The organism is Halopseudomonas litoralis (assembly GCF_900105005.1).
Lineage (GTDB): Bacteria > Pseudomonadota > Gammaproteobacteria > Pseudomonadales > Pseudomonadaceae > Halopseudomonas > Halopseudomonas litoralis.
Window position 1 is genome coordinate 3668149 of sequence record NZ_LT629748.1, and the last position, 224403, is coordinate 3892551.

General features: G+C 59.4%; 225 protein-coding genes, 6 tRNA genes, 3 rRNA genes, 2 pseudogenes and 2 riboswitches (1 of these 238 only partly in view). Of the genes and pseudogenes, 127 read left to right on the plus strand and 109 right to left on the minus strand.

The genetic code is table 11. The annotated features are described in order from the left end of the window. Positions 1-103 precede the first annotated feature (103 nt). The 3 genes from BLU11_RS17545 to BLU11_RS17555 are packed head-to-tail and all read right to left on the minus strand — an operon-like array spanning position 104 to position 2488. Positions 104-1138 carry a COX15/CtaA family protein gene (locus BLU11_RS17545; RefSeq protein WP_407920259.1) on the minus strand — a complete coding sequence of 345 codons (1035 nt, stop codon included), beginning with the start codon at positions 1136-1138 and terminating at the stop codon, positions 104-106. Positions 1139-1143: 5 nt separating this feature from the next. Continuing rightward, positions 1144-1746: a hypothetical protein gene (locus BLU11_RS17550; RefSeq protein WP_090275571.1), complete on the minus strand. Its 603-nt coding sequence runs from the start codon at positions 1744-1746 to the stop codon at positions 1144-1146. After that, positions 1730-2488, minus strand: a complete 759-nt coding sequence (locus tag BLU11_RS17555; protein WP_090275572.1) for an SURF1 family protein — start codon at positions 2486-2488, stop codon at positions 1730-1732. Before BLU11_RS17555 ends, BLU11_RS17550 begins: the two co-directional genes overlap by 17 nt. Positions 2489-2548: 60 nt before the next feature. On the opposite strand from BLU11_RS17555, the gene BLU11_RS17560 reads away from it, so the two are divergent. After that, entirely contained in the window at positions 2549-2758 is a 210-nt protein-coding gene (locus tag BLU11_RS17560) for a DUF2909 domain-containing protein (protein WP_090275574.1), read from the plus strand. A gap of 16 nt (positions 2759-2774) precedes the next feature. Here BLU11_RS17560 and BLU11_RS17565 read toward each other — a convergent pair whose 3' ends face one another. The 4 genes from BLU11_RS17565 to coxB are packed head-to-tail and all read right to left on the minus strand — an operon-like array spanning position 2775 to position 6990. After that, positions 2775-3671 carry a cytochrome c oxidase subunit 3 gene (locus BLU11_RS17565; RefSeq protein ID WP_090275576.1) on the minus strand — a complete coding sequence of 299 codons (897 nt, stop codon included), beginning with the start codon at positions 3669-3671 and terminating at the stop codon, positions 2775-2777. 29 nt (positions 3672-3700) lie between these two features. Next, positions 3701-4261: a cytochrome c oxidase assembly protein gene (locus BLU11_RS17570; RefSeq protein ID WP_090275578.1), complete on the minus strand. Its 561-nt coding sequence runs from the start codon at positions 4259-4261 to the stop codon at positions 3701-3703. A 10-nt stretch (positions 4262-4271) separates the two neighbouring features. Continuing rightward, a complete protein-coding gene (gene ctaD / locus BLU11_RS17575; RefSeq protein WP_090275580.1) occupies positions 4272-5855 on the minus strand; it encodes a cytochrome c oxidase subunit I in 1584 nt (527 codons plus the stop codon). Between the two features lie 10 nt (positions 5856-5865). Further along, on the minus strand, positions 5866-6990 hold the full coding sequence (gene coxB / locus BLU11_RS17580) for a cytochrome c oxidase subunit II (protein WP_090275582.1): 1125 nt from the start codon (positions 6988-6990) through the stop codon (positions 5866-5868). A gap of 327 nt (positions 6991-7317) precedes the next feature. Here coxB and BLU11_RS17585 point away from each other — a divergent pair, with 327 nt between their 5' ends. Then, a complete protein-coding gene (locus BLU11_RS17585; protein ID WP_090275585.1) occupies positions 7318-7962 on the plus strand; it encodes a hypothetical protein in 645 nt (214 codons plus the stop codon). 195 nt (positions 7963-8157) lie between these two features. Here BLU11_RS17585 and BLU11_RS17590 read toward each other — a convergent pair whose 3' ends face one another. Both BLU11_RS17590 and prlC read right to left on the minus strand, forming a co-directional pair. Further along, complete coding sequence (locus BLU11_RS17590; RefSeq protein ID WP_090275587.1) at positions 8158-8430, minus strand: YheV family putative zinc ribbon protein; 273 nt, start codon at positions 8428-8430, stop codon at positions 8158-8160. Then, positions 8427-10472, minus strand: a complete 2046-nt coding sequence (gene prlC, locus BLU11_RS17595; protein WP_090275589.1) for an oligopeptidase A — start codon at positions 10470-10472, stop codon at positions 8427-8429. The genes BLU11_RS17590 and prlC overlap by 4 nt, the downstream gene beginning before the upstream one ends. 139 nt (positions 10473-10611) lie before the next feature. Between prlC and BLU11_RS17600 the strand changes: the two genes are divergently transcribed. The 3 genes from BLU11_RS17600 to BLU11_RS17610 all read left to right on the plus strand — a co-directional run bounded on the left by BLU11_RS17600 (position 10612) and on the right by BLU11_RS17610 (position 13445). After that, complete coding sequence (locus BLU11_RS17600) at positions 10612-11145, plus strand: gamma carbonic anhydrase family protein (protein WP_090276648.1); 534 nt, start codon at positions 10612-10614, stop codon at positions 11143-11145. 70 nt (positions 11146-11215) lie between these two features. Then, positions 11216-12334, plus strand: coding sequence for a GGDEF domain-containing protein (locus tag BLU11_RS17605; protein ID WP_090275591.1), 1119 nt, complete (start codon positions 11216-11218; stop codon positions 12332-12334). Between the two features lie 85 nt (positions 12335-12419). Then, on the plus strand, positions 12420-13445 hold the full coding sequence (locus tag BLU11_RS17610) for an NADP-dependent oxidoreductase (RefSeq protein ID WP_090275593.1): 1026 nt from the start codon (positions 12420-12422) through the stop codon (positions 13443-13445). A gap of 98 nt (positions 13446-13543) precedes the next feature. Here the strand turns inward: BLU11_RS17610 and BLU11_RS17615 are convergent, their stop codons facing one another. Then, on the minus strand, positions 13544-14089 hold the full coding sequence (locus tag BLU11_RS17615) for a DUF2780 domain-containing protein (protein ID WP_090275595.1): 546 nt from the start codon (positions 14087-14089) through the stop codon (positions 13544-13546). A 139-nt stretch (positions 14090-14228) separates the two neighbouring features. Here BLU11_RS17615 and BLU11_RS17620 point away from each other — a divergent pair, with 139 nt between their 5' ends. From BLU11_RS17620 to BLU11_RS17630, 3 genes are all read left to right on the plus strand, one after another. Beyond that, on the plus strand, positions 14229-15113 hold the full coding sequence (locus BLU11_RS17620) for an alpha/beta fold hydrolase (RefSeq protein ID WP_090275597.1): 885 nt from the start codon (positions 14229-14231) through the stop codon (positions 15111-15113). Positions 15114-15240: 127 nt separating this feature from the next. Continuing rightward, positions 15241-16251, plus strand: a complete 1011-nt coding sequence (locus tag BLU11_RS17625; RefSeq protein WP_090275599.1) for a zinc-binding alcohol dehydrogenase family protein — start codon at positions 15241-15243, stop codon at positions 16249-16251. Positions 16252-16408: 157 nt separating this feature from the next. Beyond that, complete coding sequence (locus BLU11_RS17630) at positions 16409-18523, plus strand: sensor domain-containing protein (RefSeq protein ID WP_090275601.1); 2115 nt, start codon at positions 16409-16411, stop codon at positions 18521-18523. Between the two features lie 10 nt (positions 18524-18533). Here the strand turns inward: BLU11_RS17630 and BLU11_RS17635 are convergent, their stop codons facing one another. Then, the gene (locus tag BLU11_RS17635) at positions 18534-19430 is read right to left on the minus strand and encodes an alpha/beta hydrolase family protein (protein ID WP_090275604.1); all 897 of its coding nucleotides are present in this window, start codon (positions 19428-19430) and stop codon (positions 18534-18536) included. A 260-nt stretch (positions 19431-19690) separates the two neighbouring features. Here BLU11_RS17635 and BLU11_RS17640 point away from each other — a divergent pair, with 260 nt between their 5' ends. Then, positions 19691-20461 (plus strand): class I SAM-dependent methyltransferase, encoded by a 771-nt coding sequence (locus tag BLU11_RS17640; RefSeq protein ID WP_090275607.1) that lies wholly within the window; start codon positions 19691-19693, stop codon positions 20459-20461. A 17-nt stretch (positions 20462-20478) separates the two neighbouring features. On the opposite strand, the gene BLU11_RS17645 is transcribed toward BLU11_RS17640, so the two are convergent. The 9 genes from BLU11_RS17645 to BLU11_RS17685 form a co-directional block, all read right to left on the minus strand. Beyond that, a complete protein-coding gene (locus BLU11_RS17645; RefSeq protein WP_090275609.1) occupies positions 20479-20952 on the minus strand; it encodes an RES family NAD+ phosphorylase in 474 nt (157 codons plus the stop codon). After that, positions 20949-21401 carry a type II RES/Xre toxin-antitoxin system antitoxin gene (gene parS / locus BLU11_RS17650; protein WP_090275611.1) on the minus strand — a complete coding sequence of 151 codons (453 nt, stop codon included), beginning with the start codon at positions 21399-21401 and terminating at the stop codon, positions 20949-20951. The genes BLU11_RS17645 and parS overlap by 4 nt, the downstream gene beginning before the upstream one ends. 96 nt (positions 21402-21497) lie before the next feature. Beyond that, on the minus strand, positions 21498-22370 hold the full coding sequence (locus tag BLU11_RS17655; RefSeq protein WP_090275613.1) for a metallophosphoesterase family protein: 873 nt from the start codon (positions 22368-22370) through the stop codon (positions 21498-21500). A 97-nt stretch (positions 22371-22467) separates the two neighbouring features. After that, positions 22468-24459: a PhoX family protein gene (locus BLU11_RS17660; RefSeq protein WP_090275615.1), complete on the minus strand. Its 1992-nt coding sequence runs from the start codon at positions 24457-24459 to the stop codon at positions 22468-22470. Between the two features lie 10 nt (positions 24460-24469). Beyond that, positions 24470-25264 carry an energy transducer TonB gene (locus BLU11_RS17665; RefSeq protein ID WP_090275617.1) on the minus strand — a complete coding sequence of 265 codons (795 nt, stop codon included), beginning with the start codon at positions 25262-25264 and terminating at the stop codon, positions 24470-24472. A gap of 3 nt (positions 25265-25267) precedes the next feature. Further along, a complete protein-coding gene (gene tolR, locus BLU11_RS17670; protein ID WP_090275618.1) occupies positions 25268-25708 on the minus strand; it encodes a protein TolR in 441 nt (146 codons plus the stop codon). Between the two features lie 3 nt (positions 25709-25711). After that, the gene (tolQ, locus tag BLU11_RS17675; protein WP_090275622.1) at positions 25712-26395 is read right to left on the minus strand and encodes a protein TolQ; all 684 of its coding nucleotides are present in this window, start codon (positions 26393-26395) and stop codon (positions 25712-25714) included. Between the two features lie 13 nt (positions 26396-26408). Beyond that, positions 26409-28346: a phytase gene (locus tag BLU11_RS17680; protein ID WP_090275624.1), complete on the minus strand. Its 1938-nt coding sequence runs from the start codon at positions 28344-28346 to the stop codon at positions 26409-26411. A gap of 72 nt (positions 28347-28418) precedes the next feature. After that, positions 28419-30944 carry a TonB-dependent receptor gene (locus BLU11_RS17685; protein ID WP_090275627.1) on the minus strand — a complete coding sequence of 842 codons (2526 nt, stop codon included), beginning with the start codon at positions 30942-30944 and terminating at the stop codon, positions 28419-28421. A gap of 315 nt (positions 30945-31259) precedes the next feature. Here BLU11_RS17685 and BLU11_RS17690 point away from each other — a divergent pair, with 315 nt between their 5' ends. Together BLU11_RS17690 and BLU11_RS17695 are read left to right on the plus strand one after the other, a co-directional pair. After that, positions 31260-32177: a GGDEF domain-containing protein gene (locus tag BLU11_RS17690; protein ID WP_090275629.1), complete on the plus strand. Its 918-nt coding sequence runs from the start codon at positions 31260-31262 to the stop codon at positions 32175-32177. Further along, positions 32170-33219: an AraC family transcriptional regulator gene (locus tag BLU11_RS17695; protein ID WP_090275631.1), complete on the plus strand. Its 1050-nt coding sequence runs from the start codon at positions 32170-32172 to the stop codon at positions 33217-33219. The genes BLU11_RS17690 and BLU11_RS17695 overlap by 8 nt, the downstream gene beginning before the upstream one ends. 87 nt (positions 33220-33306) lie before the next feature. Here the strand turns inward: BLU11_RS17695 and mtgA are convergent, their stop codons facing one another. Beyond that, positions 33307-34065 carry a monofunctional biosynthetic peptidoglycan transglycosylase gene (gene mtgA, locus BLU11_RS17700; protein WP_231702350.1) on the minus strand — a complete coding sequence of 253 codons (759 nt, stop codon included), beginning with the start codon at positions 34063-34065 and terminating at the stop codon, positions 33307-33309. Positions 34066-34139: 74 nt separating this feature from the next. Here mtgA and BLU11_RS17705 point away from each other — a divergent pair, with 74 nt between their 5' ends. The 5 genes from BLU11_RS17705 to BLU11_RS17725 all read left to right on the plus strand — a co-directional run bounded on the left by BLU11_RS17705 (position 34140) and on the right by BLU11_RS17725 (position 37399). Beyond that, positions 34140-34511 (plus strand): DUF423 domain-containing protein, encoded by a 372-nt coding sequence (locus tag BLU11_RS17705; RefSeq protein ID WP_090275635.1) that lies wholly within the window; start codon positions 34140-34142, stop codon positions 34509-34511. An 88-nt stretch (positions 34512-34599) separates the two neighbouring features. Next, positions 34600-34800, plus strand: coding sequence for a sulfur carrier protein ThiS (thiS, locus tag BLU11_RS17710; protein WP_090275637.1), 201 nt, complete (start codon positions 34600-34602; stop codon positions 34798-34800). 29 nt (positions 34801-34829) lie between these two features. Further along, on the plus strand, positions 34830-35630 hold the full coding sequence (locus tag BLU11_RS17715; protein ID WP_090275640.1) for a thiazole synthase: 801 nt from the start codon (positions 34830-34832) through the stop codon (positions 35628-35630). Between the two features lies 1 nt (position 35631). Then, complete coding sequence (trmB, locus tag BLU11_RS17720; RefSeq protein WP_090276650.1) at positions 35632-36354, plus strand: tRNA (guanosine(46)-N7)-methyltransferase TrmB; 723 nt, start codon at positions 35632-35634, stop codon at positions 36352-36354. A 184-nt stretch (positions 36355-36538) separates the two neighbouring features. Further along, the gene (locus BLU11_RS17725; protein ID WP_090275642.1) at positions 36539-37399 is read left to right on the plus strand and encodes a crotonase/enoyl-CoA hydratase family protein; all 861 of its coding nucleotides are present in this window, start codon (positions 36539-36541) and stop codon (positions 37397-37399) included. Here BLU11_RS17725 and BLU11_RS17730 read toward each other — a convergent pair whose 3' ends face one another. The 10 genes from BLU11_RS17730 to BLU11_RS17775 form a co-directional block, all read right to left on the minus strand. Further along, on the minus strand, positions 37400-37834 hold the full coding sequence (locus tag BLU11_RS17730; RefSeq protein ID WP_090275644.1) for an acyl-CoA thioesterase: 435 nt from the start codon (positions 37832-37834) through the stop codon (positions 37400-37402). A 142-nt stretch (positions 37835-37976) separates the two neighbouring features. Then, entirely contained in the window at positions 37977-39137 is a 1161-nt protein-coding gene (locus tag BLU11_RS17735; RefSeq protein ID WP_090276653.1) for an iron-containing alcohol dehydrogenase, read from the minus strand. A 180-nt stretch (positions 39138-39317) separates the two neighbouring features. Then, positions 39318-40451, minus strand: a complete 1134-nt coding sequence (gene hemW / locus BLU11_RS17740) for a radical SAM family heme chaperone HemW (RefSeq protein WP_090276654.1) — start codon at positions 40449-40451, stop codon at positions 39318-39320. Positions 40452-40471: 20 nt separating this feature from the next. Further along, on the minus strand, positions 40472-41080 hold the full coding sequence (gene rdgB, locus BLU11_RS17745; RefSeq protein WP_172828698.1) for an RdgB/HAM1 family non-canonical purine NTP pyrophosphatase: 609 nt from the start codon (positions 41078-41080) through the stop codon (positions 40472-40474). Further along, positions 41073-41522 (minus strand): DUF4426 domain-containing protein, encoded by a 450-nt coding sequence (locus BLU11_RS17750; protein WP_231702232.1) that lies wholly within the window; start codon positions 41520-41522, stop codon positions 41073-41075. Before BLU11_RS17750 ends, rdgB begins: the two co-directional genes overlap by 8 nt. Positions 41523-41535: 13 nt before the next feature. Then, positions 41536-42126: a methionine biosynthesis protein MetW gene (gene metW, locus BLU11_RS17755; protein WP_090276660.1), complete on the minus strand. Its 591-nt coding sequence runs from the start codon at positions 42124-42126 to the stop codon at positions 41536-41538. Positions 42127-42128: 2 nt separating this feature from the next. Continuing rightward, positions 42129-43271: a homoserine O-succinyltransferase MetX gene (gene metX, locus BLU11_RS17760; protein ID WP_090275646.1), complete on the minus strand. Its 1143-nt coding sequence runs from the start codon at positions 43269-43271 to the stop codon at positions 42129-42131. A 60-nt stretch (positions 43272-43331) separates the two neighbouring features. After that, positions 43332-43922 (minus strand): YggT family protein, encoded by a 591-nt coding sequence (locus BLU11_RS17765; RefSeq protein ID WP_090275648.1) that lies wholly within the window; start codon positions 43920-43922, stop codon positions 43332-43334. 9 nt (positions 43923-43931) lie between these two features. Continuing rightward, positions 43932-44750: a pyrroline-5-carboxylate reductase gene (gene proC, locus BLU11_RS17770; protein ID WP_090275650.1), complete on the minus strand. Its 819-nt coding sequence runs from the start codon at positions 44748-44750 to the stop codon at positions 43932-43934. A gap of 4 nt (positions 44751-44754) precedes the next feature. Continuing rightward, entirely contained in the window at positions 44755-45453 is a 699-nt protein-coding gene (locus BLU11_RS17775) for a YggS family pyridoxal phosphate-dependent enzyme (RefSeq protein WP_090275652.1), read from the minus strand. Between the two features lie 78 nt (positions 45454-45531). On the opposite strand from BLU11_RS17775, the gene BLU11_RS17780 reads away from it, so the two are divergent. Both BLU11_RS17780 and BLU11_RS17785 read left to right on the plus strand, forming a co-directional pair. Beyond that, on the plus strand, positions 45532-46566 hold the full coding sequence (locus tag BLU11_RS17780; RefSeq protein ID WP_090275654.1) for a type IV pilus twitching motility protein PilT: 1035 nt from the start codon (positions 45532-45534) through the stop codon (positions 46564-46566). Positions 46567-46612: 46 nt separating this feature from the next. Further along, a complete protein-coding gene (locus tag BLU11_RS17785; RefSeq protein ID WP_090275656.1) occupies positions 46613-47752 on the plus strand; it encodes a PilT/PilU family type 4a pilus ATPase in 1140 nt (379 codons plus the stop codon). A 14-nt stretch (positions 47753-47766) separates the two neighbouring features. Here the strand turns inward: BLU11_RS17785 and siaD are convergent, their stop codons facing one another. The 11 genes from siaD to gshB all read right to left on the minus strand — a co-directional run bounded on the left by siaD (position 47767) and on the right by gshB (position 57356). Beyond that, on the minus strand, positions 47767-48573 hold the full coding sequence (siaD, locus tag BLU11_RS17790) for a biofilm regulation diguanylate cyclase SiaD (protein WP_090275659.1): 807 nt from the start codon (positions 48571-48573) through the stop codon (positions 47767-47769). Continuing rightward, positions 48570-48962 carry a biofilm regulation phosphoprotein SiaC gene (gene siaC, locus BLU11_RS17795; protein ID WP_090275661.1) on the minus strand — a complete coding sequence of 131 codons (393 nt, stop codon included), beginning with the start codon at positions 48960-48962 and terminating at the stop codon, positions 48570-48572. Before siaC ends, siaD begins: the two co-directional genes overlap by 4 nt. Before the next feature lie 16 nt (positions 48963-48978). Continuing rightward, a complete protein-coding gene (gene siaB / locus BLU11_RS17800; protein ID WP_172828699.1) occupies positions 48979-49515 on the minus strand; it encodes a biofilm regulation protein kinase SiaB in 537 nt (178 codons plus the stop codon). A gap of 28 nt (positions 49516-49543) precedes the next feature. Beyond that, positions 49544-51541: a biofilm regulation protein phosphatase SiaA gene (gene siaA / locus BLU11_RS17805; RefSeq protein ID WP_090275663.1), complete on the minus strand. Its 1998-nt coding sequence runs from the start codon at positions 51539-51541 to the stop codon at positions 49544-49546. Positions 51542-51553: 12 nt separating this feature from the next. Beyond that, positions 51554-52825, minus strand: coding sequence for a dihydroorotase (locus tag BLU11_RS17810; protein WP_090276664.1), 1272 nt, complete (start codon positions 52823-52825; stop codon positions 51554-51556). 2 nt (positions 52826-52827) lie between these two features. Next, the gene (locus BLU11_RS17815) at positions 52828-53823 is read right to left on the minus strand and encodes an aspartate carbamoyltransferase catalytic subunit (protein ID WP_090275666.1); all 996 of its coding nucleotides are present in this window, start codon (positions 53821-53823) and stop codon (positions 52828-52830) included. Positions 53824-53830: 7 nt separating this feature from the next. Continuing rightward, the gene (gene pyrR, locus BLU11_RS17820) at positions 53831-54343 is read right to left on the minus strand and encodes a bifunctional pyr operon transcriptional regulator/uracil phosphoribosyltransferase PyrR (protein ID WP_090275668.1); all 513 of its coding nucleotides are present in this window, start codon (positions 54341-54343) and stop codon (positions 53831-53833) included. After that, a complete protein-coding gene (gene ruvX, locus BLU11_RS17825) occupies positions 54340-54780 on the minus strand; it encodes a Holliday junction resolvase RuvX (protein ID WP_090275670.1) in 441 nt (146 codons plus the stop codon). The genes pyrR and ruvX overlap by 4 nt, the downstream gene beginning before the upstream one ends. Then, positions 54780-55349: a YqgE/AlgH family protein gene (locus BLU11_RS17830; RefSeq protein ID WP_090275672.1), complete on the minus strand. Its 570-nt coding sequence runs from the start codon at positions 55347-55349 to the stop codon at positions 54780-54782. The genes ruvX and BLU11_RS17830 overlap by 1 nt, the downstream gene beginning before the upstream one ends. Before the next feature lie 67 nt (positions 55350-55416). Next, positions 55417-56334 (minus strand): energy transducer TonB, encoded by a 918-nt coding sequence (locus tag BLU11_RS17835; RefSeq protein WP_090275674.1) that lies wholly within the window; start codon positions 56332-56334, stop codon positions 55417-55419. Between the two features lie 59 nt (positions 56335-56393). Next, positions 56394-57356 (minus strand): glutathione synthase, encoded by a 963-nt coding sequence (gshB, locus tag BLU11_RS17840; RefSeq protein ID WP_090275676.1) that lies wholly within the window; start codon positions 57354-57356, stop codon positions 56394-56396. Positions 57357-57621: 265 nt separating this feature from the next. On the opposite strand from gshB, the gene BLU11_RS17845 reads away from it, so the two are divergent. From BLU11_RS17845 to BLU11_RS17880, 8 genes are all read left to right on the plus strand, one after another. Next, positions 57622-58038: a response regulator gene (locus tag BLU11_RS17845; RefSeq protein WP_090275679.1), complete on the plus strand. Its 417-nt coding sequence runs from the start codon at positions 57622-57624 to the stop codon at positions 58036-58038. Positions 58039-58075: 37 nt separating this feature from the next. Then, positions 58076-58441 (plus strand): twitching motility response regulator PilH, encoded by a 366-nt coding sequence (gene pilH / locus BLU11_RS17850; RefSeq protein WP_090275681.1) that lies wholly within the window; start codon positions 58076-58078, stop codon positions 58439-58441. Between the two features lie 38 nt (positions 58442-58479). Further along, complete coding sequence (locus BLU11_RS17855; RefSeq protein ID WP_090275683.1) at positions 58480-59016, plus strand: chemotaxis protein CheW; 537 nt, start codon at positions 58480-58482, stop codon at positions 59014-59016. 81 nt (positions 59017-59097) lie between these two features. Then, entirely contained in the window at positions 59098-61134 is a 2037-nt protein-coding gene (locus BLU11_RS17860; protein ID WP_090275685.1) for a methyl-accepting chemotaxis protein, read from the plus strand. Positions 61135-61229: 95 nt separating this feature from the next. Then, a complete protein-coding gene (locus tag BLU11_RS17865; protein ID WP_090275687.1) occupies positions 61230-62069 on the plus strand; it encodes a CheR family methyltransferase in 840 nt (279 codons plus the stop codon). Next, a complete protein-coding gene (locus tag BLU11_RS17870) occupies positions 62057-68191 on the plus strand; it encodes a hybrid sensor histidine kinase/response regulator (RefSeq protein ID WP_090275689.1) in 6135 nt (2044 codons plus the stop codon). The genes BLU11_RS17865 and BLU11_RS17870 overlap by 13 nt, the downstream gene beginning before the upstream one ends. Beyond that, a complete protein-coding gene (locus BLU11_RS17875) occupies positions 68184-69143 on the plus strand; it encodes a chemotaxis protein CheB (RefSeq protein WP_157718710.1) in 960 nt (319 codons plus the stop codon). The genes BLU11_RS17870 and BLU11_RS17875 overlap by 8 nt, the downstream gene beginning before the upstream one ends. 30 nt (positions 69144-69173) lie before the next feature. Further along, positions 69174-69641, plus strand: coding sequence for a chemotaxis protein CheW (locus BLU11_RS17880; protein WP_090275692.1), 468 nt, complete (start codon positions 69174-69176; stop codon positions 69639-69641). Positions 69642-69656: 15 nt separating this feature from the next. On the opposite strand, the gene BLU11_RS17885 is transcribed toward BLU11_RS17880, so the two are convergent. Continuing rightward, on the minus strand, positions 69657-70967 hold the full coding sequence (locus tag BLU11_RS17885; protein ID WP_231702233.1) for an ATP-binding protein: 1311 nt from the start codon (positions 70965-70967) through the stop codon (positions 69657-69659). Next, a complete protein-coding gene (gene ompR, locus BLU11_RS17890) occupies positions 70964-71686 on the minus strand; it encodes an osmolarity response regulator transcription factor OmpR (RefSeq protein ID WP_090275694.1) in 723 nt (240 codons plus the stop codon). Before ompR ends, BLU11_RS17885 begins: the two co-directional genes overlap by 4 nt. Positions 71687-71877: 191 nt before the next feature. On the opposite strand from ompR, the gene BLU11_RS17895 reads away from it, so the two are divergent. The 4 genes from BLU11_RS17895 to BLU11_RS17910 all read left to right on the plus strand — a co-directional run bounded on the left by BLU11_RS17895 (position 71878) and on the right by BLU11_RS17910 (position 77364). After that, positions 71878-74208 (plus strand): Tex family protein, encoded by a 2331-nt coding sequence (locus BLU11_RS17895; protein WP_090275696.1) that lies wholly within the window; start codon positions 71878-71880, stop codon positions 74206-74208. Between the two features lie 2 nt (positions 74209-74210). Beyond that, the gene (locus tag BLU11_RS17900; protein WP_090275698.1) at positions 74211-74609 is read left to right on the plus strand and encodes a PaaI family thioesterase; all 399 of its coding nucleotides are present in this window, start codon (positions 74211-74213) and stop codon (positions 74607-74609) included. Between the two features lie 70 nt (positions 74610-74679). Then, positions 74680-76251 carry a glutamate--cysteine ligase gene (gene gshA / locus BLU11_RS17905; RefSeq protein ID WP_090275700.1) on the plus strand — a complete coding sequence of 524 codons (1572 nt, stop codon included), beginning with the start codon at positions 74680-74682 and terminating at the stop codon, positions 76249-76251. Positions 76252-76386: 135 nt separating this feature from the next. After that, complete coding sequence (locus tag BLU11_RS17910) at positions 76387-77364, plus strand: NADPH:quinone oxidoreductase family protein (RefSeq protein ID WP_090275701.1); 978 nt, start codon at positions 76387-76389, stop codon at positions 77362-77364. 148 nt (positions 77365-77512) lie between these two features. Here the strand turns inward: BLU11_RS17910 and trmL are convergent, their stop codons facing one another. The 5 genes from trmL to BLU11_RS17935 all read right to left on the minus strand — a co-directional run bounded on the left by trmL (position 77513) and on the right by BLU11_RS17935 (position 84425). After that, entirely contained in the window at positions 77513-77977 is a 465-nt protein-coding gene (gene trmL, locus BLU11_RS17915) for a tRNA (uridine(34)/cytosine(34)/5-carboxymethylaminomethyluridine(34)-2'-O)-methyltransferase TrmL (protein ID WP_090275703.1), read from the minus strand. A 143-nt stretch (positions 77978-78120) separates the two neighbouring features. Continuing rightward, on the minus strand, positions 78121-78663 hold the full coding sequence (locus tag BLU11_RS17920; RefSeq protein ID WP_090275705.1) for an acyloxyacyl hydrolase: 543 nt from the start codon (positions 78661-78663) through the stop codon (positions 78121-78123). After that, entirely contained in the window at positions 78663-80105 is a 1443-nt protein-coding gene (gene adeC / locus BLU11_RS17925) for an AdeC/AdeK/OprM family multidrug efflux complex outer membrane factor (RefSeq protein WP_090275707.1), read from the minus strand. Before adeC ends, BLU11_RS17920 begins: the two co-directional genes overlap by 1 nt. After that, positions 80102-83254, minus strand: a complete 3153-nt coding sequence (locus BLU11_RS17930; protein WP_090275708.1) for an efflux RND transporter permease subunit — start codon at positions 83252-83254, stop codon at positions 80102-80104. Before BLU11_RS17930 ends, adeC begins: the two co-directional genes overlap by 4 nt. Before the next feature lie 10 nt (positions 83255-83264). Then, positions 83265-84425, minus strand: coding sequence for an efflux RND transporter periplasmic adaptor subunit (locus tag BLU11_RS17935; RefSeq protein WP_157718711.1), 1161 nt, complete (start codon positions 84423-84425; stop codon positions 83265-83267). 214 nt (positions 84426-84639) lie between these two features. Between BLU11_RS17935 and BLU11_RS17940 the strand changes: the two genes are divergently transcribed. The 3 genes from BLU11_RS17940 (at position 84640) to BLU11_RS19350 (ending at position 86285) form a co-directional block, all read left to right on the plus strand. Beyond that, positions 84640-85416: an IclR family transcriptional regulator gene (locus BLU11_RS17940; protein WP_090275710.1), complete on the plus strand. Its 777-nt coding sequence runs from the start codon at positions 84640-84642 to the stop codon at positions 85414-85416. A 12-nt stretch (positions 85417-85428) separates the two neighbouring features. Next, positions 85429-86061 (plus strand): TetR family transcriptional regulator, encoded by a 633-nt coding sequence (locus tag BLU11_RS17945; protein ID WP_090275712.1) that lies wholly within the window; start codon positions 85429-85431, stop codon positions 86059-86061. Positions 86062-86147: 86 nt separating this feature from the next. Beyond that, a complete protein-coding gene (locus tag BLU11_RS19350) occupies positions 86148-86285 on the plus strand; it encodes a hypothetical protein (RefSeq protein WP_157718712.1) in 138 nt (45 codons plus the stop codon). A gap of 96 nt (positions 86286-86381) precedes the next feature. Here the strand turns inward: BLU11_RS19350 and ntrC are convergent, their stop codons facing one another. The 4 genes from ntrC to glnA form a co-directional block, all read right to left on the minus strand. Further along, complete coding sequence (gene ntrC / locus BLU11_RS17950) at positions 86382-87815, minus strand: nitrogen regulation protein NR(I) (protein ID WP_090275715.1); 1434 nt, start codon at positions 87813-87815, stop codon at positions 86382-86384. Continuing rightward, positions 87812-88897 carry a nitrogen regulation protein NR(II) gene (gene glnL / locus BLU11_RS17955; RefSeq protein WP_090275718.1) on the minus strand — a complete coding sequence of 362 codons (1086 nt, stop codon included), beginning with the start codon at positions 88895-88897 and terminating at the stop codon, positions 87812-87814. Before glnL ends, ntrC begins: the two co-directional genes overlap by 4 nt. Positions 88898-89136: 239 nt before the next feature. Continuing rightward, positions 89137-89766: a DUF4124 domain-containing protein gene (locus BLU11_RS17960; protein ID WP_090275721.1), complete on the minus strand. Its 630-nt coding sequence runs from the start codon at positions 89764-89766 to the stop codon at positions 89137-89139. 169 nt (positions 89767-89935) lie between these two features. Then, positions 89936-91339, minus strand: coding sequence for a glutamate--ammonia ligase (gene glnA, locus BLU11_RS17965; protein WP_090275723.1), 1404 nt, complete (start codon positions 91337-91339; stop codon positions 89936-89938). A gap of 96 nt (positions 91340-91435) precedes the next feature. Here glnA and BLU11_RS19420 point away from each other — a divergent pair, with 96 nt between their 5' ends. From BLU11_RS19420 to typA, 3 genes are all read left to right on the plus strand, one after another. Beyond that, positions 91436-91591, plus strand: a complete 156-nt coding sequence (locus BLU11_RS19420) for a hypothetical protein (RefSeq protein ID WP_172828700.1) — start codon at positions 91436-91438, stop codon at positions 91589-91591. 87 nt (positions 91592-91678) lie between these two features. Next, positions 91679-93133, plus strand: coding sequence for a tRNA uracil 4-sulfurtransferase ThiI (gene thiI, locus BLU11_RS17970; protein ID WP_090275725.1), 1455 nt, complete (start codon positions 91679-91681; stop codon positions 93131-93133). A gap of 121 nt (positions 93134-93254) precedes the next feature. Beyond that, the gene (gene typA, locus BLU11_RS17975; RefSeq protein ID WP_090275728.1) at positions 93255-95066 is read left to right on the plus strand and encodes a translational GTPase TypA; all 1812 of its coding nucleotides are present in this window, start codon (positions 93255-93257) and stop codon (positions 95064-95066) included. Positions 95067-95143: 77 nt separating this feature from the next. Here the strand turns inward: typA and BLU11_RS17980 are convergent, their stop codons facing one another. The 3 genes from BLU11_RS17980 to BLU11_RS17990 all read right to left on the minus strand — a co-directional run bounded on the left by BLU11_RS17980 (position 95144) and on the right by BLU11_RS17990 (position 98522). Continuing rightward, positions 95144-96640: a catalase gene (locus BLU11_RS17980; RefSeq protein ID WP_090275730.1), complete on the minus strand. Its 1497-nt coding sequence runs from the start codon at positions 96638-96640 to the stop codon at positions 95144-95146. Positions 96641-96736: 96 nt separating this feature from the next. Beyond that, complete coding sequence (locus tag BLU11_RS17985; protein ID WP_090275732.1) at positions 96737-97714, minus strand: glutathione S-transferase family protein; 978 nt, start codon at positions 97712-97714, stop codon at positions 96737-96739. 187 nt (positions 97715-97901) lie between these two features. After that, the gene (locus BLU11_RS17990) at positions 97902-98522 is read right to left on the minus strand and encodes a trimeric intracellular cation channel family protein (RefSeq protein ID WP_090275734.1); all 621 of its coding nucleotides are present in this window, start codon (positions 98520-98522) and stop codon (positions 97902-97904) included. A 23-nt stretch (positions 98523-98545) separates the two neighbouring features. After that, positions 98546-98642, minus strand: a riboswitch (glycine riboswitch). Between the two features lie 40 nt (positions 98643-98682). Continuing rightward, positions 98683-98771, minus strand: a riboswitch (glycine riboswitch). Positions 98772-98913: 142 nt separating this feature from the next. On the opposite strand from BLU11_RS17990, the gene BLU11_RS17995 reads away from it, so the two are divergent. The 5 genes from BLU11_RS17995 (at position 98914) to dtd (ending at position 102551) form a co-directional block, all read left to right on the plus strand. Further along, positions 98914-99450, plus strand: coding sequence for a DUF924 family protein (locus tag BLU11_RS17995; protein ID WP_090275736.1), 537 nt, complete (start codon positions 98914-98916; stop codon positions 99448-99450). Between the two features lie 44 nt (positions 99451-99494). After that, entirely contained in the window at positions 99495-100454 is a 960-nt protein-coding gene (locus BLU11_RS18000) for an META domain-containing protein (RefSeq protein ID WP_172828701.1), read from the plus strand. A gap of 20 nt (positions 100455-100474) precedes the next feature. After that, the gene (locus tag BLU11_RS18005) at positions 100475-101056 is read left to right on the plus strand and encodes an NnrU family protein (protein WP_090275740.1); all 582 of its coding nucleotides are present in this window, start codon (positions 100475-100477) and stop codon (positions 101054-101056) included. A gap of 84 nt (positions 101057-101140) precedes the next feature. Then, positions 101141-102112, plus strand: coding sequence for a prolyl aminopeptidase (gene pip / locus BLU11_RS18010; RefSeq protein ID WP_090275742.1), 972 nt, complete (start codon positions 101141-101143; stop codon positions 102110-102112). Position 102113: 1 nt separating this feature from the next. Next, positions 102114-102551, plus strand: a complete 438-nt coding sequence (dtd, locus tag BLU11_RS18015) for a D-aminoacyl-tRNA deacylase (RefSeq protein WP_090275744.1) — start codon at positions 102114-102116, stop codon at positions 102549-102551. Position 102552: 1 nt separating this feature from the next. On the opposite strand, the gene BLU11_RS18020 is transcribed toward dtd, so the two are convergent. The 3 genes from BLU11_RS18020 to BLU11_RS18030 form a co-directional block, all read right to left on the minus strand. Further along, a complete protein-coding gene (locus tag BLU11_RS18020; RefSeq protein WP_197674291.1) occupies positions 102553-102894 on the minus strand; it encodes a GlpM family protein in 342 nt (113 codons plus the stop codon). Positions 102895-102957: 63 nt separating this feature from the next. Further along, on the minus strand, positions 102958-103551 hold the full coding sequence (locus BLU11_RS18025; RefSeq protein WP_090275749.1) for a 2-hydroxychromene-2-carboxylate isomerase: 594 nt from the start codon (positions 103549-103551) through the stop codon (positions 102958-102960). 41 nt (positions 103552-103592) lie between these two features. Next, positions 103593-104321, minus strand: coding sequence for an SDR family oxidoreductase (locus tag BLU11_RS18030; RefSeq protein WP_090275751.1), 729 nt, complete (start codon positions 104319-104321; stop codon positions 103593-103595). A gap of 105 nt (positions 104322-104426) precedes the next feature. Between BLU11_RS18030 and BLU11_RS18035 the strand changes: the two genes are divergently transcribed. Further along, entirely contained in the window at positions 104427-104915 is a 489-nt protein-coding gene (locus BLU11_RS18035) for a winged helix-turn-helix transcriptional regulator (protein WP_090275753.1), read from the plus strand. Here BLU11_RS18035 and BLU11_RS18040 read toward each other — a convergent pair whose 3' ends face one another. Genes BLU11_RS18040 through ubiE form a run of 9 tightly spaced genes read right to left on the minus strand, consistent with a single transcriptional unit; the run spans position 104916 to position 110779 of the window. Then, positions 104916-105623 (minus strand): 16S rRNA (uracil(1498)-N(3))-methyltransferase, encoded by a 708-nt coding sequence (locus tag BLU11_RS18040; RefSeq protein WP_090275756.1) that lies wholly within the window; start codon positions 105621-105623, stop codon positions 104916-104918. After that, a complete protein-coding gene (gene tatC / locus BLU11_RS18045) occupies positions 105620-106399 on the minus strand; it encodes a twin-arginine translocase subunit TatC (protein WP_197674225.1) in 780 nt (259 codons plus the stop codon). The genes BLU11_RS18040 and tatC overlap by 4 nt, the downstream gene beginning before the upstream one ends. Further along, complete coding sequence (tatB, locus tag BLU11_RS18050; protein WP_090275757.1) at positions 106396-106776, minus strand: Sec-independent protein translocase protein TatB; 381 nt, start codon at positions 106774-106776, stop codon at positions 106396-106398. Before tatB ends, tatC begins: the two co-directional genes overlap by 4 nt. Before the next feature lie 6 nt (positions 106777-106782). Beyond that, complete coding sequence (tatA, locus tag BLU11_RS18055; protein WP_090275759.1) at positions 106783-107013, minus strand: twin-arginine translocase TatA/TatE family subunit; 231 nt, start codon at positions 107011-107013, stop codon at positions 106783-106785. A 21-nt stretch (positions 107014-107034) separates the two neighbouring features. Beyond that, positions 107035-107367: a phosphoribosyl-ATP diphosphatase gene (locus tag BLU11_RS18060; RefSeq protein ID WP_090275761.1), complete on the minus strand. Its 333-nt coding sequence runs from the start codon at positions 107365-107367 to the stop codon at positions 107035-107037. Further along, the gene (hisI, locus tag BLU11_RS18065) at positions 107360-107773 is read right to left on the minus strand and encodes a phosphoribosyl-AMP cyclohydrolase (protein WP_090275763.1); all 414 of its coding nucleotides are present in this window, start codon (positions 107771-107773) and stop codon (positions 107360-107362) included. Before hisI ends, BLU11_RS18060 begins: the two co-directional genes overlap by 8 nt. After that, complete coding sequence (gene ubiB / locus BLU11_RS18070; protein ID WP_090275765.1) at positions 107770-109398, minus strand: ubiquinone biosynthesis regulatory protein kinase UbiB; 1629 nt, start codon at positions 109396-109398, stop codon at positions 107770-107772. The genes hisI and ubiB overlap by 4 nt, the downstream gene beginning before the upstream one ends. Beyond that, positions 109395-110018: a ubiquinone biosynthesis accessory factor UbiJ gene (locus BLU11_RS18075; RefSeq protein WP_090275767.1), complete on the minus strand. Its 624-nt coding sequence runs from the start codon at positions 110016-110018 to the stop codon at positions 109395-109397. The genes ubiB and BLU11_RS18075 overlap by 4 nt, the downstream gene beginning before the upstream one ends. Then, the gene (ubiE, locus tag BLU11_RS18080; protein ID WP_090276673.1) at positions 110018-110779 is read right to left on the minus strand and encodes a bifunctional demethylmenaquinone methyltransferase/2-methoxy-6-polyprenyl-1,4-benzoquinol methylase UbiE; all 762 of its coding nucleotides are present in this window, start codon (positions 110777-110779) and stop codon (positions 110018-110020) included. The genes BLU11_RS18075 and ubiE overlap by 1 nt, the downstream gene beginning before the upstream one ends. A gap of 146 nt (positions 110780-110925) precedes the next feature. Here ubiE and BLU11_RS18085 point away from each other — a divergent pair, with 146 nt between their 5' ends. Together BLU11_RS18085 and BLU11_RS18090 are read left to right on the plus strand one after the other, a co-directional pair. After that, positions 110926-111201, plus strand: coding sequence for a polyhydroxyalkanoic acid system family protein (locus BLU11_RS18085; RefSeq protein ID WP_090275769.1), 276 nt, complete (start codon positions 110926-110928; stop codon positions 111199-111201). A gap of 75 nt (positions 111202-111276) precedes the next feature. After that, complete coding sequence (locus BLU11_RS18090; RefSeq protein WP_090275771.1) at positions 111277-111762, plus strand: phasin family protein; 486 nt, start codon at positions 111277-111279, stop codon at positions 111760-111762. Here the strand turns inward: BLU11_RS18090 and BLU11_RS18095 are convergent. Further along, entirely contained in the window at positions 111743-113002 is a 1260-nt protein-coding gene (locus tag BLU11_RS18095; RefSeq protein ID WP_090271862.1) for an IS256 family transposase, read from the minus strand. The two genes, BLU11_RS18090 and BLU11_RS18095, sit on opposite strands and share 20 nt — an antisense overlap. A 45-nt stretch (positions 113003-113047) precedes the next feature. Between BLU11_RS18095 and BLU11_RS19355 the strand changes: the two genes are divergently transcribed. Beyond that, a complete protein-coding gene (locus tag BLU11_RS19355) occupies positions 113048-113401 on the plus strand; it encodes a hypothetical protein (protein WP_157718713.1) in 354 nt (117 codons plus the stop codon). Between the two features lie 43 nt (positions 113402-113444). Here the strand turns inward: BLU11_RS19355 and BLU11_RS18105 are convergent, their stop codons facing one another. The 6 genes from BLU11_RS18105 to BLU11_RS18130 all read right to left on the minus strand — a co-directional run bounded on the left by BLU11_RS18105 (position 113445) and on the right by BLU11_RS18130 (position 120561). Further along, positions 113445-113825, minus strand: coding sequence for a gamma-butyrobetaine hydroxylase-like domain-containing protein (locus BLU11_RS18105; RefSeq protein WP_090275775.1), 381 nt, complete (start codon positions 113823-113825; stop codon positions 113445-113447). A gap of 22 nt (positions 113826-113847) precedes the next feature. Then, complete coding sequence (hslU, locus tag BLU11_RS18110) at positions 113848-115188, minus strand: ATP-dependent protease ATPase subunit HslU (protein ID WP_090275776.1); 1341 nt, start codon at positions 115186-115188, stop codon at positions 113848-113850. A gap of 20 nt (positions 115189-115208) precedes the next feature. Next, on the minus strand, positions 115209-115739 hold the full coding sequence (gene hslV, locus BLU11_RS18115; protein ID WP_090276675.1) for an ATP-dependent protease subunit HslV: 531 nt from the start codon (positions 115737-115739) through the stop codon (positions 115209-115211). A gap of 125 nt (positions 115740-115864) precedes the next feature. Next, positions 115865-116446: an SPOR domain-containing protein gene (locus BLU11_RS18120; RefSeq protein ID WP_090275778.1), complete on the minus strand. Its 582-nt coding sequence runs from the start codon at positions 116444-116446 to the stop codon at positions 115865-115867. 5 nt (positions 116447-116451) lie between these two features. Further along, positions 116452-118197, minus strand: coding sequence for an arginine--tRNA ligase (gene argS / locus BLU11_RS18125; RefSeq protein ID WP_090275780.1), 1746 nt, complete (start codon positions 118195-118197; stop codon positions 116452-116454). A 147-nt stretch (positions 118198-118344) separates the two neighbouring features. Beyond that, the gene (locus BLU11_RS18130; protein ID WP_090275782.1) at positions 118345-120561 is read right to left on the minus strand and encodes a primosomal protein N'; all 2217 of its coding nucleotides are present in this window, start codon (positions 120559-120561) and stop codon (positions 118345-118347) included. Positions 120562-120782: 221 nt separating this feature from the next. Here BLU11_RS18130 and rpmE point away from each other — a divergent pair, with 221 nt between their 5' ends. From rpmE to rplQ, 56 genes are all read left to right on the plus strand, one after another. Next, positions 120783-120998 carry a 50S ribosomal protein L31 gene (rpmE, locus tag BLU11_RS18135; RefSeq protein WP_090275785.1) on the plus strand — a complete coding sequence of 72 codons (216 nt, stop codon included), beginning with the start codon at positions 120783-120785 and terminating at the stop codon, positions 120996-120998. 19 nt (positions 120999-121017) lie between these two features. Then, entirely contained in the window at positions 121018-121794 is a 777-nt protein-coding gene (locus BLU11_RS18140; RefSeq protein WP_090275787.1) for a thermonuclease family protein, read from the plus strand. 144 nt (positions 121795-121938) lie between these two features. Further along, entirely contained in the window at positions 121939-123201 is a 1263-nt protein-coding gene (locus BLU11_RS18145) for a malic enzyme-like NAD(P)-binding protein (RefSeq protein WP_090275790.1), read from the plus strand. Positions 123202-123803: 602 nt separating this feature from the next. After that, positions 123804-125340: ribosomal RNA gene (locus tag BLU11_RS18150) — 16S ribosomal RNA — on the plus strand. Positions 125341-125449: 109 nt separating this feature from the next. After that, positions 125450-125526, plus strand: a tRNA-Ile gene (locus tag BLU11_RS18155). Between the two features lie 33 nt (positions 125527-125559). Next, positions 125560-125635 (plus strand) — tRNA-Ala (locus BLU11_RS18160). A gap of 292 nt (positions 125636-125927) precedes the next feature. Beyond that, a 23S ribosomal RNA gene (locus BLU11_RS18165) occupies positions 125928-128819 on the plus strand. A 154-nt stretch (positions 128820-128973) separates the two neighbouring features. Further along, a 5S ribosomal RNA gene (gene rrf, locus BLU11_RS18170) occupies positions 128974-129089 on the plus strand. The 16S, 23S and 5S rRNA genes sit together here with 2 tRNA genes alongside, the layout of an rRNA operon. A 154-nt stretch (positions 129090-129243) precedes the next feature. Then, the gene (locus tag BLU11_RS18175) at positions 129244-130218 is read left to right on the plus strand and encodes a biotin--[acetyl-CoA-carboxylase] ligase (RefSeq protein ID WP_090275793.1); all 975 of its coding nucleotides are present in this window, start codon (positions 129244-129246) and stop codon (positions 130216-130218) included. Then, positions 130208-130960: a type III pantothenate kinase gene (locus BLU11_RS18180; protein WP_090275794.1), complete on the plus strand. Its 753-nt coding sequence runs from the start codon at positions 130208-130210 to the stop codon at positions 130958-130960. The genes BLU11_RS18175 and BLU11_RS18180 overlap by 11 nt, the downstream gene beginning before the upstream one ends. Further along, entirely contained in the window at positions 130957-131619 is a 663-nt protein-coding gene (locus BLU11_RS18185; RefSeq protein ID WP_090275796.1) for an SPOR domain-containing protein, read from the plus strand. Before BLU11_RS18180 ends, BLU11_RS18185 begins: the two co-directional genes overlap by 4 nt. 143 nt (positions 131620-131762) lie before the next feature. Next, positions 131763-131847, plus strand: a tRNA-Tyr gene (locus tag BLU11_RS18190). A 30-nt stretch (positions 131848-131877) separates the two neighbouring features. Further along, a tRNA-Gly gene (locus BLU11_RS18195) sits at positions 131878-131951 on the plus strand. A 22-nt stretch (positions 131952-131973) separates the two neighbouring features. Continuing rightward, positions 131974-132049: transfer RNA gene (locus BLU11_RS18200), tRNA-Thr, on the plus strand. Positions 132050-132133: 84 nt separating this feature from the next. Continuing rightward, a complete protein-coding gene (gene tuf / locus BLU11_RS18205; protein WP_090275798.1) occupies positions 132134-133333 on the plus strand; it encodes an elongation factor Tu in 1200 nt (399 codons plus the stop codon). 57 nt (positions 133334-133390) lie between these two features. Further along, a tRNA-Trp gene (locus BLU11_RS18210) sits at positions 133391-133466 on the plus strand. A gap of 37 nt (positions 133467-133503) precedes the next feature. Beyond that, a complete protein-coding gene (secE, locus tag BLU11_RS18215) occupies positions 133504-133872 on the plus strand; it encodes a preprotein translocase subunit SecE (protein WP_090275799.1) in 369 nt (122 codons plus the stop codon). 10 nt (positions 133873-133882) lie between these two features. Continuing rightward, positions 133883-134416 (plus strand): transcription termination/antitermination protein NusG, encoded by a 534-nt coding sequence (gene nusG / locus BLU11_RS18220; protein WP_090275801.1) that lies wholly within the window; start codon positions 133883-133885, stop codon positions 134414-134416. A 116-nt stretch (positions 134417-134532) separates the two neighbouring features. Continuing rightward, a complete protein-coding gene (gene rplK / locus BLU11_RS18225) occupies positions 134533-134964 on the plus strand; it encodes a 50S ribosomal protein L11 (protein WP_090275803.1) in 432 nt (143 codons plus the stop codon). Beyond that, positions 134965-135657, plus strand: coding sequence for a 50S ribosomal protein L1 (gene rplA, locus BLU11_RS18230; RefSeq protein ID WP_090275805.1), 693 nt, complete (start codon positions 134965-134967; stop codon positions 135655-135657). Positions 135658-135868: 211 nt separating this feature from the next. After that, positions 135869-136369 carry a 50S ribosomal protein L10 gene (gene rplJ / locus BLU11_RS18235; protein WP_090275807.1) on the plus strand — a complete coding sequence of 167 codons (501 nt, stop codon included), beginning with the start codon at positions 135869-135871 and terminating at the stop codon, positions 136367-136369. Between the two features lie 82 nt (positions 136370-136451). Further along, entirely contained in the window at positions 136452-136823 is a 372-nt protein-coding gene (gene rplL, locus BLU11_RS18240) for a 50S ribosomal protein L7/L12 (protein WP_090275809.1), read from the plus strand. A 208-nt stretch (positions 136824-137031) separates the two neighbouring features. Next, positions 137032-141102, plus strand: coding sequence for a DNA-directed RNA polymerase subunit beta (gene rpoB, locus BLU11_RS18245; RefSeq protein ID WP_090275811.1), 4071 nt, complete (start codon positions 137032-137034; stop codon positions 141100-141102). A 65-nt stretch (positions 141103-141167) separates the two neighbouring features. Next, positions 141168-145367 (plus strand): DNA-directed RNA polymerase subunit beta', encoded by a 4200-nt coding sequence (rpoC, locus tag BLU11_RS18250; RefSeq protein ID WP_090275813.1) that lies wholly within the window; start codon positions 141168-141170, stop codon positions 145365-145367. A gap of 145 nt (positions 145368-145512) precedes the next feature. Continuing rightward, on the plus strand, positions 145513-145884 hold the full coding sequence (gene rpsL / locus BLU11_RS18255; protein WP_036993737.1) for a 30S ribosomal protein S12: 372 nt from the start codon (positions 145513-145515) through the stop codon (positions 145882-145884). Between the two features lie 97 nt (positions 145885-145981). Continuing rightward, complete coding sequence (gene rpsG / locus BLU11_RS18260) at positions 145982-146455, plus strand: 30S ribosomal protein S7 (RefSeq protein ID WP_090275815.1); 474 nt, start codon at positions 145982-145984, stop codon at positions 146453-146455. Between the two features lie 21 nt (positions 146456-146476). Next, complete coding sequence (gene fusA / locus BLU11_RS18265; protein WP_090275817.1) at positions 146477-148579, plus strand: elongation factor G; 2103 nt, start codon at positions 146477-146479, stop codon at positions 148577-148579. A gap of 33 nt (positions 148580-148612) precedes the next feature. After that, entirely contained in the window at positions 148613-149812 is a 1200-nt protein-coding gene (gene tuf / locus BLU11_RS18270) for an elongation factor Tu (protein ID WP_090275798.1), read from the plus strand. 157 nt (positions 149813-149969) lie between these two features. Next, a complete protein-coding gene (rpsJ, locus tag BLU11_RS18275; RefSeq protein WP_028614853.1) occupies positions 149970-150281 on the plus strand; it encodes a 30S ribosomal protein S10 in 312 nt (103 codons plus the stop codon). A 93-nt stretch (positions 150282-150374) separates the two neighbouring features. Then, entirely contained in the window at positions 150375-151013 is a 639-nt protein-coding gene (gene rplC / locus BLU11_RS18280) for a 50S ribosomal protein L3 (RefSeq protein WP_090275819.1), read from the plus strand. 12 nt (positions 151014-151025) lie between these two features. Beyond that, positions 151026-151628: a 50S ribosomal protein L4 gene (gene rplD / locus BLU11_RS18285; RefSeq protein ID WP_090275822.1), complete on the plus strand. Its 603-nt coding sequence runs from the start codon at positions 151026-151028 to the stop codon at positions 151626-151628. Continuing rightward, on the plus strand, positions 151625-151921 hold the full coding sequence (rplW, locus tag BLU11_RS18290) for a 50S ribosomal protein L23 (protein WP_090275823.1): 297 nt from the start codon (positions 151625-151627) through the stop codon (positions 151919-151921). Before rplD ends, rplW begins: the two co-directional genes overlap by 4 nt. 15 nt (positions 151922-151936) lie before the next feature. Beyond that, complete coding sequence (gene rplB, locus BLU11_RS18295; RefSeq protein WP_090275825.1) at positions 151937-152761, plus strand: 50S ribosomal protein L2; 825 nt, start codon at positions 151937-151939, stop codon at positions 152759-152761. 15 nt (positions 152762-152776) lie between these two features. Beyond that, positions 152777-153052: a 30S ribosomal protein S19 gene (rpsS, locus tag BLU11_RS18300; RefSeq protein ID WP_090275827.1), complete on the plus strand. Its 276-nt coding sequence runs from the start codon at positions 152777-152779 to the stop codon at positions 153050-153052. Between the two features lie 12 nt (positions 153053-153064). Continuing rightward, entirely contained in the window at positions 153065-153397 is a 333-nt protein-coding gene (gene rplV / locus BLU11_RS18305; RefSeq protein WP_090275830.1) for a 50S ribosomal protein L22, read from the plus strand. 11 nt (positions 153398-153408) lie between these two features. Next, complete coding sequence (gene rpsC / locus BLU11_RS18310) at positions 153409-154089, plus strand: 30S ribosomal protein S3 (protein ID WP_090275833.1); 681 nt, start codon at positions 153409-153411, stop codon at positions 154087-154089. Between the two features lie 11 nt (positions 154090-154100). Then, entirely contained in the window at positions 154101-154514 is a 414-nt protein-coding gene (rplP, locus tag BLU11_RS18315) for a 50S ribosomal protein L16 (RefSeq protein ID WP_036993714.1), read from the plus strand. Continuing rightward, the gene (gene rpmC, locus BLU11_RS18320) at positions 154514-154705 is read left to right on the plus strand and encodes a 50S ribosomal protein L29 (protein ID WP_036993711.1); all 192 of its coding nucleotides are present in this window, start codon (positions 154514-154516) and stop codon (positions 154703-154705) included. Before rplP ends, rpmC begins: the two co-directional genes overlap by 1 nt. A gap of 2 nt (positions 154706-154707) precedes the next feature. Then, positions 154708-154971, plus strand: coding sequence for a 30S ribosomal protein S17 (rpsQ, locus tag BLU11_RS18325; protein WP_090275836.1), 264 nt, complete (start codon positions 154708-154710; stop codon positions 154969-154971). 44 nt (positions 154972-155015) lie between these two features. Continuing rightward, entirely contained in the window at positions 155016-155384 is a 369-nt protein-coding gene (rplN, locus tag BLU11_RS18330) for a 50S ribosomal protein L14 (RefSeq protein WP_036993708.1), read from the plus strand. Between the two features lie 11 nt (positions 155385-155395). Next, positions 155396-155710 (plus strand): 50S ribosomal protein L24, encoded by a 315-nt coding sequence (gene rplX, locus BLU11_RS18335; RefSeq protein ID WP_090275839.1) that lies wholly within the window; start codon positions 155396-155398, stop codon positions 155708-155710. A 17-nt stretch (positions 155711-155727) separates the two neighbouring features. Continuing rightward, a complete protein-coding gene (gene rplE / locus BLU11_RS18340) occupies positions 155728-156267 on the plus strand; it encodes a 50S ribosomal protein L5 (RefSeq protein WP_090275840.1) in 540 nt (179 codons plus the stop codon). Between the two features lie 10 nt (positions 156268-156277). Next, positions 156278-156583, plus strand: a complete 306-nt coding sequence (rpsN, locus tag BLU11_RS18345) for a 30S ribosomal protein S14 (protein ID WP_090275842.1) — start codon at positions 156278-156280, stop codon at positions 156581-156583. Between the two features lie 39 nt (positions 156584-156622). Beyond that, positions 156623-157015, plus strand: coding sequence for a 30S ribosomal protein S8 (gene rpsH, locus BLU11_RS18350; RefSeq protein ID WP_090275844.1), 393 nt, complete (start codon positions 156623-156625; stop codon positions 157013-157015). Positions 157016-157027: 12 nt separating this feature from the next. Continuing rightward, complete coding sequence (rplF, locus tag BLU11_RS18355) at positions 157028-157558, plus strand: 50S ribosomal protein L6 (protein WP_090275846.1); 531 nt, start codon at positions 157028-157030, stop codon at positions 157556-157558. Positions 157559-157568: 10 nt separating this feature from the next. Further along, positions 157569-157919, plus strand: coding sequence for a 50S ribosomal protein L18 (gene rplR, locus BLU11_RS18360; protein WP_090275847.1), 351 nt, complete (start codon positions 157569-157571; stop codon positions 157917-157919). Between the two features lie 10 nt (positions 157920-157929). After that, positions 157930-158433: a 30S ribosomal protein S5 gene (gene rpsE / locus BLU11_RS18365; protein WP_036993694.1), complete on the plus strand. Its 504-nt coding sequence runs from the start codon at positions 157930-157932 to the stop codon at positions 158431-158433. Positions 158434-158439: 6 nt separating this feature from the next. Beyond that, a complete protein-coding gene (gene rpmD / locus BLU11_RS18370; protein ID WP_090275850.1) occupies positions 158440-158622 on the plus strand; it encodes a 50S ribosomal protein L30 in 183 nt (60 codons plus the stop codon). 3 nt (positions 158623-158625) lie between these two features. Then, positions 158626-159060 (plus strand): 50S ribosomal protein L15, encoded by a 435-nt coding sequence (gene rplO / locus BLU11_RS18375; RefSeq protein WP_090275852.1) that lies wholly within the window; start codon positions 158626-158628, stop codon positions 159058-159060. A 7-nt stretch (positions 159061-159067) separates the two neighbouring features. Then, positions 159068-160396: a preprotein translocase subunit SecY gene (gene secY / locus BLU11_RS18380; protein WP_090275855.1), complete on the plus strand. Its 1329-nt coding sequence runs from the start codon at positions 159068-159070 to the stop codon at positions 160394-160396. 24 nt (positions 160397-160420) lie between these two features. Next, complete coding sequence (gene rpmJ / locus BLU11_RS18385) at positions 160421-160537, plus strand: 50S ribosomal protein L36 (protein WP_076939769.1); 117 nt, start codon at positions 160421-160423, stop codon at positions 160535-160537. A 172-nt stretch (positions 160538-160709) separates the two neighbouring features. Continuing rightward, the gene (gene rpsM / locus BLU11_RS18390) at positions 160710-161066 is read left to right on the plus strand and encodes a 30S ribosomal protein S13 (RefSeq protein WP_090275859.1); all 357 of its coding nucleotides are present in this window, start codon (positions 160710-160712) and stop codon (positions 161064-161066) included. Positions 161067-161086: 20 nt separating this feature from the next. Continuing rightward, positions 161087-161476: a 30S ribosomal protein S11 gene (rpsK, locus tag BLU11_RS18395; RefSeq protein ID WP_022962893.1), complete on the plus strand. Its 390-nt coding sequence runs from the start codon at positions 161087-161089 to the stop codon at positions 161474-161476. A 15-nt stretch (positions 161477-161491) separates the two neighbouring features. Next, entirely contained in the window at positions 161492-162112 is a 621-nt protein-coding gene (rpsD, locus tag BLU11_RS18400; protein ID WP_090275861.1) for a 30S ribosomal protein S4, read from the plus strand. 26 nt (positions 162113-162138) lie between these two features. Then, positions 162139-163140, plus strand: coding sequence for a DNA-directed RNA polymerase subunit alpha (locus BLU11_RS18405; protein WP_090275863.1), 1002 nt, complete (start codon positions 162139-162141; stop codon positions 163138-163140). Between the two features lie 25 nt (positions 163141-163165). Then, positions 163166-163549, plus strand: a complete 384-nt coding sequence (rplQ, locus tag BLU11_RS18410) for a 50S ribosomal protein L17 (RefSeq protein WP_036993680.1) — start codon at positions 163166-163168, stop codon at positions 163547-163549. A gap of 204 nt (positions 163550-163753) precedes the next feature. On the opposite strand, the gene tnpC (BLU11_RS18415) is transcribed toward rplQ, so the two are convergent. From tnpC (BLU11_RS18415) to tnpA, 5 genes are all read right to left on the minus strand, one after another. Further along, positions 163754-165271 carry an IS66 family transposase gene (gene tnpC, locus BLU11_RS18415; protein WP_090275866.1) on the minus strand — a complete coding sequence of 506 codons (1518 nt, stop codon included), beginning with the start codon at positions 165269-165271 and terminating at the stop codon, positions 163754-163756. A gap of 19 nt (positions 165272-165290) precedes the next feature. Continuing rightward, a complete protein-coding gene (tnpB, locus tag BLU11_RS18420) occupies positions 165291-165650 on the minus strand; it encodes an IS66 family insertion sequence element accessory protein TnpB (protein ID WP_043102624.1) in 360 nt (119 codons plus the stop codon). Positions 165651-165719: 69 nt separating this feature from the next. Beyond that, on the minus strand, positions 165720-167222 hold the full coding sequence (gene tnpC, locus BLU11_RS18425) for an IS66 family transposase (protein ID WP_090275869.1): 1503 nt from the start codon (positions 167220-167222) through the stop codon (positions 165720-165722). A gap of 74 nt (positions 167223-167296) precedes the next feature. Continuing rightward, the gene (tnpB, locus tag BLU11_RS18430; RefSeq protein ID WP_157718583.1) at positions 167297-167632 is read right to left on the minus strand and encodes an IS66 family insertion sequence element accessory protein TnpB; all 336 of its coding nucleotides are present in this window, start codon (positions 167630-167632) and stop codon (positions 167297-167299) included. Then, on the minus strand, positions 167629-167994 hold the full coding sequence (gene tnpA, locus BLU11_RS18435; protein ID WP_090275870.1) for an IS66-like element accessory protein TnpA: 366 nt from the start codon (positions 167992-167994) through the stop codon (positions 167629-167631). Before tnpA ends, tnpB (BLU11_RS18430) begins: the two co-directional genes overlap by 4 nt. A 222-nt stretch (positions 167995-168216) precedes the next feature. Between tnpA and BLU11_RS18440 the strand changes: the two genes are divergently transcribed. Further along, complete coding sequence (locus tag BLU11_RS18440; protein ID WP_090275872.1) at positions 168217-169677, plus strand: catalase; 1461 nt, start codon at positions 168217-168219, stop codon at positions 169675-169677. Between the two features lie 354 nt (positions 169678-170031). On the opposite strand, the gene BLU11_RS18445 is transcribed toward BLU11_RS18440, so the two are convergent. The 4 genes from BLU11_RS18445 to uvrA form a co-directional block, all read right to left on the minus strand. After that, a complete protein-coding gene (locus BLU11_RS18445; RefSeq protein WP_090275874.1) occupies positions 170032-170805 on the minus strand; it encodes a MetQ/NlpA family ABC transporter substrate-binding protein in 774 nt (257 codons plus the stop codon). A gap of 42 nt (positions 170806-170847) precedes the next feature. Further along, positions 170848-171513 carry a methionine ABC transporter permease gene (locus BLU11_RS18450; RefSeq protein WP_090275877.1) on the minus strand — a complete coding sequence of 222 codons (666 nt, stop codon included), beginning with the start codon at positions 171511-171513 and terminating at the stop codon, positions 170848-170850. Continuing rightward, on the minus strand, positions 171510-172514 hold the full coding sequence (locus BLU11_RS18455; protein ID WP_090275879.1) for a methionine ABC transporter ATP-binding protein: 1005 nt from the start codon (positions 172512-172514) through the stop codon (positions 171510-171512). The genes BLU11_RS18450 and BLU11_RS18455 overlap by 4 nt, the downstream gene beginning before the upstream one ends. 97 nt (positions 172515-172611) lie before the next feature. After that, entirely contained in the window at positions 172612-175449 is a 2838-nt protein-coding gene (gene uvrA, locus BLU11_RS18460; RefSeq protein WP_090275882.1) for an excinuclease ABC subunit UvrA, read from the minus strand. Between the two features lie 200 nt (positions 175450-175649). On the opposite strand from uvrA, the gene BLU11_RS18465 reads away from it, so the two are divergent. Together BLU11_RS18465 and ssb are read left to right on the plus strand one after the other, a co-directional pair. Next, entirely contained in the window at positions 175650-177020 is a 1371-nt protein-coding gene (locus BLU11_RS18465) for an MFS transporter (protein WP_090275884.1), read from the plus strand. Between the two features lie 28 nt (positions 177021-177048). After that, positions 177049-177549 carry a single-stranded DNA-binding protein gene (ssb, locus tag BLU11_RS18470; RefSeq protein WP_090275886.1) on the plus strand — a complete coding sequence of 167 codons (501 nt, stop codon included), beginning with the start codon at positions 177049-177051 and terminating at the stop codon, positions 177547-177549. A 465-nt stretch (positions 177550-178014) separates the two neighbouring features. Here ssb and BLU11_RS19740 read toward each other — a convergent pair whose 3' ends face one another. Together BLU11_RS19740 and BLU11_RS18480 are read right to left on the minus strand one after the other, a co-directional pair. Further along, the gene (locus BLU11_RS19740) at positions 178015-178449 is read right to left on the minus strand and encodes a pilin (protein WP_407920260.1); all 435 of its coding nucleotides are present in this window, start codon (positions 178447-178449) and stop codon (positions 178015-178017) included. 504 nt (positions 178450-178953) lie between these two features. After that, positions 178954-179922, minus strand: coding sequence for an IS5 family transposase (locus BLU11_RS18480; protein WP_090276215.1), 969 nt, complete (start codon positions 179920-179922; stop codon positions 178954-178956). Between the two features lie 281 nt (positions 179923-180203). On the opposite strand from BLU11_RS18480, the gene BLU11_RS18485 reads away from it, so the two are divergent. The 3 genes from BLU11_RS18485 to BLU11_RS18495 all read left to right on the plus strand — a co-directional run bounded on the left by BLU11_RS18485 (position 180204) and on the right by BLU11_RS18495 (position 182330). After that, positions 180204-180482, plus strand: coding sequence for an SEL1-like repeat protein (locus tag BLU11_RS18485; protein ID WP_090275890.1), 279 nt, complete (start codon positions 180204-180206; stop codon positions 180480-180482). Between the two features lie 203 nt (positions 180483-180685). Continuing rightward, a complete protein-coding gene (locus BLU11_RS18490; protein WP_090275892.1) occupies positions 180686-181363 on the plus strand; it encodes a histidine phosphatase family protein in 678 nt (225 codons plus the stop codon). A 73-nt stretch (positions 181364-181436) separates the two neighbouring features. After that, a complete protein-coding gene (locus BLU11_RS18495) occupies positions 181437-182330 on the plus strand; it encodes a sugar nucleotide-binding protein (RefSeq protein ID WP_090275894.1) in 894 nt (297 codons plus the stop codon). A gap of 39 nt (positions 182331-182369) precedes the next feature. Here the strand turns inward: BLU11_RS18495 and BLU11_RS18500 are convergent, their stop codons facing one another. Beyond that, complete coding sequence (locus tag BLU11_RS18500; RefSeq protein WP_090275896.1) at positions 182370-183053, minus strand: OmpW family outer membrane protein; 684 nt, start codon at positions 183051-183053, stop codon at positions 182370-182372. 218 nt (positions 183054-183271) lie between these two features. On the opposite strand from BLU11_RS18500, the gene BLU11_RS18505 reads away from it, so the two are divergent. Genes BLU11_RS18505 through BLU11_RS18530 form a run of 6 tightly spaced genes read left to right on the plus strand, consistent with a single transcriptional unit; the run spans position 183272 to position 188101 of the window. Further along, entirely contained in the window at positions 183272-184015 is a 744-nt protein-coding gene (locus BLU11_RS18505) for a DUF3450 domain-containing protein (RefSeq protein ID WP_231702234.1), read from the plus strand. Then, entirely contained in the window at positions 184012-185358 is a 1347-nt protein-coding gene (locus BLU11_RS18510) for a MotA/TolQ/ExbB proton channel family protein (protein ID WP_090275900.1), read from the plus strand. Before BLU11_RS18505 ends, BLU11_RS18510 begins: the two co-directional genes overlap by 4 nt. Then, a complete protein-coding gene (locus tag BLU11_RS18515) occupies positions 185351-185866 on the plus strand; it encodes a MotA/TolQ/ExbB proton channel family protein (RefSeq protein ID WP_231702235.1) in 516 nt (171 codons plus the stop codon). Before BLU11_RS18510 ends, BLU11_RS18515 begins: the two co-directional genes overlap by 8 nt. 14 nt (positions 185867-185880) lie before the next feature. Next, the gene (locus tag BLU11_RS18520; protein WP_090275902.1) at positions 185881-186294 is read left to right on the plus strand and encodes an ExbD/TolR family protein; all 414 of its coding nucleotides are present in this window, start codon (positions 185881-185883) and stop codon (positions 186292-186294) included. Further along, positions 186294-186989, plus strand: a complete 696-nt coding sequence (locus BLU11_RS18525) for an energy transducer TonB (protein WP_090275904.1) — start codon at positions 186294-186296, stop codon at positions 186987-186989. Before BLU11_RS18520 ends, BLU11_RS18525 begins: the two co-directional genes overlap by 1 nt. After that, positions 186986-188101: a tetratricopeptide repeat protein gene (locus BLU11_RS18530; protein ID WP_090275906.1), complete on the plus strand. Its 1116-nt coding sequence runs from the start codon at positions 186986-186988 to the stop codon at positions 188099-188101. The genes BLU11_RS18525 and BLU11_RS18530 overlap by 4 nt, the downstream gene beginning before the upstream one ends. Here BLU11_RS18530 and BLU11_RS18535 read toward each other — a convergent pair whose 3' ends face one another. The 9 genes and pseudogenes from BLU11_RS18535 to BLU11_RS18575 all read right to left on the minus strand — a co-directional run bounded on the left by BLU11_RS18535 (position 188102) and on the right by BLU11_RS18575 (position 197076). Beyond that, positions 188102-188611: a DUF3299 domain-containing protein gene (locus tag BLU11_RS18535; protein ID WP_090275908.1), complete on the minus strand. Its 510-nt coding sequence runs from the start codon at positions 188609-188611 to the stop codon at positions 188102-188104. It abuts the gene before it with no gap. A 12-nt stretch (positions 188612-188623) separates the two neighbouring features. Continuing rightward, positions 188624-189913, minus strand: a complete 1290-nt coding sequence (locus tag BLU11_RS18540; protein ID WP_090275910.1) for an ABC transporter permease — start codon at positions 189911-189913, stop codon at positions 188624-188626. After that, positions 189913-190623, minus strand: a complete 711-nt coding sequence (locus tag BLU11_RS18545) for an ABC transporter ATP-binding protein (protein WP_090275912.1) — start codon at positions 190621-190623, stop codon at positions 189913-189915. The genes BLU11_RS18540 and BLU11_RS18545 overlap by 1 nt, the downstream gene beginning before the upstream one ends. A 139-nt stretch (positions 190624-190762) precedes the next feature. Continuing rightward, a pseudogene (locus tag BLU11_RS18550) lies at positions 190763-191092 on the minus strand (thioredoxin family protein); the annotation flags it as partial. 135 nt (positions 191093-191227) lie between these two features. Then, complete coding sequence (locus tag BLU11_RS18555) at positions 191228-192034, minus strand: outer membrane protein OmpK (RefSeq protein WP_090275915.1); 807 nt, start codon at positions 192032-192034, stop codon at positions 191228-191230. Positions 192035-192154: 120 nt separating this feature from the next. Next, the gene (locus BLU11_RS18560) at positions 192155-192595 is read right to left on the minus strand and encodes a DMT family transporter (protein WP_090275917.1); all 441 of its coding nucleotides are present in this window, start codon (positions 192593-192595) and stop codon (positions 192155-192157) included. A 39-nt stretch (positions 192596-192634) separates the two neighbouring features. Beyond that, positions 192635-194080: a dihydropyrimidinase gene (hydA, locus tag BLU11_RS18565; protein WP_090275919.1), complete on the minus strand. Its 1446-nt coding sequence runs from the start codon at positions 194078-194080 to the stop codon at positions 192635-192637. A 71-nt stretch (positions 194081-194151) separates the two neighbouring features. Beyond that, the gene (locus tag BLU11_RS18570; protein ID WP_090275921.1) at positions 194152-195642 is read right to left on the minus strand and encodes an NCS1 family nucleobase:cation symporter-1; all 1491 of its coding nucleotides are present in this window, start codon (positions 195640-195642) and stop codon (positions 194152-194154) included. A 516-nt stretch (positions 195643-196158) separates the two neighbouring features. Beyond that, the gene (locus tag BLU11_RS18575) at positions 196159-197076 is read right to left on the minus strand and encodes a LysR family transcriptional regulator (protein ID WP_090275924.1); all 918 of its coding nucleotides are present in this window, start codon (positions 197074-197076) and stop codon (positions 196159-196161) included. Positions 197077-197227: 151 nt separating this feature from the next. On the opposite strand from BLU11_RS18575, the gene BLU11_RS18580 reads away from it, so the two are divergent. Together BLU11_RS18580 and BLU11_RS18585 are read left to right on the plus strand one after the other, a co-directional pair. Further along, a complete protein-coding gene (locus BLU11_RS18580) occupies positions 197228-198571 on the plus strand; it encodes an aspartate aminotransferase family protein (protein WP_090275926.1) in 1344 nt (447 codons plus the stop codon). A gap of 37 nt (positions 198572-198608) precedes the next feature. Further along, entirely contained in the window at positions 198609-200099 is a 1491-nt protein-coding gene (locus BLU11_RS18585) for a CoA-acylating methylmalonate-semialdehyde dehydrogenase (protein ID WP_090275928.1), read from the plus strand. 64 nt (positions 200100-200163) lie between these two features. Here BLU11_RS18585 and alr read toward each other — a convergent pair whose 3' ends face one another. The 3 genes and pseudogenes from alr to BLU11_RS18600 all read right to left on the minus strand — a co-directional run. Beyond that, positions 200164-201234, minus strand: a complete 1071-nt coding sequence (alr, locus tag BLU11_RS18590) for an alanine racemase (protein WP_090275931.1) — start codon at positions 201232-201234, stop codon at positions 200164-200166. Positions 201235-201257: 23 nt separating this feature from the next. Beyond that, entirely contained in the window at positions 201258-201614 is a 357-nt protein-coding gene (locus tag BLU11_RS18595) for a RidA family protein (RefSeq protein ID WP_090275933.1), read from the minus strand. Beyond that, positions 201604-202891 (minus strand): annotated as a pseudogene (locus BLU11_RS18600) (D-amino acid dehydrogenase); the annotation flags it as partial. The pseudogene BLU11_RS18600 and the gene BLU11_RS18595, both read right to left, overlap by 11 nt. A 76-nt stretch (positions 202892-202967) precedes the next feature. Between BLU11_RS18600 and BLU11_RS18605 the strand changes: the two are divergent. Further along, positions 202968-203849: a TetR family transcriptional regulator C-terminal domain-containing protein gene (locus tag BLU11_RS18605; protein ID WP_197674226.1), complete on the plus strand. Its 882-nt coding sequence runs from the start codon at positions 202968-202970 to the stop codon at positions 203847-203849. A gap of 64 nt (positions 203850-203913) precedes the next feature. Here BLU11_RS18605 and BLU11_RS18610 read toward each other — a convergent pair whose 3' ends face one another. The 9 genes from BLU11_RS18610 to BLU11_RS18650 all read right to left on the minus strand — a co-directional run bounded on the left by BLU11_RS18610 (position 203914) and on the right by BLU11_RS18650 (position 212710). Beyond that, positions 203914-205146 (minus strand): Zn-dependent hydrolase, encoded by a 1233-nt coding sequence (locus BLU11_RS18610; RefSeq protein ID WP_090275937.1) that lies wholly within the window; start codon positions 205144-205146, stop codon positions 203914-203916. A gap of 69 nt (positions 205147-205215) precedes the next feature. Further along, positions 205216-206220 carry a TIGR03842 family LLM class F420-dependent oxidoreductase gene (locus BLU11_RS18615; protein WP_090275939.1) on the minus strand — a complete coding sequence of 335 codons (1005 nt, stop codon included), beginning with the start codon at positions 206218-206220 and terminating at the stop codon, positions 205216-205218. Positions 206221-206260: 40 nt separating this feature from the next. Next, positions 206261-206929, minus strand: coding sequence for an NADPH-dependent F420 reductase (npdG, locus tag BLU11_RS18620; protein WP_090275941.1), 669 nt, complete (start codon positions 206927-206929; stop codon positions 206261-206263). Then, on the minus strand, positions 206926-207708 hold the full coding sequence (cofE, locus tag BLU11_RS18625; protein WP_090275943.1) for a coenzyme F420-0:L-glutamate ligase: 783 nt from the start codon (positions 207706-207708) through the stop codon (positions 206926-206928). The genes npdG and cofE overlap by 4 nt, the downstream gene beginning before the upstream one ends. Then, on the minus strand, positions 207702-208403 hold the full coding sequence (gene cofC, locus BLU11_RS18630; RefSeq protein ID WP_090275945.1) for a 2-phospho-L-lactate guanylyltransferase: 702 nt from the start codon (positions 208401-208403) through the stop codon (positions 207702-207704). The genes cofE and cofC overlap by 7 nt, the downstream gene beginning before the upstream one ends. Then, the gene (cofD, locus tag BLU11_RS18635) at positions 208397-209368 is read right to left on the minus strand and encodes a 2-phospho-L-lactate transferase (protein WP_090275947.1); all 972 of its coding nucleotides are present in this window, start codon (positions 209366-209368) and stop codon (positions 208397-208399) included. Before cofD ends, cofC begins: the two co-directional genes overlap by 7 nt. Beyond that, a complete protein-coding gene (cofH, locus tag BLU11_RS18640) occupies positions 209365-210585 on the minus strand; it encodes a 5-amino-6-(D-ribitylamino)uracil--L-tyrosine 4-hydroxyphenyl transferase CofH (protein WP_090275949.1) in 1221 nt (406 codons plus the stop codon). The genes cofD and cofH overlap by 4 nt, the downstream gene beginning before the upstream one ends. Before the next feature lie 11 nt (positions 210586-210596). Further along, the gene (gene cofG, locus BLU11_RS18645) at positions 210597-211727 is read right to left on the minus strand and encodes a 7,8-didemethyl-8-hydroxy-5-deazariboflavin synthase CofG (RefSeq protein ID WP_090276681.1); all 1131 of its coding nucleotides are present in this window, start codon (positions 211725-211727) and stop codon (positions 210597-210599) included. Between the two features lie 308 nt (positions 211728-212035). After that, positions 212036-212710: a class I SAM-dependent methyltransferase gene (locus BLU11_RS18650; RefSeq protein ID WP_090275951.1), complete on the minus strand. Its 675-nt coding sequence runs from the start codon at positions 212708-212710 to the stop codon at positions 212036-212038. Positions 212711-212933: 223 nt separating this feature from the next. On the opposite strand from BLU11_RS18650, the gene nrdR reads away from it, so the two are divergent. From nrdR to BLU11_RS18705, 11 genes are all read left to right on the plus strand, one after another. Beyond that, entirely contained in the window at positions 212934-213407 is a 474-nt protein-coding gene (gene nrdR, locus BLU11_RS18655) for a transcriptional regulator NrdR (protein WP_090275952.1), read from the plus strand. Then, positions 213400-214533: a bifunctional diaminohydroxyphosphoribosylaminopyrimidine deaminase/5-amino-6-(5-phosphoribosylamino)uracil reductase RibD gene (gene ribD, locus BLU11_RS18660; protein ID WP_090275953.1), complete on the plus strand. Its 1134-nt coding sequence runs from the start codon at positions 213400-213402 to the stop codon at positions 214531-214533. The genes nrdR and ribD overlap by 8 nt, the downstream gene beginning before the upstream one ends. 6 nt (positions 214534-214539) lie before the next feature. Beyond that, on the plus strand, positions 214540-215796 hold the full coding sequence (gene nhaD / locus BLU11_RS18665) for a sodium:proton antiporter NhaD (protein WP_090275955.1): 1257 nt from the start codon (positions 214540-214542) through the stop codon (positions 215794-215796). Between the two features lie 25 nt (positions 215797-215821). Continuing rightward, a complete protein-coding gene (locus tag BLU11_RS18670; protein WP_090275957.1) occupies positions 215822-216487 on the plus strand; it encodes a riboflavin synthase in 666 nt (221 codons plus the stop codon). Positions 216488-216509: 22 nt separating this feature from the next. After that, positions 216510-217604 (plus strand): bifunctional 3,4-dihydroxy-2-butanone-4-phosphate synthase/GTP cyclohydrolase II, encoded by a 1095-nt coding sequence (gene ribBA / locus BLU11_RS18675; RefSeq protein WP_090275959.1) that lies wholly within the window; start codon positions 216510-216512, stop codon positions 217602-217604. Positions 217605-217661: 57 nt separating this feature from the next. Beyond that, entirely contained in the window at positions 217662-218138 is a 477-nt protein-coding gene (ribH, locus tag BLU11_RS18680; protein WP_090275961.1) for a 6,7-dimethyl-8-ribityllumazine synthase, read from the plus strand. Between the two features lie 54 nt (positions 218139-218192). Then, positions 218193-218627, plus strand: a complete 435-nt coding sequence (gene nusB / locus BLU11_RS18685) for a transcription antitermination factor NusB (RefSeq protein WP_090276683.1) — start codon at positions 218193-218195, stop codon at positions 218625-218627. A 25-nt stretch (positions 218628-218652) separates the two neighbouring features. Beyond that, positions 218653-219633, plus strand: coding sequence for a thiamine-phosphate kinase (gene thiL, locus BLU11_RS18690; protein ID WP_407920261.1), 981 nt, complete (start codon positions 218653-218655; stop codon positions 219631-219633). Beyond that, complete coding sequence (locus tag BLU11_RS18695; RefSeq protein ID WP_090275965.1) at positions 219626-220120, plus strand: phosphatidylglycerophosphatase A family protein; 495 nt, start codon at positions 219626-219628, stop codon at positions 220118-220120. The genes thiL and BLU11_RS18695 overlap by 8 nt, the downstream gene beginning before the upstream one ends. Positions 220121-220218: 98 nt before the next feature. Further along, entirely contained in the window at positions 220219-220830 is a 612-nt protein-coding gene (gene ribA / locus BLU11_RS18700; protein ID WP_090275967.1) for a GTP cyclohydrolase II, read from the plus strand. Further along, complete coding sequence (locus BLU11_RS18705) at positions 220827-221255, plus strand: hypothetical protein (RefSeq protein WP_090275969.1); 429 nt, start codon at positions 220827-220829, stop codon at positions 221253-221255. Before ribA ends, BLU11_RS18705 begins: the two co-directional genes overlap by 4 nt. Positions 221256-221324: 69 nt before the next feature. Here BLU11_RS18705 and BLU11_RS18710 read toward each other — a convergent pair whose 3' ends face one another. After that, on the minus strand, positions 221325-224403 hold the 3' portion of the coding sequence (locus BLU11_RS18710; protein WP_090275970.1) for an ATP-binding protein. The gene runs 551 nt beyond the window's last position; only the last 3079 of its 3630 coding nucleotides appear in the window; its start codon lies off the right edge, out of view; it ends in the stop codon at positions 221325-221327.

A 224403-nucleotide genomic window follows, 5' to 3' on the forward strand; every position in this document is an offset into this window, starting at 1 on the left:
CCCCCGCGCCTTGGGCGCTTGTTGTTATAGGTCTGCCCCAGTATGTGTCAGAACCTGCCAGCCGGCCAGTGGCTGGCGGGTCGATCGCAATTACCTCGGCCCCTCAGGCCGGTGTCCACTGCCCCACATCCCCGGAACGCCTACGTCTGTTCAGAGAGATGACCACCGGGCGCAGCTGATAGTTCACCAACACCAGGCTCAACAGCAACAGCGCGCCCACGGCGTTATGCGCCACTGCCACCGCCAGCGGCAGATGCGCCAGCACATTGGTGATGCCCAGAGCCACCTGGGTCAGCAGTACCAGCGTCAGCCAGACCGCAGTCGCCGTCAGGCCGGCGCGGTACAGTCGCCAGGCTAGCAGCAAGGTAACGAGCAGGGTGATCATCGCCCCCACCCGGTGGGTGAAATGGATCGCCGTGCGGCCCTCGCCATAGAGCATGCCGCCCAGATAATTGGGGCCGATTTCCTGGAAAATATTGAAGCCGGCGACAAAGTCCATCTTCGGCCACCATTCGCCGTGGCAGGTCGGCAAGTCGACGCAAGCCACTGCTGCGTAGTTACTGCTGGTCCAGCCGCCCAGGGTGATCTGCAGGATCACCACCACCAGCACGGCGCGGGCCAGCGGCCGCAGTGCGTTGAGGCCGATATCTGCCGGGAAACGTCCGGACAGGCGCAGGCTGAGCAGAAACAGCAGACTGAGAGTGGCGAAACCGCCGAGCAGATGGGCAGTAACGATTTGTGGCCAGAGCTTCAGGGTGACTGTCCACATACCGAACAGTGCCTGACAGATAACCAGCGCCAGCAGGCCCAGCGGCAGTTTCAGTGGATAGCCGTCACGCCCGCGCTGCTTGAGGGCAAACAGGGCCAGTCCGAGAATGGTCAGCCCCAGCAGACCGGCGGCGTAGCGGTGGATCATCTCGGCCCAGGCCTTGAACGCTTCCACCGGATCGTCCGGAAAGCGCAGCTGCGCCAGTTCCAGAGCGCCGTCGCTGCGCGGCACACTTAGGAAACCATAACAGCCAGGCCAGTCGGGGCAACCCAGCCCGGCATGCACCAGACGGGTATAGGCGCCCAGAATGACCACCACAAAGCCCAGCAGCAGGGCACCGACAGCAAAAATAAAACCGGGTTTGCGCATACTCATCAACCTACCTTGGAAACTTTCAGAAGGTGCCGCAGATCATCCAGCAGATTCTTGCCGGGATTGGCCGGATCGCGGTGCAGCACCACCCGACCCAGCGGATCAATGACCCAGAGTTGCGGCCCCTGCTGCCAGATATCCGGATGCACGCTGAGACTGTCCTGATAGGCGGCTGGCACCAGCGGCAATTGCTGCAACTGAGGATAATCGTTGCTCAGACGACGCATGAGCTCATCGGAGGCCGGCTGGCCGGTAGCCAATACGTGCTCCACACGATCCGCTTCGCGGCCGGTGGCAACGTCGATCTGGCGGGCTTCATGCACCAATGCCAGACAGGCGTCCATGCATTCCCCCGGCGCTGTGACCAGCAGACGCCAGGGGGCGCCGTAGCCGACCGGTTCCAGCGCCAGTTGCCAATCCTGTACGGTCAACTCCGGTTCGACCAGAGATGAGTTGTTGGTCTGGGTCTGCGGAATACCGATCTGCCAGGTTGCCATCAGCCAGGCGACGAAAATCGGGCCGATTACCACCCCGGCAATGGCCAGCAACTTGAGCTGACCCCGTGGCTTGAGGGTATTCGGTGTGTTGTCAGTGGTGCTGCTCATTGTTGTTCCCCCGGGGTTCGGGCCGCAAACCAGCCCAGATAAACAATATCAACAAAGCGGCCGCCAGAGCGAACCACTGTACGGCGTAACCGGTGTGTTTACTTGCGCTCATTGGCAGTCCCGGCCAATCGAGCCTAAAGGCGCCGTGACTGCCCGGCTGCAGGCGAGCCATCCATGGCTGCAGTGGTATATCAGCCTGTTCGGTAAAGGCGGGCAGGTCGATGCTGCCGACCAGTTTCGGCCAGCCGACGGTCGTGGCGCTATGCAGAGTGAAACCCGGATCCTGTTCGGGGAGAACTTCGATCTGCAGTTGGATGGTGCCCTGCGGGGTCGGCACCGGCGGAAGTTGGCGGCGATCCGGCCAGGGCAGCCAGCCGCGATTGACCAGCAGCCGCAGATCGCTGGCGCTATCGTGAAAGACCTGCAATACCTCGACGCCCGGCCTGCCATCGCGGGTGCGATTGTCCAGCAACCACAGGTGCTGCGCATCCCACTGTCCGGTCAGTACCAAGGGGCGCCAGGCGAGGTTGAGGGTGGGATCGATTTCGCTGGGAGGGATAGCCTGCGTGCTGCGCTGCTGATCAATCCGCGCCTGCAGTTCGCGTTTTTCGTCGGCGCGCTCCAGCTGCCAGAATCCGAGACTGATCAGTATCGGCAACAGCGCCAGGGTGAATACCCAGAGTGGCCAGCCGGGTGCGAAGCGGCTGCTGAGCGGTATCGCGTCAGACTGGCTTCTGGTCATTCGCCGGCTTCCTTATGCGGTCTATACTGCAGAACATTCTGTTGAACATGGACCGTCATTATGTGGTTGAAAATCATCATTCTGGTACTGCTGGCTGCCATTATCATCAGCCTGTTCAGTGGCGCGTTGTTCCTGCGTAACGCCGAGTCCGGCAGCAGCCTGGTCAATGCCCTGACCCTGCGTATCAGCTTGACCGTGGTGTTGATACTGCTGATAGCCTGGGGGCTTTGGTCCGGGCAACTACATTGGGGCGCTCCGTGGCTGCACTGACCACGGAGCAGGCTGTTCAGAGCACGTAGACGAAGATGAACAGCGCCACCCAGACCACATCGACGAAGTGCCAATACCAGCTGGCAGCCTCGAAGCCGAAGTGATTGTCCGGGGTGAAATGGCCCTTGTGCACGCGGACCAGCATCACTGTGAGGATGATCGCGCCCATGGTCACGTGAAAGCCATGGAAGCCGGTGAGCATGAAGAAGGTCGAGCCATAGATGCCGGAACTCAGGGTCAGACCCAGATCGTTATAGGCATGGACGTACTCGGCCAGCTGCAAGCCAAGAAAGACCACGCCGAGCACCACCGTCAGCAACAGCCAGTTCTTCAGGGCCTTGCGTTTGTCGGCGCGCAGCGCATGATGAGCCAGGGTCAGAGTGACACTGGAGGTGATCAGCAGCAGGGTGTTGATCAGTGGCAGCTGCCAGGGACTGATGGTTTCAGTGGGGCCGGGGAAGGTGCCAGGGTCGGGGTTGTTGACCAGCGGCCAGGAAAAATTGAATTCCGGCCAGAGCATGCTGCTCGAGCCCTTTTCACCGATGCCATCCAGCCAGGGGCCAGCCAGGACACGTACGTAAAACAGCGCCCCGAAGAAAGCGGCGAAGAACATCACCTCGGAAAAGATGAACCAGGTCATGCCCATGCGGAACGAGCGATCCATCTGCCTGCTGTACAGCCCCTGTCGGCTTTCCTTGATCACGTTGCCGAACCAGCCAAAGAACATCCAGACCAGGATCAGCAGGCCGGCGTAGAGAATATACTGGCCCGGCGAGGCGCCCGAGCCGCTGCTCAGGCCATTCATCAGCGTGCCGGCGCCGAATACGGAAACCAGCAGGCCGATGGAGCCGACTATTGGCCATTTGCTCTGGTCAGGTACGTAATAGACTTCATGTTCTTCGTGACTTGCCATCTGTTGTTCTCCTTATCGGCAGCCGGGATTCAGTGTATTGCGGCCAGATCGAGGCTGGCCGCCATGCGTTCGGTCACATCAAACAAGGTATAGGCCAGCGTGAGCCGTCGCACATCCTTCGGCAGTGCCGGGTCGACCACGAAACGCACCGGCATTTCAATGCTTTCGCCCGGTTGCAGCACCTGCTGAGTAAAGCAGAAACATTCGGTCTTGTGCAGGAACGCCGCCGCCCGGGAGGGGGCGACGCTGGGGATGGCCTGGGCCACCATCACCTTGTCGGTGGGGTTATGGGCGAGAAAGTTGACGGTGCGAGCCTCGCCCGGATGCAGCACGACTTCATCATTCTGCGGGCCGAACGACCAGCGCATGCCCTCGGCATTGCTGGACACGAACTGCACCCGTACCTCGCGTTGCATATCCACCTGCTCCTGGCCTTGCCAGGCTGAACCGGCGGTTTTGCCATTGATGCCGAAGGCCTGGCACATCACGTCGTAGATCGGCACCAGCAGAAAGCCGAAAGCGAACATACCGACGACCAACAGCAGCAACCGTTTGATCAGACTTCTGGTGCTCAGGCCTTCCTCGCTCATGACAACCCCCTTATTTGACTTCCGGTGGTGTAGTGAAGGTGTGATAGGGCGCCGGTGACGGCACCGTCCACTCCAGGCCTTCAGCACCATCCCATGGTTTGGCCGGCGCTATCTTGCCGCCGCGCACGCACTTGATGACGATGTACAGGAACAATAGCTGAGTTGCGCCGAACATGAAGGCGCCGATGGATGACACCATGTTGAAGTTGGCGAACATCATGTTGTAGTCCGGAATGCGCCGCGGCATACCGGCCAGACCGACGAAATGCATAGGGAAAAAAGCCAGATTCATGCCGATGAAGGACATCCAGAAATGCGTCTTGCCCAGCACCTCGTCATACATGTGACCGGTCCATTTCGGCAGCCAGTAATAGGCCGAGGCGAAGATGCCGAAGATCGCACCGGGCACCAGCACATAGTGGAAATGTGCCACCACGAAGTAGGTGTCGTGATATTGGAAGTCCGCCGGCGCGATGGCCAGCATCAGCCCGGAGAAGCCGCCGATGGTGAACAGGATGACGAAGGCGATGGCGAACAGCATCGGCGTCTCGAAGGTCAGCGAGCCGCGGAACATGGTGGTTGCCCAGTTGAACACCTTCACCCCGGTGGGCACCGCGATCAGCATGGTCGCGTACATGAAGAACAGCTCGCCGGTCAGCGGGATGCCGACGGTGAACATGTGGTGCGCCCAGACCGAGAAGGACAGGAAGGCAATCGCGCCGGTGGCATAGACCATGGAGGTATAGCCGAACAGCGGCTTGCGGGCGAACGCCGGGATGATCATGCTCACTGCGCCGAACGCCGGCAGGATCATGATGTACACCTCGGGGTGACCGAAGAACCAGAACACATGCTGGAACAGCACCGGGTCACCGCCGCCGGCAGCATTGAAGAAGCTGGTACCGAAGTGGATATCCATCAGCATCATGGTCACCACGCCCGCCAACACCGGCATCACCGCGATCAGCAGAAAGGCGGTGATCAGCCAGGTCCAGACGAACAGCGGCATCTTCATCAGAGTCATGCCGGGCGCGCGCAGGTTGAGAATGGTGGCGATGATGTTGATCGCCCCCATGATCGAGCTGATACCCGCCAGGTGGATGGCAAAGATGAAGAAGGTGGTGCTGTCCGGGCCGTAGGTGGTGGACAGGGGCGCATAGAAGGTCCAGCCGAAGTTGGGTGCGCCGCCCTCCATGAAAAGGGTCGATACCAGCAGGCCGAAGGCCGCCGGCAGCAGCCAGAAGCTGAAGTTGTTCATCCGCGGCAGCGCCATGTCCGGCGCGCCTATCATCAGCGGCACCATCCAGTTGGCCAGGCCGACGAAGGCCGGCATCACCGCGCCGAACACCATGATCAGGCCGTGCATGGTGGTCATCTGGTTGAAGAATTCCGGCTGCACCAGCTGCAGGCCGGGCTGAAACAGCTCGGCACGGATGACCATCGCCAGGGTGCCGCCGAGCAGGAACATGGCGAAGCTGAACCACAGGTACATCGAGCCGATGTCCTTGTGGTTGGTGGTCAGGATCCAGCGCATCGGGCCCTTGGCCGGACCGTGGACATGGTCGGCGTGATGATTGTCGATCACTGCACTCATGACAGGTCTCCTATTGGCCATTCTTGAAGTTGAGGATATCGATGGGCGCGACCACCTCGCCGGTGTCGTTGTCCCAGGCGTTGCGCTCGTAAGTGATCACAGCGGCAATATCCACTTCCGACAGCTGTTTGCCGAAGGCAGCCATGGCGGTACCGGGCACGCCGTTGACCACCACATCGATGTGAGCGGCGACGTCGTTGAGCACCATGTCGCTGCCGTTGAGTGCCGGGAACATCGGCGGCAGGCCTTCGCCGTTGGCCTGGTGACAGGCTACGCAGGTGCTGGTGTAGACGCGCTCGCCACGTTCCAGCAGTTCTTCCAGCGTCCATTCCTTGCTGGTCAGCTCGGCTTCGGCGGCCGCAGCGGCCTTCTTCTCGGCCAGCCAGGCGGCATAGTCTTCCGGTGCGCGGGCGTCCACCACGATGGGCATGAAGGCATGATCGCGACCGCACAGCTCGGTGCATTGGCCACGATAGATGCCGGGCTCATCGATCCGCGTCCAGGACTCGTTGATGAAGCCGGGGATGGCGTCCTTCTTCACCGCCAGAGCCGGTACCCACCAGGAGTGGATGACGTCGTTGGCGGTAATCAACAGGCGGATCTTCTGCCCGGTCGGCACCACCATCGGTTCGTCGACTTCCAGCAGGTAATGCTCGCCCTTGGCGGCCTGGTTGCTGATCTGGTCACGCGGGGTCGCCAGATTGCTCATGAAGCTGACGTCTTCACCCAGATAGTTGTACTGCCAGCGCCACTGATAACCGGTGACCATGATGTCGATATCAGAATCTTCAGTGTCGTAGATTTCGATCAGGGTCTTGGTTGCCGGAATGGCCATGCCGACCAGAATCAGTAGCGGGATGACCGTCCACAGAATCTCGACGGTGAGGTTTTCATGAAACTTGGCGGGTACCGCGCCCCTGGAGCGGCGGTGCATGAACATCGACCAGAACATGACACCAAAGACGATGGCGCCGATGACCACCGAGATCCAGAAAATGGTCATGTGCAGATCGAATACCGAACGGCTGACTTCCGTTGCCCCCGGAGTCATGTTGACGGTCCAGCTGGCATTGGCATTGGCGCTGAGTGCAATCAGAAACAGGCCACCCAGCCAGGTGCGTGCTTGTCGCAACATCCCGGTTTTCCCCTTGTTTATTGTTTTTATCACTCCTGGCGACGCCTGAAGGTGTAACCAGATGAATCCGAGTATAGACCTGAAGGCGATCAAAGCAATGCTCTTGAGTCTGAATCTTCATTGAATTGTCAAGGGTACGTTCCGCACATTTCCACTCCGGGATGCTTGGCGTGGCGCCTTTCAGGGGTTCTCAATCAGGGATCAATATGTGTTCAGGCTCCCTTACGAGTCGCTTTGACGATATGGAGGCACTCTGCTAGCTTGAATTCGGTTCCAACCCAAAGCATTTATGGCGCGCCATCCGGCCCGCCATCAGCGGGAGTATTCATGAGAATTTCTGAATTACGCGAGCGTGTCCGCACGGCTCGAGAAGATGAGGGCAGCACCGAAGCCCTGCGCCAATGGCTTGATCGAAAGCTACCGGAACTGCACCGGACCATTCGCATGCGCGATGAGGCTGGTAATACCCTGTTCAATTTCATCCAGGCCTACATAGAGCGCGTGCCGGATATATTGGAGGCCGCCCAGTCGGTAGCCAATCATGCAAAGATGCGGCCCCAGCTGATTCCGGTATTGAAGGTAGCGGAAGATTTCTTCCTGCAACCTTCGGCTACGCCGGAATCTGATCGGGGCTTGCTGGTCCTGCTGGACGAAGCCTATCTGGCCCATCGTCTGGTGGAAGAGGTCAACGACCGCTACGTCAACCATGGTGGGGAATCGTTGATCCCAATGAGCAACACCAAGGCCAATGTGATCGTATATGAGTTGCTGGGCGAGGAGTATGCTAATCAGTTGGACGCCGCGGTGGACGAGGCGGTAAAAGGATTATTGCCGGAAGAGGTGTTCGAAAGCCCGGCGTTTCTGGCCTACAAGGCCGGGATCGACGAACAGGCCCGCCAGGATATGTGGCGTCGCTGGCCGAACATGGCTGAGGAACTTGGCGTTGGGCTAAGCTGGCGAGACAACCCCTGACTCGCCGGTTGAGAACAGGCACTCACTTGCAGGAGGACCGTCAGAACCGCTGGGAACGGAGTCTGCCAGTAAAACCTGGCGCGCTGCGCGCCGTCGCGGCGACACTCCTGCAGATGGAGGTAACTGACGGTGTCTTGTCTGCTGCGCGACAGCGCGTTGCTAGAGACCGGGTGAAATCCCTGCCAATGGCTGACTTCAATCCTTCTTCTTCAACTTCGGATTGGGATAGAACTGCGCTACATGTGATGTAGCCGCCGGTTTGCTCGACGGTTGTATGGTCACGCGCGTGGGTATCTCTCGGGGCACGGAATTGCCCCGCTCATCCAGGGTGTCCGCGTAACCACAGGCGACGCACTCACGATGCGGCACATCATCCACCTGATACATGCGGATGGTGTCCATCTCGCTGCACGCCGGGCAGACCGCCCCGGCGATGAAGCGTTTTACCGGTTCCGATTGATTGCTCATGCTGCTTGCTCTCCGATCAGGCCGCTATGGCGCAACAGCGCGTCCACCGAAGGCTCGCGGCCGCGGAAGGCGACGAACAGTTCCATGGGTTCGCGGCTACCGCCCCGGGCCAGGATATTGTCACGGAAGGCCTGGCCGGTCTCGGCGTTGAAAATACCTTCCTCCTCGAAGCGGGAGAAAGCGTCGGCCGACAGCACTTCCGCCCACTTGTAGCTGTAGTAGCCCGCGGCATAGCCACCGGCAAAAATATGCGCAAAACCGTTCTCGAAGCGGTTGAAGGCCGGCGGCGGCATGACTGAAATTTCATCGCGTACCGCTTGCAGTACCTCACGCGCGCTGCGGCTGTTGCCGTCCTGGGCGTGCAGCTCGAAGTCGAACAGCGAGAACTCGATCTGGCGCAGCATGCCCAGGCCGGACTGAAAATTGCGTGCCGCCAGCATCTTGTCCAGCAAATCGCGGGGCAATGGCTCGCCGGTTTCATGGTGTCCGGAAATCAGCGCCAGACCTTCCGGTTCCCAGCACCAGTTTTCCATGAACTGGCTGGGCAGCTCCACCGCGTCCCAGGCCACGCCATTGATGCCGGAGGCAGACGGGTAATCGACGCGGGTCAGCAGATGGTGCAGACCGTGGCCGAATTCATGGAACAGGGTGGTGACTTCATCATGGGTCAGCAACGCCGGCTGGTCGCCCACTGCTGGAGTGAAATTGCATACCAGATAGGCAATCGGTCGCTGCAGTTCGCCGCCAGGCAGGCGCCGACGGTCGCGGGCACCGTCCATCCAGGCACCGCCGCGCTTGTGGCTGCGCGCATACAGATCGAGGAAGAAGCGCCCGATCACCTCGCCCTTTTCCAGCACTTCGAACAGGCGGGCATCCTCATGCCAGCGCTCGAAGTCGCTCACCTCGCGCAGTTCGATGCCATACAGCCGGCCGACTACGCCGAACATGCCCTGCAGCACCCGGTCCACCGGGAACCAGGGGCGCAGTTCTTCCTGGGAAATGGCGTAGCGGTGCTGGCGCAGCTGTTCGGCGTAGTAACCGCTATCCCAACTCTGCAGCTTGGTGCAGCCCTTGCTTGCGGCGAAATCCTGCAACGCTTGCAGATCGGCTTCGGCAAAAGGCCGGCTGCGCTGACCGAGGTCGCGCAGGAACCCCAGTACCTGATCGGTGCTGTCGGCCATCTTGGTGGCCAGCGAAAGTTCGGCGTAATTGGCATAACCGAGCAGCTGCGCCAGCTCGTGGCGCAGCTTCAGGATCTCTTCAATCAGCGGACCGTTGTCATTGTCGCCGGCGTTCGGACCCTGGTCCGAGGCGCGGGTGCAGAAGGCGGTATAGACCTCTTCGCGCAGGGCGCGGTCATTGGCATAGGTCATCACCGCGTAGTAGCTGGGGAATTCCAGAGTGATCAGCCAGCCGTCCAACTCGCGGGCCGCGGCCGCCTGTTTTGCCTGGGCCAGAGCCGACTCGGGCAGGCCGTCCAGCTGGCTGGCATCGGTGATATGCTTGGTCCAGGCTTGCGTGGCGTCCATTAATTGGTTGGAAAACCGGCTTTGCAGCTCCGACAGGCGCATCTGCAGTTCGCCATAGCGCTTCTGTTGCTCCGGCGGCAGTGCGATACCGGACAGGCGGAAGTCGCGCAGGGCATGTTCGATGATGGTCTGCTGGGCGGCGTCGAGCTGGCTGAAGCCGTCGCTGTCGGCCAGCTGGCGATAGGCGGCATACAGCGCCTGGTTCTGACCCATCTCGGTGGAGAACTCGCTGAGCAGCGGCAGACAGCTGTTATAGGCATCGCGCAGCTCGGCGCTGTTCATCACCGCGTTCAGATGGCTGACCGGTGACCAGGCGCGGGTCAGGCGTTCACCGATCTCATCCAGCGGCTCGATCAGGGTGCCCCAACTCCACTGCGCCGGCGGGTTGTCCAGCAATGCAGCCAACTGCGTCCGACTGTCCGCCAGCACCTGCTCGATGGCCGGTTTGATATGGCTCGGCTCGATTGAGCTGAACGGGGGCAGGTCATAGGATTGCAGCAGCGGATTGGACATGATGGGGTTTCCTGAATAGCGTGGGTTCGTACAATGACCGTCATGATAACAACCAGACGGTGATTGGCGCTCGGCAAAGGCCGGAACACAATTACCACTATAGATGCAGGCGACAGCCAGCCAATTCAAGGGGCAAATGATGAATATACGCCGATTCGCGGGCCAGACACCGCAACTGGGCGAGCGCGTGATGGTCGACAGCAGCGCGGTGGTTCTGGGTGATGTGGAACTGGGCGACGACTGCTCGGTGTGGCCGGCTACAGTGATCCGCGGCGACATGCATCGCATCCGCATCGGTGCGCGCACCAGCGTGCAGGACGGCAGTGTGCTGCATATCACCCACGCTGGCCCTTTCAACCCGGACGGCTATCCACTGATCATCGGCGACGACGTGACCATCGGTCACAAGGTGCTGCTGCACGGCTGCACCATAGGCAGCCGGATACTCATCGGCATGGGCAGCATCGTCATGGACGGAGCGGTCATTGAGGATGAAGTGGTATTGGGTGCCGGTAGCCTGGTGCCCGCCAATAAAACCTTGCGCAGCGGTTATATGTACATGGGTAGCCCGGCGCGGGAGGTGCGGCCGCTTAGCGAGAAGGAGCGGTCTTTCTTTACTTACACGGCGGGCAATTACGTGCGCCTGAAGGATCAGTATCTGCAGGAGGAATGAAAACTCCTGAGCATTGATTGGTGTTCGAAGATCCCTGACCTATAATCAATTTTTTGTCAGGGAGACGGTCATGCCAGGGAATACTGTCAAAAAACAGGCGACAGGGGGGCGGCGCGGCGGACTGGAACAGGAAGACAGTCGTGTCCTGATGAGGCTGATCTATGTCTCGACAGGATTGACTATCGGCTTTTTCGCGGTGCTGCAGGGAGTCAATGGCAACCTGCCGCTGGCGGTCCTTGAGGGCGCTGCCAGTTTGTTACTGCTTGGCGGCGCCCATCGGCTCGCCCATGTGCGCAACCTGACTCCCTGGATCTATCTCTACCTGCTGCCCACCTACAGCTTTCTCATCTACATCATCATCATGCCCGAGGCCTCCGTATCGGCTTTCGTCTGGGTCTACATGATTCCTCTGATGGCCTATCTGCTGCTGGGCAAGACAGCTGGTTTCATCGTCACGGTACCCTTCGCTGTCGTCGCCATAATCGCCTACCTGATAAAGCATCCGGGGCAGCTGCAGGGGGCTGGTGTGATCGATATGGGCAATGCATTGCTCTGCGGTCTGTTGATCATGCTGTTCGTGCACGTCTATGAGTCGCGGCGGGCCGCCGCCCAGCAGTTATTGCGGGAGCTGGCGGAAACCGACGGGCTGACTGGTGTGGCTAACCGCAGCAGCTTTCAACGACTTCTGGATGACAGTATCGCCCTCGGCGAACGCAGCGATGAGTGTCTGGTATTGGTGCTGTTGGATCTGGACCACTTCAAAAAGGTCAATGACCGCTGGGGGCATGAGGCGGGTGATCAGGCACTGCGGCACATCTGTGCCTGCATTGATGCACGCCTGCGCAAGACCGATATGCTGGCGCGACTCGGTGGGGAGGAATTCGCCATCCTGTTGCGCCGTACCGACAGCGCCCAGGCGCGGCCGCTGATCGAAGCACTGCGGTTGCAGATAGCGACCACCCCGCTGTGTTATGGCGAACAGGAAATACCCCTGTCGGCGACCTTTGGTCTGGCCGAATGGCCCGTGGATGCAAAAGACGCCGAGCAGCTCTACCGCTGCGCAGACCAGCGGCTCTATCGAGGCAAGCATCTGGGACGCAACCAGTTGATATTCCATGACGTGCTGCCTGCCGACCTCCTGCAGCCGCATACAGGACTGTTGCTGTCATCCGATCATTCCCGTGAATAACAGGCGGAACTGCTTCAGCACTGGTTTATGATCAGGCACACATCGGGCTTGAGCCCGCTCCACCCACGGATCATGCGAGGTTGTCATGTCTGCTTACACCAACCGAAAAATAATACTTAACAAGCGTCCCCAAGGGGAAATCCGCGACGGTGATCTGCTCCTGAAGGAAGAGCCCGTGCGCGAACTGCGCGATGGCGAAATCCTGATCAAGACCCTGTGGCTGTCACTCGACCCCTATATGCGCCCGCGCATGAACGATGCCAAGGGTTATATGGACCCGGTTGGCATCGGCGAAGTCATGGTCGGCGAAAGCGTTGGGCGGGTGATCGAGTCGAAATCGCCGAACTACAGCGAAGGTGATCTGGTCACCTGTTATTCCGGCTGGCAGGAATATTCCGTTGTGCCTGGCGACGCGCCGATGATCTACAAGATCGACCCCCGCGGCGTGCCGCTGCAGGCCTATCTGGGCGTAGCTGGCATGCCGGGGCGCACCGGTTATTGCGGGCTGACCTATGTCGGCAAGCCGCAGGCTGGAGAAACCGTCGTGGTTTCGGCCGCTTCCGGGCCGGTTGGTACCGTGGTCGGGCAGACGGCCAAGCAGTTGGGTTGCCGGGTAGTGGGCGTGGCCGGTGGTGAAGAGAAATGCCGTTTTGTCGTCGAGGAACTCGGTTTTGATGCCTGCGTCGATTACAAGGCCGGCAATCTGGAAGCGGATCTGGCGGCCGCCTGCCCGGACGGCATCGATGTGTACTTCGAGAACGTCGGTGGCGATGTGACCCGTGCCGTTGCCAAGTTGCTCAACAAGGGCTCGCGGGTGCCGATCTGCGGTTACGTGTCAGCCTACAACGCCGAAGATGCCAGCAAGGTCGAGACGCCGTTCCAGGTGTTCGGCGCCATGGGTGAAAACAAGCCGGAGCACCGCTTCTTTCTGGTTACCGAATGGCAGGACCGCCACCAGGAAATCACCACATTGCTGGCCGAGCAGATCGCCAGCGGTAATATTAAATACCGCGAGACAGTCGCTGAAGGCCTGGACAATGCGGTGGAAGCATTCAAAGGCATGCTCAAAGGCAAGAACTTCGGCAAGCAGTTGGTTCATATCGCCGATTGAACCAAGCGGGGCGTCGAGCGCCTGCGCTACGCCTGCTGACCCACTGCGGCTGGGGCGTCGTTGTCGGCGAGCAGATGCTCGCCAACCCGTAATTGCCTTCAGCTGGCCGGCTGGCCGCTCCACAGACTGGTCAGGGTGCCCAGCAGTGGCTGGCCGACACCCTGGTTGCCAATGAACTCCAGCAGCACGGGGGCGAACTGGCTGATCATGCCGGCGTCCATGCCCAGGCGCGAGAAGGCGTTGCCCACGTCGCCGAGGCTCTGCATATTGTCCTGCGCGCTGCCGCCGCCCAGTGGATTGGATTTGCCCAGCAGGCCGCTGACGGCGCCGACTTGGCTACCCAGGCCACCACTGCTCAAGTCAGCTAACGCCGGTACGCTGCTCAACAGCTGACTGTAATCGGTGCCGGGCAGCTGATTCTTGGCCAGGTTGAGCAGGGCGCTGGTGCCACCGACCGCCTGTTCAGGGCTGACGTTGAGTGCGCTCAGTTTATTCACCAGCTCGGCGGACTGCGCCGCGCTGGAGCCCGGTACAGCAACAGCAGAGGTCAGTTTGGCCGCATCGCCCAGGCTGAAGGCATTGGCACCGCCGACGGTCAACGTAAGGGCCAGGGCAAAAGTCAGGGCGCAGGTCTGTTTGATCATTGTCGTATTCTCATTGGGTAACATGATTCGGTACGACGTATCGCGCCGTTGCCGGTCATGAGTGTACCCGATTCGGTGTATCGCGTGCCTTTGCCGGGTCCAGCCCTTATGCTGCCTGCATATCTGGGAGGAGGTAGCGATGTCATTGGTTGAGAATCCGCAAAGCCGTTTTTATCATTCCCGCGGGCTGCGCCTGCACTATCTGGACTGGGGCAATGTTGATGCACCGTTGCTGATCCTGATTCACGGGGGGTTGGAGCATGCGCGGGTCTGGGACCAGCTGGCACGACAGTTATGTGCCGACTGGCATGTGGTGGTGCCGGATCTGCGCGGGCATGGCGACAGCGACTGGAGCACGGGAGGCGCCTATGCCATTCCCGACTTTGTACCGGATATCGCGGCGCTGGTGGCTGAACTGGGCGATCGCCCGACGACCCTGGTGGCCCACTCGCTGGGTGGCAATATCGCCGTTCATTACACCGCGTTGTTTCCGGAGCGGGTCAATCGTTTGTGCGTTATTGAGGGGTTGGGGTTTTCACCCGAGGCGCGCGCCAAGCGGGACGCGAAATCACGCCGCGAGCAGCTGCGCGAATGGGTCGAGCGGGTGCGCGAGCTGGATCGGCTGGGGCCCAGCGAGTATCCCAGTGTCGAGGCGGCGGTGGAGCGGCTGATGGGACATGATCCGCTGCTGAGTCGTGAGCTGGCCGAGTACGTCTGTAAGCGTGGGCTCAAGCCCAATGACAATGGCCAGTGGCGCTGGAAATATGATCATCAGATACGTGGTTTCGGGGCGGCGGAGGTGGCTTCGGTGGAGGCCAGTGACCTGTGGCAAGCCATCGAATGCCCGGTGCTGTTGATGTATGGCGCCGAGAGCTGGGCATCCAACCCGCAGGATGATGGTCGCATCCGACACTTCGCCCAGGCGCAGGTGGTCAGCATTGCAGATGCTGGTCATAACCTGCACCACCACCAGCCGCAGGTGTTCATGCAGTATCTGCAAAACTTTTTGACCGCCGCTTCCTGATCAGGCTTGCATGGTCTGGAGGAACGCTCTGCGTCTGTCCGCCACTCCAATCATCTCATCCCCGTGCAAGCTAGCCCTGACGCTTACGGCTGGCTATCCTGTGTGGACATTCCGAGGGGAGACTGACATGAAAGCTGTGGGTTATACCGAGCAACTGCCAATTGACAATGATCAGGCACTGATCGACCTTGAACTGCCCAAGCCAACGCCGACTGGCCACGATCTGCTGGTGCGCGTGCAGGCGGTTTCGGTCAATCCGAGGGATATCAAAAGCCGCCAGGTATTCAGCGCCTCGGCTGAGGAGCCGCGGGTGCTTGGCTACGATGCCGCCGGGGTGGTTGACGCGGTGGGGCCGGAGGTGACGTTGTTCCAGCCCGGCGATGAGGTGTTCTACGCCGGTGAGCTGCAGCGCTCCGGCTCCAATGCCGAGTGGCAGCTGGTAGATGAGCGCATCGTCGGGCGCAAGCCGCGTAATCTCGATCCGGCTGCCGCGGCATCGGTACCGCTGGTCATGCTCACCGCTTTCGAGATGCTGTTCGATCGTCTCGGTATGCCGCAGAGTGCCCCGGCCAATCCGCCCATCTTGCTGGTGCTGGGTGGTGCTGGTGGCGTGCCCTCAGCCGCTATCCAGCTGGCGCGCCAGGCCGGAGCCACGGTCATTGCCAGCGCCTCGCGCCCGGAAAGTGCGCAGTGGGTGCGGGACATGGGCGCGCACCATGTGATTGATCACAGCAAGCCTCTGGTCTCCCAGATCCTCAATCTGGACATCGGCCTGGTCGACTTCGCTTTTTCCACCCACACCAATGCCGAGGTCTGGGCAGCGCTGGCCGAGGTCATGGCACCCCAGGGACGACTGGGCATCATCGACGATCCCGAGCCGCTGGATCTGCGCGTGTTCAAGGCCAAGAGTATTTCCATCCACTGGGAATCCATGTTCACCCGCTCGATGTTTCAGACTGCCGATATGCAGCGTCAGCACGATATTCTCAACCGTATTGCCGAGCTGCTGGATGAGGGCACCATCCGTGCGATGGACAGGGCACATCTGGGCCAGATCAACGCTGCCAATCTGCGCAAGGCCCACGGAATGATTGAAGGCGGGCATACCATCGGCAAGATAGTGCTGGAAGGATTCTGACTGGCTGCATGGCATATCGCTATCTACACTGTTGTTGGGTTTTTAACCTGGGCAAAGGTGCGCTCCCCCGGCCCGGGAGCCTGTGATAATATCCGTCATTTTTTCAGCGCCAGAAAAATGACCAGGTGAAGCCTGCCCGCGGTCATCGGGGGGGCATATGGACTACCAGCAAGTCTTCGAACGATCGTCAGCGCCTTCGCTCCTGCTCAATCGCGCGTTGCAGGTTATTACTTGCAACGCTGCATTCGAGCAGGCAGTGGGTCTGCCGCGGGAGGCTATGGTTGGCCATCCGGTACTGGAGATATTCCCCGGTCGGGACGGTCAGCAGCAGGTGTTGCTGCAGTCTTTTCAGCAGGTGCTCAATAGCGCCGCGCCGCATCATATCCAGATGCTTGATTATCAGTTGTCCTCTAATGCCCAGGGTTCCCATGAATACTGGACGACCAGCCATACGCCGGTGCTTGACGACGCCGGAGTGGTGACAGCGATTCTCTGCCAGCCGGTCAGTATCTCCGAGCTGATGCTATTGCGCGGACAGCTGGCCCAGCCGGACAGCGGCATCCCGGAGGGTCCGTTGGCGCTGGACCTGCTCAGCCTGCTCAAGGCCGAGCGCGAGCGTTTCAATCAATTGTTCCAACAGGCGCCTGGCTTCGTTTGCATCCTTCGCGGTCCCAAGCATGTGTTCGAGCTGGCCAACGATGCCTATTACCAACTGATAGGCCACCGCCAGATTATCGGCCAGGTGCTCGCTGAAGTGTTACCGGAAGTGGTGGCGCAGGGCTTTCTCGACAAGCTGGACCGGGTTTACACCACCGGCGAGCCCTTCATCGGCGGAGCGGTGCCGATCGAACTGCAGCGCGTGATCGATGGCGCGCTGGAAGAACGCTTCATCGATCTGACCTATCAGCCGATCCTGGATGCCAAAGGCGAGATCAGCGGCATCTTCGTCCAGGGGCATGATGTGACCGAGGCTCATTGGCTGTCCCAGGAGGTCAGTTTCCAGGCGGCCCATGATGCACTCACCGGCTTGTGCAATCGCCGCGAAGTGGCCCGGCGGATGGCCGAACTGGAACAGCTGGGTGGTACCCATGCGCTGATGTACCTGGATCTGGATCATTTCAAGATCATCAATGACCGTTGCGGCCACCGCGCAGGTGATGCCTTGCTGGTCGAGGTGGCACGGCTGCTGCGCGAGCACGCTCAGGATGAGGATGTGCTTGCCCGCCTGGGTGGTGATGAATTCGCCATGGTGTTGCGTAACTGTTCGCTGGACCACGCCCGCCAGCGAGCGCAGCAGATCTGCGAAGGTATCCGGCAGCTGCGTTTCATGTGGAACGGCCGACGCTATTCGATCACTTTCAGTGCCGGTGTCGCCAGTTTCGGCAGTGAGGCCCTGGCCTCCTTCAGCGAAGGGCTGGGTCTGGCGGATGCGGCATGTTTCCTGGCCAAGGAAAAAGGCCGCAACCAAGTCATCGTCAGCCAACCAAGCGACGAGGAAGTCCGCCGCCGACAACAGGATATGGATTGGACCGATCGCCTGCGCGAAGCCATGCGCGAGGATCGGGTGGTGCTATTCGGTCAGCGCTTCGAATGTTTCAGCGAGGCCTCCCGCGAGGAAGGCATGACGTGCTTCGAGGTGTTGTCCCGACTGCGTGGAGCCGAGGGTGAGCTGATTTCACCCGGTGCCTTCATTCCCGCCGCCGAACGCTATGGCCTGATCGGCGAGCTGGATCGGCACATTATCCACAAGGCGTTTTCCATCCTCCAGCAGATGGACCCGGCGCAGCGTCAGCGTACCCGCTATTTCGTCAATGTCTCGGGTCTGACACTGGGCAGCCGGGGCTTCCTGGAATATGTGTTCTCGACTTTGGGGCAGTTCCCCGACGTGCAACCGGGTAACGTCTGTTTCGAGGTGACCGAGACAGCGGCTATCAATAGTCTGGAGGTGACGGCTAACTTGCTTGGCGAGTTGGTCAACCATGGCTTTCAGGTGGCACTGGATGATTTCGGCAGCGGGATGTCGTCCTTTGCCTATCTGCAACATCTGCCCGTGCAGTACCTCAAGATCGATGGCGAATTCATCAAGGGCATTCGCAATCCGCCGGCGGGCAGCGTGATCGTCGAATCGGTGATCCAGGTGGCGCGCGCCTTCAATATCAAGACCATTGCCGAATCCGTGGAATGGCCGGATCTCGCTCCGATATTGCAGGCCGTGGGCGCCGATTACGGTCAGGGTTTTGCGTTGCACCGCCCTGAACCCTTGCCGTTTTGAACCCGCCCGGCTACCTCGTGTTGGTTACTGGCTGTGCCAGCAGCCAGCTCAACGCATCGTCCCAGAACGGCTGTGATTCGCTGCGAAAGTAACCCATATGCCCGATCGGTCGATTACCGGGTGCGGGTTGTATATCACCGATGGTCTTCGGCGCGTTGCGGTAGCCCTTGGCGAAGGCATCGCGTGAGCGTGGCGGCGCCCATGGGTCATCGGTCGAGGTGATGAAGGCGCAGGGCGTCTGTACTGCCGCGTACAGCGGTTTCACCCAGCCCATGGCCGGGTCATCGAAGTAATAGTGAGAAAAACCGCACCAGCGCTTCCAGTCGCGGTAGACGCCCAGCGGCAAGTCGTCACCCATGCCCAGTACGCTCCATGCCATATAACCTTTCCAGGACACGATTGCCGGCATAATGACGCTCCAGAACAGGCGGATCTTCAGCGCCTCGCCCTTCGGCATCCAGCCGGCCCAACCGGCACCGGTGCCGAAGGTGTAGCATGCGGCGAGACGGTCATGATTGGGCAACAGGCCGATGGCATGACCGCCGAACGAGTGGCCGACCCAGTACAGCGGCAGATCCTCTTTGCCCAGCAGCTCCACGGCAGCCGCCAGATCCTTCTGCGACCAGTCCAGATAGGACATCTCGAAACCCTTCAGCGAAGCGGGTTGCGACTCGCCGGAACCGCGGTAGTCGATGGTCAGTACGTTCAGGCCACGCTGCGCTGCATACTCGGCGAATCGCCGGTAGAACCGTTGCGGCACGCCGGTCCCGCCGGCCACCAGCAGATTGCCCCTGGCCTCGCCCCGAGCCCGATAACGATACGCAGTCAGGACGTAGCCATCATTGGCGGTGATGCTGATCTTCTCGCAGGAAACCCGGATTTCAGGCGTTTGGGTGGCAGCATTCATTGTCTGTCGTTCCGTTTGTTGTGGTTGTCAAACGACCGTTTGATTTCCCTACGCTAAACTAACCTGGGGTAAGCGTCAAATGAGCAAGCCGGCCAGATATCCTCCGACTTCGACGACCGGTGTTGCATGGACGGTGAGATGCATTGGGGCAGCGCCCGGGTGCGGACCAGGCCGTGATACCCGACAGGAGTGAGAGGCCGAACGACATTCAGCTCGAGAGGATTGGGGTACCATGGTGGAAATATTAATGGAGCCTGCCCTTGTTCAGTGATTTATCGATCGAATTTGATGAGCTCGGCATGCACCTTGATGTGCCCTTTGTGCCAACCGGTGAAGGCGTGGTCAAGGCGATGCTGGACCTGGCTGCGGTCGGGCCCGATGACGTGCTCTTTGACCTCGGCTCCGGTGACGGACGTATTGTCGTGGCAGCGGCGCGGGATCACGGCGCTCAGGCAGTGGGTGTGGAAATAGACTCTGGTCGGGTCGCGCTGGCTCAGGCCTATGCCGAACAGATGGACGTTGATGACCGGGTCTGCTTCATTGAATATGATCTGTTGGAGGTGGACTTCTCTCCAGCCAGCGTAGTGACCATGTTTCTACTGCCGCACATCAACCTGGCGCTGCGGCCACGCCTGCTGGAGGAATTGCGGCCCGGCACGCGGATCGTTTCCCACACCTTCGATATGGGTGACTGGAAGCCGGATCGGCGGATTCCCGCCAAGTACGACAGCATCTTTCTGTGGGTGATACCGGCCCGGGTCGCGGGCGTCTGGCACTGGCAGACGGCAGAAGGGAGGAATTACCAGGTTGAGCTTGAGCAACGCTATCAGCAATTGTCCGGAGAAGTCTGGGTAGATGGTCAGCTCGCCGAGCTGGAGAGCGCTCGGCTTTGGGGCGACTTGCTGGAACTGGTAGTGCTTCACGAAGGAGACTATGAGCCCGAATCGATCGTCATGCATTGCCGGGGTGATCGACTGGTGGTGGTGGGTGAGAGCCAGCAGGGAGCTGTTGCCTACCAGCGGGCAGACTAGCTGGGTGATCCCTGGAACTACTTCAAGCGCTTATCAAAAGCATAATCGGATCGTGCAGCGCTTTTGACGCAGGCTGCGAAAGCAGCATGAGTCGGGTTAAGCAGGAGATTATTTTCACTGGGGGTGATGGTACTAGGTAGGAGCAGGCCGACACCATCGCACGATGCCAGCCACTCATCGCCGATCATGGCCGTCTCGCTTGGTGCGGGGTCAGCCCGCCAGTTTGTGGGTAGATGTGCGTGGCCCAGCTCGCGAATATGTTCAACGGGAATAGTCACCGTAAACAGGGTGTAGGTACTTAACAGCGCCGTCGAGTTCAGATGAGCCAGCATTTCCAGCGTTGCCAGTGAAACGCTGGACGTGAGATAGACGCAGGGCCTGCCTTTGCTGTTCCAACGACCGCCATACAGTCGGGCGCCCTCACCATCGAAGGCCGAGGCTGCCCATTTCTGTTTGATTATCCGATAGTAGGTTTGCGTCTCTGCGGTCACGCAACAATTCCGTGTTCCAGTCGGCCAATCATGTCGATCACCGCATCCAGCTCAACGCCGGTAGACAACATTTCCATGGGTGCTTTCCCGCCGAGCCCCTTGATGGGCGATTTCATCCACTGGCGGGCAGCTTCCCGGTCCCCTTCAAACAGCCTCACTGCGGCTTCATAGACTTCGACGAACTGGACGATCCGGTCACTTTCATGGGTACTGAATCGGCCGGATTTGGCCCGGCGATTCACTGTGGTGAGTGGGATAGCCAGCATCTCGGACAGCTTCTTGACGTCGGCACCAGACAGTTCCACCAGTTTGGTGTAGGTCGTGTAAGGCACGCCTTCCTGGACGATCTGGTATAAAGCCTGCCCCCTGCTTGGCAGACCGATCTGATACCAAACTGTTTTCTCCGACGTTTGGGGTGGCTCGTAGGTTTTGAATACGGGTGAGGTCATAAGCCACCTGGTTGTTTGGTGTGTTTCATTTGGAGTATTGCTGACGCTCGGGCATGCGTCAAACTGCACAGGCGGGCATCTGGGCCAGGGAGACTGTTACTGCGCCTCCCGGTCCAAGCTGAAGCGATAGTCGTGTCGCGCCAGCGGTTCGACGATACCCACCTGATAGGTATCCACGATCACCTGATTATCATCCATCACCGTCAATACCCGAAACATCGGCACATGCTGATCTTCATCGGGGATCTTGGTGCGCTCCAGCGCCGGGATGTGCAGATGGTGCACGCCGTCGATCTGTTTCGAGTGCTCGCTGCGTTCCAGATCCATATGAAGGTCGCCGGAGATCATCGCCACCAGGTTGGGCTGAGTGCTGACGTCGGCAAAGCCGGGGTGGTGGATGCCCTTATCCGGGTTTTCCGGGAAGGTGCCGGCGGGAGCGCCGTGGACGACCAGCAGTACCGGTTTGGGATGCAGCTGCTGGACCTGCTGCTTGACCCAGGCGACGCCTTCATCATGAAAATCCCGACCCTCATCGGGAGAAGCCATGACCAGTGCCAGTTGCTCGAACTCCATGACATAGCTGGGGCCGGGTATCTCGACCTTGCCTTCGTTCCAGCGCTGGGCATATTCCATATAACGCTCGACGGTTGAGCTGTGTTCCTCGTTGCCCATGATCGGGTAGAAGGGCAGTGTCAGGCGTTGCAGCACCGGGGTAACGGCTTCGTATTGCAGTTCGGTGCCCTTGTGCGCGATATCGCCGACGCCGATGACAAAGTCGAGGTCGTGGGTGTCGGTCAGATGATTGACGTGGCCGACGGCGGCGGCCAGGCCGGGGAATTCCGCCTTGGGCTTGGGCTCGGCATCACCGAGGATGGCAAAGCGCAGCACCGGCTCGGCGGCGCTGGTTAGAGGCGGGGCGATAACGCTGCCGAGCAGCAGGCAGGTGGATAGCAGGGTGCGGAGTTTCATGGATATTCCTTGTGGTGGGGCTTGAAAGTTGTGTTTACCCTTGCGTCGAGCAGGCGCTCGACACACCCAGGTGGGTTGTCTCCGGGGCTGGCTTCCATCAACTGCCTATCACCCTTCCATCCTCATGGGTGATCATCACAGTAGTGGAGCGCGGGCGGCTGTGGCCATCGCTGGCGGGGTAGCTGATGCCGGGGTGCTGGACGTTGATCCATAGCGTTCGGTAGTCCGGGGTCCAGGTGATGCCGGTGATTTCCGCGCCGCGTGGGCCGACCAGAAAACGCCGTACTTCGCGGGTCTGCGGGTCAGCGCAGAGTAATTGGTTGCAGCCAGTGTTGACGGTATGGGCGGCCTCTTCGTCGGAGTCGGTCTGAATCCACAGGCGTCCGCCGCCGTCGAAGGCCAGCCCGTCCGGGGAGGAAAAGATGTCGCCCTGGATAGTGCCGATCAGGTTATCCGGCAGCGGCTGGCCTTCGGCATCCGTAGCACCGGGCTGATCCCCGGCGAGCAGGAACAGGTCCCACTTGAAGGCGGTGGCCGCCGGGTCGGCGCCATCTTCGCGCCAGCGCAGAATCTGCCCGTGCTGGTTGTTCGGGCGCGGATTAGCGGCGTCCAGCGGCGAACGGTCGCCGCGCTCATGATTGTTGGTCAGAGTGACATACACCTCGCGGCTCTCGGGATGCACCGCGACCCATTCCGGGCGGTCCATCGGCGTGGCACCGAGAATATCGGCGGCGCCCCGGGCATTGAGCAACACTGCTTGCTGGTCGGCAAAGCCATTGGCTGCGGTCAGGCCCTGCACGCCCCAGATCAGCGGCAGCCAGTGGCCGCGACCGTCTTCGTCGAAACGCGCGGCGTACAGGATGCCGCTGTCCAGCAGGTCGCGGCTGGCGGCGCGGTTGGCCGGGTCATGGCGGCCGTCGGGAATGAACTTCCATACGTATTCACCCCGGGCATCATCCCCGGAATAAACTGCCATGCGTCCGTCGTCGCCCATGGATAGCACCGAACATTCGCGGCCCAGTCGACCCATGGCGGTGCGCTTTATCGGGGTGCTGTAGGGATCGAAGGGGTCGATTTCCACTACCCAGCCGAAGCGATGCGGTTCGTTGACGTGGCCCTGATGCGGTTGTTGCTCATCCGGGGTGGCATCAAAGCGGGCGTCGACCGACTCCCAGGCGTAGTAGGCGCTGCGCTGGCCCTGGCCGATGCCGTAGCGCTGGTGGGTCGGGCGGCTGGCATGGTCGGCAGCGTCGCGATTGACGAAGTAGTTGTGGAAGTTCTCTTCGCAGGTCAGATAGGTGCCCCAGGGCGTGACGCCCATTGAGCAGTTGTTCAGGGTGCCCAGCACTTCGGTGCCGCTTGGGTCGCTGGCGGTACGCATGCGCCGGTCGCCACGCAGCGGGCCGCTGACAACCATTGGTGTCATGGCACTGATGCGTCGGTGATAGCGCGAGCCTGACACCCGCTGCCACTGGCCTTCGGTATCCCTGCGGATTTCCAATACGCTGACACCGTGGGCCGCCTGTTCCTTACGTACCTGATCCAGCGGACGCTGACGGCGACCGTCTTGCAGCTCGGTGTAGCTGAACCCGTCGCTATGCAGCGTCGGGTTGATGTACTCGTGGTTGATCACCAGCAGACCGTGCGCGTTGGGCGCCTCCTCGAAGGGGAAGAAGTGCATGCCGTCATGGTTGTCGCCGGCCTGCAACAGTTGCGCCTGCCAGTCCTGGGAGGCGTCATCCCGCCAGGGTGGGGCGCTGTCCAGCACCGCATCGCCCCAGCTGAAGAAAGCCTCGGCGCGGTAGCCGTCGGCTACCAGAATGCGGTCGAAGTCCGCGCCGGTTTGCGCGGCCACCCCGGTAAAGCCCATCAGTGGGGCGACCAACGGTTGGGCGCCGGGGGTACTGCGTTGGCAACCCAGCAGACTGCCGCCGAACAACCCGAAGGCGGCCAGTGCCAGCCCGCCCTTGAGTACCTGACGCCGGCTGCGGCTGACGATGGTATCCAAATCGGTGGCCTGACTCGGGTTGAGCCGACGGTCGTCCACCGCTTGCAGGTCGTCGTGGTAGTGATGATGTTCCTGTCTCATGTTCTGCTCATCATTGAATGCGGTAGCGGAAGGTGTTGCGCACATCGTCCACGGCCACAGCCTGGCCATTGATAACGCGCGGCTGGTAGCGGAAGGACTTGGCGGCGGCCAGCGATGGGCGAGCGAACAGTGGATCGTCACAGGCACTGTCGATCACCTGGGGATTACTGACGCGTCCGTCACGGGTGACCGTGTAACTTACCGTGCAATCCCCTTCCAGCTGTTTATCCAGCGCCCGGCGCGGATAGGTCGGCGGCTTTTTGCTGATCGGCTGGTACTGGGCAATGGCCGCTGCTTCGGCGGCGCGACGTGCGGCCTCAGCATCGGCCAGCCTCTGAGCTTCAGCCTCGGCGGCCAGCCGTTGCTGCTCTTCACGGGCGTACTGCTCGGCCAGCTCGCGTTGCTGCTGGTCGTGCCGTTGTTGTTCCTGCTCCTGCTGGCGGCGCTGCTCGACGAGACGTTGTTGCTCCTGACGTTCGCGCTCCTGCTGCTCCTCCAAACGCTTGCGAGCAATTGCGGCCTGATCCACCTGCGGCTCCAGCGGTGCCGGCGGTTCGGCTTCTACCACCGGTTCGGGCAGCGGTTCAGGTTCAACAGTGGGCGGCTCCGGCGCCGGGCTGGGCAGGGTGACCAGCTGCATGACCATCACCGACGGCGGTGCGCTGGCCGGCGGCTCGGGTGACCAACTGCTGTACAGCATCCCGATGGCCCCGCCGTGCAGCAGCAGGGTGGCTGCGGCAGGCAGCAGCCAGCTGTCGGCGCGGCGGGCCCGGTGTAGTGTAGTGGTCGGGATCAAGGTGTTCATGTGTCAGGGGGCCTCGGTAATCAAACTCAACCGGGTTATGCCGCCCTGCTGCAATGCGGCCATGCCTTCGATCACCGCGCCGTAATCAGCGTGGCGGTCAGCCCGGATGAAGATCTGGGTATCGGGTCTGGCGGCGACCAGGGCACTGATGCGCTGGCGCATCTCCTCCAGCGAACTGCTGCTGTCGGTGTACTCCTCGGTATCAACTGTGTCGCCTTCGTTCCAGTGGTAGTGACCCTCATCATCTATCGATAAGGTGACAATATTGAGAGGGTCGTCATTGGCCAGGGCTTCGCTGGCGACCTTGGGCAGTTCGATCTGTACGCCCTGGGTGAGCATGGGCGCGGTGACCATGAAGATCACCAGCAGCACCAGCATCACGTCGATATAGGGCACCACGTTCATTTCCGCGTTGGGCCGGAGCTTTCTACGGGCTGGACGCATGGTTCAGTTCCCCGCCCGGTTGTGCAGGCGACGGTGCAGGATGATCGAGAACTCTTCGGCGAAGTCGTAATAGCGGCTGACCAACCCTTCACTGCGCGCGGCAAAGCGGTTGTAGGCGATCACCGCGGGAATGGCCGCAAACAGACCGATGGCGGTGGCGATCAGCGCTTCGGCAATGCCCGGCGCTACCGCTGCCAGGGTCGCCTGCTCGGACTGCGACAGGCCGATAAAGGAATTCATGATGCCCCACACGGTGCCGAACAGCCCGATATAGGGGCTGACCGAGCCGACTGTGGCGAGGAATGGCAGATGCTTTTCCAGGCGTTGTTGTTCCCGGGAGATGGCTACGTGCATGGCACGTTGCACGCCTTCCATTACCGCTTCCGGCTCGCTTTGCTGGCTCTGCAGATGGGCGAACTCGTAGTAGCCGGCGTAGAAGATGCCTTCCACGCCGGGGCTCTCGGGCTGCTGTTTCTGGTACAGCTGCTTGAGGTTGCTGTCTTTCGACCGGAAGCTCTGCTCGAAGCGTGACAGCGAATGCCTGGCCGAGGCCATCAGGCTGCTGCGCTGGACGATCAGAAACCAGGAGATCAGCGAGGCAAGCACCAGAATCAGCATCACCAGTTGTACCAGCAGGCTGGCTTCGGCAATCAGCGTCCAGGGCGACATGTTGTGGGTGGTTTCCATGGGTATCTGCTCCTTAATCCAGTTGCAGCGCGTCGGCGATACTCTGCCAAGGCACATATTTGTAGTTCTGATTGCCTTCCGGCATGCGCTTGCGACCGTCCTGCACCATCAGCATCCCGGCGCTCCAAGGGCCGCCGAGATTGGCAGAGGTGACTTCCAGACCATCGGTTTCGGATACGCCGTCGATACCCAGTTCGGCGTTCAGACCAATGCGGAAGCTGCCGCGCAGGGCGAAGGGTGGCTCGGCGTCAGTGACCACGTAGCTGTCGTTGCCCTGACTGGAGATCACCAGATAGGGATGTTCCGGGTGTTGATAGAGGGCCAGACCTTCGATATCCGCCTCGACCGGGCCGTCGACGTTGATTACACGGGTCATTTCGGTGGAGGCATCCTCACCGGCATCCAGTGCCCAGACCGCTTCGCCTTCTTCGCCAATGAACAGGTGCTGGCGCTGATCATCCACTACGCAGCCCTCGGGCTGGGTGGCGACGGAGAACTCACGTACCAGCTCGCCGCGTGCTTCACCGCTGCGGCCATCCAGCCGGTATTGCAGAAACCGGCCATCCTTGTCATTGGCGATGGCGTAGATGCGCCCATCCGCTGCCTGACCCATGCACAGGCCGTAGATCTCGTCCAGCGGTGTCGCAATTTGGCCTAAATCCCGCAGGCCGCCGGCGACCGGGTCGATGCCGAACAGCTGCAGGCTGTTGTGGTCGCGGTTACTGGCTACGGCCAGATCCAGCTGCTGCTCGCCCAGTTGGAAGCCGCTGCGCACATCTACGTTGTTCAAGCGGCCCGCGTGCAGATACTGCAACTGCTGACCCTGCAGATCGTAAACAGCCAGGCCATTGCGCTTGTCGGTGCCCAGCACGCGGGACTGAGCCGGGTCGGTTGGGTGCAGCCAGATCGCCGGATCATCGGCGGCGTCGCCGACGCTGGGTACCGATTCGGTCTGTGCCAGTGGCTGTACCATCGGCATCGACTCGTTGCTGTTCAGCGTTTTGTGGGGCCAATCGATACGGCTCTGGTACAGCCGGCCATCGTCACCATCCACGATCAGCAGTTCGGCCTGTCCGTCGACTGCGCGCGCAGTCAGCCGCTCCGGCTCCACTGTGCCATCCAGCACCAGCGGTGCAAGCGCTTCCCAGCCCTCCGCAGTTAGACGGTAGCTGTGCAACTGGCGCGCATCCGCATCCAGTGCCATCAGACCGCCGGGGATCACGGTCAGACCAGCGACCAGTTCCTGCAGACCACCGAAGGGGGCGAGCATGTCCACTGGCTGGCGGCCAAGTTCCGCTTCGGGGTGGGCACCGTAGGCCCAGATGCCAACGCTTTCCTCGTTGACGTACAGCAAGTGCTGCTGCTCATCCACCGCGCAATGCTCGGCTTCCGGCGGCAGGCCCAGGCTGCGCACATGGGCCGCTTGCTCCAGCAGCTGGCTGGCGCTGCCAACCAGCCACTGATCGCCTTTGCCTTCCTCACCGATGATGAACAGGTGCAGGTTGCTTGCGTCATCCCGGTACAAACACAGATTCTCGATGCGGTAATCGCTGCTCGGCAGCACCAGCTTGCGGCGCACGGTCAGGCTGTCGGCATCGGCTTGCAGCAGAGTCGGCTGTTGCAGCGCGGTTTCGGTGGTGGCGATCAGCAGTTGCTCGCCCAGCATCCGGGCATCCAGGGCGCTGAAGTTGCCAGAGTGTTGCGCCCGTTTCTGGCCGCGTGCATCCAGCAGCCAGAGGCCGTCAGCATTGGCAGCCAGGCGCTGGCCGTTGTTCAGCAGCAGCCAGGATTCGGCGCTCTGGGCATGGGCCGGTGACCAGGCTTGCAGGGCTGCGTTTTGCACGCTGCGCTCGCTATAAGCGCTTGGCTGGTCGGCGGCGCCGGAACAGGCGGTAAGCAGGCCGGACAGAGCCAGAGCGGCCAGGGGTGTCAGGCGAAATCGGTGATACATGAATATTCCTTCACAGCAAGTGTCAGTGGGGAACGCCGAGTGACGGGCCCGCAGGCCCGCCGTGCGGTCGGATCAGAAGTGCGTCAGAGTCAGGCCGATCTTGTAGCTCGGGCCGTACTCTTCGTATTGGGCGTTGTAGCGGCGGCTGCCGGTGTAGACGTAGTAGGACTCGTCGGTGAGGTTCTGCGCCTCGAAGAACACCTGCAGGTTGTCGCGCAGGAAGTAGCTGGCGCTGAAGTCGACGAACAGCTGGTCATCCACTTGGTAGTCATAGCGCGAGTCCAGCACATCGCCGACCTCGTCCAGGTAGTCGGATTTGTAGTTGGTCGACAAGCGCAGACTCAGGCTGTCGTTTTCCCAGCCGACCGTCAGGTTGCCGGTGACGTCGGACTGACCCGGCAGGCTGATACTGCGGCCACGCATGGCACCCAGATCCGGGTCGAACTGTTCGATGTCGGCGTCCGAGTGGGTGAAGGTGGTGTTGGCATTCAGCAGCAAGCCGTTCCATGGAGCTGGCAGCCAGCTGAACTTCTGGGAGTAGGCCAGCTCCAGTCCATAGACCTCGGCGCTTTCGCCGTTGACCGAAGTGATGGCTTCGCTGAAATCGACATAGTCACCGGTGCCGGCGACATCCGCGGTATAGACGAAGTTGTCGATGTCCTTGTAGAACAGAAAGGCCGACACGGCACCGGCGCGACCCATGTAGTGCTCGATGCCGAGGTCGAAGTTGGCGGACTCCAGCGGGTTGAGGTCAGGGTTGCCGAACTCGGCCTCGTCATCATCCATCATGAAGCCGGGGAATAGCTGACCGAAGGTTGGGCGCACCACGCTGTTGGTCCAGGCGGTGCGGATCTGGGTCTTGTCGTTGAGCTGGTAGATGGCATGGAGGCCCGGCAGCCAGTGATCGTATTTGTTGTTGGTGTTATTGGCGGTGAATTCGCCATTGTCCAGGCCGGTGCCGCGGGCCTTCAGCCTGGTGCTTTCATAGCGAATCCCAGCGATGATGCGCAGGTCATCGATATCCAGGGTACTCATCAGGTAGGCGGCGTTGATGTCTTCCTCGATGGTGAAGTCGTTGATGCGTGACTCCTCTTCGTTGTAGAAACTGTCCCTATCCAGGCCACTGATCAGATTCTCCACCGCGCTGTCGGAGATTTCCGGTCCGAAACGGCCCAGACCGTAATCGGTGGTGCCACGGGTGAAGCCGGACAGGTTCAACTGAGCGTCGCTGAAACCCAGATCACCGAAGTCTTCATAGGTCCAGATATCCAGGTCGTTGTCCTTTTCCCGACGGCTTACCTTGCCGCCGAAGGCCACCTGCGAGGGCATGCTGCTCAGGTAGAAGTCCCGGGTCAGGTCGAGCTTGATGTTCTTCTCGGTGTCGGTGGTTTTCTGCTTCTCCCATTCGAGTTCGGTCAGGCTGAAATTGTTGGGGTCATGCAAGTCCGCTCCGCTGCGCAGCCGTGGTTTGCGGGTGCCGTTGTAGCCGATATTGCTGAAATCATCATTGCCTTCGAAAGCCGCATTGCCGATACCACCGGGGCTATCCTCGCCGGCCTTGCTGTATCCGGCCTGCGCACTGATGCCCCACTCGCCCAGCTGGCGTTTGCCGCCGAACACGAAGCTCTTGACCTCCTGGGTTTCCTCGCGGGCCTTGAGCTCGCGGGAGACTTCGGCGTCGCCCAGCTCACCGGACAATTGCGGATCGGCGAACTCGGTGACCAGACCCTGGCGCACCTCGTCGTCCTTGTAGCGGCTATAGAGGGTACGCAGCCAGACTTCGCTGTGCTCATCCGGGCGGTAATCCAGGTTCAGACCGAAACCGGTGCGCTCGCGGGTGATGTCGTAGCGGCGCTGCTCAACTTCCTCCAGCTGGTTGCCGTCATCGAAGTCCCAGGCGCCGCCGGTTTCGACGTTATCCGAACCGAACTCCCGCTCCTGCCAACTCAGGGCAGCGGCGATACCGAAGTTGTCCACGCCATCGCCAATACTGAAGCGGTTGCTGAAGGCGGCGGATAGTTTGGGGCTGTTCTCGCTGGTATTCTCGTCATGGCTGCCTTCGGCGCTGAGGCTGTAGAACAGGCCGTCATGGTCGAAGGCTGACAGGCTTTCGACCTCGATGGTGCCGCCCAGGGAGTTGGCGTCCATATCCGGCGTCAACGTCTTGACCACCGACAGCGACTGCACCAGCTCGCTGGGCAACACATCCATGGCCACCGCCCGGCGATCATCCTCTGGTGCCGGCACCAGAGTACCGTTGATGGTCACGCTGTTCAGATCTGAACTCAGCCCGCGCACCCGCACAAAGCGGCCTTCACCCTGGTCGCGCTCAACCGACAGGCCGGGGATACGCTGCAGGGCCTCGGCGGCGTTGTCATCGGGCAACTGGCCGATGGCGTCGGCATGTACCACGCTTTTTATAGTATTGGCGCGGCGCTGATCGTCCAGCGCCTGCTCCAGCTGCGCGGCCTGGCCAATGACATCAACCACTTCGGGTTGCTGGGTCTGCGCATACAGCGGCGCGCTTACGGCGATGGCCAGCGCCAGCGCGCTGAGACGAAACCCGGTGCTCCGAGTCATGGCATGTTGCACGGACATGGTGATCTCCCTGGAAAAAGGCGGCCGCTGCCGGGCCGTTCTGGGGATGCACCTTAGGCAGGTCAGATTTCAGTTCTGTGACGGTCGTGCCCCGAACGGGCGCAAATGGATGTGATCATGAGCACTTCAGATGGTGTTTGAGCTGATTTGACTATTGCCGTTGGGCTATGGGCGGGTGCCGACGCGTTTAGCGGGGGTCCAGGTGACGAAACAGCTGCGCTAACGACTTATGCGCTGAGCTGATATGACCCCGGCGCATGCAACCGGATTGTCATCAATGGCTGGTTAGCTTGCCTGCATGAACGGAGAATCATCATGACATCCATGCTCGCCATGCACCGCTTCAAGCTCGCCGGCTTGCTGATCGCTGCCCATACCGGGCTGTTGCTGCACCTGCTGGCCGGCGAGATCAAGCCGCTGGCTGTCTGGGACTGGCTGGATATCGCCGGCGAGGGTGGTTCGGCGGTGCTACTGCTGACCTGGACCGGCCTGCTGCTCAAGAGCCGCCCGGCCGGCTATGTGACCAACCTGTTGTTCTTCGGGCTGGCCTGCCTATTCTTCAGTCTGTTCATGGACACTGTGGATGAGTTCATTGTGCTGCCTGATGCGGTGGCTTGGGACGGCTGGCTGGAGTCCGGGCCCATGCCGCTCGGCTTTGCCTTGCTGACCATGGGGATCTTCCACTGGCACAGGGAGCAGTTGGCGATTAATGAACAGATGCGCAACCGCGAGCGGGTGTTTCGTGAGCATCGCCAATTCGACAAGCTGACCCCGCTGGGTGATGCCAATTATCTGAAAACCCAGTTCCAGCTGGCGTTAACCGAGGCCGAAAAGGACCGACAGCCATTGTCGATGATCATGCTGGATCTGGACGGCTTTTCCAGAGTTAATCGGGAATATGGTCATGGTGAGGGCGATCGTCTGCTGCAGGTGCTGACTCAATTATTGCTGCTGAATCTGCGTCAGCATGATCTGTTGTGCCGTCTGGCGGGAGACAGGTTTGTGATTGTCCTGCCGCATACGGGTGAGCGGCAGGCGCAGGTGTTGGCCGGGGAAGTAGGCGAGGCGGTGCGCAGCCTGGCCTACAAGAGCAGCCGTCACGGCGAGCGTGTTGATTTGTCAGCCAGCGTGGTGGCGCTGATGGCCCGGGATGAGGATGCGGACACGTTGTTGCAGCGGCTCAATATCGCCATGGCGCGGGCCAAGCAGAGCCTGACGGTGAAGTATGGATAGGCCCAGCGTGCGCAGTGGCTGGCTGGAGTGCGATATCCGCTTCATTCCGGCGCACTACCAGCCTGCCAGTCTAATCGACCTGGCGCTGGGCCGCGGTGTCAATGCGCATCGTCTGCTGCAGGGCACCGGTCTGTTCCATGAGGATATTCTCACCGGGCATCAACGGGTCAGCCCGCAGCAGTTTCTGCTTCTGATCGCCAATGTTCAGCAGCAGATGCATGCTGACGACACCTCTTTCCTGCTTGGCCAGCAGTGGCTGCCTGGGCATTTCGGGGCCGCCAGCCATGCTCTGGGGCACGCGGTCAATCTGCTGGAGGCGCTGGAGCGTCTGGTGCGCTTGCAACCGTTGTTATGGCCGTTGCTGCGCCTGCGTCTGCGGGTCGATGAGCACCATATCTGGCTGGAGTGGGGCGACAGCTTCGGGGTGGGCGCGCAGGGCGTGTTTCTGATCGAGGCAGGTATGGCCGCCGTCATGGGCATGAGCCAGTGGTTATCCGGCCAACGCCTGCCCTGGTCGTTCCACCTGAGTCACGAACAGCCGCGTTATACCGAACAGTATTGGGTGCATCTCGGCGAGCGACTGCGCTTCGGCAGTCCGCTGAACCAGATGTGCCTGCCGCGTGATTTTCTGTATAAGCCCTGGCTCGGCGCCTCGGCTACTGCGGGTCAGGTGGCGGAGCAGGAAGGCTTGCTCATGTTGTCGGCGTTGCCCGCCTCGCAGAGTCTGCTGGACAGTCTGCATGACTATCTGGTGGCGCATGTTCGTCGCCCGTTGCGGCTGGAAGGCGTGGCCGAGGCCTTCGACATGAGCGCTGCAACTCTCAAGCGTAAATTGCACAAGCACGGTACCGGCTTCCAGCAGCAATTGGATCGGGCCCGCTCCAGTGTGGCCCTGGAGCTCTACCAGAGCCGCGGCTATTCCAGCGAAGACGTTGCCGATTACCTCAACTTCACTGACCGCGCCAACTTCCGCCGCTCCCTGCGGCGCTGGACCGGGTTATTGCCCAGCGAGCTGCAGAACTGGCTGATGTCCGGGAGGTAGCGCGCCTGCTTCGCAGCAAGCGCAAATCCGTTCATCAAGTCCGAGCGCGGCCGTCTGCGCTCGCCAGGCCGAATCCAGCCTGGCCCCTCAACTACCCAGCCGCTGACTCCAATAACGCGGACTCAACCACTGCGGCCAATCGCGTCCGGCTTCCATCTGTCGCAGGTAATGGCTGCCGCCCAGCTGGCGGGCCTGGCGGCGAATCCAGTTGCTGCGCTGCAGAGCATGGGCCGGTGGGTTGGCGGCGCTCCAGCGGAGCGGGCTTGGCAGGACCGCGGCCAACTGCGCGGCCTGCTGATCGGACAGGACGCCTGCCGCTACGCCGAAATGGTGTTCGGCAGCGGCGGAGACACCGAATACCCCATCGTCCCATTCGACGATATTCAGGTACACCTCAAGAATCCGTTGCTTGGGCCAGAGCGTCTCGATGGCCAGAGTGAACCAGACTTCCAGCCCCTTGCGCAGCCAGCTGCGGTCCGACCAGAGAAACAGGTTCTTGGCGACCTGTTGGCTCAGGGTGCTGGCGCCCCGCAGATTGCCGCCACGCTGGTTGTGTTCGAGCGCGGCCTGGATTGCCTTGAGGTCGAGGCCATGATGCTCGGCAAAGCGCTGATCTTCGGCGGCGATGACCGCCATTTTGATGTTGTCGGGTATCTGCCGGTAGGGCAGCCAACGCTTGTGAAAGTCCAGCTGGCGGTTGTCACTGCGCGCCTCGATCCAACGTTCAGCCATCAGCATCGAGCCGGGTACGGGCACCCAGCGGAACAGGATGACCGGTAGTAGGCTGAACAGTAGGAGAATCAGCAGCCATTTGGTGGTTTTGCGCAGAATCGTCTTCAATAGGATTGGCTCGTCTGCCGGCAAAAAGGGTGGTGTAGACTGTGCCGCAGTATAAACCCATCGAGACGGAGACTTCATTGATGGCCAAGGTCCTGTTGCTGCTGGCAGCGCTCAGCGGCTTCACCGGCGTGGCGCTGGGCGCCTTTGCCGCCCACGCTCTGCGTAGTCGGCTACCGGAGAAGATGCTGGGTGTATTTCAGACCGGAGTGCAATATCAGCTCTGGCACACGGCAGCGCTGATCGGTGTGGCACTGCTCCTGTTGCGCTGGCCTGAAAGTGCGCTGTTCAAGGCCTCGGGAGCGCTGTTCGTGGTCGGCATTCTGCTGTTTTCCGGCAGCCTGTATCTGATGACCCTCGGCGGTCTGCGCCTGGGCATGGTCACGCCGATCGGTGGCGTGTGTTTTCTGGCGGCCTGGGTGTGTTTCGGAATGGGTGTCTGGCGTTCGATGTGACTCGCTGCCGACACGCCCAACGATAGGCAGGCAAGCCCGTTTCACGCTATCATGACCGGCCTGATTCCTGACTTCATCGAGTTGTTCCATGCAGATCAAATTGAATGGCGAAGCCCATCCTCTCGATTCCTCCATCAGCCTGGCCGACCTGGTCGAGCAGCTGGAATTGACCGGCAAGCGACTGGCCGTCGAGCTGAATCTGGAGATCGTGCCGCGTAGTCAGTATGCCGACACACGTCTGAACGACGGTGATCGGGTCGAAATCGTCCACGCCATTGGCGGCGGCTAGAAACCTCTCTGGTTGCCGCGGAGAAACCTATGACAGATATGCAACAAGACGCGCTGGAAATTGCCGGTGTTCGTTACCGTTCCCGCCTTTTGGTCGGCACCGGAAAGTACAAGGACATGGACGAAACGCGGGATGCCATCGAAGCCTCGGGCGCGGAAATCGTCACCGTGGCCATCCGCCGCACCAATATTGGCCAGAATCCCGGAGAGCCTAATCTGCTCGATGTGGTTCCGCCGGATCGTTACACCATCCTGCCCAACACCGCCGGTTGCTTTACCGCAGAGGATGCGGTGCGCACGTGCCGCCTGGCCCGCGAGCTGCTGGATGGCCGCAACCTGGTCAAGCTGGAAGTGCTGGCTGATCAGAAGACCCTGTTCCCCAACGTGGTAGAAACCATTAAAGCCGCCGAAGTGCTGGTCAAGGATGGTTTTGATGTCATGGTTTACACCAGCGACGACCCGATCATCGCCCGCCAGCTGGCGGAGATCGGCTGCGTGGCGGTGATGCCGCTGGCCGGCCTGATCGGTTCCGGTCTGGGCATCTGCAACCCCTACAACCTGCGGATCATTCTCGAAGAAGCCACCGTACCGGTATTGGTCGATGCGGGTGTGGGTACCGCTTCGGACGCAACCATTGCCATGGAGCTGGGCTGTGCCGGAGTGTTGATGAATACGGCTATCGCCGGGGCGCAGAAGCCGGTATTGATGGCCGAGGCGATGAAGCATGCTGTGCTCGCTGGCCGTGGTGCTTACCTGGCGGGGCGCATGCCACGTCGATTGTACGCTGCTGCTTCCTCGCCTCTGGAAGGAACCTTTGTCGGAAATGAGTGAGATGAACGAGAGCCAGGACCCGGAGCAGACCCCGGACGCTGAAGGTCACCCGCGCCGTACCATCCGCAGTTTCGTGATGCGTGCCGGGCGCATGACCGAAGGCCAGCAACGCGGCGTGGAGAAGGGCTGGCCACAGTTTGGTCTGAGCCTGGCTGACGGCGCGCTGGATCTGGATGCGGTGTTTGGCCGTCAGGCGCCACGTACTCTGGAGATCGGCTTCGGCATGGGGCATTCCCTGCTGGAAATGGCCCAGGCTGCGCCGGAGCAGGATTTTATCGGTATCGAAGTGCACCGTCCCGGTGTCGGCGCGCTGCTCAATGGCGTACTCAATGCCGGCGTGCAGAATGTGCGGGTGTATGACTGCGATGCCATCGAAGTGCTGAATCAGGCGGTTCCTGACGGTAGCCTCGACCGCCTGCTGCTGTTCTTCCCTGACCCATGGCACAAGAAGAAGCACAACAAGCGGCGCATCGTGCAGCCGGCGTTTGCCGAATTGGTGCGGCGCAAGCTGAAGGTTGGTGGCGTGCTGCATATGGCCACTGACTGGGAACATTATGCCGAGCAGATGCTTGAGGTGATGAGCGTAGCGCCCGGTTATCGTAACCAGGCAGCCGATGGCACTTTCGTCTCCCGCCCGGAGGAGCGTCCGATTACCAAGTTCGAAAAGCGCGGTGAGCGGCTGGGGCATGGGGTCTGGGATCTGAAGTTCGAGCGCATCGACTAGCCTGTGCTGGTGCTGGCCGCAAGGCCAGCCAATATCAGCGGGCACGGAGTCAACCGGCAAACTCTAGGCGCGCCATCGGTCCTGCCTATGACCTCCCATAGCAATTACCAAGAGTAATGGTCCGATCGGGCCCTGCTACCTACACTGGCTTCCATCCAGACCAACAATCTGCAGCGGAGCCACCATGCAATTTGAAACCCTCGATTATCAGGTACAGGACGGTATTCTCACCCTGACCCTCAACCGCCCTGAGCGGATGAATGCCTTCAATGGCCCGATGCGTCGGGAGCTGATCGCTGCCTTCGATGCAGCTGACGCCGATGACGCCGTGCGGGTGATCATTGTCACCGGTGCCGGGCGCGCCTTCTGTGCCGGCGCCGATCTGGAGAAGGGCGGCGATACCTTCAACCGCCATACCCGGAGCGATCAGCCCGAGGGCGCCGATCTGCGCGACGGCGGCGGTACTGTCTCGCTGCGCATCTACGAATGCACCAAGCCGGTGATCGGCGCATTCAATGGCGCAGCGGTGGGTGTGGGCGTGACCATGACCTTGCCGATGGATATCCGCCTGGCCTCGACCACTGCCAAATTCGGTTTTGTGTTTGCCCGCCGTGGCATCACCATGGAGGCCTGCTCCAGCTGGTTCCTGCCGCGCCTTGTGGGCCCTATGCAGGCAATGGAGTGGGCTTACACCGGCCGTGTGTTCGGCGCGGAGGAAGCGCTCAAGGGTGGTTTGGTCCGCAGCATTCATGAGCCGGACGAGCTCATGCCGGCGGCCTACGAACTGGCCCGGGAAATTGCCGACAACACCGCGCCCATGTCGGCCCTGCTCAATCGCCAGATGATCTGGCGCATGCTGGGTGCCGATCATCCGATGGAAGCGCACAAGATCGATTCGCGGGCGATTGCCTTTATGGGTGAGTCCGAGGATGCCAAGGAGGGCGTACGCTCTTTCCTGGAAAAACGCGCTCCCGAGTTCAAGCTCAGTACCAGCGCGGATCGGCCGGAGTTCTATCCCTGGTGGGACGAGCGCCCCTTCGAGTAATCAGCGATCTACCAGCAATCGCTCCAGCGCCGCGCGTGGCCCCGGTGGAATCGGGCAGGCGCGGTTGCTGGCGCGCTCGACGAACACATGGACGAAACGCCCAGCGGCGCAGGCTTCGGTCTCCCCGGCCTTGAACAGTGCCAGTTCGTAATGCACGGAGCTGTTGCCCAGCTTCGCTACCCGCACCCCTATCTCGATCGGCTCGGGAAAGGCCACCGGTGCAAAGTAGTCACAGCCGGAACTGACCACAAAAGCCACTTGCTCGCCCAGGTGAATATCCAGCCTGCCCTCGTTGATCAACCAGCTGTTCACCGCGCTGTCGAAAAAGGCGTAGTAGGTGACGTTGTTGATATGCCCGTAGATATCGTTGTCGTGCCAACGAGTGGTGATGGGGTGCAGGTAGGGGTAATCGTTGCGATGATGGGTGGTGGTCATGAAGGGGCTCGGTCTCAATGAAGGGGTAGCAGCACCTTGGGGGTGCAGCGCGCCTGCGCTACGCCGGTGGACTGTCTGATGCGCTAGTGACGCCGATCTGTCCGCAGTCGTCGAGCGAGCGCTCGACAACCCGGTACCTGTATCAATACGCCTGCCGATAAATCGCCAGGGCATCGGCCTCGGTCACTTCCCGCAGATTGTTCACCAGCAGCCGTTGTTGCAACATGGCCTCGCTTGCCAGCAGCTCCAGGCTGCTCTCCGGCACGCCGGCATCGCGCAGGCGACTGGGCAGGTTGCAGCGGGGGCTGAGTTGCGAGAGCGCAGTGATCAGCTGATCGGTCAGGCTGGCATCATCCCCAGGATTGCAGTCCGGCACCAGCAGCGGTGTCAGCTCGGCATACAGCGACTCGGCAGCCGGCGCATTGAAGGAAACCACGCTGGGCAATACCAGCGCGTTGGATAGGCCATGGGGAATATGGAAATGCCCACCCAGGGGATAGGCCAAGGCATGTACCGCCGCCACTGGCGCGTTGGCAAAGGCCTGTCCGGCGAGCAGCGAGCCGAGCAGCATGGCCTGTCGTGATGCGCGGTTGCTGCCGTTGTGCACTGCCTCGTCCAGATTCCCGGCCAACAGGCGCAGTGCCTCACGGGCGAGCATATCGGACAGCGGATTCTTTTTCAGTTTGCTTGTGTAAGCCTCAATGGCATGCACCATGGCGTCGATGCCAGTGGCGGCGGTGACCGCCGATGGCAGTCCGAGCGTCAATTCGGCGTCCAGTACCGCCAGATCCGGCAACAGCAAAGGTGATACCACGCCGGTCTTGGTGGTTGCGCCGGTAGTGATGATGGCAATCTGCGTGACTTCCGAGCCGGTACCGGCAGTGGTCGGCACCTGAATCAGTGGCAGACGCTGGCCCTTGGCATTATCCACACCGTAGATGTCAGCCAGGCTTTGCTGGCTGTGCGGATGGGCCAGCAGCGCCACCAGTTTGGCCACGTCCATCGAACTGCCGCCACCGAAGCCAATGATCAACTGCGCATTCATCTCCCGTGCCTGTCGAATGGCGGCCAGCACTACCTCCTCCGGCGGATCGGCCACGACCTGATCAAATACCTCGACACTCATGCCGGTATCAGCGAACCCCGGCAGTACATCACCGAGCAGGCCCAGCTGGGTAATGCCGGGGTCAGTGATGATCAATACCCGCTGCGCATCTCGCTCCCGACACAGCTGCGCGAGGCGGCTGGCAGCACCGGTTTCACAGAGAATTCGAGCGGTGGTGGCGAAGCTGAAAGATGGCATGGACACCTCGTGGTCGCAGATGGCAGAAGGATGAGCATTCACTGTAGGGGGACGAGTGCCGAGCGGCAAGCGCAGGCGGGACAGATCGACTGCCGTGAATACCGGACCATGCACATAGACACTCCGCACCGCCTGCCGGGACGTTCCGCGTCCGCTCTTGCGGTCAGGCAGGCGGTTGGTTCAGAGGAACATTTCCAGCAGATCATTGAGGAACAGCCGGCCTTGCGCGGTAGGGCGTAACTGTTGCTGCCAGGGTTCCAGCAGGCCGCGTTCCACGGCGCTGTCCAGTACGGGGGCGATGTCGGCGATGGCCTGGCCGGTGCGCTCGGTGTACCAGGCGCTGGGGACGCCATCGACCAGACGCAGAGCGTTCATCAGGAAGTCGAAGGGCAGTTCGCTGGCGCTGAAGCTCTTGCGACCGGCGCAGAAAGGTTTGTCCGGGTTCAGATAATCGGTCGGCTGACGGGTCTTCCAGTAGCGTTCGATACGTCCGTCGGCGTGGCTCAGCTTGCCGTGGGCGCCGGCGCCGATGCCGAGGAAATCGCCGTATTGCCAGTAGTTGAGGTTGTGCCGGGCACGGCGATCATCCCGCGCATAGGCGGAGATCTCATATTGGGCATAGCTGGCGTCGGCCAGCCGCGCCTGTCCGGCTTCCTGGATATCCCACAACACCTCATCTTCGGGCAGTTTCGGTGGGCGTGAGTAGAACACCGTGTTCGGTTCCAGCGTCAGCTGATACCAGGACAGATGCTCCGGCCCGAGCGCAATTGCCTGCTCGATATCGGCCAGTGCCTGCTCCAGTGTCTGACTGGGCAGGCCGTGCATCAGGTCCAGATTGAGGTTGTCGAAGCCGGCGCGGCGCGCCATGTCCACTGCGGCCAGCGCCTCGCGACCATCATGGATACGGCCCAGTGCCTTGAGGTGATCCGGGTTGAAGCTCTGGATGCCGATGGACAGGCGGTTGATACCGGCGGCGCGGTAGTCCTTGAACTTGGCCTGCTCGAAGGTGCCGGGGTTGGCTTCCAGGGTGATTTCGATGTTGCTGGCAAAACGCAGTCGCCGCTGCATGGCTGTAAGTAGCCGGCCGAGGCCGGCGGCAGAAAACAGGCTCGGGGTGCCGCCGCCGAAGAAGATCGAGGTCAGTTCGCGGCCGTGCGCATGCGCCAGGTCCGCATCCAGATCGGCGATCAGCGCATCGATATAGGCGTCTTCGGGAAGGCCACCCTGGTGGGTATGCGAATTGAAGTCGCAATAGGGGCATTTGCGCACGCACCAGGGAATATGCACATAGGCCGCAAGAGGAGGCAGCGCCATATCGCCCGTTTCAATATTGCTCACACCAACCCCAGGCGGGCACGCAGCAATACCATGGCCCGTGCGCGGTGGCTGAGCTGGTTCTTCTGTTCGGCAGGCAGCTCGGCACTGGAGACGCCCAGCTCGGGCACCAGAAACAGCGGGTCATAGCCGAACCCGTGCTCACCTTGCGCCGCATGCAGAATGCGTCCTTCCCAGGCGCCTTCGCAGATGATCGGTACCGGGTCATCGGCATGACGTACCAGCGCCAGTGCGCAGATGAAGCGTGCGCCGCGCTGCTCGTCGGCCACGTGCTTCAAGGCGTCGAGCAACTTGGTATTGTTGGCGGCGTCGCCCTGGCCGTCAGCGTAGCGCGCCGAGTAGATGCCGGGTGCGCCACCGAGGGCATCGACCGCCAGCCCCGAGTCGTCGGCCAGCGCTGGCAGGCCGGACGCTTGCGAAGCGTGACGGGCCTTGATGATGGCGTTCTCGATAAAGCTCAGACCGGTCTCTTCGGCTTCTTCGCTGATGAAGCGGCTCTGCGGCAGCACCTCGATGTGCTCGCCGAGCATGGCCTGCAGCTCCTTGAGCTTGCCGGCATTATTGCTGGCCAGTACCAGCTGGCTGAACGGCAATGTGACTTTATTCATCGGGGTGAAACTCCTGCTGGAAACGCAGGGTATGCGTCGGCGCCCCTTCTTCTGCCTGGATTCTGACCTCGAACTGCAGCAGTCCGCGTTGGCCAGCAGTGTAGTTGGCAACGAAGTACACGGCGTCCTGTTCCTTCACGCGGATGAACTGCAGTGGCGTGGTCTGTTGCAACAGGTTCTTCACCGTGCCCTCGACGCGTGCGTCCACCGCCTGGGGGCCCTCGGCGCTGTTGCGCTGTACGGCAATGTTCACCACGCCTTGTCGGGGGCCGCGCTGCAAGCCGGTGGCTGCAGCTATGTCCGGTTGCAGAAAGGAGCTGTTAAAGGTGTTGTGATACACCAGCAGGTCGCCGAAGCGTTGCGGGCTTTGCGCCGGGCCTTGCTGGGCGGAGGCGACGGTGGTGGCGAGCATCAGCAGGCCGGCGATCAGAATGCGTTTCATGGTCAACTCCTTGTCAGCGCGTGACACGGTAAATGGCGACTTCGCCGAGCAGGTTGGGCCACCTGGCGCTCAACGTGCTGCTGCGATGGGTCTGGTCCACCACCAGACGATCAAGGATGCGTACCGAGCGCTCATGGCACAGCTTCTCGAAATCCTTGAAGGTACAGAAGTGAATGTTGGGTGTGTTGTACCAGGTATAGGGCATGAACTCGGAGACCGGCATGCGGCCTTTGGTGCCCAGATACAACCGGCAACGCCAGTGTCCGAAGTTCGGAAATGTGAGGATGGCTTCGCGGCCGATACGCAGCATGTCTTCCAGAATGCGGTCGGGATAATGCACCGCCTGCAGCGCCTGGGTCATGACCACGGTATCAAAACTCTGGTCCTCGAAGTTGTCCAGCTCCTGATCCAGATCCTTCTCGATCACGTTTACGCCTTTGCGGATGCAGCTGTTGATCTTGTCCGGATCGATCTCCATGCCGTAGCCGCGCACGTCTTTGTGGGATTGCAGGTATTGCAGCAGTTCGCCATCGCCGCAGCCCAGGTCGAGCAGGCGACTGCCGGGTTGAATCCACTTCTGGATGATCTGCAGATCAGCGCGCAGGCTCATGCGTCCACCTCGATACAATTCATGTAACTGGCCAGTGCTTCAACGTAGCGCGGAATCGGCAACAGAAAGGCATCGTGGCCCTGGGCGGCCTCGATTTCCAGATAGCTGACGTTCTTGCGCGCGGCCATCAGCGCATTGGCCAGCTCGCGTGAGCGGGCCGGCGGAAAGCGCCAGTCGGTGGTGAAGGACATCACCATGCAGCGCGCGGTAACCGGCGCCAGCGCCTTGGCCAGATCGTCGCCGTGGGCCTGGGCGGGGTCGTAATAGTCCAGCGCCTTGGTCATCAGCAGATAGGTGTTGGCATCAAATCGCTCGGAGAATTCCTGGCCCTGATAGCGCAGATAGCTCTCCACCTGGAACTCGACACTGCTGATATCGTAATTGAGACGCTCGGTACGCAATTCGCGGCCGAATTTCTTGCCCATGGCGTCATCCGACAGATAGGTGATATGCCCGACCATCCGCGCCAGTCCGAGGCCGCGCTTGGGGATGACCCCGAAGGCCGCATAGTCGCCGCCATGGAAGTCCGGATCGGTGATGATCGCCTGGCGTGCCACTTCATTGAAGGCAATATTCTGCGCCGACAGCTTGGAGGCGGTGGCGATGGCCACGCAATGCCGTACGCGGTCGGGATAATGAATGGCCCACTGCAGTGCTTGCATGCCGCCGAGGCTGCCGCCAACCACCGCTGCCCAGCAGTCGATATCCAGATGGTCGGCCAGCTGCGCCTGACTGTTGACCCAGTCCTCGACGACAATCATCGGAAAGTTGCCGCCCCAGGTCTTGCCGGTCTGCGGGTCGATGCTCAGCGGGCCGGTCGAGCCGTGGCAGCCGCCGAGGTTGTTCAGACTGACAACGAAGAAGCGGTTGGTATCGATGGGCTTGCCCGGCCCGATACAGGCGTCCCACCAGCCCGGCTTGCGTTCATCCTCGCTGTGATAACCAGCGGCGTGGTGATGACCGGACAGGGCGTGGCAGACCAGCACGGCATTGCTGCGGCTGGCGTTCAACTGGCCATAGGTTTCGTAGACCAGCTCATATTCAGGCAAGGTCCGACCGCAGGCCAGCTGCAGGGGCTCCGTGAAGGTCTGGCGTTGCGGCGAGACCAGGCCGACGGAATCAGCAGGGAATCTGGACATGGGGTTTAGTGTTCCTAATATGGATTCGGTGCGTACTGATGCGGCAGCTTTACGCTGCCTTCAGAGTGCCAGGGTAAGCCCCTTGGGCATCCCGGTAGCGATGGCCAGATTGGTCACCAGCAGCATATCCAGTAGATTCAGCGCGATGAAGGCGAATATCGGCGACAGGTCCAGACCACCCATGGACGGCAGGATGCGGCGGATCGGAGCCAGCACCGGCTCACACAGCTGATACACCAGCACGGCGGCGGGGTTCTGGCTGTGCGGAGCAACCCAGGACAGGATCACGCTGATGATCAGGGCGAAGAAGAACACCTTCAGGAACAGTGCGGTGATACCCACCAGCGACCAGACCAGCAGCTGCAGTATCGCCGGCAGGGCATAACCCATCAACTTGATGATGATGGCCATGAGCACCATCTGCACAATCAGTGCCAGCACCAGCGAAGCGAAATCGACACCGGCAAAGCCCGGAATCACCCGGCGCAGGGGACGCAACAGTGGCTGGGTAGCCCGTGCGATGAACTGCGAGATGGGGTTGTAGAAGTCAGCGCGTACCAACTGCAGGATAAAACGCAGCAGTACCAGCAGCAGATACAGGCTGCCCAGTGTCTGCACTATATAGATGGCTGCCATATTCAGTCCGGTCATGATGTCTCCTCAGGCGAGTTCTTTTGATAGTTCGGCGGAACGCGCGGCGGCAGCTTGCATCGCGCGGGCCACCATGCCGGGCAGGTCATCCCGGCTGAAACTGTTGATGGCTTGTTCGGTGGTGCCGTTGGGCGAGCAGACGCGGCGGCGCAATTCGGCGGTATCCACATCGCTGTGTACCGCCATGTCTGCAGCGCCCAGGGCGGTGAACAGGGTCAGGCGCTCGGCAATGTCGCGCGGCAGACCGAGTTGTTCGCCGGCATTGGTCATGGCTTCCATCAGATAGAAGAAGTACGCCGGACCGCTGCCGGACACCGCGGTGACCGCATCGATCTGTGCTTCCTGGTCCAGCCACAGGCTGATGCCCACCGCGTTCATGATCTTTTCGCTCAGCAGCTTCTGTTCGGCGGACACCGCGGCCGAGGCATACAGACCGCTGACGCCCTGGCCGCGTAGGGCAGGAGTATTGGGCATGCAGCGGACGATGGCGGTAGCGGCGCCCAACCACTCGGCAAGGCTGCTGCAGGCGATCCCGGCGGCAATGGAAATCACCAGCTGGCCGGGTTTGCGCTGAGCCGGCAGCTCGCGGCAGACCGCCTGCAGAACCTGTGGCTTGACCGCCAGTACCAGCACATCACATTCGCTGGCCAGCTGCGCGTTGTCGGTCGAGGTGCGGATGCCGAACTGGCGGTTGAGCCTGCCCAGCTGTTCGCTGTTGTGGTCGCTGGCGATAACCTGATTGGGCTTGAAGCTCTGTTGCAGCATGCCGCCAATCAGGCTGGTGGCCATGTTGCCGGCACCGATGAATCCGATAGTCGGGGCTGTCATGGGGTTATCCTTCGAGATGGGGAGTGGAGTAGTCACGCGCGCCGAACAGGGCGCTGCCGATACGGACGATGGTGGCGCCTTCCTGCACCGCTTCGGTGAGGTCATCGCTCATGCCCATGGACAGAGTATCCAGCGGCAGTTCCAGCGTCGCCATTGCTTCGCGCAATGCCTGCAGTGGCTGCCGGCGTGCGGCGCTGTCCGTGGCCGGTGCGGGAATCGCCATCAGTCCGCGCAGCCGCAGGTTGGGCAGGGCAGCGATATCCCTCGCCACTTGCGACAATGCATTGACCGCCACACCGGACTTGCTGTCCTCGCCACTGATATTGACCTGCAGGCAGATATTCAATGGCGGCAGTTGTGGCGGGCGCTGGGCGGACAGGCGCTGGGCGATCTTCAGCCGGTCAACGCTGTGCACCCAGTCGAAGTGCTCGGCGATGGCGCGGGTCTTGTTCGACTGTATGGGACCGATGAAGTGCCAGGTCAGCGGCAGATCCTGCAATTGCGCGATCTTGTCCAGCGCTTCCTGCAGATAATTTTCGCCGAAATGGGTGAGCCCGGCAGCCCAGGCATCACGGATGGCACTGGCCGGACGGGTTTTGCTCACGGCCATGAGGGTTATGTTTTGCGGATCGCGCTCAACAGTGTGCGCTGCACGCGAAATGCGTTCACGAACGTTTGCAATATTCTCTGCTATCGTGGACATTACGGACGTTATTTACCTTGCCAATGGAATTGACCTGCCGAACATTCTACATGCTTGCAGGTTGCAATGGGGAACCCTATGGATATAACCGAGCTGTTAGCCTTCAGCGCCAAGCAGGGCGCGTCGGACTTGCACCTGTCGGCCGGACTGCCGCCCATGATTCGAGTGGATGGCGATGTGCGCCGGATCAACGTACCGGCACTGGAACACAAGCAGGTTCACGCGCTGATCTACGACATCATGAACGATAGACAGCGTAAGGATTTCGAGGAATTCCTCGAGACCGATTTCTCCTTCGAGGTACCCGGCGTCGCCCGTTTCCGGGTCAACGCCTTCAACCAGAACCGCGGTGCCGGTGCGGTATTCCGAACCATTCCTTCCAAGGTGCTGACCATGGAAGACCTGGGCATGGGCGACGTATTCAAGCGGATCACCGATGTGCCCCGCGGGCTGGTACTGGTCACCGGGCCGACCGGCTCCGGCAAGTCCACCACGCTGGCGGCGATGCTCGATTACCTCAATTGCAACAAGTACCAGCACATCCTCACTATCGAGGACCCGATCGAATTCGTTCACGAGTCGAAGAAGTGCCTGGTCAACCAGCGTGAAGTGCACCGCGACACCCACGGCTTCTCCGAAGCCCTGCGCTCGGCACTGCGGGAAGATCCGGACATCATTCTGGTAGGTGAGCTGCGTGACCTGGAAACCATCCGCCTGGCGTTGACCGCTGCGGAGACCGGTCACCTGGTATTCGGCACCCTGCACACCACCTCTGCGGCCAAGACCATCGACCGGGTGGTTGATGTTTTTCCCGGCGAAGAGAAGGCCATGGTCCGCTCGATGCTGTCCGAGTCCCTGCAGGCGGTCATCTCCCAGACACTGTTGAAGAAGATCGGTGGTGGCCGGGTGGCGGCGCACGAAATCATGATAGGCACGCCGGCAATCCGCAACCTGATCCGTGAGGACAAGGTGGCGCAGATGTATTCGGCGATCCAGACCGGCGGCAATATTGGAATGCAGACGCTGGATATGTGTCTCAAGGGCTTGGTAACGCGCGGTCTGGTGACCCGAGAAGCCGCACGTGAGAAAGCCAAGATAGGCGAAAGCCTCTGACAGACAGAATGACGGGCGCGGGACTGCGCCCCGAGACGAGGGCACTATGGAGTTCGAAAAACTGCTGCGACTGATGGTCGAGAAGGGCGCTTCCGACCTGTTCATCACCGCCGGCGTTGCGCCGAGCATGAAGGTGCACGGCAAGATTCTGCCGGTGACCAAAACGCCGCTGTCCCCCGAACAGACCCGGGAAACCGTGCTGGGCGTGATGTCCGAGGCCCAGCGCCGCGAGTTCGCCGAGAAGAAGGAATGCAACTTCGCCATCAGCGCGCGAGGTATCGGTCGCTTCCGCGTCAGCGCCTTCTATCAGCGCAATCTGGTGGGCATGGTGCTGCGCCGCATCGAAGTGAACATCCCGACCATGGAAGAGCTGCGCCTGCCGGAGATTCTCAAGCAACTGGCGATGACCAAGCGTGGTCTGGTGATCTTCGTCGGCGCCACCGGCACCGGCAAGTCGACCTCGCTGGCATCGATGATCGGCTACCGCAACAAGAACTCCAGCGGCCACATCATTTCCATCGAAGATCCGATCGAGTTCATTCATCAGCACCAGAACTGCATCGTCACCCAGCGTGAAGTCGGTATCGATACCGATACCTTCGAAATTGCCTTGAAGAACACCCTGCGCCAGGCTCCGGACGTGATCCTTATCGGTGAGGTGCGAACCCGCGAGACCATGGACCACGCGGTGGCTTTTGCCGAAACCGGGCATCTGTGTCTGGCCACGCTGCACGCCAACAACGCCAACCAGGCGCTGGATCGTATCATCCATTTCTTCCCCACTGAAATGCATCAGCAGGTGTGGATGGACCTGTCACTCAACCTCAAGGCGATTGTCGCCCAGCAATTGATTCCGACCCCGGACGGCAAAGGCCGCCGCGCCGCCATCGAAGTGCTGTTGAATACGCCGCTTGCCGCCGACATGATCCGCAAGGGCGAGGTGCATGAGCTCAAGCCACTGATGGCGCGTTCCAATGAAGTGGGCATGCAGACCTTCGACCAGGCGCTGTACAAGTTGTACAGCCAGGGCGAAATCACCTATGAGGATGCACTGGCCCATGCCGATTCAGCCAACGATCTGCGCCTGCTGATCAAGCTGGGATCGGAGACCGATGGCAAGCATCTGATGGGGGCAGAGGACTCGTTATCCATCCAGAGTTATGAAGAGGATCAGTTCCGACGCTGAGTCAGGCGCTTCGCTCAGAAGGGTATGGCTTGAGCGGAAGCGGTGGTCACGCACTGATTGCGTCCGGCGCGCTTGGCCTGCAACAGCGCATTATCAGCATGATTGATGGTTTCGGAATAGCTGCTTGCGTCACCGTGAGCGGCGATACCGATGCTCGCCGTGATATGAATGGATTCGTCCTTGTGACGTATGGTAAGTCGCTCGATGGCCTGACGCAGGCGTTCGCCCAGCAGACCGGCAGCTGGTGCCTCGGTCTCAGGCAACAACAGCAGAAACTCCTCTCCACCCCAGCGCCCGCAGGTGTCCTCCTCGCGCACTTCGGCATCCAGCACCCTTGCTACTTCGATAATCACGTTATCGCCGGTTTCATGGCCGAAACGATCATTGACGCTCTTGAAATGATCGATATCAATCATTGCCAGGCTGAACGGGCGGCCGTAGCGCCGGTACCGTTCGCTGGCTTCGCGCAGACGATCGGTCAACAGGCGCCGGTTGGGCAGGCCGGTAAGGACATCATGACTGGCCGCTTCCTGCAGGGCGATATTCAGGTCGTGCATCATGTGTTGATAGCGATCGGAAATACGTACTATTTTTTCCAGCTGGCGCAATTGCTTGTCAACGCGGCTGACCAGGCTCATCTCGCGTTCCTTGGCCAGGCTTTGATATGCATCGGAAATCCGCGTGATGCGTTCCAGCCGGTAGACGAGGTCCTGATGGGTCTGCCACAGCTCTGCCAGCGGCTGATGCAGTACATTATCCTGCCCGGTCTCCTGCAAAAGCCCGACCAGGCGCTTTTCCAGATCGTCCCCGTCAGTGGTCACGATGCACTCCGCGCCGTGGCAAGAATATCGAAGGAAAAGCTGCAGTCCTCCTTGAACTCCTCGGCCAGCTCGGCGACTCGCTCATTGGAGGCATCGTAGAACCAGCGGACGCTGACCGGGTGCTGGCGGTCATGGGCCTCCTGCAGCAGGTCGAAGATTTCCATCATGGCCTTGATGCTGCTGGTGTTCAGATAAAGCAGATGCAACTCCAGCTGCAGGGGCCGGGGCAGCTGTTCGGCCAGGAAGCTCTCGATCCATTCGAAGATCTGGTTGAACAGCTCGTAGGCGTTTTCCGGATAGGAGTCGCCCCGCAGCACCAGCCGGCCTTGCGCATGTTCGGTGTGGATTTCCGGGGAGGACTGGGTTGCGGGGATGTGCAGATCAATCATGTTGTAGTCACTCGATTCAGATGACAGCGCGCAGGCTGAAGAAGGCGCGGTCCGCCTCAGCGGGGAGAAGTGAGGCTTGCAGTGGTGCCGACGACTTGCGTGCGATGTCGATCAGACCCAGGCCCGCGCCGGTGGACGATTCCTGTCCGCGCGGCCGGCGCAGCTGCTCCTTGTACAGACTCTTGAGTTCGCTTTTGCTCAGCCCGGTCAGTGCATTGATGTTGTTGACCAGCTTCTCACCATCGGCCTGCTCGACCAGGTTGCCTGCCGACACCACATAGCGACCTTCGGTATCGCGTGACACCACCACAGTGGCGCTGGCGTCCTGTTCGCTCCAGTCACGCTGGGTCATGTAATGGCGAATATTCTGGGTCATTTCGATATATGCCGCGAATACATCCATGGACGCCGATGGATGAGCATGGTCCGCCGCGAGGTAATTACGCAGAGCATTGCCGATTTCCTCCAGCAGGCTGCGGGAAATCGGGCCATTGAAACACAGCATGATCTGTTGCTGGCTGAACTGCTTGCGCATGGCATAAAGATCGAGCATGGGCTGGGTGGCTCCTGATGGCGGCGCTTCAGTCGAAGCGGAAAAGTAGCATGGTGATATCGTCGCGTTGCTGATGATCGCCCTGATACCGGGCCAGGGTGCTGCTGAAGATATGCTTCTGTTCGGCCAATGGCAACTGCGCATGTTCACGCAGCATGTCGGCGAAACGGCGGTTGCCGAAACCGAAGCCCTGATCGCCGCCGGCCTGATCGAGAAAGCCATCAGTGGACAGATAGAAGGTCTGGGTCGATCGCAGCGCCACCTGCATGTTGTGATATTCGCCGACCCGCTTGTCAGCCAGGGCGCGACGTCCGCCGGCTACGTACTCGATCTGTTCGCCATCACTGTAATAGAGACTTATCTTGGCTCCGGAGAAGTATAGCTGGCGCGCTCGCCTGTCGACGTACACCAGACCGGCATCCATGCTGGTGGCCAGCGAACGGAATTGCGGAGTATCGCTGAGCATGCCGCGCAGGATCTCGTCGGTGCGCTGCAGTATGGCTGCCGGGTCGATAGCCGGGCAATCACTGATTGCCTGGTCCAGCGCGGCGTGCGCCAGCATGGTCATCAGCGCGCCGGGCACACCATGCCCCGCGCAGTCGACCACCCCAAGCAGGTATTTCTGTTCGTCCAGCTCGCGAAAAATATAGAAGTCGCCGCCGACCACGTCACGCGGCCGCCAGAGTATCGCGTGGCCGTCACCGAGGTTTTCCAGCAATGGGCGATCCGGCAGGATGGAGCGCTGGATAAGGCTTGCATAGTCAATGGAATCACGGATCTTCTGGTGCGCGCTGGCCATCTCGCGGTTGGCCTGTTGCAGCTCGTGGGTGCGTTCCTGGACCCGGCTTTCCAGTTCTCGGGTATGACTGTGCACCTTGTCCACCATCACAGCGAAGGCATCGCTCAGTTCACCGATTTCGTCGTTACGGGTGCTGGGCAGACGTACCTCATAATGGCCTGCCGCCAGCGCCTGGGCGCTATGGCGCAGTTGGGTGAGCGGGCGCAGCACCAGCCGCTCGATCCCCGCAGCGAAGATCAGGGTCACCGCCAGCAACATCAGCACCAGCATCAGCATCAGCGGCCACAACCACTGACTGCCGAGGATGTTGGCGGTGCTCAGGTCGATGGCATTGGCAATGTACCAGTTCAGCTCCGGCACATAGGTCACGGCCAACAACTGTTCGCGGCCCTGCAGCGGCAGGGTCAGCAGATGCAGGCTACCGGGAGTGGCTGCGGCTTGTGCCAATAGCTCTTGCAGGTCGGCCGCTGCTGCAGCGGTACCGACCAGGGCAGGCAGCATGGTGGCTGGCTGCGCCTGATGGTTGGCTCCGGAATTGAGTGCGATCAGCGAACGGTCCTGATGCGCCTGGATCGCGCCATTGCGATCCAGGATCATCGGCGTGACGCCCGGCTGCTCGCTGGCAATGAATTCAGCGATGAAATTCGACAGATCCAGTCCCGAGCCGGCCAGTGCCAGAGGTTTGCCGTTGGCATCACGCACCAGAATATTCAGCCACAAACGCGTGGTGTTAAGTTGCCAGTTGTGATCGACATTCAGGTTGTAGTTGTCAGTGGTCGCCAAGGAGGAGCTGAACCAGGCGTTGGCCGGGTCATCGGTGTCAATCCGGTAGCGCGGTTGCGTGCTGAAGGTTTGCGCATCGCTGTTGAAGTAGTAATTGAGCGAGTTCAGAGGTGCTATGAAATAGGCATGGTCGCGGAAGTCCCGGCGGTAGCCTTCGGCCTCGAGGAAGAACAGCTCCCGCTTGTCCGGGTCTTGCTCATCAAGCAGCCACTGGCGAGTGATCTCCGAGCGCGCGAGACGCAGCGCCAGAGCCAGTTCACGGGAGATCGGTGCATAGATTTTCTCGCGATTGAGCTCGGTGACATTGCTGGCGAAAGCCTGAGCGAAATGCCCGTGCACTTTCTGCACGAGCTGCCAGCCGATCAGTCCGGCCGGCAGCAAGGCCAGCAGGCACGCCAGTAGAAGAGCCAGCAGGGACTTGCCGCGCAGACCGAATGCTGCCATGGGGGTTTATCCTCAGGCCTGGAATACCAGTTGACCATTGCACAGGGTGTGGGTTACCGCACCCGGTGCGCTCTGGCCGGTGAATGGGCAGTTGGCACCCTTGGACACCCAGTGCTGGCCAATCTCGCTGGTCACCGCCGGGTCGAACAGGGTGATGTCGGCGCTGGCGCCTTCGGCAATCCGGCCGGCCGGCAGGCCAAAGATATCGGCCGGGCCGCAGGTCAGCCGCGCCAGCAAGGCCGGTAGTTCGAGCAATCCGTCCGCGACCATGGTCAGTGCCAGTGGCAACATGATTTCCACACTGCTGATGCCCGGCGCCGAGGCGGCGAAGGGTACCCGCTTGGCTTCCGGCTCATGGGGCTGGTGGTGGGAGGCGATGGCCTGGATCACGCCGCCCTGCACCGCCTGGCGCAGCGCCCGTCGGTCGGTGCTGCTGCGCAGCGGCGGCATCACATGAACCAGGCTCGAATAGCCGTCCAGGTCCTCGTCACATAACAACAGCTGATACATGGCCACATCCGCAGTGACCGGCAAACCTCGCGCCTGGGCATCGGCCAGCATGTCGATCGCGCGGGCGCTGCTCAGACCAGTGAAATGGGCGCGCACACCGGTCTGCTCGATCAGCAGCAGGTCCCGCGCCAGGGCTACGGTTTCGGCACTTTCGGGAATCCCGATCAGGCCCAGTCGCGCCGCGGTCGGTCCCTCATGGGCGACGCCACCTTCGGCCAGGGCCGGGTCCAGCGGGGTGAAGATCACCGGCAGGTCGAAACCGGCTGCGTATTCCAGCGCGCGGCGCAGAATGCGGTTGCTTTTCATCGGGGCCAGACCTTGGGTAAAGGCCACGCAGCCGGCGTCACGCAGCGCCACCAATTCGCTCAGGTGTTCGCCATCCAGCCCCCGGGTCAGGGCGCCGATGGGGAACACGCGGGCCTGTCCGGCGCGCTCGGTCCTGTCCAGAATGAGTTCTGCCACGGCCGGGGTATCCAGTACCGGGCGGCTGTTCGGCGGACAGCACAGGCTGGTGACACCGCCAACGGCAGCCGCGCGGGTTTCGCTGGCAATGCTGCCCTTGCGGCCGAAGCCCGGCTCGCGCAGACTGACGTTCAGGTCGACCAGGCCGGGACAGGCGATCAGACCGCGTGCATCGATGGTCTGGGTGGCGATAAAACCTTCGGGGGCCTGACCCAGCGCCCGGATCTGACCCGCATCGATATGCAGATCGGTGATTTCATCGAACTGGCTGGCCGGGTCGATGACCCGGGCGCCCTGAATGGTGATACGCATGTTCATTGCCCTCCCTGACTGGACTGGCGCTGGGTGGTCTGTCCGGCCATGGCCATGGACATGACCGCCATGCGCACGGCGATACCGTAGGTCACCTGATTGAGGATTACCGACTGCGGGCCGTCGGCCACCGCCGATTCGATTTCCACACCGCGGTTGATCGGGCCGGGGTGCATGACCAGTGCGTTGGGCTTGGCCAACGCCAGGCTGTCGCGGGTCAGGCCATATTGGCGGTAGAACTCGCCCTCGCTGGGCAGCAGGCCACTCTGCATGCGCTCCTTCTGCAGCCGCAGCATGATCACCACATCGACATCACGCAGGCCAACGCGCAGATCATTGAATACCCGCACGCCATACTGCTCTATCCCCACCGGAAGCAGGGTGCGCGGGGCAATGATGCGGATATCCGGGCAGCCGAGAATGCGCAGTGCTTCCATGTTCGAGCGTGCCACCCGTGAATGCAGAATATCGCCGACGATCGCTACTGAAAGCTGCTCGAATCCACCCTTATGTCGGCGGATGGTCAGCATGTCGAGCATTGCCTGGGTCGGATGGGCGTGGTTGCCGTCGCCGGCATTGATGATGGCCACATCCGGGCAGACATTGCGTGCGATGAAATGGGCCGCGCCGGAGTCACCGTGACGTACCACGAACATGTCAGCGGCCATGGCCTCGAGGTTGCGCAGGGTGTCGTACAGGGTTTCACCCTTGCTGGTCGAGGAAGTCTGCACATCGAGGTTGAGTACATCGGCGGACAGCCGCTTGGCGGCCAGCTCGAAGGTGCTGCGGGTACGCGTGGAATTCTCGAAGAACACGTTGCACACGGTCTTGCCGCGCAGCAAAGGCACCTTCTTGATGGCACGCTCGCCGACTTCGAGGAAGGAGTCGGCAGTATCCAGAATTTCGGTCAGCAGTTCCCGGGATAAACCGTCGATCCCGAGAAAGTGGCGTAGCTGGCCCTGTTCATTGAGTTGCAGTTGGCTGGATTTCTGGCTCATTGGGCTCTCATGGCTTGGCGACGGTGGTCAGGGTCAGGTGCAGTGGCTCGGGGCCGGCCAGTTTTACCCGCTGGCCCGGCGGCAGAGTCAGGCTGGCACCGAGAATGTCGGCGCGGATCGGCAACTCACGGGCCTCGATATCCACCAGCGTGACCAGGGTCACCGAGGCGGGTCGGCCGTAGTCGAACAGCTCGTTGAGGGCGGCGCGAATGGTGCGGCCGGTCATCAGCACGTCATCTACCAGAATCAAATGGCGATCGTCGACGCTGAACGGCAGCTCCGACGGGCGCACGCCCTGTTGCAGGCCGATCTGGGCGAAGTCGTCACGATAGAAGGCGATATCCAGCGTACCCAGGGGCGCCTCCGGCAACCATTGATCACGCAGTTGTTCAGCGACCCAGACGCCGCCGGTATGGATACCGACAATGGCCGGGTCAGTCCGTTGGGTGCGGTCCAGCCAGGCAACCAGTTCCTGACCCATGCGTTGCAGCAATGGGCCGATTTCAGGCAGTTCGCTCATTCATGCTCCTTTTGGCTGGCCAGCCAGGTTTCCAATAATAGCGCAGCGGCCAGGCTGTCGACCGGGTTGTCGCGGTAGCTGGAGGGTGTGCCGCGACCAGTCTCACGCAGGGTTTGTTTGGCTTCGAAGGTGGACAGGCGTTCGTCCACACAGTGCACCGGTATCTGAAAACGTCCGTGCAGACGACGGGAGAACTTCTCAGCTCTGGCGCTCATCTCGCTGGGCGTGCCATCCATGTTCAGTGGAAGACCCACCACCAGCGCGTCGGGTTGCCACTCGCGCAGCAGCGCGGCGATCTGCTCCCAGTCGGGAATGCCATCGCGGGCGCGCAGCTCCTTAAGCGGCCGGGCATTGCCGGTGAGTGTCTGGCCGACCGCGACACCGATCTGTCGGGTGCCGTAATCGAAGCCGAGCACGCGTTGCGCAGATGCTGGCATCAGGCGTGACCCGCCTGGCTGCTGAGCAGATTCAGATCAACGCCGAGATGGCGCGCGGCTGCGTCCAGGCGCTGCTCGGCCGCCAGCTCGAAGAGGATCTGATAGTCGGCGGGACAGTTGAGCCAGACGTTGTCAGCCAGCTCCTGATCCAGCTGGCCGGCGTCCCAGCTGGCATAGCCCAGTGCGACGAAGACTTCGGTGGGCCCGCTGCCGCTGGACATGTCCACCAGAATATCCCGCGAGGTAGTTAGCTGCAGCGGGCCTAGATCCAGGCTCGACTCCCATTGCTGGGGGCCGCGGTGCAACACGAAACCGCGCTCGGCCTGTACCGGTCCGCCGCTGAAAACCACGCGGCTGCCAATCTCAAAGGGTACGCTCACGTCCGGTGCGGTCTGTTCCAGCACGTCGCCGAGATTCAGGCCGCTGGGTTGATTGATTACCAGTCCCATGGCGCCGTCCTCGTTATGCTCGCACAGGTAGATCACACTGTGGGCGAAACGCGGATCTTCCATGTGCGGCATGGCGATCAGGAAATGATGTTTCAGATAGGTCGGTAATGTCTGGGTCATGCCGCATAGTATTGGGCGCCCGGACGTCGAGGGCAAGAGCACCCAGGAAAAACCAGCCTGCACTACCTCAGAAGCTGGATATCCGATCGCCGGGTTCGAAGCGCCAGGTGCGGATGATCTCCAGCACGTCGATATCCATCAGCTCGCCGGTAAATGGAGCATAAGGTGCGGCCAGGCGGACGATACGCAAGGCGGCGTTATCGAGCACCTGGTGCCCGGATGATTCGAGTATCTGCACATCCCGCAGGGAGCCGTCACGATTGATTGCCACCAGCAGCCGCAGGCCGCCGTAGATGCCCTGGCTGCGAGCTTCGGCGGGATAGTTCTGGTTGCCGACGCGTTCTACCTTGCGGCGCCAGGCGTCCTTGTAGTAGGCGCCCTTGTCACGCATCGTGGAGGCGGCATTGATCCGATGCACGCGCGGACGCTTGGCGTACTGTTGCCGCTCTTCGGCAAGCTGGGCTTCCAGGCTGGCGATATCCTGGGACAGAGTGGACATGTCAAAGCGCTGGCGGGTCCTGGGTGCGTCCAGCGGGTCCGGCTGCGGCGGTGTGCGAACTGCGCGGTCAGGCGCGGGTGCGGTGGTGGTGACGATCTTTTCCGGCGCTTTGGGAGCCGGTGGCGGGGCAACCGGTTCCGCCGGGGACACCGGCTTTATCTCGCTGTCCTGAAACACGGCTTCTTCCGGCGTGCTGGGCGCAGCCTTGTCATCCAGACTGCCGCTGCCTTCCTGATCGAATTGCGCCAGGTAGTCGGCGTTCTCCGGCTTGGTCTCGGACGGCTGGCTGGCCAGCGTGATTTCCAGAGTTCGGGACAGTTCGCTGGGGCTGGGCAGATCGAAGGTGATACCGAGAATGACCAGGGCGTGCAGAATAGCCGCCAGGAACAGGGTGAATCCGAGGCGGTCCCTGGGCTCGATGCTCGGGGCGGCCGGCTGGGCAGCCGGTTGAGCGGGTGAAGGCGGCGTCGCTGCTGCTGTATTCATGCTATCCATAGGCTTTGGGGCGTACTGCAGCGCAGTCTGCCCCTGTCGAGCAAAAAAGTCTACGCACCGGCTCGCGCTTTGAGTTGTTGGGCAATGACATCCATCAGCTTGTTGCCGATATCGGTGTCATAGGCCGCATCGATCTCACGAATGCAGGTCGGGCTGGTGACGTTGATTTCTGTGAGGTAATCGCCGATCACATCCAGGCCGACGAACAGCAGGCCGCGACGACGTAATTCAGGGCCAATCTCGGCGGCAATCCAGCGGTCGCGTTCGGTCAGCGGACGCGCTTCGCCACGACCGCCAGCGGCCAGGTTGCCACGGGTTTCGCCGGCCTGCGGAATACGCGCCAGACAATAGGGCACAGGTTCGCCGTTCAGCATCAGGATGCGCTTGTCACCCTCCTTGATCTCGGGCAGGTAACGCTGGGCCATGATCTGTTGCTGACCATGTTCGGTCAGTGTCTCGATAATGACACTGATGTTGGGATCGTCCTGGCGAACGCGGAAGATCATCGAGCCGCCCATGCCGTCCAGCGGTTTGAGAATCACATCACGATGTTCGTTGATGAACGCACGCAATACATCGACGCGGCGTGACACTGTATTCGGCGGGCAGCACTGCGGGAACTGGGTGGCGAAGAGTTTTTCGTTGCAGTCACGCAGGCTGGCCGGACGGTTCACCACCAGCACGCCGGCACGCTCGGCGGCTTCGAGAATATGCGTGGCGTAGAGGAACTCATTGTCGAATGGCGGATCCTTGCGCATCAGCACCACGTCGAGTTGATCGAGCGGACCCTGTCGCATGTCGCCGAGCTGATACCAGCGCTGCGGGTCTGCGAACACCTCAAGCGGACGGCTGCAGGCCATGGCCTTGCCATCTTGCAGATACAGATCCTGTGGTTCCATGTAATGCAGTTCCCAGTCGCGCTGCTGTGCGGCCAGAAGCATGGCCAGGGAGCTGTCCTTCTTGTAGTGGATCGCGCTGATCGGATCCATGACGATGCCAATACGAATGCTCATGGTTAGGGTCGCTGTGGTGATTGAGAAGTAGCGCCAGTCTACCAAATTTGCTCAGGCCGGGATGCAAGATCGGGTCTGCTGCTGCGGCCATGCTGATTCCGGATTGGCTCAACAGGCCTTACTTGCAGTATGTCTCAGGTTTGAGAAGGGTTTATGGATTGCCTGACAAATCTATGTTAAAAGTAGCCGGAAATGGAATTGGCCGGTCTCAGCCGGGAACCAGACCACCTTGCAATTGACGTCGTTTATAACAAGGGCTGTGTTTATGGAAGAAAATTTCGAGAGCCTGAAAGTCATGGTGATTGATGACAGCAAGACTATTCGACGCACCGCGGAAACGCTGCTGAAGAAGGTCGGCTGCAACGTCATTACTGCCGTCGACGGCTTTGATGCCCTGGCTAAGATCGCTGACAACCACCCCGATATCATCTTTGTCGACATCATGATGCCCCGCCTTGATGGGTATCAGACCTGCGCGCTGATCAAGAACAACACTGCGTTCCGTGCCACGCCGGTAATCATGCTGTCTAGCAAGGACGGTCTGTTTGACAAGGCCAAGGGCCGTATCGTGGGCTCTGATCAGTACCTGACCAAGCCATTCAGCAAGGAAGAGCTGCTGGGCGCTATCCAGGCCCACGTTCCGCAGTCGGAAAAAAAGATGACCGGCGCAACGGGCACCTGACAGCTCGCCGACTCAATTTGAATATCCAGGGGGATAAATGGCTCGTATTCTAGTAGTTGATGATTCGCCGACCGAGTTGTACAAGCTCACCGGCATGTTGGAAAAACACGGTTTTGAAGTGCTCAAGGCGGAAAATGGCGCCGATGGTGTGGCCCTGGCGCGTCAGGAAAAACCTGATGCCGTATTGATGGATATCGTCATGCCGGGACTCAACGGCTTTCAGGCCACCCGCCAATTGACCAAGGATCCGGAAACCACGAATATTCCGGTGATCATAGTGACCACCAAAGATCAGGAAACCGACAAGGTCTGGGGCAAGCGCCAGGGGGCCAAGGATTACCTCACCAAGCCGGTCGAGGAAGCCATCCTGATTCGCACGGTGAAAGCGGTGCTCGAGACCTGACAGCATCCGCTTCACCGGTACATGACAACAGGGACGGTATGTCAGACACAACACATCCTTTCGATCTTCTCCAGCAGTTGGCGACCCGCTGTCGCCAGCGCGCTGCCGGGCTGCCGGCACAGCAGGCCGTGGCCGAGACATGGAGCGGTATCGGCTTCCGCCTGGCTGGCCAACCGATGGTGGCAGCCATGGGCGAAATCAGTGAAATTCTGCATGAGCCACGTTATACCGCGCTGCCCCGGGTCAAATCCTGGGTCAGAGGGGTTGCCAACGTGCGCGGCAGACTGCTGCCGATCATCGATCTGAGCCACTTCCTTGACGCACCTGCTACCACGCCGCGCAAACAGCGCCGGGTTCTGGTGCTCGACCGTGACGAGGTGTTTGTCGGCCTGTTGGTCGACGAGCTGTTCGGCATGCAGCATTTCCCAGTTGACAGCTTTACCACCTCGGTGCCTGACCTCGCGAAGGAACTCAGGCCATTTGTGGTGGGTGCTTATACCGGGGAGAGAATATCCATGATATTCAATTTCCGGGCATTGGCACGCGACCAGGCGTTTCTTGATGTAGCGATCTGATCGAGGCGGGGCGGGCCGGTGTTGCCGGTACGCAATTCAGGACTATAAGAAGCATGCGGTAGGCCAGGTAGGGGCCAGAAAATGAAAAAGCTTGATACCAACATACTGTCAACCTTGCGCAGCAATCGTACGATCAGTGGCCTGTTCGCGGTACTGATTCTGTCGTTGATTCTGCTGTTCATCAACTTCGTATATCTGAACGTTCAGAGTTCTTACGATACGGAATACATCGGTCACTCCGGCGAACTGCGAGTGCTGTCCCAGCAGATTTCCAAATCGGCGACGGAAGCTGCTACCGGTACCCCGGAAGCTTTCGGTCTGCTGCTTGCAGCCCGTAACGATTTCGAGCAACGTTGGGGCTACCTGGCCAATGGACGCGAGGAAACCGGCCTGCCGGCCACCCCGGATACGTTGCAGGAGCCACTGTCGCGAGTGCAAGCTGACTGGGACAAGCTGCGCGGTAATGCCGATGCCATTCTGAACAGCCAGAACACGGTACTGTCTCTGCATGAGGTAGCCGCGACGCTGTCCGATACCGTGCCGCAACTGCAGATCGAATACGAAGACGTGGTAGACGTGCTGATCGACAGTGGCGCTACGGCCGACCAGGTATCGGTCGCCCAGCGGCAGTCGCTGCTGGCCGAGCGGATTCTCGGGTCGGTGAACCGGGTATTGACCGGTGACGCCGATGCGGTATTGGCAGCGGACAGCTTCGGTCGTGACGCCGGCCTGTTCGGACGCGTGCTGCAGGGCATGCTGCAAGGCAATGATGTGATGAACATCAGTCAGGTAACCGATCCCGACGCGGTGAGCCGACTCAACGAAATCGCCGACCTGTTCAGCTTCGTGTCGGATTCGGTGGACCAGATCCTGCTGACCTCTCCGGAGCTGTATCAGGTGCGTCTGGCGGCGAACGACATCTTCACCGATTCCCAGGTGTTGCTGGACAACGTGTCGGATCTGTCCCAGGGGTTCGAGCAGCGCAGTGAGGCCCGCTGGGTGAATACCCTGCTGGGTTATATCCTGGGCATCGTCGCCCTGGGCAGCATTCTGCTGATCGGCTTGCAGATGACCCGCGAAACCCGCCAGCGTCTGGCCGAGACGGCTGCGACCAACGAACGTAACCAGGCCGCGATTCTGCGTCTGCTTGATGAAATCGCCGACCTCGCCGACGGTGACCTGACTGCCGAAGCGACGGTGACCGAGGACTTCACCGGGGCCATCGCCGATTCGATCAACTTCTCCATCGACCAGCTGCGCGCACTGGTGGAAACGATCAACCACACGGCCCTGCAGGTTTCTTCTGCCGCGCAGGAAACCCAGGGTACGGCGATGCATCTGGCCGAAGCCTCCGAACACCAGGCGCAGGAAATTGCCGGTGCCTCGGCGGCGGTCAACGAAATGGCGGTGTCCATCGACCAGGTATCGGCCAACGCCGCCGAATCGGCAGCGGTAGCCGAACGCTCGGTAGCCATCGCCAACAAGGGTAACGAAGTGGTGCAGAGCACCATTTCCGGCATGGACGTCATTCGCGAGCAGATCCAGGACACCTCCAAGCGCATCAAGCGTCTGGGTGAATCGTCCCAAGAGATCGGTGATATCGTGAGCCTGATCAACGACATTGCCGACCAGACCAACATCCTCGCGCTGAACGCTGCGATCCAGGCCTCCATGGCCGGTGATGCAGGCCGGGGCTTTGCGGTGGTAGCCGACGAAGTACAGCGTCTGGCGGAACGTTCCTCGGGTGCCACCAAGCAGATCGAAGCGCTGGTGAAAACCATTCAGACCGACACCAACGAAGCGGTTATCTCCATGGAGCAGACCACCTCCGAAGTGGTCAGCGGTGCGCGCCTGACCCAGGACGCGGGTGTTGCCCTGGAAGAGATCGAGAAGGTATCCACCAGCCTGGCAGCGTTGATCCAGAACATCTCCAACGCGGCGCGGCAGCAGGCCTCCTCGGCGGGTCATATCTCCAATACGATGAACGTCATCCAGGAAATTACCTCGCAGACCTCGGCAGGTACTACCACTACCGCACGCAGTATTGGCGAGCTGGCCAAACTGGCCGACAGCATGCGTCAGTCGGTGGAAGGCTTCACCTTGCCTGAGCAGGGCTGAGCGCAGCGGCGGCTGGAATGCCGCCGCGATAACAGCACAGCGGGAGTCGCACAGTGCACAGAACGCCACACTGGTCATTGGAGCAGTTGCCAGACATGGACGGAGCGCAGTTCCGTCAGTGGCAGGCGCTGCTGGAAACGCGTACGGGCGTGTGCGTCAGCGAACAGCGCCAGGTCTATCTGCAGACCAGTCTCGGCGCGCGCATGCGTGAGCTGGGTATGCGCGACTACCAGCTCTACTACGAATATGTTACCGAGGGCATCAGCGGCGCGTTGGAATGGTCAGCACTGGTCGAATGGCTGACGGTGCGCGAGACCAGCTTCATGCGACATCGCGCCTCCTTCGATTGTGTGGCGCAGTTTCTGGCACAACGTCAGTCAGCGGTCAGCGACCGACCGCTGCAATTCTGGAGTGTCGGTTGTGCCAGCGGGGAAGAAGCCTACTCCCTGGCCATCGTCATGGAACAGTCACTGGTGGCGAGTGGCCAGAAGCGGCGTGATTACGGCATCTGGGCGACGGATATCAGCCAGCATGCCCTCGATCAGGCCCGCAACGGCTGCTATCCAGACCGCCGACTGGGCGGTCTGGGCGAACGCGAGCGGGAACAGTGGCTGGAGCGCCTGCACAATGGACAATATCGGGTAGTGCCTGCGCTGCGCGACCGAGTGTGCTTCACTCGACTGAATATCCTGGAACTGGCCCAGGCTCCGATCCGGGACCTGGATATCATTTTTTGCCAGAATTTGCTCATCTACTTCCGACGCTGGCGCCGTCGTGACCTGCTCAACCAATTGGCAATGCGGTTGGCGCCGGGCGGCATACTGGTAATCGGACCGGGTGAAATAATGGACTGGAACAATTCCCTCCTGGAGCGGGTACCTGATGATCGGGTACAGGCTTACCGGCGTCGGGACAGCATGGAATGTCTGGAGTGACTATGGGTGATCGGCATGATTATGTCGCCCTCGACTGGGTCAAAGGCGAAATTTCCGAGACGCTGAATCAAGCGCGTCACGCCCTGGAAACCTTTGTGGAAAACCCCGAGGATACGACGCGCCTGCGTTTTTGCCTGACCTATATTCATCAGGTTCATGGCACATTGCAGATGGTGGAGTTCTACGGCGCGGCGCTGCTGGCCGAAGAAATGGAAAAGCTCGCCCAGGCCTTGATGCATGGCACCTGCCGCCGTGAAAACGAGGCGCTGGAAGTGCTGATGCAGGCGATCCTGCAGATGCCCGCCTACCTGGACCGGGTACAGAGTGGCCGACGTGATCTGCCGCTGCTGCTGTTGCCGCTGCTCAACGACATGCGCACCGCCCGCGGTGAAAAATTGCTGTCGGAAAACGCCTTGTTCAGTCCCGAGCTGAATACCGATAAGGATGCCGGCGATGCTCAGCAGGTTGACTTCGGCAGCGAGCAGGTCGCGCGGCAGCTGCGCAAGTTGCGTCAGGCCATGCAGATTGCCCACGCGGCCATCATTCGCGAACAGAACGTACCGGCCAGCAGTCATCAGCTGGGCCGCGTTTTCATGCGCCTGGAAGGCCTGTTTCAAGGCACCCGTTTTGCCGAGCTGTGGAGCATTTTCGCCGGAGTCGCTGAAGGTCTGGAATTAGGCTCCATCGACAACGGCGCGGCCATCCGCCAGCTGTTGCGTCAGGCCGACCGCGAACTGCGCCAATTGCAGGATGAAACCGCTGCGATTGCCGATAGCGCACCTGCGCCGGAGCTGCTACGCAATCTGTTGTTCTATGTAGCCAAGAGCAGCGGCAGCAGTCCACGCCTGGATGCACTGAAAAAGCATTATCGGTTGAACCCCCTGTGGAGCGATACCGAGCGACAGGCGCAGGCCAGTGACAGTCGAATGGTCGGCCCGGACCGTGGCACCATGCAATCGGTTGTCCAGGCGCTGGACGAGGAGCTGCTGCAGGTCAAGGAGCGCCTGGACCTGTTTGTCCGCAGTAGCGAGCGTCGTCCGGACGCGCTGGAGAGTCTGCTACCAGCGATGAAGCGCATTGCCGATACACTGGCGGTGTTGGGGCTCGGTCAGCCGCGCCGGGTATTGCAGGAACAGATCAAGCGGGTCGAGACGCTGGCGTCTGCTGACAGCACCCCAAGTGATGCGCAATTGATGGAAATTGCCGGTGGCGTGCTCTATGTCGAAGCCAGCATGCGCGGTATCTTCGCCATGGATATGGATCGCTCGGCCGACGCGCCCGGCGAAGACGATGACCAGCCACGGCAGCTGGCTGGTGCCCAGGATCTGCTGCAGATTCAGCAGCAAGTGGTGCTGGAAGCGCGTAATGCGCTGGAGCAGACGCGCGAAGCCGTAAATGCTTTCATCGCCGGGCAGTGGGACCATACCCAATTGCAGCCAGTTGATGAATTGCTCAACAGTGTGCGCGGTGGACTGGCCATGCTGCCATTGGCGCGTGCCGCCGACGCCGTTGCTGCCTGCCGGCTGTATCTGAGCCAGCAACTGATTCGTGACCGCAAGGTCCCCGACTGGGAAGCGCTGGATGCTCTGGCCGATGTGATCACCAGTATTGATTACTACCTGGAGCGGGTGGTTGAAGATAATGCGGATCGTGGAGACAGTATTCTTGCGGTGGCCGAGGAGCGTCTGGCATTGCTCGGCTATGCGCCGGGTGCTATCGGCGTGCTTGATGCCACGCCGGCAGTAGCTGCGGCAGCGGTTCCAGCGAACGCTGTCAGCGTAGCGGTGGATGAGCCGGATGAGGACGAGCTCGATCCCGAGCTGCTGGAGATCTTCGTCGAGGAAGTCGGTGAGGTACTGGAAACGCTCGACGACCATACGCCCAGATGGCAGGCGGATGCCCAGGATACGGCAGCCCGCGCCGAGGTGCGCCGCGGTTTTCATACTCTCAAGGGCAGCGGGCGCATGGTGCGTGCCGGAGTGCTGGCCGAGCTGGCCTGGGCGGTTGAAAACATGCTCAACCGGGTAATCGACGGTAATGTACCTCTGAGCCAGCCGATATTTGCCACCGTCAATGCGGTTCGCGCCTTGATACCCGCCTTGCTGGAGGATTTTGCCGCCGGTCGGCAGCAGCAGCTGCCTGAAGTGGAGCGGCTGGCAGATCAGGCAGATGCCCTGTCCCGTGGCGCAAGCCTGCCCGCGTTCGATGAGGCCGAAGAGCCGATATCGGCGGCTGTGGACCCTGTGGATACCGTATTGCCCGAGGCGCAGACCGAGATCGTGCCGCTGCCGGAAGCTGACGAATTGCCCATGGCATTCGAGCCGTCGTTCGAAACCGAACAGCCATATCTCCCGGATGACCTGAGCGAAGCCGTCGTTGCCAGTGAACCGGAGCAGTCGGAGCCGCTGGAAGAAGAGCCGCCAGCTGTTGTGCTTGCCGTCACAGAAGAGGCTGACGAGGCGCAAACAGTGGTTGCCGAGACGGTCCAGGCGGAGCTTGACCCGCTGCTGCTGAAGATATTCCGCACCGAAACCCAGACGCATATCGAGCAGATCAACGGCTATATCGGTATATGTGATCAGAACGGCCTGCCGTACCCGCTGAGCGATACCTTGCAGCGCGCCTTGCATACCCTCAAAGGCAGCGCACACATGGCCGGCATCCAGCCGATCGCGGTACTGGCGACGCCGCTGGAAAAACTGGCCAAGGACTTCAAGGGCAACCTGATCCCGGCCGATCAGGCTGTGGTCGAGCTGCTGCGCGATGCGGTGAGCCTGCTCGAGACGTGGCTTGCACGGGTCGATGCAGCGTCCGACCAGACCATTCCCGGCACCGAGACCTTCTTGCAGCGCCTGGATGTGGTCTATCAGGACGCTATGCAGAAACACGACAACAGTCGTTCCGATCTGGACGGTTCGTCTGATGCCGTACTGCTGTCGATCTTCCTTACCGAGGGTGTTGACCTGCTGCTGGATGCGGCGGACGAGCTGGCGCTGTGGTCCCCGGCCGCGGCTATTGATCATACCGGTCTGGCGCGGGCCCTGCGGGGACTGTCTGAGGTGGCGGCAGAAGTCGAGCTGATGCCCATCGAGGAGCTCTGCCAGGGTCTTGAAGATGCGCATGCAGCCCTGGCCAGCCAACGCCTGCTGTTGAGCCCCGAGGTTGCCGACTGCCTGGCCCAGAGTCATGAACGCTTGATCGGCATGATGGATCAGGTCGCGGCGCACCAGCATGTACATCCTGCCAGAGATGAGTTGAACGCATTGCAGGCGCTATTTCAGGCAAGCAACGAGAATGCGCCGGTGGCGACAGTTGCAAGCACCGGTACAGAGGTGTCAGCCAATACCTGGAACCTGAGTGATGTGGGTACCGATGCCGAGCTGGTGGATATCTTCCTCGAAGAAGCCCAGGAAATTCTCGATACGTCCTCCAGCAGTCTGCAGCATTGGCTGACCGATACCAGTGATGAGGCGCCGCTGCATGCCCTGCTGCGTGACCTGCATACGCTCAAGGGCGGCGCGCGCATGGCGGAAATTCGCCCGGTGGGTGATCTGACCCACGAGCTGGAATTCCTTTATGACGGGCTGGTGGCACAGCGCTTTGCGCCGGTGGAAGGATTGCCCGAGCTGCTGCTGGCCTGTCAGGACGGCCTGACCGAGATGGTCGAAGGTATTGTCGCGGATAGGTCGATCAGTGATGGTATGCAACTGATTCGGGTGATTCGCGATTTCCGCGCGCAGCCGGATCGGCCGCCGCAATGGCCCACCGAGGCAGTTGCCGATCCACTCGCAGCAGAAACGGCCGAAGCGCCGATGCCAGAGCCGCCGATTGCTCTGGCAGCCGATTCGGGCATGCTCGGCATGTTCATCGAAGAAGCTCGGGAGTTGCTACAGCCCTGTGCCGATCTGCTGACCCGCCGGGAAACCGAGCCAGCGGCTGCGGATGAGTTGCTGCATCGTATCCAGACGCTCAAGGGCAGCGCTCGCCTGGCCAGCCACAAAGCCGTGGCCGAACAGGCGCGTTTGCTGGAAACAACCTTGCAACAATCGGAACCCGGTCAGGATGACAGCCTGAGTGCGATGTTGGCCGAGCTGCAGAGTAGCGTCGAGCAGCTGGCTGGTGGGCAGCTATTCCCCAGCAGTGACTGGACGCTACCGGCCGTAGCACCCGCGGCTCCCTTGCCGATACCGGCAGCGCCGGAGCGGACGTTGGCAGAGATTCGCACCATTCTGCAGCAGGCTATGGATGGGGCTGGCCCATCGCGTACCGCGGGCAGTCGCGGGGGCATGCAGGAGACCATCAAGGTGCCTGCGGGGCTGCTTGAAGAGCTGGTCAACCTGGCCGGTGAGACCTCCATTTTCCGTGGCCGGGTTGAACAGCAGGTCAGTGATATCAGCCAGACGCTGACCGATATGGAAAGCACCATCGAACGAGTGCGTGACCAGTTGCGGCGTCTGGATATGGAAACCCAGGCGCAGATCCTGTCGCGCCACCAGGAAGAAATAGAGCAGGGCTACGAGGACTTCGACCCGCTGGAAATGGACCGTTATTCCCAGCTGCAGCAATTGTCGCGCTCCTTGTTCGAGTCCGCCTCGGACATGCTCGATCTGAAGGAAACCCTGGCCACCCGAAGCCGTGATGCGGAAACCCTGCTGCTGCAGCAGGCGCGCGTTAATACCGAGCTGCAGGAAGGCCTCATGCGTACGCGCATGGTGCCCTTCGAACGCTTGCTGCCACGCCTGCGCCGAGTGGTGCGGCAGGTGTCCACGGAGCTGGGCAAGCAGGTCAGTCTGGTGGTGGGCAATGCCGAAGGCGAGATGGACCGCAGCGTGCTGGAGCGCATGATGGGGCCGCTGGAGCACATGTTGCGCAACGCGGTCGACCATGGCATCGAGTTGCCAGCGTTGCGGACTGCCCAAGGCAAGCCGGAAGAGGGCAGAGTCAGTCTGGATGTGCACCGCGAAGGCAGCGAGATCGTCATCCGCTTGCATGACGACGGCGGTGGTGTCGACTTGCAGGCGGTGCGCAGCAAAGCGATTGAGCGCGGACTGATGGACGCCGACGCAGGGCTGACCGACCAGGAGGTGTTGCAGTTCATTCTCGAGGCGGGCTTCAGTACCGCCGAGCAGGTGACGCAGATCTCCGGTCGGGGCGTCGGCATGGATGTGGTCAACGCCGAGATCAAGCAACTGGGTGGCAGCATGACGCTGTCTACCGAGCCGGGTCTCGGCACCAGCTTCCTCATTCGCCTGCCCTTTACCGTATCGGTGAACCGGGCGCTGATGGTGTATTCCGGCAAAGACCTCTACGCCATACCGCTGAATACCATCGAAGGCATCGTGCGGGTCTCGGGCTATGAGCTGGAAGCCTATTACTCCCCGGATGCACCGGCCTTCGAATATGCCGGCAAGAACTATGACCTGCGCTATCTCGGCGACCTGCTGGTCACGGGTCAGCAGCCCAAACTCGCTGGCCACAGCCTGCCGCTGCCGGTGATCCTGGTGCGCGGTACCGAACACAGTGTCGCGGTGCAGGTCGATGCCTTGGCCGGCTCGCGGGAAATCGTGGTGAAGAGTCTCGGCAAGCAGTTTGCTGTGGTGCCCGGTATTTCCGGAGCGACCATTCTCGGGGATGGCCGCGTGGTGGTGATTCTGGATCTGCTGGCGGTCATTCGCGCGCAGCAGGCGTTGTATTCGCAGCAGCAGCTGGCCGCCGAACGGGCGATCTCGGCAATGCCGCAGGCCCGGCGTTCGACGCTGGTCATGGTGGTGGACGATTCCATCACCGTGCGCAAGGTAACGACCCGATTGCTCGAACGTCACGGTATGGAAGTGGTGACCGCGAAGGATGGCGTCGACGCGATTGCCCGACTGCAGGATGTGCAGCCGGACATCATGCTGCTGGATATCGAAATGCCGCGCATGGATGGTTTCGAAGTGGCTACCCGGGTGCGCCACGACGAGCGGCTGAAGGATCTGCCGATCGTCATGATCACCTCACGTACCGGGGAGAAACACCGCGAGCGGGCACGCAGCCTGGGGGTGAATGAATACCTCGGCAAGCCCTATCAGGAACCTCAGTTGCTGGAGGTTATCGGTAATCTGGTCAATCTGCGTGACTGAAGCGCCGGCGGTCGCCTTGTTGGTAAGTTCCGAGCGCGATCGCCAGGTGTTGACGCAGGCAGTGCGGAGTTTCGGCTATCGGGTGGTATTTGAGACCGCCCCCATGGGCGTGAAAGTCGATGAGTTGGCCGGTGTTGCAGCCGATCTGTGGTTGCTGGATATGGCGGACGAGTCCGCTCTGATCGACTGGTTGCTGGAATACAGTCCCGTTCCGGTGTTGATGGGGTCGGGTGAGATACCGCCCATCCAGCATGAGGATCATGTGCGGTGGCAGCGGCGCTTGCTCGGCAAGCTCAGTGCGCTGCTCGGGGAGCCATTGCAGCTGCCGCCGGTGCTGACCCTATCGATTACGCCCCCGGCGCCCGCAGCACGACGTTGCGTGTGGTTATTGGGTGCTTCCCTCGGCGGACCTGCGGCAGTCAAGCGGTTCCTCGATGCGCTGTCGGCGGATGCGCCGGTGGCCTTCGTTTATGCACAACATATCGATGCGGGTTTCGAACAGCAGCTGCCCCATATACTCGGGCGGCAGAACGCCTGGCGGATTCGCAACAGCGTCGAGGGCAGTCGATTGCAGTATGGCGAGGTGATGGTGGCGCCGATTGGCCGAGCCTTGAGTTTTGGTCCGGAAGGACAGGTCCAGCTGCATGATAGCCCTTGGCCCGGAGCTTATCAGCCGGCAATTGAAGGTCTGCTGGATGAGGTGTCCCATGCCTTCGCGCCGAGCTGCGGTGCAATCATTTTCAGTGGCATGGGTGAAGATGGGGTCGCGGCCTGTGGTCGCATGCGCCGACAGGGCAGGGAGGTCTGGACACAGAGCGCCGCCAGCGCCGCCTGCGCGACCATGCCCCAGGCGGTGCAGGTGGCCGGTCACAGCAGCCGCGAGGGTTCGCCTGAAGAACTGGCCGCGGCTCTGAGCCAATGGCTTGAACAGGAACGTCCGCCGAGCGCCTGATGCGCGGCGCACATCAACAGGAGTCACGCAATGTCAGATGCACTGGAAAGCCTCAATGGCCTGGTTGTCCCGCTGGCCGAACAGCCATTGCTGCTGCCCAACGTGGCAGTGGCGGAGCTGGTCGGCTATCGCCTGCACCAGCCGGCAGCTCAGGGGCCGGCATGGTTTCTCGGCTGGACGCTCTGGCGTGACCAGCGGGTGCCCTTGATCGACCCGGAGGTGTTGTTGGGCCAGTCCTCAGCGGACCAGCCACAAGCGCCACGCAGTCTGATCATCAATGCTGTGGGTGGCAGTTCGAGCCTGAGCTTCATCGCCATGCGCATCCGCGGTATTCCCCGCTCGAAGAAGGTGCTGCGCGGGGAAATCGAAGCTGCCGGCAGTGCCAGCGAGTTCGTCAGTCAGCCGGTGAGCCTGGCGGATGAAGCAGACATCTTGCTGATTCCGGATCTGGCGGCCATCGAGCAGGCGCTGGAGCAGGCGGGCGTGCTGCGCGGCTGAGCGATAGCTCCCCGCTCAGGACACCTGCACCGGAAACAACAGTCGCGCCTCGGTGCCGCCGCCGGCGCGGTTGAGCAACTGCACGCTGATGCCGTGGCTGTCGGCGATGCGTTTGACAATCGCCAGACCCAGCCCGGTGCCCTTGGTAGAGCGGGCGCGGTCGCCGCGGATGAAGGGGGTGAACAGATCTTCCCCCTCGCTCTGGTCGATTCCCGGACCACGGTCCAGCACGCTGACCACCACACAGGGTTGAATGGCGCTGGGTTCCAGGTGGCTGCTGATCTCCACGCCGGTGCCGCCATGATTGAGGGCATTTTCCAGCAGGTTGGTCAGCAGGCGCTTGATCGACAGGCGGCGCAAGAGCAACTCCGGAACGGGCTCCAGACACTGGCGCACCAGCTGTTCACTGGCATTCACCGGGGTCACCACTTCGCGAATCAGTTCATTCAGATCACAGGGCTCACAGGGCTCGGCGCTGCCGTCACGGATATAGGCCATGAACTGGTCGAGAATCGCGTCCATGTCTTCGATATCGCGAATCATGCCTTCGGTGAGCTCGGGCTCGACATCCGACATCAACTCGGTGGACAACCGCATGCGCGTCAATGGCGTGCGTAGATCGTGGGACACCCCGGCGAGCAGCAACGCGCGGTCGCTGTTGGCCTGCTCCACATCCTGCGCCATCTGGTTGAAGGCGCGATAGACCTCGGCTATTTCCGCCGGACCGCTGGTATCCAGCAGCCGCACGCTGTGGCCTTGACCTATATGTTGCGCGGCTCGCTCCAGTGTTTTCAGAGGGCGGTTGAGCTGGCGCACGAAAACCCAGGCTGCGCCAGTGGAGAGCATGCCGATCAGGCTCAGCCAACTGACCACCAGCCAGATGCGCTGCCCGCGCAGTGGGTGGGCATAGAGCGGTACCTTCAACCATTGATCGCCATAACCGGGTTGGTGGACCCAGATGGCCGGCTGTTCCTGGGTCTGCACGCGGATCTGGGTGCGGTCACCGAGCTCGTCACGCAGTTGGTTGGTAAACACCCCGGAGTAGGGCCAGTGAATTTCGCCGGCAGGCACCAGGCTCTCATGCACCAGCTCCAATCCGGTGATGGACTCCAGGTCCGCTCGGGCCTCAGGGCCGCTGGCCCAATAGGCATGTACCAGCATGGCGCTGCCGTGGCTGTACTGGCGATCGACCAGCAGGTCCTCGTTGCTCATCAGATAGACCAGCGTGAGGATCTTCGAGAACAGCGTGACCAGCAGTACCAGCAACAGGGTGCGGGCAAAGAAGCTGCGCGGCAGCAGCGGGTGCCAGCCGGGGCCGCCTTTCACTGTTGCTGGCCATCCGGAACGAAGACATAGCCGACACCCCAGACAGTCTGGATATAACGCGGCTTGGATGGATCGGGTTCGAGCAGGCGGCGCAAACGCGAGATCTGCACGTCGATGGAGCGTTCCAGCGCGTCCCACTCACGGCCGCGGGCCAGTTGCATGAGCTTGTCCCGGGTCAGCGGTACGCGTGGATGATGCACCAGTGCCTTGAGTACGGAAAACTCGCCCGAGGTCAGCATGTGCACTTCGTCGCCGCGCTTGAGTTCGCGGGTAGCCAGGCTGAGCACAAAATCACCAAAGGTGACTTCATTGTCATTGGCCGAGGGCGCGCCGGGAATCTGCGGTGCCTGACGGCGCAGCACGGCCTTGATCCGGGCCACCAGTTCGCGGGGGTTGAACGGCTTGGGCAGATAATCGTCAGCGCCCATTTCCAGGCCCTGTATGCGGCTGGTTTCGTCGCCCTTGGCGGTCAGCATGATGATCGGCGTGGTGGTGCCCTGCTCACGCAGGCGTGCGCAGGCCTTGAGGCCGTCTTCACCAGGCAGCATCAGATCCAGCACGATCAGGGAAAACAGCTCCCGATCCAGTAGCCGGTCCATCTGCGCGGTGTCTTCCACGGCGCGGGCGCGATAGCCCTGCTCACTGAGAAAGCGTTCAAGCAGGCGACGCAGACGCGCGTCGTCATCCACGATCAGAATTTTCTCGCCTTCATTGCTCATACGGGCACCATCATCTTTGAAGAAATATATTGTCGCTGATGCCAGTGGTACAGGGGGCTGGCCATTGTTACAAGAGGTTTCTCCGGTTGCCTGGCCTGATCGAGGGGGCAGCCTGTGGGGCAAGGCTGCATACCGCAGCGGCGACTCGGTTATACTGCTGCGCCTGAGATAACTGATGTGGATACCCAGCCATGGATAGTATTGCCTCGCGTATCGCCACCGAACTGGCAGTGCGCCCGGAACAGGTCGTCGCCACCGTCACCCTGCTCGACGAAGGCGCCAGCGTGCCCTTCATCTCCCGCTACCGGAAAGAAGTGACCGGCAGCCTGGATGATACCCAGCTGCGCTATCTGGAGGAACGTCTGCGCTATCTGCGCGAGCTGGAAGACCGGCGCCAGAGCATTCTTTCGAGTATCAGCGAGCAAGGCAAGCTGACCGCCGAGCTGGAGCGTGACATTCGTCAGGCCGAGACCAAGATCGGTCTCGAAGATCTGTATCTGCCGTACAAGCCCAAGCGCCGCACCAAGGGTCAGATCGCCCTGGAAGCCGGCCTCGGCCCACTGGGCGAGCAACTCTATGCCGATCCGGGTATCGATCCCGAGCAGTTGGCCGCCGATTTTATCGATGCCGACAAGGGTGTGGCGGATAGCAAGGCGGCGCTGGATGGGGCCAAATACATTCTCATGGAGCGCTTCAGTGAGGATGCCCGGCTGCTCGAACGCCTGCGCCAGGCATTGCGTCAGGACGGCCGCGTGGTCTCGCGACTGGTAGCGGGCAAGGAGCAGGAGGGCGCCAAGTTCCGTGACTACTTCGAATACGACGAGCCGCTGCGCAACGTACCTTCGCACCGGGCGCTGGCAATCCTGCGCGGGCGCAACGAGGGGGTGCTGAATATTGCCCTGGAACTCGGTGAGCCGGACGCCCCGGCCAGCGCCAGCCATCCCTGCGAAGGCATGATCGCCGAGGCGACGCAGATCCGTGATCAGGGCCGGCCGGCGGATAAATGGCTGGGCGAGGTGGTGCGCTGGACCTGGCGGGTCAAGCTGTCCGGGCACCTGGAAACCGAACTGCTCGGCGAGCTGCGGGAAGCGGCGGAAGACGAAGCCATTCGCGTATTCGCCAGTAATCTAAAGGATCTGCTGCTGTCTGCGCCGGCTGGGCCGCGTGTCACCCTGGCCATGGACCCGGGTCTGCGCACCGGGGTTAAGCTGGCAGTGATCGACGCCACCGGCAAACTGGTGGATACCGCCACCATCTTTCCCCATGCCCCGCGCAATCAATGGGATCAGTCGCTGGCGGTGCTGGCTGCGCTGAGTCGCAAGCATCAGGTCAATTTGATCGCCATTGGCAACGGCACCGCCTCGCGGGAAAGCGACAAGCTCGCCGGCGATCTGCTCAAGCTCTGCCCCGAACTGAAAATGCAGAAGATCACCGTCTCCGAAGCCGGTGCTTCGGTGTACTCGGCGTCGGAATTGGCAGCCAAAGAGTTTCCGGACCTGGATGTGACCTACCGCGGGGCGGTGTCCATCGGGCGCCGTCTGCAGGACCCGCTGGCCGAGCTGGTGAAGATCGAGCCCAAGGCCATTGGCGTCGGTCAGTATCAGCATGACGTATCCCAGCTGAAGCTGGCGCGCAGTCTGGATGCGGTGGTGGAAGACTGTGTAAACGCCGTGGGCGTGGACCTGAACACGGCCTCGGCGCCGCTGTTGACGCGGGTCTCGGGGCTGAATCCGACTATTGCGCGCAATATTGTCGATTACCGTGATCAGCATGGCGCCTTCGGCAGCCGTCGTGAGCTGCTCAAGGTCAGCCGGCTGGGGGATAAGACCTTCGAGCAGGCGGCAGGCTTTCTGCGCGTGATGAACGGCAGCAACCCGCTGGATGCGTCGGCGGTGCACCCGGAAGCCTATCCGCTGGTCAAGCGCATCGCCGAGCAGACCGGGCGCGACATTCGCAGCCTGATCGGCGATTCGAGCTTCCTGCGCACGGTCGAGCCGGCGCGCTACACGGACGAACACTTCGGTATTCCGACCATCACCGACATCATCGCCGAACTGGATAAGCCCGGTCGCGATCCGCGTCCCGAGTTCAAGGCCGCTGCGTTTCAGGAAGGCGTGGAGAAGATCAGCGACCTGGAGCCCGGCATGGTGCTGGAAGGCGTGGTCAGCAACGTGGCCAATTTCGGCGCCTTCGTCGATATCGGCGTGCATCAGGACGGTCTGGTACATATTTCCATGCTCGCCGACAGCTTCGTCAAGGACCCGCGTGACGTGGTCAAGGCCGGCGATATCGTCAAGGTCAAGGTGTTGGAAGTGGATATACCACGTCAGCGCATCAGCCTGACCATGCGCATGGCCGACCAGCCCGGCGCGGTGACCGGAGGGCGTAGCAGTGCGCCGGCCACCGAGCGCAACCGCTCACGCCAGCCACGCGCGGATAAAAACCATGCTGGCACCAAGCCGGAGACCGGTGGTACGTTTGCCAACCTGTTTGCCAATGCCAAGAATCTGAAGAAGCGATAATCATGAGCCACCTGAAACTGAACGATATCCACGACAATCGCATGAGCGCCTTTACCCAGACGCTGGGCCTGGAGCTGATCAGTCTGGATCAGGACGGCTGCAGCATGCGCCTGGAGATCGGTCCGCAACATTTCAATGCCGGTGGGCGCGTGCATGGTGGGGTGACTTTCTCGCTACTGGACTCGGCCATGGGTGCGGCTGTGTATGCGCGGCTGGACGCCCATGAGGCAACCGCTACCATTGAATGCAAGATCAACTACACGCGCGCCATCACCGGCGGCGTGCTGGAATGCCGGGCGAAGGTAATGCATGCCGGTACCCGCACCATGGTGGTCGATGGCGAGGTCTGGCAGGACGGTGCATTGGCGGCCAAATGTCTGGGCACCTTTGCGCGCATCTGAATCTGCCGATTGCCGACGCGGCGCCGGTTGACCGGGGCCAGCTGTTTTCACTGTTTGAGGAGTGACACCCTTGTCACCATTGCTGAACCAACGTCTCGACCTGCTGGCGCAACCGTCCTTGCGCGACAGCCTCAATGCCTGCATGCATGGGATCGAGAAGGAGAGCCTGCGCATCGACGCGGGTGGCGTCCTGTCACAACAGCCGCATCCCGCCGGACTGGGTTCGGCGCTGACTCATCCGACCATCACCACGGATTACTCCGAAGCGCTGATCGAGCTGATCACGCCGGTGTGTCGGGATATTGACGAGCTGTTCCAGCGACTCGACAGCACCCACCGCTTCACCTATGGCGAGCTGGGCGAGGAACGGCTGTGGACCGAGTCCATGCCCTGTGCCTTGCCCGCACGCGATCAGGATATCCCGATTGCCTGGTACGGCAACTCCAACGTCGGCATGCTCAAGCATGTCTACCGGCGCGGTCTGGCGGTGCGTTATGGCAAACCGATGCAGTGCATCGCCGGCATCCACTACAATTTCTCGCTGGCACCGCAGCTGTGGGAAGCGCTGCGCCAGCAAGACGGGGACGCGCGTAGCCCACAAGACTATCAGTCCGAGCGCTATGTGGCGCTGACCCGCAACTTCCACCGTTACGCCTGGCTGCTGATGTACCTGTTCGGCGCTTCGCCGGCGCTGTGTGCGAGCTTCCTGCAGGGGCGCGATCATCAGCTGGAACCGCTGGGCGACAAGAGTCTGTATCTGCCCTACGCCACCAGCCTGCGGATGAGTGACCTGGGCTACAACAACGATGCCCAGGCGGGTCTGAGCGTCTGCTACAACAGTCTGGAAAGCTATATTGCCAGCATGCAGAAGGCCATCAGTCTGCCCTATGCGCCCTATGCAGCGCTGGGCACCCATGATGCGGACGGCCAATGGCAGCAGCTGAACACCAATCTGCTGCAGCTCGAAAATGAATTCTACAGCTCGATTCGCCCCAAGCGGGTGACCCGCAGCGGTGAGAAACCGACGCATGCATTAGCAGCACGCGGAGTGGAATATGTCGAAGTGCGCTGCATGGATATCGACCCTTTCGCGCCGCTGGGTATCGAACCGAGCACGGCGCATTTCCTCGACAGTTTCCTGCTGTTCTGTGTACTGGCCGAGAGCCCGGCGATGTCCGAAGAGGAATGTCGGTTGAGCAATGAGAACTTTGCGCTCACCGTCAAGCGTGGCCGTGAACCGGGTCTGCAGCTGACGCGCAAGGGGCAGCCATGCAGTCTGATCGAGTGGGGCGAGCATCTGCTGGACAATATAGCGGCCTGTGCCAGCCTGTTGGACAGCGCCCAGCAGACCAGCGCCTACAGCGACAGTCTGCAGCTACAACGCGCCAAGCTGCAGGACGCCACATTGACGCCGTCGGCGCGGGTGCTGCAAGCGATTGGCGAACATGACAACAGCTTCTTCCGCTTTGCCCTGGCGCAGTCCGAAGCGCATCGTGAACACTTCCTGTCGCGCCCGCTGGATAACCGCGAGCAGCAGGATGCAGCTGCCGTCGCCCGGCAGTCAGTAGCCGATCAGGCCGAGCTGGAAGCGGCGGACAGCATCGACTTTGATACCTACGTGGCGCGTTATCTGAGCCAGTAACGGTGATGAGTCGGGTTGATCGAATTTTCCGCGGCTGGCAGTTGTCTTATGCCAGCTGATCAACCACCAGTATGGTGATTGACCCGACTGCCGCTGGCGCGGCTAGACTGTGGAAAATTCAATCAAGGAGCCATCATGAAAGCCGTACTGTGCAAAGCCTATGGACCTGCCAGCACACTGTCGCTGGAAGAAGCCGCCGATCCGGTCGCCAAGGACAACCAGGTTGTCATCGATGTCCACGCCGCCGGCGTCAATTTCCCCGATACCCTGATCATCGAGGGCAAGTACCAGGTCAAGCCGCCGTTCCCCTTTTCGCCGGGCGGTGAGGCTGCCGGTGTGGTCTCCAGCGTGGGCAGCCAGGTTACCCATCTGAAGCCGGGCGACCGGGTCATGGGGCTGACCGGCTACGGCAGTTTTGCCGAAAAAGTAGCCGCCGCCGGCACCCACGTGCTGCCGATGCCCGATGACATGGACTTTGTCACCGCGGCCGGCTTCAGCATGACCTACGGTACCTCCATGCATGCCCTGACCCAGCGCGGCAACCTGCAGCCGGGTGAAACCCTGCTGGTGCTCGGCGCCTCCGGTGGTGTCGGCCTGGCGGCGGTGGAAATCGGCAAGGCCATGGGTGCCCGCGTCATCGCCGCTGCCTCCAGCGACGAAAAGCTGGAAGTCGCCCGCCAGGCGGGTGCCGACGAGCTGATCAATTACAGCGAAGGTGAGCTCAAGGAGCAGGTCAAGGCGCTGACCGGTGGCCAAGGCGCTGACGTGATCTACGATCCGGTGGGCGGCGATCTGTTCGACCAGTCCATGCGCTGCATCAACTGGCGCGGGCGTTTGCTGGTGGTGGGCTTTGCCAGCGGCCGGATTCCCGAGCTGCCGGTCAACCTGGCCCTGCTCAAGGGCGCCGCGGTGGTCGGTGTGTTCTGGGGCGCTTTCGCCACCCGCGAACCCCAGGCCAACCTGGAGAACTTCCAGCAGCTGTTCCGCTGGTACAGCGAGGGCAAGCTCAAGCCGTTGGTATCCCAGACCTTCGAGATGGACCAGTACGAAGCAGCGCTGACCACCCTGACTACCCGTCAGGCGGTGGGCAAGATCGTGATCAAGACGCGCTGAACAGCGATTGTTCCTTTCACCGTCATCCTCGGCGAAGGCCGAGGATCCATTGTTCAGTCCGGCGCTGCGGGTCGGTGGATTCTCGGCCTTCGCCGAGAATGACGGGGTGTGGGAGCGGCGCCTCGCCGCGATAGCGCTGCAGGCCAGCTTAAAGGCTGCCGGCAAACCCCTGCTGCCGCCAGGCCTCATAGACCAGCACCGCAGCGCTGTTGGAGAGATTCAAGCTGCGGTTGTCGGGATGCATGGGGATACGCAGCACCTGCTCGGGCGGCAGGGCGTCGCGGATGTCGGCGGGCAACCCGCGGCTTTCCGGACCGAACAGAAACAGGTCCCCCGGCTGATAGCTGACCTCGCTGTAGCACTGCCGACCCTTGGTGCTCAGGGCGAACACCCGATTGGGTTGGACCTTCGCCAGACAACTGGCCAGATCCGCATGGGTCTGCACCGGTGCGTACTCGTGATAATCCAGTCCCGCTCGGCGCAGGCGCTTGTCATCCAGCTCGAAGCCCAGCGGTTCGATCAGATGCAGCTGACAGCCGGTGTTGGCGCACAGGCGGATGATGTTGCCGGTATTGGGCGGGATTTCCGGTTCTAGCAGGGCGATGTGAAACATGGCAGAAGGGTCCGCAAAAAAACGCAGCTGAGTGTAACTGAATTGCCGAGCGTGGACGTAGAAGGATAGGGCGGTAGCGGCATAAAAAAGGCAGCCCCGGTGTGGGCTGCCTTTTTTGTGATCTGCCGATATTTATCAAATAATCAGAACGCGTGGCTGTAGAACAGCGCGTAGCTTTCAATGCCTTCGTTCGGCTGTTTTATCCCGGCGTTGGAGTAGTGGATAGCGCGTACGCCGAGGCGGCTGCCGCCCGGCAGTACCACACCGGCGCCGAGACGGTCTTCGAAGTGGAAGGCCGAGCCCATGTCACGCTCGCCCACATCGGTCGAGGAGAACAGGGATACACCGATACCAAACTCGACAAATGGACGCACGCGGTTGCCATTGAACTGGTAAACCAGCACCGGGCTGAACGACAGGGAGTGCGCGCCCGAGGCGTCGCTGCCCTCCCAATAGGTGTAAGCGGTGTCCCAGTACCCGGTAAGGTAGCCCCGGTCGCTTTGCCACCAGTGCTTGTCCCAGTCGTGGGACAGGCTGGCGCGCCAGGTCATTTCACCCTGGCTGGTAGCGCCGACGGAGGCGGAAATGTGATTGTCGCTGTCATCGGCGTGTATCGGAGCCACGACCAGGGCAGTACTCGCCAGTGCTGCCAGGGTCAGGGCGGTCAGTTTATAGTGCTTGCTCATCAGGTCTCCTTGTTGGTTGTCTGTGGTGCCGGGGCCTCCGCGGATTGCCAGCCGCCACCCAGGGCGCGATACAGGGCCACTTCGCTGGTCAGCTGTTGCAGGCGGTAGGCAAGCTGCTGTTGCTGCGAGGCGAACAGCTCCCGCTGGGCATCGAGCACTACCAGATAGTTGTCGACGCCCTCGTCATAACGTTGCTGGGCCAGCTCGTAATACTCGCTGGTGGTCACCACCAGGTCGTTCTGCGCCTGCAGCTGTTCATCAAAGGTGCCCCGTGCGGCCAGTCCATCACTCACTTCACGGAAGGCGGTCTGAATGCTCTGTTCATACTGGGCAACGTTGATATCCCGCTGGATCTCGCTGTACTCCAGGTTGGCTCTGAGCCGGCCCGCAGTGAAGATTGGAATATTGATCTGCGGAATAAAGCTCCAGGCGCCGGAGCCGCCGTCGAACAGGCCATCCAGGTCAGCGCTGGCGGTACCGGCGGAGGCGGTCAGGCTGATGCTGGGAAAGAACGCAGCGCGGGCTGCGCCGATATCGGCGTTGGCGGCGCGCAGCTGATGCTCAGCAGCGCGGATGTCCGGCCGTTGCTGCAATACATCCGCCGGCAGGCCAGCGGGCAGGTCGGCCAGCAAGGGTGCATCCAGCTCGGTGCCCAGCAGCAACTCCGACGGGATGCTGGTGCCCATCAGCAACTGCAGGGCATTGTGGTCTTCGGCCAGTTGGCGCGTATACAGCGCCAGTTGTACCCGGGCCTGTTCCACCAGACTGCGGGCCTGACGTACATCCAGTGCCGAGGCAATGCCACCGGCATGGCTGGCTTCGACCATCTCCAGGCTCTCGCGGTAGCTGTCCAGCGTGGCTTGGGTCAGCTCCAGCAGGGCGTGGTCGGTATTCCACGCCAGCCAGGCACTGGCCACGTCGCTGACCAGCGCAATCTGCACGCTGCGCTGTGCCTCTTCGGTAGCCAGATAACGTTCCAGCGCAGCACCTTGAAGGCTGCGTATCCGCCCGAACAAGTCCAGTTCCCAGGCACTGGTGCCGAGGCCGACGCTGTACTGGCTGTTGATGCCGGACTCGCCAGAGGGCGACAGGTCACTGGGTAGCCGTTGCCGGTTGCCGCTGCCATCCACGCCGATGCTGGGCAGCAGTTCGGAGCGCTGGATGCGATACAGTGCCCGGTAGGACTCGACATTCAGCGCGGCCTGGCGCAGGTCGCGGTTGTTTTCCAGCGCCAGATCAAGCAGTTGCTGCAACTGCGGGTTCTGAAAGAACGTGCGCCGATCCAGCGGCATCGCGCCAGCAGCGGTGGGCTCCGCTCCGGCATAGGCTGCGCCTTGCGGCCAGCCATCGGCTACCGGCGAGGCCGGTTGCTGGTACTCAGGGATCAGGCTGCAGCCGGACAAACCGAGGGCGACAGCCAGGGTCAGATAGCGGATTTTCATAGCGTGTCTCCTGCGGTGCTGGCATCTTCCACAGCAGCTTTGCCTTTCTTGCCTTCAAACAACTTGACCACCAGCACGAAGAACAGCGGCACGAAGAACACCACCAGTACTGTGGCGGTGATCATCCCGCCGACCACGCCAGTCGCGATCGAGTGCTGACTGCCCTGGCCGGCACCGCTGGCCAGCGCCATGGGCATTACCCCGCAGGTGAAGGCCAGCGACGTCATCAGGATCGGACGCAGTCGCAGCCGAGAGGCTTCGATGGCGGCCTGCACCAGACTGCGGCCCTGGTTTTCATACAGGTCCTTGGCAAACTCGACGATCAGGATGGCGTTCTTCGCAGTCAGGCCGACGGTAGTCATCAGGCCGATCTGGAAGTACACATCGGCGGTCAGGTCACGCATCAATGTGGCCGATACCGCACCAATGATGCCCAGCGGTACCACCAGAATCACCGCGACCGGGACCAACCAGCTCTCATACAGCGCGGCCAGGCACAGAAATACGATCAGCACGGTCAGCGCGTAGAGCATCGGTGCCTGGCCGCCGGTCTGGATTTCCTCATAGGACAGGCCGGTATAGGCAAGGCCAATACTCGGTGGCAGTTCCTGCATGATCCGCTCGATGGCCAGCATGGCATCGCCGGTACTGTAGCCGGGCGCCGGCTGGCCGAGGATTTCCACCGAGGAAATGCCGTTGTAGCGCTCCATCTTCGGCGAGCCGTAGGTCCACTGGCCGGTAGCGAAGGAGGCAAACGGGATCATCTCGCCCTGCTGGTTGCGCACGTACCATTTGTCGAAGTCCTCGGGGGCCAGGCGCGAGTCCATATTGCCTTGCAGATAGACCCGTTTTACCCGGCCCTGGTCGTTGAAGTCGTTGACGTACATCGACCCCCAGGCGGCGGACATGGTTTCGTTGATCGCGGCGATGCTCAGCGAGTGGGCGCGGGCCTTCTCGCGGTCGATATTGACGCGGAACTGCGGTTCGTCATCCTTGCCGTTGGGGCGTACGGCCATCAGCACCGGGTCCTGGTTGGCCAGCGTCAGGAATTGATCCCGGGCGGCCATCAGTTGGTTGTGCCCCAACCCGCTATTATCCTGCAGATAGAAGTTGAAGCCCATGGCGTTACCCATTTCCAGAATTGCCGGTGGCGGGAAGACCAGTACCTGGCCATCCTTGATCTGGGCAAAACGTTGCTGGGCGCGCTGGGCAAGGCTGAATACGTCCTGGCCGGAATCGCTGCGTTCCGCCCAATCCTTGAGCTGGACGAAGGCCATACCCGAATTCTGGCCCCGGCCGGCGAAGTTGAAGCCGTTGACGGTCATCACAGAATCGACAATGACCTGTTCATCCTCCAGCATGTAATTGCGTACCTCGGTCAGCACCGCTTCGGTGCGCTCGGCCGAGCTGTTGGCGGGCATGCGCACTTCCACCATCAGCAGGCTCTGGTCCTCGTCAGGCAGGAAGGCACCGGGTATCTGGGTGTATAGCCAGCCGGTGCCACCGACGGTCAGCAGAAACACCAGCAGATAGCGGCCGCGCCTATGCAACATGCCGCCAACACCCCGTTCGAAGCGTTGGGTGCCCCGATCGAAGAGACGGTTGAACCAGCCGAAGAAGCCTTTCTTCTCCTGATGCGCACCGGGTTCGGGGGCTTTGAGGAAGGTGGCGCACAACGCAGGGGTGAAGATCAGCGCGGTCAGCACCGAGAGGCTCATGGCGATCACGATGGTGGCTGCAAACTGGCGGTAGATAATGCCGGCGGAACCGCCAAAAAAGGCCATCGGAATGAACACCGCGGACAGCACCATGCCGATACCGACCAGCGCACCCTTGATCTGGTGCATGGATTTGCGCGTGGCCTCCAGTGGCGACAGCCCTTCGTCATGCATCAGACGTTCGACGTTCTCCACCACCACGATGGCATCATCCACCAGCAGACCGATGGCCAGCACCATGGCGTACATGGTCAGCACGTTGATATTCAGGCCGAACAGCGGCAACAGGGCGAAGGTGCCGAGCAAGACCACCGGCACGGCCAGGGTCGGAATCAGCGTGGCGCGGAAGCTCTGCAGGAACAGGTACATCACCAGGAATACCAGCACAATGGCCTCGATGATGGTATGTACCACCGAGCTGATCGACGCTTCGACCACCGGCGTGGTGTCGTAGGGATAGACTATCTTCACTCCATTGGGCAGAAAGGCTTCCTGCTGATCCAGCACCGCGCGGACGCTCTTGACGGTCTCCAGCAAGTTGCCGCCAGGCGCCAGGCGTACGGCAATACCGGCAGCGGGGGAACCGTTGAAGTTGCCCGAGATGGCGTAACTGTCGGCGCCCAGACCGACCTCGGCAACATCCTTGACGCGGACCTGAGAGCCGTCCTGGTTGACCTTGATGAGAATTTCGCGGAACTCGTCAGCCGTGCTCAGGCGGGTGCTGCCGATCACCGTCGCATTGAGCTGTACGTTGGAATGCGCGGGCAGGCCGCCGAGCTGGCCAGAAGAAACCTGCACGTTCTGTTCGCGGATGGCCTGGGCCACATCGCCAGGCGTCAATTGATAGCTGTTGAGCTTGGTCGGATCCAGCCAGATGCGCATGGCATTCTGTGAGCCGAGCAACATGAAGTCGCCGACGCCCTCGATACGTGAGATCGGGTCCTGCAGGTTGGAGGCGATATAGTTGCCCAGGTCGAAGTTATCCATGCGCCCGCTTTCATCGACCAGAGCGATGATCTGCATGAAATTGACCTGATACTTGACCACCCGGATGCCCTGGCGCTGAACCTCCTCGGGCAGTTTTGGAGTGGCGAGCTGCAGCTTGTTCTGCACCTGCACCTGGGCAATGTCAGGATCGGTGCCCTGCTCGAAGGTCACGATGATCTGCGCGCTGCCATCGGAGTTACTGTTTGAGGACATATAGCGGAACCCATCCAGACCACTGAGCTGTTGCTCGATGACCTGTACCACTGTGTCCTGCACGGTTTCCGCCGAGGCGCCGGGGTAGGCGACGCTGATACTCACTGCCGGGGCGGCGATATTGGGGTACTGGCTGATCGGCAAGGTTTTCAACGACAGGGCACCGGCGATCATCACTACGATGGCCAGGACCCAGGCGAAGATCGGCCGGTCAATGAAAAAATGCGGCATGGGGCTCTCCTCAGTTGGCTGCGGCGGTGACCGGCAGGCCAAACTCGGCAACCAGATTGATATTGCCGGCCGCAACCGGAGCGACTTCGATGCCATTGCGCACCAACTGCAGACCCTCGGTGATTACACGCTCGCCATCATTGATACCGCTGCCGATCAACCAGGCATTGCCGACGGTGCGCAGGGTTTCCAGCTCGCGCTGCTCAACCGTGTTGTCGGCTTTGACTACCCAGGCGTTGGCCACCCCGCGGGTATCGCGGAATACCGCCTGTTGCGGCACCAGGATGGCATTTTCCTGCACCCCCTCCTGCAATTGCGCGCGTACGAACATGCCGGGTAACAGCTTGCGGTCAGGGTTGGGGAACTCGGCGCGCAGGGTCACGGCGCCAGTGCTTGGGTCGACCGTCACCTCAGAGAATTTCAGCGTACCGGGTAGGGGATAGGCACTGCCGTCATCCAGCTGCAACCTGACCCTTGCCTGATTTTCTCCGCTGGACTGCAGGCGGCCGGATTCCAAAGCACTTTGCAGTCGTAACAGGCTGGTGATGGGCTGACTGACGTCGACATGGATGGGGTCCAGCTGAGTCACGGTGGCCAGTTCCTGTGGCTGGCCGTTGGTGACCAGCGCACCCTCGGTGACCGCCGAGCGGCCGACCTGGCCGGAGATCGGTGACAACACCTTGGTGTACTGCACATCGATGCGTGCCACTTCCACCGCCGTACGGGCCTGTTGCCAGCCGGCCATGGCGTCATCATATTGCTGCTGACTGACGGCGTTGGTGCTGAGCAGACGCTCATAACGCTTGGCCAGATTTTCCGCAGTCTTCAGGTTGGCTTCGGCCCGTGCCAGCTGAGCTTCATAGGTGCGTGGGTCAATCTGATACAGCTGTTGACCCTGTTTGACCTCAGAGCCTTCGGTGAACAATCGCTCCTGCAGAATGCCGGTGACCTGCGGGCGGACTTCGGCGACGCGGTAGGCGCTGGTACGTCCGGGCAGGTCGGTAGTCAGTGTCAGTGCCTTGGCCTCAACGGTATATACCCCGACTTCCGGGGTGCGTGGGGCCTGTGATTGCTCATCGGTCGGCTGGCCGCAGCCAGCCAGAAACAGCGTTAGCGCTGCCAAAGGGGCTACCTTTGCAACGAGCAAAAATCGTGAGTACTTCACCGGCATTTCTCCATTCGGTATAAACGGTATGTATCGTAATGCGGTATAGTGTATCGACAAACGGTTTTTTGTGTAAGGGTTTTTGCAAGGCGATACGTCTGCGATCGGGTTTTGACGTGGTAAAAGCATGCAAGCTCAGGTATATCAGGGGGCAGCAGAGCAGTGTGTGCCGACCCCGGCATTGTGATTCGGTACGAGCGCCGTATTTATGGAGAAAAGAATGAGTCAACCACATGAACCGGATCACCCCAGGCAGGCAGGCATCCAGGTGATTGCCCGGGCCGCGCAGATCATGCGTGCCTTGGGTAACGCCCCGCAGGGTCTGAGCCTCGCGGCCATCGCCCAGGAAGTGGATCTGCCGCGATCCACGGTGCAGCGCATCATCAATGCCCTGGCCGACGAAATGCTGGTGGAACACACCGGTCCGGGTGGCGTGCGGCTTGGGCCGGCGCTGGGCCAACTTATCAATCAGACCCAGATCGACATCATTTCTCTGACCCGGCCCTATCTCCATGAATTGTCCGACCAGTTGCAGGAGTCGGTGTGCCTATGTTCGCTGTCGGGCGACAAGATCTACATCATTGATCGTATCGTTGCCGAGCGTGAGCTGCGGGTGGTATTCCCCATCGGTGTCTACGCGCCAGCGTATGCGACGTCCGCTGGCAAGGTGCTGCTCAGCGAAATGCCTGAAGCCAGCCTGCGTAGTCTGCTGCCTACGTCGCTGCCCGCGCTCACCGAGAAGACACTCAACCTGTCTCAGCTACTCAAGCAGATGGAACATGTTCGTCAGCAGAAAATCAGCAGTGATATGGACGAGTGTATCGATGGGGTGGGTTCATGTGCTGTGGCTCTGGAAACCTACCTGGGGTTGTTCTCCCTGGCTGTAGTGGGGCCAACGGCGCGGATGCTGTCCGGGGTTGGTCCGGTCAGCGAGACGTTGCTGCGCTGCAAGCAGGATATAGAGCGGGCTATCGGCCACGTTCTGGGAAAAAATTGAGAATCAGTGACCATGGCTCGAAGAAACAGTGAGGACGCTGCGCACACGCGGCAGAGCATTATCAGTGCTGCGGCCAAGGTGTTCTGCCGTGAAGGTATTGCCGGCGCCACGCTGGAAGAGGTAGCGCAGGAAGCCGGGATCACCCGAGGTGCTATCTATTGGCACTTCAAGGGCAAGCAGGGCCTGCTGCAAGCCTTGCTGAATGAGCAACCGCTGCCATTTGAGCGAGCTATTCCTTCGGGAATCGCCTTCGTGCCTGGCTGGGAGCTGCTATGTCAGGCACTGGAAGAAACCATGAACGATGATATATCGCGTCGGTTGTCCAGGATCATGCTGCATAAAAGCGAGCGGGTGGCCGGTTACGACCCGGTGGCGTCGCGTTTGCAAGAGATCCGCAGCAGCTTCATTGGGCAGCTGCGCGTACTGCTGGACAATGGCATGGCCGACGGTGAGCTGTCCGAACATCTCGATGTCGAGCTGGTCTGTGACGTATTCCAGAGCTGTATCTCCGGACTGCTGTTCGAATGCCTGCAAGAGGCTGGACCGAGCCAGAAAAAAATAGCCGCCATGCTCGACACATTGCGACATTTGCTACTCAATCCGCCGGTGCATTGGCTGCGTTTGGAAACGATTGGACTCCGTTGATTTCAAGTGGACACAGAAGTTCTGGCCCGGTGCTTGCCTGGTAGTGGCGGTTCGTTTCGGACAATCTTTCACAATCGGAGTCAGGCATGAAGATTCAAGCAGCCGTAACCCATGCCCAGGGCCAGGATTTCACGATTGAAGAGATGACGCTTTCTGCGCCCCGGTCCAACGAGGTGCGGGTCAAGGTCGTTGCGAAGTTTGGTGCTGGAGTCATGATGAAATAAAAAAAGGCGACCCCGGCCTGCCTGAACCGGAGCCACCCCAAGTACACCCATTTCAGATTAAGCAGTTAGTGTGCCAGTTTGGTTGCAGCAGCATGATCATTCGGTTTCATCATCGTCTGCGCCATCGACATCCAGGCCCAGATCCTTGATCTTGCGGGTCAGGGTGTTGCGTCCCCAGCCCAGCAATTGCGCAGCATCCCGGCGTCTGCCAGCAGTATGTTTGAGAGCGACCTCGATCATGATGCGCTCGAACGCGGGCACCGCCTGATCGAGCAATTGGGTGGTACCACGGGCCAGCTCCTGATCGGCCCAGGAGCGCAAGCTCTGCTCCCAGTTGGCATCGACTGCTCCATCCCGCTGTTGGGTAAGCAATTCCGGGGGCAGATCCTCGACCAGGACTTCGCGACTGGAGGCCATGACGGTGATCCAGCGGCAGGTATTTTCCAGCTGGCGCACGTTACCCGGCCATGGCAGGCTGCGCAGATAGTCCTGGGTCTGTGGCGTGAGCACCTTGGGCTCTACGGCCAGCTCCTGAGCCGCTCTGGACAGGAAGTGCTGGGCCAGCGCCGGAATATCCTCCCGCCGTTCGGACAGCCGTGGAATGTGAATGCGGATCACATTCAGGCGGTGGAACAGGTCTTCGCGGAATTTACCGGCCTGGACCAGATCTTCCAGGTTCTGATGGGTGGCGGCAATGATACGCACGTCCACCTTGATCGGCGTGTGCCCACCAACCCGGTAGAACTCGCTGTCCGCCAGCACCCGCAGCAGTCGGGTCTGGGTTTCGGCGGGCATGTCGCCGATCTCGTCGAGGAACAGGGTGCCGCCATCGGCCTGTTCGAAGCGCCCGCGGCGCTGCACGGCGGCGCCGGTGAAGGCGCCTTTCTCGTGCCCGAAGAGTTCAGACTCCATCAGATCATGGGGGATAGCCGCCATGTTCAGGGCGATGAAGGGGTTGCGTGCCCGTGGACTGTGACGGTGCAGGGCATGGGCGACCAGTTCCTTGCCGGTGCCGGATTCGCCGTTGATCAGTACCGTGATGTTGGAGTGCGACAGCCGGCCGATGGCGCGGAATACCTCCTGCATGGCGGGCGCTTCGCCGATGATTTCCGGCGTGTGGCTGATGCTGTCGCCTGTTTCCAGGTCATCCTGCTCGCGGCTGTGGGCCAGCGCCCGGCGCACCAGCGATACCGCTTCGTCGACATCGAAGGGTTTGGGCAGATACTCGAAGGCACCGCCCTGATAGGAGGCCACGGCGCTGTCCAGATCGGAATGGGCGGTCATGATGATGACTGGCAGTTTCGGATGCCGCTCGCGAATGCTCGACAGCAACTCCAGCCCGCTGGTACCGGGCATGCGGATGTCGCTGATGAGAACGTCCGGGCGCTGCTGACGGTTCAGCCTTGCCAAGGCGCTGTCGGCACTCTCGAAGCATACCGGCTGCACGCCATCCTGCTGCAGGGCCTTTTCCAGTACCCAGCGGATGGAGCGGTCATCATCAACGATCCAGACGTTATCGGTGCGGTTCATTCATCTTCTCCCGGAGTGGTTTCCAGCGGCAGAAACAGGGTAAATACAGTGCGGCCCGGCACGCTTTCGCATTCAATCAGGCCGTGGTGTCGAGTAATGATGTTCTGGGTGATCGACAGGCCGAGGCCGGTACCCTCAGCGCGGCCGCTGACCATCGGATAGAAGATGCTGTCGATGATGCCTGGCGCGATACCGGGGCCGTTGTCGGTGATTTCCAACCGGCAGATCAGCCGATGGCGCTTCGGGCCGATAGTGAACTGGCGCAGCGTGCGGGTACGCAGGGTGATCTGGCCATTCGGTGTGCCCGGGGCCGCCAGCAGCGCCTGCATGGCGTTACGCACTATGTTGAGCACCGCTTGAATCAGTTGTTCGCGGTCGACCATGAGATCCGGAATGCTCGGATCGTAATCGCGCAGGATCTGCAGATCGCCCTGGGTCTCGGCCTCCACCAGGCTGCAGACATGTTCGGTGATTTCGTGGATATTGATGCAGCTGAGCTGCGGCGGCTGGTACGGACCGAGCATGCGATCAACCAGATTGCGCAGACGATCGGCTTCCTGAATGATCACGTCGGTGTAGTCCTGCAGTTCATCATCGGGCAGCTCACGCGCCAGCAACTGAGCCGCACCGCGAATGCCTCCCAGGGGATTCTTGATCTCATGGGCCAGCCCGCGTACCAGTACCCGGGTCACTTCCTGCTTGGCCAGTTGCGCCTCTTCCTTGGTAATACGCAGCAGGCGATCCCGGGGCAACAGCTCGAGCAATACCCAGCTGGACTCCAGCGCGCTGACCGGTGTGACCGAGTAATCGGCCACCAGGGTCTGACCATTGGGCAGGTTCAGCTGTGCTTCGCGCTTGGTGAATGGATGCCCGTTGGCCACTGTATCGTGCAGAGATTGCAATGACTCCGCCGAATCGCTGAACAGGGTGTCGAGGCGCTGGCCGGTGACCCGTTGGCCGCTGACTTCCAGCAGTATCTCGGCAGCGGGGTTCATGTAATTGACCCGCAACCCATCATCCAGCAGCAATACTGCGGTAGTGAGGTTGTCCAGTATCTGGCGCAGGAAATGGTCAGGTAGCATAGGTTAATATCCACGACGCTGGGGCGGCTGTCCGCAAGGGTTGCCATAAGCGAACTGCAAGAAGTGAACCAGATCGGCGAGTGCTATCCAGATCGCTCGTGGTTTGGGCCGAGGTTGACCATCGGCCCGCAGGCCGCCGGCGATACATCGCTCAGGACCCGACTGGGCAAGCGCACGGCCGGTCCGTCACTATGGCACGATAGGTGTGCATGCGCACCAGAATGGTGCGCGCGAGAAGCTCAGCCGCCGGTTCCCGGTCTGGGCACGTTTGGCGCACGGGGTGCGGCGGGCGCTCTGGGCGCCTGGTTGGCACCGCCGCGACCGGGTTGGTTGAGTGAGGTGCGTTGCAGGTGCACAGTGATCGGTGAGCTGCGTTGCAGTTCCTCGCCGCGCGCATTGACCACGGCAACGGCGATCTGATGGCTGCCGCGGTCGATATTGCGCACCGTCAGCTGTTGTACCGCTGCACCGTTACCTGGCACGCCGGCACCGCTCAAGGTGCCGTCAATGGAAACGCGCAACAGATGGCTGCCGCTGAGCGGAGGGTCGGTTTGCACCGCCAGCGTCAGATCACCTTCGTTGCTGCGGATATTGCTGTCGTGCGCAGGGCTGCTGATGTTCAGTTCACGGTAGAAGTTGGCGTTGAGGGAGGTGTCGGTCTGCGGGCCGTTGCTGCGCGCCGGCGTGGCGACAGGTGGCGACTCGATGACATTGGTCGGTCCCAGCTCGACAGCATTGGCTCCGGGGCGGGGCTGGTCGGAATAGATGCGATTTCCTTGCGCATCGGTCCAGGAATAGATCTGCGCCGATGCAGGGCTGGTCAGCAGTAGCAGGGCACACAGGGTGCCGGGCAGCGGTAGCCGGATCATGGATATGTCACTCCTTCGATGATTGCCTAAGCCTTGCACTCAATCCTTGTCGTGACAAGTACTCAATGCTCCATTGTGACGCCGTTCAGGCATCAGGTAGAGCCGACCGTCGCGGGCTTACAAAAAAGGCGCCCCTGTCGGGCGCCTTCCGGTTCACTGCAGCAACGAATCAGACGCTGTAATACAGATCATATTCCAGCGGATGAACGAAGGTGCGTACCTTGAGTTCCTCGGCTGCCTTCAGCTCCAGGAAGGTGTCGATGAACTCGTCGGTGAACACGCTGCCCTTGGTCAGGAACTCGCGATCAGCATCCAGTGCTTCCAGCGCTTCCTTGAGGCTGCCGCACACCTGCGGGATCTGGCTGGCTTCTTCCGGAGGCAGGTCGTACAGGTTCTTGTCCGCTGCGTCGCCGGGGTGGATCTTGTTCTGGATGCCGTCCAGGCCGGCCATCAGCAGCGCCGCAAAAGCCAGGTAGGGGTTGGCAGCCGGATCCGGGAAACGCGCTTCGATGCGTCGTGCCTTGGGGCTGGATACATGCGGAATGCGGATCGAGGCAGAGCGGTTGCGAGCCGAATAGGCGAGCATCACCGGTGCTTCGAAACCGGGCACCAGGCGCTTGTAGGAGTTGGTCGACGGGTTGGTGAAGGCATTCAGTGCCTTGCCGTGCTTGATGATGCCGCCGATGAAATACAGCGCAGTGTCGGACAGGCCGGCATAGCCTTCACCAGAGAAGGTGTTCTTGCCGTCCTTGCTGATCGAGATGTGTACATGCATGCCGGAACCGTTGTCGCCATACAGCGGCTTGGGCATGAAGGTAGCGGTCTTGCCATAAGCATCGGCGACGTTGTGCACTACATATTTCAGGTTCTGCACTTCGTCGGCTTTGCTGACCAGTGTGTTGAATTGCACACCGATCTCGTTCTGGCCGGCAGTGGCCACTTCATGGTGGTGTACTTCCACGACCTGACCCATTTCCTCCAGTGCGTTACACATGGCGGTGCGGATTTCATGGTCGTGATCGACCGGCGCCACCGGAAAGTAGCCGCCCTTGACGCCGGGACGGTGGCCCTTGTTGCCGGTCTCGAAGGAGGAATCGGTATTCCAGGAGGCCTGCTCGGAGTAGATCTTGAACATCGAGCCGGAGATATCGGACTTGAACTTCACTTCATCAAAAATGAAGAACTCAGGCTCCGGGCCGAAAAAAGCGGTGTCGCCGATGCCGGTGGACTTCAGGTATTCCTCAGCCAGGCGGGCGATACTGCGTGGGTCGCGATCATAGCGCTGCATGGTGGCCGGTTCGATGATGTCGCAGACGATGATCAGCGTCGGCTCTTCGGTGAAAGGGTCGAGCACCGCAGTGTTGTCATCAGGCATAAGAATCATGTCGGACGCTTCAATGCCTTTCCAGCCGGCAATCGAGGAGCCATCGAACATCTTGCCTTCTTCGAAGAAGTCCTCGTTGGCATCGCGGGCCGGCATGGTCACATGCTGTTGCTTGCCCTTGGTATCGGTGAAGCGCAGGTCAACCCACTTCACGTCAAATTCGTTGATCAGTTGAATCGCTTTCGACATGTTCTTCTCCAGAAGGAATCATTTTCCAGGTAACAGCCTGGCGCCTGTCTATTAAATTCATGCGGCGTTCGATACGCTCCGCGGGTGTTACAAGCTGTGCGCAACCGAAGCAGCAAAAGCTGTGCCACTATCGCCAAGCCGCTGAACACCCTGCTGCAGCGCGGTTGGCCGATCACCATAGGGAGTGGGCAGCATTATCGCGCACTTAATGGGTGCGTGGAACAGCTGTCGCGCACCATATTGATGCGCTGAGCGGTTTTGCATGGCGCAAGCAGACTACCGCCAGCGCAGGTATACTGCGTCGCTTTTGCACCGCTGACCCATATTGACCTGCCAATTATGAAACTGATCATCAAGTTCTTCCCCGAAATCACTATCAAGTCTCGTCAGGTGCGCAAGCGCTTTGTTCAGCAACTGAAAAAGAATCTGCGGGTATTACTGCCACAGATCGATCCCGGGGTCCGTATCACTGGCGACTGGGACAGCCTTGAACTCAGTGTGACGGACGATCCTGCGCTGCAGACACGGATTATCGAGCGTTTGCGTAACACGCCCGGTATTGCCCACTTCAATGAGGTGCACGAATACCCGCTCGGGCCGCTGGATGAACTGGCGCAGCTCTGCGTGGAGTGCTTCGGTGCGGAGCTGGATGGCAAGACCTTTGCCGTGCGCTGCAAGCGGGTGGGTCATCACCCGTTCAGCTCGACCGACGTCAATCGCCTTATCGGTAGCCGCTTGATGGAGCAGACCGGTGCGCTCGGAGTCTCCCTGCGCGAGCCCGAGGTACAGGTGCAGCTGGAGATTCGCAATCAGCGGGTGTTCCTGATTCAGGCGCGGCACGAGGGCATGGGTGGTTTCCCGCTGGGTACCATGGAGCCGGTCTTGAGCCTGATGTCCGGTGGTTTCGATTCCACCGTGGCCAGCTATCAGATGTTGCAGCGCGGGCTGCTGCCGCATTTCGTGTTCTTCAACCTCGGCGGTCGTGCCCACGAGCTGGGCGTGCGTCAGGTCGCGCACCATCTGTGGGAGCGCTACGCTGCCAGCCATCGCCTGCGCTTCATCAGTGTGCCCTTCGAGGGCGTGGTGGCGGACATTCTGGAGAACGTGGAAAACAGCCAGATGGGCGTGGTGCTCAAGCGCATGATGCTGCGCGCGGCCAATCGCGTCGCCTTTCGCCGCGGCTACCAGGCGCTGGTAACCGGCGAGGCCATCGCCCAGGTGTCCAGCCAGACCCTGCCGAACCTGGCGGTTATCGATCAGGCCAGCGAGCTGTTGGTGCTGCGCCCGCTGATCACCACCAGCAAGACCGAGATCATCAGAACCGCCCGGCGCATCGGTACCGAGGCGTTCTCCGCCAGCATGCCCGAGTATTGCGGGGTGATTTCGGTCAGCCCGGATATCCACACCAATCCGGCCAAGGTCGCTGCTGCCGAAGCCGGCTTCAATTTCGCCCTGCTGGACGAGGCCGTGCTGCAGGCCACCCATACCGATTGCTGCGATCTGGAGCTGGATATGGAAGGCTCCGAAGTAGAAGTGGTACAGCAGGCGCTGGCCGGGCAGGTGGTGCTGGATATCCGCCCGCCGGACGAGCAGGAAGCCCGCCCGCTGACGCTCGACGGCATCGAGGTGCAGGTCGTGCCTTTCTACCGGTTGAACAGTCGTTTCGCCGAGCTGGACCCGGGTCGGGCCTATCTTCTGTACTGCGAAAAAGGTGTAATGAGCCAACTGCATGCCCAGTATCTGCTGGACCGCGGGCATGACAACGTAAGAGTTCTGCGTCTATCGACCCCATGAATCTACCGGCGGTCGCGCAATTTCGTTCAAAAAACATACACTGTCATGTCAGTGTCTGTATAATGCCGAACTCATTTTTTCAGTCAGCCGGCTGTTTGCCGCGCAATTCAGGACCTCCACAGTGATCGAGAATCTCCGAAACATAGCCATTATCGCCCACGTCGACCACGGCAAGACCACGTTGGTGGATAAGCTGCTGCGTCTGTCCGGCACGCTGGACCGCAAGGAGCTCGAGAACGAGCGCGTAATGGACAGTAACGACCAGGAAAAGGAACGTGGTATCACCATCCTGGCCAAGAACACCGCGCTGAAGTGGAAAGACTACGACATCAACATCGTTGACACCCCCGGCCACGCCGACTTCGGTGGTGAAGTCGAGCGCGTGATGAGCATGGTCGACTGCGTACTGTTGGTGGTCGACTCCATCGACGGCCCCATGCCGCAGACCCGCTTCGTGACCCAGAAAGCCTTCCAGGCCGGCCTGAACCCGATCGTGGTAGTGAACAAGATCGACCGCCCGGGCGCGCGCCCTGATTGGGTTGTTGACCAGATCTTCGACCTGTTCGATAACCTGGGTGCCACCGAAGAGCAGCTGGACTTCCCGATCGTTTACGCCAGCGCCCTGAATGGCCTGTCCGGTCTCGACCACGAGGATCTGGCAGATAACATGGATGCGCTGTTCCAGGCCATCGTCGACCACGTGCCATCGCCCAGCGTTGACCTGGACGGCCCGTTCCAGATGCAGATTTCCCAGCTGGACTACAACAGCTTCCTCGGTGTGATCGGCGTTGGCCGTATTGCCCGCGGCAAGGTCAAGACCAACACCCCGGTGATCGCCATCGGCGCCGACGGCAAGAAGCGTCAGGGTCGTATCCTCAAGATCATGGGCCATTCCGGTCTGCAGCGTGTGGAAGTGGAACAAGCCCAGGCCGGCGACATCGTCTGTGTCAGCGGCATGGATGAGCTGTACATCTCCGATACCCTGTGCGACATGAACAACGTCGAAGCGCTGCCGGCGCTGACCGTGGACGAGCCCACCGTATCCATGACCTTCCAGGTCAACGACTCGCCGTTCTGCGGCAAGGAAGGCAAGTTCGTCACCAGCCGCAACATCAAGGAGCGTCTGGAGAAGGAGCTGCTGCACAACGTAGCCCTGCGCGTCGAAGAAGGTGATTCGGCTGACAAGTTCAAGGTCTCCGGTCGTGGCGAGCTGCACCTGTCGGTACTGATCGAAACCATGCGCCGTGAAGGCTTCGAGCTGGCCGTTGGCCGTCCCGAAGTAGTCATCAAGGTAGTCGACGGCGAGAAGCAGGAGCCCTACGAGAACGTCATCATCGACATCGAAGAGCAGCACCAGGGTGCGCTGATGGAACAGATGGGTCTGCGCAAAGGCGATCTGACCAATATGGCGCCCGATGGCAAGGGCCGTGTCCGTCTGGAATACACCATTCCAGCCCGTGGTCTGATCGGTTTCCGCAACAGCTTCCTGACCATGACCTCCGGTACCGGCATCCTGACCTCGACCTTCAGCCACTACGGCTCGATCAAGGGTGGCGACGTTGGCCATCGTCAGAACGGCGTACTGGTCTCCATGGCTACCGGCAAGGCACTGACCTACTCGCTGGAAACCCTGCAGAGCCGCGGCAAGCTGTTCCTCGAGCCTGGCCAGGAAGTGTACGAAGGTCAGCTGGCCGGCATCCACAGCCGTGATACTGACATGGTGATCAACCCCACCAAGGGCAAAAAGCTCGACAACATGCGCGCCTCCGGCAAGGATGAAGTCATCGCCCTGGTACCGCCGATCAAGTTCAGCCTTGAGCAGGCACTGGAATTCATCGATGACGACGAGCTGGTCGAAGTAACGCCCAAGTCGATCCGTCTGCGCAAGAAGTTCCTGAACGAGACTGACCGCAAGCGCGCCAGCAAGAGCTGATTCTGAGCTGAAGCGTAAAAAACACCCCCGCAGGCAATGCTTGCGGGGGTGTTTTCATTTCCGGGAGTGGAATGGTCTCAGGATTCGCCCATTCCCGGAACGGGCTCGGAGGCAGCACCTGCTCGCACCCTCTCTTCGATCCGGCGACCTACGTCGGGGTCGACGCTCTTCCAATAGTCGAAGGCGCGCTCAAGTACCGGACTGCGCACCCCGCCGAGCAGGCTGCCAGCTACCTGTTCGACCAGCCCGTCGCGTTCCTGGTCATTGAATACCTCGCGCACCAGCGTGCCTGGCTGGCCGAAGTCATCGTCTTCGGCGTGCAGTTCGTAGGCGCTGCGTACCATATCGCCATCGGCTTCCCAACCATCTTCCATCTTGCCGGTGTCATCGGCCCAGCTGCGGTCGCCGCTGTTGGGTGCGTACACCGGGGCATTGCCGCTGTGTTCGTACGTCATCTGGCCGTCGAACATATAGGTGTTGACCTGCACCTTCGGGCGGTTGACCGGCAGCTGATGGAAATTGGTACCGATACGGTTGCGCTGGGCGTCGTTGTAGGCAAAGGCGCGACCCAGCAGCATCTTGTCCGGCGACAGGCCAATACCGGGTACGGTGTTGCCGGGCGAGAAGGCGGCCTGTTCAATTTCGGCGAAGAAGTTCTGCGGGTTGCGGTTGAGGGTCATCCGGCCGACCTTGATCAGCGGGTAATCCTTGTGTGACCAGATCTTGGTCAGGTCGAAGGGATTGAACCGATAGGTCCTGGCGTCGGCGTAGGGCATCACCTGTACCGACATCACCCAGCTCGGGTGCTCGCCTTTAGCGATAGCCTCGAACAGATCACGGCGATGATAATCCGCATCGATACCGGCCATCTCGGCGGCCTCGGGGTTGCTGAAGAACGCCATGCCCTGCTCGGTATGGAAGTGATACTTGACCCAGAAGCGTTCGCCGGCCGTGTTGATCCACATGTAGGTATGTGAGCCATAGCCGTTCATATGTCGCCAGGTGCGGGGCAGGCCGCGCGGGCCCATCAGGTAGGTCACCTGGTGTGCGGATTCGGGATTGTTGGTCCAGAAGTCCCACTGCATGTGGTTGTCGCGCAGACCGGAATCGGGCAGGCGTTTCTGGCTGCGAATGAAGTGGGGAAATTTCATCGGGTCACGCACGAAGAAGATCGGTGTGTTGTTACCCACCAGATCGTAGTTGCCTTCGTCTGTGTAGAACTTCAGCGAAAAGCCGCGCACGTCCCGCCAGGTATCGGGGCTGCCCATTTCTCCGGCGACGGTGGAGAAGCGCGCCAGCATCTCGGTCTGGGCGCCATTCTGGAACATGGCGGCCTTGGTATAGGCGGAGACATCTTCGGTGGTTTCGAACACACCAAAGGCGCCGGCCCCCTTGGCGTGTGGCTGGCGCTCAGGCACTTTCTCACGGTTGAAATGGGCCATCTGCTCGAGAAAATGCACATCGTGAAGCATGATCGGGCCATTGGCGCCGATGGTCAGGGAATTGCGATCGCTGGGCGCCGGTGCGCCGGTACTCATGGTTGAGCCGGTCGCTGGCTTGTCTGTGTCACTCATGGAGCATCCTCTTGGTCAGGCGTATGGGGAAACCTTTAGCGTCTGGCTTCTCGTCATTACTGTAGACCATATTGCCTGCTTGGGGAGCGGCACAGGTCAAAGCGCATCGCGCCCATGCGGCCGATCCAGATCCAGCAGCGGGCCAGCCGGTACTATGCCGGTCGGGTTGATGGTGGCGTGGCTGCGGTAATAGTGGTCCTTGATGTGCTGCATGTTCACAGTCGCTGCCACACCGGGCCACTGGTACAGCTCGCGCACATAGGCCGACAGATTGGGGTAGTCCACAATGCGCTTGAGGTTGCATTTGAAATGGCCGTGGTACACCGGATCGAAGCGAATCAATGTGGTGAACAGGCGCCAGTCGGCTTCGGTCAGGGTGCTGCCCAGCAGGTAGCGCTGATCGGCCAGCCGCTGCTCCAACTCATCGAGCATACCGAACAGCGGCCAGAACGCCTGCTCGTAAGCTTCGGTGGTGGTGGCGAAGCCGGCTTTATAGACGCCGTTGTTGATGCAGTCATAGACACGCGCGTTGAGCTCATCGATCTGTGTGCGCAGCGCTTGTGGATAATAATCGCCCGGCTTGGCGCCGATACCGTCGAAGGCGCTGTTGAGCATGCGGATGATTTCAGCCGACTCGTTGTTGACGATCCGCTGCTGCCGCTTGTCCCATAACACCGGCACCGTGACTCGGCCGCTGTAATCGGGGTCATTGGCGGTATAGACCTGGTGCAGGTAATCAGCGCCATTCAACGGATCGGCAATGACGCCCGCGTCCGGCGCAAAGGTCCAGCCCTGTTCGCGCATCAGCGGGTTGACCACGGAAATGCTGATCATGTCTTCCAGACCCTTGAGCGAACGGAAGATCAGCGTGCGATGGGCCCAGGGGCAGGCCAGGGATACGTACAGATGGTAGCGGCCCGTCTCGGCCTGGAAGCCGCCGTCGCCAGTGGGGCCGGCGTTGCCATCGGCTGTGATCCAGTTGCGGTATTGCGCTTCAGTGCGGACGAAACGGCCCTGGGTGGAATCCGTGTCATACCATTTGTCGACCCATTGTCCATCGATAAGCAGACCCATGTTCTGTTCTCCTGTGAAGGGAATGAAAAGCTGCCCTTGTTGTAGACAAGCTTGATGGGTCCATGGTCTATCGATTCTGGGCTGATGTTAAGCGCAAAAACAGCCGCCAGCATATCTATTAATTAGATGTGTTGGCGGGTGCTGGGCAGGGCTTAAGTGGAGTGCGGATGCCGGAGCTGCGCTGGGATCAGTCGTTCCAGCGGCCCGGCTCATAGGAAAATACCGGCAGCGACAGCGACCAGCGGATGGCAGAAAGACGCAGGGCCAGGCCGAAGCTGAACGAGGCCAGCAGGGTGACGTCATGATTGACGCCCAGCTCCAGCAAACTCAGATACAGCAATGCCACCAGCAGCGAAACGCTGGCATACAGCTCCTTGCGCAATACCATTGGGGTGCGATTGCACAGCAGGTCGCGCAGGATGCCGCCGAAGATACCGGTGGTGATACCGGCCATGATGACCACCGGTGTTTCATAGTCCAGCCGCAACGCCACGTTGCAGCCGATCACGGTAAAGGCGATCAGCCCCATGGCGTCGAGGATCAGGAACAGTGAATGCAGACGATGCATGAATCGCGCAATCAGCATGGTCAGCAGGCCGGCGGAGATGGTCAGGTAGATATACATCGGGTGCTGGGTCCAGGTGACCGGATAGTTGCCCAGCAGCATGTCGCGGACCGTTCCGCCGCCCAGTGCAGTGATAAAGGCAATGAAGGCAACACCGAACATGTCCATGTTGCGCCGGCCTGCGGCAAGGGCGCCGGACATGGCTTCGGCGGTAATGGCTATCAGATAGACGTAAAGAAGCACACAGGTATCCTCTGAACTGTGGCGCCTCTCCCCCTGTCCTTTTACCTGAGAGTTTACGCAGTCATCGACTGCTTGCCCCTTCGGTGGGTTGCCTGGCAACCGCTCTCCAGCTGGCGTTACGGTTGCGCCGAGCGCCATAGGTGGCGACTTGGGCTTCCGGATCTGATTCGCAGTAATGGGTACCTGAGCGATTATGGGAGTTTGCGCCTTCGGCGGAGGCTCAAGGCCTCTCTCTCCTGCGAGCGGGCGATTATACAGAAAGCGCCCGGTATTGGTATCTTCGCCGGACCGCTTGTCGCGGACCGGCGATGCCCCGGCAAATTGGTTACACTGAGCCTGCTAACACATCATCGCACTGCCGATGGGGTGACCTGACCAAGCGGAGTGGCCCATGCACCAACAGATACTCGAGTTCTGGTTTGAGCAGCTCAAGCCGGCAATGTGGTGGAGGAAGGATGAACAGCTGGACCAGCAGATTCGCCAGCGCTTCGGTGCGCTGCACCGGCAGGCGGCCAACGCTGAGCTGTGGCAGTGGCGCACCACGGCGCAGGGCCGGCTGGCGGAGATCATTCTGCTGGATCAGTTTTCGCGCAACATGCACCGTGGTCTGCCCGAGTCTTTTGCCCATGACGGCATGGCGCTGGTGCTGGCTCAGGAAGCCATTGCTGCCGGCGCCGATCTGGCGCTCCCGGTGGTGCAGCGCAGCTTCATGTACATGCCCTTCATGCACAGTGAATCACTGGCGATCCATGAACGAGCGGTTGTCCTGTTCAGCACGCCCGGCATGGAGGACAACCTGGATTTCGAACTGCAGCATCGGGATATCCTGCAGCGCTTCGGCCGCTATCCGCATCGCAACAAGATACTGGGGCGAACGTCCACCGAGCAGGAGCGGGTCTTTCTGACCCAGCCGGGCTCATCATTCTGAGCGCATGAGTAGCTTATATAAATATGTCGTCGAGGAGTTTGTCCATGCACTTCAATACCTTTAGTCCGGTGCTGCTGGCCGCAACGCTGATGGCGCTGGCCGGTTGCAGCAATCGCCAGGTGGATGCGCCAGCCGCTACCTCTGGAGCGAACCAGCCGTTTACCGCCGCGCTGAATTGCGGGCGCCTGCCGATCACGGCCACGCAGCAGGGTGATGGCCTGCTGCTGAGTGCCGGTGATGATCAATGGGTACTGCGCCAGGCAATCAGCGCCTCCGGCGCGCGTTATGTCGCCGAGGGCGAGCCGGAAACCAGCCTGTGGTTCAAGGGGGAGCGGGCCTGGCTCGTGCTGCAGGGACAGGAGTATCCGCTGTGTACACCAACGGGGGCGATCATCGAGCCCTACCGTGCCAGCGGTAATGAACCGTTCTGGTCGGTGACGCTGGATGGAGGACTGTTGAGACTGAAACGATTGAATGAAGGCGAGCTGGCTGCGCAGCCCTATGTGGTGGATGACGCGCCCGGCCAGGTGAAGACCAGCGGCAACCCCGAGATCAGCATGCAGGCAACCGATCAGCTATGCCGGGACAGCATGAGCGGCATGCCTTATCCGCAGCGGGTGAGTGTCCAGGTGAACGGTACCACTTTGAGTGGTTGCGGTGGAGACCCGGCGCGGCTGCTGCAGGGCGGCGAGTGGGTGGTAGAGGATATCAATGGGGGCGGCATCACCGACCGTTCGCGGGTCACCCTGAATTTCGGGCGCAATGGCCAGGTGAATGGCCGTGCCTCCTGTAACAACTTCATGGGAGAATACCGACTGACCGGGGAAGGGCTGTCCATCAGCGACCCGGCTACCACCCGCATGGCCTGCGCGCCGGCGCTGATGGAGCAGGAGCAGCGGGTGCTGCGCAACCTGAGAAATCTACAGGGCTTCGACTTCGATGATACCGGCGCCTTGTTGTTGCGCTCGGCTGATGGCTCGCTCAAGGCCCGTCTGGAACACTGATAACAATCAAGGAGATCTACATGCTGGTGTTGATACTGGGTTTGCTGCTGTTTCTGGGGATACATTCCGTTCGACTGTTCGCCGCCGACTGGCGCGTGGCCCAGATCGACCACCGTGGTCTGCTGGCCTGGAAAGGACTCTATTCGATTCTGGCACTGGTCGGCCTGCTGTTGATCATCTGGGGCTACGGCCAGGCGCGGCTGACGCCGACCTGGCTATGGGTATCGCCGGTATGGACCCGCCATCTGGCGGCATTGCTGACCATTCCGGCATTCATCCTGCTGGCGGCTACCTATGTTCCTGGCACACGAATCAAGGCGCGGGTCGGTCATCCCATGCTGCTCGGCGTGAAATTCTGGGCTATCGCTCACCTGATCGCCAATGGCACGCTCGCCGATCTGCTGCTGTTCGGTGGTTTCCTTGCCTGGGCGGTGGCGCTCTACGTGGTATCGCGTCGGCGTGATCGCCTGGCCGGTATACGCTACCCGGCGGTCGGCTTCAGTCGGGATATGATTGCCATTGTGGTCGGGCTGGTGGCCTGGGTGGTCTTTGCCCTGTGGCTGCATGGCCTGCTGATCGGTGTCCGTCCCTTCGGTGGCTGATCCACGCGCCGCTCAATCGGTGGCAGCGCTGCTGCCATCTTCTCATGTCGGCAGCGTTGAGACTGCCAACCGGGAGTATCCATCATGCAACTGCTGTATCCGGAGATAAAGCCTTTTGCCCGCCACGACCTGGCTGTCGAAGCGCCCCATGTGCTTTATGTTGATGAGAGCGGTCAGCAGGACGGTCTGCCGGTGGTGTTCATTCACGGTGGGCCTGGGGGTGGCTGCGATAGCCTCAGCCGGCGTTTCTTCGATCCCTCGATTTACCGCATCATCACCTTCGACCAGCGCGGTGCAGGTCGCTCCACACCCCACGCCAGCCTGGAAAACAATACTACCGCCGCGCTGATCGAGGATCTGGAAGCGCTGCGCGAGCACCTGCAGATCGACAAGTGGGTATTGTTCGGCGGCTCCTGGGGTTCGACCCTGGCGCTGGCCTATGCCCAGGCGCACCCGCAGCGGGTCAGTGGCATGATTCTGCGCGGCATCTTCCTGTGCCGTGACGAGGATATCCGGTGGTTCTACCAAGAGGGCGCCAGCCGGGTGTTTCCGGACTACTGGGAAGATTACCTGGCGCTGATTCCAGAGGATGAGCGCGGCGATATGGTGGCGGCCTATTACCGTCGGCTCACCGGTGATAATGAAATCTGTCAGATGCACGCTGCCCGCGCCTGGTCCGGCTGGGAAGGCTGCTGCGCGACGCTGCGCCCCAGCGCTCAGGTGGTGGAACGCTTTACCGAGACGCGTCGGGCGCTGGCCATGGCGCGGATCGAATGCCATTACTTCATTAACAAGGCCTTTCTCGAGCCGAACCAGTTGCTCCGTGATATGCCGAAGATCGAGCATATCCCCGGTATTATCGTGCATGGCCGGTATGACATGGTTTGCCCGCTGGACAATGCTCATGCGCTGCACCAGCGTTGGCCGGGCAGTGAATTGCAGATCATCCGTGATGCCGGGCATGCTGCTTCCGAAGTGGGTATTGCCGATGCGCTGGTGCGGGCAACCCAGAGTATGGCCCGGCAACTGCTGCAGCTGGCGCCGGAGGCGGAATAGCATGAAGGGATTGTTGCAGCGGGTCAGCCAGGCCCGTGTTGAAGTGGGCGGGGAAGCGGTCGGCGCGATCGATCAGGGCCTGTTGGTACTGGTCGGCATCGAGCCGCAGGATGACCAGGCGAGCGCCGACAAACTCTTACACAAGCTGCTCAACTATCGGGTGTTCAGTGATGCCGAAGGGCGCATGAACTGCTCGGTGCAGGATGTGCAGGGCGGGTTGCTGCTGGTATCGCAGTTCACATTGGCAGCGGATACCCGCAAGGGCCTGCGTCCGGGGTTCTCCACGGCGGCACCGCCGGAGCGGGCGGCCGAGCTATTCGATTATCTGTTGGCGCAGGCCCGGCAGCGCTGGCCGCAGGTAGCAACCGGGCGCTTTGGGGCGGATATGCAGGTGCATCTGGTAAATGATGGTCCGGTTACGCTGCTGCTGGAAACCTGACTCAGGTAGGATAGACGCGCACCCACAGCATGATCAGCAACATCGCTGCCACGCCCCAGGCCAGCATTGCCAGTAGCAAGGTGGCTGGCAACGGCAAGCGCCCTGCGCTCCAGACGACGACCAGCAGATAGATCGCATAGGGAATCAGCGACCAGAGCCCGAAAACAGCTGTGGTGCGCAGGTCTGCCGCCGGGCGTTCGGTGCCGATGATGTAATGGGCAATGACGGCGAACGTAGGAAACAGCGGCACCAGTCCGGCAATATAGAAGCTCTTGGAGCGTGCCAACAAGGCAATCAGCAAAACCGCCAATGCGCCGAGAAGTGCCTTGAGTGTAAGAGAAATCATGGGTTCATACCGGGCCGACTGCGCTGCTCAAACTATGCCCGGCAGGGCACCAAGTCAAGCTCAATCGCCAGCCGCCAGCGCCTCTTCGACAAACTCCAGACGATCCTGCCCGAAGAACATTTCCTCACCGACGAACATAGTTGGCGCACCGAAAACGCCGCGTTCGATGGCTGCTTCGGTGATTGAGCGCAGACGATCCTTGACCGCAGGATCGTTGATTTTCTGCATCACGTCATTGATATCGAAGCCGTGACCGCCCAGCACCTTGCCCACCACCTCGGGATTGCCCATGTCCTGCTGGTCAACCCACATGGCCTGAAATACCGCATCGACATAGGGCACGAACTGCTCAGTGCCCAGATAGGCGGCCGCGCCGCGCATCAGTTGCATGGTGTTGATCGGAAAATACGGATTGTGCTGAAACGCCACGCCATAACGGCGGGCGTAGCGCTGGAAATCCTGCCGGGTATAGCGCCCCTTGGCCGGTACGGTCGCCGGGGAGCTGTTGCCGGTGGCCTTGAACACACCACCGAGCAGCATCGGCTGGTAGGCCAGCTTGGCGCCATGGCGCTGCGCTATATCGGCAATCTGGGTCCAGGCCAGATAGCTGGCCGGGCTGCCCACATCAAAATAGAAATCGACTTTCTTGTTCATTGTCAGTTGTCCTGAGTTGCTCTGGGAAGGGTAAAGCCGGTTCAGAAAGTTTCCATCCACGGCCGCAGATCCAGTTCATGGGTCCAGGCGTCACGCGGTTGGCAATGCAACTGCCAGTATTGTTCGGCAATGTGCTCGGGATTGAGAATTCCGTCCTGATCCTTCAATGCATAGCGTTCGGGGAAATTGTCGCGGATGAAGGCGGTATCGATGGCGCCGTCGATGATCGGGTGCGCCACATGGATGCCCTGCGGCCCCAGCTCGCGGGCCATGCTCTGGGCTAGGGCGCGCAGGGCGAACTTGGCACCGGCAAAGGCGCTGAACCCGTCGCCGCCACGCAGTGATGCGGTGGCCCCGGTAAATATGATGGTACCGCGGCCGCGCGGCAGCATGGCCCTGGCCGCTTCGCGTCCGGTGAGAAAGCCGGATAGAGCGGCCATTTCCCAGACCTTGCGGTAAACCCGCTCGGTAGTTTCGGTGATGGAGAAACGCACGTTGGCGCCGATATTGAATACCACCACCTCGATGGGTCCTATATCCCGTTCGATATCGCTGAACAGGGCGACCATCTGTTCTTCACTGCGGGCATCGCAGCCAAACGGATGGGCCTTGCCGCCAGCGCCTTCGATGCTGCTGACCAAGGGTTGCAGCTTGTCGGCCTGGCGGCGGGTGATGCACAGAGTGAAGCCCTCACGGGCAAAACGTTGAGCGATGGCGCCGCCGGTGGCATCGCCGGCGCCGATGACAACAGCTACGGGTGGTCTGAACATGGTAACTCCTTTGTTGGTTCTTTTTTAGAACTCAAGGGATAGTCAGTTTCTTTTTGGAACTTGTCAAGTTATCCTGTGGGCTAATACCCCGATTAAGGAGTCCATATGCGCTGGGAAGAGTTGGATCAGCAGCCCTGTTCATTGTCCCGCACCCTGGCCGTGGTCGGTGATCGCTGGACCCTGTTGGTGCTACGCGACTGCTTTCTCGGCGTGCGGCGCTTTGATCAGTTCGAGAAGCGCCTCGGTGTTACCCGTCACCTGCTGGCTGATCGTCTGAAAAAGCTGGTCGAGCATGGCGTGCTGGTCAAGGTGCCCTATCAACAACGGCCGCTGCGCGAAGAGTACCGATTGACCGAGCGTGGGCTCGATCTGCATCCGGCGATCATGGCGCTGGTCAGTTGGGGGGACCGGCACATGGCCGATGAGCGTGGCGCGCCGATCCGGCATATTCACAAGGGCTGTGGCAAGGTCATGCGGCCGGTGATGGTCTGCTCCGAGTGCGCTGAACCGGTTGGCGCTCGGGATGTGCGTGTGGAAGTGGGGGAGGGTTGGCAGGACGCGGCCGGAGTACTGTTTACGCCAGCGGCTCGCTGATCAGAACAACCGCGAAATCAGCGCGGTCACGGCAGTCTCCACGCGCAATATGCGTTCGCCCAACTGGACCGGCTGAAAGCCTGCGGCGCTGAGCTTGTCTACCTCATACGGAATCCAACCTCCCTCCGGGCCGATGGCCAGTGTTACCCGACCGGTCAGCGCGCGTGGGCAGCAGGGGAAGTCACCGGGATGCGCTACCAGGGCAGTAGTGCCGGTAATCAAGGCGGGCAGATGATCCTCGACAAAGGGCTTGAAGCGCTTTTCGATGCGTACCCTCGGCAATACCGTGTCGCGGGCCTGTTCCAGCCCCAGCAGCAGGTTCTCGCGGATCACTGCAGGTTGCAGAAAGGGCGTCTGCCAGAAGCTCTTTTCCACTCGATAGCTGTTCAGCAGTACGATCTCGGCAACACCCAGGGTGGCGCAGTGCTGCAGGATGCGGCGGAACATCTTCGGCCGCGGCATGGCCAGCAGCAGGGTCAGGGGCAACTTGGCCGGGGGCGGCTGGGTGAGCGTGACCTGCAGCTCGGCCTGTTGCGCATCCAGTGCGACCACCTCGCCCTCGCCCATGAGTCCGCCTATCTCACCGACCCGCAGGTAATCTCCGACAGCCACTTGCTGAATCTCCAGCATATGCTGCAGACGGCGACCGCTCAGGCGTACCCGCTGCGGAGCCGTGAAATCCTGCTCCTCAAGCAGCAACAGATTCATGCGCTGGGGCTGTCGTCTTTAGTGTCGGGCTCGCGGGTAACCGGCTTGAGCATGCTGCCGAACAGGATGCCGACTTCATACAGTAGCCACATGGGCAGTGCCAGCAACGTCTGGGAGATGACATCCGGAGGCGTCAGCACCATACCGATGAGGAAGCAACCAACGACCACATAGGGGCGAATCTGCCGGAGCTTGGCTACGTTTACAGCACCTGCCAGCACCAGCAACACGGTTGCTACCGGAATCTCGAAGGCCAGACCGAACGCGAGAAACAGTGTCATCACGAAGTCGAGGTAGCTGTTGATATCGGTCATCACCGCGACCCCTTCCGGGGCGGTACTGGTGAAGAAGCCGAACACCAGCGGGAACACCACGTAATAGGCGAAGGCCATGCCGGCATAGAACAGCACGATGCTCGACGCCAGCAGCGGCACGGCAATGCGTTTCTCGTGCTTGTACAGGCCGGGTGCGATGAAGCTCCAGATCTGATGCAGCACGAAGGGCATGGCCAGAAACAGGGCGCTGATCAACGCCAGCTTGAATGGTGTCAGGAAGGGCGAGGCCACATCCGTCGCGATCATGCTGGTGCCTTCGGGCAGGAAGACCCGCAGCGGCTCGGAGATGAAAGTGTAGAGATCGTTGGCGAAGTAGAACAGCCCGGCAAAGATCAGCATCCAGATCACTACAATGCGTAGCAACCGGGAGCGCAATTCAGTCAGATGAGCGACCAACGGCATATCGCCGCCGGTGGTCTGTTCGGGTAATGTGTCTTTCATTTGGGCGCGGCCGGATCATCGTCAGAAGGGGAGTCGGCAGTAACGGGGACTGTAGACGCAGGTTCGGCGGGCGCAGGGGTGGCATCCGCTGATGCAGCTGGCTTCTCATCTGCCGGCGCAGTGGCGCTGCGTTTGACGTTCGAGGTCCCGGGTTTCTTTGCCAGGTCGGCCATGATCTTGTCGTTGTGCAATGTCTGACGGATTTCGTCGGCGCCCAGTTCGCGCTCCACCTGACTGCGCACGTCAGCCAGGCTGCGCTTGATCCGCCCCAGATACAGGCCAGCCATGCGCACCGCGCCGGGCAGGCGTTCGGGACCGAGCACCAACAGGGCAACGATGGCAACTATCACCATCTCCAGAAAACCGATATCGAACATGGACCGTCAGTCCTTGTGGGGGGTGGATTCCGTTTTCTTCTCGGCCTGGACATCCAGCGTCTCGCCGGGCTTGTCCTCCACCGCTGGCTTGTCATCATCATTCATCGACTTGCGAAAGCCCTTGATGGCTTCGCCTACATCCGAACCAATGCCTTTCAGGCGCTTGGTGCCGAACAGCAGAATGACGATCAGCAGGATGATCGCCAGTTGCCAGATACTGATTCCGCCAAAACCCATCTCAACCTCCAGGGCATAGCCCTACTCGTGTGTCCGCGCTGCTTTCTCGGCCAGGCCGGATAAGTCAAAACGCCGTTCCAGTTCTTTCAATACATCATCCGGGCCGAGGCCCAGATGGCTGAGCATGACCAGACTATGAAACCACAGATCGGCGGTTTCATAAATCAGCTCGCTCTTGTCCTCGCTGTGCTGGCAATCCTTGGCCGCCAGCAGGGTTTCGGTACATTCCTCACCGACCTTTTCCAGGATCTTGTTCAATCCCTTGGCATGCAGGCTGGCAACATAGGAGCTGTCGGCCGCCGCTTGCTTGCGTTGCTCCAGCACCTCGGCCAGACGCGCCAGGGTGTCATTCATGCTTGTGCTCATAGATATGTTCCGGGTTCTTGATGACAGGATCACTATCGTGCCACTGGCCGTCCCGGAAAACTTTGTAGAAGCAGCTTTCCCGGCCCGTGTGGCAGGCGATGCCGCCGCGTTGCTCGACCTGCATGACGATCACGTCGTTGTCGCAGTCCAGCCGCAGCTCGTGCAGTACCTGTATGTGACCCGACTCCTCGCCCTTGCGCCACAGCCTGCGCCGCGAACGCGACCAGTATACGGCGCGTCCTTCCTGCGCGGTAAGCGTCAGAGAGTCGCGGTTCATCCAGGCGACCATGAGTACGCGGCCGCTGGCGGCGTCCTGGGCGATGGCGGGGATCAGGCCGTCGGCATCCCATTTGATGCAGTCCAGCCAGTCGGTATCGGTTCGGGTATCGGTCATTTCGGTCGGTACGTCCGTCGGTTCGGATTTTCGCCGTCGCGCCGCAGCACCAGCCAGCCGCCAGCGGCCAGCAGCAGCCAGTACATGGGCTGGGCGTCGGCCCACAGATGCATGTCGGTGCCCAACCCGTTGGCGCCCAGTGCCAGCAGTACCGCGCCGATCAGGCGCAGGGCGACGGCATCGGTGCGGCGGGTGGGGGCATGGTGATCGCGTTGGGCGATATTGTCCAGCGCACGGTGGGTGGTTTCCAGCAGCGGCGGGATGCGCTCCAGATGCTGGCGCAGGTTCTGCAACTGGTGCCGCGGGCCGGCGCGCTCGCGCATCCAGCGTTCAAGATAGGGTTTGCCGGTACTCCACAGATCCAGCTCGGGATACAGCTGGCGTCCCAGGCCCTCGATGTTGAGCAGGGTCTTCTGCAAAAGCACCAGTTGAGGCTGCACCTCCATGTTGAAGCGGCGAGCGGTCTGGAACAGGCGCAACAGCAGCTGGCCGAAGGAAATATCCTTCAGCGGCCGCTCGAAGATCGGCTCGCAGACACTGCGAATGGCGGCCTCGAATTCATTGACCTTGGTCTCCGGCGGTACCCAGCCGGAGTCGATGTGCAGTTGCGCGACACGGCGGTAATCGCGTTTGAAGAAGGCCATCAGGTTGCGCGCCAGGTAGGTCTGGTCCTCTGGCGTCAGGCTACCGACAATGCCGAAATCAATGGCAATGTATTGCGGCTCCTGCGGATGGCTGCGCGAGACGAAGATATTGCCTGGGTGCATGTCGGCGTGGAAGAAACAGTCGCGAAACACCTGGGTGAAGAACACCTCCACGCCGCGTTCGGCGAGCTTTTTCATGTCGATCCCAGCGGCACGCAGGGCATCGATATCGGTCACCGGGATGCCGCTGATGCGCTCCATGACCAGGACCTTGTGACGGCACCAGTCCCAATGAATGAGCGGCACATAGAGCACCGGCGAACCGAGGAAATTGCGCCGCAACAGGGAGGCGTTGGCGGCCTCGCGGTACAGGTCGAGTTCGTCGAAGATGGTCTGTTCATAGTCACGCACCACTTCCACGGGGCGCAGACGGCGACCCTCGCGGGATACCCGTTCCAGCGTCCGGGCTGCGAGATACAGCCACTGGATATCCTGATGGATGGTTTCCTCGATGCCGGGCCGCACCACCTTGACTACCACGTCGCTGCCATCATGCAGCAGCGCGGTATGTACCTGGGCGACCGAAGCAGAGGCCAGCGGGGTATCGGAGAACTCGGCAAACACCGCTTCGATCGGCAGCCCTAGCTGTTCCTCGATACGCTTGCGAGCCAGTTCCGGCGGGAAGGGCGGAACCTTGTCCTGCAGAAAGGCCAGCTCGATGGCAATGTCGTCAGGGAGCAGGTCACGACGGGTGGACAGAATCTGGCCGAATTTGATGAACACCGGTCCCAGGCTTTCCAGCGCCAGACGCAGGCGTGCGCCGCGGGTCAGGTCACGCGGCGCAGGGTACAGCTTCCAGGGGCCGATCAGCAGCAGGCGACCGTACCAGGGTAGCGGCAACGTCTGAACCAATTGATCCAGGCGGTAGCGGGTAAACACCAGCAAGATGCGAAACAGGCGCAGAAAGGCGGTCAGGTTCATGCGTCGTCAGGTCCAGTGTCAGGTTGCTCAAGACGGTGAACGCGGGCGTCCAGTCGGTCAAGCTGCAGGCGCAGGTCATGAATGAGCGCGGCTGAGGCATCGGCTTCAGCGTGGCCGACCAACTGGCGGCCCTCCTCTGTGAGATAGTCACGGATGCTCCGCTGCAGGTTCTGCTGTGTAGTGCCAAACCAGTCGCGACTGCCCCGCGCGCTGTTGCCGATGGCATGCGCGGCTACCGGGCCGATCCAGCGCGCCAAGGCCGCTTCGCCGTCGACCTGCAGGTCGCCGAAGATATTCTGCAGTTGCACCAGCACCTGAGTATCGCCGGTCAATTCCAGCTCCGGTGACAGCAGCAGTTGCTGACGATTGCTGCTGAGCCCCAGGCGTGCCAGCAGGCTGGCCGGCGCACTCAGGGTGCAGTCCGCCTCGCCGTCATAGTCCTGCATCAGGCGAATACCGGCTTGGCCCGGCAGTACATATATCTGCACCGCGGGTTGGCGCGCGCATATCAGAATGACGCAACCTGCCAACGCTGCCAGCCGTTTGGCCGTCAGCGGATCCTGTTTGATGGCCAGCGCCAGGCTGTGCTCGACGCCGGCCAGCAGGGTGCGACTCAACATCAGGGCTTGATGCCCCGATGCAGAGCAACAATGCCGCCGGTCATGTTGTGGTAGGTCACTCGGGCGAAGCCGGTTTCTTCCATCATGCCCTTGAGTGTTTCCTGATCCGGGTGCATGCGGATCGACTCGGCCAGGTAACGGTAGCTTTCCTGGTCGCCGGTGATCAGGCGACCGATCAGCGGCAGCATGGTGAAGGAGTATTGATCATAGGCCTTGGACAGCAACTCGTTGCCTGGTTTGGAGAACTCCAACACCAGCAGGCGGCCGCCGGGCTTGAGCACCCGCAGCATGGAAGCGATGGCGTCTTCCTTGTGAGTGACGTTGCGCAGACCGAAGGCAATGGTGATGCAATCGAAATGATTGTCCGGGAACGGCAGTTTTTCTGCGTCGGCCTGCACGAAGCGCACATTGCCGGCCACGCCCTTGTCCAGCAGGCGGTCGCGGCCTACGCGGAGCATGGAGGCGTTGATATCGGCCAGCACCACTTCACCGGTCGGCCCTACCAGGCTGGAAAATTTGCGGGTCAGGTCGCCAGTGCCGCCGGCAATATCCAGCACCCGATTGCCGGGGCGTACGCCGGACAATTCGATGGTGAAGCGCTTCCAGATGCGATGAATGCCGCCTGACATGAGATCGTTCATTAGGTCGTATTTGGAGGCGACCGAATGGAAAACCTCCGCCACCTTGCCGGCCTTTTCCGATTCGGAAACGGTCTGGTAGCCGAAGTGGGTAGTGCGATCCGAGTTGGACTTGTCTGTCATGAGAGCATCTGCCTTGGCAAATTGATGGGCCATTCTACCTGTATTCGAGAGCCCCGAGGGGCTTTTAAGCATGACAACCTGTCGCATGTAGACTCACGATGCGGCATGCTATGCGTCTTTTTTCAACCATACTGGAAGGGACCGAGATGGCAACCGTAGAAATCACCCGCGAGCATTCATTGGGCAAGGACGCAGCGAAAGAGCGTGCCCAACTGATGGCAGACAAGCTGGCCGCCAAACTGGATGCCAAATGTACCTGGCAGGACGATGAGCTGAGCTTCCAGCGCAGCGGCGTCGACGGCAAGATACGGGTCGGCGATGACAATGTGCACGTGGCGGTCAAGCTCGGCATGATGCTCACCCCGATGGCGGGCATGGTAAAGGGTGAAATCGAAAAGGCCCTGAATAAATATCTGGTCTGAGCCACGCCCCGGCAGCGCCAATCAACTCTGCTAAGCTGGATATTCTCATCGATAGCGGCTCACGAGGGTTTATTCATGGCGGATAAGAAGAAGCGTGAAGACAAGGATTCCCATTGGGTTGACGGCCTGGAAGGTTACTCCCGACAGATCTGGCTGGCGGGCCTTGGCGCTTACACCCGCATGGGTAAAGAGGGCGCCAAGCTGTTCGAGTCGCTGATTCGCGATGGGGAGCAGGCAGAGCAGACAGCCACAGCCGAAGCCGAGAAGGCCAGCGGCAAAGGCTCGCGCAGCAAGAAGGACCCGTTGGAAGGTGCTCGCTCCAAGGTCGACAAGGCGCGGAGCAAGTTGACCGACAGGTTCGGTGGCCTCGAGGAAATGTTCGACAAGCGCGTGGCCAGTACCGTTGAGCGGTTGGGGCTGGCGCGTCAGGAAGAATTGCAGGTGCTGGAAAGCCGACTTGCCGAGCTGACCCGCACGGTGGGGGACTGTCAGATTTTTTGTGTTCGGGCCGTTAATGGCCTGCCATCAGGTAGGCCCTCACTTACCAGGTCGGCCTGGTGAAGCGATCTTCGTATAGGATCGCGAACTGATTCATAGCGGCTTTCCAGTCATGTGCCGCGTTACCCCAGTTGGCAGTGATATTACGTAGCGCCAACCAGATCAACTTCGTCGCGGCCTCATCCGTTGGGAAGTGGCCCCGGGTTTTAATGATCTTACGCAACTGAGCGTTGATGCTTTCAATCGCATTGGTCGTATAGATCACCTTTCGTATGGCGGGCGGGAACACAAAGAACGGAATGACCCTATCCCACGCACGCCGCCAGGCTGCTGTGACCGTCGGGTACTGCTTACCCCATGGCCCAGCTTCAAACGCGTCCAAAGCCTGCGCTGCGACCTCGGCGTTGAGCGCCTGATAGATGGGCTTGAGAGCTTTGGCCAGCTCTCTGCGCTTGTCCCAGCCTGCATAATCAAGGCTGTTGCGGATCAGATGTACAATGCAGGTCTGCAAGGTGGTATCCGGGAACACCGCACTCAGGGCTTCAGGTATGCCCTTCAGGCCGTCAGTCACGGCGATCAATATATCTTCTACGCCTCGGGTCTTCAGATCGTTGAACACCTTCATCCAGAATTTGGCGCCCTCCGTCGTTTCGATCCAGATGCCCAGAATATCCCGTGTACCGTCCGGTAACACCCCAAGCGCTAGGTAAACGGCCTTATTGCGAACCAGGCCCTCGTCCCGAATTTTGACCCTCAAGGCATCGAAAAAGATGACCGGGTACATTGGCTCCAAGGGGCGTTGCTGCCAAGCGCTAATCTCTTCCAATACGGCATCGGTAACCGAACTGATGAAGTCATGAGAAACATCGGTTCCGTACTGCTCGGCCAGGAAGGCTCGGATTTCACGAACCGTCATGCCTCGGGCATACATGGCAATGATCTTGTCGTCAAAGCCGGTAAAGCGGCGCTCATGCTTGGGAATCAGGATCGGGGCAAAGCTGCCGTCGCGGTCTCGGGGGATGTCCAGACGCAGCGGGCCATCATCGGTGAGCACTGTCTTGCCGCTCCGGCCGTTACGCTGGTTGCTCGCCCCCTCTGGGCGCTCAGCACCTTCAGGGTAGCCAAGGTGATGCCCTAGCTCGGCACCAAGGGCCCGCTCGATCAACGCCTTCTTGAACGCCATCGAGGCATCCTGAATGGCTTCAGCGCTCATCGGGCCATTGACGAACTGATCAATCAGCTCTTTGGGAATTGCTGGTAGGTCTCGCGGGGTTTCACGCCCCGGCTTCTTCTTGGTCGGCATACATGCATCCTCTGCTGCAACATGTTATGCCCAAACACAAAATTTATGACACCCCCCACGGTGGAGCAGCTTCACGCCAAACCGGCACGCCCTCGCAAGCCGGCGGCTGCAGCTGCGGCCACAGCCAGTTCCACGGTAATCGCCGATTCGGTAGCCCAGGCAGCCAGTGAGGCCGCGGCTGCTCCTGCAGCCAAGGTCGCACCCAAGCGGCGAGCAACCAGCAAGTCGACTGCTTCCAAGCCTGCAACGCCCAAGGCTGCGGGACCTGAGGATGGAGCGGCCAAACCGGTCAAAACAACCTCCCGCCGCCGTACCACAGCGCCCAAGGCTGCTACTCGCGGCAAATCCGCACCCGCACCGGCCAGCAGCACCGAGCCGGGCAAGCCGTCAGAGCAATAGAGCTGAGATATGAAGCCAGCCGAGTCCGACTGGCTTCATGGCCTCAGAGCATCACTTTCACTACCGAGGTATCCGGGTCACGACTGGCTCCGGCCGCGTGCAACTGGTCGAGATAATCCTGCCACAGCTTATCCTGCTGCTCTCCCAGCTCCAGCAGATAGCCCCAGCTGAACAGCCCGCTGTCGTGCCCATCATCAAAAACCAGCTTCAGCGCATAGTTGCCGGCCATCTCCACGGCAGTCAGCGCCACATTCTGCTTGCCGGTCTGCAACACGGGCCGGCCATGACCCCGGACCTCCGCTGACGGAGAGTGTACCCGCAGAAACTCTGCCGGCAGACTGAAATGTCGGCCGTCGGCATAGTGCAGATCCAGCGTGCGCGACGCCTTGTGCAGTTTGATCTTGCTGGGTATCGGAGTAGTCATGGCTGGCTCGCGGTCAGATCAGTCAGAGAATATAGCGGGACAGGTCTTCATTGACTGCCAGCTCACCGAGGTGCTCGTCCACATAAGCGGCATCGATCACCAGTTTCTCACCGTTCTGCTTGGAGGCCAGATCGCCGGCACTGAAAGAGACTTCCTCCAGCAAGCGTTCGAGCACGGTATGCAGGCGGCGGGCGCCAATGTTCTCGGTCTTCTCGTTGACCTGCCAGGCGATCTCCGCCAGACGGGCTACGGCACTGTCGGCGAATTCCATTTCCAGGCCTTCGGTCTGCAGAAGTGCGCGGTACTGTTCGGTGAGCGAGGCATCCGGTTCGGTCAGGATGCGCTCGAAGTCAGCCGGCGACAGCGACTTGAGCTCGACGCGGATCGGCAGACGGCCTTGCAGTTCGGGAATCAGGTCCGACGGCTTGGTCAGATGGAAGGCGCCCGAGGCAATGAACAGGATATGGTCGGTCCGCACCATGCCGAACTTGGTGTTCACCGTGCAGCCTTCGATCAACGGGAGCAAGTCACGCTGTACGCCTTCGCGGGAGACATCGGCACCGCCGCCGCTGTTGGCACGCTTGCTGACTTTGTCGATCTCATCAAGGAAGACAATGCCGTTCTGTTCGACCGCATCAATGGCGCGGCTCTTGAGATCGTCCTCATTGACCAGGCGTGCGGCTTCCTCGTCGCGAATCAGCTTGAAGGCTTCGCTGACCTTGAGTTTGCGCGATTTGCGCTTGTTCTTGCCGAAACTGGAGAACATGTTCTGCAGCTGGCTGGTCATTTCTTCCATGCCGGGCGGCGCCATGATTTCCACACCTACCGGTGTTTCGGCCACTTCGATGTCGATTTCCTTGTCATCCAGCTGACCTTCGCGCAGGCGTTTTCGAAACAGCTGGCGAGTGCTGTTGTCTTCCCGCACGGGCTGGTCAGTGGTGCCGTCGCGCGGCGGGGTCAGCAGAGCATCGAGAATGCGGTCTTCGGCGGCGTCCTCGGCGCGGTGGCCGACCTTGGTGATTTCCTGCTCGCGCAGCATCTTCAGCGCGGCATCCACCAGATCGCGGATGATCGACTCTACATCCCGGCCGACATAACCGACCTCGGTGAATTTGGTGGCTTCGACCTTGATGAAGGGAGCCTGGGCCAGGCGCGCCAGGCGGCGGGCGATTTCAGTCTTGCCGACGCCGGTCGGGCCGATCATCAGAATGTTCTTCGGGGTTACTTCATGGCGCAGCGCGTCGGGCAGCTGCTGGCGGCGCCAGCGGTTGCGCAGGGCGATGGCGACGGCGCGCTTGGCATCCTGCTGACCAATGATGTGACGGTCCAGCTCGTGGACGATTTCGCGGGGTGTCATGGACATGTGGCAGATTCCCGGGCGCCTCAGGTATTGGCGTCCAGCTCCTCGATAGTGTGATTCTCGTTGGTGTAGATGCATATCTCGCCGGCAATCGTCAGGCTGGATTCGACAATCTCCCGGGCCGACAGCTCGGTGTGGCGTAGCAGGGCGCGGGCGGCCGACTGAGCGTAGGGACCGCCGGAGCCGATGGCAATAATGCCTTCTTCGGGCTCCAGCACGTCGCCGTTGCCGGTAATGATCAGCGAGGCATCCTTGTTGGCCACGGCCAGCAAGGCTTCGAGACGGCGCAGGGTACGGTCGGTACGCCATTCCTTGGCCATTTCCACGGCGGCGCGAACCAGCTGGCCCTGATGTTTTTCCAGGTGGGCTTCGAAGTGCTCAAACAGGGTGAAGGCATCCGCCGTGCCGCCGGCAAACCCGGCAATCACCTGGTCGTTGTACAGGCGACGAACCTTGCGGGCGTTGCCCTTCATCACGGTGTTGCCCAGCGATACCTGGCCATCACCACCGATTACCACTTTGCCGTGGCGGCGTACTGAAACGATTGTAGTCACGCGCAGCTCCTGTTGGCTGTTCAGATAGCACGCAGCACGCTGCACGCGCTGCCTTTGCCATTATCTTGGGGCTGGAGAAGGGGAATTCAAGATATCGGCAGCCAATGCTGCCGATGGTTGGAGCATCAGGGTGTGGTGGTGCGTTGCTGGCGGAGCAGATTGTTGAAGCCGTTGCCGGACAAGGTCTGTTCGGCCTGGGTCCTTTTGCTCTGGTCGGCAAAAGGTCCGACCTGTACTCGGTGCCAGGTTTCGCCGTTGGCCAGCTTGGCATCTTCCAACCGGGCATCCAGGCCCATCAGGATGATCTGTGCACGCACCCGGTCCGCTTCGCTGCGCTGACGAAATGAGCCGGCCTGCAGGTAATAGCGAGTGCTGGACTCGGGCTTGGCTGCGGGCGGCGGCTTGGGCGCAGGCGGTGGGGGTGGCTCCGGGCGCGGTTTGGGTACCACTACTTCCGATTCGGGCAGCAGGGTATAGAAGTCATAGCTGGGGCCGGCGGGTTTCGCCGGTGCCGGTGGGGTAGTTGGTTGGGGCGGCGCGGTACTGCGCTTCACCGTGTCGCGGCCGGGTTCCAGCTGGAACAGAAAGGCGATGAACAGCCCCAGCACCAACCCGCACACGGCAATCAGCCAGGCGGGTACGCGCCGACCGGGTTTGGACCGGGCGCGGCTGGCGCCGCGACGGGGTGTTTTGCGTGCTTTGGCCATGCGACTTACATGCGCTCCAGAGTGGTGATGCCGAGCAGGTTAAGGCCTTGTTGCAGGGTGCGTCCAGTCAGCGCAGCCAGACGCAGACGGCTGTCTCGTTGCGCGGGCTCGGCAGCGGCCAGGATCGGGCAGTTTTCATAGAAGCTGGAGAAGCGGCCGGCCAGTTCGTACAGATAGTGACACAGCGAGTGTGGTGTGCCTTCGCGCGCCACGTATTCCAGCAAGCCGCCGAATTGCGCGAGATGAGCTGCCAGATCAACTTCGGCGGCCTCCTGCAGTACCAGCGGTGCCAGATCGTCCAGCTGCGACATGTTGCGATCGATCTTGCGGAACACGCTGGCCACACGGGTGTAGGCGTACATCAGGTAGGGCGCGGTATTACCTTCAAAGCTGAGCATCTGTTCGAAGTTGAAGTTGTAATCGCTGCTGCGGTGCTTGGACAGGTCCGCATACTTGACCGCGCCGATACCGACCGCGCGGGCAATCTGCTGCAGCTCTCCGGTATCGAGCTCGGGGTTCTTCTGCGCTACCAGTTGGTAGGCGCGCTGCTCGGCTTCGTTCAACAGGTCGATCAGTTTGACCGTGCCGCCGTCGCGGGTCTTGAAGGGTTTGCCATCGGCGCCGTTCATGGTGCCGAAGCCCATATGTTCCAGTTGCATGTCCTGCGCTACGAAACCGGCCTTGCGTGCTACCGCGAACACCTGCTGGAAATGCAGGGCCTGGCGCTGATCGACAAAATACAGTACCCGGTCGGCCTGCAGTACCTGGTGACGATATCGCATGGCGGCCAGATCCGTGGTCGCATACAGATAACCGCCGCCGGCCTTTTGCACGATCACCGGCAGGGGTTTGTCTTCGCTGGTCTTGAACTCATCGAGGAACACGCAGCGGGCGCCGTCGCTTTCGGTCAGTAGACCGGCCTGCTGCAGGCTGTCGACCACATCGGCAAGCTGGTCATTGTAGGCGCTTTCACCACGCACATCGGCGGGCGTCAGACTGACGCCAAGGCGGTCATAGATTGCCTGGCAATGGCCCAAAGAAATGCTATTGAAACGATTCCATAGCGCCAGACACTGCGGATCACCGGCCTGCAGCTGGACCACCTGTTCACGGGCGCGGTTGGCGAATTCTTCGCTTTCATCGAAGCGCTTCTTGGCCTGGCGGTAGAAGTTTTCCAGATCGCCCAGCTCGGCTTCAGCGGCCACGCTGTTCTCTTCCAGATAGGCCAGCAGCATGCCGAACTGGGTGCCCCAGTCGCCAACGTGGTTCTGGCGTATGACCTGGTGTCCGAGAAACTCCAGTACCCGCGCCACGGCGTCGCCGATGATGGTCGAGCGCAGATGGCCGACGTGCATTTCCTTGGCCAGGTTGGGGGAGGAGTAATCCACGACCACGCGCTTGGCGGGAGCGGCCTGCGGAACATTCAGTTGTGGAGCATCCAGCGCCTTCTGCAGTTGTGCTGCCAGCCAGTCGCGCGCCTGGAAGAAGTTGATAAAGCCGGGCCCGGCGATGCTGACCTCTGCTACCGCGGCGTTTTGCGGTAGTGCGGCAACCAACTGCTCGGCCAGATCGCGTGGCTTCATGCGGGCGGGTTTGGCCAGCATCATCGCCAGGTTGCTGGCAAAGTCCCCGTGGCTCTTGTCCCGGGCGGTTTCCACCTGAATGCTGGGGGTGATATCGCTGGGCAGTACGCCTTGGTTCTGCAGGATGCTGACGGCTTCGGCAAGCAGCTGGCTGATCAGGTTTTTCATAAGTAGTGGAGTATCCGGCAACGGCCTGTGGAAAACCCGACATTATCCGACTTAACAGGCTGCTTGCCAAATCTCTCTGTCCGGCAATAGTCCTTAGAGTGCTTCCAGAGGCGCAGCATGACCGAGCGTAGTCGTTTTCAGGGCTCTCTAAAACATGTCCAATGGATCGACATCAATCGACCAGCGCACGCGGCGTGCCAGGGGATGTTGCTCCAGCGCTGACAACCAGCTGTGCAACAACTGATGCAGGGTTGAGCGCTGCCCCGCCAGCACCAGCAGTTGCGCGCGATGGCGGCCGGCGCGGCGCTCCATCGGCGACGGCACCGGACCAAGCAGCTCGACACCTGTGACGCCGAGACTGGCGGTAAGTTGTTCGGCCAGTTCACAGGCTTCGTCGAGAAACTGATGGGTCTGCGCCGACGAATTGGACTCGGCGCGCAGTAACGCCATGAAGCTGTAGGGCGGCAGCTGTGCCGTGGCGCGAGCGGCCAGCTCGCGTTCGGCAAAGCGGCTGTAATCATGTTCGGTCAGGTCCAGCAGCAGCTGGTGTTCGGCCATATGCGTCTGGATCAGTACCTGGCCGGGCTTCTCTGCGCGCCCGGCACGCCCGGCCACCTGAATGATCAATTGCGCCATGCGCTCGGGACCACGGAAGTCGGTGGAAAACAGGCCGCCGTCAGCGTCGAGAATGGCTACCAGAGTGACATCGGGGAAATGGTGCCCTTTGGCAAGCATCTGCGTGCCGACCAGCAGACAGGGTTCGCCACTCTGGATGCGGGCGAGCATGCTCTGCATGGCCTGTTTGCGGGTCATGGTATCGCGGTCGATGCGCAGTACCGGGAAGTCCGGAAAGCAATTGATCAGGTGTTCTTCGGTACGCTCGGTTCCAGCGCCAATGGGGCGCAGGTCCTGGCACTGGCATTTGGGGCAGCTGCGATCGACGCTGCGCTGGCTGCCGCAGTGGTGGCAGTGCAGTTGTGCGGGTGATTGATGCAGCGTCATTCGTGCATCGCAGCGCCGACATTCGGCCATCCAGCCGCAGTCATGGCACATCAGCGTCGGCGCAAAACCGCGACGGTTGATGAATACCAGCGCCTGGTTGCCCTGGCGCAGATGTTCGCCCATCAGCTGGATCAGCGGGCGCGACATGCCCCCCTCCAGTGGTCGGCTGCGAATATCCAGGCATTGGAAGGTCGGCGGACTGGCATTGCCGGCCCGCTGGGTCAGGCGCAGTCGCTGATAGCGTCCGGGCTGCACGTTATGCAATGTTTCGAAGGACGGCGTGGCGGAGCCCAGGACGATGCTCACCTGCTCCAGGTGAGCGCGATAGACCGCAAGATCCCGGGCGTTATAACGCAGGCCATCCTGCTGTTTATAGGACAGGTCATGCTCTTCATCGACAATGATCAGGCCCGGCCGCGCCAATGGGGTGAAAATGGCCGAGCGCGTACCTATGACGATACCAGCCTCACCCTCGCGGGCGGCAATCCAGGCGTCGAGGCGTTCGCGGTCGTTCAGTCCCGAATGCAGGATCGCCACCGGGACGTTGAAGCGGCGTCGGAAGCGTTCAAGGGTCTGCGGGGTCAGGCCGATTTCGGGAATCAACACCAGCGCCTGACGGCTCTGCTGCAGACAGTGCTCTATCGCTTGCAGATAGACCTCGGTCTTGCCGCTGCCGGTAACGCCTTCCAGCAACCAGACGTTGAATCCTTCGGCGGCGAGAATGGCGTCCAGTGCCGCCTGTTGCTCCTCATTGGCGGTCAGCGGTGTTTCCCTTAATAAAGGCTGTGGCTCGCTGATATGGTGCGGTGACTGACTGATCCGTTGCGCCAGGCCTTTGCGCTCGAGGGATTCGAGTGCGTCGCGGGTCAGCCCCAATTGATTGATGAGGGCGTGGGACAGACCGTGGGGGTGTCTGGCCAGCACCTGAACCGCTTCCTTCTGCTTCGGCGCGCGGCTGATAGCCGGGTGCTCTGGATAGGCACCCGGCAGCAACTGCCAGAGCAAGTCCTGTCGGGCCAGAGCTGGTTCGCCACGACGCAGCAACACGGGCAAGGCGCTACTCAGGGTGTCGCCAAGGCCATGTTGATAATAGCTGGAGGTCCAGATGCAGAGTTTCCAGAGGCTTTCGGGCAGCAAGGGGGAGTGATCAATCAGTTCGCTGGCGCGTTTGAGTTTGCTCGCCGGAACATTCGAATGTTCGCTGATGGCGGCAATCAGACCGACCATCTGGCGATTGCCAAAAGGTACCCTTACGCGCAGGCCCACTTGCAGAGCATCCATGCGCAGGCCTGCCGGAGCGCGATAGTCGAATAGACGGCGCAAGGGCGAAGGAAGGGCAACCTGAATAATCGGTCCTGACACTACGGCGTCCTGTGCTGACAAGCTGCTGATAGTAGCATTGCCCGAAGTGATATGCAGAGGCTCCCTCCAAGTATGCGAAGTGCTTGCGTGACAGTGGAATTCTGTTATTATCGCCGGCCTATTTTCCGGTCCGTTCGTTTATTCGATGCCGGGTAGCATTATCCAGTGCGGTGCCTGATCAGGTTGGTCCGGTGGCGGCACACAAAACCGAGGAATCACCCATGAAAGCTGATTTGCATCCTGCGTACGAAGAAATCGAAGCCACCTGTGGTTGCGGTAACGTCATCAAGACCCGCTCCACCCTGGGCAAGGGTATCTATCTGGACGTGTGCTCTGCATGCCACCCGTTCTACACCGGTAAACAGAAAGTTCTGGACACCGGCGGCCGTATCGAGCGCTTCAATCAGCGTTTCGGTGCTGTCAGCAGCAAGAAGTAAGATCCGGCAGGCCACCTTGATGGCATTGTCCGTTTCGCAAAAGGCGTCCCGATGGGGCGCCTTTTTTATTGTCTGGATGTTGGTGGGTCCGGTATTCGCCGGCAATTGCATTCAGCCTGGCGCGGGCGAACTGGTTATCAGTCGCTACGTCATCGATGGCGATACTCTGGAGTTGGTCGACGGCAGGCGGGTTCGCCTGATAGGAATAAACGCTCCGGAAATCGGACGCCGTGGCAGGGCTTCCGAGCCTTATGCGCAAAAGGCCAGAGCCGAGCTCGAGCGGCTGGTTGGTGAAGCTGGGTTGCGTTTGATGGTAGGTAAAGACCCAAAGGACCATTACGGTCGCACGCTGGGGCACCTGTTTGATGCGCGGGGCGCCAATATTGAAGCGCAATTGCTGCGGGTCGGCATGGGATTTGCGATCGGTATTGCACCCAATCTGACACTGTTTGACTGTCATCTGGAGCAGGAGGCTCTGGCTCGGAGCGAGCGTGTGGGTGTATGGGGCCAGGCGCCGGTGACGCGCGCGGCGGACTTGCAGGAGGGTGGCTTTCATCTGATACGCGGGCGGGTAGTCACGATAGAGCGCGCCGGCCGTTATGTCTGGGTTGAGCTGGACGGGCCATTGACGCTGCGCCTGCCGGCAGCTGAGAGTCAGCGCTTTGGGGAGCTCAGCAGCTGGAAGAGTCGGCAGTTGGAAGTGCGTGGCTGGATAGTGGACCGCCAAGCCCGGCGCCACAGTCATAAGCGCTTCATGCTGCCATTGCTCGAGCCGCGCATGGTAAGTTTTGAATGATTGCTGCAGATCGAAGAAGAAGCGCTCCCAGTTGCCGCCGGTGGTCCGCGCAATAGACCTCCTGAATGATCTTGTGAGGGGTGGGGCTTTTCTGTATTCTCAGTCGTCCGCAATATAATAAGCAACCTGACCGGAAACGTAATCATGTCTGATCTGAGAACTGATGCGCTCGAATATCACGCCAGCCCCCGTCCGGGCAAGCTGAGCGTCGAGCTGACTAAGCCTACTGCCACTGCGCGCGATCTGGCGCTGGCTTACAGTCCGGGTGTGGCAGAGCCTGTACGCGAAATCGCCAAGGATCTGGATAACGCCTACAAGTACACCGGCAAGGGCAACCTGGTTGCGGTGATCTCCGACGGTACCGCCATTCTTGGGCTCGGGAATCTGGGGCCGCTGGCTTCGAAGCCGGTAATGGAAGGCAAGGGTGTGCTGTTCAAGCGCTTTGCTGGCGTCGATGTGTTTGATATCGAAGTCGAAGCTGAAAGCCCGCAGGCTTTTATTGACACGGTCAAGCGTATTTCCTGCACTTTCGGCGGCATCAACCTCGAAGACATCAAGGCACCTGAGTGCTTTGAGATCGAGCGTGCCTTGATCGAGCAGTGCGATATTCCGGTTTTCCACGATGATCAGCACGGTACTGCCATCGTTACCGCTGCGGCCATGATCAACGCTCTGGAGTTGGCCGACAAGAAGCTGGAAGATGCGAAAATCGTTTGTCTGGGCGCCGGTGCTGCAGCGACCGCCTGCATGAAGCTGTTGGTCAGCTTGGGTGCGACCATTGAAAACATTTCCATGCTTGACCGCAAGGGTGTCATTCACTCCGGTCGTGATGACCTGAACGAACACAAGGCTATCTTTGCCTCGGAAACCGACAAGCGCACATTGTCTGACGCCATGAAGGGTGCTGATGTATTTGTCGGCCTGTCTGGCCCGGATCTGCTGCAGCCGGCCGAGCTGAAGTTGATGGCTGAAAACCCGATTGTCTTCGCCTGCTCCAACCCGGATCCCGAGATCAGTCCCGAGCTGGCTCACGCTTCCCGTCCGGACGTGATCATGGCGACTGGTCGTTCTGACTATCCTAACCAGGTTAACAACGTGCTTGGTTTTCCTTTCATCTTCCGTGGTGCTCTGGATGTGCGTGCCACTCGCATTAATGAAGAGATGAAGATGGCTGCGGTTCACGCCATCCGCGAGCTGGCTAAAGAGCCGGTGCCGGACTACGTGTTGGCGGCCTACGGTGGAGTGGGGCTGGAGTTTGGTCGTGAATACATCATTCCCAAGCCCATGGATGTGCGTTTGATCGAGAAGGTGCCGGCGGCAGTTGCTCAGGCAGCTATTGATAGTGGTGTTGCGCGCTTGCCTTACCCGGCGCACTACCCCTTGAAGTCGGTTGAAGACTGTTTCTGATTGGATGTAAAAAACCCTGCGCTTGTGCAGGGTTTTTGTTGGCCGCAATATTTATGTAATAAACCCCTTGACGGAAAAGCTGAGGGGTCTATAATTCGCCCCTCGCAAGCCGCGGTGCTTTGAAAAAAGCCCAGGCCAATCAATAAGTTAGCGATAACTTGGGGGTTGACAGGCAAGCGAAACGGCGTAGAATGCGCCGCTCACTGAAGAGGCCGGTTTGATCGCTTCTTCAGGGTGGGAAAGGAATTTCAGGAAGGCGTTGACAAGGGGGGTTACTCCTGTAGAATGCGCCTCCCTGGCCCGGAACAGCAGCAGCGTTCCAGGCCGATGTGCCAAGCGGTGCAGCGCTGAAAAGCCTCACAAAAAACGCTTGACAGATCAGAAGGTTAGCGTAGAATGCGCGGCCTTGGTTAAGCGGAAACGCAGACCGAATCGCTCTTTAACAAATTGGAATCAAGTAATTCGTGTGGGTGCTTGCTCAATGGAGAGATGATCGCAAGATTATCAGCCTAAGCAAGTTACTCTGTGAATTCATCGAGTTTATAGAATTTTTTGTACGGCTGAGCCAAGTTTAGGGTTTTCTCAAAACCCAATCAGTATTTTAACTGAAGAGTTTGATCATGGCTCAGATTGAACGCTGGCGGTAGGCCTAACACATGCAAGTCGAGCGGATGACGGGAGCTTGCTCCCTGATTTAGCGGCGGACGGGTGAGTAATGCCTGGGAATCTGCCTGGTAGTGGGGGATAACGTTCGGAAACGAACGCTAATACCGCATACGTCCTACGGGAGAAAGCAGGGGATCTTCGGACCTTGCGCTATCAGATGAGCCCAGGTCGGATTAGCTTGTTGGTGAGGTAATGGCTCACCAAGGCCGCGATCCGTAACTGGTCTGAGAGGATGATCAGTCACACTGGAACTGAGACACGGTCCAGACTCCTACGGGAGGCAGCAGTGGGGAATATTGGACAATGGGCGAAAGCCTGATCCAGCCATACCGCGTGTGTGAAGAAGGTCTTAGGATTGTAAAGCACTTTAAGTTGGGAGGAAGGGTTGTAGCTTAATACGCTGCAACTTTGACGTTACCGACAGAATAAGCACCGGCTAACTCTGTGCCAGCAGCCGCGGTAATACAGAGGGTGCAAGCGTTAATCGGAATTACTGGGCGTAAAGCGCGCGTAGGTGGTTCAGTAAGATGGGTGTGAAATCCCCGGGCTCAACCTGGGAACTGCTTTCATAACTGCTGAACTAGAGTACGGTAGAGGGTAGTGGAATTTCCTGTGTAGCGGTGAAATGCGTAGATATAGGAAGGAACACCAGTGGCGAAGGCGACTACCTGGACTGATACTGACACTGAGGTGCGAAAGCGTGGGGAGCAAACAGGATTAGATACCCTGGTAGTCCACGCCGTAAACGATGTCAACTAGCCGTTGGGAACCTTGAGTTCTTAGTGGCGCAGCTAACGCACTAAGTTGACCGCCTGGGGAGTACGGTCGCAAGATTAAAACTCAAATGAATTGACGGGGGCCCGCACAAGCGGTGGAGCATGTGGTTTAATTCGAAGCAACGCGAAGAACCTTACCTGGCCTTGACATGCTGAGAACTTTCCAGAGATGGATTGGTGCCTTCGGGAACTCAGACACAGGTGCTGCATGGCTGTCGTCAGCTCGTGTCGTGAGATGTTGGGTTAAGTCCCGTAACGAGCGCAACCCTTGTCCTTAGTTACCAGCACGTTATGGTGGGCACTCTAAGGAGACTGCCGGTGACAAACCGGAGGAAGGTGGGGATGACGTCAAGTCATCATGGCCCTTACGGCCAGGGCTACACACGTGCTACAATGGGGGATACAAAGGGTTGCCAAGCCGCGAGGTGGAGCTAATCCCATAAAGTCTCTCGTAGTCCGGATTGGAGTCTGCAACTCGACTCCATGAAGTCGGAATCGCTAGTAATCGTGGATCAGAATGCCACGGTGAATACGTTCCCGGGCCTTGTACACACCGCCCGTCACACCATGGGAGTGGGTTGCACCAGAAGTAGCTAGTCTAACCTTCGGGAGGACGGTTACCACGGTGTGATTCATGACTGGGGTGAAGTCGTAACAAGGTAGCCGTAGGGGAACCTGCGGCTGGATCACCTCCTTAATCGAAAGATCACCTCTGTTTTTCAAGCACTCACACGAATTACTTGATTCCGAAAGAAAGGCGATTGGGCCTGTACTCCAAGCAGCAACGGTGGCAGCCCGAGATAATTGGGTCTGTAGCTCAGTTGGTTAGAGCGCACCCCTGATAAGGGTGAGGTCGGCAGTTCGAATCTGCCCAGACCCACCAATTATCGAGGTGTCAGATTCGTCAGGTCTGAACGGGGCCATAGCTCAGCTGGGAGAGCGCCTGCCTTGCACGCAGGAGGTCAGCGGTTCGATCCCGCTTGGCTCCACCAGGTCAGCATGCAGGCTTGGAAGATTGACCAACATCGCCGGTACTCGATAAGAGTTCATACATGAATTATCCCGCAGGTTTATGATGGGATGATTGATGTCTGATCTTTGATCAGTCGCTCTTTAACAATGTGGAAAAGTGATAGAAGTAGACAAGACATAACGGGTGTTTCACTGCACACGTTATGGCTAAGGTAACTTGTGATCTCAAGTGCAAGTTCCGGATTGTCGTGAAATCATGTCAAGACGTATGGCAGCAAGCGATCAGCGCAAGCAGATTGTTTGGGGTTATATGGTCAAGTGAATAAGCGCATACGGTGGATGCCTTGGCAGTCAGAGGCGATGAAAGACGTGGTAGCCTGCGAAAAGCTTCGGGGAGGTGGCAAACGACCTTTGATCCGGAGATATCTGAATGGGGAAACCCACCCAGCATAAGCTGGGTATCACACACTGAATACATAGGTGTGTGAGGCGAACCCGGGGAACTGAAACATCTAAGTACCCGGAGGAAAAGAAATCAACCGAGATTCCCCAAGTAGTGGCGAGCGAACGGGGAGCAGCCCTTAAGCGGTATTGAGTCTAGTGGAACGCTGTGGGAAAGGCGGCCATAGTGGGTGATAGCCCCGTACACGAAAGACTCTTTGCCGTGAAATCGAGTAGGTCGGCGCACGTGAAACGTTGACTGAACATGGGGGGACCATCCTCCAAGGCTAAATACTCCTGACTGACCGATAGTGAACCAGTACCGTGAGGGAAAGGCGAAAAGAACCCCTGTGAGGGGAGTGAAATAGATCCTGAAACCGTATGCGTACAAGCAGTGGGAGCCGACTTGTTCGGTGACTGCGTACCTTTTGTATAATGGGTCAGCGACTTATATTCAGTAGCGAGCTTAACCGTCTAGGGGAGGCGTAGGGAAACCGAGTCTTAATAGGGCGTTTAGTTGCTGGGTATAGACCCGAAACCGGGCGATCTATCCATGGGCAGGTTGAAGGTGCCGTAACAGGCACTGGAGGACCGAACCGACTACCGTTGAAAAGTTAGCGGATGACTTGTGGATAGGAGTGAAAGGCTAATCAAGCTCGGAGATAGCTGGTTCTCCTCGAAAGCTATTTAGGTAGCGCCTCGTGTATCACCACTGGGGGTAGAGCACTGTTTGGGCTAGGGGGTCATCCCGACTTACCAACCCCATGCAAACTCCGAATACCAGTGAGTGCAGAGCACGGGAGACACACGGCGGGTGCTAACGTCCGTCGTGAAAAGGGAAACAACCCAGACCGTCAGCTAAGGTCCCAAAGTTATGGTTAAGTGGGAAACGATGTGGGAAGGCTTAGACAGCTAGGAGGTTGGCTTAGAAGCAGCCATCCTTTAAAGAAAGCGTAATAGCTCACTAGTCGAGTCGGCCTGCGCGGAAGATGTAACGGGGCTCAAACCATACACCGAAGCTACGGGTGCATCTTAGGATGTGCGGTAGAGGAGCGTTCTGTAAGCCTGTGAAGGTCAATTGAGAAGTTGGCTGGAGGTATCAGAAGTGCGAATGCTGACATGAGTAACGACAATGGGAGTGAAAAACTCCCACGCCGGAAGACCAAGGGTTCCTGCGCAACGTTAATCGACGCAGGGTGAGTCGACCCCTAAGGCGAGACCGAAAGGTGTAGTCGATGGGAAACGGGTTAATATTCCCGTACTTCTGGTTACTGCGATGGGGGGACGGAGAAGGCTAGGCCAGCACGGCGTTGGTTGTCCGTGTTTAAGGTGGTAGGCTGAGATCTCAGGTAAATCCGGGATCTCAAGGCCGAGAACTGATGACGATCCTTCTTTTTAGAAGGAGAAGTGGTTGATGCCATGCTTCCAGGAAAAGCCTCTAAGCTTCAGGTAACCAGAAATCGTACCCCAAACCGACACAGGTGGTCAGGTAGAGAATACCAAGGCGCTTGAGAGAACTCGGGTGAAGGAACTAGGCAAAATGGCACCGTAACTTCGGGAGAAGGTGCGCCGGCTAGGGTGAAGGACTTGCTCCGTAAGCTCTGGCTGGTCGAAGATACCAGGCCGCTGCAACTGTTTATTAAAAACATAGCACTCTGCAAACACGAAAGTGGACGTATAGGGTGTGACGCCTGCCCGGTGCCGGAAGGTTAATTGATGGGGTTAGCTTCGGCGAAGCTCTTGATCGAAGCCCCGGTAAACGGCGGCCGTAACTATAACGGTCCTAAGGTAGCGAAATTCCTTGTCGGGTAAGTTCCGACCTGCACGAATGGCGTAATGATGGCGGCGCTGTCTCCACCCGAGACTCAGTGAAATTGAAATCGCTGTGAAGATGCAGTGTATCCGCGGCTAGACGGAAAGACCCCGTGAACCTTTACTATAGCTTTGCACTGGACTTTGAATTTGCTTGTGTAGGATAGGTGGGAGGCTGTGAAACGTGGACGCCAGTTCGCGTGGAGCCAACCTTGAAATACCACCCTGGCAACTTTGAGGTTCTAACTCTGGTCCGTTATCCGGATCGAGGACAGTGTATGGTGGGTAGTTTGACTGGGGCGGTCTCCTCCTAAAGAGTAACGGAGGAGTACGAAGGTGCGCTCAGCACGGTCGGAAATCGTGCGTAGAGTATAAAGGCAAAAGCGCGCTTGACTGCGAGACCAACACGTCGAGCAGGTACGAAAGTAGGTCTTAGTGATCCGGTGGTTCTGTATGGAAGGGCCATCGCTCAACGGATAAAAGGTACTCCGGGGATAACAGGCTGATACCGCCCAAGAGTTCATATCGACGGCGGTGTTTGGCACCTCGATGTCGGCTCATCACATCCTGGGGCTGAAGCCGGTCCCAAGGGTATGGCTGTTCGCCATTTAAAGTGGTACGCGAGCTGGGTTTAGAACGTCGTGAGACAGTTCGGTCCCTATCTGCCGTGGACGTTTGAGATTTGAGAGGGGCTGCTCCTAGTACGAGAGGACCGGAGTGGACGAACCTCTGGTGTTCCGGTTGTCACGCCAGTGGCATTGCCGGGTAGCTACGTTCGGAAAAGATAACCGCTGAAAGCATCTAAGCGGGAAACTTGCCTCAAGATGAGATCTCACCGGGGACTTGATCCCCCTGAAGGGCCGTCGAAGACTACGACGTTGATAGGCTGGGTGTGTAAGCGCTGTGAGGCGTTGAGCTAACCAGTACTAATTGCCCGTGTGGCTTGACCATATAACACCCAAACAATTTGGGCCTATGGCTTGACGCATTGAACGACAGTCTGGAACTGCAGGAGATTGCAAGTCCTTAACCTTGTCTGATAAACAACTATCACTTTTCCCACCCTTTACGCCGTGTGGACTGACAAACGCACAGCAACGAATTGCTTGACGACCATAGAGCATTGGAACCACCTGATCCCATTCCGAACTCAGCAGTGAAACGATGCATCGCCGATGGTAGTGTGGGGTTTCCCCATGTGAGAGTAGGTCATCGTCAAGCGCTTAATAGAAGAACCCCGCCATATGGCGGGGTTTTTTTATGTCTGACGATCAGCTCATGACCGCTCGCCGGCCTCTTCCGTTGTTACATTTCCATTCATAAAGCCTCTCCAGAGCGTTATCATGCGCAGTTCATTTCCAACGATCGACACGCCATGCTAGCTGCGTTATTAAAGATGATGTCCGATGGGCAGTTTCATTCTGGTGAAAGCCTGGGCAAGACGCTGGGTGTCAGTCGGGCGGCGGTCTGGAAGTCATTGAGACGTCTGGAAGAGGACGGTTACCCGATCCAGCGTGTACGGGGCAAGGGTTATCGCGTTCCCCGGGGTGCTACCCTGCTGAACCTGGATGAGATAATTTCTGCCTTCCCCGGCGAGCCTGGAGCGGACATCCAATGGCAGTTGCTGGGTACGGTTGACTCGACCAATGCTCAACTGATGAGCCGACTGTCCATGGACAACCCGCGTCCTCTGGCTTGTATTGCGGAGCAGCAATCGGCGGGAAAGGGGCGGCGCGGCCGGGATTGGGTGAGTCCTTATGGTCAGAATATCTACCTCTCGTTGGCACTGCCCTTCAGCGGCGGAGCGCAGCGGCTTGAAGGGCTGAGTTTGCTGGTCGGGCTGGTGTTGGTGGAGACTCTCGAGGCCGGCGGTTTCAGTGGCTGCGCCTTGAAATGGCCAAATGATGTTCTGCTTGATGGACGCAAGCTTGCCGGTATTCTGATTGAGATTGCCGGTGACCTGACTTCTGACTGCGTGGCGGTCATCGGGGTGGGGGTAAACGTCCTGATGAATGATGCCGATGCCGCCATTGATCAGGCTTGGACTTCGCTGCTGCTTTCCCGTCAAGGCGGAACCCTGAATCGCAATCTTCTCATCGCCGAGTTTATTCGACGTCTGCTGTCGGCTGTGGAGGCCTTTCGCGCAGAAGGCTTTGCGCCTTATGTGAATGCGTGGGAGCGACGCGATGCTTGGCGGGGTTTGCCGGTATGTGTGCGATCCGGGACGACTTCCATCGAAGGTGTAGAGCTCGGCGTAGATGCTCGGGGGGCTCTAAGGTTGGGAACGGTCGATGGCGAGGTGCTGCTCAATGGCGGCGAGGTGAGCCTGAGGCTAAAGCATGATTCTTGAACTGGATTGCGGGAACACGCTGATCAAATGGCGTTTGCTGGATCGTGAGGGGCGTGTCAGGGACGGTGATATGGCGCCAGACCTGGTCGAGCTGCAGCGTTTGCTCGGCGGCCAGGAGCGCGAGATTCATGGCTGCCGCCTGGTCAGCGTGCGTTCCGAAGAAGAAACGCAGGTGATTCTGGATCAGCTGACCAGCTGGCTCAAACGTCATCCGATGCTGGCTCGGCCCGGAACAGCGTTGGCGGGGGTGTACAATGGCTACGCCGATGCGACACGGTTGGGCATGGATCGCTGGCTGGCCCTGGTGGCGGGCTATCACCTGTGTGGGCGTGCCTGTGTGGTGATCGACCTGGGTACGGCGGTGACCACCGACTTTGTGGATGCAGAAGGTCGTCACCTTGGTGGTTATATTGCCCCGGGTAGCAAGTTGCTGCGTGGCAGTCTGTTGAGTCATACCCGGTTGATCCGCTACGACGACAGCGTACATGGCGATCTGCGTGTTCCGCAGCCCGGAACCAGTACCGCGGAGGCAGTAGAGTTTGGCTGTGAGCTCATGTTGTCGGGCTTCGTGCGTGAGCAATTGCGTATTGCGCAACAGCTGTTGGGCGACAACCCTGCGATCATTCTCACCGGGGGCGATGCGGCAGGCATGAAGGACGTATTGCCGGCGGGAAGCCAGGTGATCGGCGATCTGGTTTTTCGCGGCCTGGCTCTGGCCTGCCCCATGGATTACGGGCCGTGAGGTATCTGTTCCTGTCGCTGGTATTGCTGAATATCCTGTACGCCCTGTGGCAGTTGCAGGGCAGTCCGGGCGGTAGTCCGCCGACGATGCAGACGGCTCCCCCGGTCTCTGCGAACCCGGTCGTGCAGTCACCTCAGCCAAGCACACCCGTGCCGCCGCCCGATGAGGTGGGCCTGTGTGTGACTCTTGGCAAATTCAGCGTGAGGGCAACGGCAGATCAGTTGCGGCAGCGATTGCTTGCGCTGGATATTCATTCCGAGCTGCAGATCCGCGAAGTCATCTCTGGTACGGATTACTGGTTGGTCATGCGGGTAGTAGGTGGCGAGCGTCATGCGCTCATCCAGTTGTCGGCCCTCCAGGAGCAAGGGATAGACAGTTTTCTCATCACGCGGGGTGAGATGGGCGGCAATCTCTCGTTGGGTGTGTTTTCCCGTGAGGATTATGCGCAAGTCAGGCAGGAGCAGCTGCAACAGTTGGGGCATGACGTGCGGATACACCCGCTGAGCAAGAAGGATCAGCAGTTCGTGATAGAGGTCGGTAGCAAAGCCAGGCGCTTGGTGGATCAGGCGATGCTTACGCGCCTGCGAGTCGACTTTCCGGGTCTACAGCACCAGTACGAGCCGTGCAGGGGTGTTGCCAACGCTGGGCGCATACCCTAGAATGGCCGCCGCTCCAGCAAGCCTTCGGATAGCCGGCAGTCTGCTGTGATGCAAGTAGCTCTGAAAACTGTTCAAGTTGCGGTTTTTTCTAAGAAAAGTGTTGACAGGGCGGCGCCAACTGATGAAAATGGCGCCTCTTTTACGGAGGGGTTCCCGAGCGGTCAAAGGGATCAGACTGTAAATCTGACGGCTTAGCCTTCGAAGGTTCGAATCCTTCTCCCTCCACCAGATTTAGTATTGCCGGGCAAGTTGCTCCTGGCGGGTATAGTTCAACGGTAGAACCTCAGCCTTCCAAGCTGATGGTGCGGGTTCGATTCCCGCTACCCGCTCCAGTCCGGTGATGCAATGGTATAAGCTCATGTAGCTCAGTTGGTAGAGCACACCCTTGGTAAGGGTGAGGTCAGCGGTTCAAATCCGCTCATGAGCTCCAGTATCAAGGCAGATATGCAAATATCTGCCTTTTATTTAATGGTCGCGTGACTCGCGCATTGCACTCAGCATAGGGGATCTCTCGATGGCTAAAGAGAAGTTCGAACGCAGCAAACCGCACCTGAACGTGGGCACCATCGGTCACGTTGACCATGGCAAAACCACTCTGACCGCTGCTCTGACCCGTGTATGCGCCGAAGTATTCGGTAGCGGCGGTTCTTCCAAGGGCTATGATCAGATCGACAACGCGCCGGAAGAGAAGGCTCGTGGTATCACCATCAACACGTCGCACGTTGAGTATGATTCCCCGACTCGTCACTACGCGCACGTTGACTGCCCGGGTCACGCTGACTACGTCAAGAACATGATCACCGGTGCTGCCCAGATGGACGGCGCTATTCTGGTCTGTTCCGCTGCTGACGGCCCCATGCCGCAGACTCGCGAGCACATCCTGTTGTCCCGTCAGGTTGGCGTTCCTTACATCGTCGTGTTCCTGAACAAGGCCGACATGGTTGATGATGAGGAGCTGCTGGAGCTGGTTGAGATGGAAGTGCGCGATCTGCTGAGCACTTACGACTTCCCCGGTGACGACACTCCGATCATCATCGGTTCCGCGCTGATGGCGCTGAACGGTCAGGACGACAACGGCATGGGCACTACCGCCGTCAAAACTCTGGTCGAGACTCTGGATGCCTACATCCCTGAGCCTGAGCGTGCCATCGACAAGCCGTTCCTGATGCCGATCGAAGACGTATTCTCCATTTCCGGTCGCGGTACTGTTGTGACTGGTCGTGTAGAGCGCGGCATCGTGCGTATCCAGGAAGAAGTGGAAATCGTTGGTATCAAAGATACCGTCAAGACCACTTGTACTGGTGTTGAAATGTTCCGCAAGCTGCTCGACGAAGGTCGTGCTGGTGAGAACGTCGGCGTCCTGCTGCGTGGCACCAAGCGTGAAGACGTAGAGCGTGGTCAGGTTCTGGCCAAGCCGGGCACCATCAAGCCGCACACTCAGTTCGAAGCTGAAGTGTACGTGCTGGGCAAGGATGAAGGCGGCCGTCACACTCCGTTCTTCAAGGGCTATCGTCCGCAGTTCTACTTCCGGACCACAGACGTGACTGGTTCCTGCGAACTGCCTGAAGGCGTGGAAATGGTCATGCCTGGCGATAACGTCAAACTGGACGTTACGCTGATCGCTCCGATCGCCATGGAAGACGGCCTGCGCTTCGCGATTCGCGAAGGTGGTCGTACCGTTGGCGCCGGCGTGGTTGCCAAGATCATTGCTTAATTAGTAATTGATCTTGAACTGTTGAGCCGGTATCATTGCCGGCTCAACTGCGATTACAGGCCAGTAGCTCAATTGGCAGAGCGGCGGTCTCCAAAACCGCAGGTTGGGGGTTCGATTCCCTCCTGGCCTGCCAGATTATCTGGCAAAGACAAAACAGGATTTTACGATTGATGAGCACCAAGGCAGCGACTAACGACGGCCGCTTAGATGTCCTCAAGTGGATCGCCGTAGCTATACTCGTTTTTGTCGGCGTATACGGTAATCATTATTTCGCAGCTGAATCTGTTTTGTATCGTGCCGTGGCGCTGGTTGCGCTCGGCTTGGTTACGGGCTTTGTGGCCCTGCAAACCGAAAAAGGCAAGGCCTTCTGGGCGCTGCTCAAAGAAGCGCGCATCGAGATCCGCAAGGTCGTTTGGCCAACTCGTACGGAAACCACTCAGACAACGCTCATTGTTGTTGCAGTTGTCCTGGTCATGGCCCTGATCCTCTGGGGACTCGATACCCTTCTGGGTTGGATTATTTCTAAGTTCATCGGCTAAAGGGTGCTCCGTGTCTAAGCGTTGGTACGTCATTCATGCATACTCCGGATTCGAAAAGCATGTAATGCGCTCGCTCCAGGAGCGCGTCAAGCTGGCCGGAATGGAAGAGCAATTCGGCGACATTCTTGTCCCCACCGAAGAGGTGGTGGAGATGCGCAACGGACAGAAGCGCAAGAGTGAGCGAAAATTCTTTCCTGGCTATGTTCTGGTTCAGATGGAAATGAACGAAGGGACCTGGCATCTGGTCAAGGATACCTCTCGCGTACTGGGCTTTATCGGCGGTACTGCTGATAAGCCTGCACCGATTACTGATCGCGAGGCTGAAGCTATTCTGCGTCGCGTGGCTGACGGTAGCGACAAGCCCAAGCCGAAGACACTGTTCGAACCGGGTGAAGTGGTCAGGGTTACTGACGGTCCATTCGCCGATTTCAATGGTGTTGTTGAAGAAGTTAATTATGAGAAAAGCCGTGTTCAGGTGGCTGTTCTCATTTTTGGTCGCCCCACGCCAGTGGAGCTCGAATTCAGTCAGGTCGAAAAAGGCTGAGTTCAATCGCCCACCTGAACCCTGCAATGCCGAATGGCAGTGCGGGGTTTTGTTGTCAGTGGGCATTATATTAAGACGGGGAGCCGCAAGGCGCTATTACCCATTGGAGAACGAGAATGGCAAAGAAGATTCAGGCTTATATCAAGCTGCAAGTCAAGGCCGGTCAGGCTAACCCGAGTCCGCCGGTAGGTCCGGCCCTGGGTCAGCACGGTGTGAACATCATGGAGTTCTGCAAGGCATTCAACGCCAAGACTCAGGGCGTTGAGCCGGGTCTGCCGACTCCTGTGATCATTACTGTTTACAGCGATCGCAGCTTCACTTTTGAAACCAAGAGTACGCCTGCAGCTGTGCTGTTGATGAAAGCAGCTGGCGTCAAGGGCGGCTCGGCTCGCCCGAACAGCCAGAAAGTGGGCACGGTTACTCGCGCTCAGATCGAAGAGATCGCCAACATCAAGCAGGCCGATCTGACTGCTGCTGATCTGGAAGCATCTGTACGCACCATCGCGGGCTCCGCCCGTAGCATGGGTCTGACCGTGGAGGGTGTGTAAATGTCCAAGTTGACCAAGCGTCAAAAAGCCATCAACGAGAAAGTTGATAGCAATAAGGTTTACAGCTTTGAAGAAGCTGCAGCCCTGCTGGCCGAGGTTTCCAGCGTCAAGTTCGTCGAATCTGTCGACGTTGCCGTTAATCTGGGCGTTGACCCACGCAAATCTGACCAGGTCGTTCGTGGCGCAACTCTGCTGCCCCACGGCACCGGCAAGACCGTTCGCGTTGCGGTGTTCACCCAGGGCGCCAATGCTGAAGCCGCTCTGGCTGCGGGCGCTGACAAGGTAGGCATGGATGATCTGGCCGCTGAAATGAAGGCCGGTGACCTGAACTACGATGTCGTCATCGCCTCCCCAGACGCGATGCGCGTTGTTGGTCAGCTGGGTCAGCTGTTGGGCCCGCGTGGCCTGATGCCGAACCCCAAAGTTGGCACGGTTGCCGCTGATGTTGGCACCGCAGTGAAAAATGCCAAGGCCGGTCAGGTTCGCTACCGCACCGACAAGAACGGCATCATTCATTGCTCCGTAGGCAAGGTCGGTTTCGAGCCGCTCAAGCTGAAAGAGAACGTTGAGGCGCTTCTGGCGGACCTGAGAAAGGCCAAGCCGTCCACCTCCAAGGGTATCTACCTGCAGCGCGTTTCCCTGAGCACCACCATGGGCCCGGGCATCCAGGTTGATCACTCTGCGCTGAACTGAGTATTGATTTAACGACGCGCCTTTGCCGGCGCGTCCATTATTGGGGTCCCTGCCGGTTGGGGGCTATCCAAGACCGTAGGTGGCGAAAGCCTCAAATCGGGGAGCGGTCCTCAGGCCTACGCAGATGGTGCTCACGATTCAGTGCAGGCTGGATCAGACACCAAAACATATCGCCCCAGGGCGATCAATGGTAAATCCAGGAGTAGAACCCGTGGCAATTAAGCTCGAAGACAAAAAGGCCATCGTCGCTGAAGTCAACGAAGCTGCCAAAGGTGCGCTGTCTGCCGTTGTGGCTGATGCCCGCGGTGTAGGCGTAGCTGCCATGACTGGTCTGCGCAAAGACGCTCGCGAAGCTGGTGTGTACGTACGTGTTGTGCGTAATACTCTGCTGCGTCGTGCTGTTGAAGGTACCGAGTATGAGTGCCTGAACGACGTCTTTGTTGGTCCAACCCTTATCGCGTTTTCCAGCGAACACCCGGGCGCCGCCGCTCGTTTGTTCAAGGAATTCGCCAAGGGCCAGGACGCGTTCCAGATCAAGGCAGCCGCGTTTGAAGGCAATTACCTTGCAGCTGATCAGATCGACAAACTGGCCACACTGCCGACTTACGACGAGGCGATCAGCCAGCTGATGAGCGTGATTCAAGGCGCTACCAGCAAGTTCGTTCGTACTTTGGCTGCTGTCCGCGATCAGAAGGAAGCCGAGGCGGCCTGATTGGACCGCTAGCGCTTCATTCGTTTGCTTTTAATGTTTTGACGACCCCAAGGGGCGTCCCCCAATACAGGAATATAGAGTCATGGCTCTGACCAACGAAGATATCATCAACGCAGTATCCGAAATGTCCGTTATGCAGGTTGTTGAACTGATCAGCGCAATGGAAGAGAAGTTTGGCGTTTCCGCCGCTGCTGCTGTTGCAGCTGGCCCGGCTGCTGGTGGCGCTGCTGCCGCTGAAGAGCAAACCGAATTCAACGTCATTCTGACCGCTGCTGGCGAGAAGAAAGTTAACGCCATCAAGGCAGTACGTGAGCTGACCGGTCTGGGCCTGAAAGAAGCCAAGGCTATGGTTGACGGCGCTCCTGCTACCGTTAAGGAAGGCGTTTCCAAGGATGAAGCCGAAGCAGCGAAGAAGACGCTGGAAGAGGCTGGTGCAACGGTCGAGCTCAAGTAAGCTTGCGCGACCTTGCGTCGACAATCTGATCAATAGTCAGATTGATGGCTGGTGGCCTGTGTGCCACCGGCCTTTTTCCGTTACAGCCTGAGATCGGGTTGTAACGGATCCACTCCAAGAGAGTGAGCAAGACGAGGTCTTGCAAGCATTTTCAGGCTTTCCCTTCAGGGGGAGCCAATCAAGCAGGTGACCAAGCTGGGGAACGCTGATGGCTTACTCATATACTGAGAAAAAACGTATCCGCAAGGACTTTGGCAAACTGCCGCATGTGATGGATGTGCCTTATCTGCTGGCGATTCAGCTGGATTCCTACCGGGAGTTCCTGCAGGCCGACGCAGGCAAGGACAACGTTCGTGATATCGGTCTGCACGCGGCCTTCAAATCTGTCTTCCCCATTATCAGCTATTCCGGTAATGCGGCGCTCGAGTATGTCGGTTACCGGTTAGGTGAGCCGGCTTTCGATGTCAAGGAATGCGTGCTGCGCGGTGTGACCTATGCGGTCCCGCTGCGGGTGAAAGTGCGCCTGATCATCTTTGATCGCGAATCCGCAAGCAAGGCGATCAAGGACATCAAGGAGCAGGAAGTCTACATGGGTGAAATACCCCTGATGACTGAGAACGGTACTTTCGTTATCAACGGTACCGAGCGTGTGATCGTGTCCCAGCTGCATCGCAGCCCGGGTGTGTTCTTCGACCATGATCGTGGCAAGACGCATAGCTCCGGCAAGCTGCTGTATTCCGCTCGCGTGATTCCCTACCGCGGGTCGTGGCTGGACTTCGAGTTTGACCCCAAAGATGCGGTGTTCGTCCGTATCGACCGTCGTCGCAAGCTGCCGGCGTCTGTGCTGCTTCGCGCGCTGGGTTATCAGACTGCAGAGATTCTCGACATTTTCTATGACACCAACAAGTTCGAAGTGCATGGCGAAAGTCTGCAGCTGGAGCTTGTGCCGCAGCGTCTGCGCGGTGAGATCGCCACCATCGATATCACCGATGGCAAAGGCAAGGTGATTGTCGAGAAAGGCCGCCGGGTTACCGCGCGCCACATCAATCAGTTGGAAAAGGCTGGCATCAATAGCCTGGAAGTGCCGTATGACTATCTGATCGGTCGTACCATCGCCAAAACCGTGGTACACCCAGCCACCGGCGAAATCCTCGTTGACGGCAACGCTGAGGTGACTGCCGACCTGATCGACAAGTTGCTCAAAGCTCAGGTTGACCACATCGAGACGTTGTATACCAACGACATCGATTGCGGTCCGTTCATCTCTGACACCCTGCGCATCGACAATACCACCACCCAGCTCGAAGCGTTGGTGGAAATCTATCGGATGATGCGTCCTGGCGAGCCGCCAACCAAGGATGCTGCCGAAACCCTGTTCAGCAATCTGTTCTTCAGCAGCGATCGCTATGATCTGTCTGCCGTTGGCCGGATGAAGTTCAACCGCCGCATCGGTCGTGAAGAGATCGAAGGGCCTGGTGTGCTGAGCAAGGAAGATATCATCGAGGTGCTCAAGACCCTGGTTGATATCCGTAACGGCAAGGGCGTGGTGGATGATATCGACCACTTGGGCAACCGTCGTATCCGCTCCGTCGGCGAAATGGCCGAGAACCAGTTCCGTGTGGGTCTGGTACGTGTTGAGCGTGCGGTCAAAGAACGTCTGTCCATGGCCGAAAGCGAAGGCCTCATGCCGCAGGATCTGATCAATGCCAAGCCGGTTGCGGCGGCAGTGAAGGAGTTCTTCGGTTCCAGCCAGCTGTCCCAGTTCATGGACCAGAACAACCCGCTGTCCGAGATCACGCACAAGCGTCGTGTATCTGCGCTTGGGCCAGGCGGTCTGACCCGCGAGCGTGCCGGCTTCGAAGTGCGTGACGTACACCCGACCCACTATGGTCGTGTATGTCCGATCGAAACCCCGGAAGGCCCGAACATCGGTCTGATCAACTCGCTGGCCACCTATGCGCGTACCAACGAATACGGCTTCCTGGAAAGTCCGTATCGTCGCGTCAAGGATGCGGTGGTGACCGACGAGATCGTGTTCCTGTCGGCCATTGAAGAATCTGATCATGTGATCGCCCAGGCCAGCGCCGAAGTTCGCGACGGCCGCCTGGTTGAAGAGCTGGTAACCGTTCGCCACATGAACGAATTCACCGTCAAGGCGCCGGAAGATGTGACCCTGATGGACGTGTCGCCGCGTCAGGTCGTGTCCGTGGCAGCCTCGTTGATTCCGTTCCTCGAGCACGATGATGCCAACCGCGCACTCATGGGTTCCAACATGCAGCGTCAGGCCGTCCCGACACTGCGTGCGGAGAAGCCGTTGGTGGGAACCGGCATGGAGCGCAACGTTGCCCGCGACTCCGGTGTTTGTGTGACCGCACGCCGCGGCGGGGTCATCGACTCTGTCGATGCCAGCCGTATCGTTGTACGGGTCAATGACGACGAAGTCGAGGCCGGTGAGGCCGGGGTGGATATCTACACCCTGACCAAGTACACCCGTTCCAACCAGAACACCTGCATCAACCAGCGTCCGCTGGTGAAAAAAGGTGAGCAGGTAACGGCCAAGGACATTCTGGCTGACGGTTCTTCCGTCGACATGGGTGAGCTGGCCCTGGGTCAGAACATGCGCGTAGCCTTCATGCCTTGGAACGGCTACAACTTCGAGGATTCCATCCTCGTGTCCGAGCGTGTGGTCCAGGAAGATCGATTCACCACTATCCACATCCAGGAACTGACCTGCGTATCCCGTGACACCAAGCTGGGGCCAGAGGAAATCACCTCCGACATCCCCAACGTCGGTGAAGCGGCACTGGGTAAGCTGGATGAAGCCGGTATCGTTTATGTAGGTGCGGAAGTTGGCACCGGCGACATTCTGGTCGGCAAGGTCACGCCCAAGGGCGAAACTCAGCTGACACCGGAAGAGAAGCTGCTGCGTGCGATCTTTGGTGAGAAGGCATCCGACGTCAAGGATACTTCCCTGCGTGTGCCGACTGGCACCAAGGGCACGGTTATCGACGTTCAGGTGTTTACTCGTGACGGCGTCGAGCGTGACTCGCGCGCGCTGGCTATCGAGAAAGAACAGCTGGATGAGATCCGCAAGGACCTGCAGGAAGAGTTCCGGATCATCGAAACGGCAACTTTCGAGCGTCTGAGCGCTGCGCTGATCGGTCACACTGCTGAAGGCGGTGCCGGTCTGAAGAAGGGCACCGAGCTGACAGCCGAGATTCTCGAGGGTATCGAGCGCGGCCAGTGGTTCAAGCTGCGCATGAGCGAAGACCATCTCAACGAACAGCTGGAGCTGGCGCAGACTTACATCATCGATCGCCGCAAACTGCTCGATGAGAAGTTCGAAGACAAGAAGCGCAAGCTGCAGCAGGGCGACGATCTGGCGCCTGGCGTACTGAAGATCGTCAAGGTCTACCTGGCTATCAAACGTCGCATCCAGCCCGGTGACAAGATGGCTGGTCGTCACGGTAACAAGGGTGTCATCTCGGTCATCATGCCGATCGAAGACATGCCCCATGATGAGAACGGTACGCCGGTGGATATCGTGCTCAACCCGCTGGGTGTACCGTCGCGGATGAACGTCGGTCAGATCCTGGAAACCCACCTGGGCCTCGCGGCCAAGGGTTTGGGCGAAAAGATCAACCTTATGCTGGAAGAGCAGCGCAAGGTGGCCGAACTGCGCGAGTTCCTTGACGAAGTCTATAACAAGGTGGGCGGTCGCCAGGAGAATCTGGAGTCGCTCAGCGACCAGGAGATCGTGGACCTGGCCAACAACCTGCGTGCCGGCGTGCCGATGGCGACGGCTGTATTCGACGGCGCCGAAGAAGTTGAGGTCAAGCACATGCTGCGCCTGGCGGACCTGCCGGACAGTGGGCAGATGCGTCTGACTGACGGTCGTACCGGTAATACCTTCGATCGCCCGGTCACCGTTGGCTACATGTACATGCTCAAGCTGAACCACTTGGTTGACGACAAGATGCACGCCCGCTCGACCGGTTCGTACAGCCTGGTAACACAGCAGCCGCTGGGTGGTAAGGCTCAGTTCGGCGGACAGCGTTTCGGTGAGATGGAGGTCTGGGCGCTGGAAGCCTATGGCGCAGCCTACACCCTGCAGGAAATGCTGACTGTCAAATCGGATGACGTGAATGGCCGGACCAAGATGTATAAAAACATCGTGGACGGTGACCATCGCATGGAGGCTGGCATGCCCGAGTCCTTCAACGTGTTGGTCAAGGAGATTCGTTCTCTGGCCATCGACATCGACCTGGAATCCGAATAACCATCGACTGCCCACGTCTCGGGCGGAGTTTCTCCGCCCTTGAGACACTGCGAGGAGTATAGGCCTTGAAAGACTTATTGAACCTGCTCAAGTCCCAAGGACAAGTTGAAGAGTTCGATTCCATTCGAATCGGCTTGGCATCACCGGAAATGATCCGGTCATGGTCCTACGGCGAAGTCAAAAAGCCGGAAACCATCAACTACCGGACATTCAAGCCGGAGCGTGACGGTCTGTTCTGCGCCAAGATCTTTGGCCCGGTAAAAGACTATGAGTGCCTGTGTGGCAAGTACAAGCGCCTCAAGCATCGCGGTGTGATTTGTGAAAAGTGCGGTGTTGAAGTCGCACTGGCCAAGGTCCGTCGTGAGCGCATGGGTCATATAGAACTGGCATCGCCGGTTGCGCATATCTGGTTCCTGAAGTCCCTGCCGTCCCGGATCGGACTGCTGCTGGACATGACCCTGCGTGATATCGAGCGGGTACTGTATTTCGAAAGCTACGTTGTGATCGAGCCCGGTCTGACCACGCTGGAGAAAGGCCAGCTGCTGAACGATGAGCAATACTTCGAGGCCCTCGAAGAGTTCGGTGACGAGTTCGACGCCCGCATGGGTGCCGAAGCCGTATTCGAGTTGCTGACCGCGATGGATCTGGAGCATGAGGTATCCCGCCTGCGCGAGGAAATTCCGCAGACCACCTCGGAAACCAAGATCAAGAAGCTGTCCAAGCGCCTGAAGCTGATGGAAGCCTTCCAGGGTTCCGGCAACAAGCCGGAATGGATGGTCATGACCGTACTGCCAGTACTGCCGCCGGATCTGCGTCCGCTGGTACCGCTGGACGGTGGCCGGTTCGCGACCTCCGACCTGAACGACCTGTATCGCCGGGTGATCAACCGTAACAACCGCCTGAAGCGGCTGCTGGACTTGTCCGCGCCGGATATCATCGTGCGCAACGAAAAGCGCATGTTGCAGGAATCGGTTGATGCGCTGCTGGACAACGGTCGTCGTGGTCGTGCCATTACTGGCACCAACAAGCGCCCGCTGAAGTCCCTGGCCGACATGATCAAGGGTAAGCAGGGTCGTTTCCGTCAGAACCTGCTGGGTAAGCGCGTCGACTATTCCGGTCGTTCGGTGATCGTTGTGGGGCCGACGCTGCGTCTGCACCAGTGCGGTCTGCCCAAGAAGATGGCGCTGGAACTGTTCAAGCCGTTCATCTTCGGCAAGCTGGAACACCGCGGTCTGGCGACCACTATCAAGGCCGCCAAGAAGATGGTCGAGCGTGAATTGCCCGAGGTTTGGGATATTCTCGCCGAAGTCATCCGCGAACACCCGGTACTGCTGAACCGCGCCCCGACCCTGCACCGTCTGGGTATCCAGGCATTCGAGCCGGTACTGATCGAAGGCAAGGCCATTCAGTTGCACCCGCTGGTATGTGCTGCGTACAACGCCGACTTTGACGGTGACCAGATGGCTGTTCACGTGCCGTTGACGCTGGAAGCCCAGCTGGAAGCGCGCGCGCTGATGATGTCCACCAACAACATCCTGTCGCCCGCCAGCGGTGAGCCGATCATCGTGCCGTCGCAGGACGTGGTACTGGGCTTGTATTACATGACCCGCTCGCGCATCAATGCGCGCGGTGAAGGTATGCGTTTCGCCAGTATCGCTGAGGTCGAGATGGCCTATCGCAGTGGTCAGGTCGATCTGCACGCGCTGGTCAAGGTGCGTATCGAAGAAACCATCAAGCACAAGGATGAGAGCTGGACCACCGAAACGCGCCTTCTCGACACCACTGCCGGTCGCGCGCTGCTGTTCCAGATTCTGCCCAAGGGCTTGCCGTTCGAGCTGGTTGACCAGCCGTTGAAGAAGAAGGCGATCTCCAAGCTCATCAATACCTGCTATCGGGTAGTGGGGCTTAAAGAGACCGTTATCTTCGCTGACCAGCTGATGTACACCGGCTTTGCCTACTCGACTATTTCCGGTGCTTCCATTGGTGTGAACGACTTCGTCATCCCTGATGAGAAGGCCCGCATCATCGAAGACGCTACCGCCGAGGTGAAGGAGATCGAAGACCAGTACGCGTCCGGTCTGGTTACCGCCGGCGAGAAGTACAACAAGGTCATCGACTTGTGGTCCAAAGCCAACGACGAGATTTCCAAGGCGATGATGGACAACCTCAAGTCCACCCGCGTGCTGGATCGCGAGGGCAATGAGGTCGAGCAGGAGTCTTTCAACTCCATGTACATGATGGCCGACTCCGGTGCCCGGGGTTCCGCCGCCCAGATCCGTCAGTTGGCCGGTATGCGTGGTCTGATGGCCAAGCCGGACGGCTCGATCATCGAGACGCCGATCGTCGCCAACTTCCGTGAAGGTCTGAACGTACTTCAGTACTTTATCTCCACCCACGGTGCGCGTAAGGGTCTGGCAGACACGGCATTGAAGACCGCCAACTCCGGTTACCTGACCCGTCGTCTGGTTGACGTGGCACAGGACCTGGTGATTACCGAAGTCGACTGTGGAACAGATCGCGGTCTGGTGATGAAGCCGCATATCGAAGGCGGTGATATTGTCGAGCCACTGGGTGAGCGCGTTCTGGGTCGAGTTATCGCCTCTGACGTGGTCAAGCCGGGTACCGAGGACGTCATCGTCGCCGGTGGTACTCTGATCGACGAGCAGTGGGTCGAATTTCTCGAGACCAACAGTGTCGATGAAGTGATCGTGCGTTCGCCGATTACCTGTGAAACCCGCTACGGCGTATGCTCCACCTGTTACGGTCGCGACCTGGCACGTGGTCACCAGATCAACATCGGTGAGGCGGTCGGTGTCATCGCGGCCCAGTCAATTGGTGAGCCGGGTACCCAGCTGACCATGCGTACGTTCCACATCGGTGGTGCCGCGAGCCGGACCGCTGCTCAGGACAGTATTCAGGTCAAGAGCGCCGGTACCATTCGTCTGCATAACCTGAAGCACGTGACCCGTGACGACGGCGCCCTGGTTGCCGTATCCCGTTCCGGTGAATTGGCGCTGGCGGACGAGTTCGGCCGTGAGCGTGAGCGTTACAAGCTGCCATACGGTGCTGTGATCTCGATTCACGAAGGGGACAAGGTGCAGGCCGGGCAGGTCGTTGCCAAGTGGGATCCGCACACCCACCCGATCGTGACCGAGATTGCCGGTACGGCGCACTTCGTCGGCATGGAGGAGGGGATCACCATCCGCCGCCAGACCGATGAGCTGACCGGTTTGACCAACATTGAGGTGATGGCGGTCCACGAGCGTCCGACTTCAGGTAAGGACATCCGTCCGACCGTGAAGCTGCTGGGTGCGGATGGCAAGGAATTGATGTTGCCGGGCACTGATGTGCCGGCCCAGTACTTCCTGCCCGAGAAGACACAGGTCAACCTGTCCGATGGAGTGCAGGTGAGCATCGGTGATGTGCTGGCACGTATTCCGCAGGAAACGTCCAAGACTCGCGATATCACCGGTGGTCTGCCGCGTGTTGCCGATCTGTTCGAGGCGCGTCGTCCGAAAGAGCCGTCGATCCTGGCGGAAATCAGCGGAACGATCTCCTTCGGCAAGGAAACCAAGGGCAAGCGTCGTCTGGTCATCACTCCGACCGATGGCAGTGATCACTACGAGGAGCTGATTCCGAAGTGGCGCCATCTGAACGTGTTTGAAGGTGAGCAGGTTACCAAGGGTGAGGTCATCTCCGATGGTCCGAGCAACCCGCACGACATCCTGCGCCTGTTGGGTGTCAGCGAGCTGGCCAAGTATATCGTCAACGAGATCCAGGACGTTTACCGCCTGCAGGGTGTGAAGATCAACGACAAGCACATCGAGGTGACTATCCGCCAGATGCTGCGCAAGGTCGAGATCACCGAGTCGGGCGATTCTAACTTCATCAAGGGCGATCAGGTCGAGTTGACCCAGGTCCTGGAAGAGAATGAAGCTCTGGCAGGGCAGGATAAATTCCTGGCCAAGTACGACCGTGTGCTGCTGGGTATCACCAAGGCATCGCTGTCGACCGAGTCCTTCATCTCGGCTGCCTCCTTCCAGGAGACCACGCGGGTATTGACCGAGGCTGCTGTTACCGGCAAGCGCGATCACCTGCGCGGTCTGAAGGAAAACGTGGTAGTCGGACGACTGATTCCGGCCGGTACCGGTCTGGCTTATCACGCCGAGCGCAAGCGTAAGCGCCTGGCGGACAAGCCGAGCAAGGTAAGTGCAAGTGAAGTCGAGCAGGCTTTGTCGGATGCGCTGAACTCCAGCAGCAATTGACAGGTGTCACCCGTCGTGGTGCATGGCGGGTGAGCTTGACGATCAGGGGAGGTCTCTATAGAATTCCGTACCCCTAAAATAGGCGGGGCATTTGGCCCTGCCGTTTTATTTAATATGTCCCAGGACATCAGTGGAGTTTTGCTAGATGGCAACAATCAACCAGCTGGTTCAAAAGCCGCGTAAGCGTGTTGCTGAAAAAAGCGACGTGCCTGCGCTGCAGAACTGCCCGCAGCGTCGTGGAGTATGTACTCGCGTATATACCACCACGCCGAAGAAGCCGAACTCGGCTCTGCGTAAGGTCTGCCGTGTTCGTCTGACCAACGGCTTTGAAGTTTCTTCGTACATCGGTGGTGAAGGCCACAACCTGCAAGAGCACAGCGTCGTCCTGATTCGCGGCGGCCGTGTAAAAGACTTGCCAGGTGTGCGTTACCACACTGTTCGCGGTTCGCTGGACACCTCCGGTGTCAAAGACCGTAAGCAGGGTCGTTCCAAGTACGGCGCCAAGCGTCCGAAGTAAATTTGAATTCATTTAACCTGAGTCGATAAGAGTAAGGTCAGGCGTAACGCAATTGTTGCAGTCCTGAGCTAACCTGAAGACCGTTTGAGGGCTTATCATGCCAAGACGTCGTGTAGCGGCAAAACGTGAGATCCTGCCAGAACCTAAATATGGCAGCCAGGTTCTCGCCAAATTCATGAACCATGTAATGGAAAGCGGCAAGAAGTCGACCGCCGAGCGCATCGTGTATGGTGCTCTGGAGAAGGTCAAAGAGCGCACCAAGACCGATGATCCGGTCGAGCTGTTTGAAAAGGCGCTCGATGCCATTGCTCCGTTGGTCGAGGTCAAATCTCGCCGTGTAGGTGGTGCCACCTACCAGGTTCCGGTTGAAGTGCGTCCCTCCCGTCGCAATGCTCTGGCGATGCGTTGGTTGGTAGATGCTGCCCGTAAGCGTGGCGAGAAGTCGATGGATCTGCGCCTTGCCGGCGAACTGCTTGATGCATCTGAGGGCAAAGGTTCTGCGGTCAAGAAGCGTGAAGACGTGCACCGTATGGCTGAAGCCAACAAAGCCTTTTCTCACTATCGCTTCTAAACAACGACTCAGGAGACTATCGTGGCTCGTACAACCCCGATCAATCTGTACCGAAATATCGGTATTTGTGCGCACGTCGATGCGGGCAAAACCACAACCACGGAACGGATCCTGTTCTACACCGGCGTCAACCACAAGATGGGCGAGACTCATGATGGCGCCAGTACCACTGACTGGATGGCCCAGGAGCAGGAGCGTGGTATTACCATCACCTCTGCTGCTGTAACCGCTTTCTGGCAGGGTTCTGAGAAGCAGTACAAGCAACACCGCGTCAACGTTATCGATACCCCCGGTCACGTTGACTTCACCATCGAAGTGGAGCGTTCGCTGCGCGTACTCGATGGTGCGGTTGTGGTTTTCTGTGGTACTTCAGGTGTTGAGCCGCAGTCCGAAACCGTATGGCGTCAGGCTAACAAGTACGGCGTGCCGCGTATCGTCTACGTGAACAAGCTGGACCGTCAGGGTGCCAACTTCCTGCGCGTCGTCGAGCAGATCAAGAAGCGCCTCGGCCATACGCCTGTGGCGATTCAGCTGCCGATCGGTTCGGAAGAGAATTTCGTTGGTCAGGTGGATCTGCTGCGCATGAAGGCAATCTACTGGAACGATGCCGACATGGGCATGACCTTCCGTGAGGAAGAGATCCCTGAGGATATGGCCGAGCTGGCTGCGGAATACCGTGAAAAACTGGTAGAAGCTGCTGCTGAAGCCAACGAAGAGCTGATGAACAAGTACCTGGAAGAAGGCGAGCTGACTCTCGAGGAAATCAAGGCCGGTCTGCGTCAGCGCACCCTGGCCAGCGAGATCGTCCCGGCTGTCTGTGGTTCTTCCTTCAAGAACAAGGGTGTTCCCCTGGTGCTTGATGCTGTCATCGACTTCCTGCCTGCTCCTGATGAAGTTGAAGCCATCAAGGGTGTGCACCCGGATGACGACGAAAAGACCGATCGGCGCATCTCCAGCGACGACGAGCCTTTCGCGGCGCTGGCCTTCAAGATTGCCACAGATCCCTTCGTCGGTACTCTGACCTTCGTTCGCGTTTATTCGGGTGTCCTGTCTTCGGGTGACTCCGTGATCAACTCGGTCAAGGGCAAGAAAGAGCGCGTTGGTCGTATGGTGCAGATGCAGGCGAACAACCGCGAAGAGATCAAGGAGTTGCGTGCTGGTGATATCGCTGCCCTGATCGGCATGAAAGATGTGACTACCGGTGACACCCTGTGTGATCTGGACAAGCAGATCGTTCTGGAGCGCATGGACTTCCCCGAGCCGGTGATTCACGTTGCCGTCGAGCCGAAGACCAAGGCTGACCAGGAGAAGATGGGTATCGCGCTGGGCAAGCTGGCTCAGGAGGATCCATCTTTCAGCGTCCGCACAGACGAAGAGTCTGGTCAGACCATCATCGGTGGTATGGGTGAGTTGCACCTGGATATTCTGGTTGACCGCATGAGACGCGAGTTCAACGTGGAAGCCAACATTGGCAAGCCGCAGGTGGCTTACCGTGAAGCGATTCGCAACACCTGTGAAATCGAAGGCAAGTTCGTGCGCCAGTCCGGTGGTCGTGGTCAGTTCGGTCACGTCTGGATTCGCTTCGAGCCGGCTGATGATGCTGCCGAAGGTTTGATCTTCGCCAGTGAGGTGGTTGGTGGTACGGTGCCGAAGGAATACATTCCTGCGGTGCAGAAGGGCATTGACGAGCAGATGAAAAACGGTGTTCTCGCCGGTTACCCGCTGCTTAGCCTCAAAGCAACCATCTTTGATGGTTCTTATCATGATGTTGACTCGAACGAGATGGCGTTCAAGATCGCTGCTTCCATGGCCACCAAGCAATTGGCCCAGAAGGGTGGTGCTGTTCTGCTCGAGCCCATGATGAAAGTAGAAGTAGTGACCCCCGAGGACTACATGGGTGACGTGATGGGTGACCTTAACCGTCGTCGTGGTCTGGTCCAGGGAATGGAAGATTCTCCTTCCGGGAAAATCATCCGTGCCGAGGTTCCGCTGGGTGAGATGTTCGGTTACGCCACGGATGTACGCTCCATGTCCCAGGGACGCGCGAGCTACGCCATGGAGTTTTCCGGATACGCCGAGGCTCCCTCGAACATCGTTGACGCTATTATCAAGAAGCAAGGCTGATTGCTTCCTGGCTAATTCAAGAGGTTACTAATCGTGGCAAAAGAAAAGTTTGAACGCAGCAAACCGCACCTGAACGTGGGCACCATCGGTCACGTTGACCATGGCAAAACCACTCTGACCGCTGCTCTGACCCGTGTATGCGCCGAAGTATTCGGTAGCGGCGGTTCTTCCAAGGGCTATGATCAGATCGACAACGCGCCGGAAGAGAAGGCTCGTGGTATCACCATCAACACGTCGCACGTTGAGTATGATTCCCCGACTCGTCACTACGCGCACGTTGACTGCCCGGGTCACGCTGACTACGTCAAGAACATGATCACCGGTGCTGCCCAGATGGACGGCGCTATTCTGGTCTGTTCCGCTGCTGACGGCCCCATGCCGCAGACTCGCGAGCACATCCTGTTGTCCCGTCAGGTTGGCGTTCCTTACATCGTCGTGTTCCTGAACAAGGCCGACATGGTTGATGATGAGGAGCTGCTGGAGCTGGTTGAGATGGAAGTGCGCGATCTGCTGAGCACTTACGACTTCCCCGGTGACGACACTCCGATCATCATCGGTTCCGCGCTGATGGCGCTGAACGGTCAGGACGACAACGGCATGGGCACTACCGCCGTCAAAACTCTGGTCGAGACTCTGGATGCCTACATCCCTGAGCCTGAGCGTGCCATCGACAAGCCGTTCCTGATGCCGATCGAAGACGTATTCTCCATTTCCGGTCGCGGTACTGTTGTGACTGGTCGTGTAGAGCGCGGCATCGTGCGTATCCAGGAAGAAGTGGAAATCGTTGGTATCAAAGATACCGTCAAGACCACTTGTACTGGTGTTGAAATGTTCCGCAAGCTGCTCGACGAAGGTCGTGCTGGTGAGAACGTCGGCGTCCTGCTGCGTGGCACCAAGCGTGAAGACGTAGAGCGTGGTCAGGTTCTGGCCAAGCCGGGCACCATCAAGCCGCACACTCAGTTCGAAGCTGAAGTGTACGTGCTGGGCAAGGATGAAGGCGGCCGTCACACTCCGTTCTTCAAGGGCTATCGTCCGCAGTTCTACTTCCGGACCACAGACGTGACCGGTTCCTGCGAACTGCCTGAAGGCGTGGAAATGGTCATGCCTGGCGATAACGTCAAACTGGACGTTACGCTGATCGCTCCGATCGCCATGGAAGACGGCCTGCGCTTCGCGATTCGCGAAGGTGGTCGTACCGTTGGCGCCGGCGTGGTTGCCAAGATCATCGCTTGATGATCTGAGCCATACGCAAAAGCCCCCGATTGATCGGGGGCTTTTGTATTATGGTTGACACTGGTCTGGCGCATCAGTAGAATTGCGCCTCCCTTGGATGGGCCTGCCCGCGTTTGGGTTGTGCTCTGAAGAATTGAAGCTTGGAGTTTCTGGTCAAATGCAGAACCAACAGATTCGTATTCGGTTGAAGGCTTTTGACCATCGCCTGATAGATCAATCAACCCAGGAAATCGTGGATACCGCGAAACGTACTGGGGCTCAGGTGCGTGGTCCGATACCTTTGCCGACACGCAAAGAGCGTTTTACAGTGCTGGTTTCTCCGCACGTCAACAAAGATGCCCGGGATCAATATGAAATCCGTACCCACAAACGGGTGCTGGATATCGTTCAGCCCACCGACAAGACTGTCGATGCGCTGATGAAACTGGACCTTGCAGCTGGCGTTGAGGTTCAAATCAGCCTCGGCTGATAGCCCCAAACGACGGGGGCTATAAGTCGTGCAACGCCCTGAAATGGGCGGCCATAGCGGGTAATAGCCCCGTGCACTCATGAGGTTTACAACATGACTATCGGTTTAGTCGGCCGGAAATGCGGTATGACCCGCGTTTTCACTGAAGATGGTGTTTCCATTCCTGTTACGGTGGTTGAAGTCGAGCCAAACCGTATCACTCAAGTCAAGTCCCTTGATGCGGACGGCTATCAAGCTGTTCAGATCACCGTGGGTGAGCGTCGCGCCAGTCGCGTCAGCAAGCCGATGGCCGGGCATTTTGCCAAAGCGAATACTGCTGCTGGTCGCAGCGTATGCGAGTTCCGCCTGGAAGAGGGCGCTGAATTCGACGCGGGTGCAGAACTCACCGTAAGCATCTTTGAAGCGGGCCAGAAAGTAGACGTTACCGGGCAGTCCAAAGGTAAGGGCTTTGCCGGTACCATCAAGCGCTGGAACTTCCGTGGACAGGATGCCACTCACGGTAACTCCCTGTCCCACCGTGTTCCGGGTTCCATTGGCCAGTGCCAGACCCCGGGTCGCGTATTCAAGGGCAAGAAAATGGCCGGTCACATGGGCGCCAGACAAGTGACTGTGCAGACCCTGGAAGTCGTACGCGTTGACGCCGAACGTAATCTGCTGCTCATCAAGGGCGCAGTGCCCGGCGCGCCAGGTAGCGACGTGGTTGTCCGCCCGGCAGTCAAGGCCAAGGGTTAAGGGGGAGTTAGCATGAATCTGAATGTAGCTGGTGCAAGCGCGATCGAAGTATCCGATCTGACCTTTGCCACCGAGTTTAACGAAACCCTGGTTCACCAAGCCGTTGTTGCCTATATGGCTGGTGGTCGTCAGGGCACCAAGCAGCAAAAGACCCGTTCTGAAGTGTCCGGTGGCGGCAAGAAGCCATGGCGTCAGAAAGGTACTGGCCGTGCTCGTGCCGGTACTATCCGCAGCCCGATCTGGCGCGGGGGCGGTACCACTTTTGCAGCTCGTCCGCGGGACCATGAGCAGAAGCTGAACAGGAAGATGTACCGCGGCGCCATGCGCTCGATCCTGTCCGAGCTGGTGCGTCTGGAGCGTCTGGTCGTGGTTGAGAGCTTCGCAGTTGAAGCGCCCAAGACCAAGGCTCTGGTAAGCAAGCTCAAGGAGCTGAGCCTGGAGAAGGTGCTGATCGTCACTGACAGCCTGGACACCAATCTGTACCTGGCTGCGCGCAACCTGCCCCATGTTGATGTACGTGATGTGCAAGGTTCTGATCCGGTCAGCCTGATCGCTTACGACAAGGTACTGATCACCGTGCCTGCTGTTAAGAAGTTCGAGGAGATGCTGGGATGAACCAAGAGCGCATTTTCAAAGTACTGCTCGGCCCACATGTATCCGAAAAGGCTACCGTGCTGGCTGACAGCAAAAACCAGTTTGTCTTCAAGGTGGACTCCACCGCGACCAAGCTGGAAATCAAGAAGGCCGTTGAGCAGTTGTTCAGCGTCAAGGTTGACAGCGTGTCGACCCTGAATGTCAAAGGCAAGACCAAGCAAACCGTTCGCGGCCTGGGCAAGCGTAATGACTGGAAGAAGGCGTATGTCAGCCTGCAAGCCGGTCAGGACCTCGACTTCGCCAGCGCTGAATAAGAGAGGGGGTACATCATGGCAATTGTTAAATGTAAACCTACTTCCGCTGGCCGCCGCTTCGTTGTAAAGGTCGTGAACTCGGACCTGCACAAAGGTGCTCCTTATGCACCTTTGCTTGAGAAGCAAAGCAAGTCTGGTGGACGTAACAATAATGGCCGCATCACCACGCGTCATCGTGGGGGCGGTCACAAGCAGCACTACCGTCTGGTCGATTTTCGTCGCAACAAGGATGGCATTCCAGCCACCGTTGAGCGTATCGAATACGATCCGAACCGTACCGCTCATATTGCTCTGCTGAAGTATGCCGATGGCGAGCGCCGTTACATCATCGCCCCTAAAGGCGTGACTGCCGGCGATCAGCTGATCTCGGGTGCCGATGCGCCGATCAAGGCTGGTAACACTCTGCCACTGCGTAATATCCCGGTGGGTAGCACTATCCACGCGATTGAGCTGAAGCCCGGCAAGGGTGCTCAGGTTGCTCGCAGCGCCGGCGCCTCCGTGCAACTGGTTGCTCGTGAAGGTGCCTATGTCACCGTTCGCCTGCGTTCCGGTGAAATGCGCAAGGTTCTTGGCGAGTGCCGTGCCACCCTGGGTGAGGCATCCAACGGTGAACACAGCCTGCGCTCACTCGGCAAGGCCGGTGCCACTCGCTGGCGTGGTGTTCGTCCTACCGTTCGTGGTGTTGCCATGAACCCGGTAGATCACCCGCATGGTGGTGGTGAAGGACGTACTTCTGGTGGTCGTCATCCGGTGTCGCCTTGGGGCTTCCCCACTAAGGGTGCCAAGACTCGGTCAAACAAGCGCACAGACAATATGATTGTCCGTCGTCGCAGCAAGTAATAGAGGGGAAACGACGTGCCGCGTTCTCTGAAGAAAGGTCCTTTTATCGATCTTCACCTACTGAAGAAGGTCGAAGTTGCAGCAGAAAAGAACGATCGCAAACCGGTGAAAACCTGGTCGCGCCGTTCGATGATTCTGCCGCAGATGGTCGGTCTGACCATCGCAGTACACAACGGTCGCCAACATGTTCCGGTTATCATTTCCGAAGACATGGTCGGTCACAAACTCGGCGAATTCTCTGCTACGCGGACCTATCGTGGTCACGTGGCAGACAAGAAAGCCAAGCGCTAAGGGGTTAGGAAGATGGAAGTAGCCGCTACCGCCAAGGGCGCCCGACTCTCTGCCCAGAAAGCTCGCTTGGTCGCCGACCAGATCCGCGGGAAGAAGGTTGATGAGGCCCTGAATCTGCTGACTTTCAGCAACAAGAAGGCCGCTGATGTCATCAAGAAAGTGCTCGAGTCGGCAATTGCCAACGCCGAGCATAATGATGGCGCAGACGTGGATGACCTCAAGGTCTCCACCGTGTTTGTCAACGAAGGTCGCTCTCTGAAGCGCATCATGCCACGTGCCAAAGGCCGTGCTGATCGCATCATCAAGCGGTCTTGCCATATCACGGTCAAGGTTGCTGACAAGTAGGAGTCGATCACATGGGTCAGAAAGTACATCCGACGGGCATTCGCCTCGGTATTGTTAAACAGCACACTTCGGTGTGGTACGCAGACGGTCGCACCTATGCGGACTATCTGAATACGGATCTGAAAGTACGTGCGTACATTCAGAATAAATTGAAGAGCGCTTCTGTCAGCCGCGTTGATATTCAGCGTCCGGCCCAGACTGCCCGCATCACTATTCACACTGCCCGTCCGGGTATCGTGATTGGCAAGAAGGGTGAGGACGTCGAGAAGCTGCGTCAGGAGCTGACCAGCCAGATGGGCGTACCGGTGCACATCAACATCGAAGAGATCCGCAAGCCGGAACTCGACGCTGCCCTGGTTGCACAGAACGTTGCTCAACAGCTGGAGCGTCGTGTGATGTTCCGTCGCGCTATGAAGCGTGCGGTACAGAACACCATGCGTATCGGTGGTAAAGGTATCAAGATTCAGGTCAGTGGTCGTCTTGGCGGTGCCGAGATTGCCCGTACCGAATGGTACCGTGAAGGCCGTGTGCCGCTGCACACTCTGCGTGCCGACATCGACTACGCAACCTATGAAGCCCACACCACATACGGTGTGATCGGTGTGAAGGTTTGGATTTTCAAAGGCGAGATCATTGGTGGTCAGCCCGAAGAAGTCAAAGCCGTCGCGACCAAGAAAAAAGCTGCTAAGTAAGGGGTACGCACATGTTACAACCCAAGCGTACGAAGTTCCGCAAGCAGATGACTGGCCACAACCGTGGTCTGGCTCATCGCGGCAGTAAAGTGAGCTTTGGCGAATACGCACTCAAATCCGTCAGCCGTGGTCGTTTGACCGCTCGTCAGATTGAAGCGGCGCGTCGTGCTCTGACTCGTCACGTGAAGCGTGGCGGTAAAATCTGGATCCGTGTCTTCCCTGACAAGCCGATCTCCAAAAAGCCTCTCGAGGTGCGGATGGGTAAAGGTAAGGGTAACGTCGAATACTGGGTAGCCCAGATTCAGCCGGGCAAGGTCCTGTATGAGATTGAAGGTGTTTCCGAAGAGCTGGCACGCGAGGCATTTGCCCTGGCTGCTGCCAAGCTGCCGCTGGCAACCACCTTCGTTAAGCGGACGGTGATGTGATGAAAGCGACAGAACTTCGTGAAAAATCTGCCGAGCAGCTGAACGAGCAGCTGCTTACCCTGCTGCGCGATCAGTTCAACCTGCGCATGCAGAAGGCAACCGGTCAACTGGGTCAGAGTCACCTGCTGAAGCAGACCAAGCGTGACATCGCTCGAGTCAAGACCGTGCTCAATCAGAAAGGTGGTAACTGATCATGGCCGAGAACATTGTAGTTCGTACCGTTACTGGCCGTGTGGTCAGCGACAAGATGGACAAAACCGTTACTGTTGTCATCGAGCGTCAGGTAAAGCACCCGCTGTACGGCAAGTACGTACGCCGTTCTACCAAACTGCATGCGCACGATGAAAACAACGAATGCCGCATCGGCGATCTGGTCACCATTCGGGAAACCCGTCCCTTGGCTAAAACCAAGAACTGGACCCTGGTGCAGATCGACGAGCGCGCGGCGCAAGTATAAGCCCCGCGCTGTTATAGCGGATTATTTAAGGGTCGGAGAAAGTTATGATTCAGACTCAATCCATGTTGGATGTAGCTGACAACAGTGGTGCACGTCGCGTTATGTGCATCAAGGTTCTGGGCGGTTCTCACCGCCGCTACGCCGGCATTGGCGATATCATCAAAGTTACCGTCAAGGAAGCAATTCCGCGCGGTAAAGTAAAGAAAGGCCAGGTGCTGACTGCTGTCATCGTGCGTACTCGTCACGGCGTTCGCCGTACCGACGGTTCGCTGATTCGTTTTGATGGCAACGCTGCTGTTCTGCTCAACAACAAGAATGAGCCGATCGGTACCCGCATCTTTGGGCCAGTGACGCGTGAACTGCGTAATGAGCAGTTCATGAAGATCGTTTCCCTCGCGCCCGAAGTGCTGTAAGGAGCTCGGTCATGCAAAAGATCAAACGTGACGACGACGTAATCGTCATCGCCGGTAAAGACAAAGGCAAGCGCGGTAAGGTCCAGAAGGTCCTGACTGACGATCGCCTGGTTATCGCTGGCGTCAACATTATCAAACGCGCTACCAAGCCGAATCCCATGGCTGGTGTGCAGGGCGGTATTGTTGAAAAGGAGGCGCCAATCCACGTCTCCAACGTGGCTATCTTCAACCCTGAGACCAGCAAGGCCGACCGCGTCGGCTTCAAGGTCGAAGACGGTAAGAAGGTTCGTATTTTCAAGTCGACCCAAAAAGCGGTCGACGCTTGAGAATCTAGGTGCTTACCATGGCAAGATTGAAAGAGCATTACCGGAGCAACCTGGTTCCCCAGATCAAGGAAGAACTTGGCCTGGCGAACGTGATGGAAGTTCCGAAGATCACCAAGATCACCCTGAACATGGGTCTTGGTGAAGCGGTAGGCGACAAGAAAGTCATTGAAAACGCTCTGGCTGACCTGGAGAAGATCACTGGCCGTAAAGGCATCGTGACATACTCCCGCAAGTCGATTGCCGGCTTCAAGATTCGTGACGGCTGGCCGATCGGTGTCAAAGTGACATTGCGTCGTGAACAGATGTATGAGTTCCTGGATCGTCTGCTGTCGATCTCGCTGCCTCGCGTACGTGACTTCCGTGGTCTGAATGCCAAGTCCTTCGACGGTCGTGGCAACTACAGCATGGGCGTCAAGGAGCAGATCATCTTCCCGGAAATCGATTACGACAAGATCGATGCCCTGCGTGGTCTGGACATCACTTTGACCACCACCGCTCGGACGGATGACGAAGGTCGCGCGCTGCTGCGTGCGTTCAAGTTCCCGTTCCGTAACTAGGAGTCAGGTAATGGCTAAAGTCAGCATGAAGAACCGCGAGGCCAAACGGGCTCGTCTGGTTGCCAAGTACGCTGCCAAGCGTGCTGAGCTCAAGGCCACCGTAGGCAACGTCAACGCATCTGTTGAAGATCGTTGGAATGCCCAGGTAGCCCTGCAGAAACTGCCGCGTGATGCGAGCCCGGTCCGTCAGCGTAACCGCTGCCGCATCACTGGCCGTCCGCACGGCGTATACCGCAAATTCGGTCTTTCGCGCATCAAACTGCGTGAAGCTGCCATGCGCGGTGATGTACCCGGTCTGGTCAAGGCCAGCTGGTAAACAAGACCTTAATTACTCAGTTTCAGGAGCACAAAGCCCATGAGTATGCAGGACCCGTTAGCCGATATGCTAACCCGTATCCGTAATGCCCAGATGGCTGAAAAGTCCAGTGTCAGCATGCCTTCGGCAAAGCTGAAGGTGGCTGTCGCCAAAGTACTTAAAGAAGAAGGCTATGTAGCCGGTTACGAAGTGCAGGGCGATGCCAAGCCTGTGCTGTCGATCGAGCTCAAGTACTTCGAAGGCAAGCCGGTAATCGAAGAAGTGAAGCGCGTCAGCCGTCCCGGCCTGCGCCAGTACAAGTCCGTTGACCAGATTCCTAAGGTCAAGGGTGGGCTGGGTGTCTCGATCGTCTCCACCAACAAAGGTGTCATGACTGATCGCGCTGCTCGCGCTGCCGGTATCGGCGGTGAAGTACTCTGCACCGTATTCTGATAGGGGGTTACGATGTCTCGCGTCGCTAAGAACCCTGTCACTTTGCCACAGGGTGTAGAAGTAAAGATCGATGGTCTGGATGTTTCCGTCAAGGGCCCCAAGGGCTCGTTGGCGCTGAATCTGCATCCCGCCGTTGAAGTAGTTCAGGAAGAGGGAGTTCTGCGTTTTGCTCCCGCTCCTGGCAGTGTCAATGCAGCCATGGCCGGCACTACACGTGCACTGGTCAACAACATGGTTGTCGGCGTCAGCCAAGGTTTCGAGCGCAAGCTGCAGCTGGTTGGTGTAGGATACCGGGCTCAGGCCAAAGGACAGGTGCTGTCCCTGGCTCTGGGTTTCTCCCACCCAATCGATTATCAGCTGCCTGAGGGTATTTCGGTTGAAACCCCAAGCCAGACTGACATTGTCATCAAAGGTATCGACAAGCAACTGGTCGGTCAGGTAGCTGCGGAAATTCGTGATTTCCGTCGCCCAGAGCCTTATAAGGGCAAGGGTGTTCGCTACTCCGACGAGATCGTGCGTCGTAAAGAAGCCAAGAAGAAGTAGGGCATAGAAAATGAGCGATAAAAAAGTTATTCGTCTCCGTCGAGCTCGTCGTTCGCGTCTGAAAATGCGCGAGCTGGAAGCCGTACGTCTGTGCGTGTACCGTTCTTCGCAGCACATGTACGCACAAGTGATCTCGGCCGACGGTTCCAAGGTTCTGGCCAGTGCCTCCACCCTTGACTCGAACTTGCGCAGTGGCACTACAGGCAATATCGAAGCCGCTAAACAAGTGGGTCTTCTGGTTGCTGAGCGTGCCAAGGCCGCCGGTGTAACTCAGGTCTCCTTCGACCGTTCCGGCTTCAAGTATCATGGCCGCGTGAAAGCGCTGGCCGACGCCGCTCGTGAAGGCGGGCTGGAATTCTAAGGGTAGAGCTATGGCTAATTTCGATCAAAAGCGTGACGAAGGTTACATCGAGAAACTCGTACAGGTTAACCGCGTCGCCAAAGTAGTTAAGGGCGGTCGGATCTTTGCCTTCACAGCGCTGACAGTAGTCGGCGACGGCAATGGTCGCGTGGGTTTCGGACGTGGCAAGGCGCGTGAAGTGCCTGCCGCCATCCAGAAAGCCATGGAAGCCGCACGTCGTAACATGATTCAGGTAGATCTGAATGGCACTACCATTCAGTACCCCCTGCGAGCTGCACATGGCGCCTCCAAGGTCTTCATGATGCCTGCCTCGGAAGGTACCGGTGTTATTGCCGGTGGCGCGATGCGTGCCGTTCTGGAAGCCGCTGGCATCCATAACGTACTGGCTAAATGTTACGGTTCCACCAACCCGGTCAACGTCGTTCAGGCTACCTACAAGGGTCTGAAGTCAATGCAGTCTCCCGACTCTGTTGCGGCCAAGCGTGGCAAGACCGTCGAAGACATCGTGGGGTAAGCTGGCATGGCTAATGCAAAAATCAAAGTGACCCTGTTCAAGAGCGTGATCGGGCGTCTGCCGAGCCACAAGGCTTCCGTCAAGGGGCTGGGTCTGCGTCGCATCGGTCATACCGTCGAAGTCGAAGATACTCCGGCTAACCGTGGGATGATCAATAGTGTCTCCTACATGGTCCGAGTTGAGGGTTAAGACATGAAACTTAATGATCTGAGTTCCGCGCCCGGTTCACGCCCAGCCAAGCTGCGCGTCGGTCGTGGTATCGGCAGCGGCCTGGGCAAGACTGCCGGCCGCGGTCACAAAGGTTTGACTTCCCGCTCTGGCGGTAAGGTCGCTCCCGGTTTCGAGGGTGGTCAACAGCCGTTGCACCGTCGTCTGCCGAAGTTCGGCTTTGTTTCCAGAATCGGTATGGTCACCACCGAGATCCGCACCAGCGAGCTGAACAAGCTGGATGTTGATGTCATCGACCTGCAAGCTTTGAAAGATGCCAATATCATTGGCGACAAGTTTGCACGGGCCAAGGTTGTTCTTTCCGGCGATGTAACCAAAGCGGTTACTATCAAGGGGCTGAAGGCAACCAAGGGTGCTCGTGCAGCGATCGAAGCAGCTGGCGGCAAGATCGAGGAATAAGGACTACATGGCTAAGCAAGGCGCTCTCTCTGGAATGAATCAAGGCGGCCTGACGGAACTGTGGGGGCGCTTGCGCTTCCTGTTCCTGGCAATCATCGTTTACCGAATCGGCGCGCATATACCGGTGCCCGGTATCAACCCTGATCGCCTGGCTGATATGTTCAGACAGAATGAGGGGACCATTCTTAGCCTGTTCAACATGTTTTCCGGTGGTGCCCTGGAGCGGATGAGTATCTTCGCTCTGGGGATCATGCCTTACATCTCTGCATCGATCATCATGCAGCTGATGACGGCGGTGAGTCCCACGCTGGAACAGTTGAAAAAAGAAGGCGAGTCCGGTCGCCGCAAGATCAGCCAGTACACTCGTTATCTCACGCTGGTTCTGGCATTGATCCAGGCAGTAGGGATGTCGGTCGGTCTCGCTAGTCAGGGCGTGGCCTTTGCCAACGATTTTGGCTTCTATTTCATAGCAGTCACTACCTTCGTGGCCGGTGCCATGTTCATGATGTGGCTGGGTGAGCAGATTACCGAGCGCGGTGTTGGCAATGGTATATCCATGCTGATCTTCGCCGGTATCGTTGCCGGCTTGCCCGGCGCGATAGGGCAGTCCTTCGAGGCGGCTCGTCAGGGCGATATCAATATCTTCGCACTGATTGCGATTGCCTTGCTGGCTCTGGCGATGATTGCGTTCGTGATCTTTGTTGAGCGTGGTCAGCGGCGGATAACCGTGAACTACGCCAAACGGCAACAGGGTCGCAAAGTGTTTGCCGCTCAGACCAGTCATTTGCCGTTGAAGGTCAACATGGCTGGGGTGATTCCGGCGATTTTCGCCAGCAGCATCCTGTTGTTCCCGGCTTCGTTGGGAACCTGGTTCGGTCAGGGTGACGGTATGGGTTGGCTGCAGAGCCTGTCCCAGGCTATTGCCCCGGGTCAGCCGTTGAACATCATACTGTTCAGTGCGGGGATTATTTTCTTCTGCTTCTTCTATACAGCGTTGATGTTCAACCCCAAGGATGTGGCTGACAATCTGAAGAAGTCAGGCGCTTTCATTCCGGGTATCCGCCCGGGTGAGCAGTCCGCCCGTTATATCGATGGTGTACTGACTCGCTTGACCATGTTCGGTGCCCTGTACATGACTGCGGTCTGTTTGCTGCCGCAGTTCCTGGTGGTTTCGGCCAACGTGCCGTTCTATCTGGGTGGGACCTCGTTGTTAATCGTCGTTGTGGTTGTTATGGACTTCATGTCCCAAGTACAATCGCACCTCGTTTCTCAGCAGTATGAGTCTCTTTTGAAGAAATCGAACCTGAAAGGCTACGGCAGCGGCATGCTGCGCTGATATTTCAGGATTCTGGAGAACGTTATGAAAGTTGCAGCATCAGTCAAGAAGCTTTGCCGTAACTGCAAAATCATCCGCCGCAATGGCAGCGTGCGGGTAATTTGCAGTGCTGAGCCTCGTCACAAGCAGCGCCAAGGTTGATCTTTCAACCCGCGCTGATTGAAGACTACGTCTCAGGATAACCGCCGCCCGACCAGTTAACTGGTCGGGTGGTTGATTTTTTTATATGTTAGCGCTACCCTACTGCACCCTTTTTCACGCAACCTTGTTACGTTTGGGTTGAGTCAGGTAGCTGTCAGACGGAGTAATTTGGATGGCCCGTATTGCAGGCGTCAACATCCCGGATAACAAGCATGCTGTTATCTCTCTGACCTATATCTTTGGTATCGGTCAAACCAAGGCACAACAGATCTGTGCCGCCACTGGCATTGAGCCCAGTGTAAAAATCAAGGATCTAAGCGAGGAGCAGATTGATCTGCTGCGTAACGAGGTTGCCAAGAGTAACACCGAAGGTGACCTGCGCCGCGCGATCAATATGAACGTCAAGCGTCTTATGGATCTTGGCTGCTATCGCGGCCTGCGTCATCGTCGTGGTCTTCCGGTCCGCGGCCAGCGCACCAAGACCAACGCTCGTACCCGTAAAGGTCCGCGCAAGCCGATCCGTAAGTAATCGCGAAGGAATATACAGATATGGCTAAGCCTGCTGCTCGTGTTCGTAAAAAAGTCAAAAAGACAGTGGTTGATGGTATCGCCCACATCCATGCGTCTTTTAACAACACCATCATCACCATCACCGACCGTCAGGGCAATGCTCTGAGCTGGGCGACTTCCGGTGGTTCCGGTTTCCGTGGTTCGCGTAAAAGCACTCCCTTTGCTGCCCAAGTGGCTGCTGAGCGTGCTGGTCAGGCGGCTCTGGAATACGGCCTCAAAAACCTCGACGTTAATGTGAAGGGCCCTGGCCCGGGACGTGAATCCGCAGTACGTGCGCTGAACTCTTGTGGTTACAAGATCAGCGGCATTACTGATGTCACCCCCATCCCACATAACGGTTGTCGCCCGCCCAAGAAGCGCCGCGTGTAATCAGGAGACGGTAAAATGGCTAGATATATTGGTCCCAAATGTAAGCTGTCTCGTCGCGAAGGCACTGATCTGTTCCTCAAGAGCGGTGTTCGCGCCCTTGATTCCAAGTGCAAGCTGGAGAGTCCTCCTGGCGTGCATGGTCAGCGTCGCGGTCGTCTCTCAGAGTACGGCACTCAATTGCGCGAGAAGCAAAAAGTTCGTCGTATCTACGGCATTCTCGAACGTCAGTTCAGCAACTACTACAAGGAAGCTGCCCGTCTGAAGGGCGCGACCGGCGAGAATCTGCTGCAACTGCTCGAGCGTCGTCTGGATAACGTTGTGTACCGTATGGGCTTTGGCTCCACACGTGCCGAAGCTCGTCAGCTGGTTTCCCACAAAGCGATCAGCGTCAATGGCAAAACCGTGAACATCGCTTCTTACCTGGTTTCCCCGGGTGACGTGGTTGCCGTTCGCGAGAAGGCCAAGAACCAGCTGCGTATTGGTGGCTCGCTGGATCTGGCGGCTCAGCGCGGCCAGGCAGAGTGGCTGGAAGTGGACACCGCCAAGAAGGAAGGTGTCTTCAAGAGCCTGCCCGCACGGAGTGATCTGTACGCCGACATCAACGAAAACCTGATCGTCGAGCTCTACTCCAAGTAAGCGATAGTCAGCAAAAGGTGCCTTTCATGCAAAATTCGGTTGCCGAGTTTCTTACTCCGCGTCATATCGACGTTCAAGAAACCTCGCCCACGCGCGCCAAGATCACTCTTGAGCCGCTGGAACGTGGTTTTGGTCATACCCTGGGCAATGCGCTGCGGCGCATTCTGCTCTCGTCCATGCCCGGTTGTGCCGTGGTCGAGGCGGAAATCGATGGCGTTTTGCATGAGTACAGCGCCATCGAAGGCGTTCAGGAAGATGTCATCGAGATCCTGCTTAACCTTAAGGGTGTGGCGATCAAGATGCATGGTCGTGATCACGTCACCCTGACCCTGTCCAAGAAGGGTCCGGGTGCGGTCACCGCTGGCGACATTCAGCTGGATCACGATGTGGAGATCGTTAATCCCGATCACCATATCGCCACGCTGTCCGACAACGGTGTGCTGAACATGAAGCTGACGGTGGCGCGTGGCCGGGGCTATGAGCCTGCTGATGCGCGCCAGTCAGACGAAGACGAAAGCCGTTCGATTGGCCGTCTGCAGCTCGACGCTACCTATACTCCGGTTCGCCGCATAGCGTATGTAGTCGAGAGCGCTCGTGTTGAGCAGCGTACCAACCTGGACAAGCTGGTCATCGAACTGGAAACCAACGGTACTCTGGATCCCGAAGAAGCGATCCGTCGTGCTGCGACCATTCTGCAGCACCAACTGGCCGCCTTCGTTGATCTGAAGGGTGACCAGGAGCCAGTGGTGGAACAGCAGGAAGACGAGATCGATCCGATCCTGCTGCGCCCGGTTGACGACCTGGAGCTGACTGTTCGTTCGGCCAACTGCCTGAAGGCTGAAAATATTTACTATATTGGCGATCTGATCCAGCGTACCGAAGTGGAACTGCTGAAGACCCCGAACCTGGGTAAGAAGTCCCTGACTGAAATCAAGGACGTTCTGGCTTCGCGTGGTCTCTCACTGGGTATGCGTCTGGACAACTGGCCGCCTGCAAGCTTGAAGAAGGACGACAAGGTTACGGCCTGATCGTCTGACACCGAGGAATTGAGAGATGCGTCATCGTAAAAGTGGTCGTCACCTGAGTCGGACCAGCTCGCACCGCAAGGCCATGTTCCAGAACATGGCGGTGTCGCTGTTCGAAAATGAACTGATCAAAACCACTCTGCCCAAGGCCAAGGAATTGCGCCGTGTTGCAGAGCCGCTGATCACCCTGGCTAAAGAAGATACCGTAGCCAATCGCCGTCTGGCGTTTGACCGCACCCGCAGCAAAGAAGCTGTAGGCAAGCTGTTCAACGATCTGGGCAAGCGCTACGCAGACCGTCCCGGCGGCTATGTTCGTATTCTGAAGTGCGGTTTCCGTGCTGGCGATGCGGCTCCCATGGCTTACGTGGAACTGGTTGATCGTCCTGAGCTGGCTGCTGCTTCCGAAGAGTAAGTAGCTGACAGTTCAAAAAAACCGGGCTTTGGCCCGGTTTTTTTATGTCTGGATCGCAGCTTCTTGCGAATGCTCAGTTCATATTGAATAAGCTCGGTAAGCGACCGGCGATCACACCTGGATAGCTGGTTTCCAGTTGTGCGGCAGCAGCTCTTCGATGGCGTTGTTCTGTAACCGCTCCATAAACCCCGCCTTGCAACGGGATCAGTAAACAGCGACCTGCCCGCAGTTCCAGGGTAGCAGAGCTTCCAGTTCTTCGGCGTTACTGGCCAGCGGCAGTCGTTCCAACACATACCGCAGCCAGGCATAGGGTTCCTGTCCGTTAGCCTTGGCGGTTTCGACCAGACTGTAGATTAGGGCGCTGGCGTGAGCACCCTTCGGCGTATCGCTGAACAGCCAGTTTTTACGACCGATGACGAATGGGCGGATGGCGCGCTCGGCAGGGTTATTGTCGATCGGTAGGTGCCCAGCCTCGGTGTAGCGGATCAGTTTGCTCCAGTTGCTGGCCAGATAGCCGACTGCTTTACCCAGTGCACTTTGCGGCGTTACCTGGCCATGCGTCTTGTCCAGCCAGGCTTTGAGCTGAGTCAGTACCGGTTCACCTTTCTGCTGGCGCAGCAGCAGGCGCTGCCCGGCGTTTACATCCTTGCCTTCACGCTCGATGCCGTACAGCTTGTTGATCAGGCTCAGCGCCATATCGGCGCGCCCGGTCTTACCTTTGGGCTGCGCTTTTTGTGCTTCGATGAACTTGCGTCGGGCATGCGCCCAGCAGCCCAGGCGCTCAATACCGTCCTGTTCAGCCACCGCGTTGTAGCCCGCATAGTCATCGGTCATCAGGTAACCCCGATAACCTTCAAGCAAGCGCAAGGGTACATCCTGGGCACGGTTGGATGTGTAATCAAACAGCACAACCGGATGATCGGGCGGCCCGCCCGTCTGCACCCACATCCAGGATTGACTGGTCGGATCACGATCCGGTTCTTTCAGTACTTGCAGGCGAGTTTCATCACAGTGGATCAGTGGGCCTTCCAGTAACCGGTCACGCAGCAGGTTAACCAGCGGTTGCAGGTGCTCGCCGCATTGGATGACCCAGCGAGCCAGTGTTTGCCTGGACAGTTCGATGCCGTGGCGACTCAGCACTTTCTCGAAGCGGTGCAGTGGCAACCCGTCGACATACTTGGTGGTCAGCAACATGGCCAGGACGCTGGGACTGGCCATGCTCTTTTCAATTAACTGGGCGGGCTTGTCAGCCGTGACCGGTGCCGTTTCGCAACCCTTGCAGGCGTAGACCTTGCGGATGTGTTTGATCACCCGGATCTGCATCGGGATGATTTCCAGCTGCTCGCTGGTTTCTTCACCGATGGCCTGCTTACGGCAACCGCAGTCACAGGTCAGTTCATGCTCGGGCAGCTCATGTATCACTTCAATGCGCGGCAGTTCTGCTGGTAGCGGCTTACGCTTGCCACGCTTCTTCACCGATACGGGAGCAACCGTTTCTTCGTCATCTTCAGCGGATGTTTCATTGGCCAGGCTTTCGGCTTCGTTGAACATGCCCAGCTGCGGAGAATTCGGATCAGCACTTTGCTCTGATTTGCGCCCGAATAGACGCTGACGCAGCAGCGTGTTTTCTTCCTGCAACTGCGATACGCGAGATTGCATCTGCATCAGCAAATGCTTGAGCTGATCCGGGTCGTTCGGCAGGATGTCGGGGAGCGAAATCATGCCGTGGATTATACCAGCGTCAGGCTACATAGCGCGGTCTCAACACCTTGTGTGGCCGGTTGCGCCACAGGTCAAAACCATCGAGCATCCAGTTCAACTCCTCTGCGGTCAGCTCGATAGCATCGTCCCGGATATCCGGTGGCGCCTTGAACCGTTCAGCCTCCAGACGCTTGAGCCAAAGACAGAAACCGTTGCGCTCCCAATACAGGATCTTCACCCTGTTGCGCGCCCGGTTGAGAAACACAAACAGCACCGGGTCGAACACCGCCGCCTTTATATCCAGCTCGACCAGGGCTGACAGCCCGTCGATGGACTTTCTGAAGTCCACCGGCTTCGGGTACAGGTAGACTTTTTTAACCTTGGCACCAGGGCGCATCATGAAAAAAACCTCCAGAGGGAATATCGGAGGTCAGCATGGCGCGAACAGAACGTTAGTTGTAGGTGGGGTTTATGGAGCGGTTACGTTGTTCTTCTGCGTTGGCAGCCGGGTCAGCACATCTTTCAGGTAGGCATAGGGATCATGGCCATTCAGCTTGGCTGATTGGATCAGACTCATAATGGCGGCAGCGCGTTGGCCACTGCGCAACGATCCAGCGAACAGCCAGTTGGAGCGACCGAGCGCCCAGGGGCGGATCTGGTTTTCCACCCAGTTGTTATCGATTGGAACGCGGCCGTCGTCCAAGTAGCGCGTCAACGCATCCCAGCGTTTCAGGCTGTAATCCAATGCCCTGGCGGTGCCGGAGCCATCCGGTACTTTTGTTCGGTGGGCAAGCATCCATTGATGCAAGGCATCAGCTATCGGCCGGGCTTTGGCTGCCCGGATGGCCTGACGCTTGTCCGGCGGTAAGTCCTTGGTTTGCCGCTCTACCTCATAGAGATGCTTGATGTACTCAAGCGCCTGGGCGGCCAAGGTGCTCTGGTTGGCCTGGTGCAGGTCATAGAACGTGCGGCGGGCATGCGCCATGCAGCCGATTTCCACAATGCCCATGCCGAACCCGGCTTTGTAGCCAGCGTAATCGTCACAGACCAGCTTGCCTTGCCAGTCACCCAAGAAGGCGCGGGCGTGCTCGCCGGCACGGCTCGGAGCAAATTCGTACACCGTTGCTTTCAGGTCGTTGAACCCGGTACTGCAGAATGCCCACACATAGGCTTTGTGGGTTTTCTTCTTGCCCGGCGCCAACATACTGACCGGGGTTTCATCGGCATGCAGCACCGGATGTGCCAGTAATTCGCGGCGCAGCGCATCCACTAGCGGTTGCAACTGTATACCGCAGGCGCCCACCCACTCGGCCAGGGTGGAACGCGGGATTTCGAGACCGGCGCGACCGAAGATACGTTCTTGGCGGTACAGCGGCAGATGATCTGCATACTTGGCGACCAGCACCTGAGCCAACAGTCCTGAAGTAGGGATACCCTTATCGATGATCTGCGCTGGAACGGGTGCCTGGATCAAGGTTTCACAGTTGTCGCAGGCCCACTTGCCCCGGATGTGGCGCTCTACGCTGAACTCGCCGGGAACGTAGTCCAGCTTTTCACTGATGTCTTCGCCGATGCGCTTGAGCTGGCAGCCACAGCGACATTGCGTATTGTCAGGCTCGTGGTGGATCAAGGTACGGGGCAGTTCTGGCGGCAGCGGGCTGCGCTTGGGTTGCTGCTTGGGCTTGGTGGTTTGGCCGGTAGCCAGCATGGCCTGCTCAAGCTCGACTTCAATGGCGGCCAGGTCGCTGTCGACCAATTCATCCAGCAGCAAGCCTTGCAGTGCATTCAATTGCTCGCTGCGCCGGGTATACTTGTGGCGCTTGAGGATGGCCAGTTCATGGGTCAGCTTGTCGTTCAGTGCATTGCTGTGCACCAGCGCCCGATCTTTAGCCGCCAGCGAGACCATCAACTCAGCGGCCAAGGCGCGGAGTTGATCGGCGGAGAGCTGGTTGAGATCAGGCTGCTGGGTCATGCCGGTAGTATGCCGACCCTGTGTCCGGTTCGGAATTCATCCTTTGGGTTATGGCTCCCATCAGCAGAATATGATTACAGCATTGAGATGACCCCGGCATCACCCATGCGCTGCCAAGGCAGCCCTTGAGCCAGTGCAACCAACTGCTCGTCTGTCAGGTTCACTCGGTCACCGCGCCAGGCTTCAGCCCAGTGGAACTTGCCGCGATTAAGGCGCCTGGCACATAACCAGATCCCCAGGCCATCGTGAATCAATACCTTCATCCGGTTGCCGCGCTTGTTGGCAAACAGGTAAGCGCAGTGTGGTCTGGCTGCACCGAAGACCTGGATAACACGTGCCAAGGCCTTGTCCGGACCGGCGCGCATATCCAGCGGTTCAGTCGCCAGCCAGATCTCATCGATGCGGATCACCGCAACAGATCGCGTAACAAGGCCGCGCACTGGTGAGCCTGGTCGGCAGGCCACTCCACGACAACAGCGCCACCAACATGGGGTATCTCGATACGGATGTTGTTGCGCGGGTGACTGTTTGCAACAGTCGACGGAGCTGGCAGGTTAACCGGAACGAACGCGGGCACTGAAGTGAGCGTGTTATCGGTTCGTCGCGACTCACTGATCCAGCGCCGCACCAGATTGGCGTTGAGGGCGTTATCCAGCGCAATGCGTGAGACGGAGGCACCCGGTTCATGGCAGGTTGCAACGATGCTGGCCTTGAACTCCTGGGAATGGCGACGGCGTTTTTGGTAGGGCTTGCCTACGCTTACAGTGCTCATATTAAGTGTCCACTAGAAAATAAGTGGACACTATCCTGACGTCAGCTGTGCCAGGCTCAAGACGGGATTGCCGGACGCTTACTAAGCTCGTAGAATTATAAAATTCTATCGAGGGATTTGACCCAAATCATTGGGGCTATTTCCGCACTTTCCTTATCATTCTTTCACCGCCTCGGTTAATAGAGCCCGATGGCAGCGAATATGACCCAAGGAGTGCGCAGTATGACTGACAAGCCAAGACTTACCACGGTGGCAGGTGCCCCGGTTGCTGAGAACCAGAACGTGATGACCGCCGGTCCGCGGGGGCCGATGTTGCTGCAGGATGTCTGGTTTCTGGAGAAGCTCGCGCATTTCGATCGCGAAGTAATTCCTGAGCGGCGGATGCACGCCAAAGGCTCAGGCGCTTTCGGCGAGTTCGTGGTAACTCACGATATCAGCAAATACACTAAGGCGCGGCTTTTCGCCGACGTGGGCAAGAAGACTCCGATGTTCGCCCGCTTCTCCACCGTCGCCGGTGAGCGCGGCGCGGCGGATGCCGAGCGGGATATCCGCGGTGCGGCGCTGAAGTTCTACACCGAACAGGGCAACTGGGATCTGGTTGGTAACAACACCCCAGTGTTCTTCTTCCGCGACCCGCTGAAATTCCCCGACCTGAACCATGCGGTCAAGCGCGACCCGCGCACCAACATGCGCAACGCCAATAACAACTGGGACTTCTGGACCGGTTTGCCAGAAGCGCTGCATCAGATTACCTATGTGATGGGCGACCGCGGTATTCCGGCTGGCTACCGCCATATGCATCTGTTTGGCTCGCACACTTACAGTTTCATCAGTGCCGACAACCAGCGCTACTGGGTCAAATTCCACTTCAAGACCCAGCAGGGCATCAAGAACCTGACCGACGAACAAGCCGCTGCGGTGGTAGCAGGAGACCGCGAAAGCTCTCAGCGGGACTTGTACGATGCGATCGAGAATAGCGACTTCCCGCGCTGGACCATGTTCGTACAGATCATGCCGGAGGCGGATGCGGCGAACTACCGTTTTCATCCGTTCGATCTGACCAAGGTTTGGTCGAAGCAGGATTACCCGTTGATTGAGGTGGGCTACATGGAGCTGAACCGCAACCCGGACAACTACTTCCGGGATGTGGAGCAGGCCGCCTTTACGCCGGCCAACGTGGTGCCGGGCATCAGTTTCTCGCCGGACCGTATGTTGCAGGGTCGTCTGTTCTCCTACGGCGACGCACAGCGTTACCGTCTGGGTGTGAACCACCACCAGATCCCGGTGAATGCACCGCGCTGCCCGGTGCACAGCTACCATCGTGATGGTGCAATGCGTGTCGACGGCAACCAGGGTAGCCGCCTGCACTACGAGCCGAACACCTATGGCGAATGGCAGGAGCAGCCTGACTTCAGCGAGCCGCCCATGGCTCTGGAAGGCGCTGCCGCCCGCTACGACTATCGTGCAGAGGATGCTGACTACTTCACTCAGCCCGGCAACCTGTTCAGCCTGATGACAGCTGACGCGCAGCAGCGGTTGTTCCAGAATACAGCGCGAGCCATGAATGGAGTTGAGCGCCATATCATGATTCGCCACATCACTCATTGCTACAAGGCCGATCCGGCTTACGGCAAAGGAGTGGCCACAGCGCTTGGAGTGTCGATGTCTGAAGTGCCGGTCTGATAACACCGGCGGTTGGAAACAGCCCGCGACGAGGTATTAGTCGCGGGTTTTTATTGGATATCTTACGTATGGGCTGTGCCCATGCTGGGTTTCTGTTGTTGATGGGCTGGAGTATGCCTGCGCGCCGGCGCAAATTCCGGTGCAGTTGTTGGTTAAAAGACATCAGCAACTGAGTGCTATGTGGACGGGGCTAGGCTTCAGGGTTGTGCCGACCGTCGTGTCGCCATGGATGGCGACCGCGAGCTTGCAGGGACGTACTTGCAGCGTGTCGGCACGACCCTGAAGCCCAGCGCCTGACTTGCAGATGAGCCCCAGTCACGCGGTTCTGTGGTGGGGCTACACAAAATTACGCAATCAGAACGCAGGAACAACAGCGCCCTTGTATTTCTCTTCGATAAACGCCTTCACTTCGTCACTCTGCAATGCTTTCACCAGCTTCTGCACGGCTTCGTCCTCGGCATTCTGCGCACGGGTTACCAGAATGTTGGCGTAGGGTGAGTCATCACCCTCGATGGCCAGTGCGTCTTCGGTGGGTTTCAGGCCGGCTTCCAGAGCGTAGTTGGTATTGATCAGTGCCAGATCCACCTGATCGAGAACGCGGGGCAGGGTGGCTGCTTCCAGCTCGCGAATGCGCAGTTTGTGCGGGTTATCCTCGATATCACGCGGGGTGGCGAGGATGTTGGATTTGTCTTTCAGAGTGATCACGCCAGCCTTGTCCAGCAGCAGCAAGGCGCGACCGCCATTGGTGGCATCGTTGGGGATGGCGACGGTGGCGCGGTTGGAGATTTCGTCCAGTGATTTGAGCTTGCCGGAGTAGATGCCGAAGGGCTCTACGTGCACGTTGGCAACGCTGACCAGATTGGTGCCGCGACCTTTGTTGAACTCATCAAGGTAGGGTTTGTGCTGAAAGAAGTTGGCATCCAGGCGGCCTTCTGCGACCTGCAGGTTAGGCTGTACGTAATCAGTGAATACCTTGATATCCAGATCCACGCCCTGGCTGGCCAGGCCGGGTTTGACGAACTCGAGAATCTCGGCGTGGGGTACGGCGGTGGCGGCGATGCTCAGTTTCTCTGCGGCATGGGCACCGAAGGCAGTGGCCAGGGCCAGAACAGCGACAATCTTTTTCATGGAATGCTCCGAAATGAACGGGGTTGCAGGTTATTGTCCTGCTTATTTACGTGAATAGTGTACGACCAGGCGGTCGCCGATACTTTGCAGAATTTGCACCAGTACCAGCAACAACACAACAGTGACGATCATGACATCCGTCTGGAAGCGCTGATAGCCATAGCGGATGGCGAGGTCGCCGAGGCCGCCGCCGCCGACTACACCGGCCATCGCCGTATAGGAAACCAGAGTAATGGCGATCACTGTTACCGCAGCGATGATGCCCGGGCGCGCTTCGGGCAGCAAGGCGCGAGTAATGATCTGGCGGGTGCTCGCGCCCATGGATTGGGTCGCTTCGATGATGCCGCGGTCCACTTCGCGCAGGGCGGTTTCAACCAGACGGGCGAAAAACGGCGTGGCGCCAACCACCAGAGGTGGAATGGCGCCTGCGACGCCCAGTGAGGTGCCGGTGAGAAACTTGGTGAAGGGGATCATCACGATCAGCAGAATGATGAAGGGCAGTGAGCGCAGAGCGTTGACGATCAGCGACAGCACGGCGTAAAGGCCATTACGCTCGAACATCTGTCGCGGACCGGTCAGGAACAGCAGGATGCCCAGCGGCAAGCCCAGCAGTACGGTGAAGAACAGGGAGCCGCCGAGCATCAGCAGGGTGTCCAGGGTGGCGATCCAGATATCGTACCAGTCGATGTTGGTAAAGAATTCGGTCATCCGCGTAATACCTCAACATGCACATCGGCAGCGGCCAGGCGCTCGCGCGCAGCGGACAGATCGCCGCCAATCAGCGCCAGGGTCAATTGGCCATAGGGCAGATCGCGGATGCGATCGATACGTCCGGCAAGAATGCTGTAATCCACGCCGGTTTCCCGGGCAACCTGCCCCAGCAGGGGAGCGAAAGTGGATTCGCCCTGAAAGGTCAGACGCAGGATCTGTCCTGACACGTGTCCGAAGTCATCCGCTTGGTCTTCAGCGGATTCGCTGCCGAAGACGAAGCTGCGCGTAGTCGGGTGCTGTGGATGCAGGAAGACGTCAGCGACCGTGCCCTGCTCGACGATACGCCCACCATCCATCACCGCGACCTGATCGCAGACGCGGCGAATCACGTCCATTTCATGGGTGATCAACACTATGGTCAGGTTCAGTTCGCGATTGATTTCCGACAGTAGTTGCAACACCTGGCCAGTGGTGTGCGGATCCAGGGCGCTGGTGGCTTCATCGCACAGCAGGATGCTCGGTTCGGTGGCCAGCGCGCGGGCGATGCCGACGCGCTGTTTCTGGCCGCCGGAAAGTTGCGCCGGGTACTTACTGGCGTGATCGCTGAGGCCGACTCGGTCCAGCAGCGATGCGACCCGCGCGGCGATCTGCTGACGATTGGCGCTGCCGGCCAGACGCAGGGGCAGGGCGACATTGTCGGCGACGGTAGCGGAGGAGAGCAGGTTGAAATGCTGGAAGATCATGCCCACGCGTTGCCGGAAGCGTCGCAACCCCTCTGCGTTCAGGGCGGTGGTATCCTCACCGGCGACCATAATGCGCCCGTTGCTGGGCTCTTCCAGACGGTTTATCAGCCGCAGTAGCGTACTTTTGCCCGCGCCGGAATGGCCGATGATGCCATATACCTGCCCTGCCTCTATGGTCAGGTCGGTGGCATGCAATGCGGGTATGTCGCGGCCGCCGACGCGGTAGGCTTTGTTTACCTGCTGAAATTCAATCACGTGTCTGTTCGCTGCAAAATATGAATTGATCGAACCCCCTCAAAAGCGTCGCTGCTTTGTGTTTGAGAGAGCCCTTGGGTAGCAGGCAATGTCTGCGTTATTTTTCCCTGTCGCGTTCCAGCAACGGCCCGAGAAACTGCCCGGTGTGCGAGTGCGCCATGGCGGCAACCTGCTCCGGTGTGCCTGTGGCGATGATCTGACCGCCCTTGGAGCCGCCTTCGGGGCCGACATCGACGATCCAGTCCGCGGTCTTGATCACGTCCAGGTTGTGCTCGATGACCACCAGGGTATTGCCGTGATCGCGCAGACGATGCAGCACGTCCAGCAACTGTTGGATATCGGCAAAGTGCAGGCCGGTGGTAGGCTCGTCGAGGATGTACAGAGTCTTGCCGGTATCGCGCTTGGACAGTTCCCGCGCCAGCTTGACGCGTTGCGCTTCACCGCCGGACAGGGTGGTGGCGGACTGGCCGAGACGCACGTAGGACAGGCCTACATCCATCAACGTCTGCAGTTTGCGCGCCAGTGCCGGCACCGCATCGAAGAAGGCGCGGGCCTCCTCAATGGTCATCTCCAGCACTTCATGAATGCTCTTGCCCTTGTACTTGATCTCCAATGTCTCGCGGTTGTAGCGCTTGCTCTTGCACACATCGCAAGGCACGTAGATATCAGGCAGAAAATGCATTTCCACCTTGATCAATCCGTCACCCTGACAGGCTTCGCAGCGCCCGCCCTTGACGTTGAAGGAGAAGCGTCCGGCCTTGTAGCCGCGGGATCGGGCTTCCTGGGTGCCGGCAAACAATTCGCGAATCGGGGTGAACAGCCCGGTGTAAGTGGCCGGGTTGGAGCGCGGTGTGCGGCCGATCGGGCTCTGGTCGATATCCACCACCTTGTCCAGGTGCTGCAATCCATCAAAGCTGGAATGGGGCGCTGGGTCCAGCGTGGTGGCGCCGTTCAGGGCTGTGGCGGCGATCGGGTACAGGGTGTTGTTGATCAGTGTCGATTTGCCCGAGCCGGATACGCCGGTCACGCAGGTCATCAGGCCGACCGGGATCTCCAGATTGACCTTCTGCAGGTTATTGCCGCAGGCGCCTTTCAGGCGTAGCCACTGGTCCTTGCGTACCGGCGTGCGCTCGGCCGGTACGGGAATCTTCACTGCGCCGGACAGGTATTTGCCGGTCAGCGAAGCGGGGTCGTTCATGACCTGCTCCGGTGTGCCGTGCGCCACGATCTGCCCGCCATGCACCCCGGCGCCCGGGCCGATATCGACCACGTAGTCGGCCAGACGAATGGCATCTTCGTCATGCTCGACGACGATCACCGTGTTGCCCAGGTCGCGCAGGTGAATCAAAGTGCCGAGCAGGCGCTCGTTATCGCGTTGATGCAGGCCAATGGAGGGCTCATCGAGAATGTACATGACGCCCACCAGGCCGGCGCCGATCTGGCTGGCCAGGCGAATGCGCTGGGCCTCACCACCGGACAGGGTGTCGGCGCTGCGGTCCAGGGCCAGATAGTCGAGCCCGACGTTGACCAGGAACATCAGTCGCGCGCGAATTTCCTTGAGGATCTTCTCGGCAATTTCACCGCGGCTACCCGGCAGGGTGAGTTGCTCGAAATACTCCGCCGCGGCGCCGACCGGCATGGTGGTTATGCCGGACAGGTTGCGCTCGTCGATGAACACATGCCGTGCCTCGCGGCGCAGGCGCGTGCCGTGGCAGTCTGGGCAGGGCTGGGTACTCAGGTACTTGCTCAGCTCCTCGCGCACGCTCTGTGATTCCGTCTCCCGGTAGCGGCGCTCCAGATTGGGGACAATACCTTCGAATGGATGCTCGCGCTTGACGATGTCGCCACGGTCATTGAGGTAGCGGAAGGGCACCTTGTCAGTGCCGGTGCCATTCAGAATCAGTTTGCGGTGCTTGTCGCTCAGGTCATCAAAGGGCTGGTCCAGGTCGATACCGTAATGTTGGGCCAGCGAACTGAGCATCTGAAAGTAGTAAACGTTGCGTCGGTCCCAGCCGCGAATCGCGCCTTCGGCCAGCGTCGACTCACCGTTGACCAGACGGCGATTGTCGAAGAACTGCTTGACCCCCAGGCCATCGCAGCCGGGGCAGGCACCGGCGGGATTGTTGAAGGAAAACAGGCGCGGTTCCAGTTCGCTGATCGAATGACCGCACTGGGGGCAGGCAAAGCGGGCGCTGAAGGTGACTTCCTCGCCTTCTTCGCCTTCCATGGGGGCGACAATGGCAATGCCGTCGGCCAGATTCAAGGTGGTCTCGAAGGATTCGGCCAGACGCAGCTGCAGGTCCCCGCGCACCTTGAAACGGTCGACCACCACTTCGATGGTGTGCTTGCGGGTCTTCTCCAACGCCGGCGCTTCATCCAGGTCGTAGATGCGGCCATTGATGCGAGCGCGCACGAAACCCTGGGCACGCAGCTCGTCGAGCAGGGCCAGATGCTCGCCTTTGCGTTCACGCATGACCGGCGCCAGCAGCATGAGTTTGCTGCCTTCGGGGCGGGCCAGCACCTGATCGACCATCTGGCTGACTGTTTGCGCGGCCAATGGCAGATCATGATCCGGGCAGCGCGGCTCGCCGACTCGGGCGAACAGCAGGCGCAGGTAATCGTAGATCTCGGTGATGGTACCGACGGTGGAACGTGGATTGTGTGAGGTGGACTTCTGCTCGATGGAAATCGCCGGGGACAGGCCTTCGATATGATCGACGTCGGGCTTTTCCATCATCGACAGGAACTGCCGGGCATAGGCCGACAGGGATTCCACATAGCGGCGCTGACCCTCGGCATACAGGGTGTCGAACGCCAGCGAGGACTTGCCCGAGCCGGACAGTCCGGTGATGACGATCAGTTTGTCGCGCGGCAGGTCCAGATCAATGTTCTTCAGGTTGTGGGTACGAGCCCCACGTATCAGAATTGTATCCACAGCAGATTACCCGCAGCCAGCAAAGCTCGACAGTATACGTGTTTCGGGGCAGTCCCCGCAAAAATCGCCGGCCGAAAGGTCGTGCACCTGTAGCGGCAGGGTTGCGTCATCAGGTCACCGCCGGATCGGAATGCGCCTCCTGTTTCGGCCGTCCAAGCATGCTAAAATGCCTGCCTTTTATTCACCGCAGCGGAGAATCCATGTACCCGGCAGACACCATGTCGTCCCAAGAGCGTCGCGCTGCTTCGTCCCTGGCTGCGGTTTTTGCCTTTCGCATGCTCGGGCTGTTCATGGTATTGCCGGTGCTGGCGACCTACGGGCAGGATCTTCAGGGCGCCACGCCATTGCTGATCGGCATGGCCATCGGCGCCTACGGCATCACCCAGGCGTTTCTGCAGATTCCCTTCGGCATGCTGTCGGACCGTATCGGCCGCAAGCCGGTGATCATCGGTGGTCTGCTGCTGTTTGCCCTGGGCGGCCTGTTGGCAGCCCAGGCTGACAGTATCGTCGGTGTCATTGCCGGGCGTGTGTTGCAAGGCGCAGGCGCCATCGCCGCAGCGATCATGGCGCTGGTCGCCGATCTGACCCGGGACCAGCACCGTACCAAGGCCATGGCGATGATCGGCATGAGTATTGGTCTGTCATTTGCCGTGGCCATGGTCGTCGGGCCGCTGATCGCCGGGGCAGCAGGCCTGCCGGGGGTGTTCTATACGACGGCGGTGCTGGCGCTGGTGGGCATCGCGCTGGTTGCGCTGGTGGTGCCGACGCCAGTGCAGGCGCTGCATCATCGTGACGCCGGGGTGGCCAAGGGCGCTTTTCTGCCGGCACTGCGCAATTTCGATCTGCTGCGCTTGAACTATGGTATCGCCGTTCTACATGCGCTGCTCATGGCCTGTTTCGTGGCCATCCCCCTGGCGCTGCAGGAGCAGGCTGGGCTGCCGCGTGAGAGCCACTGGTGGGTCTACCTGACCGCGCTGCTGCTGTCCTTTGTCGGCATGGTGCCGTTGATCATCTATGCCGAGCGCCAACGCAAGATCAAGCGTGTGGTGCTGAGTGCGATTCTGCTGCTGGCGCTGGTGCAGCCGATGATGTGGCTGAGCATGGATTCGTTACCTTGGCTGGTGGCCGCCATAGTATTGTTTTTTGTTGCTTTCAATGTGCTGGAGGCGACCTTGCCGTCTCTGCTCAGCAAGATTGCACCGGCGGGCAGCAAGGGTACGGCCATGGGCATCTATTCCACCAGCCAGTTCGCCGGCGCGGCCCTCGGTGGTGTGCTGGGTGGCGCGGTTTACGGGAGCTTCGGCCTGATCGGGGTGTTCGTCTGCTGCGCATTGCTGGCGCTGTCCTGGTTCGGAATTGGTGTTACCATGGCCGAGCCTCCGTACGTTACCAGCCTTCGCCTGGCGTTGGCCCCGACGCTGGTTCGGGATGAGGCGTTGCACCGGAGAATACTGGACGTACCGGGAGTGGCCGAGGCAGTTATCGTGGCTGAGGAAGCAGCCGCTTACATCAAAGTCGATACACAGGTGCTGGATCGCGAACAACTGGACCGGATCGTCAATCCGGTCTGAATACACCAGACACCCGAGGAGAGTGAGCATGGCCAGAGGCATCAACAAAGTAATCCTGATCGGTAACGTGGGTGGGGACCCGGAAGTACGCTACATGCCTAACGGCAATGCGGTGTCCAACGTCACCCTGGCGACGACCGACAGCTGGAAGGATAAGCAGTCCGGTCAGCAGCAAGAGCGTACCGAGTGGCACCGGGTGGTGTTCTTCGGCCGCCTGGCGGAAATCGTCGGCGAATACGTGCGCAAGGGCTCCAAGCTGTACATCGAAGGTCGCTTGCAGACCCGCGAATGGGAAAAGGACGGCGTGAAGCGCTACACCACCGAGATCGTGGTTGATATCGGCGGTCAGATGCAGCTGCTTGACGGCCGCCCCCAGGGCGGCGAAGGCATGGCTCCGCGCCCGCAGCAGTCGCGCCCGGCACCTCAGCGTCAGGCAGCGCCGCAACAGCAGGCTCAGCAGCCAGCGCAGCAACCTCAGGCGCAGCAGATGCCTGATTACGACAGCTTTGATGATGATATTCCGTTCTGATTCGGAAGCTGATCTGAATGCTGTGCCCCAAAAGCCCCGGATTTTCCGGGGCTTTTGCTTTATTCGCCAGCGCTTGCGCCTCTGGAGTACGACGAGGTCTGGGTTGCCGGGGGTCTGCTCGACGACAGCGTTCAGCAAATACCGCAGTATCAGGCAAGCCACTGACGTAGCGCAGGCGCGCTACACCACCTCGGGGAAAAACCACAGTAAATCATGCATATCAGCATCGGAGCGGTTTTCCCTCTTTCCCCTCGCGGAACAAGCGAAGCGGAGAACAATCGTAGGCTGGCCCGAAGGGCGAGCCCTGCCGGCCAGCCTCTCTAAGATGATGTATCGCTGATGCTTTAAGTCCCAGAAACAACAATCCCCGGCGAGCCGGGGATTGTTGTTTTAGTTTGGAGTAATTAGGTCAGAAAATTCTTGTAAAGTGTATGTGCTTGGACCCTTATTGCTCCGAAGTTGATATTATGGTGCGTTACGGCATGCGTTAGGCACATATTTATAGTCATCGGCTACGCTCATGCCGCACTCCCAAGCCACGCCACCTGCGGAGTAGGTGGGAGTATAAACCAGGTCGCCGGTACCGCTTCCACCCAACTCGGACCAGTCCAGCTCTAAAGTGATTATACCCGCTGCAATTGCAACGCTGGTCAGATAATCACTTGCTGCTGCCATTTCAGTAACATCAACGCCGGAAGCCCCATCGCCACAGTTGGCTAATCCACCTTCTGCAACCGCACATTCGCTTACCGCGGTACGTGCGGAAGATGCGAATCCAATTACTTCAGACATTTTGGCGCGAACCGTATAGTCCTGATAAGCCGGCAGCGCAATCGCGGCCAAAATACCAATAATCGCCACAACGATCATCAGTTCAATAAGAGTAAAACCCTTCTGCATGGTTTTCATGCCATTCTCCTTGAATATAAGTCAGGTCCGGTTCGGGACAATCCCTGTACCGTTAAACCTGTCAGAGAAATAGCAAGGGTTGTGCCAGCCCTCATTTAATACGAGTAAGGGGTGCTGAGTATCTTGTTGGATGCGTGCCCTGGCCCTTATAGAGTCGGGGTTATAGTCATGTCAGGTGTTTTTCGTTACATTCCTTACCAGTTGCATTGGGTGTCTGCAAAGTTACGGGTTGGCAGGGTGTCATGGTCGCTGGGTATGACATTGATATATATGTCACAGTAAATAGGTGTGACACAGTTGAGTGTCACACTCTTGGTTATCCGTTTATAAATAGTTAAGGAAGGTCTGAAATACCGGCCATATGGGCGGCGATTATGACCTCGGCTCACAAAAAAAACATTTCAGGAACGATTTCATCGCCCTCAGTCGCGTTTTCAGCGCGTTGCAGCCCCTTTTCGGCCATCCAGGCCGCTGTACCCAGTACTCCGGGCGGATTTATCCTGCACTTAACAGCTGTTTTCGGGCCATCCATAGGTTGGCCAGGGCGAACAAGGTATGCAACTGGGCCGTGTTCTTCGCCAGGCCCTTGTAGCGCACCTTGGTGAATCCGAACTGGCATTTGATCACTCGAAACGGATGCTCGACCTTGGCTCGTGTACTGGCTTTGGCCCGCTCGATTCGGCGCAAGCCTTTCTCGATCAGCTTGGTTTTGCTCAATGTCTTGAGCTTGCCTGGGCGCATCGCAATCGACCAGACCACCTCCTTGCGCCCTTTGTGTTCATCCCGTTTCTGAACGCCGGTATAGCCGGCGTCACCGCATACATGGGTTTCTTCGCCATGCAGAAGCTTGTCTACCTGAGTAACATCGCCCGCATTGGCCGCCGTCCCCACGAGACTGTGAACCAGCCCTGACTCAGCATCAACGCCAATGTGGGCCTTCATGCCAAAATAATACTGGTTACCCTTCTTGGTCTGATGCATCTCAGGATCGCGCTTACCTTCTTTGTTCTTGGTCGAACTGGGTGCATGAATGATGGTTGCATCGACCACGGTGCCGTGGCGCAGCATTAGCCCGTGCTCACCCAGGTAACGATTGACCACTTCGAACAACGCCGTGGACAGGCCGTAGCGTTCCAGCAGCCGACGGAAGTTGAGAATAGTGGTTTCATCCGGAATGCGATCAAGTTGAAGGCCCGCGAAGAGTCGCAAGATGGTGGTTTCATACAGCGCTTCTTCCATCGCTGGATCGCTGTACCCAAACCAGTTCTGCATCAGATGAACTCGCAGCATCGCGTCGAGCGGGTAAGCAGGTCGACCACCTTCGCCCTTGGGATAGTGCGGCTCGATCAGCGCCAGCAATGGCTTCCAGGGAACCACTTGATCCATTTCCAGCAGAAAGCGCTCACGGCGGGTCTGCTTACGTTTACCAGCGTATTCGGCGTCTGCAAAGCTCATCTGTTTCATGCGGTGGTCTCGAAAATGGCGCTGACGCATTTTACCTTTTCAGGAAGTCTTTTTCAGACCTTCCTTAATGGAGAAACGATAGTGAATGAACTGGTCAGCGTGGACACTGCCGCTGCTGTGACGGGTGTCAGTAAACGTACCTTGTGGCGCTGGCTGGGTAGTGGCAGTGTGCAGCGTCAGGGTATGGATGAGCGGGGAAGGGTGATGGTGGCCTTTGCAGATATTGCCCCGCGGCTCTGTGTGACGCTTTCTTCGTTTTCTGGGGGGGGGCTGCGGATGGGTTGGCGCTGCTCCTGGCGGCGGACAGCGGCGATAGCGAGGCGCAATGTGATCTGGCATTGGTGTTTCTTGAGCAGGATCGTGCTGATCTGGCCGCGTACTGGTTCAATCTGGCTGCGCAGCAGGAGCACGCCGATGCCATGCATTATCTGAGTGGGCTGTACCAGCAGGGTAATGGGGTTGAACGGTGTGAAAGCACTGCGATGCTGTGGCGCGTAAAGGCTGCCGGTGCTGGGCATGCGATTGCGCAGGCGCAGATGGCGGCGATTACCAATAGTTGAGCAGTTGGAGTGAAGGGCTTGAGTCACTTGCCGTGAGAAACCATAGAGGTACATTCTTGGCGCGTGTGCCACCAGCAATGCTCGCCCATCAGCCACGCTGATGCGACCGGCACCCGGTTGCCCGGGATGACGCATTGCCGCTAGCATCAGGGTTTATCGGGCCGTGATTGCCTGACTACCCGGAACAACAAGTGGAACCCTGCATGTCTGAGATCTATTTTGTACGCCACGGCCAGGCTTCATTCGGCTCCAGCAACTATGATCAGCTGTCGGAGCTGGGGCATGAACAGGCTCGTCTGCTGGGCGAATATTTTCGCGAACGGGACATGCTGTTCGATCACATCATCACCGGTGACATGGTTCGCCATCGCGAAACCGCCGAAGGCATCTGCGCCGGAATGGGGTTGAATGAGCAGGGTTTCGAGGTCTATCCGGAGCTGAATGAGTTCGACTTCCACTCGGTGCTGCGTGCCTATATCACCCAGTTCCCCGAACATGCACTGCCGGAAAAACCGGTGCCGCTGGATTTCTTTCGGCGCTTGAAGCAGGGCATTCTGCTGTGGTCGGCGGGCGAGCTGGAAGGGGAGCTGCCGGAAACCTGGGCCAGCTTCGAGCAGCGTCTGGCGGCCTTTCGTGAAGGCGTGCAGCAGCGCCATGCCGGCCAGCGGCTGCTGGTGGTCAGCTCCGGCGGAGCCATTGCCATGCTGGTGCGCCAATTGTTGCAAGCGCCCGAGTCGACCATGGTCGATCTCAATCTGCAGACCCGCAACACCGCGGTGACTCACTGCCGGTTCAACAATCACAGTATGCGTTTGAGCAGTTTCAACAATATCTCGCATCTGGATCGACCCGGCCGCGAGTCGATGATCACCTATACCTGACATACGCACTGATGACGTGAACCGCCGAACGTTGCACAATGCAACACATCAACAGTTTTGACGGGTTATGTGAATGCGAATGCGGGTATTGCTGCTCGGAGGGGAAAACAGGCTGGGGCAGGCGTTGCTGGCGCAGGCCGCGGCGGAGTTCATTCAGCTGGAAGCGGTTGAGCGCCCCGAGCAGGGCTGGCAACCGGAGATGGCGGATGACCTGCTGGCCGGTGCCAAGCCGGATCTGGTGCTGAATCTGGCGTTCTACCGCGAGCAGTTTCAATTGGGCCTGGAAGATACCGCCGCATTGCAGGCTCAGCAGCAGTTTGACGAGCGACTGATTCAAGGGTGTGCGAGCAAAAGCGTGACGCTGATGATGCTCTCCAGTGCCCGCGTGTTCGATGGCAGCAAGACGTCCTCGCATACCGAGAAGGATGCGCCGCAGCCCATCGGTGCGCTGGGCCGGTTGCAGGCGCAGCTGGAAGACAGTCTGCGTACGCAGTGTCCGAAACATATCATTCTGCGTTTCAGTTGGTTGCTGGATACCGCGCCGGAAGGGCCGTTCGGGCAACTGATAGCCGGGTTGAAAGGGCCATCTCCGCTGATGTTGCCTGAGGAATGGCGGGGCAATCCGACCCCGGTCACCGATGCGGCGCGGATAATACTGTCAGTGCTCAAGCAGCTGGATTGTGCTGCCTCGGTATATGGTACCTATCATTACGGCAGCAGCGAGGTGACTACCTGGATCGGCTTTGCCCAGTATGTGATGCAGGAGCTGATCGGACGCGGCCTGCTGACGGGTGATATCGCCATCCAGCCGGTCCCTTTCAACAGTCGACCCGAGTTACGCGGCAGACCGCAGAATGCAGCTGTACTGGGGCGTAAGCTGATGCTGGTATTTGGTATCAAGCCGCGGACCTGGCGTAGCCAGTTGCCGGCTTTGTTGGATGAGCTGGAAGCTGAGTTATATAAATGAAAAACGGCCGCATCGGCCGTTTTTCATTGCGGGCGGGCTTTAGAATTTATAGCCCAGACCGACCATGTAGACGAAGGGGTCGACGTCAACATCTACCTTGACTCGGTCGCCATTCAAGCTGGTCTTGCCGGTGGTGTCGATATCGATGTAACGCACCTGGGCGTTGACCATCCATCTTTCGTCGAGCATGTAGTCAGCACCGACCTGCAGTGCCAGGCCCCAGGAGTCGTCCAGATCCAGGCCGCTGAAACCATTTTCTTTTCGCTTACTGCTCAGGCCTTCATCAAAGAAAGTGGTGTAGTTGATACCTGCACCCACGTAAGGCTGGAAGGCGGACTGGTTGTTCAGTGGATAGTAAACCACGCTCAGGGTAGGCGGCAGATGCTTGATGTCGCCCAGCTTTCCATCCAGACCGCCGCCTAAGCCTTTCAGGTCCACGTCATGGCTGAATGGGGTGGCTGCGAGCAATTCGATACCGACTTTCTCAGTCAGCATATAAGCGAAGTTCAGACCGAGCTGGGTATCGCTGTCCAAGGTGGCCTTACCGCCAAGATTACCTAAGGTGTTGTGCTTTACACCCGAGCTATCCTCACGCGGATCAACAGTAATCGCACCTGCGCGCACGATGATGTCGCCAGCCTGATGTGCTTGAGCGATGGAAGCAGCCAGCAGGGCAGGGGCGAGCAGCAGGCCGAGAGCAAACTTTGATGCAGTGCGCGACATTGAGATGTCTCCTTGGGTGTCTGGTATGGGTCTACTCTAGGCATCCCGAACGCATCGTTTATTGATCTGGAGCAATTGTTTGCCTTGTGTGCTTGCGACAGGATGACGCGGTTGAATTCTGTGAGCGGGAAGATGATAATGCTTCTCTTTTGTGGCGAGGCTATCGAGTCTCATCATGACCCTGGAGGAACTGGATGAGAGCGGTTTGGATATTCTTGATGGCCGGGTTGCTGCCGACCATGGTGCTGGCGCAGGGCGCAGGAGAGCGCGCATTGGCCGAAGGCGAGGCCATGATGACCGACGCCCAACGCTCACAGCAGCGTATCGATCAACTGGACGACGCTACGCGCGACGCCCTGAGCCGCTACCGCCAGGCGATCCAGCAGAAGGATCAACTTGCCGAATACAACCAGCAGTTGAGCAAGATGGTCGATTCCCAGCGCAGCGAGCTGGAAGACCTGCAGGCGCAGCTGGCAACCATCGAGGAAACCCAGGCCGAAGTAGTGCCCATGCTGCAGCGCATGGTCAGGTCGCTGGAGCAGTTCATCGAGCTGGATCTGCCGTTTCTGGAGGATGAGCGAGCCGATCGGCTGGCGCAGCTCCAGGCGTTGATGATCCGTCCGGAAGTGACCGTTGCAGAAAAGTATCGCCGGGTGCTCGAGGCCTATCAGATCGAAAGCGATTATGGCCGCACCCTGGAAGCCTGGCGCGGCGCCCTGGACATTGATGGCAACCAGCGAGTGGTGGAGTTTCTGCGGTTGGGTCGGCTGGTGCTGTTCTACCAGAGCCTGGACGGTCACATGCAGGGTTACTGGAATGCCGAAGCGCGGGAATGGCAGACATTGCCAGCCGGTTATCACCGCACGCTGGCGCAGGGGCTGAAAATCGCCCGCCAACAGCAGACCCCAGTGATGCTACGTCTGCCTTTGCCGCCGGTCAGTGAACAGGGAGCTGCACAATGAAACGTCTGTTGATTGCTTTTGCCGTGGCATTGATCAGCCCGCTGACCTTCGCCCAGCCCACCTCTCTGGACCAGTTGCTGCAGGATATCCGTGAGATTCGCAGCAGCGAGCAGGCCACCATGCGCGAACGCGAAGCGCAGTTTCTGCGCGAGCGGGATAACCAGCAGGCACTGCTGACACAGGCCGAGCGCGAACTGGCGCCGATCAAGGCTGAAGCGGACCAGCTCAAGGATGAATTTGAACAACTGGAGCAGGCCTTGGCCGACACCGAGGCGCAGATGCGTGAGCGCAGCGGCAATCTCGGCGAGCTGTTCGGTGTGGTGCGTCACATGGCGAGCGACACCCGCAGCCAATGGCAGGACTCGCTGCTGAATATGCAATTCCCCGAGCGTCTCGGCCAACTCGACCGACTGGCTGCCACGGCGCAGATCCCGACGGTAGAGACTCTGGAGCAATTCTGGTTCATGTTGCAGGAAGACATGACCGCCAGCGGCAAGATCAGCCAGATCAACGCGCCGGTCATCGGGCGTGACGGTCAGCAGCAGGGTCAGCCGGTAGTACTGGTCGGCCCCTTCGTGGCGCTGGCTGAAGACGAATATCTCACCTACCAGGCCGATGCCGGTACCCTGCAGATAGCTGACAAGCAGCCTGACGGCCGTGGCCTGGTCAGCGATTTTGTGGCGCCGCGCAGCGCGCTCGCCGACCTGATGGTCGATCCTACCCGTGGCACCGTCATCAGTCAGATGCAGCTCAGCCCATCCTTCATGGACCGGGTGCGTCAGGGTGGTCTGGTGGGTTATGTGATCATTGCTCTGGGTGTGCTCGGCATACTGCTGGCGCTGGCCAAACTGGTTTGGCTGCTGGGTGTATCCAACAAGGTCGAGCGGCAGGCCAACAATTTGGATCAGCTGCGCGATGACAACCCCCTGGGGCGCATTCTCGGTGTGATCGGCAGCAAGCCGCGGCTCGAGGAGCTGGACACGCTGGAGCTGAAGCTGGACGAGGCGATTCTGCGGGAAACGCCGGCGCTGGATCGCGGCAACGGCTTGATCAAGCTGCTCGCCGCGGTGGCGCCGCTGTTGGGTCTGCTGGGTACGGTAACCGGCATGATCGCGACGTTCCAGGCCATCACCCTGTTTGGTACCGGTGATCCGAAGCTGATGGCCGGTGGTATTTCCCAGGCCCTGGTGACCACGGTGCAGGGGCTGGTGGCAGCCATTCCGCTGCTGTTCCTGCACGGCATGCTGGCCTCGCGCAGCAAGGCGCTGATCCAAGTACTCGAACAGCAGAGTGCGGGCCTGATTGCTCTGCACCTGGATCCGGGAGACAGGCGTGGTGAGTGAAGCCCTGTGGATGCTCAGGGACTTTCTCGACAGCGGCGGCTGGGTGCTGTGGACCATCCTGTTCTTCACCATTGTGTTGTGGACATTGATGGTCGAGCGGCTGTGGTATCTATGGCGCATCTTCCCCAAGCGTTCAGCCAGCCTGCAGAACCGCTGGCTGCGCCGCGCTGATCACAGCAGTGCTGCGGCCCGGCATATTCGCGAAGCCTGGCTGTCCGTAGCACGGCAGCGACTGAACCGATTCATGCCGATGATTCGGGTCATGATCGCCATGTGTCCGCTGCTGGGCCTGCTGGGTACGGTAAGCGGCATGATTCAGGTGTTTGACGTGCTGTCGATCAGCGGTACCGGCAATCCCCGGGCGATGGCGGCGGGTGTGTCCCGTGCCACGGTGCCGACCATGGCCGGCATGATGATTGCCATCAGCGGATTATTTTGCCTGGCGCGACTCGATGCAGCGTCGCGGCTGGCCATGCAGCGGCTCACCGACCGTCTGCGTCACGAATAGGAATACTTGACCATATGCGCATGCGCCGACATTCAGCAGGCAGCGACGACGAAGCAGGCATCGACCTGACCCCCATGCTCGACGTGGTGTTCATCATGCTGATCTTCTTCATCGTCACCAGCACCTTTATCAAGACCACCGGTATCGAGGTCAACACCCCGACCGCGGACAGCTCCGAAGAGCAGCCCAAGGGCAATATCCTGATCGCCGTGGACCCTAATGGCGAGATCTGGATTGATCGCCAGCAGGTGGATATCCGCGCAGTGCGCGCTGCGGTGGAACGCATGCGCGTCGATCAGCCTGACAGCACTGTGGTGGTGCAGGCTGATGAGGATGCACGCAGCGGCCTGGTCATCCAGGTAATGGATCAGGTGCGTATGGCGGGTGTGCAGGACGTGGCGCTGGCTGCCACGGCGGGAGCCAACTGATGCGGCTGCTGGTCAGCTTTGCCGGTGCCTTGCTGGTAACGCTGGCATTGTTCGCCCTGATGATGGTGCTGATCATGCCGCCACGGGATAATCGTGAGCAGGGTGATGAGTTGGCGCGGGTCAGTTTCGTCCGCAGCGTCGCCGATACGCCGAGTGACAGCCGTCAGCGTCAGCAACGTCAGCCGCCGGAACAGCCGCAGCCGCCGGATGTGCCGCCACCCCAGCCAGCACCGCCGCAGCCGCAGGTCGAAACCAGCGTGCAGCTGAATATTTCCGTACCGAATCTGCCGACGCCGGGCATCAATGTGGCGGTCACCCCTACCTTGGCCGGCATCACCGCGGCGGAGGCGCCAGCGCCTGCTCCGACCCCTGCGCCTGCAGCTCCTGCGGCGCCGGCTGCCTCAAGCAGCCCGTCGACTGCCGAGGAGGTTGCGCCGCTGGTGGATATACCGCCTAACTACCCGCATCGCGCGTTGGCGGCGGGCATCGAAGGCGAAGTAACACTGGCATTCACCATTTCTCCCGAAGGGCGAGTGGAGAATCTGCGGGTGACCTCTGCCAAACCCAAAGGGGTGTTCGAGCGCGAAGCGCGCCGAGCCGCCAACCGCTGGCGTTTTGCACCGCGCCGGGAGAATGGCCAGGCGGTCGCGCGTGAAGCCACCAAAACCTTGTATTTCCGTCTGGAGGACAGATGACCATGGGTGTCGCCAACCTCTATCGTAGTACTGCATTGGGTCTGATGTTGTTACTGCTGCCGGGCCTGGTTAACGCCCAGCAGGCGATCAAGCCAGCAGTCTTCATGGCCTTGTCTTCGGCGCAGAAAGAGCAGCAGAGCGGTAAGCTGGACAAGGCGCGGGCTACTCTGAACAAGGCGATCAACGATGCCGAAGCGGGAAGTCTCGAACTGGCGCTGATCCAGCAACGGCTGGGTTATGTGGCGATTGCGGCCCAGCAGAATCGTCAGGCTATCGACTGGCTGCGCAAGGCGCTGGCGCACAGCAAGCTGGATGCGACGGCAACACGTCAGGACCAATTGAATCTGGCGCAACTGCTTGCCGTGGAAGGTCAATATCGCGATGCTGCCCGACTGCTGGAATCTGTGCAGGCTGGCGGTGCATTGACGCTGGAGCAGAAGCAACTGCTCGTGCAGTGCTACAGCCAGGCGCGGGAATATACCAAGGCGATCCCCCTGGCCGAGCAGGTGGTGCGTGCCGATCCGTCAGCGGCGGATGTCTGGTATCAGCTGTTGGTCGGCATGAACTACCAACAGCAGCGCTATGACAGCGCCGCTCAATGGCAGAAGGTATTACTCAAACGGGCGCCGCAGAGCCGCGAACATTGGCGGCAATTGGCTGGCTTGCAGAGTCAGGCCGGCAATCAGTCGGCAGCGGCTGGAACGCTGCGGTTGGCCCATGAGGCCGGGGTGGGGCTGACGCAGACCGATCTGGACAATCTGATCGCAATGCAGGTCAACGCCGGCGCGCCCTGGCAGGCAGCACGTCTGCTGGAAGAACTCATGGCGCAGAAGCTGTTGCCGGTAGACGCAGCGCGTCAGGAGCGGCTGGCACAATTATGGACGCTGGCGCGGGACCGCACGCGGGCGCGCGAAGCCTGGGCAGCCGTGGCCAGCGGTAGCGGTCGTGCCGATCATTGGCTGCGGTTGGCGGGTCTGCAGTTGGAAGATGGCAGTTGGACAGATCTGCTGACGACACTCAAGCGTGCGCAAAGCGGAGCCAGTAGCCAGCAACGGCAGCTCATCCGACAGTGGGAAGGTTATGCCCGCTCGGCTATTGAGAACAACAGCTGATCACAGCCCATAGGGCTCGATGCTGGCATCGCTGATGCGATAGCCGGCCTCTGCCAGCTCGCTCTCCACATGCTCGACGCGGATCACCCCGCTGATCCAGAATGGCTGATATAACTGCTGCAGGGCAATTCCGGTTGCGCTGAGCACATGCACGATCTGATTTGACGGTGGCGGCGGCACATGAATGCAGGCGCCGAAGTAGGGCACCAGCAGGAACTCCTCCACCTGGCCGGCGTCGGTCAGCCCCAGCGGTACTATATAGCCGGGTAGTCTGATGTGCCTTCCATCCATGGCCGGCACAACCGGTGCGTGCGGCTCCATCTGTACGGCCGGATCGCCCAGCGCCTCCTCCAGAGTGCCGAGCTGGGACAGATCATGAACCGGCAGTGGCGCCGGCATCTGGAAATCCGCCGGCAACAGCGCTGCCCAGGAAATTTCCTCGGCAGCGCTGGCGCTCCATGCCGCCAGCATCAGCAGGCAGCTGCCCAGGAATTTTCCCGCGATGTTCATATCCCTTTCCTTTCAAGTGCGAATCGATAGCCCATCGACCAGCGATTGGCGGTAAGCGCGCCAGGCCGGCACGCATCCGATGACTATTCCCGCCGCCAGAATGAGCCCCAGCAGGCTCCAGTCCCGAGGGCCTGGCGCTGTCAGCGGGATGAACAGGCCATACTGCGACAGAACCAGCGGCTGCACCAGCCACAGCGCCAGATACATCAAGCCCAGCCCCAGCACTATACCCAGCGCTGACAGGCTGGCGGCCTCCAGCAACAGCAGGCTGAATACATGTCGCGGCCGGGCGCCGACTGAGCGCAGGATGGCCATTTCCCGGCGCCGTTCATTGAGGCTGGCGAGAATGGCGGTGAGCATACCGACCAGCCCGGTGAGCACGACGAACACCGAGACGATGAACAGGGCTTTTTCCGCTACGCCGAGTAGGCGCCAGAGTTCCTGCAGAGCGACACCGGGCATGATGGCCATCAGCGGCTCGTCGGGGAAGCGGTTGATATCCCGCTGCACCGCGAAGGCGGCGACGCGGCTGTTCAACCCGAGCAGCGCGGCATTGATGGTGGTCGGTGTGAGATCGTGGTTGTCGGCATGCTCATGCTCATGCGCCTGTCCTTCATGCTGAGCATGGTCATGATGGAGGACGGCTGCGGGCCGTCCATGATGCCAGTCCGCATGCACCGCCTCCTGGCCCGCCAGGCTGATATGCAGGGTACGATCCACCGGTGTACCGGTTCGGGCAAGTATGCCGCTGACGCGAAACGGGTGGTCATCGTGCTCGATAAAGCTCACCGATCCGGTGCCATGTCCGAGTACCAGCTCGTCGCCCAGGGCATAGCCCTGCTCACGGGCGACATCCGCACCGATGACCGCGTCGTACAGATCCTCGAACGGCTGTCCATCGGTGAAGCCGAGTTGACGATCGCGGCCATGGCGAAAATGGGTGAAATAATCCGCGGTGGTGCCCAGCACCGCATAACCGCGGTGCGAATCGCCCAGGGAAATCGGGATCGCCCAGTCCACCCGCGGGTGCGCGGCGATTTTCTGGAAACTCTCCCAGGCCATGGTGCTGGTCGGATTGCCGATGCGAAATACCGAATACAACAGCAGTTGTACCGAACCGGTACGCGGGCCCACGATCAGATCGGTGCCGGAGATGGTGCCGGCAAAGCTGGCGCGGGCCTCGGTACGCACCTTCTCCACCCCCAGCAGCAGTGTGACGCTCAAGACGATGGTCACAATGGTCAGCAGCGCGGAAAAACGCCGATTGGCCAGACTGCGGAAAGCCATGCGTAACAGATACATCAACTGGCCTCCCTGATGGCGGCGCGATTGAGTTCAGCCAGCGCCAGGCTACGATCGAACAGGGGCTCCAGCGCCGCATCATGGCTGACAAACAGCAAACTGCTGCCCGCCGCCTTGCATTCGGCGAACAGCAATTGGAGAAAGGCTTCGCGGGTATCGGCATCCAGTGCCGATGTCGGCTCGTCGGCAATGATCAATTCCGGGCTACCAATCAATGCCCGGGCGGCGGCGACGCGTTGTTGTTGGCCGATGGACAGTTCGGCCACCGGTTTATCGCGCAGCGCGGACTGATTCATACCCAACTGTTGCAGCAGATCGGTTGCCGCCGCGGTCACCGAGCCATGGCGCTCTGCTGCGCGCTGCCGGCGCAGTCGTGAGAAGTGGCAGGGCAGGGCGATGTTCTCGGTGATCGACAGGTAGGGCAGCAGGTTGAACATCTGGAATATATAACCGCTGTGGTCGGCACGAAATCGATCACGGGCCGAGCTGGACAGACGGGCCAGATCCTGGCCAAGCAGGCGGATATGTCCGCGCGCCGGCAGCTGCACACCGCCGAGCAGGCTCAGCAAGGTGGTCTTGCCGCTGCCGGAGGGGCCCTTGAGGAACACCCGTTCGCCGGGCTGCAAAATGAAGGTGTCGATATCCAACAGCGTTGGTTGGCCGGGCCAGGCGAAGGTGGCCTGTTCAAGCTGTATCACGGGTGGGGACATGGAGCGGGCGATCCTGCAGAATATTTAAACGTTATCTTATAACGCTATTTCTCAGGGTCAAGCTGTAACTGTCATTCTGAACACGTCTCCGGGAATATCAGCGTGCCTGGCACAGCCCTTTACCAGCGGTTGCTCAAAAATGCGGTTCGAGCGTCGCGCGAATATCACTTTCAGGCTGGATACCGGCAAAGCCATCCACCGGCTGACCGTTTCTGAACAGCACCACCGTCGGCAGGCTGCGAATGCCGAAGCGCTCGGTCAATGCGGCTTGCTCGTCGCAGTTGACCTTCGCCAGCAACAGCTTGCCGGCATGACTGGCGGTGATATTCAGCAGGGCCGGCAGCAACGCCTTGCAGGGCACGCACCAGGGCGCCCAGAAATCTACCAGCACAGGTTTGTCGAAGGAGGGTTCGAGCACGAGACGATCGAAGGTGTCGGCGGTAACGTCGAAGATGCTGGCTTGGCTCATGAGGTCTCGGATCAGCGATGGCAATGGATCTATATGGTGCCGGCTGGCCGATTATCAAGTTTCGCGGAAATTACGGCCCAGTTCGCTATTACTGTGCGCTGGGCCGGCTGGCGGAAGAAGTTGCAAACATCCCGCTTAAAAGTGTGCCTTCAATAGCAGGCTCGCGGTGTTTTGATTGGTTTCGCCGACAAACTGCTCGCTGACATAGCCGCCATCTTTAATACCGAATTTGTTCTTCCAGTAGTCATATTCGATGCCCACATAGACCTTTTCTCTCCAGCCCAGGGCCTTGCCCAGGTCGTATTTGATCTGGGGGTTGATATGGACGTTGGCGTGATAGTCGCCGCGACTGTTTTCGTCATTGTCCACAACCCAGTCGATGAAGCCATCAATCACCAGGTCGGACCGGCCCATCGGGATGGTATAACTCCAGACAGGGGTGATCTGCCAGACATTATCACCAGGGCGGCCGCCATCGGTTTTACGAAGATAGGTATTGAGCTGGAAGAAGTCGAACCCCGGTATCGCCAGGTCAAAGGCGGGCCCGATCAGATAGGCTTCCGTGTCGCCTTTGCCGAATTCGTAGGTCATCGAGACCAATATATCAGTGACAGGGCCGGCGGCCATGTTGATACCACTGATTTTTCCTAACGACAGGCGCGGCGAGAATTCACCGTAATGTGTTCGTTCATCATCCCCATCATTGGCACCCTTGCCGTTGAAGTTGATCTGATCAACGAACAGAAACAGATCACCTACGCTCCAGCCGCTGGCGTGTTCAAATGTGAGCGTCTGCTGAATAGGCGGGTCTACCTTGAAGTTCTTGCCGTAAAGGTAGGTCAGGCTATTGGTATGCCATTGGACAAGTTCATCAGCGCAGGCAGGAAAGGCACTTAGCCCACCAGCGATAAGCACAAGTGCGGCGGTGGTTGCTTTTTTCATGTTGTACTCCAGGTTATTGTTTTTATTTTACTCGGCGCCACTTCAAGTAGATGGGCGCACTTATCCTGCCCCGGTGGGGCATATAACATTACGACAGTGATTTAATAAGGCAGGCCCGATTCAATACAGGCGCACGATAATGCCTCCGGCAATCAACAATGCAATACCCACGGCGCGTCCGATGCTGAGTGCATGTGGGGTAAATCCCGCCAAGCCAAAATGGTCAATCAAGGCGGCAGCCGTCATTTGCCCGACCAGCACCATGCCCAGCATGGTGGCCGCGCCCAGCCGGGGGCTGAGCATGACCATGGCCGTAACAAAAAAGGCACCCATGAGCCCTCCGCTCCACTGCCAGAAGGGCATCGCGGCGAGATCTCCCCATACCGGACGGGGTAAGCGAACGGTCAGACACACGGCTAGCAGCAACAACAGTCCAATGGCGAAGGAGGCACAGGCTGCCCACAAGGCATGCCCTGCGCTCAGTGCCAGTTGAGCGTTCAAGCCAGCTTGCAACGGTAAGACAGCCCCTGCGGCCAACGCCATGAACAGGTAGATCCACATTTTCCTTCCCTCTCCTCGCAGGGGTTGTCTTGGCCATCGCTAGCCTTGGCGTACCACAGGTTGCGGCGTATTCAGCTCGTTTTCACGGGCAATGGCATCAAACACCGGGCCGAAGGCTGGCCGCGGAATGTATTGGCCGGCGCCTTCTACGGCCAGCAGCTCACCCTCACGCCAGACGATCTTGCCGCGGCTCAATGTATGGCTGGGTATGCCGGTGACCGTGCGGCCTTCGAAAATATTGAAGTCGATATTCTGATGGTGGGTCTTGGCTGAGATAGTGCGCGTGCCGGTCGGGTCCCAGACCACCAGGTCTGCATCGGCGCCCACAGAGACAGAACCTTTGCGCGGATACATATTGAACAGCTTGGCGGTGTTGGTGGAGGTCACCGCAACGAACTCGTTCATGGTCAGGCGACCCTGATTAACGCCTTCGTCCCACAGGATTGCCAGGCGATCTTCGATCCCGGCGGTGCCGTTGGGAATACGGGTAAAATCATCTTTGCCTGCGGCTTTCTGGTCCGCGCAGAAACAGCAGTGGTCAGTTGCCGTGGTTTGCAGATTGCCCCCGCGCAAGCCCTGCCAGAGCGCTTCCTGATGCTCTTTGGCGCGAAAGGGTGGGCTCATGACATGGGCTGCGGCAAACTCGAAGTCGGCATGCCGATACACGCTTTCGTCAATGACCAGATGGCCGGCCAGTACCTCGCCATAGACGCGGTTACCATTATTGCGTGCGCGGGTAATGGCTTCCAGTGACTCCTTGCAGGACACATGCACGATATAGATAGGCACGTTCATGGCCTGGGCAATATGGATCGCTCGGCTGGCTGCCTCGGCTTCAACGACGGGCGGACGGGACAGCGGATGCGCTTCGGGGCCGGTCATGCCTTTGGCGAGCAGTTCCTGTTGCAACTGGAACACCAGTTCGCCATTTTCGGCATGCACAGTGGGCATTGCCCCCAGCTCGACAGAGCGACGGAAGCTTTTCACCAGGGTTTCATCATCTGCCATGATAGCGTTCTTGTACGCCATGAAGTGCTTGAAGCTGTTGACCCCGTGCTCTCGCACCAGGGTGCCCATTTCCTCATGTACCGAGTCGTCCCACCAGGTAATGGCAACGTGGAAGGTATAGTCCGCTGCCGCTTTGGCGGCCCAGTCACGCCATTGGTGATAAGCCTCGAGCAAGGATTGCTGGGGCGAGGGAATGACGAAGTCGATGATACTGGTGGTGCCGCCAGCCAACCCGGCAGCAGTGCCGGTATAGAAATCGTCACTCGCTACGGTACCCATGAAGGGCAGTTGCATATGGGTATGGGGGTCGATGCCACCGGGCATCACATACTGGCCGCCCGCATCGATTACTTGCGCGGTAGAAGGCACATCCAGATTCTCTCCGATAGCAACAATTTTCCCATCGTCGCAATATATGTCGGCTCGATAGATCTTGTCGGCGGTGACCACGGTGCCGTTTTTGATGAGTACGGACATTTCTTATTCTCCTTACAGGTCTTGGCGAGCCGGCTGTTGCAAGTGCCTGCCGGCCCGATAGGTAACCCAGTTCATGCTGGTTTCAAGCTGTTGCGCATGAGGATCAGATAGATGCCAGCGGCGATCAGCAGACCGACAAACCAGGCATAGGTATAGATTTCCTTGAATATGGCGGGCACGGTATCGATAGCACCGGCGACATGCAGGAAGCCCGGCAGATTGGGCAGAATACCGACCACGAGCGCGATCAGGGCTGCCGGATTCCAGCCATTGCGATAACTGTATTGGCCGTTGTTGCGAAACAGCGCGTGGTGATCCAGCTTGGTTTTGCGGATCACGAAGTAGTCCGCGACCATGATGCCGGCAACGGGGCCGAGCAGGGCTGAATAACCAATCAGCCATGTGAAAATATAAGCGCTGGTCGATTCCAGCAGCTTCCACGGCATGATCGCAATACCGATACCTGCGGTCAGATAACCACCCATCTTGAAGGAAATCTTGCTGGGACTGAGATTGGAGAAACCGTTGGCAGGGGCGACAACATTGGCGGCCAGGTTGGTGGTCAGGGTAGCCAGGATCAGGGCGATCAACGAGATTACGACTGCAGCACCGCCCATCTGGCTGGTCAGCTCCACCGGGTCCCAGATGGCTCTGCCATAGATCACTACTGTTGCCGAGGTAACGGCTACGCCGATAAAGGCGAAGAGCGCCATGGGCAAGGGGAGGCCCAGCGTCTGGCCGATGAATTGATCTTTCTGGCTACGGGCAAAACGGGTGAAATCGGGAATATTGAGCGCCAGCGTCGCCCAATAACCTACCATAGCCGTCAGTCCGGGCCAGAACACTGCCCAGAACTGGCCTTCACGGGCGCCGCCGGCAACGAATTGTGAGGGGGTCGAGAGCATTTGACCGAAACCGCCCGCCTTGAAGTAAGCCCAGCCCAGCAAGGCCAGGCCCATGGCGATCAGGAAAGGTGCGGCGTAGGTCTCCAGCCAACGGATGGATTCAGTGCCATAAGCGATAAAGACGACATGCAGGGCCCAGAACAGCAGAAAGCAGACCAACTGGCCCGGATCGATCCCGAGAAAACCGATGACGCTCCCGGAGATGGCATTGTCGGTCATGATGTTGACGATGATATAAATCGCCGAGCCGCCTACCCAGGTCTGGATACCAAACCAGCCGCAGGCAACCAGTCCGCGCAGCATCGCCGGCAGTTTGGCGCCCGCTGTGCCGAAAGAAGAGCGCAGCAGCACCGGAAAGGGAATACCGTGCTTGGTACCCGCATGACCAATGGCGATCATGGGCACCAGCACAATGAGGTTGCCGAGCAGAACAGTTAAGACCCCTTGCCACCAGGACATACCTTCGGCTACCAGTCCGGCGGCCATCATGTACGTCGGAACACAGACAACCATGCCAACCCACAGGCCAGAGATACTTTGCCAGGTCCAGGTTTTATCTTCTTCTCTGGCGGGGGCCAGATCTTCATTCCACAAGTCGGCGCTTGGATCACCGTTCAGAGAGATATCGTACTGAAGTGAATCAGTTTGAGTGTGCATTGCATTGTGCCCTCTAATCTATTGTTTTTATTTGGCACGCCTATGTTCGGCGTTTACAGGGTGTTGCTGGGTGAAGCCCATTGAATGCATATGGAAGATGAATAGCGGTAATAAGCGCTATGCCAAATCGCCAGTATGAAGCTAGTCGAGGAACTGTACTGTCAGGTTTGACTTGTTTAAATAGGATGGTCTGGGAATGGTATGGAAGAATACCCAGTAAGATGGTTGCACATTATTTTCATCCTCTTATCAGTGCTCGCTAATCGAGATGTTTCAAATCGAATGTCAGTACAACGAATGGTGCCCGGTTCCAATAATGACTCAGCATCAATTGGAATGCTTTCACGGTAAGTTCATCGCTTTCTTATAAATTTAAGACGATGGAAATGTCCCGTGTTTAATGACTGTTGTTTGCAAACCTACAAGCAAGTTTTGGGACGGTCAAGGATTATTTTTCCAATCGGTCAAAATGCGCTGCCATTAGTAGCCAGGATTTTTCTTGCGCCAGCCGGGCAGCTATTTCACCAGCCGATCGAGCTCTTCCAGATAGCTCTCAAGCACCAGATTAGGCGGGGCGCCCTTGCGGGTGATAGCACCGTAATGGGTGATATATCGGTTAGCCAGTGAGTCGATTGCCCGCATCGCTTGGTCGCGGACCCAGCGGTCGGCGTAGTGGGTGGGAAGATAACCGATATAGCGGCCAGTCAGGATCAGAAAGGCAATCCCTTCGCGGTCCGTTGCTGATGCAGCGGCCTTGAGTGGCTCCTGCAGTGCCTTGATTTCCGGTGTTTGGGCGTAGGCCGGCAGGACCGCATCCCAGCCACTGAGCGCCACTGGCTCCGAAGCCGGATGTTGATACAGCGGATGAGTTGAGCTGCAATACAGCTGCGAGGCCTCTTCGTACAGCGGTCGATAATGCAGCCCGGGCAGGGACTTCAGCGCAGGGATGATACCCACGTGCAAACGGCCATCCAGCACGCCCAATTCAATATCGTTGGGTGGAATCATGCGGATGTTGATGCGCACATCGGGCCCGCGATCCTTCAGCGCGCCCAGTGCCTGTGTGATCAGCATCTGCGGCATGGTAACCAGGCTATCGGTGATACCGATGTTGAGCTCGCCCTTCAACTGAGCATGCAGGCTGTTCACATGGGTGCGGAAGCCTTCGATGGCGGCCAGCATCTGCAGGGTGGCCTGATATACCTCGCCGCCTTCCTGAGTCAGGGAAAAACCACTGCGGCCCCGCTGACAGAGCCGCAGGGCCAAGCGTCCTTCCAGTTCATTCATGGCGATACTGATTGCCGCTCGGCTGATATTCAGCTCTACCTCAGCTGCGGAGAAGCCACCGCATTCGACCACCTTGCGAAAGATCCGCAGCAAGCGCAGGTCGGCATCACTGATTTGACCGGGCAATGCCAGCTTACGTGTTTTCATCTTGTTTTTCCTGGTTAACCGATGCCTAGCAGGATAGCGGAGGAGACAAGTTAAGTTAAGTAAACGGTAACCTGAAGGTAAGTAAGTTTGGGTTTTACTTTAACTCGGTACTGACGAGACTGGCTCTACCGATAACAAGAGGGGTGGTGTTATGTCTGATCTCAATACCCAGCGCCCTGCCGGACTGACCCCCGAGCAGCTTGATGCTTACTGGCTTCCCTATTCTGCCAACCGCCAGTTCAAATCCGATCCACGCCTCATCGTGGGGGCGGAGGGCAGTTATTACATCGATGCTGATGGCCGTAAGATATTTGACGGTCTATCTGGTCTCTGGTGTTGCGGGGCGGGGCATAACCGCCCGGAAATTGCCGAAGCGGTTGCCAAACAATTGCGTGAGCTGGATTACGCTCCGGCTTTCCAATTTGGTCATCCCAAAGCCTTCGAGCTGGCCGAGCGCATTACCCAGCTGACGCCGAAAGGCCTCGACCACGTGTTTTATACCAACTCTGGATCTGATGCCGCGGACACCTCGCTGAAAATCGCCCGCGCCTATTGGCGCAAGAAGGGCAAGCCGACCAAAACCAAGCTCATAGGTCGCGCCAAAGGCTATCACGGCGTCAACTTCGGCGGCATCAGCCTGGGCGGTATCGGGGCTAACCGGATGCTGTTCGGGCAGGGGATCGATGCCGACCATCTGTCGCACACCTTGCTCAAGGAAAACCTCTTCAGTCGCGGCATGCCCGAGCGTGGTGTCGAACGTGCCGAGGATCTGCTGGAGCTGATTGCCCTGCATGACGCCTCGAATATTGCCGCCGTCATTGTTGAGCCCATGGCCGGTTCAGCCGGTGTATTGCCGCCGCCGGTAGGTTATCTGCAACGCCTGCGCGAGATCTGTGACCAGCACGAGATTCTGCTGATTTTCGATGAGGTCATCACCGGCTTCGGGCGCATGGGCTCCAACACCGGCGCGGAAGAGTTCGGCGTTACCCCGGACATGATGAACGTTGCCAAGCAGCTCACCAACGGTGCTGTGCCGATGGGCGCGGTGATCGTGCAGCGCGAAATCTATCAGACCTTCATGGAGCAGGGCGGCCCCGACTACGCGATCGAATTGCCGCATGGTTATACCTACTCCGGTCACCCGGTAGCTTGTGCTGCGGCATTGGCCTCACTGGATATTCTGCAGAATGACCGCCTGGTTGATCGGGTCAGGGAAATGAGCCCGATATTCGAGAACGCCCTGCATGGTCTCAAGGGGACCCGCTACGTAACGGATATCCGCAACTACGGGATGGCGGGCGCCTTGCAGATCGAGAGTCGCCCCGGTGAGCCGGCGCGCCGTCCTTATGAAATTGCCATGAAGTGCTGGGAAAAAGGCTTCTACGTGCGTTATGGCGGCGACACCATTCAATTGGGCATGCCCTTCATCGTTGAGCGTGAAGAGATCGACAACGTCATCAACGCTATCGGCGATGCCATCAACGAACTTGACTGATTAGTACCGCTAACAATACAGGCAGAGAGAACAGACGATGAAGACGATCGGACACTTGATCAACGGCACCATTGATACCCAGTCCAGCCGTACCCAGGATGTTTTCAATCCATCCACGGGTGAGGTATCAAAGAAATTGGCAGTGGCGAGCAAGCCCACCGTCGAGGCAGCCATCGCCGCTGCCCAGGCCGCTTATCCCGCCTGGCGTAACACGCCACCCCTCAAACGCGCCAAGGTCATGTTCCGCTTCAAGGAACTGCTGGAACGTAATGCCGACGAAATCTGTCGCCTGATTGGGGAAGAGCACGGCAAGATCGCCCATGACGCCATGGGTGAACTGCAACGGGGTATTGAGAACGTCGAATATGCCTGCGGCGCTCCCGAGCTGTTGAAAGGCGAATTCAGCAAGAATGCAGGACCGGCGATCGACTCCTGGAGCGAGTTCCAGCCGCTGGGTGTGGTGGCGGGCATCACGCCATTCAACTTCCCGGCCATGGTACCGCTGTGGATGTACCCCATGGCGATCGTCTGCGGTAATACCTTTGTACTCAAACCGTCCGAACGCAACCCGTCGGCGGTGCTGTTCATTGCCGAGCTGCTGCACGAAGCCGGCCTGCCGCCAGGCGTGCTGAACGTGGTCAATGGTGATAAGGAAGCGGTGGACGTGCTGCTGTCGGATGCGCGCGTCCAGGCGGTCAGCTTCGTTGGCTCGACGCCCATTGCCGAATATATCTACACCACGGCGAGCGCCCACGGCAAACGCTGTCAGGCGCTGGGTGGCGCGAAGAACCACGCCATCGTGATGCCGGATGCGGATATGGACAACGCGGTATCCGCCCTGGTGGGCGCTGCCTTCGGTTCATCAGGTGAGCGTTGCATGGCGCTGTCGGTTGCCGTGGCGGTAGGGGACGAGGCGGCTGATTCACTGATCAGTAAAATGACCGAGCAGATGAAAAGCCTGAAAGTGGGTGCTTTCTCTGATAAGAGCAACGATTTTGGTCCGCTCATTACCCGTGCGCACCAGGAAAAGGTCACCGGTTATATCAGCAGTGCCGAACAGCAGGGTGCCACGCTGGTGGTCGATGGTCGTCAGCCGGCCGTGGCCGGCTACGACAAGGGATTCTATGTGGGTGGCACGCTGATCGATAACGTGACCGCTGAAATGACCTGCTATAAGGAAGAGATCTTTGGGCCGGTGTTGCTGGTCATGCGCGTCAACAGCATGGAGGAGGCCATGCAACTGATCAATGATCACGAGTACGGCAATGGCACCTGCATCTTTACCCGTGACGGTGAGGCGGCGCGTTATTTCAGTGACAACATCATGGTGGGTATGGTCGGCATCAACGTACCGCTGCCGGTGCCGGTGGCTTATCACAGCTTCGGTGGCTGGAAGCGCTCGCTGTTCGGTGACCTGCATGCCTACGGTCCGGATGCGGTGCGTTTCTACACCAAACGCAAAACCATTACCCAGCGCTGGCCATCAGCCGGGGTGCGGGAAGGCGCTCAGTTCTCCTTCCCTTCCTGAGGGGGCGGCAACAAAAAGCCGGATCATGATGATCCGGCTTTTTTATGTTCAGCGAGGAGAGCGCTCAACCAAGATAATGCCGCGGCACCCGATTCAGATTGCAGAACAACTGGTAAGCGATGGTGTCCGCCCAATCGGCGACCTCGTTGGCCGGCAAACCATCACCCCACAGCTGTACAGCGCTGCCCAGGCCGCATGCGGGCAGGTCGGTGAGATCGACTGTCAGCATATCCATGGACACCCGACCGATCAGCGCCGCACGCTGACCATCCACCAGAACGGGCGTACCGCTTTTTGCATGCCGGGGATATCCATCGGCATAGCCCATGGCGACCACCCCAATCCGGGTGGGACGTTTGGCAATGAATTGCGCGCCGTAACCGACTGGCTCACCGCTGGCAACGTCGTGCACGGCAATAATCCGCGAATTCAGATGCATCACCGGTTTCAGCCTTGCGGCGCTTTTCTGAGCGAAGTTGAAGGGCGAGGCGCCGTACAACATGATGCCTGGTCGTAGCCAATCCCCATGGGCCTGTGGCCAGGCCAGGGCGCCGGGAGAATTACACAGGCTTGATGGGCCATCCAGATGGGCAGTGGTTTCATTGAAGCACAGCAGTTGATGCTGGGTCGTGTCGCAGTCCGGTTCGTCGGCGCGGGAGAAATGGGTCATCTTTACCAGGCTGGCCACTTTGCTACTCGCTTGCAGTGCTTTCCATATTCCTACATATTCTTCAGGCTTGAAGCCCACCCGGTGCATGCCGGTGTCCAGTTTCAGCCAGACATGCAATGGACGCTCGATGTCGATCTCAGCCAGGTCGCGCAGCTGACCATGATGATGAATGACCACCCACAGATCATATTGCTGGATCAGTATCAGCTCCGCTGCGTCAAACCATCCTTCCAGCAATAGAATCGGTTGTTGAATACCGGCATTGCGCAGTAATAATGCTTCTTCTATACAGGCGACGGCAAAGCCATCCGCGGATGCACAAAGCGCTTGAGCGCAACGAACGGCGCCATGGCCGTAAGCATTGGCTTTTATGACCGCCAACGCTTTGTTTCCCGAAAGTTGCTTGGCCAACTGGTAGTTATGACGCAGAGCGCCAAGATCGATCAATGCATGGGCTGGACGCATAGTCTTATTCCAGAATATCGGTGTTAAACAGCGGCGGTCATGGCGATTTCCACCAGAATATTGGGCTCGACCTGTTTGGCTTCCAGGATGGCGCGAATGGGCGCTGTCCCTTCTGGCAGCCATTGGCCCCATATCCGGTCCATGGTCTCCAGGTCAGTCTTGAGGTTCTTCAGGTAAATGGTCGCGGACAACAGCCTGGTTTTATCGCTGCCGGCTTCCGTCAGGAGTGTCTCGATCGCTGCCAGGGTATTACCGGCCTGCACGCTTAGATCGTTGCCGAGCGGGCTGGTATCGGCAAATCTGCCCGTCAGATAAACCCTGTCCTGATGCATCAGGACCTGACTCATCAGGACATTGGTATAGGAAGATTGGATGTTCATGCATGCGCTCCTTATTTTTATTTTGCGTAACGCTCTATCTCGAAACCGTCCATGCTGATAGCCATCTTGCTGCCGGCAATCCTGTCCACCAAGAGTTGGCTTGAGCCACAGGCCATGGTCCAGCCCAAGGTGCCATGACCGGTGTTGAAGAACAGATTGCTCAACTTGCTGGCGCCGATGATCGGTGTGCCATCAGGTGTCATGGGGCGATAGCCGGTCCAGAAGTCCAACTCCTGCGCCTGGCCGCCCAGCGGGAACAGGTCGTTGATCACCATCTTCAGCGTGGCCCGGCGCTTTTCCCGAAGCTCGGTATCAAAGCCGGCCAGTTCTGCCATGCCGCCCACACGAATACGATCGGCCAAACGGGTAATGGCTACTTTGTAGGTTTCATCCATTATCGTTGACACCGGAGCCATCGAAGGGTCGGCAACCGGGATGGTCAGCGAATAGCCTTTGACCGGATAAATAGGCAGGCTGATACCCAGAGGCTTTACCAGCTGTGGTGAATAACTGCCCAGCGCCAGCACATAGTGATCCGCTGTCAGGACCTCGCCGTCGGCCAGGCTGACGCCCTGTATCCGGTTGTCATTTGCCTGCATGCTGCTGATCGTACGGTTGAACAGAAACTTGACCCCCAGCTCGGCACATTTGGCTGCGAGTTGGGTGGTGAACATATAACAGTCGCCGGTTTCATCATTGGGCAGGCGCAAACCGCCGACGAACTTATCCTTGCTGGGAGCCAGACCGGGCTCATGCTGAATGCAGCCGGCTCGGTCGAGTAACTGATAAGGCACGCCGCAGCGCTCCAGCACCGCGATATCCTTGGCCGCGGCATCGAGCTGCTTCTGGGTGCGGAACAGCTGCAAGGTACCCAGCTCGCGATGTTCATAATTCACGCCACTGTCGGCGCGCAGTTGCATCAGACAGTCGCGGCTATACTCGGCCAGGCGCATCATGCGTTCTTTATTAACGGCATAGCGGCCTTCGGTACAGTTGGACAGCATCTGCATCATCCAGCGATATTGCTGCGGGTCGGCAGTAGGGCGGATGGCCAAAGGCGCATGCTCGGACAGCAGCCACTTGATGGCTTTGAGAGGAACGCCGGGGGCCGCCCAGGGAGCGGAGTAACCAGGTGAAATCATGCCGGCATTGCCGAAGCTGGTTTCCAGGCCCGGGCCCGGTTGGCGATCGAGCACTGTCACTTCATAGCCCGCCTTAGCCAGATACCAGGCGCTGGTTATACCAAGTACGCCACTACCAAGAATCAGTACTTTCATTATTATCCTCCCGGGCGCAACCCGGCGCGCGGTTGTTAGTTGTTGTTTTTCTAGTTGGCTTGCGGGGCATCCGCTGTTGTTTCTTGTTGTTAAATTCGCCTATAGGCTTTTTGCTGATATTGGTATACGACAATATTTACAAGTGCATCCTCGGGCCGGGGTCGCTAGTTGCCAGAGGGCTCAAGGTGTATACTCGCGCCCCTTACGAACCCGCAGTGCCGGTAGCAATGCTGCTTGCCAGCCATATGGCCCGCGACCGCAACCAAGAGGTATCTCCTTGGATCGAACCCCCTTCCATTTGACTGAAAGCGCCCCTGCAAATGACGACGCGGCCAAGCCCCGCAAGCGCTCAAGCGCCCGCAAAGCCCAGGAAGCCCGCATTCTGGACGCTGCCGAAACGCTATTCGCGCAATATGGCTACAACGGTGCATCTATCGAAGCGATTGCCGAGCAAGCCGGGTTGTCCAAACAGAACATGCTTTATTATTTTCCTTCCAAGGAAAACCTGTATCGCCATGTGCTGAAAAACGTACTTGATCTCTGGGTCGAAAAAATGACCCTGTTCGAACAGGCTGGTGATGATCCAGCCAGCAAATTGCGCAGCTATATCCTGGGCAAACTGGAACTGTCACAATTACGGCCCAATGGTTCCAAGATATTTGCCAATGAGATCATCAACGGCGCGCCTTATATCAAAGACTATCTACTGCAAAAGCTGTTGCCCAAACTTGATGCCGATATTGCTTTGGTCAAAGAATGGATTGCCAATGGCTTGATGGATCCCATTGATCCTCACCACCTGTTCTTTTCCATCTGGGCTGCAACTCAGACCTATGCTGACTTTTCTACCCAGATTGCCTTGGTGTTGCGTAAAGACAGTCTGGATACCGGCGACTTTGACGCGGCAGGCGCGTTTCTTACCCACACCATCCTCAAAGGCACAGGGCTTACCAAATAGCCCGCGGCAGTTGCCTGAAAGAGCATGACTATCTGCTCTTTCAGGGTGCTGGCGCCCAGTCGATTCAGCTATTGGCGCGTGCCACGACCGCCTGGAAAAGCACGTTGCAGCCGGCGGCCAGATCTTCCGGCGTCGCATTTTCCGCTTCGTTATGGCTGATGCCGTTCTCGCAAGGCACAAAGACCATGGCCGTTGGTGCGACGCGGGAGATATAGCAGGCGTCATGCCCGGCACCGCTGACTATATCCCGGTGGCTATAGCCGAAATCCGTTGCCGCCTGGCGGACCAGGGCAACACAGTCGGCGTCAAAGGGGACGGGCGGGGAGTACCAGATCTGCTCGAAGGCCATTTCCAATCCCAATTCCGTAGAAACGGAATCGGCTGTTTCACGCAGCGCCTGATCCATTTTTGCTAGGGCTTCGGCATCGGGGTGGCGGAAATCCACGGTAAAGAACACTTGCCCGGGAATCACGTTGCGTGAGTTGGGGAACACCTGCAGCAGACCAACGGTAGCGCAGGCATTGGGTTGATGAGCGAGGCCGATTTTATTGACCTGATCAATCAACCGGGCGGCGCCGACCAAGGCATCCCGCCGCCGGCTCATTGGCGTAGGGCCAGCATGGGACTCTTGCCCGGTCAGGGTGATTTCATACCAGCGCTGGCCTTGTGCGTCAGTGACTACGCCAATCTGTTTTTTCTCGTCTTCGAGGATTGGACCCTGCTCGATATGCGCCTCAAAGAATGCCTTGAATGGGCGCCCACCGACATCGTCGGGGCCGTTATAGCCGATACGCGCCAGCTCTTCACCCATGGTCTTGCCATCCAGGTCAGCGCGGCTCAAACCATAATCCAGTTCAAACACACCGGCAAACACGCCGGATGCCACCATCGCCGGTGGAAAGCGCGAGCCTTCCTCGTTGGTCCAGACCGAGGCTTCAATAGGCGCCTGGGTGTCCATGCCCTGATCATTCAAGGTGCGAATGACTTCCAGGCCGGCCAGTACGCCGTAGATCCCGTCGAACTTGCCGCCGGTAGGCTGGGTATCCAGGTGGCTACCCATCACCACGGGCGGCAGCGAATCATCCAGTCCGGCGCGGCGAGCGAAGATATTGCCCATCTTGTCCACGCGGATGGTGCAGCCCGCGTCTTTGCACCATTGCACGAACAGGTCACGGCCCTGCTTGTCCAGATCGGTCAGGGCCAGCCGACAGACGCCGCCTTTTTCGGTACCGCCAATCTCGCCCATATCCATCAAGCTTTGCCACAGCCGTTGCTGGTTGATCATGGTTTTCTGCATTGTGAATGCCTCATTCGATCATTATTGTTTTTACCCCTGGACACCGGCGGCGACGCCGCCGGTATCAGCTCAGGTGCGGAACTTGGGAATGATGTGTTCGCCATACTGGGCGATGATGTTTTCCTCATCGCCATTATCCAGATAGATATTGAACTGCGTGGCGCCGGCGGCCTTGAGCTCATTGAGCTTGCTGACATGCTGTTCGGCTTCACCCAGCACACAGAAGCTTTCTACGATGTCCGGGGTGATGAAGTCCAGATAGGGGTTATCGCTCTGGCCATGCTTGGAGTAGTCATAGCCCTTACGCTTTTCGATATAGTCGGTCAGGCTGGCGGGGACGGTACCGCTGTCGCTGCCGTACTTTTCAACGATGTCGGCAACGTGGTTGCCGACCATGGCCGGGAACCATTTAGTGGCTTCGATGCACTCGTCCCGGCTACCGAAATAGGCCGGGGCGGCGACGATCACCTTGTAATTGTCCATGTCACGACCGGCTTCCTTGCCAGCGCTGATGCTCTGCTCAGCCAGCCATTTGACAATGCTCGGTTCGCCGATCTGCAGAATGACACCATCGCCCACTTCCCCTGCGGTTTTCAGGGCCATGGGACCATAGGCGCCGATATGCACGGGCAGTTCGTAGCCATCGGCCCAGGGGAATTTAACCGGCTCAGGGCACTCACCATAAAGTACCTCTTCACCCCGGATCATGGCTTTTACCTTGGTGGTGAATTCAGCCACCCGCGCCAGCGAGGCAGGTTTCTTGCCCATCACCCGGACCGAACTGTCGCCGCGGCCCAGGCCGATATCGAAGCGCCCGCCGCTTTGCTTGGCCAGACTGCCGAACAGGCTGGCGGCCAGCGACCAATCACGGGCGTTGGGGTTGGTGACGCACGGTGCAAAGCGCATCTTCTTGGTGTGCTCCATACACATGGCAATCGCGGGATAACATTCGCGCCACAGAATATGCGAGTCATAGAACCAGCAATAAGCGAAACCAGCTTCTTCAGCCTGTATGACCAAGCTGCGGGCCCGTTCGGGGCTGACAAAACCTTTAAAGCAGATACCGAATTCCATTGTTATTCTCCTATGTCGGTAGGTGTTACTCATTGCTGCATCAGGCGTCTGGCGCGCAGATGCGGATTCCTGCGTGGGTGAAAGGGACTTTCTTGGAAATATTCAGGCGGATCAGGATCGGTGTGATGGCCTCGATACAGCGGGCACTGCTGGCCGGACCGCAGTCATAGGCGACTACGTCCATCCTGTTGATCAGCTCAATGATCTTGTCCTTGGCTGGCACGGCGTCGCCGCAGACCAGAACATCGCAGTTGATGGCGTGATCAAGCTTGTTCAGGCTGGCCGCGGAGATGTTGTGCAGCGCGCCGACCACCGGAATGGCCTCGCCCAGCAGCTGTTGGGCGGCTTCGGTCGCCGAGCCGGCGGCCGGCATGGCAACTGCCCGTGGATTACCTTCGGCCAGTGGCACCACGATATCGACCAGAATCTTGTCTTGCAGCAGTTCAGCAATCGATTCGAGCGTGGCGTCGTGGGCGGCGTAAGGTACAGCCAGAATCACTACCTCGTCGGCGGCACCCACCGCATCGCGAATATCCATGCCGCGAATGGCGGCGGCTGAGTCCGGCAGCAAGGCCTGGAGTTCCTGCGCTGTGGTATTGGCGCGTTTCGCATCGCGCGAGCCAATTGCCACCGGGACGCCGGCGCGCGCCCAGCGTAAAGCCAATCCCCGGCCCTGTGGGCCGGTACCGCCTAGAATTGCAATGGTCATCGGAAGAGATCCTCTTTTTGTGGTCTTATCAGGTCAGTTGCCGAGCTGGGGGCGGATTCCCAATCCACGCCCTGGAAGAGAATTGCGGGTGTTTTGCCGTTCTTGCTCATCAGCAAGCCCGAAGCGGCAGCTATTTCATCGGCCAGGGCCGGGATGGTGACGGCCAGTTCGCGGCCAAAGGCATCCTGTTCGCCGATCAGGCTGACCTGAGCAGGCACATTGGCCAGGCCTATGGCGACGTTGACCAACCCCATCCGCCAGGGGCGGCCGAAGGTATCGGTGATCACCACACCCAGACGCACGGCGAAGGTCTCCTCGAGCGCGGCGCAGATCCGCCGGGCGCTGCTGTCGGGGTCCTTGGGCAACAGAATGACGGTGTTCTCTTCGCCCACGTTGGATTCATCCACCGCCGCGTTGGCGCAGATAAAGCCCAGCCGGTGTTCGGCGATCAGGATGCCTTCGGCTTGCTGGGGATGCTTGAACGCCCGCACCACGCGGCGGGACTCACGCAGGATCACTTCGATCTTGCGCGGGTCCTTGTTCAGCTCTGTCGCCAGTTGCCGGGCCTCTTCACCAGGCTCGATACCGTCCAGCGACACCACCTGGCCTTCTGCTTTGGAAACGACCTTGTGGGCAATGACCAGAATGTCGCCGTCGTTCAATACGACATCATTGCTGCGAATGGCCTTGACCAGGACATCGGCCAGGTCATCGCCGGGCAGAATATCGGCAATCCCGGCCAGGGCGGTCATGCTCAGACTCTTGGATTGGCTCAACATGCGGGAACTCCCTGGCTCGGCATGGGCCGGTAAGTGGGCGACGATGGAGTTGGCTGATGCTGCCACGGCGCGTCGAGCTCCAGGTAGTCCGGCTCGCTGGATTGGCTGAGCAGGTGGGACAGGTCAGCCGGTGTATCAATATCAAAGCGCAGTTTTGGAAGATGGATCAGGCTGCAGGTGATGCCCCGGCGATGTGCGGCATTCCAGTGCTGGTCACTTGAATGAAGGCCAAACTGGAAGGGCAGGATATCCGGCGGCGTGGTCAGCAGGGCATTGGTGCCGCGATCATGTGCCGGGCTGATCAGCACTGACGGAACCGGTCGCGGGTGATTGATCAGCGCACGCAGTTCGGCTTCATCCAGTTGGGCTATATCTGCGGGGATCAACAGCTGCGAATCATAGCCTTGGGCACAACTCCATTCTGCTGCCAGATGCGCTGCCGCGGACATGCCGCTTGGATGGCTTTCACGCAAGACTGCCGCGCCATAACTGCTGGCCAGTTGGGCAATGGTGTCGCACGCGGTGACCACCAGCACGTCCTGCTCGGGCATGCAGTCACGGAAAAACGTCAAGGTGCGCTCGCATAGCCAGCGCGCCAGTGCTGCCCGGCGACTAGGGCCGCATAACGGCTCCAGCCGGGATTTGGCATCAGCAAAATCCCGCACCGGGATCACTACCAGAGTTTTCATCAGCATGCCTGCTTCTCCTCTGTAAGCTGGCCTTGGGCGAACTGCAGCAGCTCGCCGGCCAGACGAGCTTTGTCGGCGGTATCTCGCATCAGCGTATGGGTGACCATGACATCGATACCGCGCGCTTTCAGGGCGTCGGCCTCTGCCTGGTCCTGCTGGTCGATGATCAGTCCGTCAATCAGGTCGGCATAACAATCGGCAATCCCGAGGTTATTGCAGCTGTAACCACAGGCGCTGAGCATGCGGTCGGCGGGGCCCTTGACGGTGGCGCCGCCAATCAACGGAGAGACCGCGATCTTGATCGCGTTGGACAGGGCAAATGCCTGCCCCAGGCCGGGTATGGCCAGGATCGGCCCGATGCTGACAATCGGATTGCTCGGGGCGATCACCAGCAGATCCGCCTCACGGATGGCGGCGAGGGCTTCCGCCGTTACCGTGGCGCGCTCAAGGCCATCAAGCTGAATTTCCAGAATTTCGGGCTGGCATTGTTCGCGGACAAAGTATTCCTGGAACGACAGCCAGCCCTGGGGTGTTCTGATCCGGGTTTGTACGCGGTCATCGGTAGGCAGGACGATATTGCTCTGTACGCCGAAGGACTCCGCGATCCGCTGGGCGATAAGGCTGGGTCGGACTCCCTGCTGGCGCAAGTGGGTACGCATGATATGAGTGGCCATATCCTGATCACCCAGATACATCCAGCTGTCACATCCCAGGCGTTTCAGGCCATCGAGCACACGGTTGCTTTCATCGGCCAGGCCCCAGCCTTTGCTGCTGTCGATCCGGCCTGCCAGGGTATAGGTCAGGGTGTCGATATCCGGAGATACCCACAGTCCGTGAAACGCCTGGTCATCGGCGACATTGCCGATGATGCTGAGCTGGCCGGGCTCACAAATGGATGCCAGGCCCACCGCAAGCTTGGCACCGCCGACCCCGCCGGCGAGCAGGGTGATACGTGGCCGGCGACTGTTCACAGTGCTGCTCCGGCATAACGTGGCGCGGCTGGCGCGGCCTCGGGGGCATCGTAAACGGTAATGTGGCGATACAGCGTATTGCGCCGGACCGGCTGGCGCCGCATGTTGCGCATGATCTGGACGAAGCTGTCCGGATGCATTTCCTGACCGTGTTCAGCGCCTGCCGCCCGGGAAATGCTTTCGTTCATCAGGGTGCCGCCCAAGTCGTTCACCCCGGCGCTGAGCATCTGCTGAGCCAATTCCGGCCCCAACTTGACCCAGGACGCCTGGATGTTATCGATCCAGCCGTTGAGCATGAGACGGGCGACGGCGTGCATGCGGATATGCTCCAGCCGGGTAGGGCCGGGTCTTACGCCGGCGTGCTCCAGATACAGCGGCGTCTTGTGATGAATGAACCCCAGTGGCACAAACTCGGTGAAGCCGCCGGTTTCCTTCTGGATATCGCGCAACAGGGCCAGGTGCGCTGCCCAGTGTTCGGGTCCGTCAATATGGCCGTACATGATGGTGGAGGTGGTGGGCAGCCCCAGCTTGTGGGCGGTTTTGACAATCTCCACCCACTCTTCGGTGGTCAGCTTGTCGCGGGTCAGCTGCTGGCGGATGGTGGTATCAAGAATCTCTGCCGCTGTGCCGGGCATCGAGCCCAGGCCGTGATCGATCAGGTCCTGGATAAACTCGGCATAGGACATCTTGCTTTTGCGCGCGCCAAACCAGATTTCAAAGGGCGAGAACGCATGAATATGCATATCCGGCAGCTTGGCTTTTATCGCCTTGAGCATGTCTCGATAGAAATGCCCGGGGATGTTCGGGTGCAAGCCGCCCTGAATGCAGACTTCGGTTGCGCCTCGGTCCCAGGCTTCCTGGGCTCGCGCAACAATTTCATCCAGATCAAAGAACTCGGCTTCGGGATCATCTTTGCGTTTGGCGAAACTGCAGAAACGGCAGCCCATGTAGCAGACATTGGTATAGTTGATGTTGCGGTTGATTACGAACGTCACCGTATCGCCGACACTGGCCCGTCGCAATTGATCAGCGCAGGCTGTTAATGCATCCAACTCAGCGCCTTCGGTCTGGAATAAGGTAATAGCGTCCGCTTGGTTAAGTTCCTGGCCAGCTAATACATTTTCGAGAATGGTTCGTACTGTTAAGCCAACGCCTGGTTGGTAAAGTTCTTTTACTGACTCATGCAAAGCAATGTTTTCTGACACTGATATGTTCATTGCGGAGTTCCTCAAGACAGGCACTGTTGTAACGCCAGACCATCAGCCCGGGCGATTGCGGATAACCGGGGAGCCACTTCACCAGTAAAGAAATGCTGAGGGCGCTCCAGATAGCGGGGATATACCGCGAGGCGCTCTTCAAGACCGTAGCCACAGTCTGCTGTCGCACGGCGAAGTGATTCTATCTGCGGCCACGCGCGTTCCGGGTTGATATGGTCGATGGTCAATGGGGAGACACCGCCCCAGTCATTGATGCCGGCAGCGATATAGGCTGCGAAGCGGCTTTCCAGATTGGGAGGCGCCTGCAGGCTGATGGACGGGTCAAGCAGCAGGCGGGCCAGTACCAGGGTGCGGACCATATCGTCCAGGCTGGGCTCGGGATGGCCGGCCATCGCGGTACCGGGCTTGGCCCGGAAATTCTGCACTATGACTTCCTGGATATGGCCATGTTCGAGATGCAGATTATTGATGGTCATCAGGCTATCGACGCGCTCTGCCCAGGTTTCACCTATGCCGATCAGAATGCCGGTAGTGAAAGGCACACCCAGGCGGCCCGCCCGGTCCAGGGTGCGAATACGCTGCACCGGGACTTTGTCGGGGCAGGCGTAATGGGCGCCGCCCTTGGCGATCAGACGGCGGCTGACATTCTCCAACATCATGCCCATGCTCACACTGTGCGGCTTGAGGAGTCGGATATCCGCTTCGGAGAGTGTGCCGGCATTCACATGGGGTAGCATGCTGCTTTCGCTCATTACCATGGCGCAGACTTCGGCCAGATAACTGATCATGCTGGTATGCCCCTGACGGGCGAGGGCGGCCTGTGCTTCCGGGTAACGCAACTCGGGCTTTTCGCCCAGGCTGAACAACACTTCCTTACAGCCCATGCGCTCACCGTCATGAACAATCTGCATAACTTCAGCAGGGGTCATCAGACGTGCATTGGGGGAGTCGGGCTTTTGAACGAAGGTGCAATAACCGCAATCGTCACGGCACATATTGGTAAGTGGAACGAAAACCGCCCGTGAATAAGTCAGGGCTTGGCCCCAATGCACATCACGAATGCCGGCCGCTTGTTTGGCCAGTTCGGTAAATTCGTCATCGGGCGCCTTTTCAAGCGCTAGTGCCTGTGAACGGGTCAACATAATGACCATTGCCTCCGTTATTTTTTTTGTGGAGTCTTGATGCAAGTTTTTACCAGTCGGTAAAAACAGAGTAGGTCATATTTTCCCGAATGGTCAAACTTTTAATGGCGGGAGAATCAATTATCTTTGGGAAGAATTTTTGGAGGTGTCTGGAATGCACCTTTGCTTCCAGAGAGTGGGGAAGTAATTTGGCGGTGGTAGAGCAGGACAGGGTAGGAATTACTTTGTCTTGGGGCTGTTTAATATCAAGGTAATGGCAATATAAGGCGCACTTCTGGGGACTTCTGGCTTTCCTGAGTTATCGATTATCAGATCGCCGCGGCGGCGGAGCGGTACAGTGAGACCTGCCGAAAGAGTTCCGGCTCGCCCAGATCCGGCCAGGTCTGACCGCTGAGGGTGGCGACCCGCCGATAGCCGGGATGTTGCAGATCACGTACCCGCGAATCCGCTATCAATACTTCATTGGCGCGACCGAGGAAATGGTCGAGGAAGCCGTGGTTGTCCCGGTCGTACAGCACATCGGCGGCGAAGATCAGGTCCAGCTCATCGGTGACGGCAAAGTAATCATCCGCCAGTTCGATGCCCAGACCGTTGAGCTGCGCATTCATCGCGCTGGCCAGGCGTGCCGGGTGATCCAGATCGCAGGCGATGCTCTGCCGTGCACCTGCGGCGCTGCATGCCAGCGCAACTATCCCCGAGCCGGCACCGAAATCCAGCACCCGTTTGCCGCGCACCTGTTCTGGATGATCGAGAATCCAGCGCGCCAGCGCCAACCCGCTGCCCCAGCAGAATCCCCAGTAGGGCGGCTGTTCCAGCAGGCGTTGGGTTTCTTCGCTGGCAAAGGCGCGATCCAGATTGACCGGGTCAAGCAGCCATAGCCGCAGTTCGGGCAGCTGGGGCAGCGCACTGACGGCCAATTGGGCGTCCGGCAAAATCCGATGCAGAGCCTGTTGCAGAGCGTCGATCGGGCCGAGTGCAGGCATGGCTGAATACCTTGATGGAAAAGGGCGGCATTGTAGCGCGCCAGCGCAGTGTCGGTGAATCAGTCTGATGAGGCTGACGCGGGAGAGAGCAGGGTGCGGCAACAAGCCCCAGGTTAACACTGGCTTACTTTAATAACCCCGTGTCTGCGAGTATGCTATGGGCCTTCTAAAAACCCAGCATGGCCGTACGCGGCTGCTGTTCTGACCTTTACTGGATCCGAGCATGTATTGTCCCTTTTGTGGCGCCAATGACACCAAGGTAATTGATTCCAGGTTGGTGGCGGACGGTGGCCAGGTACGTCGCCGGCGTGAGTGCCTCGCCTGTCAGGAACGTTTCACGACCTTCGAGACTGCCGAGTTGGTGTTGCCCCGGCTCATCAAGCAGGACGGTCGGCGTCAGCCATTCGATGAGGACAAGCTGCGGGCCGGCCTGCTGCGTGCGTTGGAAAAACGCCCGGTCAGTGTCGAGCAGATCGAGGCGGCGCTGGGCCGCATCAAGCATCAGCTACGCGCCACCGGCGAGCGCGAAATCAAGGCGATGGTGGTTGGCGAGATGGTCATGGCCGAGCTCAAGCAGCTGGATGAGGTGGCTTACATCCGCTTTGCTTCTGTCTACCGGCGTTTTCAGGATCTCAACCAGTTCCGTGAAGAGATCGATCGTCTGTCCCGAGGCGAGCCGGGCGACCCCAATGCCTGAAGAGTTCGCCGACCGTCGCCTGATGGCTCGGGCCATTCAATTGGCCGCCAAGGGGCTGTATACCACTGAGCCAAACCCCAGGGTGGGCTGTGTACTGGCGCGCGACGGTGAGATTGTCGGAGAAGGCTGGCATGTCTGCGCAGGAGAAGGACACGCAGAAGTCAATGCCTTGGCCCAGGCCGGCGAGCAGGCTCGCGGGGCGACGGCTTATGTCACTCTGGAACCCTGCAGCCACTTCGGCAAGACCCCGCCCTGTGCAGACGCGCTGATCAACGCGGGTGTCAGCCGGGTGGTTGCCGCCATGCAGGACCCCAATCCCCAGGTCGCCGGTCAGGGTCTGGCACGTTTGCGTGCTGCCGGCATCAAGGTCGATTGCGGGCTGCTGGAAAGCGATGCGCGTGACCTCAATCCGGGATTCATCAAACGCATGCAGCAGGGGCTGCCCTGGGTAAGACTGAAACTGGCAATGAGTCTGGATGGCCGCACGGCCATGGCCAGCGGTGAAAGCCAATGGATCACCGGACCGCAGGCCCGTGCCGATGTGCAGCGCCTGCGCGCCCGCAGTGGTGCGGTCATCAGTGGTGCCGACAGTGTGCTGCTGGACGATTCGGCATTGACCGTACGCGCTGCCGAACTGGGGCTGGATATCGAGCTGGCGCAGGCCGCAGCGGCAAGACAGCCGCTGCGGGTGCTGGTGGATGGTCAGCTGCGTGTGCCTTTGCAGCAGCGATTATTCCGCGAAGCCGGCCCGGTGCTGGTGGTCTGTACTGATCCGCAGCAGTGCGCAGCGGATTATCTCTCGCAGCAGATAGAGCTGCTTACGCTGCCCGGTGCGGACGGCAAGGTTGATCTCGGCGCCCTGCTGCGCGAGTTGGGGCAGCGTGGCTGTAACGAGGTGCTGGTGGAGTCCGGTGCCGGTTTGGCGGGCGCGTTCTGGCGTGCCGGGCTGGTGGATGAATTGATCGTCTATATGGCGCCGAGGCTGCTGGGTAGCCGGGCGCGACCGCTGTTGGAACTGCCCTTCGATGAGATGGCCGAGGCCATGGATCTCGATGTGACTGACATGCGGGTTATCGGCCGTGATTGGCGGATCACGGCGCGACCGGTTTTTTCCTTCCGAGAGTAACAATCCATGAACGCAGTAGAAGTGGTCCTGCTCCTGATGGCCGTCCTGGCCATTCTGGGCGTCATTTTTGAAGAAGTAACCCACGTCAGCAAATCCATGGTCGTACTGTTCTTCGGCACGCTGGCCTGGGTCGTTCTATTCATTGCCGCACCGGACGAAGCCTACCGCACACGTGTGCAGGAAGCTTTCAACCACAATATTCTGGATATCGCCGGGCTATGGCTGTTCCTGATGGCGACCATGACCTTCGTTGCCTATCTGAACAAGAAGGGGTTGATCGACAGTGTCATCTTCAAGATTCTGCCCAGGCGTATCAGTGAACGAAAGCTGTTGTTCCTGACCGCCATGTTCTGCTTTGTGTTTTCCTCCTTTGCAGACAACATCACCGCCACGCTGGTTTCCATGGCGCTGATCCTGAGCCTGAAACTGGAGCTGCGCAAGGCGCTGCGCTTTGCCACGCTGGTGGTGTTCGCGGTCAACTCCGGCGGGGTGGCGATGATCACCGGGGACGTCACCACGCTGATGATCTTCCTGGCTGGCAAGGTGGAGATCACGCACCTGCTGTTGTTGTCAGTTCCGGCGTTGGCCTCGGTGCTGGTGCTGGCAGGTCTGCTGTCCATCGGCATGAGTGATGTGGTGGTGATTGATCACGGTACCCGCGTGCACTCGCAACGCACCGGGCGCATGGTTGCGCTGGTGTTCTTCGTGACTATCTTCGCCACCATTCTCGGTAGCCTGCTGTTTGATATACCGCCGACGCTGACCTTTCTCATGGGGCTGTCGGTGATGTTTCTGCTGGCGCATTATCTCGAGGAGGACGTCATGCACGATCCCATCCTGGAATATATCCGCGCCATCGAGTTCGAGACGCTGCTGTTCTTCCTCGGGATTCTACTGGTGGTAGGCATGTTGCAATTCGTGGGCGTGTTGGGCAGCCTGACTGCGCTGTATGATGTGATGCCGACGCTGCTTGCCAACTTCCTGATGGGCATGCTGTCGGCCCTGATCGACAACGTACCCTTGACCGCTGCCCTGCTGAAATCCGATCTGGAAATGAGCGTCGCCGAGTGGATGGGGCTGACTTATGCTGTCGGAGTGGGTGGTTCCCTGCTTATAATTGGCTCTGCCGCCGGGATCGTGGCCATGAGCAAGTTGCCGGGGCTGACCTTCATGTCCTACTTCCGCTGCTTCGGCCTGCTGCTGTTCGCCTTCGCTTTCGGCTTCCTGGCGGTATTCGGCATGGGCCTGCTGATCACGGCCTGACAATGCACATGTAACCGAGGCAATCATGTTTACCGGGATAATCGAAGCAGTTGGACAAATCCAGACCTTGCAGCCGCGCAGCGGTGACGTGCGGGTGTATATCAAGACCGGAAAGCTGGATCTGGATGACGTCAAACTGGGTGACAGTATTGCGGTCAATGGCGTATGTCTGACCGTAGTCGAACTGCCCGGCGACGGTTTCTGGGCCGATGTCAGCCAGGAAACCATGCGTCGCAGTGGTTTCACCGAGCTGGTGGTGGGCAGTCGGGTGAATCTGGAGAAAGCCCTGACCGCGACCACGCGGCTGGGCGGACATCTGGTCAGTGGCCACGTAGATGGTGTTGGCAAGGTCTTGTCGCGCACTGAAGAGGCCCGCTCGGTACGTTTTCGTATCGAGGCGCCCGCCGCGCTGGCCCGCTATATCGCCGAGAAGGGCTCGATCACCGTTGACGGCACCAGTCTCACCGTCAATGGTGTGGATGGCGCTGTCTTCGAACTGAATATCGTCCCCCACACCCTGCAGGAAACCGTGATGGGTGATTACCAGCCGGGCCGCCCGGTAAATCTGGAGGTCGATGTGATCGCCCGCTACCTTGAGCGCCTTCTGCTGGGTGACAAGGCTGCCGAATCCGGCGCAGCTTCCGGTATCAACATGGCATTTCTTGCCGATAACGGCTTTTTGAAGTCCTGAGCACTGTGCCCGGGAGGGCCGTATGAAACTGAACACTATTGAAGAACTGATCGAAGATATCCGCGCTGGCAAGATGGTCATCCTCATGGATGACGAGGATCGCGAGAACGAAGGTGATCTGATCATGGCCGCCGAGGCCTGCAAGGCCGAGGACATCAACTTCATGGCCCGTTACGGCCGTGGCCTGATCTGCATGCCGATGAGCCTGGAGCGCTGTGAGCGCCTCAAGTTGCCGCTGATGGTACAGCGTAATGGCTCGGGTTTCGGTACCAAATTCACCGTCTCCATCGAAGCTGCCGAAGGCGTCACCACCGGTATTTCCGCTGCCGATCGCGCACGTACTGTGGAAGCGGCCGCGGCGGCTGATGCAGTAGCCGAGGATATCGTCAGCCCCGGCCACATCTTCCCCCTGATGGCCCAGCCCGGTGGCGTGCTGGCGCGTGCCGGTCACACCGAAGCGGCCTGTGACCTGGCGCGCATGGGCGGCTTCGGCGAGTCCGGGGTGATCTGCGAAATCATGAATGAAGATGGCAGCATGGCGCGCCGCCCCGAGTTGGAAGCCTTTGCCGAAGAGCACGGATTGAAAGTCGGCACCATCGCCGACCTGATCCACTATCGTCTGCTCAACGAGCGCACCGTACAGCGTGTTTCCGAGCAGCCGCTGGATACCGAACTGGGCACCTTCAACTTGGTGACCTACAAGGACAGCCTGGAAAATGCCGTGCACCTGGCGCTGACCCTGGGTGAGATCGAGCCGGAAGAGCCAACTCTGGTACGGGTGCATAACATGGACCCCCTGCGTGACCTGTTCATGGTCAAGCAGCCGGGGCGCTGGAGCCTGCGTGCGGCCATGGCCAAGCTGGCCGAACAGGGCAATGGCGTGGTGTTGCTGCTGGGTAATCAGATGGAGGGCGAGGAGCTGCTGCATCATGTACAGCAATTGAGCGGCGATGAGCCGGCAGTACGGCGCCCGACCACCTACAATACCGTCGGTGCCGGCTCGCAGATCCTGCGTGACCTGGGCGTGCGCAAGATGCGACTGCTGTCGCTGCCGATGCGCTTCAATGCCATATCCGGTTTCGACCTGGAAGTAGTAGAATACCTGCCCTGCGAATAAACGCATTGGATTCACGGCGGCGCCTGGCGCGCCACCGGTTCTTTAAGAGAGATTGATATGACTGCTATCCGTACCATCGAAGGCGACTTCATCGCTGCACAGGGTCGCTACGCCCTGGTTGTCGGCCGGTTCAACAGCTTTGTGGTTGAAAGCCTGGTCGACGGCGCTGTCGACACCCTCAAGCGTCACGGGGTCAAGGAAGCCGACATTACCATTGTGCGCGTTCCCGGTGCCTTCGAAATTCCGCTGATGGTGCGCAAAGTGGCTGATCTGAAGCAGTTCGACGCCATCATTACCCTGGGCGCGGTCATCCGTGGTGGCACGCCACACTTCGAATATGTTGCTGGCGAATGCGTCAAAGGCGTAGGCGCAGTATCCCTGGATACCGGCGTTCCGGTTGCCTTCGGTGTGCTGACAGTCGACAGCATCGAGCAGGCCATCGAGCGTTCTGGTACCAAGGCCGGCAACAAGGGCGCTGAAGCAGCGCTGTCAGCAATCGAAATGGTCAGCGTGATCAAGCAGCTGGAGGCTTAAGTGGCCGACCACGACGCTAAACCCAAGCGCAGCGGCGGGCAATCCCGCAATGCCATGCGCCGCAAGGCACGCAGCCTGGCGTTGCAAGCGCTGTATTCATGGCAGATGGCGGCGCAGTCGTTGTCCGACATCGAAGCGCAGCTGCGCAGCGACGTCGAGTACGAATTCGACAGCGCTGACGGTGCCTACTTCCGTGAGCTGTTGCATGGTGTGCCGCAGAATCTTGATGAAATCGATGGCCATCTGGCACAGGTGCTGGATCGGGGGATTGATGATGTCGACCCCATCGAGCTGGCCATCCTGCGTATTGGTGTCTTTGAAATGACCCATCGCGTCGATGTGCCTTACAAGGTGGTGATCAACGAAGGCATCGAGATGGCCAAGATCTTTGGTGCTACCGATGGCCATAAATATGTCAACGGCATCCTCGACAAGCTGGCTCCCCGCCTGCGCAGTGTCGAGGTGAATGCGTCCCGCCGGGGGCGCTGAACCACGGCAGGAGGCAGCCATGCCGCTGGGCGAGTTCGGATTGATCGGCCGTTATTTTCAGTGCGCAGCGCTGGAACAGGCGGGCGGGCATGCGAAGGTGGCCCTCGGCATCGGTGACGATGCCGCCTTGCTGGATCCCGCACCGGGCTGTCACTGGGTCATATCCACTGACAGTCTGGTGCAGGGTGTCCATTTCCCCGATCACTACTCCCCCGATGACCTGGGCTATCGCGCTCTGGCAGTGGCTGTCAGCGATCTGGCTGCGATGGCCGCCGCCCCGCTGGGCTTCACCTTGGCGCTGACACTTCCTCGCGTGGATGAACTCTGGCTGCAGGGCTTCAGTGCCGGGCTGGCTGCCTGCGCGGCGGAGCATCGCATCAGCCTGATCGGTGGCGATACCACCCGCGGCCCATTGAATATCGGTGTTACCGTGTTCGGTGAAGTGCTCCAGGGCCGCGCCTTGCGCCGCTCCGGTGCACGCGCCGGTGATCTGCTGTGTGTGGGTGGTCCGCTGGGTGAAGGGGCAGCAGGTCTGGCGGTGGTGCTCGGGCAGGATCTGCCGGCCACGCTGACCGGATCCGAGCGGGATTATCTCACCAGCCGTTTCTGGCGCCCGCGGGCTCAGTGTGAGCTGGGTGCCGCCCTGGCCGGTGTGGCTACGGCCGGCCTGGATATATCCGATGGTCTGCTGCAGGATGCCGGGCATCTGGCTCGCGCCAGTGGGCTGGCATTGCATCTGCGTACTACCGGTCTGCCCCATTCTCCGGCGCTGCAGGCGTGGCCAGCAGCTCTGCAGCTGGATTGGATGCTGCGCGGTGGCGATGACTATGTATTGTTGTTCACTTTACCGCCGGAACAGGCCGCATTGCTGGAACGGTGGCGCGAGCAGGGCTGGGCAGTCAGCGTCATCGGCGAGGCAGCCGTCGGTGAGGGCGTCTGGCTGGACCAACAACCGGTCGGCGGGGCTGACGGTTACCAACACTTCAAGGAGTCCACGCATGACTGAGTCCCGCGAGCCGACACCGGCATCGGTATGGCGCAACCCGATTCACTTTCTGGCCTTCGGCTTCGGCAGCGGGGCACTGCCCAAGGCGCCCGGAACCTGGGGTTCGCTGGTGGCGCTGCCTTTTGTATTGCTGTGGCAGCAACTGCCGCCGGGTGGTTATGCGCTGGTGCTGGTGCTGAGTAGCTTGCTGGGCATCTGGTTATGTCATCGCACGGCTGCCGACCTGGGTGTGCATGACCACGGCGGTATCGTCTGGGATGAATTCGTCGGCGTGTGGATTACTTTGTGGCTGGCACCGCCCGGTTGGCTGTGGTTGGTAGTGGGATTTCTGCTGTTTCGTCTGTTCGATATCTGGAAACCCTGGCCGATTGGCTGGGCGGATCGCCATGTCAGTGGCGGGTTGGGCATCATGCTCGATGATATTCTCGCGGGTATCATGGCCCTGCTGGTATTGCTGGCACTGGCCGAATTGCCGGGTCTGCTGTGAAACACATCGGCAATCCAGACACATCAGCGCTGACGGTCATACGCATGTGCTGTTAAGATAGCTGCCCTCTATATCAGCGTGGTCGGACAGGAGACAGCGTGCCAGTCACCTTTGTTGCGTCATCCCAATTACCCACCAAGTGGGGCATTTTTACCATGCACGGCTTCCTTGAACCCGGTACGGGCAAGGAACACGTGGTGTTGACCATGGGCGACGTGGGCGACGGACAGCCAGTGCTCGGACGCCTGCATTCGGAATGCCTCACCGGCGATGCTCTGTTCAGTCTGCGTTGCGATTGCGGCTTCCAGCTGGAAGCGGCGCTGAAAGCCATTGCTGACGAAGGTCGCGGCGCCTTGCTGTATCTGCGCCAGGAAGGCCGTGGCATCGGTCTGATGAACAAGATTCGAGCTTATCACCTGCAGGATGGTGGCGCCGATACGGTGGAAGCCAACGAGTTGCTCGGCTTCGGCGCGGATCAGCGCGACTATGCCATCTGCAAGCCCATGCTGGCGTATCTGGGCATCACCGGTCTGAAGCTGTTGACCAATAACCCGCGCAAGGTCAAGGCGCTGGAGGATTTCGGTATCACCGTGGCCGAGCGCATCCCGCTGAAGACCGGCCTGAACCCGTTCAACCAGAATTATCTGGCAACCAAGGCCGGCAAGCTTGGTCACCTGCTGGGAACCATTCATCAGGCAGAGGCAGAATGATGCTCGATACCGCTCCTCACTGGCAGGCCATGCGCCGCAACTGGCGCATGCAGTGTGTTGCATCGCTTATCCTGCCGATAGCCGTGGTCTGGTTCTTTCATGACCGTCAGGGAGCTTATCCGGACGTCGCGGTGCCGCTGTTCATCGCCGGCCTGCTGACCCTGTTGCTGACTGTCTGGCGTTTCCGACACTTTCGCCGGGCGGTCATCGCTGCCGATACGGCGCAGGATACTGCCTCGGCCGAGCAAGCCTGGACACAGTTGCATCATCAACAGCTGCTGGGCCTGACCAACGCCAAGCTGCCCGCCTGGGTCGGCATGTTGCATTACGTCTGCACGCTGGAGCTGATGCCACTGATCCTGCTGGTCCTCGCCAGCCAGGGGGCGATGCTGCTGTATCGACCCCCGAGTGCCCGTTTCAGCTGATAGCCTCTCAGGCTGGCCTTGATGGCGAGGGCGACCTCGCCATCAAGGCATCCACAGAACACCTGATTCTCACACCAGCTCCATGAAATCCAGTGCCCCCTGCTGGCGGATCACCCGGCGGTGGTTGGCCCACAGCTCGGTGATGCGCTCGCGGTTGAGTTGCTGGCGGTCGAGCAGCACGCGGGTATTGAGCTCACCCACAGCGCGCGGGCTGGGCACCTTGCTGAACACGAATTGGTTGCTGATCAGTTCGAGGAAGGGGCCGGCCTTGCTGGTGGGCATGATGAAGATCAGCTGCAGGCCCAGAGTCTCGGTCAGGTAGTTGATCACTTCCCGAGAGCGCGTTTCATCCATGTGCATGAAAGCTTCGTCGACGATCACCATGCGCAGATGGCTGTCGCCTTCGTTGAAGCGGAAGGCACTGGTCACTGCGGCAGCGCGGATGATGTAGGCCGGGGTTTCCAGCTGGCCGCCGGAGCCGGTGCCATATTCGCTGAGGCGGATCGCAGCCTTGCCCTCGGGGTGCTTGAGGATGTCGTAACGGCGGTAACGACGGTAGTCACTGATTCGTTCGAGCTCGCGCAGGGCCTGCTGCTCATCGCCGTCGAGCAACAGCCCCAGCAGCTGATCACGCACGGCTGCGCCCTTGCCGGACAGGCTGGTATCGAACAGGCTGGCGCCATCTCCCAGGTTGGGCATCTGCATGACCTCGCGGAAGAACTCCCAGTATTCCTTGTATTCCGGCACCCAGGCCCACTCGAACTGGAAGCTTTCGCGATCGGCGCCGAAGCGGTGATGCTGCAGCTCGGTGTTGAGCCCTTCCAGGGTACGACCGCCATCGTTGATCGCCTGGTGGATCTCATGACAGAGGTCGGTGATGAAGGTGGTATTGAAGCTGTCGCGCAGTTTGATCAGCTGCTCCTGCTTTTCCAGCAGCACGTTGTTGCGCAGCCGGTTGTGCAGATTGTCCAGTTGTTGCCGCAGACCACAGACATGCTCGAAGAATGCCAGGCTGTGCACCTCGGCGCCGGTGTCATGCACCAGGTGGTCCATCGGTTGCGCCTGCTGATTGTATTCCTTGATGCTGCGATCAAGAGACACCGCCAACCGATAGAGGCTATCAGTCAGGCTCTTGCTGTCGGCGGCGAAATCGAAATCATCGCCGGAGCGAGTCAGCATCTCGTCGATCTGGGTCAAGCGCTGCTGCGGATCGAGACCGGTGACGCGGGCGGCGGCTTCGAGCAGGTTTTGTTCGGCCTGGTCACGCTGATCCTGCAGGGTATCGCCCTGGTCGGATAATGCACGGATACGCTGATTGATCTGGGTCAGCTGCACGTTCAGACCACCCAGTTCCTGCTGCAGCTCGCTCTGGCGTGCCACCAGTTCGGCATGGCGCTCATGGGCTCGCTGCAGTTCCTGCTCGACATCGTGAAAGGCACTTAGGTCCAGACTGGCCAATTGCTGCTCGATGTCCTGCAGTTGCTGGCGCTGCTCCAGCAGCTGGCTGGCCCGGGCGAGATAATCCAGCGGCTTGATGCGCTGCAGAGCGGCGGCGAGATGCTGCAGGCTTTGCACCAACTGGCGCTGGGCATGGCGCTGCAGTTGCAGCGTCTCCAGCTGTTGGTGCTGGGCACGCAGGTTGCGCTCCCGGGCGGTGACGCCGAAGACCAGCTGGCTGTCATCGATATCGCAGCGGAACATGGAATAGTTGCCCGAGCCCATGCCTTCACGGGTGATGCCGCGACGGGCCTGGCGCAGACCTTCGGCATTGTCGACTCGTACCAGAGTGGCATAGGAAGCGCGCACATAGTGCTCGGCCACCCGGTGGCTGAAGCGCAGCACGTTCACCACCGACTCCTTGGGCAGGCTGAGCCGCTCGGCGTCCAGCCGGGCCTTGCTGCCCTGAATCACCCGGGCGCGGTTGCGTTCGCGGGTGTTGAGCTGGCGAACGATGTGGATGGCCTCGGCTTCATGTTCCGGTTCCACCAGGATGCCGAAGCGTGAACCGCCGATATAACCCTCAATGGACATCTGCCAATCCGGGTCGGTGACCTCCACATGGTCGCAAAGCACTCGGGGATCAGCCTGCGGGCACTGCTGGCGGATGGCAGCCACGGCATCTTCAACGTAAGCGGGATAGGTCACGCGACTCTGCTGCAGGGTGTTGATCTGGCGTTCGCTGATGGCGATCTGGCGCTCCAGATTGCCCAGTGCGCTGGCGCGCTCCTGGCTCAGCCGGTCGACCCGTTGCAGCAGGCTGATACCCTCGGCGCCTGGTTGGGCAATCATGGCGGCCAGCCGGTTGTGGGTCTGCTGCTGCTGACGCACGTTATCCAGGCCGTTGTGCAGCGGACTCAGATCGATCCAGTCGTTGGACAGCAACTGATGCAGTTCGGCCACCGGTTGCTGTTCTGCGGCCAGCACTTCATCGGCCAGGCCCTTCCAGTTGCGGCTGGTCAACTCGGGAATCTCCACCCCTGCACCACTGCTCAGCAGATGCTGAATGGTGCGTACAGCTTCCAGATTGAGATCACGCTGGTGCGCCTGTTCGAGCAGCGGCGCTACGCCCTGTTGCAGGCGGGCGCCAAGTTGCTGCTGGCGGTTTTCCAGATCATCCTTGCCCTGCAGGGCGGGTACGCCCTGGCGGCGTGCTTCCAGCTGCACCAGGTCGCGGTGGGTCTGTTGGGTGCGTTCATCGTTGAGCTGCTGCTCTTCGCTGAGATCGGCGATGCGGGCGCTGATCTCCTGCTGCTTGTCTTTGGCAACCACATATTGCTTGCGATTGTGGCCCCAGCTTTGCGCGGCCGCGGCATAATCCAGGCCGAGACGCTCCAGCCAGCTGTTCTGGTAGTCCTCGGTCAACTGCCGAGACTGTTCCAGCATGTTGACGGCGCCGCGTACGCGGGCGGCTTCCTGTTCCATGCCGTGCACGGTGCGCAGCAGGTCACGGATGCGTTTGATGGTGTCGCCGAATTCGCGGGCTTCGAGCACTTCGCCGGCGACGAACTGGTCGATCGAGCGCACTGGTTTGTAGGCCATGAAATTGGCGAAGGTGCGGGCGGCGTTCTTCGCTTCACGAACGGACACCGCATCGCCCTTGCCGCGCAGGGCGCCATACAGGCGCGCCAGGTAGGCGCTCTTGCGGTCA

What these genes read in the sequence shown, in the direction of transcription:
- rplB (WP_090275825.1), top strand. Translation starts at nt 151,937, where the DNA reads ATGGCAATTGTTAAATGTAAACCTACTTCCGCTGGCCGCCGCTTCGTT.
- BLU11_RS18180 (WP_090275794.1), top strand. Translation starts at nt 130,208, where the DNA reads ATGATTCTTGAACTGGATTGCGGGAACACGCTGATCAAATGGCGTTTG.
- rplP (WP_036993714.1), top strand. Translation starts at nt 154,101, where the DNA reads ATGTTACAACCCAAGCGTACGAAGTTCCGCAAGCAGATGACTGGCCAC.
- BLU11_RS17930 (WP_090275708.1), bottom strand. Translation starts at nt 83,254, where the DNA reads ATGCCGCATTTTTTCATTGACCGGCCGATCTTCGCCTGGGTCCTGGCC.
- ubiB (WP_090275765.1), bottom strand. Translation starts at nt 109,398, where the DNA reads ATGAACCTGACCGCCTTTCTGCGCCTGTTTCGCATCTTGCTGGTGTTT.
- rplR (WP_090275847.1), top strand. Translation starts at nt 157,569, where the DNA reads ATGAGCGATAAAAAAGTTATTCGTCTCCGTCGAGCTCGTCGTTCGCGT.
- BLU11_RS17765 (WP_090275648.1), bottom strand. Translation starts at nt 43,922, where the DNA reads ATGACCGGACTGAATATGGCAGCCATCTATATAGTGCAGACACTGGGC.
- BLU11_RS17940 (WP_090275710.1), top strand. Translation starts at nt 84,640, where the DNA reads ATGAGTCAACCACATGAACCGGATCACCCCAGGCAGGCAGGCATCCAG.
- BLU11_RS17725 (WP_090275642.1), top strand. Translation starts at nt 36,539, where the DNA reads ATGCAATTTGAAACCCTCGATTATCAGGTACAGGACGGTATTCTCACC.
- BLU11_RS18540 (WP_090275910.1), bottom strand. Translation starts at nt 189,913, where the DNA reads ATGTATCTGTTACGCATGGCTTTCCGCAGTCTGGCCAATCGGCGTTTT.
- BLU11_RS17870 (WP_090275689.1), top strand. Translation starts at nt 62,057, where the DNA reads ATGTCTGGAGTGACTATGGGTGATCGGCATGATTATGTCGCCCTCGAC.
- BLU11_RS17655 (WP_090275613.1), bottom strand. Translation starts at nt 22,370, where the DNA reads ATGAAACTCCGCACCCTGCTATCCACCTGCCTGCTGCTCGGCAGCGTT.
- BLU11_RS18580 (WP_090275926.1), top strand. Translation starts at nt 197,228, where the DNA reads ATGTCTGATCTCAATACCCAGCGCCCTGCCGGACTGACCCCCGAGCAG.
- BLU11_RS18105 (WP_090275775.1), bottom strand. Translation starts at nt 113,825, where the DNA reads ATGACTACTCCGATACCCAGCAAGATCAAACTGCACAAGGCGTCGCGC.
- rpmJ (WP_076939769.1), top strand. Translation starts at nt 160,421, where the DNA reads ATGAAAGTTGCAGCATCAGTCAAGAAGCTTTGCCGTAACTGCAAAATC.
- BLU11_RS17835 (WP_090275674.1), bottom strand. Translation starts at nt 56,334, where the DNA reads ATGAATACAGCAGCAGCGACGCCGCCTTCACCCGCTCAACCGGCTGCC.
- BLU11_RS18095 (WP_090271862.1), bottom strand. Translation starts at nt 113,002, where the DNA reads ATGCCGACCAAGAAGAAGCCGGGGCGTGAAACCCCGCGAGACCTACCA.
- ntrC (WP_090275715.1), bottom strand. Translation starts at nt 87,815, where the DNA reads ATGAACCGCACCGATAACGTCTGGATCGTTGATGATGACCGCTCCATC.
- BLU11_RS18090 (WP_090275771.1), top strand. Translation starts at nt 111,277, where the DNA reads ATGGCGGATAAGAAGAAGCGTGAAGACAAGGATTCCCATTGGGTTGAC.
- proC (WP_090275650.1), bottom strand. Translation starts at nt 44,750, where the DNA reads ATGACAGCCCCGACTATCGGATTCATCGGTGCCGGCAACATGGCCACC.
- BLU11_RS17960 (WP_090275721.1), bottom strand. Translation starts at nt 89,766, where the DNA reads ATGATCCGGCTACCGCTGCCCGGCACCCTGTGTGCCCTGCTACTGCTG.
- prlC (WP_090275589.1), bottom strand. Translation starts at nt 10,472, where the DNA reads ATGTCCAATCCGCTGCTGCAATCCTATGACCTGCCCCCGTTCAGCTCA.
- BLU11_RS18610 (WP_090275937.1), bottom strand. Translation starts at nt 205,146, where the DNA reads ATGCAGAAAACCATGATCAACCAGCAACGGCTGTGGCAAAGCTTGATG.
- BLU11_RS17830 (WP_090275672.1), bottom strand. Translation starts at nt 55,349, where the DNA reads ATGACCCAGACATTACCGACCTATCTGAAACATCATTTCCTGATCGCC.
- glnL (WP_090275718.1), bottom strand. Translation starts at nt 88,897, where the DNA reads ATGCTACCTGACCATTTCCTGCGCCAGATACTGGACAACCTCACTACC.
- BLU11_RS17685 (WP_090275627.1), bottom strand. Translation starts at nt 30,944, where the DNA reads ATGTCCGTGCAACATGCCATGACTCGGAGCACCGGGTTTCGTCTCAGC.
- BLU11_RS17985 (WP_090275732.1), bottom strand. Translation starts at nt 97,714, where the DNA reads ATGGGTCTGCTTATCGATGGACAATGGGTCGACAAATGGTATGACACG.
- BLU11_RS18570 (WP_090275921.1), bottom strand. Translation starts at nt 195,642, where the DNA reads ATGCACACTCAAACTGATTCACTTCAGTACGATATCTCTCTGAACGGT.
- BLU11_RS17715 (WP_090275640.1), top strand. Translation starts at nt 34,830, where the DNA reads ATGACAGATATGCAACAAGACGCGCTGGAAATTGCCGGTGTTCGTTAC.
- adeC (WP_090275707.1), bottom strand. Translation starts at nt 80,105, where the DNA reads ATGAAAATCCGCTATCTGACCCTGGCTGTCGCCCTCGGTTTGTCCGGC.
- hydA (WP_090275919.1), bottom strand. Translation starts at nt 194,080, where the DNA reads ATGTCCGTACTCATCAAAAACGGCACCGTGGTCACCGCCGACAAGATC.
- BLU11_RS18595 (WP_090275933.1), bottom strand. Translation starts at nt 201,614, where the DNA reads ATGAACATCCAATCTTCCTATACCAATGTCCTGATGAGTCAGGTCCTG.
- rpoB (WP_090275811.1), top strand. Translation starts at nt 137,032, where the DNA reads ATGGCTTACTCATATACTGAGAAAAAACGTATCCGCAAGGACTTTGGC.
- BLU11_RS17615 (WP_090275595.1), bottom strand. Translation starts at nt 14,089, where the DNA reads ATGATCAAACAGACCTGCGCCCTGACTTTTGCCCTGGCCCTTACGTTG.
- BLU11_RS17620 (WP_090275597.1), top strand. Translation starts at nt 14,229, where the DNA reads ATGTCATTGGTTGAGAATCCGCAAAGCCGTTTTTATCATTCCCGCGGG.
- parS (WP_090275611.1), bottom strand. Translation starts at nt 21,401, where the DNA reads ATGACCTCACCCGTATTCAAAACCTACGAGCCACCCCAAACGTCGGAG.
- rpsM (WP_090275859.1), top strand. Translation starts at nt 160,710, where the DNA reads ATGGCCCGTATTGCAGGCGTCAACATCCCGGATAACAAGCATGCTGTT.
- BLU11_RS17920 (WP_090275705.1), bottom strand. Translation starts at nt 78,663, where the DNA reads ATGAGCAAGCACTATAAACTGACCGCCCTGACCCTGGCAGCACTGGCG.
- BLU11_RS19355 (WP_157718713.1), top strand. Translation starts at nt 113,048, where the DNA reads ATGACACCCCCCACGGTGGAGCAGCTTCACGCCAAACCGGCACGCCCT.
- ctaD (WP_090275580.1), bottom strand. Translation starts at nt 5,855, where the DNA reads ATGAGTGCAGTGATCGACAATCATCACGCCGACCATGTCCACGGTCCG.
- BLU11_RS18040 (WP_090275756.1), bottom strand. Translation starts at nt 105,623, where the DNA reads ATGAATCTGTTGCTGCTTGAGGAGCAGGATTTCACGGCTCCGCAGCGG.
- BLU11_RS17610 (WP_090275593.1), top strand. Translation starts at nt 12,420, where the DNA reads ATGTCTGCTTACACCAACCGAAAAATAATACTTAACAAGCGTCCCCAA.
- BLU11_RS18450 (WP_090275877.1), bottom strand. Translation starts at nt 171,513, where the DNA reads ATGACCGAATTCTTTACCAACATCGACTGGTACGATATCTGGATCGCC.
- siaC (WP_090275661.1), bottom strand. Translation starts at nt 48,962, where the DNA reads ATGATTGATCTGCACATCCCCGCAACCCAGTCCTCCCCGGAAATCCAC.
- BLU11_RS17560 (WP_090275574.1), top strand. Translation starts at nt 2,549, where the DNA reads ATGTGGTTGAAAATCATCATTCTGGTACTGCTGGCTGCCATTATCATC.
- BLU11_RS18060 (WP_090275761.1), bottom strand. Translation starts at nt 107,367, where the DNA reads ATGAATGACACCCTGGCGCGTCTGGCCGAGGTGCTGGAGCAACGCAAG.
- BLU11_RS17600 (WP_090276648.1), top strand. Translation starts at nt 10,612, where the DNA reads ATGAATATACGCCGATTCGCGGGCCAGACACCGCAACTGGGCGAGCGC.
- BLU11_RS18085 (WP_090275769.1), top strand. Translation starts at nt 110,926, where the DNA reads ATGGCAACCGTAGAAATCACCCGCGAGCATTCATTGGGCAAGGACGCA.
- ssb (WP_090275886.1), top strand. Translation starts at nt 177,049, where the DNA reads ATGGCCAGAGGCATCAACAAAGTAATCCTGATCGGTAACGTGGGTGGG.
- BLU11_RS18445 (WP_090275874.1), bottom strand. Translation starts at nt 170,805, where the DNA reads ATGAAAAAGATTGTCGCTGTTCTGGCCCTGGCCACTGCCTTCGGTGCC.
- rpmE (WP_090275785.1), top strand. Translation starts at nt 120,783, where the DNA reads ATGAAAGCTGATTTGCATCCTGCGTACGAAGAAATCGAAGCCACCTGT.
- ribBA (WP_090275959.1), top strand. Translation starts at nt 216,510, where the DNA reads ATGAAACTGAACACTATTGAAGAACTGATCGAAGATATCCGCGCTGGC.
- BLU11_RS18490 (WP_090275892.1), top strand. Translation starts at nt 180,686, where the DNA reads ATGTCTGAGATCTATTTTGTACGCCACGGCCAGGCTTCATTCGGCTCC.
- tatA (WP_090275759.1), bottom strand. Translation starts at nt 107,013, where the DNA reads ATGGGTTTTGGCGGAATCAGTATCTGGCAACTGGCGATCATCCTGCTG.
- npdG (WP_090275941.1), bottom strand. Translation starts at nt 206,929, where the DNA reads ATGACCATTGCAATTCTAGGCGGTACCGGCCCACAGGGCCGGGGATTG.
- BLU11_RS18495 (WP_090275894.1), top strand. Translation starts at nt 181,437, where the DNA reads ATGCGAATGCGGGTATTGCTGCTCGGAGGGGAAAACAGGCTGGGGCAG.
- rdgB (WP_172828698.1), bottom strand. Translation starts at nt 41,080, where the DNA reads ATGAATAAAGTCACATTGCCGTTCAGCCAGCTGGTACTGGCCAGCAAT.
- rplN (WP_036993708.1), top strand. Translation starts at nt 155,016, where the DNA reads ATGATTCAGACTCAATCCATGTTGGATGTAGCTGACAACAGTGGTGCA.
- BLU11_RS18075 (WP_090275767.1), bottom strand. Translation starts at nt 110,018, where the DNA reads ATGTTGAGTCGCACCCTGCTGGCCGGCGTCGAGCACAGCCTGGCGCTG.
- rplD (WP_090275822.1), top strand. Translation starts at nt 151,026, where the DNA reads ATGAATCTGAATGTAGCTGGTGCAAGCGCGATCGAAGTATCCGATCTG.
- BLU11_RS17945 (WP_090275712.1), top strand. Translation starts at nt 85,429, where the DNA reads ATGGCTCGAAGAAACAGTGAGGACGCTGCGCACACGCGGCAGAGCATT.
- BLU11_RS17680 (WP_090275624.1), bottom strand. Translation starts at nt 28,346, where the DNA reads ATGTATCACCGATTTCGCCTGACACCCCTGGCCGCTCTGGCTCTGTCC.
- rplC (WP_090275819.1), top strand. Translation starts at nt 150,375, where the DNA reads ATGACTATCGGTTTAGTCGGCCGGAAATGCGGTATGACCCGCGTTTTC.
- BLU11_RS18480 (WP_090276215.1), bottom strand. Translation starts at nt 179,922, where the DNA reads ATGAAACAGATGAGCTTTGCAGACGCCGAATACGCTGGTAAACGTAAG.
- BLU11_RS17695 (WP_090275631.1), top strand. Translation starts at nt 32,170, where the DNA reads ATGGATAGGCCCAGCGTGCGCAGTGGCTGGCTGGAGTGCGATATCCGC.
- BLU11_RS17780 (WP_090275654.1), top strand. Translation starts at nt 45,532, where the DNA reads ATGGATATAACCGAGCTGTTAGCCTTCAGCGCCAAGCAGGGCGCGTCG.
- ubiE (WP_090276673.1), bottom strand. Translation starts at nt 110,779, where the DNA reads ATGACAGACAAGTCCAACTCGGATCGCACTACCCACTTCGGCTACCAG.
- hslU (WP_090275776.1), bottom strand. Translation starts at nt 115,188, where the DNA reads ATGTCCATGACACCCCGCGAAATCGTCCACGAGCTGGACCGTCACATC.
- pilH (WP_090275681.1), top strand. Translation starts at nt 58,076, where the DNA reads ATGGCTCGTATTCTAGTAGTTGATGATTCGCCGACCGAGTTGTACAAG.
- BLU11_RS17810 (WP_090276664.1), bottom strand. Translation starts at nt 52,825, where the DNA reads ATGCGTATCACCATTCAGGGCGCCCGGGTCATCGACCCGGCCAGCCAG.
- BLU11_RS18670 (WP_090275957.1), top strand. Translation starts at nt 215,822, where the DNA reads ATGTTTACCGGGATAATCGAAGCAGTTGGACAAATCCAGACCTTGCAG.
- BLU11_RS17995 (WP_090275736.1), top strand. Translation starts at nt 98,914, where the DNA reads ATGCACCAACAGATACTCGAGTTCTGGTTTGAGCAGCTCAAGCCGGCA.
- BLU11_RS18545 (WP_090275912.1), bottom strand. Translation starts at nt 190,623, where the DNA reads ATGTCCCCACCCGTGATACAGCTTGAACAGGCCACCTTCGCCTGGCCC.
- BLU11_RS17730 (WP_090275644.1), bottom strand. Translation starts at nt 37,834, where the DNA reads ATGACCACCACCCATCATCGCAACGATTACCCCTACCTGCACCCCATC.
- thiS (WP_090275637.1), top strand. Translation starts at nt 34,600, where the DNA reads ATGCAGATCAAATTGAATGGCGAAGCCCATCCTCTCGATTCCTCCATC.
- BLU11_RS18035 (WP_090275753.1), top strand. Translation starts at nt 104,427, where the DNA reads ATGCGCTGGGAAGAGTTGGATCAGCAGCCCTGTTCATTGTCCCGCACC.
- pip (WP_090275742.1), top strand. Translation starts at nt 101,141, where the DNA reads ATGCAACTGCTGTATCCGGAGATAAAGCCTTTTGCCCGCCACGACCTG.
- rplL (WP_090275809.1), top strand. Translation starts at nt 136,452, where the DNA reads ATGGCTCTGACCAACGAAGATATCATCAACGCAGTATCCGAAATGTCC.
- BLU11_RS17860 (WP_090275685.1), top strand. Translation starts at nt 59,098, where the DNA reads ATGAAAAAGCTTGATACCAACATACTGTCAACCTTGCGCAGCAATCGT.
- BLU11_RS18465 (WP_090275884.1), top strand. Translation starts at nt 175,650, where the DNA reads ATGTACCCGGCAGACACCATGTCGTCCCAAGAGCGTCGCGCTGCTTCG.
- BLU11_RS18440 (WP_090275872.1), top strand. Translation starts at nt 168,217, where the DNA reads ATGACTGACAAGCCAAGACTTACCACGGTGGCAGGTGCCCCGGTTGCT.
- BLU11_RS17565 (WP_090275576.1), bottom strand. Translation starts at nt 3,671, where the DNA reads ATGGCAAGTCACGAAGAACATGAAGTCTATTACGTACCTGACCAGAGC.
- BLU11_RS17845 (WP_090275679.1), top strand. Translation starts at nt 57,622, where the DNA reads ATGGAAGAAAATTTCGAGAGCCTGAAAGTCATGGTGATTGATGACAGC.
- BLU11_RS18520 (WP_090275902.1), top strand. Translation starts at nt 185,881, where the DNA reads ATGCGCATGCGCCGACATTCAGCAGGCAGCGACGACGAAGCAGGCATC.
- BLU11_RS18505 (WP_231702234.1), top strand. Translation starts at nt 183,272, where the DNA reads ATGGCCGGGTTGCTGCCGACCATGGTGCTGGCGCAGGGCGCAGGAGAG.
- BLU11_RS17775 (WP_090275652.1), bottom strand. Translation starts at nt 45,453, where the DNA reads ATGTCCACGATAGCAGAGAATATTGCAAACGTTCGTGAACGCATTTCG.
- thiI (WP_090275725.1), top strand. Translation starts at nt 91,679, where the DNA reads ATGAAACTGATCATCAAGTTCTTCCCCGAAATCACTATCAAGTCTCGT.
- BLU11_RS17735 (WP_090276653.1), bottom strand. Translation starts at nt 39,137, where the DNA reads ATGCCATCTTTCAGCTTCGCCACCACCGCTCGAATTCTCTGTGAAACC.
- BLU11_RS18120 (WP_090275778.1), bottom strand. Translation starts at nt 116,446, where the DNA reads ATGGCCAAAGCACGCAAAACACCCCGTCGCGGCGCCAGCCGCGCCCGG.
- BLU11_RS17900 (WP_090275698.1), top strand. Translation starts at nt 74,211, where the DNA reads ATGAGCCACCTGAAACTGAACGATATCCACGACAATCGCATGAGCGCC.
- BLU11_RS18525 (WP_090275904.1), top strand. Translation starts at nt 186,294, where the DNA reads ATGCGGCTGCTGGTCAGCTTTGCCGGTGCCTTGCTGGTAACGCTGGCA.
- nhaD (WP_090275955.1), top strand. Translation starts at nt 214,540, where the DNA reads ATGAACGCAGTAGAAGTGGTCCTGCTCCTGATGGCCGTCCTGGCCATT.
- BLU11_RS18555 (WP_090275915.1), bottom strand. Translation starts at nt 192,034, where the DNA reads ATGAAAAAAGCAACCACCGCCGCACTTGTGCTTATCGCTGGTGGGCTA.
- rplQ (WP_036993680.1), top strand. Translation starts at nt 163,166, where the DNA reads ATGCGTCATCGTAAAAGTGGTCGTCACCTGAGTCGGACCAGCTCGCAC.
- siaB (WP_172828699.1), bottom strand. Translation starts at nt 49,515, where the DNA reads ATGCTCGATCTTTATGCCATGCGCAAGCAGTTCAGCCAGCAACAGATC.
- secE (WP_090275799.1), top strand. Translation starts at nt 133,504, where the DNA reads ATGAGCACCAAGGCAGCGACTAACGACGGCCGCTTAGATGTCCTCAAG.
- hemW (WP_090276654.1), bottom strand. Translation starts at nt 40,451, where the DNA reads ATGGCGCTGCCTCCTCTTGCGGCCTATGTGCATATTCCCTGGTGCGTG.
- tuf (WP_090275798.1), top strand. Translation starts at nt 132,134, where the DNA reads ATGGCTAAAGAGAAGTTCGAACGCAGCAAACCGCACCTGAACGTGGGC.
- rplA (WP_090275805.1), top strand. Translation starts at nt 134,965, where the DNA reads ATGTCCAAGTTGACCAAGCGTCAAAAAGCCATCAACGAGAAAGTTGAT.
- BLU11_RS17855 (WP_090275683.1), top strand. Translation starts at nt 58,480, where the DNA reads ATGTCAGACACAACACATCCTTTCGATCTTCTCCAGCAGTTGGCGACC.
- ribH (WP_090275961.1), top strand. Translation starts at nt 217,662, where the DNA reads ATGACTGCTATCCGTACCATCGAAGGCGACTTCATCGCTGCACAGGGT.
- BLU11_RS17545 (WP_407920259.1), bottom strand. Translation starts at nt 1,138, where the DNA reads ATGCGCAAACCCGGTTTTATTTTTGCTGTCGGTGCCCTGCTGCTGGGC.
- cofE (WP_090275943.1), bottom strand. Translation starts at nt 207,708, where the DNA reads ATGTTGAGCCAATCCAAGAGTCTGAGCATGACCGCCCTGGCCGGGATT.
- BLU11_RS17665 (WP_090275617.1), bottom strand. Translation starts at nt 25,264, where the DNA reads ATGAACACCTTGATCCCGACCACTACACTACACCGGGCCCGCCGCGCC.
- siaA (WP_090275663.1), bottom strand. Translation starts at nt 51,541, where the DNA reads ATGGCAGCATTCGGTCTGCGCGGCAAGTCCCTGCTGGCTCTTCTACTG.
- cofH (WP_090275949.1), bottom strand. Translation starts at nt 210,585, where the DNA reads ATGAACATATCAGTGTCAGAAAACATTGCTTTGCATGAGTCAGTAAAA.
- nusB (WP_090276683.1), top strand. Translation starts at nt 218,193, where the DNA reads ATGCGCCGCAAGGCACGCAGCCTGGCGTTGCAAGCGCTGTATTCATGG.
- BLU11_RS18705 (WP_090275969.1), top strand. Translation starts at nt 220,827, where the DNA reads ATGATGCTCGATACCGCTCCTCACTGGCAGGCCATGCGCCGCAACTGG.
- cofG (WP_090276681.1), bottom strand. Translation starts at nt 211,727, where the DNA reads ATGTTGACCCGTTCACAGGCACTAGCGCTTGAAAAGGCGCCCGATGAC.
- hisI (WP_090275763.1), bottom strand. Translation starts at nt 107,773, where the DNA reads ATGACCGATACCCGAACCGATACCGACTGGCTGGACTGCATCAAATGG.
- rplE (WP_090275840.1), top strand. Translation starts at nt 155,728, where the DNA reads ATGGCAAGATTGAAAGAGCATTACCGGAGCAACCTGGTTCCCCAGATC.
- ribD (WP_090275953.1), top strand. Translation starts at nt 213,400, where the DNA reads ATGCCTGAAGAGTTCGCCGACCGTCGCCTGATGGCTCGGGCCATTCAA.
- BLU11_RS18510 (WP_090275900.1), top strand. Translation starts at nt 184,012, where the DNA reads ATGAAACGTCTGTTGATTGCTTTTGCCGTGGCATTGATCAGCCCGCTG.
- BLU11_RS18405 (WP_090275863.1), top strand. Translation starts at nt 162,139, where the DNA reads ATGCAAAATTCGGTTGCCGAGTTTCTTACTCCGCGTCATATCGACGTT.
- BLU11_RS17750 (WP_231702232.1), bottom strand. Translation starts at nt 41,522, where the DNA reads ATGAAACGCATTCTGATCGCCGGCCTGCTGATGCTCGCCACCACCGTC.
- argS (WP_090275780.1), bottom strand. Translation starts at nt 118,197, where the DNA reads ATGAAAAACCTGATCAGCCAGCTGCTTGCCGAAGCCGTCAGCATCCTG.
- rpmD (WP_090275850.1), top strand. Translation starts at nt 158,440, where the DNA reads ATGGCTAATGCAAAAATCAAAGTGACCCTGTTCAAGAGCGTGATCGGG.
- alr (WP_090275931.1), bottom strand. Translation starts at nt 201,234, where the DNA reads ATGCGTCCAGCCCATGCATTGATCGATCTTGGCGCTCTGCGTCATAAC.
- coxB (WP_090275582.1), bottom strand. Translation starts at nt 6,990, where the DNA reads ATGTTGCGACAAGCACGCACCTGGCTGGGTGGCCTGTTTCTGATTGCA.
- BLU11_RS17570 (WP_090275578.1), bottom strand. Translation starts at nt 4,261, where the DNA reads ATGAGCGAGGAAGGCCTGAGCACCAGAAGTCTGATCAAACGGTTGCTG.
- tnpB (WP_043102624.1), bottom strand. Translation starts at nt 165,650, where the DNA reads ATGATGCGCCCTGGTGCCAAGGTTAAAAAAGTCTACCTGTACCCGAAG.
- BLU11_RS18500 (WP_090275896.1), bottom strand. Translation starts at nt 183,053, where the DNA reads ATGTCGCGCACTGCATCAAAGTTTGCTCTCGGCCTGCTGCTCGCCCCT.
- rplK (WP_090275803.1), top strand. Translation starts at nt 134,533, where the DNA reads ATGGCAAAGAAGATTCAGGCTTATATCAAGCTGCAAGTCAAGGCCGGT.
- rpsE (WP_036993694.1), top strand. Translation starts at nt 157,930, where the DNA reads ATGGCTAATTTCGATCAAAAGCGTGACGAAGGTTACATCGAGAAACTC.
- metX (WP_090275646.1), bottom strand. Translation starts at nt 43,271, where the DNA reads ATGTCCAGATTCCCTGCTGATTCCGTCGGCCTGGTCTCGCCGCAACGC.
- BLU11_RS18575 (WP_090275924.1), bottom strand. Translation starts at nt 197,076, where the DNA reads ATGAAAACACGTAAGCTGGCATTGCCCGGTCAAATCAGTGATGCCGAC.
- BLU11_RS18005 (WP_090275740.1), top strand. Translation starts at nt 100,475, where the DNA reads ATGCTGGTGTTGATACTGGGTTTGCTGCTGTTTCTGGGGATACATTCC.
- secY (WP_090275855.1), top strand. Translation starts at nt 159,068, where the DNA reads ATGGCTAAGCAAGGCGCTCTCTCTGGAATGAATCAAGGCGGCCTGACG.
- BLU11_RS17585 (WP_090275585.1), top strand. Translation starts at nt 7,318, where the DNA reads ATGAGAATTTCTGAATTACGCGAGCGTGTCCGCACGGCTCGAGAAGAT.
- BLU11_RS17705 (WP_090275635.1), top strand. Translation starts at nt 34,140, where the DNA reads ATGGCCAAGGTCCTGTTGCTGCTGGCAGCGCTCAGCGGCTTCACCGGC.
- BLU11_RS18560 (WP_090275917.1), bottom strand. Translation starts at nt 192,595, where the DNA reads ATGTGGATCTACCTGTTCATGGCGTTGGCCGCAGGGGCTGTCTTACCG.
- BLU11_RS17635 (WP_090275604.1), bottom strand. Translation starts at nt 19,430, where the DNA reads ATGAATGCTGCCACCCAAACGCCTGAAATCCGGGTTTCCTGCGAGAAG.
- dtd (WP_090275744.1), top strand. Translation starts at nt 102,114, where the DNA reads ATGAAGGGATTGTTGCAGCGGGTCAGCCAGGCCCGTGTTGAAGTGGGC.
- rplX (WP_090275839.1), top strand. Translation starts at nt 155,396, where the DNA reads ATGCAAAAGATCAAACGTGACGACGACGTAATCGTCATCGCCGGTAAA.
- BLU11_RS17895 (WP_090275696.1), top strand. Translation starts at nt 71,878, where the DNA reads ATGGATAGTATTGCCTCGCGTATCGCCACCGAACTGGCAGTGCGCCCG.
- BLU11_RS18025 (WP_090275749.1), bottom strand. Translation starts at nt 103,551, where the DNA reads ATGAACAAGAAAGTCGATTTCTATTTTGATGTGGGCAGCCCGGCCAGC.
- rpsD (WP_090275861.1), top strand. Translation starts at nt 161,492, where the DNA reads ATGGCTAGATATATTGGTCCCAAATGTAAGCTGTCTCGTCGCGAAGGC.
- rplW (WP_090275823.1), top strand. Translation starts at nt 151,625, where the DNA reads ATGAACCAAGAGCGCATTTTCAAAGTACTGCTCGGCCCACATGTATCC.
- BLU11_RS18140 (WP_090275787.1), top strand. Translation starts at nt 121,018, where the DNA reads ATGGCATTGTCCGTTTCGCAAAAGGCGTCCCGATGGGGCGCCTTTTTT.
- BLU11_RS17590 (WP_090275587.1), bottom strand. Translation starts at nt 8,430, where the DNA reads ATGAGCAATCAATCGGAACCGGTAAAACGCTTCATCGCCGGGGCGGTC.
- BLU11_RS17630 (WP_090275601.1), top strand. Translation starts at nt 16,409, where the DNA reads ATGGACTACCAGCAAGTCTTCGAACGATCGTCAGCGCCTTCGCTCCTG.
- tnpC (WP_090275869.1), bottom strand. Translation starts at nt 167,222, where the DNA reads ATGACCCAGCAGCCTGATCTCAACCAGCTCTCCGCCGATCAACTCCGC.
- BLU11_RS18175 (WP_090275793.1), top strand. Translation starts at nt 129,244, where the DNA reads ATGCTAGCTGCGTTATTAAAGATGATGTCCGATGGGCAGTTTCATTCT.
- BLU11_RS17555 (WP_090275572.1), bottom strand. Translation starts at nt 2,488, where the DNA reads ATGACCAGAAGCCAGTCTGACGCGATACCGCTCAGCAGCCGCTTCGCA.
- ompR (WP_090275694.1), bottom strand. Translation starts at nt 71,686, where the DNA reads ATGAGCAATGAAGGCGAGAAAATTCTGATCGTGGATGACGACGCGCGT.
- BLU11_RS18000 (WP_172828701.1), top strand. Translation starts at nt 99,495, where the DNA reads ATGCACTTCAATACCTTTAGTCCGGTGCTGCTGGCCGCAACGCTGATG.
- rplF (WP_090275846.1), top strand. Translation starts at nt 157,028, where the DNA reads ATGTCTCGCGTCGCTAAGAACCCTGTCACTTTGCCACAGGGTGTAGAA.
- rpsQ (WP_090275836.1), top strand. Translation starts at nt 154,708, where the DNA reads ATGGCCGAGAACATTGTAGTTCGTACCGTTACTGGCCGTGTGGTCAGC.
- BLU11_RS17660 (WP_090275615.1), bottom strand. Translation starts at nt 24,459, where the DNA reads ATGAGACAGGAACATCATCACTACCACGACGACCTGCAAGCGGTGGAC.
- rpsK (WP_022962893.1), top strand. Translation starts at nt 161,087, where the DNA reads ATGGCTAAGCCTGCTGCTCGTGTTCGTAAAAAAGTCAAAAAGACAGTG.
- BLU11_RS17935 (WP_157718711.1), bottom strand. Translation starts at nt 84,425, where the DNA reads ATGCCGGTGAAGTACTCACGATTTTTGCTCGTTGCAAAGGTAGCCCCT.
- rpmC (WP_036993711.1), top strand. Translation starts at nt 154,514, where the DNA reads ATGAAAGCGACAGAACTTCGTGAAAAATCTGCCGAGCAGCTGAACGAG.
- BLU11_RS17550 (WP_090275571.1), bottom strand. Translation starts at nt 1,746, where the DNA reads ATGAGCAGCACCACTGACAACACACCGAATACCCTCAAGCCACGGGGT.
- BLU11_RS18530 (WP_090275906.1), top strand. Translation starts at nt 186,986, where the DNA reads ATGACCATGGGTGTCGCCAACCTCTATCGTAGTACTGCATTGGGTCTG.
- rpsN (WP_090275842.1), top strand. Translation starts at nt 156,278, where the DNA reads ATGGCTAAAGTCAGCATGAAGAACCGCGAGGCCAAACGGGCTCGTCTG.
- rpsG (WP_090275815.1), top strand. Translation starts at nt 145,982, where the DNA reads ATGCCAAGACGTCGTGTAGCGGCAAAACGTGAGATCCTGCCAGAACCT.
- BLU11_RS17785 (WP_090275656.1), top strand. Translation starts at nt 46,613, where the DNA reads ATGGAGTTCGAAAAACTGCTGCGACTGATGGTCGAGAAGGGCGCTTCC.
- rplV (WP_090275830.1), top strand. Translation starts at nt 153,065, where the DNA reads ATGGAAGTAGCCGCTACCGCCAAGGGCGCCCGACTCTCTGCCCAGAAA.
- ruvX (WP_090275670.1), bottom strand. Translation starts at nt 54,780, where the DNA reads ATGCCAGCATCTGCGCAACGCGTGCTCGGCTTCGATTACGGCACCCGA.
- glnA (WP_090275723.1), bottom strand. Translation starts at nt 91,339, where the DNA reads ATGTCGAAAGCGATTCAACTGATCAACGAATTTGACGTGAAGTGGGTT.
- cofC (WP_090275945.1), bottom strand. Translation starts at nt 208,403, where the DNA reads ATGCTGATGAAAACTCTGGTAGTGATCCCGGTGCGGGATTTTGCTGAT.
- tolR (WP_090275618.1), bottom strand. Translation starts at nt 25,708, where the DNA reads ATGCGTCCAGCCCGTAGAAAGCTCCGGCCCAACGCGGAAATGAACGTG.
- rpsL (WP_036993737.1), top strand. Translation starts at nt 145,513, where the DNA reads ATGGCAACAATCAACCAGCTGGTTCAAAAGCCGCGTAAGCGTGTTGCT.
- BLU11_RS18535 (WP_090275908.1), bottom strand. Translation starts at nt 188,611, where the DNA reads ATGAACATCGCGGGAAAATTCCTGGGCAGCTGCCTGCTGATGCTGGCG.
- rpsJ (WP_028614853.1), top strand. Translation starts at nt 149,970, where the DNA reads ATGCAGAACCAACAGATTCGTATTCGGTTGAAGGCTTTTGACCATCGC.
- rpsH (WP_090275844.1), top strand. Translation starts at nt 156,623, where the DNA reads ATGAGTATGCAGGACCCGTTAGCCGATATGCTAACCCGTATCCGTAAT.
- tolQ (WP_090275622.1), bottom strand. Translation starts at nt 26,395, where the DNA reads ATGGAAACCACCCACAACATGTCGCCCTGGACGCTGATTGCCGAAGCC.
- BLU11_RS19740 (WP_407920260.1), bottom strand. Translation starts at nt 178,449, where the DNA reads ATGCAGAAGGGTTTTACTCTTATTGAACTGATGATCGTTGTGGCGATT.
- BLU11_RS18585 (WP_090275928.1), top strand. Translation starts at nt 198,609, where the DNA reads ATGAAGACGATCGGACACTTGATCAACGGCACCATTGATACCCAGTCC.
- BLU11_RS17625 (WP_090275599.1), top strand. Translation starts at nt 15,241, where the DNA reads ATGAAAGCTGTGGGTTATACCGAGCAACTGCCAATTGACAATGATCAG.
- nrdR (WP_090275952.1), top strand. Translation starts at nt 212,934, where the DNA reads ATGTATTGTCCCTTTTGTGGCGCCAATGACACCAAGGTAATTGATTCC.
- BLU11_RS17910 (WP_090275701.1), top strand. Translation starts at nt 76,387, where the DNA reads ATGAAAGCCGTACTGTGCAAAGCCTATGGACCTGCCAGCACACTGTCG.
- BLU11_RS17815 (WP_090275666.1), bottom strand. Translation starts at nt 53,823, where the DNA reads ATGAGCCAGAAATCCAGCCAACTGCAACTCAATGAACAGGGCCAGCTA.
- BLU11_RS18145 (WP_090275790.1), top strand. Translation starts at nt 121,939, where the DNA reads ATGTCTGATCTGAGAACTGATGCGCTCGAATATCACGCCAGCCCCCGT.
- BLU11_RS19350 (WP_157718712.1), top strand. Translation starts at nt 86,148, where the DNA reads ATGAAGATTCAAGCAGCCGTAACCCATGCCCAGGGCCAGGATTTCACG.
- rplO (WP_090275852.1), top strand. Translation starts at nt 158,626, where the DNA reads ATGAAACTTAATGATCTGAGTTCCGCGCCCGGTTCACGCCCAGCCAAG.
- trmL (WP_090275703.1), bottom strand. Translation starts at nt 77,977, where the DNA reads ATGTTTCACATCGCCCTGCTAGAACCGGAAATCCCGCCCAATACCGGC.
- BLU11_RS18615 (WP_090275939.1), bottom strand. Translation starts at nt 206,220, where the DNA reads ATGGAATTCGGTATCTGCTTTAAAGGTTTTGTCAGCCCCGAACGGGCC.
- tatB (WP_090275757.1), bottom strand. Translation starts at nt 106,776, where the DNA reads ATGTTCGATATCGGTTTTCTGGAGATGGTGATAGTTGCCATCGTTGCC.
- pyrR (WP_090275668.1), bottom strand. Translation starts at nt 54,343, where the DNA reads ATGAGCGAACTGCCTGAAATCGGCCCATTGCTGCAACGCATGGGTCAG.
- trmB (WP_090276650.1), top strand. Translation starts at nt 35,632, where the DNA reads ATGAACGAGAGCCAGGACCCGGAGCAGACCCCGGACGCTGAAGGTCAC.
- BLU11_RS17605 (WP_090275591.1), top strand. Translation starts at nt 11,216, where the DNA reads ATGCCAGGGAATACTGTCAAAAAACAGGCGACAGGGGGGCGGCGCGGC.
- BLU11_RS18695 (WP_090275965.1), top strand. Translation starts at nt 219,626, where the DNA reads ATGACTGAGTCCCGCGAGCCGACACCGGCATCGGTATGGCGCAACCCG.
- rpsC (WP_090275833.1), top strand. Translation starts at nt 153,409, where the DNA reads ATGGGTCAGAAAGTACATCCGACGGGCATTCGCCTCGGTATTGTTAAA.
- tnpC (WP_090275866.1), bottom strand. Translation starts at nt 165,271, where the DNA reads ATGATTTCGCTCCCCGACATCCTGCCGAACGACCCGGATCAGCTCAAG.
- tnpA (WP_090275870.1), bottom strand. Translation starts at nt 167,994, where the DNA reads ATGAGCACTGTAAGCGTAGGCAAGCCCTACCAAAAACGCCGTCGCCAT.
- BLU11_RS17880 (WP_090275692.1), top strand. Translation starts at nt 69,174, where the DNA reads ATGTCAGATGCACTGGAAAGCCTCAATGGCCTGGTTGTCCCGCTGGCC.
- BLU11_RS18650 (WP_090275951.1), bottom strand. Translation starts at nt 212,710, where the DNA reads ATGCCTGCACTCGGCCCGATCGACGCTCTGCAACAGGCTCTGCATCGG.
- BLU11_RS17690 (WP_090275629.1), top strand. Translation starts at nt 31,260, where the DNA reads ATGACATCCATGCTCGCCATGCACCGCTTCAAGCTCGCCGGCTTGCTG.
- BLU11_RS17980 (WP_090275730.1), bottom strand. Translation starts at nt 96,640, where the DNA reads ATGAGTGACACAGACAAGCCAGCGACCGGCTCAACCATGAGTACCGGC.
- BLU11_RS18030 (WP_090275751.1), bottom strand. Translation starts at nt 104,321, where the DNA reads ATGTTCAGACCACCCGTAGCTGTTGTCATCGGCGCCGGCGATGCCACC.
- gshB (WP_090275676.1), bottom strand. Translation starts at nt 57,356, where the DNA reads ATGAGCATTCGTATTGGCATCGTCATGGATCCGATCAGCGCGATCCAC.
- tatC (WP_197674225.1), bottom strand. Translation starts at nt 106,399, where the DNA reads ATGAAAGACACATTACCCGAACAGACCACCGGCGGCGATATGCCGTTG.
- BLU11_RS17865 (WP_090275687.1), top strand. Translation starts at nt 61,230, where the DNA reads ATGGACGGAGCGCAGTTCCGTCAGTGGCAGGCGCTGCTGGAAACGCGT.